Here is a 226,796-nt window from a genome sequence, read left to right on the forward strand (position 1 = left end):
CCCGCGCCCGCCCCCCCCGCCTTTCTTATTAGAGCCGCCCCCGCCGGGGGGGGGGGGGGCCCCCCCCCCCCCCCCCCCCCCCCGGGGGGGGGCGGGGGGCCCCCCCCCCCCCCCCCCCCCCGCGTCCAGCGAGAACCGGTTGGACGCGGCCAGCCCCGCCTTGCGCGGCCGGATCACCTGCACCAGCAGCTGGCCGGAGACGGTGAACGCGACCCCGTAGGCGAGGGTGGCCAGCCAGAAGAGCGCGGCGAGCGGTGTCGTCGGGGCCGGGGCGCCGACGTCCCCGACCCGGGTGGCGATGACGGCGGCGAGCCCGACGTGCACCGTGACCATCGTGCCCGCCTTCGCGTCCGCCTGCTGTGTGACCAGCTGGAAGGAGGTCAGCGCGGCCACCGCCGCGGTCAACTCCTGTGTCGCCCGCTCGTGTTCGGTCGTCATTCAGTGCCCACCGTGGTGGAAGTCCGGCAGCTGGAAGTGGTGGTGACCCGGGTCGTGATGGCCGGGGTCGTGGTGACCGGGATCGTGGTGGCCGGGATCGTGGTGGCCCGGGTTGTGGTGATAGGGGTCCGGGTGGTGCGGATCGGGGTGGCGGGGGTCGGGGTGGTACGGGTCCGGGTGGTGGCCGTCGTCAGGGTCGTCGGCGTCGTAGTGGTCGTAGTCGTAGGGGTCGGCGTGGTGCGGGTCCGCGTGGTGGCCGTCGTGTCCGGCGTCGTGGACCCCGTGGTCGCCGTGGGCTCCGTGGTGCCCCGTCTCCTGGTGCGGCTCGCCGGGGTGTTCCTCGTCCGGGCCGTCGAAGTCGGGGTCGGCGGCGGTCGCCGGGGCCTCGGCGCGGCCGCCCGGCAGGACCCACTCGCTCAGCGTCCTGCTCTGGGAGATCACGGTCGCCGCGAGATGGGCCGCGCCCAGCGCCGGGACCACGAACTCCCGCAGCGCGGCCCGCCCCGGCGAGTGGCCCCAGATCACCTGCTCCGGCCCCAGGTCCCGGGCCGGAGCCGACCTCGGCACGTGCAGCCAGGCACTCGACGCGAAGTCCTTCTCCTGGAGGACCACGTCGATACGGCGGAACTCCTCCGCCGACAGCCCGTGCGCCTGGGGCAGGATCACGTCCCGGTAGATGCCGTCCGACACGGCGAGCGCCAGGTCGCCGGCCGGGTCGGTCTCCAGCGCCTGCCGTACCGGACCGGAGTCGATCAGCCGGTTGACCAGCACCACGCAGTCGCCGAGGTACCCCCGGTCGGCCCGGGAGATCGCCCCCTGGCCGATACCGGCCCGCATCCGCAGCCTGCCGAACAGCCCGGGCGCGCGGTTCGCCTGGTAGAGGCCGTCGCGCAGGCCGAGGACCAGCGCCGGGACCGCGCGCACCACGTCCACCCCCGCCGGGAAGACGACCAGCTGGCCGTCGCCCTGGAGCTGCTGCTGCGCCCGCACCCGCAGCACCCTGGCCCGGCGCAGCGCGTGTTCGACCACCAGCCGGAGCCGGTACTGGGCGTCCTCCTGCTCGGGGTAGGTGTGGCGGCTGTAGTGGCGCAGGTCCACCGCCAGGCACAGCCGCCTGCGGTACCGGGCCATCACATCCTCACCAGGTCGTCGACCACGTCGTCGAGGTCCATGCCGGCCCGCCGCAACTGCTCGTCCAGCTGGCCGAGTTCGGCACGGCGCTGCTCGACCGCTTCCGTGCCCTGCTCCCGGGTCTCCTGGGCCGCCGCCACACTGCGGGTCAGTTCGTCGATCCGGGCGGACAGCCCGCTGTTGACGGCCTCCGCGATCGGCCGCATGGTCGTGTCCACGAACGACTTGGCGGCCGTACGGGCCTGCTTGGGGGCCTCCAGCCGGATCTGGGTGGCCATCTCCCGGCCCACGGCCTCCCGCATCTTGCCCTCCAGACGGCCGCCCGCCATGTTGCTCTGCACGATGCCCTGGACGACCAGACCGGCGATCAGCGTCGGCAGCCCGAACGGGGTGAACAGCCACACCATGGCGATGGCCATGGTCGGCAGCAGCGAGCGCAGTGCCTCCTTGACGCCGAACTGCGCGCCCACCATGCCGCCGGCCACCCCGCCGAGGACGAAGCCGCCCACCCCGGCCAGGAACCGGGTCAGCGGCGGCTCCTGCTGACGCTCACCGGCCGCCGCGGCGCCGGTCACCCCGGTGAGGTCGACCCGCAGCCGGTCCAGGCGCGCCTCGAAGGAGCCCAGTTCGGTGTTCATCCGCTCGGCGAACTTCTCCAGGTCCTGGGCGATCACCGGTTCCAGGGAGCTCGCCACCCACTGGGCCACCTTCTCCTCGATCTGCTTGGCGGTGCCCGCGGCGATCTCCCCGGCGATCTGCTCGACACGCTCCTTGAGCTTGAGCGGGTTCATGCCGAGCTTGGTGGTGAGGGGGACGTCGGCCGCGACCACCGGGGCCTCGTCCGCGACCGCCGCCAGGAAGCCGCCGAGCAGGTTCTCCACCCGTTCCTGGAGCTGCCGGGTCTGGTTGTCGGTCTCCATGGTGATCTGCCGCGCCTGGGCCTGGAGTTCGCGCAGCGGCTGCTGGGCGCTCTCCCAGCGCCGCTCCAGCTCCCCGCTGCGCGAGTCCAGCATCGCCAGCTCGTGCGGGATGTTGCGGTCCAGCTCACGGGCGAGACCGCTGAGTGCGCGGGCCGGGGCGAGGATCTTCACCTTGTGGCGTTCGGTGGCCAGATAGCGTTCCAGCGCCGCCTCCAGCGCGGCCACCCCGGAGCCCTGGAAGCCGGCGGTGTCCTCGGCGATCCGGGCGCGCAGCGCCGTCTTGCCGTCCACGAAGAAGAAGCGGCCCTGGTCGCGTTCCTCGCCGCGCAGCGCGGTGATGCGGTGCCGGGCGGCGGCCATGACCTCCTCGCGCTCGTGGTCGTCGATGGCGTCGAAGTAGGTGAAGACGAAGAACGGGTCGTGGGCGTCCAGATACGTCGTCAGGAACTGGGACTCGTCCATGCTCATCGGGGCGATGGCATGCTGGAGGAAGATCACCGCGTCGGCCTTGCGGAGGTAGCCGAGGGTGATCTCGTCGCGGCTCTCGTGGTCGTTGAGACCGGGCGAGTCGACCAGCACCACGTTGTTGCGGCACAGCTCCAGCGGCCAGATGACCTCGGCCTTCACATAGGGGTTGCGCTGCTCGTGCGCCTTGTTGTTGACGGTGATCAGGTCGACGAGCCGCTCCGGGGAGACGGACTCCGGGGAGACGGAGTCCTCCTTCCACAGCTGCGCCGCCGGGGCCTCGCCGAACCTGACCTCGGTGATGACCGCGGTGGCGGGCACCGCCTTGACCGGCAGCACCTGCGCGCCCAGCAGGGCGTTGACGAAGGTGGACTTGCCGCGCTTGAAGTCGCCGACGACCATCACGTAGAAGGCGTCGGTGTCCATCCGCTCCAGGATGGCGGAGACCATGCTCTCCGCCCCGCTGTCACCTATCTGTTCGGCGATCTTGCCGAGCTGGCGGCAGATGCCGGTCAGCCGCAGTCGCTGGGCCGCCGCCGCGGCGTAGCCGCCTTCTTCCGTGCCCATGGTCCGTTCGTCCTCTCTGACGCTCTGACGCTCTGATCTGTGAATCTCTGGCTCTCTTGGCTCTCTTGGCTCTCTGTGCGGATCCGGCTCCCGGGTCAGGCCCGGAGTCCGGCGCGGATGCGGGCGCCCAGGGTGGCCGCGGACCGGGCCAGGGACTCCCAGTCCCGGTCGCCGCCGGTCCGCGAGTCGGCCACTGTCCGCCAGGCGTCGTGCCAGGCGAGATGCGACTGCCTCAGCTGTTCGAACACGTCCCCGTAGACCTCGGAGACCATCTCGACCGCCCGCCGCTGGAAGGCGGTGGTGGCCTCGTCGACGACCCGGACGAGCAGCGCGTCCACCTCGCTGCGCTGGGTCTCGGTGGCGGCCCGGATGGACGCCTCGGCGAGCAGCCCGCCGAGCAGGCTGAAACCGGCGCCGTAGATCATCGGCAGCGGGGCCGAGCGGGCGGCGGCGAGCAGGTAGCCGACGATGGCCCCGCCCTGGGCGCCGAGCCGGGTGGCCAGCCGGACCCCGGACAGGTTGGAGACGTCACCGGAGATCTCCGGCTCGACCGACAGCCTCAGCCCGCCCGCGCCCGGGATCCAGCTCGGCCGGGCGCCGGGCAGCCGGGCGGCCACCTCCGCGTCCAGCCAGCCGCTGTCGGCGGTGAGGGCCGGCAGCAGGACGGTCCGCTCGGAGTCCTTGGCCAGGACGGACAGTTCGTGGCGCAGCCGGAACGGCAGGTCACGCTCCCACCAGCCGCGCGGGTCCGCGGCCCGGTCCAGCTCCCAGCGCATCCGTTCGATCATGCCGTCGCGCTTGCTCTGGACGTACTCCCGCAGCCGGGTGGTGAGGGTGAGCTGCCGGGCCGTCAGGTCGATGCGCAGCTGCTCCCACTGGCGCTCCTCGGTCTCCCGCGCCGCCTGTGCCTTCTTCGCCGCCTCCTCGGCCTCCTCGGTGGTGAGCCGGTCCGTCACCATCGTCCGGCTCGCGATCGCGGTCATCGCGTCGCAGTGGTCGGCGACCTGGGCGGCGATCCGCCGGTCGCGCCACACGGCACGGCCGTCCCGCCGGGCGAACCCCTCGGTGAGCGCGTGCAGCGCGGCCACCTCGGCCTTGCCGGCGCCGGGCCCCGGGGCGGCCAGTACGGCCAGGCCGGCCAGTCCGGCGAGCCGTCGCCCGAGGTCCTCCAGGGCCTCCGCCCGGTCCTCCGGGTCGAGCAGGTCGAGCATCGTGACGACGACGGCGACGAAGGGGATGTGCCGGCGCAGCACCTCCTCCTCCAGCAGGCCGCGTTCCGTGATGCCCAGCGGGGACAGCGCGGAGACGACGAACAGCACGGCGTCGCATCCGGCGGCGACCTCGCGCACCTGCTCCAGCTGCTGGTCGTTGCCGAAGTTGACCCCGGGCGTGTCCACCAGTTCGGCGTCCAGCCCGGCCAGCCAGTCGTCGGCCACGGTGAGCGTGACGGAGGGCTCCGGGGCTCCCCCCGTGGTCCCGGAGCCCTCCTCGGGGACGGCCCCGGGGACGGCCCCGGTCAGGCCGTCCCACGCGCCGTGGCCGTCGAGCCGGCGCAGCTCGCGCCGGCCGTCCGGCCAGCGGACGGTGAGCGTCTCGTCCTGGGCGGCCCGCACCACCACCGGGACCCGGGTCACCGGCAGCGAGCCGGTCGGCAGCAGGTCCCGGCCGAGCAGCCGGTTGACCAGGGTGGACTTGCCGCGGTTGAACTCGCCCACCACGGCGACCCGGAACAGGCGCCGGCCCCGCCCGTCGGCCAGCGCCCCCAGGTCCGCCGCGATCCCGTCCAGCCCGTACCCGGCCGCCAGCTCCTGCGCCTCCCGCAGCCAGCCGGGCGTCTCCCCACCGACATCGGCGACATGCGAGGGCACGGCCGGCACACCGGATCCGCCGAGGCCGGTGCCGGTGCCGGTGCCCGTGTTCGCGGTGTCGATGTCGGTGTCGGCAGGGCTGGTGTCGGTGTCGCTGCCGGCGGGGCTGGTGTCGGTGTCGGTGCTCCCGTCGGTGCCGGTGCCGCCGGTTGCGATGGCGGCCGGAGCGACGGTGTCGGCGCTGCCACTGCCGTTGCCACTCCCACTTCCGCTGCCGCCGCCGCTGGCGGTGTCGGTGTCGGTGGTGGCCGTGCCCGTCGTGGTGGCCGACGGCGGGGCGGGTGACGGGGGTTGCTGGGGTTCGGCCTGTATGTCCATGGCTTACGCCTCCTTCGGTGCGTGCACGGTGCCTGAGGTGCGCCGGCGCAGGACGGCGACCTGTTCACGCCGCTCGCGGGCGCCGGCCGCGGTCCGTTCGGCGGCGGCGACGGCCGCGGCCAGCGCGGCCCGCTGGCGTTCGTTGGCCAGGGTGAGCCGGGCGATCTCGTCGCTGAACCCGGCCTCGTACTTCTGCCGGAGCGCCGCGACACTGCCCTCCACGGCCTCGGCGATGCGCTGCAGCGAGACCGCGTGCAGGGCGTCGACCTCGGCGTACGCGGTGGCGATGACCGGGCGCGCCTTCTCCAGGAACTGGGCCCGCGCGGTGTCCCGGCCGCGGGTGCCCATCATGGCTCCGAGGGCGCCGCCGATGACCGTGCCGATACCGGGGGCGATGAAGCTCCCGATGACGGCGCCCGCCGCCGCGCCGCCCCCGGTGCGCCAGTTGCCGACGCTGATCAGTTCGGTGCCGACCGCGGTCAGCGCCGCGTCGACCTCGGACAGGTCCGGTTCGGGCAGGTCCAGGTCGGTCACGGGGACCACGGGCGCGGCCGGTGTCTCGCCGGCCAGACCGGCGAGCGCGCCGTACTGCGCCGCGAAGTCCCGGGCGAGTTCGCCGGCTTCTGCGGACAGCAGCTCACCGGCCTGCCGGGCCGCGGCCCTGGCCGTCTTCCTGGCCTCTTTCCTCAGGTGGCGGCCGACGATCCCGGAGACCTCGGAGGCCGCCTCCCGAATGTTGTCGATCTTGTTGTCGGCGACCGCGGCGACCACCTTCTCGTCCAGCCCGGACCGTCCCGAACCGACCGGGGCGCTCGTCGCGGCGACGCGCGTGCCGGTGTTCACCCGGTCGACGACGCGGCGGGTCCAGGTGTCCAGGAAGCCCGGGAAGTCCGGCAGCGACAGGGCGGCCAGCCCGCGCCCCGCGCGGCCGTGCTCGGCGCGCTGGGCGTCGGCGGTCTCCTCGACGGCCGCCAGCAGCTGGGAGAGCAGGGTCAGCACGGTCGCCGCGATGGCGGCCTCCCGCCGTTCCGCGGCCAGTCGTACCAGCCGCTGCTCCACGGCCCGGAACCGGGCCAGATGGCCGGGGTGGTCCACGGCCGCCCCGCTGCCCCGGTCCGGCGCTTCGGCCTCCCGCAGCGCCCTGCCCGGTGCGCAGGGCAGCAGCAGCGGATCGGCGATCCCGATCGACCTGAGCCGGTCCGCGACGAACGCGACGGTCGCGTTCCGTTCGCCCTCGTCGACCAGATCGATCTTGGTGAGCACGAAGACGCACCGGTCGTGGTGGCCGAGCAGCGGCCCGGTCAGGAAGTCCGCCAGGGTCATCGACATGGCCGCGACGGCCGGCACGACCACCACCGCCAGATCGGCCCGGCCCACGGCGGCCTCGGCCATCTCCCGGTGCCCCGGGTCGGTCACGCTGAACCCGGGGGTGTCCAGGACCGCCACCCCGTCGCCCAGCGGCCGGACCGGGGACCGTACCTCCAGATCCCGCACCGCGAGCGCGAGATCCGTGGTGAGCACCCGGGCCAGCGCGGCCTCCAGGGTGTCAGCGGACGGCGTGCCAGTGGACAGCGTGCCCGCGGACGGCGGTTGCCGCCCGTCGGCCCACTGGTCGAAGGCCGCCGACGGCCAGTCCAGTCCGGTGCCGTCGGCCGTTCTCAGCCGCAGGCCCTCGGTGCCCTCGTGATGCCGGAGCACCGTGGTGACAGTGGTCGTCACCCGCGCCGACGACGGCAGCAGCCGGCGCCGCAGAAAGGCGTTGAGCAGGGTGCTCTTGCCGCTCGACGCCTCGCCGAAGACGGCGATGCGCAGTTCGGGGTCGTCGGCACGGGTCTGGACGGTCCGCAGTGCCGACCACAGCTTGTCGCGACGCGCGGCCGGGAGGTCGAGCTCCCCCAGGACGTCGCGGATCCATTTCAGGTGTTCGCCGACGGCGGGTGCCCATGTTCCGGCCGCCCCGTCGAGCACGGTTTTCCTCCCCACGCCGGCAGCGTAGGGAGAGCGGGGGTGGCCGGTTCCCGTCAGACGATGGGATCGCGGCAAGTAGCTCTTTCGGCCGCCCGCACAGGCCGCCGACGGCAACGGCCCCGCCCTCGGGGAGGGTGGGGCCGCCGTGCCGTCCGCTCGGTTCGCGGCCGGTCAGTCCACCTCGGCCACCGCCTGCGCGAACTGTGCCTTGTACAGCCGTGCGTAGGCGCCGTCCGCGGCCAGGAGGTCCGCGTGCGCGCCCTGTTCCACGATCGAGCCGTTCTCCATCACCAGGATGGTGTCGGCGTCGCGGATGGTCGACAGCCGGTGGGCGATGACGAACGAGGTCCGCCCGTGCGCCAGTTTGGCCATCGCCTTCTGGATGAGGACCTCGGTACGGGTGTCGACCGAGGAGGTCGCCTCGTCGAGGACGAGGATCGTCGGGTCGGACAGGAACGCCCGCGCGATGGTGATGAGCTGCTTCTCACCCGCGCTGACGCCCGTGCCCTCGTCGTCGATGACCGTGTCGTAGCCGTCGGGGAGGGTCCGCACGAACCGGTCGGCGTGGGCCGCCCGGGCCGCCTCCTCGATCTCGCCGCGGGTGACCTCGCGGGAGGCGCCGTACGCGATGTTCTCCGCGATGGTGCCGCCGAACAGCCAGGTGTCCTGGAGCACCATGCCGATCCCGGCGCGTAGCTCGTCCCGGGACATCCGGGTGACGTCGACGCCGTCGAGGGTGATCCGGCCGCCGGAGACGTCGTAGAACCTCATCAGCAGGTTCACGAGGGTCGTCTTGCCGGCGCCGGTCGGGCCGACGATCGCGACCGTGTGGCCGGGCTCGACCGTCAGGGAGAGGTCCTCGATGAGCGGCTTCTCCGGGTCGTAGCGGAAGGAGACGTGCTCCAGCGCCACCCGCCCGCGCAGCTCGGCGGGGCGTTCGCCCGGCACCGGGTCGGCCTCCTGCTCCTCCGCGTCGAGGAGTTCGAAGATCCGCTCGGCGGAGGCGACACCGGACTGCACCAGGTTGGCCATGGAGGCGACCTGGGTCAGCGGCATCGAGAACTGCCGGGAGTACTGGATGAAGGCCTGGACGTCACCGATGGAGAGCGCGCCCGACGCGACCCTGAGGCCGCCGACCACGGCCACCAGCACGTAGTTCAGGTTCGACACGAACATCATCAGCGGCTGCATCACACCGCTGTTGAACTGCGCCTTGAACCCGGCCTCGTACAGCGCGTCGTTCTGCTCGGCGAACTGCTTCGCCGACTCCTCCTGGCGGCCGAACACCTTCACCAGGGTGTGCCCGGTGTACATCTCCTCGACGTGGGCGTTCAGCTTGCCCGTCGAGCGCCACTGCTGCACGAAGTGCGGCTGCGAGCGCTTGCCGATGCGGGTCGCGACCACGAAGGACAGCGGCACGGTGACCAGGGCGACCAGGGCGAGGATCCAGGACACCCAGAACATCACCGCGAGCACGCCGATGATGGTGAGCAGCGAGTTGATGAGCTGGCCCATCGACTGCTGCAGGGTCTGGCCGATGTTGTCGATGTCGTTGGTGGCGCGGGAGAGGACCTCGCCGCGCTGCCGCTTGTCGAAGTACGACAGCGGCAGGCGCGACAGCTTCCCCTGGACGTCCTCGCGCATCCGGTACATCGTGCGGTTGACCGCCCGGTTGACCAGGCGCGTCGCCACCGCCATCAGGAGGCCGGCGACGAGGTACGTGCAGAGCGCGAAGAGCAGGACGTTGCCGACCTGGTCGAAGTCGATGCCCTTGCCCGGGGTGAAGTCGGTGGATTTGAGCATGTCGGCGACCGTGTCCTGGCCGCGTTCGTGCATGGACTGCAGGACCTGGTCCTTGGTGGTCCCGGCCGGCATCTGCTTGCCGATGACACCGGCGAACACCAGGTCGGTGGCGCGGCCGAGGATCTTGGGGCCGATCACGTTGAGGGTGACGCTCGCGACCACGCAGAACAGCAGCACGTAGATCGTGAGCTGTTCGGGTTTGAACCGGGCGATCAGTCGTTTGCCCGAGTTCTTGAAGTCCATCGAGCGCTGGTCGGGGCCGCCCCCGGCCATCATGCGTCCCATGGGCCCGGCCATCAGGCGGCCTCCGCTTCCGTCAGCTGGGAGAGCACGATCTCCCGGTAGGTCTCGTTGTCGGCCATGAGGTCGTGGTGCCGGCCGGTGCCGACGACCCGTCCCTCGTCGAGGACGACGATCCGGTCGGCGTCCCTGATGGTCGCCACCCGCTGGGCGACGATGACGACGGTCGCCTCGGCGGTCTCCCGGCCGAGCGCGGCGCGCAGGGCCGCGTCGGTCGCGTAGTCGAGGGCGGAGAAGGAGTCGTCGAAGAGGTAGATCTCCGGGCGCTGCACGAGCGTACGGGCGATGGCGAGGCGCTGGCGCTGGCCGCCCGAGACGTTGGTGCCGCCCTGGGCGATGGGCGCGTTCAGCCCGCCCTCCAGCTTCTCCACGAAGCCCTTGGCCTGCGCCACCTGCAGCGCGTGCCACAGCTCCTCGTCGGTGGCGTCCGGGTTGCCGTAGCGCAGGTTGGTCGCCACGGTCCCCGCGAACAGGTACGGCTTCTGCGGCACCAGGCCCACCGTCCTGGCGAGCAGCTTCGGCTCCAGCCCCGAGACGTCCTCGCCGTCCACGAGGACGGAGCCGTCCGTGGCGTCGAAGAGGCGGGCCACCAGGCCGAGCAGGGTGGACTTGCCGCTGCCGGTGGAACCGATCACGGCGGTCACCTCGCCGGGCCGGGCCACCAAGTCGACGGCCTTGAGCACCGGCTCCTCGGCCCCCGGGTAGCAGAAGCCCGCGCCCCGGATCTCCAGGTGCCCGTGGCGCCGCAGCTCGATCACCGGCGCGCTCGGCGGGACGACGCTGGACTCGGTGTCCAGGACCTCCTCGATGCGCTCGGCGCAGACCTCCGCGCGCGGCACCATCATGAACATGAAGGTGGCCATCATCACGGACATCACGATCTGCATGAGGTAGGCGAGGAACGCGGTCAGATCGCCGATCGCCATCTGGCCGCTGTCGATCCGGTGCGCACCGAACCACACCACCGCGATCGACGACACGTTCACCGTGGTCATGACGATCGGGAACATCAGCGCGAGCATGTTGCCGGTGGCCAGCTGCATCTCGGTGAGATCGCGGTTGGACTTCCCGAACCGCCCCTGCTCGTACTCGTCGCGGACGAACGCGCGGATCACCCGGTTGCCGGTGATCTGCTCGCGCAGCACCCGGTTCACCGTGTCCAGGCGCACCTGCATGGCCCGGAACAGCGGCCGCAGCCGGCGCACGATCAGCGTCACGCTGATCCCCAGCACGGGGACGACGGCGACCAGCACCCCGGACAGCGGAACGTCCAGGCCGAGGGCGAGCACGATGCCGCCGACACACATGATGGGCGCCGACGCCATCAGGGTGAACGCCATCAGGACCAGCATCTGGACCTGCTGTACGTCGTTCGTCGTACGGGTGATGAGCGAGGGCGCCCCGAAGTGACCCACCTCACGCGAGGAGAAGGACTGCACCCGGTCGAAGACGGCGGCCCGCACGTCCCGGCCGAGCGCCGACGCGGTTCTGGCGCCGTAGTAGACGGCACCGACGTTGCACACCACCTGGGCGAGCGAGATGGCGATCATCAGGGCGCCGAAGGACAGGATGTAATCCGTGTCACCCTTCACGACGCCGTTGTCGATGATGTGCGCGTTGAGCGTGGGCAGGTAGAGAGTGGCGCAGGTCTGCAGGAACTGCAGCAGCACCAGGATGGAGATGGGTTTCCTGTAGGGCCTGAGATAGGTCCGCAGAAGTCGTATGAGCACGCTACGTCTCTCGGAGTCGGCGGTGGGGTGGGTTCGCGTGCCCGCCGCGGTGGGCGGGTCGCTTGCCCTAGGCCCCTATCGTCCGACACTCCACCCGCGTTACCTCAACCGATTAACCCGAGAGCGGATGCCTTGCGGCACCGGGGGCGCACGATTACGCCCGAAACGCCCCCGGATGGGTCTGTTCGCGCACCGACACGTACTGCTGCCGAACGGCCTGCCCCACGGCCAGTTCGTCCCCGGGCTCCAGCACCTGGGCCGCCGCCCCCTGCCACACCGGCGGGGTGCGCGGGTCCAGCGTCCCCTGCGAGACCCCGAGCGCCCAGGCCGCCTGCCGGGCCGCCCCGATCGCCGCGTAGTCCGCCGGCTGCGGTACGACGACCTGCGCGCCGAACAGCATCGGCGCCGCCGCCTGCACGGCCGGCAGCTCGGCGGCCCCGCCGAGCAGGAAGACCCGCCGCACCTCCACACCCCGGCCGCGCAGCACGTCGAGCGCGTCGGCGAGCCCGCACAGCATCCCCTCGAAGGAGGCCCGCGCCAGATGCTCCGCCCTCATCGACTCCCGGCGCAGCCCGGCCAGCGTCCCGGCGGTGTGCGGCAGGTTCGGCGTCCGCTCGCCCTCCAGGTACGGCAGCATGACCAGCCCGTGCGAGCCGGGCGTCGACTTCATCGCCAGGTCGGACAGGCTCTCCAGATCGGCCAGGCCCAGCAGCTCCGCGGTCCCGCGCAGGGTCCGTACGGCGTTGAGCGTGGTGACGACCGGCAGATGCATCCCGGTGGCGTCGGCGAGCGAGGTGATCATCCCGGAGGGGTCGGCCAGCGCCTCCGGATGCACGGCCATGACCGACCCCGAGGCGCCCAGCGACACGACGGCGTCCCCGAAGCCGAGCCCCAGCCCGAACGCGGCGGCCATCGTCTCGCCGGTCCCCGCGGAGATCAGCAGCCCCTCCGGGGTCGTACCGGCCGCGTCGGACGGCCCGATCACCTCGGGCAGCATCACCTGGTGCCCCAGCGCGAGTTCGACGAGGTCGGGCCGGTACCCGCCGGTCGCCGCCGACCAGTACCCGGTCCCGGAGGCACCCCCGCGATCGGTGGTCCGCCGCACCGGCCGCCCCAGCAGCTGCCACACCAGCCAGTCGTGCGCCTGCAGCAGTACGGCGGTGCGCCGGGCGTTCTCCGGCTCGGTCTTCGCCAGCCAGCGCAGCTTGGTCACCGGCTGGGCCGCCTGGGGGACGCACCCCACGGCCTGCGCCCAGGCCTCGCGGCCGCCGAGCGCGTCGAGCAGATCGGCCGCCGCCACCTGGGCGCGCTTGTCGCCGCCGACCATCGCCGGGCGGACCGTGTTGCCCTGGGCGTCCAGCGGGACCAGCGCGTTCTGCTGCGCCGACACGCCGATGGCCTGCACGCCCTCGAGGAGACCGCCGCCGGCGGCCTCGCCGAGGGAGAGCAGCCAGGCCTGCGGGTCGACGTCACTGGCGCGCCCCGCGCCCGTGCCCGCGCCCTCCGGCGTGTCGACCGGGTGCGGTGCGTATCCCTGGCGGAGCACCGCACCCGTGTCCGTGTCACAGACCACGATGCGAGTGAAATCCGGTGAGCTGTCCAACCCGGCGACTATCCCCATGACCGAAATTCTGCCGCACGCTCCGCTGTGGTTCGGCCGAGGGCGCCGTTCGGGTGGGGGCCGCGTTTCGGGTGCGGGGGCGTCGGGGCTGGTCGCGCGGTTCCCCGCGCCCCTGGGGGTTGTCGTCGGGCGTTTTGAAAGGCGGACCTACGTGTTGCTGGTGCCCCAGTCGTCCGCTCCGTCGGCCCGGCTGCGCTCGCGCAGGGAGCGGACGCGGGCGGCGACGGAGTCGGGCATGTGGTCGCCGACCTTTGCGCTGACCGAGTGGAAGGCCTTGCCGGCGTAGACGCGGCCCTGCTGGGCGGCGGTCTCGGCGGTGTTGCGGACCGCCGGGTTCTGGGCGACCTGCCGGGCCGACTTCTTCAGCTGCTCGTAGCGCTCGCGTCCGGCCCTGGTACCGAGCACGTAACCGAGAGCGAGCCCGACGACGAACGTGAGCTTGTAGCGCATGGTGACCACCCTTCCCTCGTGGGGGAGTCTCGTGGGGGGAACCGATTGGCGGAGCACCCCCCTGCTTGCGCTAATGTATGTGTCGCAGCGAGCGCCCGCCCCCTGGCGAATACCCAGGTAGGTGCGTTCGATGCGACGAGGCATTCCTCCGTAGCTCAATTGGCAGAGCAGCCGGCTGTTAACCGGCAGGTTACTGGTTCGAGTCCAGTCGGGGGAGCTCGGTCCTCCGTAGCTCAATTGGCAGAGCAGCCGGCTGTTAACCGGCAGGTTACTGGTTCGAGTCCAGTCGGGGGAGCATGCTGAACGAGGACCCCTTGTGGGGTCCTTTTTCATGTCCCGGGGAACCGCCGGGCCTGCACCGATGTCCTGAAGGTCGTGAACGTCGCGCTTCGCCGACCATCCGAAGCAGGAGATCGTATGAGCGGCTATGCTGCGGCAGACGGCGCGCACACATGTACGCGACACGCCGCTATGGGGCGGTAGCTCAGCCGGTTAGAGCAGCGGACTCATAATCCGTCGGCCGTGGGTTCGAGTCCCACCCGCCCCACCATGCAGGTACCTGACCTGCGGAAACGTCTCATCTCGCGTAAGGATTCAGGGCTTTGGGTTGCGGGGCTGAATCCGCTGCTCGTGAGTTCAACTCCGCTGCTGTCGGCTTTAGTTCGGATCGCCCTGACCTGGGAAGATGTCTTGGTTCGGGGTAGGTGCGGGGCTCCGCAGGCGGTGTGTGGGAGGGGTTTGGCCCCCGATTCTGGACGCTGGCTGGACGCGGGGAATCGGAAGGTGCTGTCCGGTGACCTTCGAGTGTGCCGCTTCGGTGGTGCAGGCGGTTGGGATCCGCGCTCACGCGAAGCCTGGTGTCTGTCCGGACGGCCCGTAGTGGAGCAGGGTGAGTCCGGCTTCCTCGGCGGCGGCCGCCACGAGGAGATCGACGGGACCCGCGCTGCGGTGCTCTTCCTTGGCCGTCAGCTGCTCTTGGATGATGCGGGAGCGGCGGTAGACGCCGTCGGGGCACCAGGCGTAGTGGGCGTCGAGGGCCGCCTTTATGCGGGTGCGGTCCGTGGCCGAACGGACCGAGTGCAGGACTTCCAGTTCGGTGAGGTCGCAGATCGCGACGAGGCCGGCGGCGATCCTGTCGTCCCATTCGGTCGTGTTCTGGCGGAGCAGGACGAGGGCGAGGGCGGAGGCGTCGATGAGGTAGTCGGCGACGGTCACTCGTCGGCTCCGGCGCTCGGGACGTCACCCGCACTCGTGGGTCGGTAGCCATCCTTGTCCGGCAACAGGTCCATGTCCAGGGCACTGTCGGCCACCAGGCTGCGGGCTTCTTCAAGTGCGCGCAGACATCGGTAGCGGGCGGTGACTTCCCGTAGGGCGGTGTTGATGGTGTCGCGCTTGGTGGTGGTGCCCAGTTCCTTGGCCGCTTCCTCCAGTGCCTCGTCGTCGAGGTCGATGACCGTGCGACTCATGATGTCCTCAGTCACATTCAGGCTGCGTATATCAAGATACTTGATCCTTTATATACCGGCCGGGCTCCGGGGCGGAGAGACCGCACACGGAAGAAGGCCCTCGCCTTGCGGCGGGGGCCTTCGACCTCCTGCCGAGCCGTGATGAACCGGCAGGGTCGTGGCGGCGGTGCGGGTCAGCGCAGGGCGCTGACCTCGGTTGCCGACAGTGTGCGCGGGTAGACGTGGACGTCGGCGACGGAGCCGGGGAAGGCCAGGTACGGGGTGGTGGCGGAGGCGCTGTTGATGCAGCCGCCGATGGTGAGGGGGAGGGAGGAGTCGTACTGGGGGCTGAGGTTGGTGGCGGTCCCGATCAGGGTGCTGTTCTGGTAGAGGGCCATGTTGCCGGTGGTGGAGCCTCCCGGGACCGGTGCCCGGAAGGTGGCGACCAGGTGGGTCCAGGTGCCGACCGGGCCGGAGTTGTTGTCTCCTTCGGCGGTGGGGAAGTCGGCGTTGTCGTCGTTGGTGGTGGTGGTCTGGAACATCCAGGCGGCGCTGGACTTGTCGTAGGAGAGGTAGAAGGACTGGTGCTGGGTGGTGCCCTGGCAGACGGCGGTGGTGCCGAGGGCAGAGTTGATCTTCACCCAGGCAGAGACGGTGTAGTCGCCGAGTGTGTTGACCGCGCTCTGCTTGCTCTTGAGGAAGCCGGTGCTGCCGTCGAAGGCGACGCTGCCGGACAGCCCGCTCGGCGCGTCGCTGCCGTAGGTGGCGCCGCCGGTGGCGGTGACCGGGTTGAGGGAGGCGGTGTCGGTGCCGTTCGATCCGAGCTTCCACTCGTCCTCGGGCATGCCGTTGTCCCAGCCGGTCGGCACGATCACGCTTGCCGCGTCGGCATCGCCGGCCTCCATCGCGTACGGGTAGACCTGCACGTCCGAGACGGAGCCCGGGAACGCGTTGTACGGCGAGGTCGCTGCGGGGTCGTTGATGCAGCCGCCGACGGTCAGGGGCATCGACGAGTCGTACTGCGGGGTGAGGTTGGTGGCGGTCCCCATCAGGGTGCCGTTCTGGTAGATGGACATCACGCCGCTGTCGGCGTCGCCGTCCACGGGGGCGGTGTAGGTGACCAGGAGGTGGGTCCAGGTGCCCACGGCCCCGGTGTTGGTGTCGCCTTCCGCGGTGGGGAAGTCGGCGTTGTCGTCGTTGGTGGTTGTGGTCTGGAACATCCAGCCCTTGTTGCCCCGGTCGTAGCCGATATAGAACGCCTGGTGCTGGCTGGTTCCCTCACAGATGGCCGTGGCCGGATTATCCGTGGAGTCGAGCTTCACCCAGGCGGAGACGGTGTAGTCGGCGAGGGTGTTGACGGCGGTGTGGTCGCTCTCCAGGAATCCGGTGCTCCCGTCGAAGGAGGTGGCGGTGGCCGGCGCGTTGACCGCGTCTGGTCCGGTCGAGCCGAAGGTCGCCCCGCCGACCGCGGTGAACGGGTCGTCCCCGCGCGCGTCGGTGCCGTCGGCGGCCAGGTCCCACTCGTTGTCGGGGGTGTCGCTGCCGGTGGCCTCCGGGACGATCAGGTTCGGCGCGATGCCGACGACCTGCGTGTTGGTGTCGTTGAGGTAGCGGGCGGCGAGGTCGTCGTAGTACGTGTTCGACGGGTTGCCGCTGGAGAGGTCCGCCGCCTTCACGGTCGGCGAGGTGGCCGTGCCGTCCGTGGAGACCGCTGCGGCACACCCGCACCGCCTACACGGGTGACAGGACCACCGTCATCCCGCCCACCGGGGCGGTCGCCACCACCACGGTGGCCGACGCGCGCGGTCAGAACACCGAGCTCGACCAGTTCACCGTCGCGCCGACCGTGGGCGGCAACGCGACCGACGGCTTCACCGTCACCGGTGGGACGTCCCACGCCACCCGCTACGGGTACGACGCGGCCGGCCTTCAGAACAAGGTGACCGGCCCCGACAACGCGGTGTGGGGCTTCGGCTACGACCTGCTGGGCCGCAAGACCTCGCAGGCGGACCCGGACGCCGGCGCCAGCCACTACGGCTTCGACGACGCCGGGAACCTCGTCTCCACCACCGACTCACGCAACAACGAGCTGGACTTCACCTACGACCTGCTCGGCCGCAAGCTGACCGAGACGGACAAGGCGAAGAACTTCAAGGTCGCCTCGTGGCTGTACGACTCCCTGCGGATCGGCCAGCTGACCTCGTCCACCAGCTATGTGCAGGGCGTGACAGGCGGATACACGGTCGCGACGACCGGCTACACCACCCTGGGCAAGTCGACCGGTACGAAGATCACGCTGCCCACGAGCGAGGCACCGCTGCCGGCCAGCTACCAGACCACCTACACCTACACCCCCAAGACGCAGCTGCTGGCCACGCAGGCCGACCCGCGCACCCAGGGCCTGAACAACGAGACCATCACCTACGGGCACGACGTGCTCGGCAACCCCACCACGACCGCGAGCAGCATCCAGACCTACGTCGGCGGCACCGTATACACCAACTACGGCCAGCCCTCGCAGCTCACGCTGGGAGCGTCCACCAACCCCGCCTGGATCACCTACTCCTACGACGACCAGACCCGCAAGCCCACCGAGCGGCTCATCTCGCGCACGCAGGCCCCGGGGCCGCAGGTGGACGACACCACGTACTCCTACGACGCCGCCGGCAACCCGCTGACCACCGCCGACCAGCAGTCCGAGACCGGCAACACGGTCAAGGACACCCAGTGCTACCAGTACGACGCACTGGCCCGGCTGTCCCAGGCATGGACCGCGAAGACCGCCTGCCCGGCGCAGGGTACCGACCCCACCGCCGCGACCGTCGCCGGCACCGCCGGGTCGTACTGGCAGTCCTACAGCTACAACGCCATCGGTGACCGCACCCAGGTGGTCGACCACTCCACCACCGGCGGGGCGGACGTCACCACCGGCTACGTCGAGGGCTGCACCACCGGCTGCAACGCGACCGGCGCCCAGCCGCACACCCTCACCAAGACCACCGGAGGAAGCAACCCGGCCGACTTCGTCTACGACGCCGCGGGCAACCTGCTCACCCGCACCCCCACCGGCAGCGGCGCGGGCCAGAGCCTGACCTGGGACGACGAAGGCCACCTGGCCCAGGTCGACACCACCGGAAGCAGCGCCGGCACCACGAAGTACGTCTACGACGCCGACGGCAACCAGCTGATCCGCCGCGACCCCGGGAAGACCACGCTGTTCGCGGGCGACACCGAGATCGTCGTCAACACCGGCGTGACCCCGAACGTCCTGCTCGGCGCCGTACGCACCTACGCGCACGGCGGTGCCGGCAGCCCGGTGGCGGTCCGCTCCAGCCTGCCCGGCGGAGGCACCGACTACCTCTTCGACGACCCGCACGGCACCGGCACCATGGCCATGGACACCACCACGCAGAAGGTGTCCCGTCAGCAGTACACGCCGTACGGGCAGCAGCGGGCCAACGCCAACGACACCCCGTGGGCGGACCCTACTCACTCGTTCCTCGGCAAGTCCCAGGAGGCCGCGACCGGTTACACCGACGTCGGTGTCCGCAAGTACGACCCGGCGCTGGGGCGCTTCATCAGCGTCGACCCCAAGTTCGAGGCCACCGACCCGCAGGAGCTCGGCGGCTACGCCTACGCCGGTGACAACCCCGTCACCAACGCCGACCCGAGCGGCCAGATGTACCCGGCGGACATGGGCCCCGGGCCGTCCTACCGTCCGCCGACGGACGCGACGGACTGGCTTTTCCGGGGGACCACGGAGGGGTTCGGCGGATCGGCGAACATCCAGTCCACCGGGTCCACGCCGACCTCTTCGGATCCGGGTGTCTCCACCCACTTCGCCACCCAGGCCGCGAACGACTACCACGGCCAGGGCGTGCTCCACATCCTGAACCGGCAGGACCTCGTCGAACTGGAGATAGTGGACAACTACTACCAGTCGATCCCGCACGAGAGTGAGGTGTGGGTCGAGGGGTCCGCCACCGATCTCGCCAAGCGGGCCAGGGTGACGATCCCGGTCGAGCAGGCCAGGAGCATGCTGTCCAAGATGGGGATCGACGTCGATCCGTCCACCAGGCTCGGCGACCTGGACGACAACCTCATCAAGACCCCCAAGCTGACCCCGGCTCAGATCGAGGACTTCGCCAAGAACGCCGGGGCGACCGGCGGTTCGGGCAGCGGTGCCGCCTCGACCGCGAGCAAGCTGGCGGGCTCGGCGGGTGGCGACGCGGGCTTCATCACGGTGGGCGGCGCGCTCAAGGGCAGCCTCTTCGTCGGTGCGGTGGCCCTCTCCGCGTACGACGTCGCCAAGGCGCCGCCCGCGCAGCGGCTCCACACCGCCACCCGGGACGCCGCGGGCCTCGCGGGCGGTCTGGCGGGCGCCACCTACGGGGCGGAGGTAGGTGCGTCCATCGGCTCGGCCATTCCCGGCGCGGGTACCGTCATCGGCGGTGTCGTCGGAGGCGTCGTCGGAGGCCTCATCGGCAGCGGTGTGGCGTCCGATGTGGCCGACAAGGTAATGAACTGGTTCTGACCTGGATGGAGGCATCCGCAGAGTGAGCGGTACCGAGCCTGTCGGACTGCTGAAGGTCGTGATCGTGTACGAGCGGCCCTCAGCGCACACGGTGGTCTGTCATGCCCGTTGCGTCAGTGTGGGGCGGAGTGTCTTCCCCGGCGACGAGGTGCTCCCGGTGGACAGCCCATCGGGAGAGGGGGGTTCCCCGGCCAGGGTGCTTCGGATACACCGAGAGCCCCTCGGGGAGTTCACCGAACTGACCCCCGGCTGGAGCGCCGTCGTACATCTGGAGGCCCCCGAGGGCACGGACCTGTCCTGGGTGCAGCCCATGGTGGACCTCCGGGTGGTGCCGCCGGCGACCGGCCCGGAGCAGGAACGGGCGGACTGAGTGCCGCGGGTGAGAACGTGACCGGTACCGAGCCTGAGGGGCTGCTGCAGGTGGAGACCGTGTACGAGCGGCCCTCGGCGGACAAGGTGGTCTGCCACGCCCGCTGCATCAGTGTGGGGCGGAGTGTCTTCCCCGGCGATTCGGTGCTTCCGGTGGACAGCCCACCGGATCCCGGGGCACTCTCCCCGGCCCGGGTGGTCCGGATCCACCGGGCGCCGTTCGGAGAGTTCTCCGAACTGTCCCCCGGCTGGCACGCCGTCGTCGATCTCGAGAGCGTCGAGGGCGCGGACCTGTCCTGGGTGCAGCCCGACGCGAACCTGCGAGTCGTCCCGCCGGCGACCGGCACGGAGCAGGGACAGGCGGGCTGAGCACCGCCTTTGGCGACTGTCGGCCGGGATTCCGCGTCGGGCCGCAAGGGACGGGACACGCCGGGCAGCCGCCGCGTAGCACAGGTTGTCACACCCACCACGCCTTCATGACGGCACGGGAGAGGCGGCTCCGCGACAGGCCCCCAAGGGCTGGGCGGAGCCTCTACGCGTTGGAACGTACATCCGTTTCTCGCGGTTTCGGCGCTCGTCGCCGAGCTGGGAGGACCGACCCTGTGGCGGCCTGGCTCGTCCATCCGGGACGCGTTCTGGACGCAGGTTGGACACAAGGATCGGAAAAGACTGACAAGGACCGAGAAGGACCGAGACGCCAAACCTGCTCTGACCTGGGAAAACGACCAGGATGAGCATGGATCGACAAGGGTCGCCAAGATCCTCAAAGGACTCATAATCCGTCGGCCGTGGGCTCGAGTCCCACCCGCCCCACTCGTGCAGGTCTTTGATCTGCGGAAACGTTGTTTTTGTCCTGTCGGATTGTCAACTTCGCCTGAATAGACTGAATCCGCTGCTCGTGAGTTCAGCCTCGTTGCCGGTGTCGGCATTGCGAATGCCCCTGACCTGCGCGGATGTTCCAGTTCGCGGCGGTTGAACTTGCGGTACGTGGCTCCTGCGGCTGGTTGGGCACTGGATTCTGGACGCTGGCTGGGCGCGGGGAAACCGGAGGGGGCGCTCCGGTGCCGAGCCATCCAGTCTGACCAAGGGGTGGCGGGGTCGGTGCGGTGTGGCGGCAACCGGGCTCGTCGGGATCATGTGGCTGTCGTCGAGGCCGGATCGGCACGAAGGAGAAACGGCCCGTACTGAAAACGGCCCAGATCGCACCAAGGAGTCGCCTCCCTGCCTCACGGTTTCGGCGAGGCAGGTAAGTCGACGGTTGCCGACGCGCCCCGTTCAGCTGGTCGGACTACGGACTGCTGTAGCTGACCTGTTCTGACGCCCGTTTGAGGAGGCCTCCGGCATCGTGATCACCACCCATGTAGAGACGCGCACCCCCGACCAGCTGTCCACGACCTCGGCCACTGCTGCGATGCCCGTGCTGTACGTGCCGGACATCCACATCGCCGCGACGGTCTTCTAACGGGAGCTGGTCGGGACGAAGTGGGCGTGCACGGTATTCCTACGAGACCCCGAGGAGGGCCCCATCCGGCTGGAAGCGGGAGAGGAAGTTCCCGAGCGGCTCGTCCCACTCTTCCCGAATCCGGCCGCGTGGTCGGGAGAGGGTCCCTCTCCGGATGAGGCCACTCGAACCCGGTCGGTGCGGAAGAGACACCGACCGTGGCGGATTCTGCCTCGGAGTCGGAGTCGGAGTCGGAGCCCGTCAAGGCTCCAAGGCGACGCACCGCGATGGCAGCCGGTACACATGCGTAGGTAGCGGCACGTCACCAGTGAGGCTCTGCACCGTCACGGTGCCGACCCTCGCCTCGTACGACAGGAGCATCTGATGGACATCGCTGTACACGCCTGGCTGCTGGCTCAGCTCGGCCCCACCACGGACACTGTCAACCTGGACGCACGCTACGCGCGCCTGATCTCAGCTCGCACTGTCGCAAACGAGGTCCCTGGCTGAGCGGCGCGCGAAGCTGCTTGCTGACCCGTTCGGCATGACTGTGGACGGTGTGGTCACCATCGACCAGGGCGACAACCTATCGGGGCTCGAACGCCAGATCACCGCGCTCGTGGATCTAGTCGCGCCGGACGAACTGGCCGACGGAAGACACTGACCTTGTGACCACGTCGCCGCTACGCGCTCGCCGAGGCCGGTAGATGGCATGCCGTACGAGAGGCCACCGCTGGTGTCCGGAGACCCGGACGAGATCGCACGCCGTGTCGCGGCCGTACTTGAAGCTGCTTGACAGCGACTCGCCGCCCACAGCGCGCCGTCCTCGCCCAGCTAGCTGACAACCCGAGGACGCCGCACACCGTGGCGACGCTGGAAGGGTTCAAGCAGCCGATCCGCGCCTTTCGTTAACGCGCCGACGAGGATGCCCGGCAGTTTGTTTAACGGCAGCTGCCTTACCTGTACGCCGCCGACGCTCAATCTGCAGCCGAAGCCCTCGACGTGACCTTCACCTGGATCACCTTCCACCGCGACGCCTTAGAGGCGCTCGAGGCCGACTCCTATGCCGACTTCCTGCGCCGCCCCCAGGAGGCCGAGCGGATGCCGAACCAGTTCTATGGGCGGCGCGAGACGCGGGCCGCCGGGAGGGAGGTTTCGCTGTTTGCAGCGGGCAATATGACGGCGAAGCAGGCTGCGAAGAATCTGGCGGTCAAACTCGCGGCTGGCACAAGCTGACTCACATCGTTCACCGCAACGGTGCTCGCGTCCCGGTTCGTGCCTGGGCTGAGGCCGCTATCCTCGCCAAGTCGGCCGTCGCCTACAACGCCGATACCTTCAACCGGATCCGCCAGGCGGGCGTCGCGGTGGTGGAGGTCTTCGATGGCCTGGATTGCGGCGGGACGACTCATCGAGACACAGATAGGCCAACCACACAGTGCGAATGGTCGAGGATGCCGCGGAATGGCCGATCTCGCGTCCACGCTGTGGGCGGACATTTGGTCCACGGCCGGATCTGACGTTCGCCTGACGTGCCAGGGAGGCACGGCCGCCGGCGTCGGGGGCCGTGGACTAAGCCTCCTTCTGCATACCCCGGGGCTGTATAGGGGTAAACGGGTGAATGACTTCAGCTCACTCCGACACCGCGGTGAGGTCGACGCCGAGTTCCTGAGCGAAAGCCTCAATCTCAGCCAGGGCCAAGCGGAGGTCTCCGGCTACGGATCGGGTCAGTTCGTCGATGGACTTCTGAGGTTCATTGGCCGCCGACGCCTCGGGGCTGAGGCGGGCGATGTCCAGGTTCACTTGCTTCTGGGCCAGGAGCTCTGCGGCCCTGTGGCGCCGGAACCGGTCGGACTGTTTGCGGTGCTTACGGTCCGGGTCGGATGGGTCGAAAGCCTGCCTCTCGAAGTCAGCCAAGTGCTCGGGCTTCAGCGGGTTCTTCTTGAGAGTGAAGCGGCTGCCGGTGCGGAGGTCGTACGTCCATACGTGGGTGGTGTGTGGTGGATCGTCGTCTGTGCGATGTTCGGAGACTGCTTCGAAGAAGAGGACGTGGGCCTTCACGCCGCCGGCGTAGAAGATGTTTTCCGGTAGGCGCAGCATGGTGTGCAGGTTGTAGCCGGTGAGCAGTTCGCGGCGGACCAGATCGCCGACACTGCCGGGGCCGCCCTCGTACAGGACGTTGTCGGGGACGATTACAGCTGCCCTGCCCCTGTCGGTGAGCTGGGTTCCGATGTGCTGAAGGAAGTTCAGCTGCTTGTTGGTCGTGGTCTGTTCGCCCACCCAAAAGTCTGGGCGGTTGTAGGTCACGTTGTCGCGGTCGTCTACCTCGGCGTCCGCTTCCTTGCCGGACATCTTGATACCCGACCTATTACCAAAGGGCGGATTCGCCAGCACCAGGCTGGCAGGCCGCTCGGGGGGCTTGGCCAGGGCGTCGCCGACTTCGATGATCGGCTTCCCAACGGGGTCACCGAGTGAGTGCAAGAGGCAGTTCATAGCGGCGAGGCGCGCGGTCGCAGGCACGATCTCGTGACCCCAGATCGACTCCGTGCGGAGACGGTGGAGTTCGTCGTCCGGGAGGTCGTCACCGCAGTCTCGGATGATGTACTCGTACGCGGCGATCAGAAAGCCGCCGGTGCCGCAAGCCGGATCGGTGATCGTGTCGCGCGGCGTTGGCCGCATGCACCGCACGATGGACTCGATCAGCGCGCGCGGGGTGAAGTACTGGCCCGCACCGGCCTTGGTGTCCGACGCGCTGCGGGCGATCAACGCCTCGTACGCAGCCCCGTTGATGTCGGAACGAGAGTTGCGCCACTTCTCCTTGTCGATGAGGTCGACGATCAGGCGGCGGAGATGGGCCGGGTTCTCGATGTGGTTGCGGGCCCGATTGAAGATCAAGCTGAGGGTGGTGTGGTCGTTCTGTTCACTTCGGTGGCCGAGGTCTGTGAGTAGCTTGCTGTATGCCTCCTCAAGCGGGTCACCCTCGAGGTCGATGAGCTCGGACCAACCGCGGCCCTGCCACTCGGGCGTGGAGGGCAGCATGTACTCGTGATCGGCCGGGTCGGGCCGGTGGGCATTGAGCTGCTCCGTCTCGTCAGCCATCTTCAGGAAGACCAAGAGGCTGAGCTGTTCCAGGTAGCTCGAGGCGGAGACGCCGTCGTCACGCAGGACATTGCAGTATTTCCACAGGCGATCTACGAGCCGGCGGGCTTCCTGATTCACGAGCTGAACTCCAGAGGGAGGGCGGTCTGCTCACCATCGGTGAGGGTCGTGTCGTGTGTGCTTATAGGGGGTGGAGGAGCGGTATCCACCCTCGCCGCCCGTCTAGCGCGAGCTGTCTTCCGTGCGGCTTTTCGATCAGCGTCGGCTGCATCGCGCTCGACATGGATTTGCTTGAGCAGCTCCTCAGCAGGCTCGTCAGCCGGATCCTGCGCAACGAGACGACCGGAGAAGGCTTCGGAAAGAAGGGCTCGGCGCAGAGCGGCGTTGTGCCGGACAGTGCGGTCCAGGCCGAGTTCGATGCGATCGAGGGCTGCGAGGCGCTGCTTGGTCGTGCGGATCAACCGCTGCTGTTCCCCGAGCGGCGGCACCGGGAACTCAACAGCCTTCAGACGGGCCCCGCTGAGGTGTGCGAGGTTCGTGGTGATGCGCACTTCGCGCATGAAACGCCGGGCGTGGAGGTGACGGCGGAACACCAGAAGTGCCCAGCCGGGCAACACGTCGTTGCTGGCACGGAAGCGCAACAGGCTATTGGTGAAAGCGACCCCCTCAGGGATCCCCCGGTACATGGCGGGGCGGCCGACGAGATGAGGGCTTTGGCCCTCGTTCAGCAGGATGTCGCCGGGCTCCAGGCGATACTTATCGAAGACCCCGGAGAAGTCCATGTCCTTGACGTCATTGCTGTCGATGCGGTCTTCGAAGACGTTCGCGACGCGCAAGTATGGACGCACCTTCGGGCCGGTGTGCCAGTCGGGGTGCCGGGCACGACCCAATTCGACGGTTCCGGCCCTGCCGGTCGTCGTGGCCGTCCAGTGAGCAGGCCACTGTTCAGGCTCCGGCACGGCGTCCAGCAGGATGGCCTTGCGAAGGGCGGCGAGGTCGCGGCGGGCGGAGATGACGCTGCGCTCGATGGTGTCGAGCCGGGCCATGCGGATGTTAAGGGCGGCGGCGATGCGGTGCTGCTCGGCGGTGGGCGGGACCGGAAATTCCACGACCTTCAGCCGTGCCGCTGACAGATGCGCGATGTTCGTCGTGATGCGGACCTCGCGCATGAAGCGTCCGGAGTGCAGATGATGGCGGAAGACGAGCAGCGCCCATTCGGGCAAGATCCCGGTGTTGCCCCGGAAGCGAATGAGGCTGTTGGTGTATGCCACGTCTGCGGGCTCGCCTCGGTACATGGCGGGGCGGCCGACGAGATGAGGGCTTTGGCCCTCATTGAGAAGGATGTCGCCGGGCTCCAGGCGGTACTTATCGAAGACCCCGGAGAAATCCATCTCCTTCATACCTGTCGGGTCGATGCGGTCTTCGAAGACGTTGGACACCCGCAGATAGGGTCGCATTTCGGGGCCTTCGTGCCAGTCGGGATGGCGCGATCGGCCCAGTTCGACGTCACCGACATCCGCTACCCACGCCCACGCCCACCCCGCTGGCAGCCCTTTAACACAGCTCCTGCTGCCATCCTCAACCTTGCTCGCGCTCACGCACCCAATTCCCTGTCCAACTCGTCCACCAGCTCACCCGGCTGCCACCGGCTGTCCTTGAAAGCATCTACGAAGTCGCCGTAGCCGCCTGCCGCCGCTCGTCGGCCCTCGTCCAGCGAGGTCACCGTGAGCGTGGCGTTGGCTGCTACAACGTTCACGACCTGCCGTAGCCATGCTTGCTGCCGGTCGTCGAATGCGACGCCTGCCGTCTCCTGGCGGGCGAGCCACGCTTCCAGCCGACGCTCAACCGTACTGCGATATGGCTGGAACTCTTTTCCATCGAGCCCGAGCTCGTACCGCATGACGGATAGGAACTCGACCAGTCCGGCGTTCCGCCTGGCGACGCCCTTGGCGATCTCCAGGTCAACGTATGCCTTCCAGAGCCTGGCCTCGGTCCATTCACGCCGACTTGCCCGGACCTTGTCGATCAGCTCTCGGAGTTCGCGGAGTACCTCGCGGGGTGGCTGCCGTTCTTGGAAGGCAAGCTGCAGCGGCAGCATCTGGTCTGCGTGCTCAGCCATGTACGTCCGCCAGTCGTCGACGACCCTGCGGGCCTCCTCTTCGTCCAGGAGGCCGCGTGCCTCAAGGAGCTGGTCCTCGCTGAGGTGGTCGATCAGCAGCCAGCTGTCTTGGGCGGCTCTGAGAATTGCGGCACGCAGTTCGTCATTCGCGGTCAGCAGGCCCACGGCGTCGGCGATCTCTACGAACCCGTCCAGCTCATCCCTCTCGTCCGGCGCCGGATTCTCCGCGCGTACCACCGTTGGCTGCTCAGTGTCGAGGGCCCGGACCAGGGAGCGGACCAGTCCCTCGTACGTCTGGTCGGCATCCAGATGCTCCTCGATGGCCGCCCGGCCCCGCTCATCCAGGCGGCGTCCGAGACGGCTGAGGCGGCCGGCGAGGGTGGCGATGTCGTCGGGATGGAGATGCTCGCTCTTCTCGCAGGCGCTTAGGAGCCGCACGAGGCTCGGCACGGGGGCGGTGTCGTCTCGTACCAGCGGGCGGGCGTCGGTCTTCGGATGCTCAGTGACCCCCACCGCGTCAACAATTACGAACCTATCCTTATGGACGGCGTCCGCTGTGACCTTGACGAGATCGACGTCCTTGACCGTGCGGGCGCCGCGGCCCTTCATCTGCTCGAAGTATGACCAGGTCTGGATGTCTCGCATGAAGACCAGGCACTCCAGTGCCGGAATGTCCGTGCCGGTGGCGATCATGTCGACGGTCACGGCGATGCGCAGGTCGCGTTTGTTGCGGAAGTCGGACAGCGCTTTGTCGGGACGAGAGGCCTGGCTGGTGATCTTCTTGCAGAAGCCGTCCCCGGCCGCGAACGCATCACGTACGGCCTCTACGATGGCATCGGCGTGCAGGTCGTTTTGGGCGAAGATGAGCGTCTTGGGAACGATTTCCCGGCTCTGGATCTCGCCGGTCTCCTGGTCAACGATCGGCGGGAAGATCTCCGTGAAGAGATTTTCCCGGAAAGTCTTCACAATCAGGCGGAGCTGGTCGCTGGAACGCACCCGATGGTTGACCTCTGTGCGGACGTAGGGATCGTCCTCCTCCATAGTCTGCCACTGCTCGGCGCGAGTCAGCTTGTGGACCTTGGCAATCACCGAGTTGATCTGCTGGACGGTGCCGTCGGGATGGATCTCCGTACTCGACGCGGGGATGGCCGATCCCTGCTGGGTGATCCGTGTGCCGATCTTGTAGATGTCGTAGTCGACGTTGACGTTGTCGGCGACGGCCTGTTCGTACGTGTACTGGCTGACCAGGTTGTTGCCGAAGAAGGCGAAGGTCTGCTGGATTGGCGTCGCGGTCAGACCGACCACATGGGCGTCGAAGTACTCCAGGACAGGGCGCCAGCGCCCGTAGATCGACCGGTGGCACTCGTCGACCACGATCACGTCGAAGTAGTCGGGCGGCAGATCGGGGCAGTAATTCACGGACGCCACGCGCCCGGCAAGCCGGTCGGCCCGCTCGGTCTCGAAACTCTCGTCGTCTTCGGCCGGCATGGGGTTCCCCGAGAGCTTGCACCACAGCCGCTGGATCGTGGAGATGACGATCTTGTCCGAGTCCGCGATCGCGCCCTTGCTGAACAAACGAAGTGGCATCTGCTCGTGCAAGGGCGTCTTGGCTCCGAGCGGTACGAAGTCCCGGTACTCGTTGTACGCCTGTCTACCCAGGTTGTTGCGGTCCACCAGGAATAGCACCCGGCGGGCGCCAGCGTGCCGCAGCAGGCGGTAGCTGCTCTGGACGACGGTGTACGTCTTCCCCGCCCCGGTCGCCATCTGGATGAGGGCCCGCTGTTGGTCGCGGGCGAGGGACTTCTCCAGCGCCTTGATGGACTTGTACTGGGCGGAGCGCAGTCGCTTGTGGTCGAGGCGCACGGCGGGGAGCTTGCGCAGGCGGGCACGGAAGGTAGGAGCAGTCGGCGTTCTCTCGGCTTCCCGCATCCAACGTTCCAGCGTGGCGGGCTGATGCGGGGCGAATACGCGTCGACTGCGCACGCCACCCTGCGGGCTGTCAGGGGCGAGGGTGCCGTCGAGCTCTTCGGCGTCCAGCGTGTTGCGGAACCGCCAGCCGGCACCGTTGGCGGCGTACTGGAAGGGGAGGGGGTGGGCGCCCCGCCAGGCGCGGTCAGTGTGCCGGTCCGCGATCCGGGATGCTTGTTCGGCCGCAGTGTCGAGTAGAACCTGCTCGTCGCTCTGTGCGGGACCGGCGGCGACAATCCCGCAGAGGCGACGCTGCACGTAGAGAGTGAACAGGACCAGGGTGGGAGAGACCGGGGAACGCACAGCCTCGTGAGCAACGCCCAGCTCGCGTTCGCCTGGCCCGTAGACCCGCCAGCCCGAGGTGGCCAGCGCCGTCTCCGTCGTTCTGGCCCACTCCGGTGTGGCACCGCTCATGGTCCCTCCCCAGTACGTCTCTGCCCGGACCGGTTGATTGTCCGTACACCGATTACAGCAGCCGCTGTACGCGGACCGGGAGCGTACGCAAAGATCAAGCCCGGGACTGCCGCTGTCACTGGTGGTCCGTACAGTGGGCGATATCACACACGGTGTGTCGGATGTCATGCCGAGGGAAGGATAGGCCGGTGTACGTGGCGAGGCTCAAGGTTGACGGGGTGCGTGGTTTCCACGGGCCTCGCGCCTGTGACCTCGATTTCACCCGGCCCAGCGGCGGATATGCGGGCTGGACAGTGATGGCTGGGCGAAACGGCTCGGGCAAGACCACGCTGCTGCGTATGCTCGCGCTCACGTTGACCGGGGGACGCCGTGCACACAAGCTAGAGCCGGAGCTCGAAGACTACCTGACTCACGGGGCAACCCGGGGTTCAGTGGTGGCCAAAGTCATTACTGACCGGGCCGCCGATGCGATGGCCCCACGCGGGGGTACGGCGGAAGCACGGCTCGAATGGCGGCCGGAGCAGGATGAGGGAGTTGACGCGGGCGTCTTCGACGGGGTCGTCGAAGACTTCGAGCCGCCTACCGAGGTCGTCTTCTCGGGCCACCGGGGCCTCACCTCCACCATGTGGTCCTCGGCCCCACCGCCTGGCTGGTTCTGTGCCGCCTACGGACCCTTCCGGCGCCTCACCGGTACCGGCCTCTACGAGCGCACTCCGCAGCAGTTCGACCGGACCACCGCGCTCCGCACCCTCTTCGAGGAGCAGTCGGCCCTCACCGAGGCGTTTGACTGGCTCCTCTCCCTCCACCTGCGCTCCCTGGAAAAACGCCCCGGGATTCGCGAGCTCAAGGCCTGGGTTCTGAGGCTGCTCAATGACGGTGACGGCAACGACGCGCTGCTACCGGACAGCTATCGCATCGAAGGCGTCGACTCCGACGGGATGTGGCTGCGGCGGCGTGACGGCTACGACCCCGCGGGCGCCAAAATCGAGCTGCGGCAGATGAGCGACGGGCAACGAACCGTGGTCGCCCTGGTCCTTGACATCGTCCGGCAAATGCACGCGGCGTACGGGACCCTCACCTTCGAGGAACGTGATGGTGGCACGGTCGTACTGCCCCACCCGGGGGTGGTGCTCATCGATGAAGTCGACGCACATCTGCATATGACATGGCAGAAGCGCATCGGGCACTGGCTCACGGCGCACTTCCCGGCGATTCAGTTCATCGTCACCACCCACAGCCCGTACATCTGTCAGGCAGCGGACCCGGGCGGGCTGATCCGGCTGCCGGGGGCGGGAGAGCAGGAGCCACCACACATGGTGGACGGAGATCTGTTCGGGCGGATCGTCTATGGGACGGGGGATGACGCGGCGCTCTCGGACTTGTTCGGCCTTGACTCGCCGTATTCCGACGAGGCGCGTCAACTGCGGGACAGGCTGGCCGAGTTGGAGTACGACGTCCTGCTCGGGCGGGCCGGCGCCGAGCAGACCGACGAGTACTTGCAGCTGCGCGAGCGCCTCTCCAGTTCGCCGGTGGCCCGTGTCGATGAAGTGATGGAGCGTTATCGGCTGTCCCGGGAGCGCGAAGCGTGATCCCGATTCAACGCCTCGAGCTACCCGAGGCTGTTATGGCACGGATGACGGTGCTCACGGGGCGGATCGGGCTCAGGGACGAAGCAAGTGGTGCACGCAAGAAATACGCGGACAACTTGTGGAAGAGTGAGGACGAGGTCAAGCAGGGGCTGCGTGCGGTGCTCCGTGAGATGGCCCCGGGAGTTCTTGGTTGCTGCATGTACTGCGGTGGTTTCGGAGCGACCGACGTCGAACACTTCGAACCACGGGAACACGACGCGCTCAAGACCTTCTTCTGGCCCAACCACCTTCTGGTGTGCGGGCCGTGCAACAGCACATACAAGCGGGACTGGTGGGAGTGTGACGCAGGGACTGGCGAGCCCTTGTTAGTCGATCCAACCAGGGACGACCCGTTCGACCACTTGCTGCTGAATCTCAGGGAAGGCAAGTACCGAGGCGAGACCGACAAGGGGCGGACGACCGTCAACGTGCTCGGCCTCAACCTTCCCGAGCGACGCCTGATAGCCGGCCGGAAATTGGCGCAGCTGAACATCCGGATCGTGCTGAGGGATTGGGGCAGGGCTCGGCAACAGGGCGACGGGAAGGCCGAGCGCGATGCCCTGGACGTACTGAAGGGGCAGCCGTTTGCCGACGTGTGGCAGGCAATGCTGCGCCAAGCCGTGCTCCCGGGAGCAGCCTTGGTTATGAGCGACGAGCCGCCCGAAGTTCTTTCCCTGCTGCGAAACGAAGAACTGCGTGCGGCGACGTTGATTGAATTCCCTATGCAGTCGGTACCGGCGGAGGGCGCCTAACGGCTGCCCCCGGAGATCTGTTCTCACGCGCGCCGTCGTTACTCACGGACAACCACGGCGAGCCCGCCAGGGGCTCGGCGTCATGGGGCTGGAAGTGTGTGTAGACCTGCAGCCAGTCCACGACCGGGCCGGTGGCGTCTCCTGTTACCTGTGGTTCCGGCGGACGGAGCGGACGCCAGCGCCAGCCGCATATCGTTCGCGGCTACTTCGGCGGCCCGCACGTCCTCACCCTGGACGAGAACCTCATGAGTTCCTGATCAGTAACAGCCCTAGTGGGATTTCTCGGAGCCGTCCTGGCTCGCTCCAGCGAGCTTGCCGCCGACGAATACCACGCCCAGCCCGAGGGCTGCTGCACCGGCGGCTGCCACCACCTTCATCCCCGCCCCCAGGAAGTGCTTGCTCTCGCTGTCCTTCTGGTACACCTGCCGCACGTTTTGGTCGAGCCGGTCGTGGAGGGCCTCCCGCTGTGCCCAGCTGAGGTCGTCCCGACCGGGGTCAGCCCGTAGGGCGTCCCGCTGGTCCTGCGAAGCCTGATAGAAGTGGTTCTGACTGTTCTCGTTGGCTGCGAGAGTGGACTTGTGAGCCTCTGCGACCGCATCGATGTCGGTCTTGCCCAGGTCCTTAAAGGCGCGGAACTGCTCAATGAGCTTGAGCCGCACCTCGGTGGCCATCTCGGCATCGCTGCCGCGAACTTGAGCACCTTGTCCTTGGACAGATTCCGCCAGCTCGGGATCCCCAACTTCCGCTTGACAGTTGATTCGTTCACATCGCTCATTCCCTGACTCCGCTCGTCGTCCCGTGAAGCATCCCGGATCGTAGCGGTACCCACCGACAAGCCCCTCCTTCTGGTCCTCGGCCTGCTCGTCATGACTTGTGAGCTGTATTCGGGGCCAGGTACACCCACTGCGCGTCAGCCAACGGCACGACCTGACCAACGATCGCATGGTCGGGACGCCACAACCTGGACACAAAGATCGGAAAGGACTGACAAGGACCGAGAAGGGCCGAGGCACCAAACCGCGTCTGACCTGGGTAAACGGCCAAGATAAGCAATGATCGACAAGGGCCGCCAAGATCCTCAAGGACTCATAATCCGTCGGCCGTGGGTTCGAGTCCCATCCGCCCCACTCGTGCAGGTCTTTGATCTGCGGAAACGTCTCATCGAAGGCGCGGGTTCAGTTCGTTGGGCCAAGGGGCGGAATCCGCTGCTCGTGAGTTCGACTCCGTTGCGGAGCGCACGGAAGAAGGAGGACTCCCGGCCGGTGTGCGGATGTGCGGCTGTGCGGGCTCTGGCTGTGAGCTGCTCCTGGATGACGCGTGAACGGGTGGCGTCCGGCGCCGGTCCGTAGGTGGGGGCGGCGCGAATTTGCCGAGTCGGGGCTGACGGCGGTCGGTTGTGTCCTGGGCCCCTGCCGGAAGGGGGACGGTGCGCCGCACAGCCGCCGCGCCGGGTCACGGGTCGCGCAGGTGGTCCAGTTTCTCGGCGTCGTCGGTTCCGCTGTCGGCCGAGTAGGTGACGATACGGAGGTCGGAGCCGGGGACCATGAGGACGTCGAGGTCGAGGGCGAGGTCGCCGACCAGGGGGTGCTCGATGGTCTTGCGGTCGCCGGTGTGGTGGCCCGCAGTGCCGTTGGACCACAGGCGGGCGAAGCGGGGGCTGGTGTGCAGCAGCCGGTCGACGAGTGCGGTGAGACGGGCGTCGTGGGGGTAGGCCGCTGCCGTGACCCGCAGGTCGGCGGCGAGGGACTCCTCCTCGGCCTCGTCGCCCGCCCAGGAGCGTATGGGCCAGGCGGCGATGGAATCGACCCGGTGACCGCCGCGGGAACGGAACATCCCGGCGACGAGATTGCCCTGGTCCCAGCCGTAGGTACGGGGGTCGCCGACGGTGGCGGTCCACATCCGGTTCCAGCTGACCAGCGTCCAGTCGGCGGCGTAGACCGCGACCGGCGCATCGCTCATCTGCCGCACGAGCCGATGCACTCTTGGCGGCACGTGCAGTGGTACGGCGCCGCCGGCGGGCGGCGCGAGACTGGCGCAGCGGAACAGGTGGTCGCGCTCGGCGGTGTCCAGCCGCAGGGCCCTGGCCAGGGCGGTGACGACCTGGGCGGAGGGATTGCGGGCGCGGCCCTGTTCGAGCCGCACCACGTAGTCGACGGACAGACCGGCCAGCCGGGCCAGTTCCTCGCGGCGCAGACCGGGAATGCGCCGGGCGGCGTCGGGCTCCAGTCCGCTTGCCAGGGGCGAAAGGCGCTCACGCCAGCCTCGCAGGGCGACGCCGAAGTGGTTCGTCGATGCCATGCGATCATCATCGTTCGAATTCCCTGCCCGGGCAGGACCTCCTTTCTCACTTCTGGGTAAAGCCGGGGAGCGGCCCTACCGAGGGCGCGGGCGTTCGTGCAGGTGCAGTGCCGAGGGGTGCGACCGGTCGTGGTGGTAGGTGTCGGTCCCGGCTTTCTGGCCGTAGAAGTGGGTCATGGGGGCGTCGGCGATCAGCGAGTCCTGGTTGGTGATCTCCAGCCGGATGCGGTCGCCCGCGCGGGCGAGGAACGACAGCGGCAGCAGCTCGATGCGGAGTTCGTAGACCTTCCCGGGCTCCACCGGCTCCAGGGCGCCGTGCAGGTGGAACGGGCGCATGTCGCTGGTGAGTTCCGGGTCCTCGGCGCGGTGGGAGGCGCGCAGCCAGCCCTGGCTGACCTTGATCGGGGCCCCGGCTCCGGGGTCGCCGGGTACGAGGGACAGCTTGACGATGACGTCCATGTCGGCCTGGTCCGTGGAGGCGTACAGCGTCAGGGTGGCGTGGCCGGTGAACTCACGGTCCTCGGTCATGGGCGCGGTGGTGAAGGTGTTGACGCGTGCGACGTGGTCGGGGACGCCGTGTTTGTCGAAGACCGTGACGCCGGCCGTCCATTCGGGGTCCGGGTAGGACCAGGAGGTGGACGCCCGGTCCGACGTGGGCCCGGTCTCGGTGAGCGTGCCGTCGTTGAGGGAGCGGACGGCGCCGCTGTGCTCTCCCGCGAGGTGGAAGGTGCTGGTCCGCACGTCCGGGGGCGGCCAGGAGGACGCCGAGCGGTAGGTGTCCTCGCCGTTGACGTAGAAGCGGACGTCGGGCTTGTCCATCACGCCGTTGTCGGCGCCCTTGAGATGGTGGTCGTACCAGGGCAGCAGTTCGGTGCGGTGGAAGTCCTCGTCGAAGTAGTACCGCTGCGCGGCGGCGAAGCTGTCGGGGTGGGCCACCAGCAGCTTCTTGGGACCCCGCACGCGTTCGAAGCCGTAGAAGTTGCCGCGCAGATGCAGCGCGGCCTTGCCCCACACGCCGATGGAGAACACGGGGATCTCGATCTCCGGCAGTTCCCAGAACGGGGAGCGGCGACGCTGCCACTCGTCGTCCAGGGGATGGGAGAGGACGTCGTAGACGAAGTCCTGCTTGTCGCCGACGCCGAAGTCGATGCCGTCGATCTGGTGCTGGACCAGCACCGAGCCGAAGAGCCAGGTGCTCAGGAAGCCCTGGATCGGAATGCCGCCGTGGTACATCCAGTCGCGGTACATGTCGGTGGCGCCGTCGTACGCGACGATCGTCCGCAGGTGCGGCGGGCGGGTGCGGGCGGCGTTCCACTGGCTCCAGCAGTAGTGGGACATGCCGATCATGCCGATCGCGCCGGTGGACCATGCCTGGGCCGCGACGTGCTCGATCATGTCGTGGATCGCGTCGCCCTCACCGCGCGACACCGGGTCCCAGGTGCCCTCGGAGCGACCGGTGCCGGGCACGTCCATGACGACGTAGGCGTAGCCGTGGTCGAGGTAGAGCTGGATGGGGCCGTACTCGATGAACGGGAACACGGGGTGCGGCGGCAGGTGCCGCAGCGCCTTCTGGTACGGGGATGCGCCGAGGACGACCGGGAACGGCCCCTCGCGGTCGGCGGGAAGGTAGACGTCGGCCCGGACGAGATCTCCGGCGCGGGTGCGGACCTCGGTCTCGAAGGGCGCCACGTTCACATCGACCATGACGGTTGCGCTCCAGGCTCTTCCGGAGTGAGGGGGGCGGACGCGATCACGGCTGGAGTACGGCGTCCGGCGCGGCGACCGGCGTGACGTCGGGTGCGCTGCCTTCGGCGGCTTTCGCGGCCCGGGCCCAGTGGGTGCGGGTGAAGGCGGCGGCGGAGTCGAGTGCTTCGTCGGCTTCGTCGAGCAGGGCGGCGAATGCCTGGAAGACGTGGGGGACTTGGGGCCAGACCTGGAGTTGGACGGGGACGTCGTGGTCGGCGGCGCGGGCGGCCAGTCGTAGGGCGTCGTCGAGGAGGATCTCGTGTGAGCCTGCCTGGATGAGCAGTGGGGGCAGGCCGGTGAGGTCGGCGAAGATCGGGCTGGCGAGTGGTTCGGTGGCGGTGGTCGGTCCGAGGTAGTCGTGGGCGCGGGTGTGCAGGGCCTCGGGGGTGAGGGCGGGGTCGAGGTGGGCTTTGCCGGTCGTGCTGGTGCCGGAGACCGTGAGGTCGGCCCAGGGTGAGAAGACCGTGGCCGATGCGGGCTGGGGCAGGCCCGCGTCTCTGGCCGCGACCAGCGTGGCGGTGGTCAGGCCGCCGCCTGCGGACTCGCCGACGAAGGCGATCTGTTCGGCGGGGACGTTCTGGTCGAGCAGTGCGCGGTAGGCGGCCAGCGCGTCGTCGACGGCTGCGGGGAAGGGGTGTTCGGGTGCCAGGCGGTAGTCGACGCAGACGGCGCGGGCACCGCAGCGCCGGGAGACGTCGGCGGCCAGGCCCGCCGCGTCGGCGGCGGAGCCGATGGCGTAGGCGCCGCCGTGGAGGTAGAGCAGCACGCGGGACGGATCGTTGCCGGGGGTGTCGACGGTGACGACGGGGACGCCGCCGAGGTGCCCGGGGGCCGTGGTGACGTCCGTGGGCAGCGGGATCGAGGTCATCATCTCGTGGAAGACGGTGCGTGCTTCGGTGACGTCGCCTCCGACGTCGAGTGGTGCGTGGCGGAGCATTTCGTCGAGGGCGCGGCGTTGTTGCCCGGACATGGTGGTGCCTCTCGTGCAGGGGGGTGGGGGGCCGGGGGGTGGGGGTGTTCAGCGGGGTGGGCCGAGGATGATCTGGCCGTAGAGGTCGGCGGCTTCGGCCATTCGGTCCTTGGAGATCTCGAAGTCTTCGGGCCGGGGGGTGGCCAGGTCGCGTCCGGCGTGCTGGAACATGCCCTCGATGCCGCCGGGGGTGCAGATCATCAGCAGGTCGGCGGTGTCGGAGGTGATCCGGTAGCCGTGGGGGATGTTTCTGGGGAGGTAGACGATGCCGCCTTCGGTCAGTTCCATCTCCTGGTCGTCCGACCACAGCAGGGCGGTGCCCTGGATGAGCATGAAGATCTCGTCCTCGCGGGTGTGCAGGTGGTACGGCGGTGCCTCGCCCCTGGCGACGCTGAAGCGTCCGACGGTCAGCTGTCCCTCGGTGGCGGCGCTGTCCAGGAGGACGGCGAACTGGCCTCCGTCGAGCCATTCGAGCTTCTGCTGCTGATCGGGCTGCGCGAGATAGGCCATGCTCACGACGGTGTCCGTCCTGTGCGGTCGGCGGGCGCTGTGCCCTCGCCGGTGGGAACGAGCGCGACGACGGGGATCACCCGGCGCGTCTTGCGCTGGTAGGCGGCGAAGCCCGGGTAACGGCGGGCCTGCTCCGCGAAGGCGGTGTCGCGTTCGGTGCCACGCAACTCCTGCGCCCGTACGGCGACCTCGTCGTCGCCCACCTCGATCCGGACCTCGGGATGCGCGAGGAGGTTGTGGTACCAGTCCGGATTGCGGTCGGAGCCCGCCTTGGAGGCGAAGACCAGATAACGGCCCTGATCGGCCAGGTACATCATCGGATTCACCCGGGCGGCACCTGAGCGCGCCCCCACGGTGTGCAGCAACAGCACCGGGGCCCCGGCGAACCCTCCGCCCAGCTGCCCGTGGTTCGCGCGGAACTCCTCGATATTGCGTTCGTTGAAACCGGTTGTGTCAGCCATGGTCTCTCCGGCGGGGGAGGGGATGGACGGTCCCCGAGCCGTGCGGCGCGCGGTGTGCCGTGCCCGCGCCCTGCCCACGCCGGGGCTCCGGGCTCGGATCTTCATGGTGCTCTTCGGGAACCCGACGCCACCAGACGCGAGACTGAGACCAGCAGTACCACCTGGCGGTTTCGGAACCTCGGGGCCGACGGTCCGGGTCGCCAAGATTCTCGAAGGGCTCATGATCCGTGGGCCGTGGGTTCGCGTCGGCCTGGAACGGGCGTGCGCGGCCTCGCGCACATGCACGCTGTGCGTGGTCATCGCCCTATGGGAGCTCGCAGCCGCGAAGATGCGATCCGGATCGACCGTCGGCGCGATCGGGTCTCACACCGCCGCGGAGGTGGTCTCGGTCTCGCGTGCGGCCGTGCTTGCCAGCAGGCGCAGGGCCGCCTCGGAAGGTGAGCCGGGTTCGGCTGTGTAGGCGATGAGGCGTTGGCCGGAGGTGCCGGGGAGGAGGAGGTTCTCGAAGCTCAGGTCCATCGTGCCGACCAGCGGGTGGCGCAGCCGCTTCAGTCCGGAGGCGCAGGTGCGCACCGGATGGCGGGCCCAGCGGGAGGCGAAGTCGTCGCACTGGACGGTGAGTCGACCGACCAGTTCGGTCAGCCGGCGGTCGTCGGGGTGCCGGCCGGCGATCAGCCGCAGCGAGGCGACCGCGAGCTGTGCCTCGTCGTCCCAGTCGGTGTAGAGGGCCCGGTAGCGGTCGTCCAGGAACAGCATCCGCGTCACATTGGGCCGGGTGCCCGGAGCTCCGGGGCTGTCCGCGGGCAGATGCGCGGCGAGCAGGGCGTGACCCAGCCGGTTCCAGGCCAGTACGTCGTTGCGGCGGTCCAGGACCAGGGCCGGCACCTCCGACATGGCCGCCAGCAACTGCCGGGCCGAGGCGCCGGCCTGCTCCGCGCGGGGTGTGGTGCGGCGGGCCGCGGTGGCGGTGGGGCGGGCCAGGTCCTTGAGGTGCGCGGTCTCGTCGTCGGTCAGCCGCAGGGTGCGCGCGATCGCGTCCAGCACGGAGTCCGAGGCGCTGAGCGCGCGGCCCTGTTCGAGACGGGTGTAGTGGGTGATGCTGACCCCGGCGAGCATGGCCAGCTCCTCGCGGCGCAGCCCGCTGACCCGGCGGCGGGTCGGATGCGGGGTGATGCCGACGTCCTGCGGACGCAGTGCCGCACGGCGGGACCTGAGGAAGTCGCCCAGTTCGGACGGAGTGTCCATCGCTGCCTCCCGTTCGCTCGCCTCCATGATGCCCACCCGGCGCGCCGGGCGTGAGCCGTGAGGGTGGTCATGTCATGACCACCCTTACGACGGCTGTGCGAGACAGGGTGCTGGCTGGGGTCCCTGGCCGAGACGAGTCTCTTTCCCGGCGGTGCGTACGACAGACGCGCCGCGGAAGCCCGGACCGACTGGGCTGAATCCTGACGAAGGGGACTCGACGTCATGTCCGTCATCGATGCGGAGACGGCCGGTACGGCCGCGGGAACGGCTCCGGCGGTCCTCACCCCGCGCCTGCGGCTGGTGCTGGTGCTGCTGCTCGCGGCCCAGTTCATGCTGGCCGTGGACTTCTCCATCCTGAACGTGGCGCTGCCGGTGATCGGTGAGGGCCTGGGCTTCTCACTGGCCCGTCTGCAGTGGATCGGCACCGCGTTCGCCCTGTGCGCGGCGGGCTTCACCCTGCTGTTCGGCCGGGTCGCGGACCTGTTCGGCCGCCGCCGGCTCTTCCTCGGCGGGCTGGTGGTGCTGGGCGCGGCCTCGCTGGTGGGCGGTCTGGCGCAGAACCCGGAGGTGCTGATCACGGCCCGTGTCCTCCAGGGGCTCGCGACGGCCGCGGTGACCCCGGCCGGCCTCGCGCTCATGACGACCTCGTTCCCGGAGGGCCCGCTGCGGGAGAAGGCCCTCGGCCTCAACGGGGCTCTGATGTCCGCCGGATTCACCACCGGCGCGATCCTCGGCGGCCTGCTGACCGACCTGCTCTCCTGGCGCTGGGCGTTCTTCATCAACGTGCCCGTCGTCGTCGCCGTCCTGGTCGTCGCCCCGACGGTCGTCAAGGAGTCCCGGCCCGACGAGCGCCCGAGGCTGGACGTGCCCGGCGCCGTCAGCGTCACCCTCGGTCTGCTGGCCGTCGTCCTCGGCCTCACCCAGGCCGGCGAGCACGGCTGGGGCTCCGCGAACGCGCTGCTGTCGCTGGCGGCCGGTGTGCTGCTGCTGATCGTGTTCTGGGCCGTCGAGCGCGGGGTGAGCGCCCCGCTGGTGCCGCTCGGGGTGCTCGGCAGGCGTTCGGTGGCCTGGGGCAATGTCGCCGGTCTGATCGCCTTCCTCACCGAGACCTCGCTGGTCTTCCTGCTCACCCTCTACCTCCAGGAGGTGCTCGGCTTCTCCCCGCTGGCCGCCGGTCTGTCCTTCGGCGTGCTGGGCATCGGGACGGTCGTCGGCGGCTCGGTCGCCCCGAGGGTCATCGGGCGGATCGGCAGCAGGCGGACGCTGATCGCCGGCGGCATCCTGCAGACCGTGTTCACGGCCGCGCTGCTCGGCCTCGGCGCCGACCGCTCCTGGATGTGGCTGCTGCTGGTCGCCACCTTCGCCGGTGGCGTGGGCAACATGCTCGTCATCGTCGGATTCATGGTCACCGCCACCTCCGGTCTCGCCGACCACGAACAGGGCCTGGCCACCGGGCTCGCGACCATGACCCAGCAGATCGGCATCACCATGGGCACGCCGGTCATGAGCGCCGTCGCCACCGCCGCGATGACCGGCACCGGAGCCTCGGCCGTCCTCGGCGGACTGCGGACGGCCATCGCGCTCAACGCCGCCCTCGTCCTCCTCGGCACCCTCACCAGCGCCGTGTTCCTGCGCGACGCGCGGCCGGGCGCACGGTGACCCAGCCCCCTCCGAGGAGCTGACGTGCAGGTCATCTGTCGGGGCTGCGACCCCGGCAGCGAGCACCCGCCGGTCGGCCGCAACGCCCCCGACTTCCGCCTCCAGGACGGCACTCGCCTCGCCAAGCTGCTGCCGCATCGAACAGGCCGCCGGTCAGTGGTTCGGTACCCCTGCGAAGCGGGCGTCCGCTTCCCTGGGAGAAGATCGCGTTCGGCTGCGTGAACGATGAGTGTGAAGAGGGATCGAGGAAAGAGCCATGGCGAGAGAGCAGGTCACGGTGTGTCTTCCCCCGTGCGATCCGGGGGACGTCGTCCGGGCCGTCGGCGCGGCGATGGCGCCGTACGACTACAACCGTGACGCCGGGGTCGGTGATCCGGACGCCGAGACCTGGTGGGACTACTGGCAGGTCGACGGCGGGGGCTGCGAGTTCCTGGTCGTCCCGGGGTACGAGGACGACCCGCGCCTCGTCCGGGGTGCCGAGACCTTGTCCGGGCAGCCGCGCAACGTGCCGCCGACGCTGTGCGACGGCGGACCACGTGCGCTGCTGGATCTCGAAACGCCGCGTGCGCGGGCGGCCGCCGAGGCACGCAGGACCTTCGAGGCATGGCAGGAGTTCGCTTCCGCCTACCCGCCCGGCCGTGCTTTCGGTGACTTCCGGGCCCGGCACCTCGCCGACCCCGAGAGCTATTCGCAGGTGCAGGCCGTGGAGGACTACCGCGCGCAGCCGGTCATCGCGGCGTTCCTGGACAACCCCGAACTGGAGGAGGTCGTGGGCGACGACCCGATCGCCCGCCTGAGTGACGACCTCGACGGTTTGGTGCGTCACGCCATGGACGACGTCCTGCCCTCGAACGCCCTGCTGACCCTGGAGGGGCACTGGCTGGACGTCGCGAACGACGCGCGGCGCCGCTACTTCAGCGACTACCTGATCGGGCTTCCGGCCGACGCGTACGCCGTCCGCGTGCTGTACCACGGGTGAGGTCGCGGTCTCACATTCCGGTCATGCTGCCGCCGGTGAGGCCGGGGGCCAGTGCGGGGAGCCAGAAGACGGCGATGGCCAGGGCGAGTGAGGTGAGGCCGACGGCGCGGGCCACGAGGTGGCCGGCCGGGGCCAGCTTCTCCGCGGTGATCACGGCGGTCAGGGCCGCCATGGCCCAGAGGTTCATCGCGCCGAAGGCGGCCAGCAGCACCATCAGGGACCAGCAGCAGCCCAGGCAGAAGGCCCCGTGGTGGACTCCGGCGCGCAGGTCGCGCGAGGGGCGCGGGTAGGAGGCGTAGCGCAGCATCAGGCCGACCGGTGAGCGGCATTTCGCCAGGCAGCGGTCCTTGAGGGGGGTGAGCTGGTAGACGCCGTTGAGGGCGAAGACGGCCGCGGCCACCGCGGTCCCCGCGATGGCGGGGAGGGCCGCCGCCCGGTCCAGGCCGGCCGCCAGGGCGTACGCGGGCAGCCCGGCCGCGGCCCAGACCAGCAGGTAGGCGAGGGTGAAGACGGCCATGCGCGGTGTGCGGTGCGTGGTGATGGTGCGGGCGTACAGCGCGGCGACGGGTGCCGTGGCGGGCAGCATCATGGCGGCCGTCATCAGCGTCCACACGGCCAGGAACGCGGGCAGGGCCAGACCCATGGTGCCCGGCATCGTCTGCGTGCCCCAGCGGGTCACCAGCCAGACCCAGGCGGCGGCCGCCACGACCAGCAGCAGTGCGGCGGGGCTCGCCCCGCGGCGGACGGCGACCGGGCGACCGGTCACGCGGACCACGTGAAGGGCGCCGAGTGGGCGTTGCCGCCGGAGAAGTCCCAGGAGCGGCCGTACACGCCGGCGCCGGTGGCGCGCGTGGAGCGGGCGACGGTCAGTGTGCTGTTCGCCGGGTGGAAGATGCCGGTCAGGCTCATGACCGGGCCGTCCTCGCCGAACTGCGGGGCGACCTGGTCCTCGATCTCGATGTCGATGGCGTCGCCGACCCGGGCGGCGTGACGGCGGCCGTCGTCGTGGTAGTCGATGGGTACCCGCTGCACGCCGAGGACCTCGCCGATCAGCGGGGCGAGCGCCGCCATCGGCCCGCCCGCTCGGCCGGAGAAGACCCGGCCCAGGGCGTCCGCCTGCCCCTCGTCGGCCGCGGCGTCGAGGTACAGCGCCACCTGCCAGCCGCCGTCGGCCATCACCCGGGGCGCGTCGATGAAGACGGCGACGCTGCGGTCGGAGACGTCCACGCCGTCCACGGTGCCGCGGTCCACATGGAACGCGAAGGTCACCTGGCAGCGCTCGTGGTCGGCGGGGGCGGTCAGGCCCGAGGTGGTGCAGGGACAGACCACGTCGCAGTTGCAGCTCTCCAGATACGTGCCGTTCAGACTCCAGGGCATGGCGCTCCGCCTCCCTCTGTCGCGTCCCCCTCGGCCGGGGGAGTGCATCGGGAGGCTCCGTCCGTCCCGGTGCCACTCCTCTCCAGGCTACTGCCGCCGGGCGATCTTGCGGACCCGGATATGTCGCTTATCGTGGCTTTCGTGGCGTTCGAGGAGTCGTCCCCGGAGCCGGGGCGACGGTCCTGGGCACCGCTGCTGGCGGTGTGCGCCGGGTATTTCATGGTGATCCTGGACGTGACGGCCATCAACGTCGCCGTGCCGGTGATCGGCCGGGAGCTGTCGGCCTCGCTCACCGGCATCCAGTGGATCACCGACGGGTACACCCTGGTCTTCGCCGGGTTCCTGCTGACCGGCGGCGCGCTGGGGGACCGGCTGGGCAGCCGCCGGGTGTTCTGCTGGGGTGTGGCGGTGTTCGTGCTGTCCTCGGCCGCGTGCGCGCTCGCGGCGAGCGCCCCGTCGCTGGTGGCGGCGCGGCTGGCGGAGGGGCTCGGCGCGGCGCTGATCGTGCCCGGTTCGCTGGCCCTGCTTCAGCAGGCCTACCCGACCCCGGCCGCCCGCTCGCGGGCCTTCGGGCTGTGGGGGTCGATGGCGGGCATCGCGGCCGCCGCCGGTCCGCTGCTGGGCGGACTGCTCGTCGCCACCCTGGGCTGGCGCTGGGTGTTCTTGATCAACCTCCCCGTCGGAGCGGCCTGCCTGGTGCTGACGCTGCGGCACGTGGCCCGCTCGCCCCGGCACGCCGCCCGGGCCCTGGACTGGCCGGCGCAGTGCGCGGTGCTGGCGGCGGTGGCACTGCTGACCGCGGCGCTCAACGAGGCCGGACGGCGGGGCTGGTCCGATCCGGCCGTGCTCGCCGGGGTGGGCCTGGCCGCGCTGGCCGCCGTGGCGTTCGCGGTGCGCGAGCGGCTGGCCCGCTCTCCCGTCCTCCCGCCGGACCTGCTGCGCTCCCCGGCGATGAGCGGGGGAGCCGCCATCGGCCTGCTGTTCAACTTCGGCTTCTACGGCATGGTGTTCACCGCCAGCCTCGACTTCCAGCACCAGCGCGGCTTCAGCGCCCTCGGCACCGGGCTGGCGCTGTTCCCGGCGGTGGCGATGACCATGTTCGCCTCGGTCCTGTCCGGACGGCTGTCCCGCCGCACCGGCCACCGTCCGCTGGTGGTCTCCGGCATGCTGCTGGCCGCCCTGGGGCTGGCCGGCTGGGCCGCGGCGGGGCCCGACCCCGCCTACCCGCTGCTGGTGGCCCCGATGATGGCCGCGGGGTTCGGCACCTCCTTCGCCCTCACCGGCTCGACCGCCACCGTGATGGGCGCCGCGCCCGCCGCGTACTCGGGCGCCGCCTCCGCCCTCTTCAACACCACCCGCCAGATCGGCAGCGCCGCCGGCGTCGCGCTCGGCGGCAGCCTGCTCGCCACGGCCGCCGACTACGGCACCGGGCTGCGCGTCAGCATGGCCGTCGGCGCGCTCGCCTACCTGGTCGCGGCGGGCCTCGCCCGGCGGTGCGTGCCGGCGGCACCGGGAACGGCCTAGGGCACCGTACGGCCGCCGGCCCGGCGACCGCACCGGCGACAGGCGGTCGCTCTTTGTCAACTCGCGTTGTTAGAAAGGATGTTGACGGTCGTTTTGTGGCAGGGAAAGGACACGCGTGTCGCTTTCTCGCGGTAACTTCTACCCGTCAGTAAGAGGTCCGAGCTACGGGGGACGTGTGGTCGCCTCTCCGCACGGCGAGAAGTTCGCCGCCTGCCTTCGGATGCTGAAGGACCGCAGCGGCCGGGGCTACGACCGGCTCGGCAAGGAGGCGGGCGTCAGCGGGTCCAGCCTGCACCGGTACTGCTCCGGCCTCAGCGTCCCGACGGACTACCGCGTGGTGCACGCCTTCGCCAAGGTGTGCGGCGCCAGCGCCGAGGAGCTCCGCGAGGCGCACCGGCTGTGGGCGCTGGCGGACACCGAACGGGACACACCGGCCACGGCCGCCGAGGAGAGCCCGCAGCCGAAACAGGGGCCGGAGCTGAAGAAGGAACCGGAGCCGGAGCCGGAGGCCGAGCGGGCACCGGAACCGCAACCGAGACCCGAGCGGGAACCGGAACCCGAACCGGAGGACGTCACCCCGGCCGCGGCCGCGGCCGCGGCCAGGATCGGGACCGGGCGGTCGCGGTGGTTCCGGATGCCCGACAAGCTGTCCCCCCGTGCGGCGGTGCTGGCCGCCGTGGTCGCGGTGGTGCTGGTGGCCGGGTTCGTGTGGCTGCCCGGTGACAGCACCGACGGTGACCCGTCGGCGTCCGGCGACAAGGTGCTGGACTCCCCGGCGTGCAGGACCGTGAGCATGGGGCAGCACGACGACTGTGTGCGCGAGGTCCAGACCCTGCTGGCGCGCGCCAAGGGCAAGCTCGCCATCGACGGCGACTTCGGGCCGGAGACCCTGCGCCGGCTGACCGCCTTCCAGGTGCTGGCGGGGCTGCCCGCCACCAGCGTCGCCGACGACGCCACCAAGAAGGCGCTGTACGCGCACCAGGTGAACATGACCACCTGGTCGCCGGCCAGGGTGGCGAAGCGGGTCCGTGAGGTGTTCGCCGAGGACCCCGGCACCGCCGTGGCCGTGGCCCGCTGCGCCTCCTTCCTCGACCCGCTGTACGTGCTGCCCAACACCAACGGCAGCCGCAACTGGGGCGTCTTCCAGATCTCCGACGCCCGGCTGCGGGACCTCGACGGCACCCCGCTCAAGGCGTTCGACCCGGACTGGAACATCAAAGCGGCGCACCGGCTGTGGAGCGTCCGGCACGACTTCCACGACTGGCCCTCCTGCGAGGCGGCGCTGAAGAACACACCGAAGAGCTGATGCCCGGAGCTCCGGGTACCGCCGAGGCGGTACCCGGAGCTCCGATCCCCCGGATGCGACGGCCTCAGATCGTGCCGTCCTCCCACCACCAGTCGCGGCCGAGGTCGGCCCGGCTGTCGACGTGCTGGTGGTCGACCGTGTACGTCTCCAGCCCGGAGAACCCGCAGGTCTCCGCCTTCTGGTAGACGGTCTTGGTGGCAACGCCGGGCACGTCCAGGTCGGCGGCCGTGCCGTACAGGTGCATGCTGTCGCTGGCCCCGCCGATCTCGGCGTTGTGCGCGATGCTGCGGAAGCCGGAGTTGACCGTGATCGGCTTGTCGCCCAGCTTCTTGCGGAGCGCCTCCAGCTTGTACATGCAGCGGCGGACGTTCTCCTTCACCGCCGACGCGCTCAGCTTGCCGCCGTTGAAGGTGCCGTCCGACTGGTTCACGAACTCGCTCCAGTTGAAGTGGAGCGTGGAACCGTCGGACTGCTCCAGCGCGTTGAGCTTCGCCTGGGTGTTGGGTCCGACGCTGGCGTCGGCGGTCAGGCCGTACGCCGTCTGGAACCGGCGTACGGCCGCGGCCGTACCGGAGCCGAAGTCGCCGTCGATGCTCACCCGGCTGTGGCTCGCGCTGTCCGCCGCCCAGCCCGCGATCCGGATCTGCAGCTCGGTCACATCGGCGCCGGTGGCGCCCTGTTCCAGGGTGCGCGACCAGGAGTAGGCCTGCGCGGTGCCGGAGAACAGCAGCTGACCGAAGGCGACACCGGCGCCGGCGGCCAGCGTGCCGCGCAGCATGGTGCGGCGGTCCAGGGGACGGGAGGAGAAGGTCATGGTCGTCCTTTCGAAGAGGCCGGGGAAGGTCAGTAGGCGAGCTGGAACGTCACGTTCTGCGCGTCGATGTCGTAGGCGTGGACGCGCAGGACGAAGTGGGTGCCGTCCTTGACGTCGGTGGCGACGGTTCCCCACTCGGTACCGTGCGTGGTGTACGCGTTGCCGTTGTTGCACAGGGTGGTGTGGTCGACGAACACCACACAAGCGTCCAGGTACACGCCCGGCTCGTCCGTGATGAGCCGCAGGTTGATGTCGTTGCACCGCGAGGACGTGGTGTAGGTGCCGTACTCCTTGGCGGCCGCCTGGTAGTGGTACGTCAGGGTCTTCGCGCCGCCGTAGCAGCTGGTGGCGGCGGCCGAGGACTGTGCCGAGGCGGGCGCGACGCCCACGGCCAGCAGGGCGGCCGTGGTGAACAGGGCCGACGCCAGCGTTCTGTTGCGGATCATGGTGCTCTCCCTGTGGCCGGGGGTCAGAAGGCGATCTGGATGGTGGCGGAACTGCCTTCCAGGTCCACGCCGTTGGGCACGGTGAACCTGGTCCCGTCCAGGACGTCGGTGGCGATGGTCGTCCAGCTCCAGCCGACCTTGGTCCAGCGGTTGCAGACACCGGTCTTCTCGAACTTCACGCAGGCGACGACGTACTCCGCGTCGCCTCCGACGACGCGCATGTTGATGTCGGCGCAACGGCTCGTGGTCCGGTACGGGCCGAAGTCGAGGACCTCCCCGTAGTGCACCGTGACCGCTCCGCCGTAACAGCTCGTGGCGGCGGTGGCGTTGGCGGCGGTGGCGGCGGTGGCCGCCGAGGCGGGCGCCGGGGCGGTGAAGCCCAGGGCGACGAGCAGGGCGACGAGGGACGCGCGGGCGAACCGGGCGGTCATGGTGGTCCTCCTCGGTACGACGGCGGGGGCGGCCGGGATCACCGGTTGGCCAGCCGGTCCAGGTCGGCCTGGGTGCCGTTGAACACGTCACCGGTGGCCGGGGCCTTGATGCCCGGGAAGAGCGCGGCGTCGGTGTACTGCCACATCGTCCAGGTCGTCGAGCCGTTCGGCAGCGGCGGCTGGGTGATCGACTGGCGGTAGTCCGCGAGTTGCATCGGATACCGGGCGAACGCGGTGGTCGAGCCCAGGCAGTCGTCCAGGAAGGACTTCTGGGTGTAGATGACCGGCGTACGGCCGAAGGCCGCCTCCACCTTGTCCAGCCAGGCCTTGGCGTCGGCCACCGTGCCGTAGGTCGGGCAGCGCCCGGTGCCGTCGTCCATGCGTTCCAGGTCGAACACCGGCGGCAGGTCGCCCGCCCGCTGCCCGGTGTAGCCGGTCGCCCGCACCGCGGCGATGAACCGGTCGGCCTGCGCGGCTCCCGTGTCGGCCGCCGAGCCCGTGTAGAAGTGGTACGGCGCGACGGCCAGTCCCGCCGCCCGGGCCGCCGGCAGGTCGGTGGCGAGGTACTCGTCGGTGACGTTCAGGCCGCGGGTGGCCTTGACCGTCGCGAACTCGACACCCGAGGCCTTCACGGCCTTCCAGTCGATCGGCGCGCCGCCCGGGTGCTGGTACTTGGCGGTGTCCAGGCCGTCGATCGGGTAGCCGGCCGGTCGCGGTGGCGTGCAGTACGCGTTACGACTCGACCAGTCCACCAGCTTCGCCCAGGTGTTGGGGCCCACGACCCCGTCGGCGCTGAGCCCGGCGCAGTGCTGGAGCTCGATCACCCGGCCCTCGGTGCCGCCCCCGAAGTCGCCGTCGATGGTCAGCGGCGGGTAGTGGAACGGCTCCATGGCCAGGTTCAGCCGGCACTGCACCTCCTTGACCTCGACGCCGTTCGCGCCCTCGCGCAGCGTCGGGCGGGTGTCCGTGTGGCCGCACACGGTCGCCTGCGCCGTGGCCGACGTGCCCTGGGCCGCGCAGGTGTGCGGCGCGGCGGCCCAGGTGTTCAGGGCCGCCCAGGTCTGCGGTCCGAGCACCCCGTCCACGCTCAGCCCGGCACACGCCTGGAACTCCTTGACGCGTGTCTCCGTCGCCGGCCCGAACGAGCCGTCCGCCGCGATCGGCGTGTACCGGCTCGGCTTCGTCGCCAGGTCCAGTTCGCACTGCGCCTCGACCGTCGGATCCCCCGTCGATCCCCGCTGCAGCGTGGGCTGTTCGCTCGTGTGCCCACAGACCGCGACCGCGGTCGCCGCGGTCGCCGCGGTGGTCACGGACTGGGCCGCCTGTACCGCGGCGGGCCCGCACAGGGGCAGGACCGCTGCCACGGCGAGGGTCAGACCCCGCAGAAGCGTCCTCCGTCCCATCTGGTTTCCCCCTCATGTGAGTTGACCGGGAACTCCCGGCCCGGATCATGCTGACCCGCCCGCCCCCCGCCCCGGGCACACCCGGCCCGGCCGGGGACGCCGGGACAGTCACACGCCGCTGACCTGCGGGGACGCGATGCCGCTGGGACGGAGCTGGGACGCGGGCGGCAGCAGGGGAGGCACGTGCGTGCGAAGAGGGGGTCTCGTACCCGTCGATCGGGGCGGCACCGAGGAGGGCCGGGCGGCCGGTCCGGGAATGCCGGGCGCGCTCTCAGCCCTCCCGGGCCGGCACCCGCAGCGTGGTGCCGTTGCGGGCGTGCCAGGCCGTGTGGTGGGCGTGGGCCGCGGACTCGGCGCGGTGTCGGGCGGCGGCGGGGACCGGCAGGGCGCAGAGGGCGTCCAGGGTGGTGAGCATCTGCCCGGCGAAGCGTTCGCCCAGCCCGGTCAGGCGGTTCGAGGCGAGGACGGTGACGGTCGCCTCGCGGGCGGCGAGGCGCCAGCGGGCGAAGAGGACGTGGGCGGTGGCGCGCAGCGCCGGGTCCGGCTCGGACTCGCGGCGGGCGTTCCAGAACCGGGCCACGCCCAGGTGCGCGTACGCCCCGTGGAAGAGGCCGAGCAGCGGCCGGGGGTCGGGGCGCCAGGGGGCGTAGAACCGCTCGGCGTCGCTGGGTTCCAGGAGGTCGAAGAGGTGCAGCAGGGCCGCCAGTTTGTTGTGCTGCATCTCGTGCACCAGGGTCACCGCGAACGTCGTCCCGGTGGGCGGACGGGACAGCGCCACGCAGCCGAACGCCTCCGCGCTGCTGCCGCTGACCTGCCCGGGGCCGCGGCTCACCAGCGGCACCAGCAGCAGGGGGCCGGCGGCCAGCTCCGCGTATGCCTGGGGGAGGTCCGCGCGCAGCAGTGCGCAGGCCTCCCGGGCCACGGTCTCCCAGTGCCGGGTCTCCCCGGCTCCGAGGTCCGCGGGGTGCGGTGCCGCGTTCGGGAAGTACGGCTGGTCCAGGACGTCCAGCAGCAGCGGCGCGCCCCCGTCCAGGGTGTCCAGCAGCCGGGCCCCCTGCCAGCGGCCCGTGCCGCCGTACCCCCGCGCGGGTACCGGGACCGGTCCGTCGGTGTCGGTCCCGGACGCGTCGGCGAGGGTGACCAGGGACCGGCCGTCCGCGGTGACCCGCAGCCGGGCCCGGTCGCCGGGGCGGGCGCCGGGGAAGCGGGTCCGGCCGAGCGAGGGCAGCGCCACCCGGTCGCCGTCCACCGGCCACTCCACCCGCCCGGGCAGCCCCGCCCGGACCGCCGCGGCGGCGGCGAGCGCGGTGAACCACCGGATCGGCGGCCCGCCGTGCCCGGTTCCCGCCGCCGCCTTCTCCGCCGCCGCCTCCGCCTTCTCCGCCGTCTCCGCCGCCGTCTCCTCCGGCTCTTCCCCGGTCCTTCCGTCCCGTTCGCGCACCAGCCGCGCCAGCAGACCGAACAGCGCGGGGCCCGCCGCCGGATGGGACAGGACGGCCGCGGTGGCCACGGGGTCCGCGCGGGTGGCGGCGTCGAACAGCTCCCAGGCCCGGCCGGCCTCCCCGGCCGACGCGCCGCCCAGCTCCCCGGCGGTGCGCGTCACGGCGTAGGCGCAGGCCAGGCGCCTGCTGTGTTCCGCGCGGGCCAGCAGTTCCAGGGCCGCGGCCCCGCCACCGCCCGCGGCGACCGCGTCGAACATCACGCCCGGCATCCCATGCGGCACCGGCGTCATACCGCCTCCACAGGCCGGGGCCCCGTGCCCCGCAGCCTCTCCGTCTTCTCTCCGGCACGCGCCAGGTCCATGCCCAGCCGGTGCCGTACCCGCCGGATCAGTTCCGCCAGATCGGCGCAGTAGACACTGGGGTTGGCGAAGCCGGTGCCGGGCCGGTAGCGGGTGGCGTAGTGGCCGCCGCCGCACACCCGGTGCAGCGGGCAGGCCAGACAGCTCGCGCACAGCGCGTCGGCGCCCCACTGGCGGGCCGCGACCCCGGGGTGCAGCAGCAGCGTGTCGAAGGAGTGCCGCCACACGTCGAGCCCGGTGGCCGCCGCCCCGTCGTACGCCGTGCGCAGCGCGTCGTCCTGGGTGAGGGCGCCGTCGGTGTCGACCACCGCGTAGCGCACCGGGGACAGGCCCAGTGACTCCGTGCGCGGGGCGGCGCCCAGCAGCAGGGCCAGCAGGTCGTCGAGGAGCCGTATCCCGGTCTCCCGGACCGGTGCGTCGTACCAGCGTTCGAAGACCGCCCACAGCCAGTCCGCGTACGGGGTCAGCCGGCCGCTCGGGTCCAGGCCCGGGGGCGGGGTGTGCCAGGTGCCCAGCGGGAGCAGGAAGTCCAGGGCCGGCGGGCGGTGTTCGAGCAGGTCCTCGTAGGTGCGGACCGGGTCGTTGCGCAGGTCGACCGTGCACAGCAGGGCGCCGAACAGATGGCGGTGGCGCTCGCTCGCCAGCCGCCCGAGGGCCGCGTTCACCCGGGCGTGGCTGCCGCGTCCGTCGGCGCCGCGCCGGTGCCGGTCGTGGGCGGCCCGGCCGCCGTCGGTGCTCACCCCGATGCGCAGGCCCAACGCGTCGCACAGCGCGAGCCGTTCCTCCGTCAGGCGGATGCCGTTGGTCTGCAGCGACAGGCGCAGCCGCACTCCGCCGCCGACCGCCGTGCGCAGCTCCTCGACGGTGCGGGCGAGTGTCTCGTCGTCCAGGAGGAGGGGCTCGCCCCCGTGCAGCACCACGCCGGCCTCGGACACGCCGTGGGCGGCCAGGTGTTCGGCGATCCGCTCGGCGACACGCCGTACGGTCGCCGGTGCCATGGCGCGCGGCAGGCCGCGCCAGCTCTGGTCGTGGGAGCGGTACATGTAGCAGTAGTCGCAGGCCAGGTCGCAGCGGCTGTGCACCTTCAGCACGAAGGAGTGGAACGGTCGCGGGACCCAGCCCGCCGCCCGGCGCTCCGCCACGTCGACGGACCTCGGCCAGGGCGGCTCGGCATGGCGCAGTGGCGGTCGACTCATCCGCTTCCCCCCGACGGCGTACACCGCGGACCTCGGCGGACGCGGTCGGCGGCGCACTCTGTGCCACCAGTATTCGTTCGCCGTGTGTTCAGCGTCAATATCGTTAATGAGCCAACGCAAGCCCTTGCGGGAGCAGTTGACGGTCCGTCGGGCGCGCCGTACGGCTGCCGTCGACGGCCCGGCGGAGCTACGCTGGGACGGCGGACCCGCCCAGGCCCCGAGACCCGTGGAGCGGACACCATGGCAGTGGATGAGGACGCCGTCGGCGAGGAGGCGCGGCTCCGGCGCGCCGGGAGTCCGGTGCCCGATCGCGCCGGGAGTCCGGTGCCCGAAGTCGAGTCGGCGGTCCTCGACCTCTCGGTCCTGTCGCCCGAGGACGTCGCCGCCCTGCCCGACACGGTGCTGGGCGCGACCCTGCGCCGGGTCTACGACAGCTGCGCCGAGGGCGACCCGTTCGTCACCGGACACAAAGAGAGCACCACCTGAGGCATGAGGCGCCTAGGGGGTGCCCGGCGGACCAGGCCGGCGACGCGGGGTGTGGCACGCACTCGCCCAGGGGCGGTGTCGTCACTCGCCGACGCCCCACGTCGACTCCCTCCTCCGCCTCGCGGCCGCACGCACCACACCCCGCTCCGGGTCGGCGTCGGTGCACCGTTGCTGCCCGCCGGCCTGATCCGCCGGGCACCCCCTGGGGCGGCCGGGCCGTCGGTGGTGGCGTTCGGCCTGTACTGTCGGCATCGCGCGCCCGGTTTGCCCGTCTTGGTGGGGGTGTTGGCCGTCCTGTCCGGCCGTCACCTGCCCTGCCGTCTTCCCCTGCCGTCTTCCCCTGTCGTGTCGCGCTGAGCGGAGAGGTCATGCCCGTCGCCAACTCCCCTGACAGCCCCGGTCCGTTCGCTGTCTTCCTCGCGACCTCGGAGAACCTCGGCCTGAGCACCACCCTGCGCAACACCGCGGACGTGCTCGCCGAGGCGGGCCGCAGCGTCCTGCTCGTCGACGGCCGGGCCGGCGACCCCGAGGCCGCCCCGCCCCTGCCGCCGCCGGTCCCCGGCGAGGTGCGCACCGCCGCCGTCGGCGGCACCGCGCTCGGCGCCCTCGGCGACGACCCGGTCGCCCGGTCCTACGACCACGTCCTCGTCGAGGCCCCGGTGCCGGACACGCCCGAGGCGGCGGAACCCGCCGACGCGGCCGCGTTCGCCGACGCGCTCGTCCTCTGCTTCGCGATGACCGCCTGGTCCATCGACGGCGCCGCCGCCCTCGCCGAGGACCTGACCGCCCACCGCACCGGCCGCCCCGTACGGCTGCTCACCCTCGGCCTGAAGAGCGACGTCGGCGTGCACGACCGGCTGCGCGAGGCACGCGAGCGGGCCCGCCGCCGGTTCCGCGGGTTCGCCCGGGCCGTCGGCGAACGGGACACGCCGTTCCTGGAGATCCCGTACAACCCGCTCTACCAGGACAGCCGCAGCCTGGCCGTCGAGGCCGAGGAGGCCGGCACGGTGGCCGGGCTGCGTCCCTACTACGAGCGGCTCGCCGACTGGCTGCGCGCCCACCGCGTCCCGGGCCTCACCCATGTCACCGTCGTGCACTCCGTACGGCACGCCGCCTGGGCCGCCTGGCTCTGCGACCGGCTGGCCGCCAAGGGCGTGCACGGCGAACTGCGCCGCGCCGACACCTACACCGGCGAACGGCCCGAACACGGCGCGGCCCTGCTGTTCCTCGCCCCGGACGACGCCGACGACACACTGCTCGCCCAGATCGGCGCGCTCTCCCACACCGATGTGCGCATCGTCCTGGTCGACGAGTCGTTCCCGCACGCCGACGCCGCCCACCACGAGCGCATCGACCTGCGCGATGCCGACCAGGACGAGGCGCTGCGGCTGCTCTACGCCGGCCTCGGCCTCGGCACCGCCGAAGGCGTCCCCGCCGCGGCCGTCCTCTTCCCGAGACTGCCGGAGGCCACCAACCTGGGCCCGCGCAACCGCGCCTTCACCGACCGCGACGAACTCCTCGCCACCCTCGGCGAGCGGCTGCGCGAGGCCGGCGGCGACGGCGCCTGCCTGGTGCTGCACGCCCCCAGCGGCTGGGGCAAGAGCGAGGCCGCCCTGGAGCTGTGCCACCGTCTCGGCCCCGGGTACGACGTCGTGTGGTGGGTGCGCGCCTGGGAACTCCTGCGGGTCGAACGCGGCCTGGCCCGGCTGGCCGGACGCCTCGGCGCCCGCGAGGACCGGCTCGGCGCCCCGGCCGCCGACACCGTCTCCCGCCTCCTCACCCGCCTCTCGCGCCCCGACGGCGACGTGGGCAGCTGGCTCATCGTCTACGACGGTGCCGTCGACCCCGCCGAACTGCACGGCCTGCTCCCCGTACCGCACCGCGACGGCCACGTCCTGATCACCAGCCGGGTACTGCCGGACCAGGTACCGGACACCGAGGAACGGCCACCGCACCTGACCCCCCTCGCGATGCCCGCGATGACCGCGCAGGAGAGCCGCGCGCTGCTCACCGACCGGGTCCCGGAGATCGGCGCACAGCAGGCCGCCCAGATCGCCGGCGTCGTCGACTCCGTGCCGCACGCCCTGAACCTGGCCGGGCACTGCCTCGCCGAACGCACCGCGCTGCACCGCACCGACGACCACCTCACCCCGGAGGCCGCCGTCCGCGCCGCCGTCGCCGACCTGGTCGCCGAATTCCGCGCCGACAAGACCGAGTTGCTGCGCACCGTCCCCGCCGTCTCCGCCGTCGAGGTGATGGTCCAGGTCGCCCGGCGTTTCGCCCTGACCACCCCGGGCGCCGCCGCCTGGAGCGCCGAGAGCCCCGACCGGGACGCCCTCGGCTGGCTGCTGGACGCCGCCTCCCTGCTCACCGGCCGCGGCATGGGCCTGGAACTGCTGCGCTCCCGGCGCATCCTGTCCGAACTCGGCCGCGACGACGAGGCCGACCCCGGCAACGGCCGGACCCGGACCGTCCCCCGCCACCCCGACGACGTCCAGCTGCCCGACGAGCACATGGTCAGCGTCGCCCTGTGGGCCCTCGGCCAGGTCGGCCTGCTCGACGTCGACTTCGACCGCCGGCAGCAGCCGCTCGCCCAGCACCACGGACTGCGCGACCTGATCCGCGCCCGCATGGACCCCGAGGAGCGCCAGCACATCGAGTCGGTGCTGCGCGGCGTCCTCGCCGAGTACAGCCAGCAGGAGAACCAGGACCTGCCCGCCGACTGGGCCCGCGAGGTGTACTCGCTGCGCATGTGGGAGGACCCCCGGCCCCGGGTGCGCCGCTCGCTGCTCAGACACCTCGGCGCCCTCGGCGGGCGCGCCGAGACCGCCGACCTCGACCGCCTCCTCGACATCGCGGGACGGGCCCGCGAGGAGTGGCGGCGCGACGGCGACGAACAGTCCCCCGAATACCTGCGCCTGCTCAACTTCACCGCCCGCGCGCACCGGCTGCGCGGCGCCTACGAACACTCCCGGGAACTCGCCCAGGAGGCCCTGCGCGGCCACCGCCGGCTGCTCGGCCTCACCCACCCGCGCACCCTGCTCTCCGCCGACTCCTACGCCGCCACCCTGCGCGCCCTCGGCCGGTTCGAGGACGCGCTCCTCGAACTGCGGCCCGCCCTGGACGGGCTGACGCTGCTACTGGGCCCCAAGCACCAGGCCACCATCCAGGTGGAGCACAACCTCGCCCTCACCGAGGCGCTCACCGGACGGGTCGCCCCGGCCCTGGCCCGCGTCCAGAACCGCTTCCGCCACCGCCAGGCCGTCGGCGGCCCCGACGACCCGGTCGCCTGGGGACAGGCCGACCTGCTCGCCTACCTCTACCGCTGCGTCGGACGCGACGGCGAGTCCCGCGACCTGCTGCGCCGGCAGCTGCGCCGGCTCGGCGACGCCTCCGGCATGGTCCGGCTCCGCGCCGAGGTGGGCCTCGCGATCAGCGAACGCCGCTTCGCCGACGGCTTCCCCGCCGTGAAGGACCCCCGCTACGGCCACGAACTCGCCCACGAGCGCGACCAGCAGGCCCTGGGCGTCTACCTCAGCCGGTTCGGCGCCGACCGCTACGACACCCTGCGCTGCCAGTTCAGCTACGCCGCCGACCTGCACGCGCTCGGCAAGGCCGAGGAGGCCGAGCAGCAGGCACGGCAGTGCGCGGAGGCCGTCGCCCGGCTGTTCGGCCTCGGCCACCCGTTCAGCGCGCTGTGCCAGGTACGGCACGGCGTCTACCTGCGGGACTCGGCCGAGGCGGGGCTGCCGGACGCCGAGGCGGGACTGGCCGAGGCCGAGGCGGTCGGACGCAGCGCCGCCGCCCTCCTCGGCCACTCGGTGGGCCGCGGCCACCCCTGGGTCGCGGCGGCCGAGCACTCCCTCGCCGTCACCCTCGCGGCGGCCGGCCGCACCGAGGAGGCCGTCACGTTCGGCCGGTCCGCGCTGGACCGGCTGCGCGACCTGGGGATGGTGGACCGGCCCGACGGGCAACGCGTCAGCGCCCACCTCGACCGGCTCGCCGGCATCGACACCGGCCGCCCCGCACCGGCCTCCGGCTACGACATCGACCTGGAACTGCCCGGCATGTGACCCGCGCGAGGCGGCAGCGCAGCACCCCACGGAAAGGCGACCCCGGTGGCAGCACCCGCGACCCAGCACACGCAGACGCTCAAGGAGTCCCACTGGACCGTCACCGGCCACGGCCGGATCACCGCGATGTGCGAGGAGGCGGTCGCCGCGACGCCCGCCGTGCGGTCGCTCTGCCACTACAGCAACGGCATCCTCGACTTCGCCGTCCTGCGCCTGGACCGGGCCCCGCTCAGCTCCCTGGTCACCGAGGCCGGCGACGAGGCCCGCAACGAGGCCCTGCCCGGCAGCCGGCTGCTGCTGTCCGCGCAGGATCTCGGCGGGGTGCTGCGCCCGCTCGGCACCGGTGAGCTGATGCGTACCGTCGTCGTCAACCAGCGCGGCGGACTGTGGGGCGGCCGCGCCCGGCCCGGCGAGTTCCTGGCGGCCACCGCGGACGGTCCCGACGGCGTGCCGGCGATGGACACCACGATGAACCGCCTGGTGGCCCGGGTCCGCACCGAGGTCCACTCGCTGCCCGACGAACTGCTCGGCGGCGACACCGGGGCCGCGCCCCATCCGGACGGGCCGCGCCCGCAGGCGGTGGCGGACGGCAGCCCCCGCATCGACTTCGGCACGGCCGCCGCCGCGGACACCGCGTACGAGCAGCGGATGCGCGACCTGTGGCGCGAGCACGTGAACACCACCGACCTGCACTACGCCGCCTACTACCAGGACTGGACCCTGGTCTGCGTCGGCGACGTCTTCGAGGCGCACTCCCTCGGCCCGCGCTTCCTCGGCGTCAGCGTGCGCACCCGGCGCACCGCCTACCGCGACCTGTCCCGCAGCCTGCGCGGCCATCTGGTCCGCCTCACCGACGCGCTCGGCCCGGTCGGCCCGCCGGTCGTCGACCGCCCCCCGCTCGACCGGATCGTCCTCGACGTCCAGGAGGGCGCCGTCTACGTGCTGTGGACCTCGCCCCGCTCCTTCATGCTGGGCGTCACCCTCGACCAGCGGCAGGTCGGCCACGCCGACCGGCGCCTGGCGGAACTGGCCCGGGCGGTGCCGGAGGTCATGCCGCAGCCGTCGCGCTGAGCGTCCCCCACACCTCCTCGGCCAGGCCCTCGACGGTACCGGCGGGGGCCGGCGCGTGCGCCTGGTCGGCGTCGCCCAGCAGATGCACCGGCAGCACCTCGACCGCCCGCTCGTACTCCCGGCAGATCCGGCGCAGTTCGACGAGCTGACGCTCGGTCGGCGCGGTGTCCGCGGTGGCCGCCGACCAGATGGCCACGGAGCTGCGGAACTTCTCCGTCAGGGACTGGACGAGGGTGGCGCAGCCGAAGACGCTCAGCTCCGCCGAGGTCGTCGCGGAACGGCGGGCCACGGCCCGGTCGGCCGCCCGCCGGGTGACCCCCTCCAGCATCGCCAGCGCGTCCCGGAACCGCCGCCCCACCGGCCCCGGCAGCTCCTCCCCGGACTCGCCGCCGGCACCCCGGGAGCCGGACGGCAGCACCGTGGCCGTCACCGGCGTACCCGCACGCGGCTCCAGGGCCAGCGCGGCCATCGCCCGGCTCAACTCCTCCAGCTGCGCCGTCTGCTGGTCCAGGTCGCGGCGCAGCTGCTCGCCCAGTTCGACCAGGTCGCCGTCGCGCCGCTCCGTCACCAGCCGCTGCGCCAGCTGCAGCAGCGCCTCGTGCACGCTCTGCGGGAAGCCGGTCTGCCGGTACACCAGCGGCCGGGACCCGATGGACCGCCAGAGCCGGTCCTGCATCGCCTGCGACACCAGTCCGTTGACGACCAGCAGTGCCTCGAACCGTCCCGGACTCACCGCGCTGCGCAGCCCGTGCACCAGGGCGGTGACCCGTTCGGCGTCGTCGGCCAGCAGGAGCGAACGGGCGTAGATCACCGCGAGATACGAGTTCGGGGCGGGCGACAGCCAGTACATGACCTCCTCCCGCTTGTCCGCCGAGCGGGACAGCCGGACCGGCACCGGGTCGCGTGAGGCGATCCGCCACTGGCCCAGGTCCAGCGCGTCGTGGACATCGCTGAGCACCTGCTCGTACGTCACCCGCTCGTGCAGCCGGCGGGCCGCCGTCAGCACCGTCGCCCCGGGCACCGCGCGCACCAGCCCGTCGCCGTCCTCGCTGATCTGCCAGGCCTCCCGGCAGATCCTCAGCACCCGGCGGGGCACCCCCTCGGCCAGCCCGTGCACCAGCCGCAGCCCCTCCTCGTCGAAGGGCCCGGTGGCCGGCCGGGCCGCGTCGGCCGCCGGTTCGCCGGCGGCCAGGTAGCGGGCCACCAGCTGCCGGGTGCGGTCCTCGTCCAGCCCGTTCGCCCACAGTTGCACCATCCGCTCGTGGACGCTGGGGCGCAGCGCGCGCAGCCCGTCCGTCGAGGTGCAGAACACCAGCAGACCGCCGTGGCTGGTGTAGATGTTGACGAGGCGTTCGAAGGCGTCCATGAAGGTGCGCCGGAGCTCCTCCCGCCAGTCCAGCACCTTCTCCAGGGAGTCCAGGAGCAGTACGTACGGCCGGCCGACCCGGCCGTGCAGGAAGCCCTGGACGGCGAGCGCGTCGAAGACCCGGTCGATGCCGGCGACGGTGTCCGCGCGGTCCGCGGCCGGGCCGATGGGCTCGGTGACCCCGCGTTCGCGCAGCGGTTCCGCGGGCTCCCCGCCGCGCAGCCACTGCCAGACCATGGGCTTGAACGGCGGCTCAAGCAGCAGCGCGAGCGCGGTGGCGAACCCGCGGTGCTCGGTGACCTCGCCCAGGGTGCCGCGCAGATCGGCGTGGATCACCTCGGGGTCGTAGCGCAGCGCCGAGACCACCTTGTCCGGGTCGAGGGTGCGGTCGCGCAGACCGGCCGCGATGTCCTGCAGGGCGGTGCGGCGCGGGTCGTCCTCCTGGGCGCCGACCCAGCCGGCCGTCACGTACGCGTAGTAGTCCCGGACCAGTTCCTCGAAGGCCTGGCGGCCCTGCGGCAGGTCGGTGGGGCCGCGCAGCCGGTCCCGGTAGAGCCGCCCCATGTCCTGGGCCGGTTCGTCCACGGTCCACATCGACGCCTCGGGGCGGTCCGCGCGCACCTTCTGGTACGCCCGGCGCAGCGCGTGGCTCTTGCCCAGCCCGAACCCGCCCACCAGGGCGACGGCCAGGCCGCGCCGGCCGCCCGCGGCGGGCGGCGCGAAGTAGTCGTCGACGAGCCCTTCGAGGTCGGCGACGAGCGGGGTGTCGATATGGGCGTTGCCGGAGTCGGCGCCCTGGACCGCCGCGTCCCCCAGATCGGACGACGGCCCCAGGCGTACGACAGGGCTGCGGGGGAACGGGTTCCTGTGCCAGATCTCTCCACTGTCTGGGGCCACGGGGGCACTCCTCGTGTGTCCGGTTCGGGCGTTCCGAGCGGCGGGGCGGGGGCGGGGCGGGTGTCGGACCGGGTCCTTGGGAGCGGTGGCCCGGGCGGGGTCCGGACGGGGTCCGGCGGGGTCCGGACGGGGTCCGGTCAGGCGCCGGGCGGGGGCGCCGGCTGCGGGGGCACCCCGGCCGGGGCGGGTGGCAGGCGGGCCAGGGAGGCCAGATCGGGGGTGGGCGTGGGCAGGTCGGAGGCGGTGACCCGCACCCGGCCGTGTCTTCTGCGCTGTTCCTCGGCGACGCTGAAGCAGATCTTCCGCAGTTCCCGCACGTCCGAGTGGCGCCAGGCCTCCGGATCGCGGGGCGCGTCCGGCGCCGTCGTCGGTAAGGCGTCGGGGTCGGGATGGTCCCCGCGGGCCGCCTGGCTGAACTTCACGGTGTCCTCCGGGCTGAGGCTGCCGAGCGAGAGGTGGGTGAGCGCGGGCTGGCTGCCCAGGACCGCGATCACCTCGTCGTGTGCGGTGCGCGGGTCGTGGTGACCCACCTCGACGAACAGTACGATCCGGCTGCGCGCGTGTCTCAGACAGCTCCTGAGGAACTCGGTGCGCACCGCGCCCATGTCGTCCCGCCAGCCCAGATGCGGCACCAGGGCCAGCAGCATCGCGTCCTGTTCCGCGAGCAGCCGGCTGATCTCCGCGAACGTGTCGAAGACCGCTCCGTCGACCGGTACCCGGCCCTTGACGACGTCGGTGAGCCGGAGTTCGAGCTCGGAGACGATCTTCTTCCGGATGGCGCCGTTGATGCCCTCGGTGGTGGCGAACCGGCCCCGCTCGTCCACGCTCACGGAGTCGGCGTGGTTGCGGTACCCGCCGGTCATCACCACCACCGGACGCGGCGGCCGGATGTCGTCAGGGCCCAGCCGGCTGCGCTCGGCCCGCGCGGCGGCCTCCCGCAGCCGCTCCTGCATCAGATGGACGCACCGGTGGATGAGCGTGGTCTTCCCCATGCCGACCGGCCCGGTCACCACCACCACGTGCCCGCGGTCCACCTGCGGCAGGATCATCTCGGGCAGCCGGGCGAGGCTCGCCTCGAACTTGCGCACCTGCTCCTCGGCGTGGTCCACGTCCACCCACGCCCGGACATGGCTGTCCTCCTCCCAGGCCACCAGCGGATGGTCGTCCAGCGGTTCGGTCTCCCACCACAGCCCGGAACCGTCGCCCGGCACGCGGACGCCGTACGGGTTCGTCCCCACGGACTGGGTCATACGGCCGCCCCCGGCGTCGTGTCCGGAGTCCGCGGTGTGTTCCGTGCGTCCCGTGTGTCCCCTGTGCTCCGCTCCCGTACCGCGCGCAGGGTCCAGTAGCCGGGCGGGCGGTCGAGGTCCGACACGGCGCCCGGCAGGGCGTCCAGCGCCTCGCCGGGCCCGCGGGCCTCGCCGGTACGGGCGTCCGCGCCGAGCACCGTGCCGTTGCGCACGGCGGGCAGCGGCCGGGACAGCGGCAGCCCCTCGGCGAGGCGCCGGGCGGCGCGCCGCCGGACCTCGGGGCCCGGCACCCGCAGCAGCGTGGCCGCCAGCGCCTCGCGTGCCGCACGCACCGCCGGGTGATCGGCGCCCCGGGGATCGCTCTCGTAGCCCGTCAGATAGGTGCGCGCCGTCGACCGGAACGCGGCCTCCTCCGCGACCAACCGCCTGCGCAGCTCCCGCCGTTCGGCGGAGACGCGTTCCGAGGTCTGGCCGAGGAGGGTGAGCAGCGCACCGGCGGCCGACAGCAGCACGCCCTGCCAGAGCGCCGACAGCCAGCCGCCGCCCCCGCCGCCCCCGTCCGTCCCGGCCGCCGTGGCGGGGGAGTCGGACGAGGCGGCCATCAGCGCGGAACAGGCCCGGGCGAAGTCGGTCTCGTGCCGGTCGGCCCACTCCTGCGCGGTCAGCCGCCCGGCGGAGCCGACGGGCCGCACCCCGGCCGGGCCCGTCGTACTGTCCGCGCGCAGCAGCCGCAACCGCACCGCCGCGGCGACCAGACTGTCGAGCCGGGCGGGGTCCAGGCAGTACACGAGCTGCACGTCCCGCTCCTTGGACCCGGCAGAACCGGCCCACGCCGGAGCGGCCGCCGACAGCAACAGCGCGGCCCCACAGGCACACACGGCGGTCAGCGCGACCGCACGGAGCCGCGGCCGACGCCGGAACACGGCGGTCCGCCGGGCGGGCGGGCGCTGCGCGGGTGCGTGGCGTTGCGCGGGCGTGTGGCGCTTGGACGTGTGCCGCGCGGGTGGGTGCTGCTCGGGCGTGTGCAGCGAGGGCCGGGCACCCAGCGGGCGGGCTTCCGGTGCGCGGGCTTCCGCCGCGCGGGCCTCGGGTGCGCGGGCTTCCGCCGCGCGGGCTTCCGGTGCGCGGGCCTCCGGCGCACGGGCCTCCGCCGCACGGGCACCCCGTCTCGATAACCCGTGCCGACCGCGTTCCGTCGTCTGCCTCATGCGTCTCTCCCCGTTCGGCCACCGGCGTCCGGTGGTTGGTACGACTTGCGGATGCCGGCGGCTAGGCGACCGACCGCCGCTCCAGCACGTTCTCGCCCGCGGTCTCTTGGCCGTACCGGGACTGACGCCCGGGCTCGGCGGCGAGTTCCCCGGCGTCCTCCCCGGCACCGCCGCCGCGCGGCCGACGCGGAGCGCGGGAGCGCAGCGCCTGCCCGGCGCCGTAAAGGATGTTGACGGTGATGACGGCGGGACCGACCGTGGCGGCGGTGCCCGGAAAATCACGCTCAAGAGTGAGGGCGATGAGGACGGCCGTGATGCCGTTCTGCTGGCCGAGGCCCAGCTCGATCCGGTCGGTGCGCGCCAGCCCCTTCACGAACAGCGGCATCACGGTGAGCGCCACCACGGCCTGGGCGCCGAACGCCGCCACGCCCAGGACGAGTCCCGGCCACCACGCCACCCCGTGCGCGAGCAGCAGGCCGAGCGCCGAGAACGCGGCCAGGTACGCGCCGCCGACCGCGCGGTCGACCACCTTGCCGAGGACGGTGGAGCGCACCACCAGACCGGCCAGCGCCACCGCGAGCATCAGTTGCTGTGCGGCGGCCAGCACCAGCAGCGCCCCGACCAGCAGCACCGCGGCGCCCCCCACGGTCCGCCGGGCCGACACGGTGTCGGGCGCCTTGGCGGCCAGCAGGCGCCCCGTGAACCACAGCAGCAGCACACCGGCCAGCAGCGCGGCGTTGAGGCCGAGCCCGGCCAGATAGCCGCCGGTGCCGCCGCCGGTGATCCCGGGCGTGCCCGTGCCGCCGGTCAACGGGTGGGCCACGCCCGCCAGGTACAGGGTCAGCAGGACCGTCATCGGGTCGTCGAAGGACGCCCACGCCGTCAGCAGCGACCGCGCCCGTGGCGACATACGGTCGTTCCGGCCGAGGGCGGCCACCGACAGCGGGTCGATCTGGGCCACCGCGACGCCCAGAACCAGCGCTTCCGGCCTGCGGAAGACCAGCAGCATCGTCCCGGTGATCAGCGCGGCCTTCAGCACCACGCCCAGGGTGACGGCCGCCACCACCCCGCGCAGGTCGGCGCGGAGCGCCTTCAGGTCGATGCCGTACGTGCTGCCGTACAGGCCCACGGCGAGCAGCAGCCCGGCGCCGAACACATAGCTGCGGGAGTCCACCAGGGCCGAGGTGTCCGCGACGCCCGTGACCTGCAGGAGCAGCCCGCAGACGGTGCCGGCGGCCAGTGCCCCGGCGCCGGCGAGGACGATCGGGGGAACCGCGCCGAACGGTCGCGGTGAGCGGGCGCCCCGCGCTGTCACCATGGCCTTCTCTCCCCCTCCGTCACGGTCCGCGCGGTGCCCGGCACGGGCGATGCCCGCGCGTACGCGGCGCCGCGCGGCCGCCGCGGGTCAGCACCCATGGGCAGGGTGTGATGGTAGGGGGCACGCATGCCGCGCCGGAAGTCGGACACCGGCCTGCTGAGAGAGTCGACAGGTCCCTCGCGCCCCCCGGCCCACACCGTCGCGCGGGACGGCTCCGCCGCCGTACCGCCTTGTCTTCACGATGCCCGTCCAAGCCCGCTGCCGAACACCGGATGGCGTCAACAGGGCGCATTCCGACCGGCTCTGACCGCCCGCTGCCCGCGAGGGAGAGCACGGCCGGCGCGCGCCGCACGGCATGCGCGGGCGGTGCGGGCTCACTGGCCGAGGGGGTGCGGGCTCCGGCGCCCTCTTGACCGCGCACGGCCGGATCTCCCTCGTCCTGGTCAGCGCGGGCTGGATCCTCGTGACCACGGCCGCCGCGGGAGCGAACCGGGTGCTCCGCCGGTCCTGACCGGAATCCGTGAACGACAGCGGAACTTCAGGGCAACCAGGACCGGCCCCCGTATGTCTAGGTGGCGTCACACATCATCGGGTCGTGCCGCGGGGAGACGGCGCGCCCGCCGATCCCGAAGGGGGCCCTTCATGCGTATCCGCCCGGCCGTAGCCGCCGTGTCCCTCGCCACCGCCCTGTCCGCGTCCGTGGTTCCGGCCGCCACCGCCCACGCGGCGGACCGTGCCGCGTCCGGCCCCACGGTGTTCTCGGACGTCGTCGTCAACGGCGGCAAGGACATCGTGCTCGGCCTCACCACCAAGAAGACCGTCACCCTCACCTGGACGGCGACCGACCCGGACGGCGTGGCCGCCTCCTGGGCCTACCTGTGGCACGGCCCCAACACCGACGACGCCGACGGCATCCTGCCGCACTACCCGCCGGCGGGCACCTGCACCGTCTCCGCCACCGACCCCGCCGTCTCCACCTGCAAGCTGAGCTTCACCGTGGACGCCGCGCGGGACCTCGACCACAACGGCCTCGCCGGCACCTGGAAGGTCCTCGCCGAGGCACAGGACACCACCGACGACTGGACCGACGCCGACGTCGCCGGCACGGCGCGGATCAAGCGGTACGCCAAGGTCACGGTGAACGCCTCGCCCGAGCCGGTGAAGAAGGGCCGGACCGTCACGGTCACCGGGAAGCTGACCCGGGCGGACTGGGCGGGCGGCACCTACAAGGGCTACCAGGGGCAGTCGGTGAAGCTGCAGTTCCGCAAGAAGGGCAGCACCGCCTACACCACCCTGAAGACCGTCACCACCGGCAGCGGCGGCACCCTGAGGACCACCACCAAGGCGAAGGCGGACGGCTACTTCCGCTACGTCTTCACCGGCAGCGCCACCACCGGCCCGGCCACGGCGGCCGGCGACTTCGTCGACGTCAGGTGAGCGCCCGGGCCGTACTCGGCCCACGGTGTGACATAAAGGAACAGGCAATGACTTCTTCCTGAATCCCTCGTTACGGAACGCGGAAGGCTCCTCCGCCCTCCTCCTGTGCGTAGGCAAAGTGCACAGGCAGGGAAGTCAGGGACTGACGACATGGGTTTGACCAGTCGAACGACCGTATACGCGTTGGCGGCGCTCGCCGCCCTGTGCGTGGCGCTGCTGGTCTGGCTCTGGCCGCGCTTCGCCAGGCCGGGACTGTGGTCCGTGCTGGGGCGGCTGGCGGTCATCGGGGTCACGCAGGTGACGATCGTCGCGGCGTTCGCGTGCGCGGTGAACTCGTCGTACCAGTTCTTCGGTTCCTGGGGCGAGCTGTTCGGTCACGTCGACACCGCTCCCGTCGGCGTGACCCAGGCGGCCGGCGGGAACGGCGGCGGCTCGGTGAACGGCATAAGCAGTGTCCGCGGCGCGCTCGTGCAGCCCGCCGGTGACGAACAGCTGAGCCGGGTCGGCGGGCTGCCGGACGGACCCGCCGCGTCCGTCGGGCGGGTGGAGTCGGTCAAGATCATCGGCAGGCGCACCGGCGTGGTCGACCCGGCCTTCGTCTATCTGCCGCCCCAGTACTTCCAGAAGGCGTACCACCGGATGCGCTTCCCGGTGATCGTCGCGCTGAGCGGCTACCCGGGCAGCATCTTCAACCTCGCCGAGCACCTGCGGGTCTCACAGACCGCCGGGGAACTGCAGGGCAAGGGCGAGATGCAGCCGACGATCATGGTGATGATCCGGCCCACCATCGCCCCGCCGCGTGACACCGAGTGCGTGGACGTCCCCGGCGGACCGCAGACCGAGACGTTCCTCGCCAAGGACCTGCCGGAGTCCATCAGGTCCGTCTACCGGGCCGGTCACGACGCCGGTTCCTGGGGCGTCCTGGGGTACTCCTCGGGCGGCAGCTGCGCCCTCCAGCTCACCCTGCGCGACCCCGGCGTCTACACCACCGCCGCCGCGCTCTCCCCCGACTACAAGGTCAAGGACGACCCCACCACCGGCAACCTCTTCGGCGGCGGTCCCGGCCGCCGGGCCCGGGTCGACGGCCACGACCTGATGTGGCGGCTGAAGCACCTGCCCGTCCCGCAGGTCTCGGTCCTCGTCGCCAACAGCAGGCACGGCGAGAAGGGCTACCCCGAGACCGAGGCCTTCATCAAGGCCGTCAAGGCGCCCATGCGGGTCGTCTCCATCCTCCCCGAGAACGGCAGCCACAACTTCCCCACCTGGGTACGGGAGATGCCCGCCGCCCTGAAGTGGATGAACACCCAACTGACCTTCCCCCAGGACGTCGTCCCCCGCCACCACCCGAAGAAGACCCTCACCGAGGCCCGCCCCGCCCCGGCCCCTGCCCGCACCCGGTGAGGCTCAGACCCAGGTGTCCAGCCACATCCTCGACTGCCAGCCGGAGTACGGGATCGTCTGCCCGGTGTAGAGGGGATAGAAGTAGACGAAGTTCCAGATGATGAGCAGGACCAGGGCGCCGGCGGCCACCGCGCCCCGGGTGCGCCGGCGCCGGTCCGCTCCCGGTGGGCCCAGTACGGCGCCCAGCGTCATCGCCACGGCCAGGCACAGGTAGGGCACGAAGACGACGGCGTAGAAGGAGAAGACGGTGCGGTCCTGGTAGAGGAACCAGGGGAGGTAACCGGCGGCCACCGCGCAGAGGATCGCGCCGGCCCGCCAGTCGCGGCGCAGGGCCCAGCGGTAGAGCAGGTAGCCGAGGGCGCCGCACGCCGACCACCACAGCAGCGGGGTGCCCAGGGCGAGGACGGTGCTGGTGCAGGCGGTCGCCGCGCCGCAGCTGCCGGGCGGCGGGGAGTCGTAGGCGAACAGCACGGGGCGGCCCATGACGAGCCAGCTCCAGGGGTTCGACTGGTACTTGTGCGGCGTGTGCAGGCCCACGTTGAACTGGTAGACCAGGTACTCGTAGTGCCAGAAGCTGCGCAGCGGGGCCGGTATCCACGACCAGGTGCCGCCGCGGCCGTCGGCCCAGTGCCGGCCCCAGCCGTCGTCGGACAGGAACCAGCCGGTCCAGGTCACCAGATACGTCAGCAGGGCCGTCGGGACGAGGGCGAGGACCGAGCCGCCCAAGTCCCTGCGCAGCACGGCCCGGTACGGGTGGCGGGCGCCGGCGACCCGGCGGGCGCCGACGTCCCACAGCAGCGTCAGGACGACGAAGAAGACCAGGACGTACAGGCCGTTCCACTTGGTCGAGGCGGCGAGGCCCAGCAGGACCCCGGCCGCCAGCCGCCAGGGCCGCGCTCCCGTCCCGGCGCGGTCACCGGTGTCCGCGTCCGGGCGCACCCGGCCGTCCGCGCCGGTGGGCAGGGCCGCCGCGAGCCGGGCCCGCGCCCGGTCCCGGTCGATCAGCAGACAGCCGAACGCCGCCAGCGCGAAGAACATCACGACGAGGTCCAGCAGCGCGGTGCGGCTCATCACCACATGCAGACCGTCCACCGCCAGCAGCGCGCCCGCCAGACACCCCAGGAACGTCGAACGGAACAGCCGGCGGCCGATCCGGCACAGCATCAGCACCGACAGGGTGCCGAGCAGCGCCGTCATGAAGCGCCAGCCGACGGGGTCGAGCCCGAACAGCCACTCGCCGACCGAGATCACCCACTTGCCGGTCGGCGGGTGCGCGACGAAGGAGCCGGTGTCGGAGAGCGGGATCACCTGCGGGTGCGCCAGGATCTCCGGGTCGGCGACCTTGCGGTCCGGCCAGGTGCCCTCGTAGCCGAGGTGCAGCAGTGCCCAGGCGTCCTTGGCGTAGTACGTCTCGTCGAAGACGATCGCCCGCGGCCGCCCCAGCCGCCAGAAGCGGATGGCGCCGGCCACGGCGGCGACCAGCAGCGGGCCCAGCCACGCCGTCGCCCGTGCGAGGCGGTACGCCCGGTCCGGGCCGACGCCCAGCAACTGCCATACCCGGGTGCCCGGTTCGGGGAAGGGCGGCACCAGGCGCTCCCGGACACCGGCGCCGGCGCCCGGGGTGCGCGGGGGACCGGCGTATCCGAAACGGCGCAGGCGCTCCAGCCGGCCGGGGGGCGCCGGCGCCGGACGTATGCCGTCGAGGTCGTGGGAACGCGTCGCGCTGCTGTTCGTCACCGGACGACCTTAGACCGTCCGCCGACACCGGCCGACCGCCCCTCGGCTCCCGCCGATGAGTGTCGACAGTAGGCCGGTTTCTGATGAGCGATCCTGAGAATCTCGCCCAACTGTCGACAGTTTCCCGGGTGTTGGGGCAGACTGCACCGCGATCCGGAACCGTCCGTAGGCAATCCGTAGGCAAGTCGTGACCGCGGAGGAGTCGTTCATGGCAACAGGCAGCAGTGCGACAGGCAGCAGCGCGTACGAGCCGTCGATGAGGGACCGGGTGCGGGCGCTGGTGGCGCTGTCGACCGTGGGTGCCGGTTCCGCGGCGCTCTCGGGAACCGCCCGCGCGGCGGACGCGTCGGACACGCTCACCGTGGGAGCCGGGGAGACGTACGTGGTCGCCACGACCACCACCCTCAGCTCTCTGACGATCGCCGAGGGCGGCACCCTCGCCGTACCCGACGGATACAGCCTCACCCTGACCGTGGACGGCGTGGAGACCGGCTCCGTGCTGACCGCCACGCTGGCCACGAGCACGACGATCGCACCGGGGTCGTACAGCGGCGACATCGTGCTCACCGTTGCCGAACAGAACCCCGCCACCTTCGCGGGCGTCACCTTCCCGCTGCGTCAGGCCCTCTACGTGGGCGAGGACGGCATCGTCGCCGCCAAGTCCGCCACCCCGGCACTGGTCGGCGGCACGGTGACCGACACGGCGGCGCAGGGGGTGAGCGTCACCTCCACCGGCGAGGCCTTCGACGGCTTCTACGTCGCGGAGGGCGCCGCGTACACGGTCACCGACACCACGATCGGCTTCACCGGCAACGGCCGCTGCGACTTCGTCGGCGACGGCGCAGCCCTCGTCGGCACCGGGTCCGGGACACGACTGGTCCTGGACGGCGTCACCGTCTCCAACAAGGGGGTCGTACGCAGCGGGCTGGTCGCCGAGGACGGCGCCGATGTCGTCGTCAAGAACTCCAGCATCCAGTGCCTCAACGGGACCCTGCCCGCCGACTACGTCTTCGGCGGCGGCGCGAACATGCTCGTCGTGCCCTGGCGGCTCGGCATCTCCGGCAACGTCCGCGCCACCAACCTCATCGGCACCGGCACCCGGGCCACCTACCTCAACTCCACCATCGCCTCGGAGACCTGGGGCGCCTTCTCCACCGACTCCGTCTCGGGCGCCCAGGCCACCGCCGTCAACTGCGCCATCAGCAACCTCGGAGACGAGGGCTACGGCTCCTTCGCCGACGGCGACGTGACGGAACGGATCCTCGGCTGCACCCTCGACACCGGCACCTACGCCACCATCATCGGCGCCTCCAACAGCACGCTGTACTACGGCGACAGCACCCGCGCGGACGTGGCCCAGCTCAACACCGACCTCGAACTGGGCCTGACGGACGACGAGTTGGCCGCCCTGCCCGAGCAGAGCACCACCATCACCTCCCGGCAGTTCGGGGTGATGTGGCACGGGGCGGGCACGCTCCACATCAGCGGCGGGACGCTCCTCACCACCGGCGCGACCACCTTCCTCGACAAGGCGGTCCGGGCCACCATCACCGTGGACGGCTCGCAGGGCGCCGCGCTCACCCCCGGCAACGGCGTCGTCCTCCAGGTGATGGAGACCGACAACCCCGGGTCCAACGCCGGCGTCTACACCGAGCCCACCGACGACCCCGTGAAGGACGGCACCTGGGACGTCTCCACCGCCCACGACACCGACACCACCGCCGCCTTCACCGCCATCGCCCTCACCGGCGACTTCTACAACGCCATGCGCACCGGCCGGAACATGGCACTGACCTTCGACGCGTCGGCCGTCACGGGCGTGCTGTCGGCCTCCGCCTCGCGGCACGCGATCGACACCATCACCTCCGCCGAGTACGCCCAGCTCGGCCATGTCACCAACACCGCGCAGCCGGTCGTCAACAACGGGGTGCTGGTCACGCTCACCGGAGGATCGGAGTGGACGGTCACCGGGACGTCGTACCTCAGCCGGCTGACGCTCTCGGCGGACTCGGCGGTGACCGCGCCCGCCGGGAGCACGGTCTCGATGACGGTCGACGGGGAGCCGACCGCCATCGAGCCGGGCGGGGACTACAGCGGGGCGATCACCCTGACCGTGGCCTGACCCTGGGCCGACTCAGCCGCACGAGCCGGTGAACACGTCCACCGCGTCGTCGCTGCTGCTCGCGACCAGCAGGTCCTGGGTGCCGTCGGACGTGACGTCGGCGGCGGTCGCCTCGTAGGCGCCGTCCGCCGACAGCTCGGTCAGCTCGCTGAGCGAGCCGCCCGAGGTACCCGTGTAGACGCTGACCGAGCTGCCGTTGTTGGACGACACCAGCACGTCCGGGATGTCGTCGCCGTTGATGTCGGCCGAGTTGACGGCGACCGGCAGGGCGGACGTGGTGTAGTCGACGGGGTCCTGGAAGGTGCCGTCGCCGTTCCCGGCGTAGACCTCCAGGGTGTCGGAGCCGTTGCTGATCGTGGCGAGGTCGGTCGTCCCGTCCCCGTCGAAGTCGCCCTGGGTGAGCGAGTAGAGGCGGGCCACGCTGCTGTAGTCGGTGACGTCCCCGAAGGTCCCGTCGCCGTTGCCGAGGGCCACGCTGATCCCGCCGGCGGTGGCGACGCTGGCGGTGGCGACGTCGAGGTTGCCGTCGCCGTCGAAGTCGGTGAGGACGAGGCCGTGCGGCCGGGTCACGGTCACCGTCTGCGAGGAGACGGTGAACGCACCTTCACCGTCGCCCAGCAGCAGGTTGACCCGCCCGGCCGACTCCTCGGCCACCGCGATGTCCAGATCGCCGTCCCCGTCGACGTCCCCGGCGACCAGCGAACGGGCGCCCGAGCCGACCGTGTACTGGGTGGCGGTCCCGAAGGTGCCGTCGCCGTTGCCGAGCAGGACGCTCACCGTGCCGCCGTCGAAGTCGGCGGTGGCGAGGTCCGGGTTGCCGTCGGCGTCGAAGTCGGCGATGACGGTCTGGTACGGCTTGTCGCCCACGGCGTAGTCCGTGGCCGTGCCGAAGGTGCCGTCGCCGTTGCCCAGCAGCACCGAGACGGTGTCGGCGTCGTTGTCCGCGGCGACCACGTCGGCGTTCCCGTCGCCGTCGAGATCGCCGGTCACCACGTGCCGGGGGTTGTCGCCGGTGCTCGCCGAGTCGGCGGACTTGGTGAAGGAGCAGGTGGCCGCCGCCGTCGTGGCCGGCTGGCTGGCCGAGGCGACGGCGGTGACACCTGCCGCGACCGTTAAGGCACCGGCCGTTCCGTAGGCCAGGAGGCGGGGTGCCCGGCGGTTCCTGTGTTTGTTGACTGTCATGGTCACGGGAACCTACGGGCACCTCCTGTGATTCACGTGTTACGCGACCGTGCTTTCCCGGGGTGCCGCTGCGGCAGGGGTACGACGACGGTGGCCGTCCCTCCGTCGTCGTCGCTGACGGTGACCACCGGCCGGTGCCCGCCGGGCCTCCGGTACAGGTGCTCGGCACGGCAGACCGAGCCGCGGACCGTGCCCCGCGTCGGGCGGCTGCCGTCCTTCCAGTCGACGACGCAGGTGTGGGTGTCGGAGGCGCCCGGGTCGGTGAAGCGGACGGCGACGGTGACCCGCCGGTCGCCGTGGCCGTGCGCGTCGGTGATGGCCGGCGGGGCGTTGGCGACGGTCACGGTGGTGGTGTCGGTGCTGCGGCCGCCGGTCAGGGTGAGGGTGTAGGTGCCGTTGTCGGTGCAGGTGACGGTGGTCGTCGCGGACGCCGGGTCGGTGACCGTGCAGGGGGCTTTCGCGGGCAGGGTCCACTTCGCGGTACCGGCGCCGGAGAGGGTGCCGGCGAGCGGGATCGCGTCCCCTTCCGTCCCACCGGCGTCCGGTCCCGCGTGCACGACGGTCACCGGATCGATGCTGGTCAGCGTCGGCACGACCGGCTTGATCAGTCCGTCCGCGTCGAACTCCAGCTTGTCGACGGTGGTTTCGCGATGGGTGCCGTCGCCGCCGGGGATGGCGAAGCGGTGGTAGGCGATGTACCAGTCGTCGGTGTTCGGGACGTGTACGACGCTGTGGTGGCCGGTGCCCTTGATCCCCAGGGAGAGGTCCTTGGACAGGATCACGCCCCGCTTGCTCCAGGGACCGGTGGGGGAGGGCCCGGTGGCGTAGGCGACGCGGTAGTTCTCGTCCCGGGTGTCGTTCTCCGACCACATGAAGTAATAGGTGCCGTTGCGCTTGATGACGAACGAGCCCTCGTTGTAGCCGCTCGGCGTGATGTCCTCGACCTTCGCCGTGTCGATGGACGTCATGTCGGCGTTCAGCGGGACCACATAGGCGTGGCCGTTGCCGAAGTAGAGGTACGACTGCCCGTCGTCGTCCGTGAAGACGGCCGGGTCGATCATCTGGCCGCTGAAGTCACCGGACTTGAGGAGCGGCTTGCCGAGGGCGTCCTTGAACGGCCCGGTCGGCGAGTCGGCCACCGCCACCCCGATGTTCGCGTCGGCGCAGAAGTAGAAGTAGTACTTGCCGTCCTTCTCGGCGATCGTCGGCGCCCAGGCCCTGCTGTCCGCCCAGCTGACGTCCGGACCCAGGTCGAGGATGACGCCGTGGTCCGTCCAGTGGACGAGGTCGGTGGAGGAGTACGCCTTGAACTGCGTCCCGCTCCAGCCGTCGTAGCCGTCGGTGGTCGGGTAGAGGTAGAAGGTGTCGCCGAAGCGGACGATGTTCGGGTCGGCGTTGAGCCCCGGCAGTACCGGGCTCTTCATGACGAGGGCCGAGACCGTCCAGGTGCGCCGCTTGCCGTCGGAGCCCGTCACCTCGTACGTCACCGGCTTGCTGAAGTCGTGCACGCTCCCCGAGGCCGGGCTGATGGCGGCGCCGTGGGCGAGGGTGAACTCCGGTGCCAGGGAGGTGAGATCGGAGCCCTCGGTCATCGGCAGCGTGATCCTGCTGTCCGCGTCGTCGACGATGGCGTCGACCTTCAGCCCGGTCTGGGTCGCCTTGGCGATCCCGGCCGTGTTGCCGCTGAGCTCCATCACCTCGGCGGCCGACAACGCCCGGTCGTAGATGCGGAAGTCGTCGACCTCGCCGCCGAAGTACGGGTCGGCGGAGTACAGGGAGCGGCCGATGTAGCCGGTGTAGTCCTTGCTCGCGTCGTACAGCTCGGACGGCTTGATGGTGGTCGTGGTGCGGGCCGCCTCGACGCCGTCCACGTAGAGGACCATCGTGCCGGTGGTGCCGTCGAGGGTGACGGTGACGTGCTTCCACTGGCCGGGCGTGAGCTGCGAGCCGGCCGTCAGCTTGGACTCCGCCGACCAACTCGCCTTGGTGATGGCCGAGTAGAGACTGGAGCCGCCGTTGGACGGGGTGGCGAAGAGGTACGTGTCGCTGTCCGGGCCCAGCCCGAACAGCCACTGGAAGCTGTCGCCGCCCTGCCACTTGGCGTACGTCGACACGGTCACGCTGCCGGCGTTCTTCAGCACCCCGTTCGGGATCTTCACGTACGGCGAACTCGTCGCGTCCCCCGACATCTTGAAGGAGCCGCCCTCGACCCCGGTGCCGAACGCGGGCGTACGGACATACGTGCCGTGATAGCCGTGCCCGCTGCTGTCCACGGCGATGTTGCCGCCGCTCTCGTCGAAGTCGTAGTGCAGCAGCAGGTCGGCCGGGACGTCGGGACCCTCCTCCGACACCGTGACCTCGGCCTGGACCGGGATCGCGGCGCCGTCCGGGAGGCTGCCGGTGACGGTGAAGGTGCCGGGCTGCGCGTACGCGGACGCCGGGACGTCGTCCCAGCTGACGGCCACGGGCCGGTCGGCACCGTCGGCGTACGTGGCGATGACGGTGGCGGGGAGGACCGGGGCCTGCCCCGTCCGCGTCTTCACCCGCACGCTCTCGACGCTCTCCACCAACTGATCGGGCTGGTAGGCGCGGAGGAGCCGGTCGTACTCGGCCTGGGTGACCGGGAGCACCGTGCCGTGGCGGGGCTTGGCCGGGAGGTCGTAGTCGGCGACCGGGGTCCAGACCCCGGAGTCGAGGTCGTCGGTCTCGAACGGGATGTACCCGCGCCCGCCGAACTCGTCGAGGAACGCGTACCACTTGTCCTCGGTGTTGGACTTGAAGACCAGCGGCCCCTCGGCCGCGCTCATCGCGCCCTTGCCGATGCCCTCCGCGACCGGGGTCCAGTCGGTGCTGCGGATCGAGTCGCTCTTCTCCTCGAAGATGAACTTGCTGTTGGGCGTCGAGGAGGTGTTGTTCCGCTCGTCCTTGGAGAGCCGGTAGTAGGTGCCGTCCTGCTGGATCATCGTGGAGTCGATGACCGACCAGCCGCGGTCGATCCACACCTTGGGCTCGCTGAAGGTGTAGAAGTCCCGGGTGGTGGCGTACATCATGCGGTTGTACGTGTCGCCGGAGTGCGCCTCGTCGCCGTACAGCTTCGACGCCCAGAAGACGACGTACTCGCCGAGCTTCGCGTCGTAGAACGCCTCGGGCGCCCAGGTGTTGCCCGCGCTGTCCGGGGCGACCTTCACCAGCCGCTGGTTCGTCCAGTGGACGAGGTCGGTGGACTCCCAGACCATGACGGACCTGGAGCCGGTGCGCTGGGCGGCGTCCCAGTCGCCGTTGCCGTAGATCCTGAGGTCGGTGGCGATCTGGTAGAACTTGTCGCCCTCGGGGGAGCGGATGATGAACGGGTCGCGCAGGCCCTTCTCGCCGAGCGTGGAGGTCAGGACGGGCTTGCCGTCGTTCAACTCCCGCCAGTTCAGCGGGTCGTCGCCCTTGCTGAGGGCGGCGTAGAGCTGCTCGCCGTCGGCGGTGCCCTCGCCGGTGAAGTAGCTGAACATGTAGCCCTTGAGGGCTGCGGGGGCGGGAAGTTCGGGGACGCGGGCGGTGAAGGTGCGGGTGCTGTGCGCCTCGCCCCTGGTGACCGTGGCGGTCAGGTCGACCGTCGTGGCTCCGGCGCCGTGCGCGGGGCGGTGGACCGTGCCGTCGGCATCGATGACGTCCGGGTCGGCGGAAGACCAGGTGACGGTGGTGCCGTAGGCCCCATCGGCGGGCAGGGTGAGGTTGCCGCGGGCGTCGTCGATGTTGTGGACGGTGAGGGCGTCGGCGGCCTGCTCGGCGGCGGTGGCGTCGTCGAAGTCGGCGAGGACGGTGATGTCGAAGGTCCTGGTGTCGGTGACCGTGCCCTTGGTGAGGGTCGCGGTGAGCGTGGCACGGGCGTCGGGGGAGCCGGCGGCGGGCCGGGTCACCTTGCCGGAGTCCGAGACGACGTCAGGATGGTCGCTGGACCAGCTGATGGCCGAACCGCCCGCCGTGCCGGTCTTCGGCAGGTCCAGGTCGGCGGTCACGCCACCGGTGTCGCCCAGGCTCAGGGCCGCCTTGTCGTCGGCTACCCCCTGCGTGTCGACGGGCAGGGCGAGCTGCTCCACCTCGGCGCCGTCGAGGGCACGGTCGTATACGCGGAAGTCGCGGATGCGGCCCTTGAAGAGCTTGTCGCCCGAGTAGACGGACTTTCCTATGTAGTTGGCGACGGTGCTGCCCGACCCGATGGCGCCGGGGGTGATGGTGACGGAGGTGTTCCGGCCGACCTCGACGCCGTCCTCGTAGAGCACGCCCGTGGTGCCGGTCTGGGTGTAGGCGAGGTGCTTCCACACCGCGCGGGTGAGGTTGTGGGAGTCGGACGGCTTGGTCGTCTGCTCGGTGGACCAGTTGCCGGTCGCGAGGGAGGTGCGGAAGGAGTTGCCCGTGGTGAAGAGGTAGCCGTTGCCGCTGCTGCCGCTGGAGTTGCCGAAGCCGTAGAGGAAGTACGGGGTGGACTGGGCGGAGTCGATCCGCACGTCCAGGGACACCGTGATGGCGTCCATGCCCTTCATGACGTCGTCCGGGACCTTGACGTACGTGTCGGAGCCGTTGAAGCCGAGGCCCTGGCCGGAGGACGACCAGTCGGCGGTGCCGTTGACCGTGCCGTCGCGGCCGTTGCCGGAGGCGTCGGAGGCTCCGTCGGCGGAGTCGAGGGGGTACCAGAGGGCCAGGCCGGTGGTGAGACTGTCGGCGGTGGGGGTTTCGGCCGCCGCGGGGAGCGTCGGTCCGGCGAGGGCGAGGAGCGTCGAGGCGGCGGCCAGGGCGGCGAGGTGACCCGCCCGGCGTCTCGCGCGGCCACGGGGTCGTGCGGTGTGCGGCATGGCGGCTGTCATGGGGGTTCCTGCCAAGTCCCTTGTCGTTAACTGCAGATGACGTCGCGTTGCGAGAGTGTCAAACGATGTATACGGGGTCGTCAAGAGTTTTCGAACAATGTCCGACTGGTCGAACATGCAAGGCGGCCGGACTCCGCGCCCCCGACACCCGCGTCGAAGTGGGCCGTTGCGACGACAACCAAGCCCTGGCCATGGCTTGGCCTACGGCTGCCCGCCCCGGGTCCAATCTTCAACTAAGCAACTCCCGTCCCGGGTAAAGAGGTCTACCCGCATAGAACCCCCGGTGCTGTCATGCCCACGACTGCCCGGCACCGTGCCGGGCGGCACCTCACCGGGAGACCCCCACATGTCCCGAACGCGGCGCCCCCTCGTCACGACCCTCTCCGCTCTCGCCCTCACCGTCGCGGGCCTCACCCTCACCACCGGCACGGCCCACGCCCAGTCCTGCAGCCAGGCCTACCTCCCGCTCCCCGACCCCAGTTGCCAGCCCGGCGACTTCAACCCCGACGTCACCCAGAGCACCATCGACTCCACCATCTGCGTCTCCGGCTGGACCGCGACCGTACGGCCGTCCAGTTCCTACACCACCGCGCTGAAGAAGAAGCAGATCGTCGAGTACGGCTACACCGACACCAGCACCTCCGACTACGAGGAGGACCACTTCGTCCCGCTGGAGCTCGGCGGCGCCCCCAAGAGTGAGCTGAACCTCTGGCCCGAACCGGAGTACGGCACCAAGACCGCCGCCAACAAGGACACCGTCGAGAACAAGCTCAAGAAGGCCGTCTGTGCGGGCACCGTCAGTCTTTCCGACGCCCAGGACGCCATCGTGACCGACTGGACGACGGCCCTGTCCAGCCTCGGCCTGAGCTGACGCCGCCAACATTCCTGCCCCGCACGAGGCTTGGACCTGCCACGTGCGGGGCAGAGCCCTCCTACCGGACAGCAGGTGCGGGCAGTGCTCGGCAAGAGGAGGGCGTCATGGACGGTCGGATCCGCGTACGCGTTGTTCGTCGCCCCGCTCCTCGGGGCCAGGAGATCGACCGCAGGACGCCTTCCGGGCGCATCCTGCCGTACTAGCCGGAGGCCGACGGCCGGAGGCCGGTGGTCGGCGGAGGCACCGGCAGACGGCGGAGGCACCGGGAGGCCTGACCGCCGCCGGACGGCCGGGCCCGGTTCGCCCCGGCGCTCACCTGGCACCCGTGCGCGGTGTCACCGTCCTGACCGGCAAGTCGTCCCGGCCCTCACCCACCCTGCCTCCCACCCCTGCCTTCCCCTTCGCCCCGCCACTTCGCCCGCCCCTTCGGCTGGGGCTCGCCCTGTTTCGCTCCGTCGGCCCGCGCATTCGTTTCGTGTCTCGACGCCATGGGCACATTTCGGGCGATATGGGCCCGGCTGCGGGCGCAGGAGGAGGACGCGGGAGTGCTCGACCTGGTGCGGACCGCGAGCGGGCGGCGGCTGGAGGTGGCCGTCTCGGGGAATCCCGGGGGACGGCCGGTGATTCTCCTGCACGGCACACCCGGCAGCCGGGTGGGCACCTGGCCCATGCTCTGCCACCAGGAAGGTGCCGCGCTCATCAGCTTCGACCGCCCCGGATACGGCGGTTCGGACCGCAGCCCCGGCCGGCGGGTGGTGGACGCCGTCGAGGACGTGGCGGCCGTGGCGGACGCGCTCGGACTGGACCGGTTCGCGGTGGCCGGCCGTTCCGGCGGCGGCCCGCACGCCCTCGCCTGCGCGGCCCTGCTGCCGGGCAGGGTGACCCGGGCGGCCGCTCTGGTGGGGCTCGCACCGCGAGACGCCGAGGGGCTCGACTGGTTCGCCGGGATGACACCGTCCAACGTCGACGAGTTCCGTACGGTATTCACCGACCCGCAGCGGTACGCGGCACGGATCGCCTCCCGCGCGGCCGCGATCCGCAGCAACCCGGAGCGGCTGCTGCAGGAGCTGCGGTCCGGTCTGACCGAGGACGACCGGCGGATCGTCTCCGACGACGGCGTTCGGTCGATGCTGCTGCGGAACTACTACGAGGCGCTGCGCACCTCGCCGTACGGCTGGATCGACGACATGATCGCGCTGACCAGCCCGTGGGGATTCGACCCGGCGCACATCGGGGTGCCGGTGCTGCTGTGGCACGGGGCGAAGGACGTGTTCACGCCCGCTTCCCACTTCTCCTGGCTGGCCGCGCGCATCCCGCGCGCCGAGGCCGTCCTGGCGCCGGACGCCGCGCACTTCGCCGCGCTCCGCGCCCTGCCCGACGTACTGGACTGGCTGCTGACGGGAAAGCGGCAGGACTGACCGACGGCGCCCGGTGCGCCGCACGCGCTCACAGGGTCAAGGGTTCGAGCTGGGCTGATCACGCCGGCCCAGGCCGGCGCGCGGCACGTCGGCGAGTTGGAAGCGCAGACTCAGTTACGCGACCGCGGCACGCACACCCGGCAGGTGGCGAGGTTCTGGCTCAGGTGGTCCATGAGCGCCATGATGTGACTGCACAGGTCGTTGAAGAGGACGCGTACCCGGTGGTCCGGGTCCCCGCTGTCCGGGCCCCACGCTCCGCAGTGCCCACAAGTCCCCCCTGCCCGCCGACGGTTGTTCTACGGCCGAACCAACAATGTGCCCGACAGGCGATATATGGACATATCAATCTTCGTGTGAGCGGCAGCCTCACGCATTGCGCACAACGCGGCCGGCTTTGGCCCCTGCCGGGGCTGCCTGAGGTGGACTGCACAGTGGGAATGCCCTGCGACCCTCTTGTGCGGGGACCCGCTTTCCGTCCTCATTGACATCTCAGGCCGTTTTTTCGGGGGCGCGCGGAAGCCTACGGGGGCGCGCACGGCATTCGGGGGGCGTCATGGGGGCTGCAACCACTCCGGTTCCGAGCACCACACTGGACGATCAGGATCTGCCGCCGCTGTTCCGGTCGAGCGATCAGTGGGCGTTGCGTCATCAGAGCGACTCGTTCCGGGCGGTGCGGACGCATCTGCTCCTGCTGCTGCTGGCCACCACGGCCGCCGTGCTGACCGAACAGGCCTCCGGGCACGTCATGACGGTGCTGGCCGCGGTGCTGTACGGGCTGACGATAGCCCTCGGTCTGAGCACCTCCCGCCGCCGTTCCCGCGCCCACTGGCAGGCGCACCGGGCGGCGGCCGAGCTGACGAAGACACTGGCCTGGCAGTACATGGTGCACGGCGGGGCCTTCCACTCCGATGTCGCCGACCCGGACGCGGTGTTCGCGGAGCGCTTGGAGGACCGCCTGCGCGAGCTGCGCAAGTGCGGCTGGGAGGACTCCCGCGACGGGGTCGGGGAGCGCGGCAAGGGGCAGATCACGCCGCGGATGCGCGCGGAGCGGGCCAAGTCGTACCCGGCGCGCCGGGATCTCTATCTGCGCGACCGGCTCCTGGAGCAGGCGGTCTGGTACAAGAACCGGGCCTCGCGCGCGCACCGCGCCGCCGCCCGCTGGTCGAGCGTCACCGCGGGCCTGACCCTGTTCGCCCTGGCCGCCGCCCTGCTGCGGACCGTCGGCCTGCTCGGCGGCGCGGACCTCGCGGGGCTGCTCAGCGCGGCCGCCGCGGCCGGTGTCGCCTGGCAGGAGGTACGGCGGCACGGCCCGCTGACCCAGGCCCACTCCCTCATCGAACAGGACCTGGAGACCACCCGGATCGCCATGTCCACCACGGTCACGGAGTCGGGCTGGGCCGAGGCGGTGGAGGAGGCCGAACGCCTGATGTCCCCGGCGCACACGGAGTGGCTGGTGCGCTTCGGCAACTGAGGCGCCGTCCGTGGCGCGGTGCCCGGGACCGGCCGGCGTCAGTCCCGCCGTACCCCCGGCTGCCACAGCACCGTCACCGGCACCCCGCGGCGCCGGGCGTAGGCCACCACGTCGCCGGTGCCGCCCGGACCGCGCGCGGGCCGGCCGTCCCAGACGGCGATCAGCTGGTCGGAGTGGTCCACGACCCAGCAGCCCGCCGCGAAGTACGCCTGCTCGTGCGTCGGCTGGCGGGGCAGGTCGACACGGGTCGTGCAGGATCTCAGGATCCTGCGGAACGCCGCCCGCTCCTCCTCGTCGCCCAGATGGGCCTCGTAGTCCATGCCCGGGATCACGGCCGTCACCGGGACGCCGTGCGCCAGGGCGATGTCCGCGAACAGCTGGTCGGCGCCGGCCGCGAGGCAGCTGAGCGCCTCCAGCTCCACGTCCGTACGGCTGAACTGGTGCCGCAGCTCGGAGTGGACGAACGGCAGGAGCGAGGGCGGGATCGAACGGTGCCCGGTCACTCCGACGCGGGTGACGGCGAGGCGGGTGACCGCTGCCGCCCCGGCGAGGTACTCGGTGAGTTCGGCTGTCACGGAACGTCCCCTCCCGTCACCATCGGTGAGTACAGCCTAATCGAGACACGACAAGGTGCGCAGGGGGCGCATCGACTCACATCGCGTACGTCCTACGCTGCCAGCGGATCCAGCACCAGCGGTTCGATCCGGCCCTCCAGCATCGCCCCGATGCCCTGGACGACACACACGTCCGGCCGTTCCGCGATGTGCACCGGCATCCCGGTGGCCTCCCGCAGCAGCTGGTCGAAGCCGGGCAGCAGCGCCGAGCCGCCGACCATCATGATCCCCCGGTCGGCGAGATCGGCGACCAGGTCGGGCGGGCAGTCCCGCAGCACCTTCCCGATCCCGTCGAGCACGGCCGTCAGCGGGGTCTGGATGGCGTCCCGGACGGCCGCGGTGTCCACCTGCACGCTGCGGGCGAGCCCGGTGACCACGTCCCGGCCGTGGATCTCCGTCGACGCCGGCCCCTGCGGGGTGAGCCCGTTGCCGGACAGGGCGAGCTGCAACGGCCGTACCGACTGACTCGGCAGCATCAGCTCGTGCTCGTGCCGCAGATGCTGCACGATCGCGTGGTCCACGGACTCGCCGCCGACCGGCAGCCGCTCGGCGCGCACGATGGACCCGAGGGAGAGCACGGCGACCTGCGTCGCGGCGGCCCCGCACACCAGGATCATGGTCGCCTCGGGCCGTTCCACGGGCATCCCGCACCCCACGGCGGCGGCGATCAGCGTGTCGACCAGCTCCACCCGCCGCGCCCCCAGTCCGACCAGCGTCTCGATGGTCGCCCGCTGGGCCAGCGGATCGGCGTCGTGCGGGGTGCAGGCCGCCGCGCGCAGCCGGGGCTTGCGGCGCAGCATCCGGCGGATCTTGTCGCCGAGCAGGTGCCGCAGCATCCGCTGGGCGATCTCGATGTCGACGATGGTGCCGCCGGAGATGGGGCGTACCACGCGGATGTAGTCGGGCGTGCGGCCCGTCATCTTCTCGGCGAACTCGCCGACGGCGATCAGGGCGCCGGTACGGGTGTTCACGGCGGCGACGGAAGGCTGGTCGACGACCAGGCCCATGCCCTTCACATACACCCGGGTGCGGGCGGCCCCCAGATCGACGGCGAAATGGCAGCGGCGCAACTGCTCCAGACTGACGGTCACGGCAGATCCTCCCGAGTGCGCGGGCCGTGTGGGCTGACACCGCCGGTCGGCGGCCTGCTTCGCATCCTCCGGGCGATCAGCACGGCGCGCCTTCGGAAGGGGGCCGGGCGGGGCGCGGCTGAATGGGGGGTTTCCCGGTCCGAGGGGGGCGCAGGCCGGCCATACCCCGGCGGCCACCCCCACCAGACGCGCCCCCTGTCCGCCGCCCCACCCGACCGCACGCTACGAGGAGGGGAGGGGCGAGGAAGGGAGGGGCGAGGAAGAGGGCGAGGAGGGGAGGGGCCGGGAGGGGAAGCCGACGTTCCTTTGGGCGAGGGGCGACCTCGCTCGCTGCCCACGGGGCACGCGATCGGCCTGGTGCCCTCGTGGGCCATCGGTGGCCCCGGCGCCCTCCGCTGCCTCGACGGCCCTGGCGGCGGTCGGTGCCTTGCCGGCGCCGCCCCGTCACCCAGCACGTGGTCCGGGCGATGGCGGTGGCGGTGGTGGTGTGGTGGGTGTGTCGTCTGGGTGGGGCACGATTCCGCGGATCACGGCCAGCTGCACCAGGTCCTGGGGGCGGATGCGGAGTTGGTCGGCGGTGGGTTCGGCGTTCTCCGGGGGGCGTTTGAGGATTGCTGTGGCCAGTTCGGGGGCGATGACGGAGAAGTAGCTGTCGGGTGTGGCCCAGGTGTTGTGGGGTGCGGCGAGGGCCAGTGCGCCGCCGGAGCCGCCCTCGCCGATGACGAGGGTGGTGATCGGTGTGCGGGCTGCCGCCACCTCGGCGAAGAGTTCGGCGATCGCGGCGCCCGCTCCCTGCCGCTCCGCCTCGGCGTCGTTGGCGGCGCCCGGGGTGTCGACGAGGGTCAGTACGGGGATGCCGAGCCGGTCCGCGAGCCGTATCAGCCGGGCGGCGGTCCGGTACCCGGCCGGCCGGGTCGCCGTGCCGGTCTGCGCGGCGAAGGCCACGCCACGGCCGTCCCGCTCGCCGAACCCGCACAGCATCCCGCCCGGATCCGCGCCGCCGCACCGGTCGCCGGACAGGGCGACCCGGCGGCTGAAGTAGGCGTCCAGGTAGGCCTCGGCGCGCGGGCGGCGAGGTGCGCGGGCCCGCTGGACGGCCTCCCAGCCGGTGGCGGGCAGCCCGCTGCCGCCGAGGGCGGGCGGTGGGTCGGCGGGGGCCGTGGCCGGTGCGGTCAGCAGCCGCAGCCACAGCCCCAGCACCGGCCTCAGCTCCTCGACGGACACCACGGCGTCCGCCGACCCCGCCGCGACCTGGGCCTCCGCCGTGTACGCGGCCGGGTCCGCGTCCGGCGGGCGGACCCGGGAGCCCGCGAAGCCGACCTGTGCGCCGGGCAGGGCCAGGACGACGTCCGCGCCGGCGCCCAGGGTGGCCCAGCCGCCACCGGTCGTCGGATCGCGCAGCACGGCGATCTGCGGCAGCCCCGCCTCCCGGGTGAGCGCCGACTGCCGTGCCACCCGCTGGAGTTGGGTGAGGGCGAGCATGCCCTCCTGCATCCGGCTGCCGCCGGTCGCGACCAGCGGCACCACCGGCAGCCGGTGGGCGCGGGCATGGACGTACGCCGCCTCCAGCCGGTCCCCGGTCCGCTCGCCCAGCGAGCCGCCGAGGAAGCCGAACTCGAAGGCGATCAGGACGGCCGCCGTGCCCTCGACGCGCGCGGTCCCGACGACGACGGACTCCTCCTCGCCGGTGCGCTCGGCGGCGCGGGCGCGCGAGGCGTCGTACCCCTGCCAGCCGAGGGGCCCGTCGGGGCGGGACCGCCTTGTCGGGGAGGGGAGTTCGGTGAAGGTGTCCGGGTCGGTGACGAGGCCGAGGATCCGCCGGGCGGAGAGCCGTCCGGCCGTTCCCTCAGGCACCCAGGGCCCGCTTCATGATCTTCCCCATGTCGTTGCGGGGGAGGGCGTCCAGGTGGTGGACGACGCGGGGCCGCTTGTGCGGGGCCAGCCGGGCGGCCACATGGTCCGCCAACTCCGGCAGGGACGGCGGCGCCTGCGGATCCGCCGGGACGATCCAGGCGACGACCCGCTCGCCCAGGTCCGGGTCCGGTTCCCCGGTGACGGCGGCCTCCCGCACCCCCGGATGCTCCAGGAGCGCGTTCTCGATCTCACCGGCCCCGATCTTGTAACCCCCGCTCTTGATCAGGTCGGTGGCCTTGCGTCCGACGATCCGCACCGAGCCGTCCGGCTCGCGCACGGCCATGTCCCCGGTGCGGAACCAGCCGTCGGGGGTGAACGCGGCGGCGGTGGCGTCCGGCCGGTTGAGGTACTCGGTGAACAGGTTGGGGCCGCGCACCTGGATCTCCCCGACGGTCTCCCCGTCCAGGTCCGTGATCGCCGTGCCGTCCTCTTCCACCAGACGCAGCTCCACACCCGGCAGGGGGACGCCGACCGTTCCGGCCGGTGCCTCCCGGTCCGCGCGCATGCTGGTGTTCATCAGCGTCTCGGTCATCCCGTACCGCTCGATGACCCGCCGTCCGGTCGCGGCCGCGATCCGCTCGTGGTCGTGCAGGGGCAGCGCCGCCGAGCCGGACACCAGCAGCCGGGCCCGGCCGAGCGCCTTGGCCAGTCCGGGGTCGTCGGGCAGGGCCTCGGCGATGCGGTGGTACATGGTCGGGACGCCGAACATCATGGTCCCGCCGTCGTTCAGCTCCCGGGTGACCCCGGCGGTGTCGAACCGCCCGAGGTGCCGCACGGAACCGCCGCGCCGCAGCGGCCCGAGGATCCCCAGCACGAGTCCGTGCACATGGAAGAGCGGAAGGCCGTGGACGAGGGTGTCCTCGCCGGTCCACTGCCAGGCGTCGGCCAGCGCGTCCAGGGTTGCCACCAGCGCGCGGCGCGGGACGACGGCGCCCTTGGGCGGGCCGGTGGTGCCGGAGGTGTACACGACGAGGGCCGGGTCGTCCTCGGCGGTACGGTCCTCCGGCACCGGGCCGGCGGCCCGCACGTCGACGTCGATCCGGGGCAGAGCGGCCACGGCCGGCGGGAGGGCGGCGCCGGGGGCCGCCAGCACCGCGGTGGGCGCGCTGTCGGTGAGGATGTGCGCGAGTTCCTTCTCGCCCGACCTGGGGTTGAGCGGTACGGCCGCCCGGCCGGCGAGCAGCACCCCGACGACGGCGACGGCCGTCTCCAGTTCCGGGGTCGCCCACACGGCGACCCGCTCGGCGTCCCGGACCCGGCCGGCGACGGCGCCCGCCGCGCCGGCGACCTCCCCGTACGTCAACGACCTCGCGCCGAACCGCAGGGCGACGCGCTCGCCCGGACCGTCCACCAACGCCGGAAACAGAAGGGACACGCGACGACTCCTCACATCGGACACAGCGGTCGGAACCTCGACAGCCCCTTCCTACACCAGGTCCCGAGGCCGCGCGGTTCCCGGCGCCTCTTATCCGGCCGGGACGGACGGGCCGGCCGACGCCACCACGTCAGCCCCCACGTCGGCCCCCACGTCGGCCACCACACCGGCCACCACACCGGCCACCACGTCGGCCACCACGCAGCTCACGTTGTCCGCCCCGCCCGCCGCGTTCGCCTCCTCGGCCAGCACCCGCACCGCGTCCCCCGGTTCCGTCCCGCCCGCCAGCAGCTCCCGGATCCGGTCGTCGGGCACCGCCCTGCTCAGCCCGTCCGAGCACAGCAGGTACCGGTCCCCGCGCCGGGCCTCGTGCAGCTTCAGGTCCGGGACCGCCTCCGCGCCGCCCGACAGCGCCTTGGCCAGCAGCATCCGCTGCGGGTGGCTGTCCGCCTCCTCCGGTGCCAGCCGCCCCTCGTCGATCAGCGACTGCACCACGGTGTGGTCGTGCGTGATCCGGAACAGCTCCCCGTCCCGCAGCAGATACGCCCGCGAGTCCCCGATGTGCACGAGGGCCAGCCGGGACCCGGTCCACAGCAGCGCGGTGAGCGTCGTACCGATGTCCGCGCTGCCCCCGGCCACCTCCCGCACGGCCGCACCGGCCGAACGCACCGCGTCCTCCAGGAGGTTCAGCACGCCGCCCGCCGGGAACTCCTCGTCCTCCAGGAACTTCAGCGCCTCCACGGCGGCGGCGCTGGCCCGGTCCCCGGCCGCTCCCGCCCCGTCGGCGACGGCCAGCAGCCGCCGTCCCGCGTAGGCGGTGTCCTGGTTGGCCGGCCGGACGAGCCCCCGGTCCGAGTGGGCCGCATAGCGCAGTTCGAGCATGGTCGTCGTGTCCCTTCTCGTCTCTTCTCCTGACAGGTGGTCGACGAGAAACGCGGCCAGATCCCGCCGTACGACGGTCTCCGCCTCGACCCGCGCCCAGTACGCCCGTATCTCCTGGGCGGCCCGGCCCGCCGGCAGCCCGCACACCTCGCGGATCAGCGCCAACGGCATCCCCAGCCGCCGCAGCCAGGCCACCAGCCGCGCGCGTTCCAGCTGGGCGGCGGCGTAGTACCGGTAGCCGGTGTCCGGGTCGACCCGGGCGGGCCGCAGCAGGTCCAGCTCGTCGTAGAGCCGCAGTGCCTTCGGTGAGAGCCGGCAGGCCTTGGCGAAGGCTCCGATGGTCATCCACTGCATGCGCTGCCTCGCGTTCCTCGACGTCCGCCATCGATGCTGGGGCTTCACCGAAGGTGAAGGTCAACAGGCCAACGGCTAGCCTGCCGGGGAAACGTGACCACCGTCAGTCAAGGGAGCCCCGCCGTGCCCCGGATAGCCCTCGCCACCTACGACCCCGGCACCGAGCCGAGCAAGGACCAGGACCTGCCGGTGCTGCTGCGCGCGCTGGCCGCCGCCGGGGCGGACGCGGTCGCCCACCCGTGGGACGACCCGGAGGCGGAGTGGGGCGGCCACGACCTGGTCGTGGTCCGTTCGACCTGGGACTACAGCTGGCGTGCGGACGAGTTCGTGGCGTGGGTGGAGCGGGTGGGGAAGGCGACGCGGATCCTCAACCCGGCGTCGGTGCTCCGGTGGAACACCGACAAGCGGTACCTCGGCGACCTCGCGGCGGCCGGAGTCCCCGTCGTACCGACCCGCTATCTCGCTCCCGGCGATCCGGCCGGGCTCGCCGACTTCCCCGCCGACCGCGACTTCGTCGTCAAGCCCACCTTCGGCGCCGGCGCCCGGTTCGCCGCCCGCTACACGCCCGCCGATGACGGGACGGCCGTACGGCACCTCGCCCGGATGCACGACGAGGGCCTGACCGCGATGGTGCAGCCGTACGTCTCCGGGATCGACGTCAGCGGGGAACGGGCGCTGCAGTTCTTCGGCGGGCGGCTGCTGCACGCCAGCCGCAAGCGGGCCGTGCTCACCCGGGGCACGGCGTACGACGCGGAGAAGGTCGCCCACCCCGACCTGGAGCCGTGGACCCCGACCCCGGCCGAACTCGCGGTCGCCGACCACGCGTTGGCCGCCGTACCGGAGGCTCCCGAGCTGCTGTACGCGCGGGTGGACCTGGTCGACGGGGAGGACGGGCGGCCCCGGGTGATGGAGCTGGAGCTGATCGAGCCGAACCTGTTCCTGTTCCTGCACCCCGGGTCGGTGGACGCGGTGGTGGCGGCGGTCATCGGCGCGGCGCGTCGTCGATGACGGCGGTGCGCTGCAGCAGCCCCCAGGTGAACTCCGCGACCGCCTGACGTCCGTCGGGGAGGGTGAGGGCCAGGCCCCAGCGGGTGGGGGCGGTGCCCTCCAGGGGGCGGGCGGGGGCGAAGGCGCGGGCGGCCTCGTCGAGGGTGCAGGACCAGGGGGTGAGGTCCTCGAAGGTCTCCAGCCTCGGGGCCGGGGCGCCGGGGGCGCGGACCAGCCACTCGTTCCAGACCGCGCCGCCGGCCCCGGCCAGGACCTCGAAGCGGAGGGTGGGCCACAGGGGGAGCGGCCACTGCCAGACCGCGCACTCCAGGTCGCCGACCGTGCGGGTGGACTCCGTGTCGGGCGGGCCGAGGACCGAGCGGTAGCGGGCCGCCGCCGACCGGGATCTGGGCGAGCGGACCATCGCCTGCCAGCGCTTGTTGGCCTCCCGCATGTCCGCGAGCGAGGCGCCCAGGGCGCGGCGGGCGTCCTCGACCAGGTCCGGGTTGTGGTCGGCCATACGGCGCAGCAGCACCAGCTGGAAGTCCAGTTGCATGGGACCCATGGTGCACTTGCGTGTGTCCGGCTCGTTCCCGGCCATTGCCCGGGGAATCCTCGGTGGTTAGCCTGTGTTCGTCATGCCGATCGCCTGTTGATATCTCGAACGGCTCCGCCGCTCCGACGAGATCTGGCGCTTACCCAAGGGAGGGGGCCGGACGTGGGACGCCTTGTGCCTGCCGTGACCCGGGCTCTCGACATTCTTGAGCTCTTCCTGGACGGGGACGGGACCCTCTCCGCCCCCGACATAGTGCGCAAACTCCAGCTGCCACGGACCACCGTGCACGAGCTGGTGACCACGCTCTCCGCCCGCTCGTACATCGTGCCCGTACCCGGACAGCCCGGACGTTACCGGCTCGGAGTCCGTCCGTACCAGCTCGGCAGCCGGTACGCCGAGCAGCTCGACCTCGCCGCCGAGGGCCAGCAGGTCGCCCGGTCGGTCGCCGAGACCTGCGACGAGACCGTCCATGTGGCGATCCTCGAAGGCACCGACGTCATCTACATCGCCAAGGTCGACTCCACGCACGCCGTGCGCATGGTCTCCGCCGCCGGCCGCCGGCTGCCCGCCCACTGCACCTCGGTCGGCAAGATGCTGCTGGCCTCGCTGCCGGAGCCGGAGCTGTCCGCGCGCATCCCGGACGACGCCGACCTGGTCCGGATGACCCCGAACAGCATCACCGACCCGGACGCGCTGCGCGAGGCCCTCACCGAGATCCGCGCACGCGGCATCGCCGTGGAGAGCCGTGAGTCCAACCCGGACGTCTCCTGTGTCGCCGCGCCGGTCCGGGACCGTACCGGCCAGGTCGTCGCGGCGCTCTCCATCTCCGTCCCGATGATCCGCTGGAGCGACGAGCGCCGGGGCGAGCTGGAGCAGCTCGCCGCCAAGGGCGCCGCCGAACTCTCCGAGCGCCTCGGCCACCGGAGCGTGGGATGACGACGACGGCGTACGAGGTCGCGGTGGCGGCGGAGGCGACCCTCGGCGAGGGCCCGACCTGGGACCCGGCCACCGGCCGCCTCCTCTGGATCGACATACTCGGCTCCCGCGTGCACACCTACGACCCGGCGACCGGCCGCCGGACGATCCGCACCACGGACCAGCACGTCGGCGCGGTCAAGCCGCGCGCCGGCGGCGGTCTGGTCCTCAACCTCCGGGACGGCGTCGCCCTCCTCGACCCCGACGACACCTTCCGCTGGCTCCACCGCGAGCCGGTCCCGGGCCGCCGGGCCAACGACGCGGCGGTCGCCCCCGACGGCTCCCTCTGGGCCGGCACGATGCGCTACGACGAGGCGGCGGGCGGCGGCACCCTGGCGCGGGTGACGGCGGACGGCACGGCGACGACGCTGCTGGCGGACGTCACCGTCAGCAACGGCACGGGCTGGAGCCCGGACGGCCGCCACGTCTACTACATCGACACCCCGACCAACCGGGTGGACGTCTTCGACTACGACGGCGAACTCCCCTCCAACCGCCGCCCGTTGGTGACGATCGAGGAGGGCGCCGGTTACCCCGACGGCCTCACGGTCGACGCCGACGGCTGTGTGTGGGTGGCGCTGTGGGACGGGGGAGCGGTGCGCCGCTACACGCCCACGGGTGAACTGGACCGGGTCATCACGCTGCCCACCCCGCGTACGACGGCCTGCGCGTTCGGCGGCGCCGATCTGACGGACCTCTACGTCACGACGGCCCGGGTCGGCCTGGAGCGGCCGCATCCGACGGCGGGTTCCCTGCTGGTGATTCCGGGGGCCGGGAAGGGTGTCGCCCAACCGGCGTTCGCCGGGTAGCGGTTGCCTGAAGAACCCGGTTCGGCTGCGGGTGGGTGGGGGCTGGTCGCGCCCACGCGGCGGAGCCGCACATGTCAGAGCCCCGCGCCCCTGACGGGGCGCTTTCCGGCTCCGTCACTCGAGCCCGCACCGCCTCGATCTCCTCGGGGCGGCGCAGTACCCGGGACACCGCTCCGATCTCCTGGAGGAGGCGGGCGGTGTCCGGGGCGTCGGTGGCCGGGCCCGCCGTACGGCCTTCGCTGTCGACGGCGTCCAGGATGCTCACCGCCGACGCCAGTGCGCGGGCGCGGTCGGGCGGGTGGCCGAGGTGGAGCGCCGCGTCGTAGGAGCGGCGGTCGAGGTCGGTGTCGATGCGGCGGGTGAGGGGGAGCAGGACGTCACGGATGAACGTCTCGCGGCGGGTGAGGCGCAGTTCGGGGGTGGCGCGCAGGACGAAGGGGACACCGTCGCCGTGCACGGTCCGGGTCAGCCGGTACAGCGGCCGCAGTTCGCGGTGGGCGAGCCGGATCCGCCAGCGGTCGTGCAGGTACTGGCCGGCGTGGGGGAGGATGAAGCCGACGGCGATGAGGATGGCGGCGAGGGCGGCGACCGGCGGGGCCAGGTCGGTGCTGAGCCAGTCCAGGTTCGCGCCGGACCAGCGGGCGCCGACCGCGACCAGCTTGGCCGCGTCGAAGATCAGGTTGAGCAGGTAGCCGACGCCGAGCAGCTTCAGCCCCCAGCGCAGCCAGGCGTCGAGGCCCTCGGTGCGCACCCAGTTCCAGATCAGCCGTGAGGTGATGACGCAGGCCAGGCAGTGGGCGAGGAGGTAGAGCAGGATCTCCTCGCCCATGAACGGGGTGGTGGCGTAGTAGGTGTCGAGGTCCCGGGGCCGTTCCACCGGCACGTCGGCGAGCGCGAACAGCAGCCACAGCGCGGCGATCACCCCGGTGTAGCCGGCGACCACCCAGCGGATCGCGCGCCGGGTGGGCGCCGAGCGGTCGGAGAGGCCGTTGCGCCAGGCGATGATCAGCAGCAGGCAGGAGGCGCCGAGCGCGGTGAGCAGCGAATAGCACCAGGGCGCCGAGATGTTGGGCACGCCGGCCCACCGGTTCACGGCGGTGATCGTCGAGGGGCTGCAGAACACGAACACCGCGCAGCCGAGCAGCAGCAGTCCGCCGACCGCGCGCAGCAGCGGATCACGCCACAGCCGGACGATGCTGGGCAGCTTGATCACCAGGGCGGTGGTCAGCACCGCGGTCGGGATCCAGAAGGAGATGTAGAACTCGCTGAGGAACCGCGAGGGGTTCAGCGCCGGCGAGGCGGTCGTCACCGTGCCGCCCCACCGCGCCCGCGATAGCCGAGGGTCCGCTGGACGGGGTCGGGCGGGGTGCGGTGCGGGTTCTCGACGTACGGCCGGAAGGCGGTCGCCAGCCGGTACCCGAAGTCGTCGGCCTCGGCCTCGTCGCTCTCCCGGGAGCCGTTGCGCGCGGCCACCGTCAGCGCCCGCTCCCGCCAGCCCGGCTGGTCCGCCAGCGCCCGCGCCGCCGCCGGGCCGACCCCGTGCTGGTGCCGGTGCCCGGCGTGCAGATGCCACAGCTCATGGCCGAGGATGACCAGTTGCTGCACCGCCTCGGCCCGCTCCTCGACGATGACCAGGTCGAAGTCCTGGAACTCCACCCACAGCCCGGTGACCTCGATCTCGTCCGGGAACCGCTCGAACCGCAGCTCCACCGGCCGCCCGGCGCGCCGCGCGGCCATCTCCTCGCACAGCGCCCGGCACAGCTCGCCCACCCCGGCGGGCGGGCGCGGCCGGGCACGGACGGCGGCGGCGAGGTCGGCGGCGAGGACGCGCATCCCCGCGTTCGTCCGGGAGCGCCAGGGGCACAGCCTCGCGGCGATCCGGGCCCACCGGTGCCGCGCGCCGGCCAAGTCCATCGCTCCCCCTTCGCACCGCCCCACGGCGGTCGCCGCGCTGCGTCGGCCGGTCCGAGATTACGCGTCCCGAAGTGTCCGCGTCATGGGTTCCGACGCCGGTGGTTCACATGAGAACGACTGCCCGATACAGGAAAGTCACGCCGGACCCATTGACGCGCAAGCGCTTCGATTTTACGGTCCCGTTCGAAGTTACGAGCGTAATCCGAAATGTCGAACGAGTGTAAGGGCAGGCAATGGGACGACCTGGCCTCAGTCGCAGGCACCTACTGGGCACGGCGGGAGGGCTGGCGGTGGCAGGAAGCTTCGGCTTCGCGGCCCTCGGCACCGGCGCCGACGCGCTCGCCTCCACCGCGCGCACCCGGGTGCGCTACTGGAACCTCTTCAGCGGCGGCGACGGCTCCAACATGATCGCGATGCTGGACGCCTTCCGTAAGGCGCACCCGGACATCGCGGTGAAGGACTCCACCCTCCAGTGGGGCAACCCCTTCTACACCAAGCTCGCCATGGCCGCCGCCGGCAACCGCGCCCCGGACCTCGGCGTCATGCACATCGGCCGGGTCGACGGCTTCGCGCCGGGCCGCCTCCTGGACGCCTGGGACGTCGACCTGCTCGCCAAGTACGGCCTGCGCGAACAGGACTACAACCCCGGGCTGTGGCAGCGCGGCGTCATCGACGGCAGGCTCTACGCCCTCCCGCTCGACATCCACGTCCAGCTCTGCTTCTACCGCAAGGACGTGCTGAAGAAGGCCGGACTGCTCGGCGCCGACGACCGGATCGTGCCCGTCACCTCGGTCGACGACTGGTTCGGCGTCCTCAAGGAGGCCAAGAAGGCCACCAAGAAGGGCCTGCAGACCATCGGCCTGTGGATCAACGACCAGAACTTCCAGTGGTGGTTCTTCGTCGCCTTCTACACCCAGCTCGGCGGCACCTGGTTCAACGACGAGCGCACCGAGGTCACCTTCGACACCGACAAGGCCACCCAGGTCCTGGAGTTCCTGCGCCGGCACGTCGGCGAAGGCTACGCCGACCCCGCCATGGGCTCCGTCAACGCCGAACAGTTCATCAACGGCGCCCCGTTCGCCTGGGAGGGCAACTGGTCGGTGCCGGTCTACTCCGGCGCCGAGCTGGACTACGGCGCCATCCCGCTCCCGCCCGTCTTCGGCACCCGGGCCACCCACGCCGAGTCGCACTCCTTCGTACTGCCCCACCAGTCCGACCGCGGCGGCGCCACCGACGAGGCCGCCCACCAGCTCGCCGCCTACGTCGTCACCCACGCCCAGCAGTGGGCGGCCGGCGGCCACATCCCCGCCTACAAGCCGACCCTGTCCACCCCCGCGTACCAGAAGCTCTACCCGCAGAACGAGTACGTGTCGGCGATGGACCACCAGGCCAACGAGCCCAAGGTCTGGTTCGCGGGCTCCACCGGCATCCTCGCCCAGCGCGTCGGCCCGATCGTCGTCTCCTCGACCGTGGGCTCGGCCAAGCCCGACGCCGCGGCCGGGCGGATGAAGAAGGAACTCGCCACGCTGCTCGCGATGAAGAACCCCATGGACGGCAAGACCGCCGCGCAGGGAGGTACGGCCGCATGACGACCGCCGAGACCGTTTTCGCACCGGCCCGCACCAGAGCCGCCGCCGTCAGCGCCACCCTCCGCCGCAAGCAGGGCTTCCAGCACGGCGGCTGGTTCGTGGCGCCCTTCCTCCTCCTCTTCACGCTCTTCGTGATCTGGCCGCTGCTGCGCGGTGTCTACCTCAGCCTCACCGACGCCAACATCACCGGCGCCGACGCCAACTTCGTCGGCCTCGACAACTACCGCGAGGCCCTCAAGGACCCGCTGATGTGGGACGCGCTGGGCCACAGCGCGTACTTCACCCTCCTGGTGGTCCCCTGCATCACGGTCCTCGCCTTCCTCCTCGCGATGCTCGCCCACCACATCGAGCGCGGGAAGTGGCTCTGGCGCCTCTGCTTCTTCGCCCCCTTCCTGCTCCCCTCCACCGTCGCCGGCAACCTCTGGCAGTGGCTGTTCAACCCCGGCACCGGCATGATCAACCACGTCTTCGGCGCCAACACCCCCTGGCTCACCGACAAGTCGTACGCGATGCTCGCCATCGTCATCGAGACCCTGTGGTGGACCGTCGGCTTCAGCTTCCTGCTCTACCTGGCCGCCCTCCAGTCCATCCCCGCCCACCTCTACGAGGCCGCGAAACTGGACGGCGCGAACGCCTGGCACCGCGCCGTCCACATCACGCTCCCCATGCTCCGCAACATCACGGGCCTGGTGATCGCGCTCCAGATCCTCGCGTCCCTGCAGGTCTTCGACCAGGCCGTGGTGATGATGGACTTCGGCCCCGGCCCCGAGAGCTCCACCCGCACCTTCGTCCAGTACACCCTCGAAGAGGGCTTCACCAGCTACCGCGTGGGCTACGCCTCCGCGATCTCCGTCATCTTCTTCGTGATCATCGCCGCCGTGGCCCTCGCGCGCATGTGGCTGCTGCGCAACCGCACCGAGGAGGCCACCCGATGACCACCGCCGTACCCGTGAAGCCCCGCAGGACCTGGACCCCCAGCCAGATCGTCCTCACCCTCCTCGGCACGGCCGTCTCCGCGGTCTTCCTCGCCCCTCTCCTCTGGGGCCTGTTCACCTCCCTCAAGTCGGAGACCGAGGCCGTCGAGGTACCGCCGCACTGGCTCCCGAAGCACTGGACCGGCCAGGCCTGGAAGGCGCTCTTCGACACCGGCAACATCACCGACTGGTTCGTGAACTCCCTGGTCGTCTCCGTCTGCGTGACGTCCGTCGTCGTCCTGGTCAGCGCCCTCGCCGGATACGGCTTCGCCCGCACCGAGTTCCGCGGCAAGGGCGCCCTGATGGGCCTGGTCATGTCCGGCCTGATGGTCTCCCCGGCGGTCCTCGGCGTCCCGCTCTTCACCACGGTCCAGCAGATGGGCATGGTCGACACCTACTGGGGCATGATCCTTCCCCAGTGCGCCCCCGCCGCCATGGTCTACATCCTCTACAAGTTCTTCCAGGGCATCCCGCGCGAACTCGAAGAGGCCGCCTTCATCGACGGCGCGGGCCGCTGGCGGGTCTTCTTCACCATCGTCCTCCCGCTCTCCCGCCCCTCCCTCGCGGCGGTCGGCATCTTCACCTTCATCGCCTCCTGGAACAACTTCCTCTGGCCCTACATGGTGACCAACAACCCCGACCTGATGACCATGCCGAACGGCATCGCGACCGTCATGAACTCCTACGGCATCCAGTGGGCCCAGCTCATGGCCGGCGGCCTCATGGCGGGCCTCCCGCTGATCATCGTGTTCGTCTTCTTCCAGCGCCAGATCGTGGCGGGCGTCGCCCACACGGGCCTGGCCGGCCAGTAGGGAGCCGAGAGTGTTGAAGCGCTTCCCCAGACTCGCCGCCCTCCTCACGGCCGCGACCATCGCCCTCCTCCCCACCACCGCGACCGCCGACCCCACCTACCCCGACCCCCTCCCCCTCACCGGCCAGCAGATCATCCACGACCCCACCGTCCACCGGCTCGCGTCCGGCCAGTACGTCGCCTACTCCACCGGCGGCATCATCGGCGCCCGCCTCTCCACGGACCTCCACGACTGGACCGACGCGGGCAACGCCTTCACCACACCCCCGGCCTGGTGGTACGACTACAACTCCACCGCCGACCCCTGGGCCCCCGACCTCTCCTACCGCGACGGCCGCTACTGGCTCTACTACGCGGTCTCCTCCTGGGGCACCAACCACTCCGCGATCGGCGTGGCCACGTCCCGGTCGGGTCTCCCCGGCACGTGGCAGGACCAGGGCAAGGCCTTCTCCTCCGAGACGTCCGACTCCTGGAACGCCATCGACCCGGCGATCGTCCGCGCCGACGGCAGGCTCTGGATGGCCTTCGGCTCCTACTGGACCGGCATCCGCATGGTCGAGCTGAACCCGAGAACGGGCAAGGCCCTCCCGGGCGCCCCCGTCGCCCACCTGGCCACCCGCCCCGACGCCCCCTACGCCGTCGAAGGCGCCTCGATCCTCCACCACGGCCGCTACTACTACCTCTTCGCGTCGTACGACGCCTGTTGCGCCGGCGTGAACTCCACCTACAAGATCAGGGTGGGCCGCTCGACAAAGGTGACGGGCCCGTACACCGACAGCACGGGAACGCCGATGCTGAACGGCGGCGGAGACCTGCTCCTGGCAGGCCACGGCCGCTACATCGGCACGGGCGGAGAGTCCACCTTCCGCACCCACGGCAAGACCTGGCTGGCCTACCACTACTACGACGCCGACGACAACGGCACCCCAAAGCTGGGGCTCAACCCCTTGGGCTGGACAAAGAACGGCTGGCCCAAGGTCTTTTAGGGGCGCGGGGAACTGCGCGACCAGCCACAACGCACCCGCACCCGCCCACGAAACACAAGTACTCCCCCCGAAAGGCGAAAATGCGCACCGCCCGCTTCACCCTCGACCCCGCCTTCACCATCGGCGAAGTCAACCCCCGCCTCTTCGGCTCCTTCGTCGAGCACTTGGGCCGCTGTGTCTACACCGGCATCTTCGAACCCACCCACCCCTCGGCGGACGCCGAAGGCCTCCGCCAGGACGTCCTCGACCTCGTCCGCGAACTCGGCGTCACCACCCTCCGCTACCCCGGCGGCAACTTCGTCTCCGGCTACCGCTGGGAAGACTCCGTCGGACCCGCCGAGGACCGCCCCCGCCGCCTCGACCTCGCCTGGCGGTCGACGGAGACCAACCGCTTCGGCCTCTCCGAGTACATCGCCTTCCTGAAGAAGGTCGGCCCGCAGGCCGAGCCCATGATGGCCATCAACCTCGGCACGCGGGGCGTCGCGGAGGCCCTGGAACTCCAGGAGTACGCCAACCACCCCTCCGGCACCGCCCTCTCCGACCTCCGCGCCGCCCACGGCGACAAGGACCCCTTCGGCATCAAGGTCTGGTGCCTGGGCAACGAGATGGACGGCCCCTGGCAGACCGGCCACAAGACGGCCGAGGAGTACGGCCGTATCGCCGCCGAGACCGCCCGCGCCATGCGCCAGCTGGACCCGACCGTGGAACTGGTCGCCTGCGGTTCCTCCAGCCAGTCCATGCCGACCTTCGCCGAGTGGGAGGCGACGGTCCTCGCGGAGACGTACGACCTGGTCGACTACATCTCCCTGCACGCCTACTACGAGCCCCAGGACGGCGATCTCGACTCCTTCCTGGCCTCCGCCGTCGACATGGAGTCCTTCATCGAGAACGTGGTCGCCACCTGCGACCACGTGGGCGCCAGGCTGAAGTCCCAGAAGAAGATCAACCTCTCCTTCGACGAGTGGAACGTCTGGTACACCTCGAAGTGGCACGAGATCGAGAACTCCGACACGCGGGACTGGCCCGAGGCCCCCCGCCTGCTGGAGGACAACTACAGCGTCCTGGACGCGGTGGTCTTCGGCTCCCTCCTCATCGCCCTGCTCCGCCACGCGGACCGCGTCACGGTCGCCTGCCTGGCCCAGCTGGTCAACGTCATCGCCCCGATCCTGACCGAGCCCGGCGGCCCGGCCTGGCGCCAGACGACGTTCTTCCCCTTCGCCCAGGCCTCCCGGTACGGCAGGGGCCAGGTCCTGGACGTCCGCGTGGACTCACCGACCCACGAGACGAAGAAGTACGGCGAGACGGCCCTGCTGCACGCCACGGCGGTCAGGGCCGAGGACGGCACGGTCACCGTCTTCGCCGTGAACCGCAGCCAGTCGGAGGCCCTGCCGCTGGAAGTGGCCCTGGGCGGACTCGGTCTGACGTCCGTGGCGGAGCACAGCGTGCTGGCGGACGAGGACCCGAACGCCCGCAACACCTTGGAGGAGCCGGAGCGGGTAACCCCTCATCCGGCCGAGGGCACATCGCTGAACGACGGCACTCTGAGCGCCGTCCTTGAACCCCTTTCCTGGAATGCGATTCGACTGACCTAGGGGTCAACGCGCCCCGTCAGGGGCGCGGGGAACTGCGCGATCAGCCCCCCACAACCCGCACCTAACGGCCGGGGGAGTCCACCCCCACCACCGGCACTCCTCCGGCCGCACTCCCCAGCAACTCCAGCCGCACACGCCCCGGCCCGATCTCCGTCGTCCCGTCCCCGAGTACAGCCAGCGCCAAGGTATTGGCTCCCCGAGTCCGCAGAATCCCGTTCGGCAGCACGAACGTGTGCTGCGGCCCCACGTCATTGATGTACTGCCCGAGATTCCACCCGTTCAGGAAGATCTGCACCCGGTACGCCCGCCCAGGGTCGTCCTCCAGGACCAGCCCCACCGACGCGTCGACCCCGTCCGGTACGGCCAGCCGGAAGCCGGTCCGGTACCAGGTGACCCCCATCCCCTTGTCCGCGCGCGGAAGTTCGACGGCCTCCCAGGCACCGTCCGCGAACCCGGGCAGATGCCAGCCCTCCCGTTCGCCGTACAGCCCGCCGTTGTTCTGCGGCCCGCGCACGGGATCCGGGGCGAGAGGCCCCTGGATCCGCCAACTCACCTTGGGAGAGGCCCCCTTGAAGGTCGCGGCGGTCAACCCGCGTGCCGCCTTCTGGGTGTCCACGGACTTGCCGTCCATGTCGTGCTGCATCCGCCGCACCAGCACGGACAGCACATGCGACCGCTGCTCCTTCTCCCGCTCTTTCTCCTTCTCCCGCTCCTTCTTCGACTTCGGCCCGGCGACGGGGAACGCGGCCGTGGCCGTCCAGCTCCCCTGCCGGACCGTCTTCGTGTCCGGCACCGGCATCCGGTGCGACCCCAGCGGCTTGCCGTCCAGCCAGGCCAGCAGCATGCCCTGGGTGCCGGTGCTGTAGGCGAGGGAGACCGACTCCAGGTCGGACAGGTCGCCGTCCACCTGCCCCCGGTACCAGACGTCTCCGTAGTGGAAGCCGTAGTCGTCGGCGAACAGCACCGGCTGCCCGTCCGGCACGGGCGTCGTACTGAACGACGTCTTGTGGTCCGCGACCGTCCACGTGGAGTCGTCGAAGGCCACCGCCGACTCGGGGTTCTCGGCGCTCCGGCGCCAGCCGCCCAGCACCGGCAGCGCCGGCTTCGGCGCCCCCGCCATGTCCGACAGGGCGACCAGGCTCCCGGAGACGCTCACCCGCGTCCGTACCGGCTGCCCGTTCCAGGTGACCGAGGTGATCCCGCGCGGCCCCCAGACCTCCAGGCCGGTCGGGGCGACCGTGTCCCCGGTGAGCCGGACCGTCGACCCGTCGAGCTTCGCGTGGCGCAGCAGCGCCGGGCCGTAGACGAGGAGCGTGCCGGACGGGGTGTCGTACGGGAACAGCCGCAGGGACGTCGCGTCGTCGGCGAAGAGCAGCAGCAGCGGGGTGTCGGACTCGCCGCGCTCGACGAGGACCCGGGTGAGTCCGCCCTGCCCGAGCGGAGCGGTCACGTGCAGGACGCCCTGGTCGTAGACCCAGGCCGCCTCGGCGTCCAGGCGGGTGACGTACGGCTCGGCCGGGCACTCCAGCACGAGGTGGGCCATCTCGCCGTACCGGCCGGTGAACAGGGCGACGTCCTGGCGGCCGGCGGTGAGGACGAACATCGGCTGGGCGGTGGCGTACCGCAGCTTCCGCTTGCCGAGGGAGAGCCCGGTGGTGATCAGCCGGGCGTCGTGCGCCGGGACGGTGACCTCGATGTCGTCGTGTCCGTCGGCGACCACCGCCCGCACGGCGGAGGTCACCTCGCTCGCGCCGTCGTTGCGCAGCACGTAGACGTGCGCCTGGGTGTCGGGGTTGGTGAGGTGGTACGCCTTGAGCCCGTCGACGTGGACGTCCGCCGCGCGGTCCAGTTTCGCGAAGTCCGGGACGCGCTGGAGGAGGTGGCCGAGCTGGTGCATCGGCGCCATCTTCGGGGTGACGTTGCGGGCCTCGTCGATGGCCGCGCCGTAGTCGTACGACGTGTAGACGACCGGTGCCGGGAGCCAGCCCCAGGTGGTGCCGCCGTACGTCATGTAGACGTTGTGGAGGGTGAGGCCGTTGGCGAGGTTGGTGAGGTAGAAGCGGCGTTCGTAGGCCGCGTCGCGGGTGCGCCGGGACTCGGCGTACCCCTTGCCGCCGAACTCGACCCCGCCCCAGGGGTCGAACCAGCCGCCCCCGAACTCGGGCACGAACCCGGGCGTGCGGGGGCTGGCGGTGGCGCCGCCCTTGAGGCCGCCGATCCCGAAGCCGCCCCAGTCCGGCGGGGTCTGGGTGGGCGAGGGGTAGCCGTCGAAGCCGTACAGCCACTTCCCGGACTCGCCGCCGGTGTCGAAGGAGCCGGGGATCCAGTAGCCGTTGCGGCCCTTGTCGTTGTGGAAGAGGGGGACGTCGATGCCGTCGGCCCGCACCTTCTTGTACAGGTGGGACATGTAGGCGGGGCCGCTCGGGTCGGCGACGTGGCCGTCGTACTCGTTCTCGATCTGGTAGAGCAGGACGGAGCCGCCGCCGTCGGTGAGCTGGTGGCGGCGGACGATGCGGTTGACGGCCGTCAGCCACTGGTCGACGTGGCCGAGGTAGGTCGGGTCGGTGGTGCGGGCGGTGCCCTCGGTGGCGGTGAGCCAGCCGGGGAAGCCGCCGGCGTCGACCTCGGCGTTGATGTACGGACCGGGACGCAGGATGACGTACAGCCCGGTCTCGGCGGCCGTACGGAGGAACAGGTCGAGGTCGCGGACGCCGGTGAAGTCGTAGCGGCCGGGCGCGGGGGAGTGGTAGTTCCACGCCACGTAGATGCTGACCGTGTTGTAGCCGTGCGCCCGCATCTTCTCCAGGACGTCCCGCCACAGGGACGGGCTCGGGAGCCGGAAGGGGTGCAGCTCGCCGGACCAGACGACCAGCCGCCTGCCGTCGACGACGAGGGAGTAGTGGTCGTAGCCGATGGTGTGCCGCTCGCCGTCCGCGCCCGGCGGGGCGGGGGCCGGGCCGGTGGGCACACTGCGCGCGGCGTACGCCGAGGGCGCCCCGGGGCCGCCGCTGCCGCCCAGGGCGAAACCGAGCGCGGCCGAGCCGGCGAGGGCACTGAAGGTACGTCTGCTGAGCGCCAAGGGATCCTCCCGGGCGATCTTACGGGGCGCGGGTCCGGTCATTCTGCACGGGCGGACGCCCCACAATGGACCCATGAGGATCTCGGCACGGGCGGATTACGCGGTACGGGCGGTACTGGAGCTCGCCGTACGGCAGGACGGCGGCCCGGTGAAGGCGGAGGAGATCGCCGCCACCCAGGACATCCCGCACAAGTTCCTGGAGGGCATTCTGGGTGACCTCCGGCGCGCCGGGATCGTCGACAGCCGGCGTGGCGGGGGCGGCGGCTACCGGCTGGCCCGGGAGGCGTCCGCGATCACCGTGGCCGACCTGATCCGCGCGGTGGACGGCCCGATCGTCTCCGTACGCGGCGAACGCCCGACGGGCCTGGCCTACACCGGCACCGCCCAGCCCCTGCTGCCCCTGTGGATCGCCCTGCGCGCCAACGTCCGCAAGATCCTCGAAGGCGTCACGGTGGCGGACATCGCGGCGGACGCGCTCCCGGAGCCGGTCCGCGCGCTGGCGGCGGAACCGGCGGCCTGGGAGAACCCGTAGCGGCAGCGGGGCTGTGAAATCCGGTGGTGTGAATGGCCGGAGTTCGCCCTGACCGGTGCGCGTGGGGGTTCCTACGATTCGAGCGCCCCGGCCTTCACAGAAAACTCACAGGTTCTTCAAAGATGAACCAGATGAACCGTGTGGGTCGTGCGTGACGGCCGTGGGTGTCACCCCCCACTCGATCACCGAACTGGAGAAACCAATGAGACGTGGACTCCTGCTCGGCGGGGCGCTCACCGCGCTGCTCGCCGCCGGGCTGCCCGCTCAGGCCCGTGCCTCCTCGTCGCCCGTGTTCGACGACCCGCCGCCGGACAAGATCGTGATCAACATAGCCACGGTCAACGGCTCCGGGTGCCCGGCGGGCACCACCGCCGTCGCCGTCTCCGAGGACAACACCGCCTTCACCGTCACCTACAGCGCCTACCTCGCGCAGGCCGGCGGCAACTCCGACCCCACCGCCTTCCGGCGCAACTGCCAGCTCAACCTGGTCGTGCATGTGCCGCAGGGCTTCACGTACGCCATCGCCAGCGCCGACTACCGCGGCTTCGCGTCCCTGCAGTCCGGCGCCACCGGCACCCAGCGTGCCTCGTACTACTTCCAGGGTTCGTCCAACACGGCCGCCGCCAGCCACCCCTTCAGCGGCCCCTACGACGACAACTGGCAGGCCACCGACACCACCGACTGGGCCCAGCTGGTCTGGGCGCCCTGCGGGGTCCAGCGCAACTTCAACATCAACACCGAGCTGCGCGTGAACGCCGGGAGCGCCAACCCCGGCAAGGTCAGCTTCATGACCATGGACTCCACCGACGGTGACATCAGCACCGTCTACCACATGGCCTGGAAGGAGTGCCCGGCCAAGTAAGTAGCCGGCGGCCGCGGGGTGCTCTCCGCGGGTCCGCCCGGTGTGGTCCTCCCCGCGTCCGTCAGCGCCCGCCGGCCGGTGCCATCGGCCGGCGCGGCGCGTCCGGGTCGGACGGCGACGCGGGGAGGGCCGCACCTCCCCGCGGCCTGGCGGGACCGCTCACCCCTTTCCGGCCGTCGTGGTCCGGAAGGTGTTCCGGTAGGCCTGCGGGGAGACGCCGATCGTCGCGTGCAGGTGCTGGCGCAGGGAGGTGCCGGTGGCGAAGCCGACCTCGGTGGCGATGCGGTCGACGGGCAGGTCGCTGGTCTCCAGGAGATGGCGGGCCCGGTGCACCCGCTGCTGGATCAGCCAGCGGCCCGGGCTGACGCCGGTCTCCTCCTGGAAGCGGCGCGCGAAGGTGCGCCGGCTCATCCGGGCGTGCTCGGCCAGCTCCTGCAGCGCGAGCGGCCGTTCGAGGTTCTCCAGGGCCCAGGCCCGGGTGGCCGCCGTGCCGGTGGCGCCCTCGTCCGGCACCGGCTGCTCGATGTACTGGGCCTGTCCGCCGTCCCGCCACGGCGGTACGACGCACTGCCGGGCCACGCTGTTGGCGACCGCGCTGCCGTGGTCGGCGCGCACGACGTGCAGGCACACGTCGACCCCGGACGCCGCCCCCGCCGAGGTCAGCACATCGCCGTCGTCGATGAACAGCACGTCGGGGTCGAGGGCGACCTGCGGGAACATCCGCCGGAACCGGGGCGCCAGCGCCCAGTGCGTCGTCGCGGGCCGCCCGTCCAGCAGCCCGGCCGCCGCCAGCGCGAACGCCCCCGTGCAGATGGAGACGATGCGGGTCCCGGGCCGGATCCGCGCCAGCGCGGCGGCGACGGGCTCGGGCAGTTCCTGTGCGATCCGCGCCATGTCGTACGGCGGCACGACCACCGTGTCCGCGCTCTCCAGCGCCTCCGGCCCGTGCCCGACCGTGATCGTGAAGTCGGCGCTGGTCGCCACCGTACGGTCCTCGGCCGCCGCGCACGTCACGACGTCGTAGGCGCCGGGCACGCAGGGGAAGACCCGGTTCGGGATGCCCAGTTCGAAGGGGTAGACCCCGTCGAGGGCGAGGACGACGACCCGGTGGGGGCGGGTGGGCAGGAAGTCGATGTCGGCGGACATGGCACGATTCTATCGCTTGCCGCATATCCTGCCATCGAACGGCGACCCTACCCAGCGGGGACTCGATGAAGCTGCTCCTCACCGACTCCGGTGTCACGAACGAAAGCATTCTGGCGGCACTGGTCGATCTCCTCGGCAAACCGATCGCCGAGGCCGACGCCCTCTGCATCCCGACCGCCGGGTACGGCGGCCCGTACGGGGATCCGGGCGGGCCCTGGCGTTTCATCAGCGGCCGGTCCCCCAGCCCCATGACCGGGCTGGGGTGGCGGTCGGTGGGCGTGCTGGAGCTCACCGCGCTGCCCGGCATCGACAGGGAGCGCTGGGTCTCCTGGGTCCGGGCGGCGGACGCCCTGCTGGTGAACGGCGGCGACGCGCTGTACCTGTGCCACTGGATGCGGGAGTCCGGACTCGCCGACCTCTTCCCCTCGCTGCGCGACACGGTCTACGTGGGGCTCAGCGCCGGGAGCATGGCGCTGACGCCCCGCGTGGGGGAGTTCTTCGTCGGCTGGGAGCCCCCCACCGGCGACGACAGCGCGCTGGGAGTCGTCGACTTCTCCCTCTTCCCGCACCTGGACAGTCCGGACTGCCCGGAGAACACCCTGGCCGAGGCGGAACGGTGGGCCGCCGGGATGGCCGGTCCGGCCTACGCCATCGACGCCCGGACGGCCCTCAAGGTGACCGACGACGGCGGCGTCGAGGTCGTCTCCGAGGGGAACTGGAAGCTGTTCGAGCCGGGCGCGTGAACGCGGGCCCGGTCAGCGGCCGGGCCGGGGCACGAGGTCCACGATCGCCAGGACCCCCTCCACGCGGAAGCTGTCACCGTCCCCTTCCGGGAGCAGGACCGCGTCGAGGCGGCCGAGGCGGACCGAGGACCGCTGGAGTTCGGCCGACCCGTCCAGGACGATCGCCAGAACACGGGTCCCGGCAGCGGCCCGTACGGAGGTGTCGGAGCGCACCACGCGGACCCGCGCTGTCATCCCGGCACGCCGCACCATCACGTTGAAGTCGACGATCGGCCCGTCGAGCAGCCGGCACTCGGTGACCGCGTCACCGGCGAAGGCGAACGGCTCGTACGGCGCGTCGATCACGTGCGGGACCTCGTCGACGGTGAGGGCCATGCCCGGTCCGCCGACGACGGTGATGATCCTGTCGACTCCGGGAAACGCGGAGAACGGTCCGCTGGACGCCACGTCGGCCAGGCTGACCCGCCAGACGAAATCGTCCGTCCCCGCGCCCGGCGGATCAGCCGCGACCTGCGATGTCACGCCTCCGCCGTTCTTCCAGGGTGCGGGCGTCCTGTCCTTGGCACGCAGGATCTGCGGTGTCACGTGGTGTCCTTCCGGTTCGCACTGTCAACAGCCGTTTCGTATGCGGGACGACCGCCTCAGAGGGGCTTGTCCAGGCGGATCCGGGTGTCGCAGCCGAGGTCCTGTTGGTGTGTGGTGGAGCCCTGCCGGTAGGTGAAGCGGCAGTCGGTCAGGTCCCCGTGCACGGCTCCGGTCACCTTGACCCGGGCCTCGTAGTACTGGTCCGACTGGTCGTGCGCCGCGACCCGGACCGGACCGGTCCTGACGTCGTCCGTGGCAGCGACGGGTGACGTCCCGATGAGGTAACCGCCGGCGGTGATGTCCACCCGATACCCCGTGATGCGCAGCCCGGCCGGCACATGGACGATCTTCGCGTCGATGACGGTGAGCGGTTTCCCCGTCCTGTTCGACAACGGCGGCATCGCCACCCAGTACTCGTCGCCGACCTGGGCGTGGTCGTTCTCGGCGATCCCGGCCGCTTGCGAGCTGCCGTCCAGAGCCGTGCCCCCGCCGGAGCACGACGTGAGGAGGGCGGTCGTGAGGAGAGCGAGCAACGCCCGTCTTCGATGTCTCATGCGGCGATCATCGCACCGCCGATGTGGGTGATGATGGGCAGGTGGCAAGGGGGGACACAGTGGTGAATACGGTCCGGTACGCGCGGGTGGTCGGCGGTGCCGTCGCGTTCTTCGTCGGCCTGTCCGGGTGCGCGGGGAACGCGGAACCCTGCGGCGGTGTCGGTGTGGTGGCCCAGGTCGGCGTGTTCTTCGCGCAGGACGGCTACGACGGTCTCGCCGGCGCCTCCGTCCGGCTCTGCGCGCACGGCAGGTGCGTCGAGGACCGGATACCGGCCGAGGACGTCACGAGCGTCCGTCTGCCGCTGCCGGACGACATCGGCCCCGACCTCGGCACGGTCCGCTTCCGGGTCACCCGCAAGGGCAGCACGAAGCCCTTCATCGACGCGTCCACCGACAAGAGGCTCAGCCACCAGTCCGACGGCTGTGGCGGCGGCGCCTACAGCGGGGCGCTCGCCTTCACCAAGGAGGGCGGCCTGACCGCCACGGTTCCCAAGAGCGTGTCGGATGCCTGGATCAAACAGGTCAGGGCAGGCGCTTCCCGGCGTGCGTGAGGAAGTTGGCCCACGTGGCGGGGGAGAGGGCCAGCTGGGGGCCCTGGGGGTTCTTCGAGTCGCGGACGTGGACGGTGGCGGGGCAGGCGGCGACCTCGACGCAGTCGCCCTCGCTGCCGCTGCTGTAGCTGCTCTTGAACCAGGTCAGTTCGGACGTGCTCATAGCGCTCCTCGCATCTGCTCCAACAGGGCCCTGGAGTCCCGGAGGTTGAGGGCCTGCGCGCGCAGTTTTCCATATCGCTGGTGGAGGACGCTGATCTCCTTCGGATCGGCGATGAGGCGGCCGTTCTTCTGCCCTTCCGAATAAGCGAACCACTGATTCTCGGGAGTCTCAAGCAGCTGCAACGGGCCGTCCAGGCCTGCGTGTGTTGGCTGCCGCAGCGGCATGACCTGGATCTCCACGTTCCGATGCTGGTCGATCACCTCCAGCAGGTGGTCGAGCAGCTCTCGTGTCACTTCGTCGCCGCCCGTTCGTCGCTCCAGCAGGGCCTGCTCGACGATGAAACTGAATGCGCACGGCCGCTCCCGCCGGGTGGACAGCAGATCCTGTCGGGCCGCGCGTGCGGCCACCCGATCGTCCAGTTTCTGATCGTTGGGGATCGGCGGAACGCTCAGGAAGACCGCCCGCGTGTAGGCCTCCGTTTGCAACAGGCCCGGCACGACCCGGCATTCGTAGGTGTAGAGGCTGATCGCCGTCGCCTCCATCCGCGCCCACCGCCGAAACCAAGCCGCCAACCCCGGTTGCCGCGCCACATACCCCGCCGCCCGCCGTAAGGCCCCCGTGTTGCCGAGGGCCTGCTCGGCCGCCTCCACGAAGGACTCGTCCGGCATGCGGCGGCCCAGCTCCACCGATGCCACCGTGTGTTTGGAGAACCGCACCCGCTCCCCGAACTCCTCGCGGCTCAGCCCCGCATGCTCCCGCAGTGCCTGGACCACCGCCCCGAAAGTCCGCAGACTGTCCGACGACTCCGGCTCGACTCCATCGCCCACGTAGGCCACCTCCCGCCCCTCATGGTGACGGCCCGTGAGCAGTACGGTCCAGTCGGTGACCGTGTACGCGCCGTCGGCGTACGCGGCGATGACCTGGAGAAGTGCCCGTTCAGGGGGCCAGATTGGGGGCATGGACGCTCCCCCCACCGCGGTCACCGTCAGTCGAACACTGGCCCAGCGGCTCAGTGCCACCCCGCGGGGTGCCCGGCTCGCCCGGCATCTCGCCGTCGCCCAACTGCACGCGTGGGGAGGGGTGTTCGCGGCGCCTGATGTCATCGACAAGGTGTCCGTGATCGTCGCGGAGCTGGCCGCGAACGCGGTGACGCACGGGCGGGTGCCGGGGCGGGACTTCGAGTTGCGGGTGTCGGTGGTGACGGGGAGCGTGCGGGTGGAGGTCACCGACACCCGGGCGGAACGGCGGCCGCCCGCACCCGGCGTCGTAGCACCGCAGGGGGTGCTGGACGACGGCGGGCGCGGGCTGGTGCTGGTGGACGCGCTGGCCGACCGCTGGGAGGTGGTGGAGCGGGACTGCTGTGGCGCACCGGGCAAGACCGTACGGGCCGAGGTGGACCTGCCCCTCCGTCGCAGACCCTGAGCCGGGCCCCGGGGGACGCACCTTCCCCGGGGCCCGCGGTGTCAGCTGGAGACGCCGAGGGTGAGCGTGCCGGTGTAGCCGGCGGAGGTGGAGCCGGTGACGGTCATGAGACCCGAGGAGGCGCCTCCGTCGTCGTAGATCCCGTCCTGGGCGAGCGTGGTGCGGGTGACCGTGTTGGTCGAGTAGGGCGAGACCGCCGCGACCGCGGTCGTGATGGTCTCGTTGATGAAGAGCTGGCCGGTGTGCAGGGTCGACCCGCCGGTGAAGGAGCCGTCGGAGGTCAGGGTGACGCCGGTGTGGACCTTCACGTGGATGTGGACGCAGCGGCCCCGGTACCAGCCCGGGTAGATCGTGGTGATGTTGGCGACGCCGCTGGAGTTGGTGAGCACGCCACCGCGCAGGAAGGTGCCGTCGTCGGCCTCGTTGTGGCCGTTGTTGCCGACGTACCCGGAATACTCGCCGAGGGCGTCGCAGTGCCAGATCTCCACCAGCGCGTTGGGGATCACCGTGCAGGCGGAGTTGACGACGGTGAGGGCGAGCTTGAGGGCGATGCCCGCCTTCCCCTCGGTGACGTCGGCGCGGACCAGTGCGCCGTCGAGGTAGTAGGGGCCTTCGGTCATCTCCTCCGTGAGCGTGCAGACCGCCGCGGCGGCGGCCGGCTGGAGGTCGGGGGCGGCGGCTGCCGCGGGGGCCTCGGTCGAGACCGCTGCGCCTACGGCCAGGGCAGCGGCGGTCGTCCCGGTGGCGACGAGTACGGTACGGCGTCCGACGGAGCGGGCGCCCTCTGAGGTGTCTGTCATGGACACGGCACCGTAGGAACGGTTGCTGTTCGCAAGCTGTCAGTTGGGCAAAGTGAGCGTCAGTCAAGTCTTCTGTTGAGACAGGTGAGTTGACACGTGACCCCCGTGAGAACCGTTGACGGCAAAACGATTCGATTCTACGGTCCGTCCGAATTGGCGATCGCTGTTCGACACCTCGGACAATTCATGAAGGAGGCTTCGCGTGAGCCGCACCCGCACCGCACTCCTCGCCCTCCCCGCCGCGATCCTGCTCGCCCTGGTCCCGACGAGCGCGTCGGCGTACCCCAACCCGGGCACGGTCACCGGTGACGTCGTCGTCCACGACCCGACGATGATCCGTACCTCCGCCGGCCGCTACCTGCTGTATTCCACCGGCGGCGGCCTCGCGTACAAGACGTCCACGAACCGCGTGGCCTTCACGGCGGGCTCCGACGCGTTCACCACGAAGCCGAGCTGGTGGTCGACGTACGCGACGGAGGCGTGGGCGCCGGACATCTCGTACCACGGCGGCAAGTACCTGATGTACTACGCCGTCTCCACCTTCGGCTCCAACACCTCGGCCATCGGATTGGCCGGTTCCGCAACGGGCCTGCCGGGCTCCTGGTCGGACTACGGCATCGTCTACACCTCGACGTCCGCCAGCGACTACAACGCCATCGACCCCAACCTGTTCGTGGACGGCGACGGCAAGTGGTGGCTGTCGTTCGGCAGTTGGTGGACCGGCATCAAGATGATCCGTATCGACCCGTCGACCGGGAAGCAGTACTCCGGCGACACCACCCGCTACTCCCTCGCCGCCCGCCCCACGGGCAGCAAGGCGGTCGAGGCGCCGTACGTCGTCGAACGCAACGGCTACTACTACCTCTTCGCCTCCTACGACCTGTGCTGCCAGGGCACCAGCAGCACCTACAAGGTCAAGGTGGGGCGCGCGACCTCGGTCACCGGCCCGTACTACGACAAGAGCGGCGTCGCGATGACGAACAACGGCGGCACGGCCGTCCTGGAGTCGCACGGCGCGGTCATCGGCCCCGGCGGTCAGTCGATCATGAACGACACGGACGGCGACCTGATCGTCTACCACTACTACGACGGGAACGACAGCGGCACACCCAAGCTCGGCATCAACCTGCTGGACTGGAGCACCGGCTGGCCGGTGGCCTACTGAGCGCACCGGGCGAAGCCGGGACGTCGTTCCGGCTTCGCCCGGAAAACGGCCTGGTGACAGCTTCCGTACGGCTTCCGTTTCCCGACCGGCACAGGGCCCGTTGGTAGCGTCGGCGGACACCGTGCCGTCCGACCGAGAGAGACCTGATGTCGCCGACGATCCGCAGGGCCGTGATCCCCGCCGCCGGACTGGGCTCCCGCCTGCTGCCGCTGACCAAGGCCACGCCGAAGGAGATGCTCCCGGTCGGCGACAAACCGGTGATCGAGCACACCGTGCGCGAGCTGGTGGACTCCGGGATCACCGACATCACCATCGTCGTCTCGGGCGGCAAGAGCCTGATCCAGGACCACTTCCGGCCCAACCCCGGGCTCGTGGACCAGCTGCGCGCCGACGGCAAGACCGCCTACGCGGACGCCGTCGAGGAGGTCGCCGAGCTGGCCCGCAAGGGCCACATCACCTACCTCGACCAGTACGGCCCATACGGCAACGGCACCCCCGTGCTGAACGCCGCCCGCTCCTTCGGCGACGAGCCGGTCCTGGTGCTCTGGCCGGACGACGTGTTCGTCGCCGAGGTCCCGCGCGCCCAGCAGCTGATCCGCGCCTACGAGCAGACCGGCTGCCCGGTCCTGGCCCTGCTGCCGATGGACCCCGCCGACTCCCAGCGCTACGGCGTGCCCATCGTCAAGGAGGACCTCGGCGACGGCCAGCTGCGCATCACCGGCCTGGTCGAGAAGCCCGCCCCGGCCGACGCGCCCTCCCCGTACGCGGCCATCGGCGGCTATGTCGTCACCCCCGGCATCATCGACGAACTGCGCGAACAGACCCGCCGCTGGTACGAGCACCGCACCGGCGAGGTGTACCTGACCGACGCCATCAACGCCTACGCCACCAGCCGGGCCGTGTACGGGCAGGTCATCCAGGGCCGCTGGTACGACACCGGCAACCCGGCCGACTACCTCGTCGCCCAGATGGCCTTCGCCCTCGCCCACCCCGAGTACGGGCCCGTGCTGCGCGGCCTGGTGCGCCGGCTCGACGGGGAGCCGGAGGGCACGCCGGATACGGTATGATCGTTTCAGAGCTGGTCGCCTTAACTTCCGGTGGCTGGTGCTGCGTTGGTGGTCCAAGGAAAGACGCCCCGCTTCCTGCGGGGAAATGCAGGTGCAAGGCCTGCCCGGCGCTCGATCCGGTGCCCGTCCGCGTTCTCAGCGGACGGGCACCGTGCTGTTTGGCCCGAGCCCGCGCCCGCGTTATCGATCTTCGCCTCGAACAGAAACCCTTTAGGGGTAATTGATCCATTTCGGCCGCTTATATCCGAGATGTGCCTGATAGGAAACCTCCTGGTTGGAAGGCGACTCCCAGGGGCGGGCATGGCAACAGCACAGGTCGGTGTAGTGATTCTCGGCGCCGGCCCCGCGGGGCTCGTCCTCGGGAACCTCCTGCTGGAGCGCGGCATCGACTGCGTGATCCTGGAGCGGCGGAGCCGCGCGGCGGTGGAGGGCCGGGCCCGGGCCGGGTTCCTCGCGGCCCACTCGGTGCGCGTGCTCACCGAGCACGGCCTGGCGGCCGGCCTGCTCGCCCGGGGAAAGACCCACACCACCTGCCTGTTCCGCAGCGACCGGGGCGAGTTCACCCTGGACTACGGCAAGCTGGGCCAGGGCGAGGCGCACACCGTCTACCCCCAGCAGGAGCTGGTGCGGGACCTGGTCGCCGAGTACCTGCGGCGCGGCGGCGAGATCCGGTTCGGCGCCGAGGCCGCGGGGGTCACCGGGGGCACGGTGCGGGTGCGCGGGGGCGCGGACGTCACCGGGCGGTACGTCGCCGGATGCGACGGACACCGGGGGAGCGGCCGAGCCGCGCTGACGGCCCGCGGCGTCCGCACCGCCCGCCGGGACAACGGCGTCTCCTGGCTGGCCGTGCTGGTCGCGGCCCCGCCCAGCCTGGAGGCCGTCGGATACGCCCTGCACGAGCGCGGGTTCGCCGGCCACATGGCCAGGACCGCCACCGTCACCCGGTACTACCTCCAGTGCCCGCGCGGCACCGACCCCGCCGACTGGAGCGAGGACCGGATCTGGGACGAGCTGGTGACGCGGATGCGGACCGCCGAGTTCGGGCCGCTGCGCGAGGGCACCGTCCTGGAGAAGGCGGTCGTCGACCTGCGCTCCGACGTGCTGGCGGTGCCGGGCGTCGGGCGGCTCTGGCTGGCCGGCGACGCCGCCGGGCTCATCAGCCCGTCCGCCGCCAAGGGCGCCAACCTCGCCGTCCTCCAGGCCGAGTCGCTCGCCCGCGCCCTCGAAACGGCCCTGGCCCAGAACGACCGGATCGGCCTCGCCCGCTACGCCGCCGACTGCCTGCCCCGCGTCTGGCGGGCCCACGAGTTCTCCCACTGGATGAGCGGCCTGCTGCACGGCCCCGCCGGTCCGGACGACGACGAGGCCCGCTACGCACGGCAGTTGCAGTACGCCCGCCTGGAGAGCCTGCGCACCTCCCGCGCCCACCAGGACTTCTTCGCCGAGAACTACACCGGCATCTGACCCCCGGGGACCGAGCTCCCCGGTTCTCCCTTCCCCACGATCATCAGGAACCCTTCATGAACCTCTCCGTCGTACAGCCATGTCTGACGGAAGCCGACCTGGAACGGATCGGGCACGCGGCCGACCACGTCCGCGCCCACGACACCGACCGGGTCCTCACCGACCTGCTGCCCGCGCTGACGTCCGACGAACGGGCCGACGTCTCGCGCCATCTCGTCTACGACCACACGGCCGTCCTCGTCTTCCCCGCCACCCTCGACGGACTCTGCGACGAACTGCGGCGCGCCGGGATGGAACCGGGGGCCGTCAGGGCGAGCGTGATCGTCCGCGACCGGGTACGGCGGCGCTACGGCGCGGTCCTCGGCGACAGCCCCGTCGGGATCGTCCATGTGCCCGTCGGCGGGCGGACCGTGGAGATCTTCGCGCTGCCGGTACCGCCCGGCTCCCCGCTGGAGGCGGTCGCCGCCGACGAACGGGCCGCCGGCCACGAGTCCCACCACGCCTTCGCGGTGACCGCGCCGGGCCCGGTGATCCCGGCCGGACTGCGCACCCTGCTGACGGAACGCGGTGGAGCGGTCCCGGACGGCGGCGGCCACAACAGCCACGAGAACGTCACCGTCCTCTACTTCCGCGCCCCCGACCACCGCCGCTTCGAACTCCGCCTCCCCGGCCGCCACGATCCCGTCCCCGACCCCACCCTCGCCCTCCTCGGGGTCATGACCGGCGCCTGGGCCACCCAGGCCGTCCGCACCATGGCCGAACTGGGCCTCGCCGACCACCTGGCCGACCACCCCGACCTCGCCACCCTGGCGCGGCGCACCGGCACCGACCCCGACGCCCTGCACCGCCTGCTCTGCTACCTCACCGCACTCGGCCTGCTGACCTCGTCCGACGGCACCTACCGCCTCACCGCCCTCGGCGAACCCCTCCGCACCGGCACCGAGTTCTCCCTGCACCCGCTCGCGCTGCTCTACGGCGGCCTGTTCTACGACTCCTTCGCCGGCCTGCCGTACGCCGTACGCAGTGGGCAGGAAGCTTTCGCCCACCGCTACGGACAGCACCACTTCCCCTACTTCGCCGCCCACCCCGAACTCGGAGACCTCTTCCACCGGGCGATGGCCGCGAGCGCCGAGATGTTCCTCCCGGTCCCCGACCTCTTCGACTTCTCCGCCGCACGCCGCGTCATCGACATCGGCGGCGGCAACGGCGCCCTCCTCGGCCGGGTGCTGCGCGCCCACCCCCACCTGGAGGGCGTCCTCCTCGAACGCCCGGAAGCCCTGGAGGCGGCCCGGCCGGCCCTGGCCGACCTGACCGGCCGCGTCACCTTCCTCGCCGGCGACTTCACGGAGGGCGTCCCGCCCGACGGCGACGTCTACTTCCTCTCCCGCGTCCTGCACGACTGGGACGACGACCGCTGCCGCACCATCCTCCACCGCTGCGCCGACGCCATGCGCCCGGGCGCCCACCTCCTCGTCGTGGAACGCCTGCTGCCCAGCACCACCGCAGCGGCCTGGGACATCCACATGCTCTGCAACGTGGGCGGCCGTGAACGAGAAGAGGCCCACTACGGACGCCTGCTGGAGGAGTCAGGCTTCAAACAGGCAGCCTGCCACCCGCTTCCCTTGGGAGCCTCACTGCTCCACGCCGTGCGGGTGTAGGGCCCCGTCAGGGGCGCGGGGCCGCATCGAATGTGCGGCTACCGCCGCGCGGGCGCGACCGGCGACGACGCCCTTCCACGCCGTCCGGCAGAAGCGCCCCGTCAGGGGCGCGGGGAACTGCGCGACCAGCCACAGACAGCCCGCACCCGGCCGCGCACGGAACCCCTACGGCGCTCGGCGTCAGCCGACCTGACCCATCCCCGCCGCATTCGGCCAGCTCTGGGCGTTGGGCCACCCGGTGGCCGCCGCAGGCGACAACCCGGGCGCCTGGGCGGGGGCGGGAGCCGTGGCCCCCCGCACCTGCGCCGCGGTCAGCCCGCCCCGCGCCGGTACCCCGGGCGGGGTCGGTCCGGGCTGCGGCGCCATCGGCATCTGCATGGGCGGCGCCGGCGCCTGCTGCATCATCGGCTGCGGCACCTGCTGCATCATCGGCGCGGCCGCCGGCATCGGCATCCCGACCGGCTGACCGCCGACGGGGAGCGGCATGCCGACACCGGCGGCCGGAGCCGCGGCGAGCCCCGGCCCCATGGCGGGGGCCATGGCCGGTGCCATGGCGGGAGCCGCGGCCAGACCCGGGCCGGGCATCGCGCCCACGGCCTGCGCGAGCTGCATCCCGGCCCCGTTGGTCTCGCTGACCAGCCGGTCCACCGCCGCCGTACCCGAGCTGTAGCTGGTCCCATTGCCCAGCTCGGGCACGGCGGCTCCCCTCCTGGTCCCGTAGAGCACCTGTTCCATGGCGGACACCAGGCGACGTACGTCCACTTCGGGGCGCACCACGAGACGCAGGAAGCGGCTGGACGAACCGATCTTGTTGCCGCACTCGCGGACCAGGATCCGGTGCTCGGTGAGCATCCGGTCCCGGACCACGGTGCCCTCGGCGCCGACGGGAAGGCGCACGAAGAGGAAGTTGCCCTGCGAGGGGTAGACGGTCAGACCGGGCAGCGTGGCGAGCTGGCTGGCCATCTCCAGGCGGTCCTTGCGGACCTGCAGCAGGCTCTGCGCGTACTCGGCGCCGTGCTCCTTGAGCATGAAGACGACGTACTCGGCGAAGGCGTTGAGGTTCCACTTCGGCAGCATCGAGCGGACCTTGCCGGCCAGCGAGGGGTTGGCGACCATGTAGCCGAAGCGGATGCCGTGCAGGCCGAAGTTCTTGCCGAGGCTGCGCAGCACGATGACGTTCGGCCGGATCATCGCCTCCTGGACGACGCTCGGCTCCTGCTCGGCGTCGGCGAACTCCAGGAACGACTCGTCGATGACGATCAGGTCCAGGTCGGCCATGGCGTCCATGAACTGCACCAGGGCCTGCTTGTGGATGAAGCCGCCGTCGGGGTTGTTGGGATTGCAGATGACGGCGACCTTGGTGCCCCGCTTGCGGATGAACTCGGCGTACTGCGCGAGGTCCAGGACGAAACCGTTGGACTCCTGGAGCGGGAACATGTCGACCCGCTTGCCGGTCTCCATCGGCTGGTCGGTCCAGCGGCCGAACGTGGGGACGGGGATGGCGAGGGACTCGCGGACCAGCAGGTGGTCGATCCAGGTGATCAGCTCGGTCGACCCGTTGCCCATGGCCACGGCCTGCGGCGGGAGCTGGAGGAGGTTGCACAGCTCGGCGGTGATGGTGTCGGCGCTGCTCGGGTAGAAGGTGATGATGTCCTTCAGCCGGGCGGACATCGTTTCCATCATGGCCGGAGTGGGGAAGTAGGGGTTGCAGGGGATGCAGAAGTCAACCGGCCCGGTCCCGTCGCCTCCTTCGCGCGCCAGCGCCGCCATCGACGGGCTGTGAGCACCGCTGCGGAACAACGAGGTGACGTTGCCGGCCATTGAACCTCCGTATGAGGCGGGCCCGTTGGGGACGTCCGGGCCCGTCGTCCAGGGTGGCCCGCGCGGGGGAGCACGGGCCGCCCTTCAATACGGAGACAGCTGATCCTCTGTTCAACGGGTGTGAAAAAAGTGTGAGTTTACGTTTCTTCTTGTTATCCGGCTGTGCAACGCCCCTGAAAGGCGAGCGGGGAACTGCGCGACAGGCCCCTTACCGGCCGCACAGTCCCCCACAACCTCAGGCGTCGAACGAATGAACCGTCCGAGTCCTGTAGACCTGCCCCGGCCGCAGCACCGTCGACGGGAAGTTCGCGTGGTTCGGCGAGTCCGGGAAGTGCTGCGTCTCCAGGCAGAGCGCGTCACCCTGGCGGTAGGTCTTCCCACCTGTGCCGGTCAGCGTCCCGTCGAGGAAGTTGCCGGAGTAGAACTGCAGCCCCGGCTGGTCGGTCGCTATCTTCAGCGTGCGGCCGGAGCGCGGCTCGCGCAGCGTCGCCACGTGCTCGGGCTTGGCCGTGATCCCCTTGTCGAGGGCCCAGTTGTGGTCGTAGCCCTTGGCCTGCACCTGCTGGACGTGCGCGGCGCGGATGTCCCGGCCGATCGTCTTCGTCTCGCGGAAGTCGAACGGCGTGCCGTGGACGGTGGCCAGCTCACCGGTGGGGATCAGCCCGGAGTCCGTCGGCGTGTACTTGCCGGCCGCGATCGTCAGCTCGTGGTTCTCGATCGTGCCGCTGCCCTCGCCGCCCAGGTTCCAGTAGACGTGGCTGGTGAGGTTGACGACCGTGGCCTTGTCGGTGGTGGCCTCGTAGTCGATGATCCACTCGCCGTGCCTGGTGAGGGTGTACGTCACCTTCGCCTTGAGCGTGCCCGGGTAGCCCATCTCGCCGTCGACGCTGGTGTAGTGCAGGTGCAGGCCGACGTCCGAGCCCTTGGTGAACGGCTCGACGTCCCAGACGTGCTTGTCGAAGCCCTGGGTGCCGCCGTGCAGGCTGTTCACGCCGTCGTTGACGGACAGCTGGTAGGACTTGCCGTCCAGGGTGAACTGGCCCTTGGCGATGCGGTTGCCGTAGCGGCCGATGAGGGCGCCGAAGTACGGGGTCTTCGCGACGTAGTCGTCGATGTTGTCGAAGCCCAGCGAGACGTTGGCGTAGCGGCCGCGCCGGTCCGGGATCTCCAGGCTCTGGACGACACCGCCCCAGTTGAGGACCTTCAGCCGGGTGCCGCCGTTCTCCAGCGACCAGCGGTAGATCTTCGTGCCGTCGGCGAGCTTCCCGAAGGACTCCTTCACCGGCTTCCTGCCTCCCGAGGCGGCCTCGGCGCCCGCCGCGGCAGCGGCTGATGTCGCTGTCGTGCCGAGGGTGGTGGCGGCGATGCCCGCCGCCGCGGCTCCTGCGATGACCGTGCGTCTGTTCAGTTCCATGTGCGGCTCCTGCAAATAGGAGGGGCCCCGCCTTTCGGCGGGGCCCGCGCTGACTACGAACCGGACTTGCGCTTGTTCCACACGTCGAAGCCGACCGCCGCGAGCAGGGCGAGGCCCTTGATGACCTGTTGCCAGTCGGTGCCGACGCTGAGGAGGTTCATGCCGTTGTTCAGCACGCCGAGGACGAGACCGCCGATGATGGCGCCGAGGATGGTGCCGACACCGCCGCTCATGGAGGCGCCGCCGATGAACGAGGAGGCGATCGCCTCCAGTTCGAAGCCGTCGCCCGCCTTCGGCGAGGCCGCGTTCAGCCGGGCCGCTACCACCAGGCCGGCCAGGGCCGCGAGCACGCCCATGTTCAGGAAGACGTAGAAGGTGACCTTCTTGTCCTTGACGCCGGACAGCTTGGCCGCCGGCAGGTTGCCGCCGATCGCGTAGATGTGCCGGCCGAAGACCGCGTTGCGCATCACGTAGCCGTAGCCGACGACCAGCGCGCCCAGCACGATCAGGACGATCGGGGCGCCCTTGTAGCTGGCGAGCAGCATGGTGAGGACGAGGATCGCGGCGACCAGCGCGGTCAGCTTCAGCAGGAACAGCCGGGTGGGCGGCACGTCGAGGGCGAACTCCTGCTGGCGGCGCCGGTCGCGGAACTCCTGCCAGACCACGGCGGCGATCAGCACGATGCCCAGGAGCAGCGTGATGTTGTGGTAGTTGGTGTGCGGGCCCACCTCGGGGAGGAAGCCGTTGCCCAGGTTCTGCAGGCCGTTCGGGAACGGGCCGATGGTCTGGCCCTGGAGCAGGATCTCGGTGAGACCGCGGAAGAGCAGCATCCCGGCGAGGGTGACGATGAACGACGGTATGCCGAAGTAGGCGATCAACACACCCTGGGCGGCGCCCGCGAGGGCACCCATCACCAGGCACATGACCAGCGCGATCGGCCAGGCTATGCCGTGATTGACCGTCAGCACGGCCGCGAAGGCGCCCACGAACGCCGTCAGCGAGCCGACCGACAGGTCGATGTGCCCGGCGATGATCACCATCATCATGCCGATGGCGAGGATCAGGATGTAGCTGTTCTGCAGCACCAGGTTGGAGACGTTGCGCGGCAGCAGCAGGTCGCCGTCGGTCCACACGGCGAACAGGGCGACGATCAGACCGAGCGCGATCAGCATGCCGTACTGGCGCATGTTGCGGCGCAGCCCGTCGAGGACCAGCTGGAGCAGGTTCCCGTCGGCGGCCGATCCGCTCTTGCCCGGCGGCGCGGGCGCCGGGCTCTTGGCGGTGACATCCGTGCTCATCGCGTTACCTCTTTGTCCTTCGTCATATGGCGCATCAGCACTTCCTGCGTGGCCTCGGCCCTGGGCACCTCACCGGTCAGGCGGCCCGCGGCCATGGTGTAGATGCGGTCGCACATGCCGAGCAGTTCGGGCAGCTCGGAGGAGATGAAGACGACCGCCTTGCCCTGGGCGGCGAGCTGGTCGATGACCGTGTAGATCTCGTACTTGGCGCCCACGTCGATGCCGCGGGTCGGCTCGTCCAGGATCAGCACGTCAGGACCCGCGAAGATCCACTTGCTGAGGACGACCTTCTGCTGGTTGCCGCCCGACAGCTTGCCGACCGGCTCGAAGACCGTCGGCGCCTTGATGTTCATGGACTTGCGGTAGCCCTCGGAGACCTGCCGCTCCTCGTGCTCGTCCACGATCCCGCGCCTCGCGACCTTCTTCAGCGCGGTCAGCGAGATGTTCCGGTTGATGGTGTCGATGAGGTTGAGGCCGTAGTGCTTGCGGTCCTCGGTGACGTACGCGATGCCGTGCCCGACCGCCTCGGCGACCGACTTGGTACGGATCTCCGTGCCGTCCTTGAGGACCGTGCCGCCGTCGTAGCGGCCGTAGGTCCGGCCGAACACGTTCATGGCGAGTTCGGTGCGGCCGGCGCCCATCAGGCCCGCGATGCCGACGATCTCACCGCGCCGGACATGGATCGACACGTCGTCGACGACCTTGCGCTCGTGGTCGATCGGGTGCCGCACGGTCCAGTCGCGGATCTCCAGGGCCGGCGCCGCGTCCTCCTCGCCCTCGTACGCGGTGCGTTCGGGGAAGCGGTGGTCCAGGTCGCGGCCCACCATGCCCGAGATGATCCGCTCCTCGGTCGTCTCCTCCGACTTCACGTCGAGGGTCTCGATGGAGTGGCCGTCGCGGATGATCGTCACCGAGTCGGCGACCCGGCGGATCTCGTTGAGCTTGTGGGAGATGATGATCGAGGTGATGCCCTGGTTCTTCAACTCCAGGATCAGATCCAGGAGTTTGCCGCTGTCCTCGTCGTTCAGAGCCGCGGTCGGCTCGTCGAGGATGAGCAGCTTCACCTTCTTCGACAGCGCCTTCGCGATCTCCACCAGCTGCTGCTTGCCCACGCCGATGTCGGTGACGCGGGTCTCCGGGTGGTCGTCCAGACCCACCCGGCGCAGCAGCTCGGTGGCGTGCCGCAGGGTCTCCCGCCAGTCGATGAACCCGCCCTTGGCGTGCTCGTTGCCGAGGAAGATGTTCTCCGCCAGCGAGAGGTACGGCGACAGCGCCAGCTCCTGGTGGATGATCACGATGCCGCGCTGCTCGCTCGCCCGGATGTCACCGAACTTGCAGAGCTCGCCCTCGAAGAGGATGTCCCCCTCGTAGGTGCCGTGCGGGTGGACGCCGGAGAGGACCTTCATCAGGGTCGACTTGCCGGCGCCGTTCTCCCCGCAGATGGCGTGGACCTCGCCCTGGCGGACGGTCAGCGTGACGTCCGACAGCGCCTTGACGCCGGGAAAGGTCTTGACGATCGAGCGCATTTCCAGGACGGGTCCCGCCATGGTCTGCCTTCCAATCAGTGCTTGTCGATCAGGGGTCGGCGGATTACTTGAGCTCGGCGTCCGTGTAGTAGCCGCCCTTGACCAGGACGTCCTCGTAGTTGGTCTTGTCGACGCTCACCGGCTGCAGCAGGTAGGCGGGGACGACCTTGGACCCGTTGTCGTACGTCTTGGTGTCGTTGACCTCGGGGGTCTTCTTGTTCAGGACGTCGTCGACCATGGTCGCGGCGACCTTGGCGAGCTGGCGGGTGTCCTTGTAGACGGTCTGCGTCTGCTCACCGGCGATGATCGACTTCACCGAGGCCAGCTCGGCGTCCTGACCGGTGATGACCGGCAGCGCCTGGCTGCCGGAGCCGTAGCCGTCCGACTTCAGCGCGGCGATGATGCCGATCGAGATGCCGTCGTAGGGCGAGAGCACCGCGTCGACCTTGGCGGACTTGTAGGAGGAGGTGAGGATGTCCTCCATGCGCGACTGCGCGGTCGCGCCGTCCCAGCGCAGCGTGGTGACCTTGTTCAGCGCGGTCTGGCCCGACTTGACCACCAGCTGCTTCTTGTCGATGTACGGCTGGAGCACGCTCATCGCGCCGTTGAAGAAGTACTTGGTGTTGTTGTCGTCGTTCGAGCCGGCGAACAGCTCGATGTTGAACGGGCCCTTCTTGCCGCTGTCCAGACCCAGCTTGTGCACGATGTACGTGCCCTGCTCGACGCCGACCTTCTCGTTGTCGAAGGACGCGTAGTAGTCGACGTTCTTGGTGCCGAGGATCAGCCGGTCGTAGGCGATGACCGGGATGTTGGCGTCCGCGGCCTCCTGGAGCACGTTGTTCAGGGACTTGTTGTCGATGGCCGCGATGATCAGGCCCTTGACGCCCTGCGTGATCAGGTTCTCGATCTGGGAGACCTGGGTGTCCGGGTCGTCCTCGCCGTAGACCAGCTTGGTCTTGTAGCCCTTGGACTCCAGGTTCTTGACGACGTTCTTGCCGTCGGCGATCCAGCGCTCGGACGACTTCGTCGGCATCGCGATGCCGATCGTGCCGCCCTTGGCGCTGCCGCTGTCCTCCTTGCTGCCGCCCTCGCTGCTCTGGCCGCAGGCGGACAGGGTCAGTGCGAGGGAGGCGGCCCCGGCTATGGCGGTCAGTGCAGCTCTGCGGTTGCGCATGTGATCAGTCCTGTTCGTCTCGTCGTTGAGAGGGGCTGTGCTGGGTCTGGTCCGTCGGCGGTTCAGGCGTCGGCGGGGAAGCGGTTGAGCGGGCCGGGCAGCCGGGAACCGAGCGGCGCCATGTCGCCGTCCGCGCCGTGCCGGGCGAGCAGGTCCAGGGCGAGGCGGCCGCGCCGCACCCGCTCCCGGGCGGTGTCCAGGGTCACGTCCCGCAGATGGGTGCCCCACGGGTAGATGCCGGGAGCCTTGGACAGACCGAACTTCAGGTAGAGCGGTGCGCCGCGCCGGATCAGCTCGGCGACCTCGTACATCCGGATGTAGCCGCCGAGGTCGTCGGGGGCCTCGATGTACATGTCCATGGGGGCGCCGGAGACCCGGCGGATCTCGGTGAGGTGATCGAGCGTCAGATCGCTGGGCACGTTGAGCGAGTCGGCGCCGAGACGCTCGTACACCGCGTAGGACGCCGGGTTGACCGGGCCGATCAGCGCAGACACCTTCAGCGTGGTGTCCGCCGGGATGATCCCGGTCTCGCGCGCCCGGTGCAGCGTCCACAGCACGCCCTCGTCGGCGACCAGCAGGCACTTGACGCCCAGCTCGGTGGCGCGGACGGCGTCCTCGACACAGCCGGCGACGGCGTCGTGGCCGCGGGCGCGCAGTCCGGCCCCCCGCGAGTCGGAGCGCACCGAGCCGCCGATGTCCCAGGTGCCGCGCGGGCCGGTGAACAGGCAGAGCTCGATGTCCCGTTCGCCGGTGGCCTCGACCATCTCGGTGATCTCGGCGTCGGTGAGCATCCACACGCCGCTGCCCTGGCTGATCCGGTGGATCGGCACGTCCAGGCGGGAGGACTCCTTGAGGACGACGGCCAGCGCCTCGGGACCCTCGCAGGAGGGGATCTCGGTGCGCCACTTGCCGCCGCCCGGGAAGCTGTGGGCGGAGGCGTCGGCGGGGTCGAGGGCGGGCGCACCCAGACCGAGGGCGGTGAGCGCCTGCTCACCGGGTCGGCGGGCCGCCGTAACGGAAGCGTCGGTCGTCACAAGCTGTCCTTCGTGTTCGGTATTTCGGACAAGGTTCGCGGCTCGGGGTAGCGAAAAGACTTGGTGGTACGCCGGCCACGGCGAGGTCAGGTCACGCCGCGGCCGGCGTACGACTAGGGGCGGAGCAGCACCTTGCCCACCTTCGGATCACCGGCCCCCACCAGCTCGATGGCGTGCGGGAACTCGGTCAGCGGCAGCTCGTGCGTGACCAGCGGCAACGGGTCGAGGAGACCGGCCCCGAAGACCCGTACCGTGTGCGACCAGGCGTCCGGCGGCGCACCGAAGACGGTGTGCACCTCCAGCTGCCGTACGACGAGGTCGGTCGGGTCCAGGCCGTCGGCGCCCGCGGCCGGGATACCGGTCAGGACCAGGCGTCCGCCGCGCCTGAGCAGGGAGGCGGCGGTGCGCGCGGCGGACGCGGACCCGGCGGTCTCGATCACGACGTCGAAGTCGTCGGGCAGTTCCTGGTCCTTCGTACGGAAGTCGGTCGCCCCGAACTGCCGGGAGAGCGCCTCCCGGTCGTTCCGGGTACCGACGACGAGCAGTTCGCCCGGCGAGACCGCCCGCAGGAACTGCACGGCGAACATGCCCAGCGTTCCCGTGCCGACCACCGCGACCCGCTCGCCCGGCTGCGCGTTGCCCTTGAGCGCGGCCGCCGCGATACAGGCGGCGGGCTCAAGCAGCGCGGCCGCCGTGAGGTCCGCGTCGTCCGGAAGGACGTGCAGCAGCCGGGCCGGCAGGGTCAGCGTGGCGGCCATGGCACCCGGCTGGGTGAACCCGGTCTCCTCGTACCCGTCCGTGCACAGGGTCGTCTCGCCGGCATGGCACCGGTCGCACACCTGGCAGTTCCGGAAGCCCTCGCCGACGACCTTGCGGCCGACCAGGCCACCGGGCACCCCGGCGCCCACCGCCCGTACCGTCCCCGACCACTCGTGGCCCGGGGTCAGCGGGTAGCGCACATAGCCCTCGGGCCGGTTCCCCTGGAACACCTCGCGGTCGCTTCCGCAAATCCCGACCGCGTGCACGGCGACCAGCGCCTCGCCCGGACCGGGCTCGCGGGGCGTGTGCTCCTCGACCCGCTGGACGCCCGGCGCCTCGACGACGACCTGGGAGGCGGGGGAGGCGCTCACTTCGACGTCCCCTTGGGCTTGCGCTGCTCCCAGCCGTCCGCCCAGAGGTCGAAACGGGCCTGCTGCTGCGGGAACTCCGCCGCCGCGTCGGCGTCGAACTCGACCCCGAGACCGGGCTCCTCGGACAGGTGGAAGTACCCGTCCACGACCTCCGGCGCGCCCTTGACGACCTTCTTGATCTCGGCGTCCGCGAAGTCGTTGAAGTGCTCCAGGATCTTGAAGTTCGGGGAGGTGAACCCGACCTGGAGGGAGGCGGCGGTCAGTACGGACCCGCCGACGTTGTGCGGGGCGACCAGCACGTAGTGCGTCTCGGCGGTGGCGGCCAGCTTCCTGGTCTCCCAGATACCACCGATATGGCCGACGTCCGGCTGGATGATGTCCACGGCCTGGCTCTCGAAGAGCTCGCGGAACTCGATGCGGTCGTGGATGCGCTCACCGGTGGCGACCGGGATGTCCACCTTGGCGGCGACCTTCTCCAGCGCCTTCAGGTTCTCCGGCGGGCAGGGCTCCTCCAGCCAGGCCGGCTTGAAGGGGGCCAGCTCCCTGGCCAGCCGCACGGCGGTGGCGGGGGAGAAGCGGCCGTGCATCTCCAGCATCAGCTCGGCGTCGGGCCCGATGGCGTCCCGCACGGCCTCGATCAGCGACACCGAGTACAGCGTCTGCTCGTGGTCCAGCTCGAAGTGCCCGGTGCCGAAGGGGTCGATCTTCAGCGCCTTGTACCCGCGCTCGATCACTCCTTGGGCTGCCTTGTGGTACGCCTCGGGCGTTCGCTCGGTCGTGTACCACCCGTTGGCGTACGCCTTGACCTTGTCGGTCACCTTCCCGCCGAGCAGCTGCCACACCGGCACGCCCAGCGCCTTGCCCTTGATGTCCCAGCAGGCCATCTCGATGACGGCGATGCCGGACATGACGATCTCGCCCGCCCGGCCGTAGTCGCCGTACTTCATCCGGCGCACCAGGTCTTCCACGGCGAACGGGTCGGAGCCCAGAATGTGATTGGCCTCGGCCTCCCGCAGGTAGCCGATCAGCGCGTCGGTGTGACCGAGCATCCGGGTCTCGCCGACTCCCGTGATGCCTTCGTCGGTGTGCACCTGGACGTAGGTCAGGTTGCGCCACGGCGTCCCGACCACGTGTGTGCTGATTCCGGTGATGCGCACGGCAGTTGCCCCTCAGCTGTTCGAGATTTCGTCACACGTTCGAAATGCTGGCGTGACAGTAAGGACGGGGCGGTCTAGGTGTCAATGGGTCGAACAGGTAACGGTTTCGACAAGGCTTTCGATAATTTTTTCGGTCCCGCACAGAACCTTCACAGGCCCGGCTAGTGAAGTGACCCGTGGGGAACTTAGTCTTCCCGCGTCATGGACTACTGCCTCCCGTGCCGACGGCACCTCAACGGCGCCCTCGCCTGCCCGGGGTGCGGCACCCCCATCGAAACGCTACGCGCGTCCGCGCGGGAAGCGACCGCACCGAACCCGCACACGGCCGGTGAAGCGCAGCACGCGGAGCCGGAGTTCGCATCGGACGGGTACGACACCGACGGCCATGGCGGCCACGACGGTCACGGGGCCGAGGGGTACGAGGCCGAGGCCGACGAACCGCCCGCGGGCGGCCGGGCGGAACGGCGCCGGGCGGCCCGTGGACGCGGCGGCCGCGGCCGTCCCGCCGACGACCCCGCCGACGACCCCGAGGAGCCCGTCACGGCCGACGGCAGCCGTCGCGACCGCAAGGCGGCGGCCCATCGCCGGCGGCGCCGCAGGATCCTGTTGGTCAGCGCGGCCTGCGTCCTGGCGGCCGGCGGTCTGAGCCTCGCCGAACTCGGCACGGACGCCATACCGTTCACGACCCCCGGCCCGGCCTCGGCGGGCGGCGACACCACCGACGGCGGCACCTCCACCTCGTCCCCCGACACCACCGCCGAGCCCCTCGGCGACACCTCCGGCGCCACCGGCCCGGCAAGCTCCGCCTCCGCCGACCCCTCCGCCTCCCCGTCCCCCTCCTCGTCGAAGGACAAGGCCTCGGACTCCCCGTCGGCCACTCCCAAGGACACCTCGGCCCAGTCGGCGACGACCGACCCGGTCACCGGGCAGCCGACGGCGACCGCGACGAGCACGGCAGGCTCGACCCCGACCTCCGACCCCACCACCTCGGACCCGTCCCCGAGCCCGTCCCCGAGCGACACGTGCACGCGGTTCCTCTGGTGGTGCTCGTGAGCTGAAGCGCCCCGACAGGGGCGCGGGGCTGTATCGATTTGCGGCTCCGCCGCGTGGGCGCGCTCAACCCCCACCGGCGCGCACCCAAATCTCTGCCGAAGCAAATCCAGCAAACATGTCACATACGGCCGACGCCCCCCGTCATAGGTGTGCAACCCACTGAGCAACCCCACAGGGAGCACACCATGGAAGCCCGTCTCAACCTCTTCGCCAGCCCCGTCGCCAACAAGCTGATCAAGGCCTTCAACGGCGCGGGCAAGGCCGCCGAGGGCACCACGATCCCCGCCGCCACCCTGGAACTCGTCAAGATCCGCGCCAGCCAGATCAACGGCTGCGGCTTCTGCCTCGACATGCACACCAAGGACGCGGCCGAGGCCGGCGAGACCCAGCAGCGCCTCCACATGGTCGGTGCCTGGCGCGAGGCCACGGTGTTCACGGACGCCGAACGCGCCGCCCTGGAACTCGCCGAGCAGGGCACGCGGATCGCCGACGCGGCGGGCGGGGTCCCCGACGCGGTGTGGGAGAACGCGGCCAAGCACTACACCGAGGAGGAACTCGTCGCGCTGGTGGCGACGATCGCCCTGATCAACGCCTACAACCGGCTGAACGTCATCTTCCAGCAGCCGGCGGGCGACTACCGCCCGGGCCAGTTCGCGTAACCTCCGGCGTTCACGCCTCCAGCATGCGGTGGAGCAGGTCCCGCAGGGACAGCCGCTCCTCCTCCGACAGCCCCGCCAGCGGCTCGCGCGCAAACCGCAGCTCGTCTCGCAGGTCGCGGGCGACCCGACGGCCCTCGTCGGTCGCCGCGGCCAGCTTCACCCGGCGGTCGGCGGGATCGGGCCGCCGCTCCACGAGCCCGCGCGCCTCCAGCCGGTCCACGATCCCCGTCACGTTGGACGGCTCGCACTTCAGCTTCAGCGCCAGCTTCCGCATCGGCAGCGGCTCCAGCGACAGCAGGCTGAGCAGCCGCGCCTGCGCCCCGGTGAGCGTGTGCTCGCCCGCCGCCTCCTCGTAGTCCGCGTAGAAACGGGCCACGACGTCCCCGATGAGTTCGACGACCTCCAGGGTCAGGGCGTCGGGGCGGCGGGTCTTCGCTGGGCTGGACTGTGGGGTGGACATGCGCTCCAGGGTACCCCGTTACTTGACATCCTGAAATATTCAGGAGCATGGTTGTTTCAGGTACTGAAGTATTCCGGAAAGGCGCACGTCATGATCAACCGCGAGTGGCACCTGCTCAGCCGTCCCGTCGGCTGGCCGAAGCCCGAGGACTTCGCCCTGGTGGAGGCGGAGGTCCCTACGCCGGGTGAGGGACAGGTGCTGGTACGGAACAAGTACCTCTCCGTCGACCCGTACATGCGCGGCCGGATGAGTGCCGCCAAGTCGTACGTCGCCCCCTTCGAGCTGGGCAAGGTCATGCAGGGCGGAGCGGTCGGCGAGGTCGTCGAGTCGAACGCCGAGGGCATCGCGGCCGGCGACCACGTCCTGCACTTCCTCGGCTGGCGCGAGTACGCCGTCGTGGACGCGAAGAGCGCGGTCAAGGTCGACGCCGGTGCCGCGCCGCTGTCGACGTACCTCGGTGTCCTCGGCATGACCGGCCTCACCGCCTACGCGGGTCTGCTGCGCACCGCCTCCTTCAAGGAGGGCGACTCCGTCTTCGTCTCCGGCGCGGCCGGCGCGGTCGGCAGCCAGGTCGGCCAGATCGCCAAGCTCAAGGGCGCCTCCCGGGTGATCGGCTCGGCCGGCTCCGACGAGAAGGTCAAGCTGCTGGTCGAGGAGTACGGCTTCGACGCGGCCTTCAACTACAAGAACGGCCCGGTCAACGAGCAGCTGCGGGCCGCCGCGCCCGACGGGGTCGACGTCTACTTCGACAACGTCGGCGGCGACCACCTGGAGGCGGCCATCGGCCAGCTGAACCGGGACGGCCGGATCGCGGTCTGCGGCATGATCTCCGTCTACAACAGCACCGAGCCCGTCCCCGGCCCGAAGAACCTCGCGCGTCTCATCCAGACCCGCGGCCGGATCGAGGGCTTCCTGGTCGGCGACCACTACGACCTGCAGCCGCAGTTCGTCTCCGAGGTCGGCCCGTGGGTGGCCGCCGGGCAGCTCAAGTACCGCGAGACGGTCGTCGAGGGCATCGAGAACAACGTGGAGGCGTTCCTCGGGGTCCTGCGCGGCGACAACACCGGCAAGATGATCGTCAAGCTGTAGGGCCGTCCGGTCTGTCTATGGTTTCCGGTATGCGGTAACTTCTTTCCGAAACCGTCGTCGATCGTGGGCGCGAGTCGCGGCGGACCGAGGAGAGAAGAAACCGCATGCCCATTCAGCAGTCCGACGTCCTGTACACCGCCGTCGCCACCGCCGAGAACGGCCGTGACGGCCGGGTCGCCACCGACGACGGCCGGCTCGACGTCGTCGTCAACCCGCCGAAGGAGATGGGCGGCAGCGGGGCCGGGACCAACCCGGAGCAGCTGTTCGCCGCGGGGTACAGCGCGTGCTTCCAGGGGGCGCTCGGGGTCGTCGCCCGGCAGGCCGGGGTGGACGTCTCCGGCTCGACCGTCACCGCGCGGGTCGGGCTCGGGAGGAACGACGACGGGTTCGGCCTCATCGTGGAGATCTCGGCGGCGATTCCGGGCGTCGAGGAGGGGGTCGCCCGTGAGCTGGTCGAGAAGGCGCACGGGGTGTGCCCGTACTCGAAGGCGACGCGCGGGAACATCGGCGTGACGCTGGTCTGACGGTTGTCGTTGATGTTGTTGCGGAGGCCGCACCCTTGGACGTGGGGTGCGGTCTCTCGTCTGCGGGGTGCGGGTGCGTTGTGGCTGGTCGCGCCCACGCGGCGGTAGCCGCATATCGGATACGGCCCCGCGCCCCCAGGTGGGTTGCGCTCAGCGTGTTTCAAGTGCTGCTTTGTGCACGGCCTCTGCCAGCCGGTCGTTCTCCGGGGCCGCGCCGCCCGGGAACGCGAAGCGGCGGCGGGTGTAGCCGTAGGCGATGCCGCTTCGCGGATCCGCGAAGGCCTGGGAGCCGGCGGCGCCGCTGTGGCCGATGGTGCCGGCGCCCAGGAAGGGGTGCCAGGTGTCGGCGGTGGCCTGGAAGCCGAGGCCGTAGGACTTGTGGGTGCGGGCCACCAGGTCGTAGCCGACCGAGTGGATCTGGCCGAACTCGGCCACCGTGTCCTCCTTCAGCAGCGGGGCCTTGCCGTCGACCTCGCTGAGCAGGGCCGCGTACATCCCGGCCAGGCCGCGCGCCGAGGCCACCCCGCCGAAGGACGCCGGGCCCTTGGCGCGCACCAGGCGGTCGTTGGGCAGGGACGCCAGGTCCGTGGGCTCGGCCGTGTGCTCGTTGAAGGCGATCCCGGCGAGGGTCCGCGGACCGGACGGAACGGAGTCCAGCAGCGCCTGCTGCTCGGATGTCGGGAGCAGCGGCAGGGTGGTGCGGAAGCGCGGCTCGTGCGCGGCCGGCAGGCCCAGGAAGAGGTCCAGGCCGTACGGCGCCCGCACCCGCTCCTCGTACACGTCCTGGAGCGTACGGCCCGTCGCGCGCCGTACCACCTCGCCGGTGAGCGCCCCGATGACGAGCGCGTGGTAGCCGAAGGCGGTGCCCGGGCGCCAGAACGGCCGCTGGTCGGCGAGGCGTTCGGCCATCGCCCGGTCGTCGGTCAGCTCCTGCGGGCTGAACCCGCTGTCGGTGCCGATCAGGCCCGCCCGGTGCGCGATCAGGTCCCGCAGGGTCAGCGCGCCCTTGCCCTCGGCGGCGAACTCCGGCCAGTAGTAGGTGACTTTACGGTCCAGCTCCAGTGTGCCGTCCTGCACCAGCATCGCCACGACGAGATGGGCCGCGCCCTTGGTGGACGAGAACACGCCGTACAGGGAGTTCCCGTCGGCCCCCTCGCCGGCCCACAGGTCGACGACCCGCCGGCCGTGCACGTACGCGCACAACTGCCCCTCGTAGTCGGCCGGTTCGCCGGCGACGAAGGCGGCGAACTCCTCGCGCACCACTTCGAAGCCCTCCGCGACCGTGCCCTGGACGGTGATCTCCTGCGTCATCCGCTCTCCTCAACCGAGCCGCCGCAAGCAGCTCCCACTGTGAACAACGCCCTACCCTGAGATCGGTACGTCGACATGTACCCGTTCGACTCAACAGGGACGAGCAGGTCTTCGCGCCGGCGTCCCCCCACTGTGCCCCGGCGGGGCCCCGGTAAAGTTTTCGCCATGCGTGATCTCGGTGTCGGTTTCGGATATCTCCTCAAGGGCCAGCGCTGGGTCGGCCGGCACGGCAGGCAGTTCGGCTTCGGGCTGCTGCCCGGTCTGATCACCCTCGTCCTGTACGCGGCGGCCCTGGTCTCCCTGGCGATATGGGGAGCGGACTTCGTCGCCTGGGCCACCCCGTTCGCCGACGACTGGTCCAGCCCCTGGCTCGGCCTCTTCCGCGGCTTCCTCACCGCCGTGCTCTTCGCCCTCGGCCTGCTCGGGGCCGTCCTGACCTTCACCGCCGTGACGCTGCTGGTCGGCCAGCCGTTCTACGAGAACCTCTCCGAAAAGGTCGACGAGGACGTCTCGCCCGACGGCACCGCGCCCGAGTCCGGGCTGCCGTTCTGGCGTGAGCTGTGGATCTCGGCCCGCGACAGCCTGCGCGTCCTGGTCCGCGCCGCGCTCTGGGGCCTGCTGCTCTTCGCCCTCGGCTTCCTCCCCTTCGTCGGGCAGACCGCCGTACCGGTCCTCGGCTTCTTCGTGACCGGGTTCTTCCTCACCGAGGAACTCGCCGCCGTCGCCCTCCAGCGCCGGGGGATCGACCTGCGCACCCGGCTCGCCCTGCTGCGTTCCCGCAAGACCCTGGTGTGGGGCTTCGGCACACCCCTCGGCCTGGCCTTCCTGGTGCCGTTCGTCGCGGTGTTCCTGATGCCGGGCGCGGTCGCGGGCGCCACCCTCCTCGCCCGCGACCTGCTGGGCGAGGAGACGGCGGAGGAGGACGCGGAGACCGGCGAACCGGTCAGTTCCTGAAGCTCGCGTCGGCCGCCACGGTCACGATGGCCCGCACCTGGTCGATGATGTCCACCCGGTTCCGCACGAAGTCCGGGTCGGTCACCTCGGTGGTGTTGCCGGCGCCGAACTCCAGCACCGGTGTGTGCACATGGCCGCCCGGCAGGGTGTCGTGCAGGCCGAGCCGGTCCCGCAGCAGGGTGGCGCGGTAGGCGATCTCGTTGGAGAGGTAGTTCCCGCCGCCCCCGGCCCGCGCTGTCGATCCGTCGGTCGGCCCGTCCGCCCGCACGACGGGATCGGTCCCGCCCGCCGGGATCTCCGTCACCTCGGTGTGGTCGTACACCGGGAACCGTCCCGTGTCGGCCGCCGTGATCGCGGCGTACGGCAGGGTCGTGGTCGTCCACTGCGGCTGCGAGGCCGGGTCGGCGACCGGGACGGTCTCGGTCCGGCTCAGGTTCTCGTTGTCCGGATAGCCGCCCCGCCAGGCCCCGTTGGTCCGCTCCACGTCGAACCGCCCGATGCGCCCCTGGCTGACGGTCGTGAACAGGTCCACCTTCGGCAGGTACGGCCGCAGGGTCCGCTCCACGGTGCCCTGCGCGAAGTCGTCCCAGCGCACCGGGAAGACGGCCGTCTCGACCCGGGCCGGTCCCTCGTCGGTCTGCAGGACCGTCCCGTCGAGGGCCAGGGCGCTCGCCCCGGAGGGATTGGAGATCCGGATGTCGCGGTCGAGCGTGAACGGGTCGAACCCGGTGACGAGGATGCGCTTCATGTGCCCGCTCATGTGCCCGCCGGGATAGCGGAGGTCCGTCTGCCCGCGCGAGGTCCGCTCCAACACGTCCAGCAGCGCGCCGCGTTGGGTGTCGCTCACCCCGAACCCCGGCTCCCAGGTCCGCACTTCCCGGGTCATCCCGAGCCGCGCCCAGTACAGCGGCCGGTCGTCGTCCCGGCTCAGATCACCCCCGGCCGGCCCCCGCCCCTGCGCCCGGTCCACGGCCCGCCGCCACAGCGCCGACCCCTCGCGTACGACGATCCGCCGGGCCTGCGCGTAGGAGTGCGCGCCGCCCAGCGCCCGGGTGAACTCCGGTGCCACGGCGTCGAACCCGGACCGCCGGAGTATCTCCTGCGGCACCGCCTTGTCGAGCCGTTGCTCCTCGACGGTGGGGGCGGGGGCGGCGGCCGTGGCATGGGCGGACGTCGGGGCGAGTGCCCCGGCGAACAGGGCGATTCCGAGAAAACCGATCCGAACGCGCAGCGATGTCACGGGAGTTGGCCTTCCGTCGCAGTGGGGTGCGTGGTGCCGGACGGCCGCAGTATCGCCCGTGGGAACTGGTCTACGCCATGGTGCCCCCGGGTGTGCCGTGCGGGACGCGGGCGGCCGCCTCCCGCAGCGCCCCGAGGAAGGACTCGGCGGCCGGGGCCAGGGAGCGGCCCCGGGCGGTCGCCGCGTACACCGCACGGGCCGGGGCGCCCTCGTCGAGCACCGGCAGCAGGGCGATGTCCGGGCGCACCGAATCGGCGGCGAGCGCCGGGACCAGGGTCACGCCGAGGCCCGCGGCGACATAACCCTGCTTCGCGGTCCACTCGCCGACCACATGGGCCACCCGCGGGCGGAACCCCTGGCGCAGGGCCGCCTCCAGAAGGGTGCCCTCGACACCGGAGCTGCCGGAGATCCAGTCGGCGTCGGCGAGCAGGCCGAGCCGGACCGGGCCCGCGGCGCCCGCCAGCGGGTGGCCGGCCGGGACGGCGACGTACAGCGACTCGTCGAGGAGGTGGTGGAGTTCGTACGGCTCCAGCGGGGCGCGGCCCGTCGTCGAGACCACCGCGAGGTCCAGATGGCCGGCGGTCAGGCGGTCCAGGAGCCGGGGGGTGAGCCCCTCCTCGCGGGACAGCCGCACCCCCGGGTGCCGGGCCCGGAACGCGGCCAGGGCGTGCGGCACCAGGGCCGCGTCGGCGCTGGCGAACGCCCCGAACCGCAGCCGTCCGCCCGCCACCTCGCGCAGCGCGGTCAGCTCCCGCGCGGCGCCGTGCAGGGCCTCGGCGACGGTTTCGGCGTACGGGACGAGCGCCCGGCCGGCCTCCGTGAGCCGTACCCCGCGCGGCAGCCGGTCGAAGAGCGGACCGCCGCCCAGCGCCGCCTCCAGCGAGGAGATCTGCCGGGACACCGCCGACTGCGTCCAGCCGAGCGACCGCGCGGCCACCGTGAACGAACCGTGCCGCGCGACGTCCAGGAACACCCGCAGCCAGACGCTGGAGACGTCGGGCAGGGGCGGGTGCGGGAGGCGCGGGAGGTGCGGAAGCTGCGGGGGCCGTGAGGGGTGCGGATTCGGCATGGCAGCCATGCTAGACATTCGCTTGTCGCATCACTCGGGCCCGCCTAGCGTCGACCGCACGGACACGGAAGGAGCCCCGTGAAGGTCACCCTGGACAACCCGGCCGACGCCCCGCGGCCCGCCAGCCCCTACTACTCCCAGGTCGCCCGGGTCGAACACGCCGACGGCAGCGCCCTGTTGTTCGTCTCCGGCCAGATCGCCGAGGGCGCGACCCTCGCGGAGCAGAGCCGGGGCGTCTTCGAGGGCCTCGGCGCGCTGCTGCGCGCGCACGGGGCGACCCTGGCGGACGTCATCAACATCCGCACGTATCTGACCGACATCTCCCGGCTCGCCGAATACGGCGCCGTACGCCGCGAGTTCCTCACCGGCACCCCGCCGACCAGCATGACCTTCGAGGTGCCCCGGCTGTTCCGGCCCGAGGCCCTCGTCGAGATCGAGGTGGTGGCGGCGGTGGCCGGCTGAGGCGGTGGCCGGCCGCGCGCCGGGTCGCACGCCGGGTCGCGGGTGGTTGTGAAGGGTTCGTACGAGTTCGCGGCGGGGCGCCCGATCACCGGCCGCCGGCTCACAGCCACGGCTAAGGTCGGGAGCGGGCCACGCCCCCCTTGAGCAGCCCCGGTCCGGGACCTGACCCCTGGACCGGGGCTTGCGGCTGTCAGCGCACCCCGAAGGCGTACACCGTCTCCGAGCGGTACACCGCGCCCGGGTCGAGGCGGGTGCTCGGGAACTCCGGCCGGTTGGGGGAGTCCGGGAAGTGCTGGGTCTCCAGGGCGACACCGTCGCCGGGGGCGAAGGGGCCGGTCAGGTGCTCGGCCGTGTAGAGCTGGACGCCCGGTTCGGTGGTGGACACCGTGAGGGTGCGCCCGGACGCCGGATCGTGCAGTTCGGCGATCTCCTGCGCGGCGGCCGTGACGCCCTTGTCGAGGACCAGGTTGTGGTCGTAGCCGGAACCGACCTTGCGGGCCGTACGGAAGTCGAAACGGGAGCCGGAGACGTCCTCCAGGACCCCGGTCGGGATCAGGTCGCCGTCGACGGGCGTGTAGCGGGAGGCGGCGATCCGCAGCTCGTGACCGCCCGCGTTCCCGGAGCCCGCCAGGTTGAAGTAGCTGTGGTTGGTGAGGTTCACGACGGTCGGCGTGTCGGTGACCGCCTCGTAGGAGACGCGCAGCGCCCCGGAGGGGTCCAGCGTGTAGGTCGCCGTGACCTCCAGCCGCCCCGGGAAGCCCTCCTCGCCGTGCGGGCTGACGCGCGTGAGCCGTACCCCGTGCTCGACGCCCGCCACCTCCCACACCCGCTTGTCGAAGCCGTGGGCGCCGCCGTGCAGGGAGTTGGGGGCGTTGTTGGGCTCCAGGGCGTAGGTCACGCCGTCCAGCGGGAAGCGGGCGTGCGCGATCCGGTTGGCGTACCGGCCGACCAGGGCGCCGAAGTACGGGCCCGGGTGCTCCAGATAGCCGTCCAGACCGGCGAACCCCAGCACCACGTCCGTCGTCCGCCCGTCCCGGTCCGGGACCTCGACCGACTGCACGATCCCGCCGTACGACAGGATCCGCACCCGGGTCCCCGCGCGCTCCAGCGTCCAGCGATGGACCTCGGTGCCGTCGGAAAGTGTGCCGAAAAGTTCGCTCATGTGGAAACCCTAAGCCAAGGGTCTAGTCCACCGGGTCCTTGGCGGTGACCGCCCGGTAGGCGATCGCGGCGAGCCTGGACTGGCCGTCGGTGCTCGGATGGAACCAGTCCCAGTGGCTGAGCTGATCGGTCCCGAACCGGTACGCGTACACCGCCCCGCCGTCGAACCGGCACCGCCGGTCCTTGGCGCAGACCTCCTGCAGCACCTTGTTGTAGTCCTCGACCCGCCGCTGGACCTTGTCCCGGCGCAGGGTCGCCCCGCTGGTCAGGTCGTCCGCGTCGGAGAGCATGGACGGGCAGATGCCCAGCTTCCACACCTGCTTGCCCAGCGGGTTCGTCCGCCCCTCGGACCACAGCCGCTTCAGGTTCGGCACGCTCGCCACGTACACCTGGGTCCTCGGCAGCGACTTGCGCAGGGTGCCCAGCGCCTCCTCGAACTGGGTGCGGAAGGCGGCCACCGAGGTCATCGCCCGTACCGAGGTACGGCACGCGTCGTTCGCCCCCACCATCACCGTCACCAACTGGGGCCTGCGCACCGCCGCGTCGGCCAGCTGCCCGGACAGGTCGGCCATCCGGGCGCCGGTCTCCGCGTAGTTCCAGCTGTGGTCGGCCGCCTTCGCCCGCCCCAGCAGCCGTACCGCCAGACTGTCCACCTGCTCGCTGGTGCCGGTCGCCCAGGACACCTCCGGGCAGTCCGAGAGCACCGTGCACGCGTCGAACCCCCGCGTGATGGAGTCGCCGACGGCCGCGATCGAGGCCGGGCTGCGGTCCCACACCTGCACGGTCCGGGCGGCCCGGGTCCGGCCGCCGTCCGGCGCGGCCGACGAACCGCCGAACACACCGCACCCGGCCACCCCCAGCGCGGCGGTGGCGGCGACGGCTCCCACCAGGGCACGCGAACGCCGGCGTCGCTGCTTGCGCATTCCCCGGTGGTCCTCTCGGTCGGCCTGTTCGTCCCCCGTAATGACAACGCACGGGAGTTCCCGCGCCGCGCCCTGCAACGGTCCACCCCTGTACAAGCGTCCCCCTGGGTGAATGGCAGGGGTTTCCTGGCTGTGGGACCGACGGTACGTCACACTCCTTGCGCCACCGCACGGTAGCCTCGCCATCAACGCGGCCGTCGTGCCACAGCCGCCAGCCAGCCAGCAAGATGTCCCGCTCTGCCCGGAGGTCCCGGTGACGACACGTGGAGTTCTGTACGTGCACTCCGCGCCGCGCGCGCTGTGCCCGCACGTCGAGTGGGCCGTCGCCGGGGTGCTCGGCACGCGCGTCAACCTCGACTGGATCCGGCAGCCGGCGGCACCCGGCACCTGGCGCTCCGAGTTCTCCTGGCAGGGCGAGGTCGGCACGGCCTCCAAACTGGCGTCCGCCCTGCGCGGCTGGCACCTGCTCCGCTTCGAGGTGACCGCCGAACCCTGCGCGAAGGCCGAGGGCGAGCGCTACAGCTGCACCCCCGAACTCGGCATCTTCCACGCCGTCACCGGGATCCACGGCGACATCCTCATCCCCGAGGACCGTCTGAGGGCCGCCATGACCCGCTCACAGCGCGGCGAGACCGACCTCGAGGCCGAGATCGCCAAACTCCTCGGCAAGCCCTGGGACGACGAACTGGAGCCCTTCCGCTACGCGGGCGAGGGCGCCCCGGTCCGCTGGCTCCACCAGGTGGTCTGAAGGGGCACGCTCACCGCAACGCCCTGCTTTTAGGGGCGCGGGGAACTGCGCGAGAAGTCCCCACCGGCGGTCGGCCGACAACGAAACGCACCGTGGCCCGAACTCCATCCAACGGAGTCCGGGCCACAGGCGTTGAGTCGGCGTTTCTCAGATCGTCCGGAACGCCAGGACCACGTTGTGGCCCCCGAAGCCGAACGAGTCGTTCAGTACGGCGATCCGGCCCTCGGGCAGCTGCCGGGCCTCGCCGCGGACCACGTCCGCGTTGACCTCGGGATCGAGCTCCGCGAGGTTGATGGTCGGCGGAGCCGTCCGGTTCACCAGCGCCAGGATCGACGCGACGGTCTCGATACCACCGGCACCGCCCAGCAGATGACCGGTCATCGACTTGGTCGCCGAGATGGCCATGTGGTCGACGTCGTCGCCGAACACCTTCCGCAGCGCCTTGATCTCGGCCACATCACCCTGCGGCGTCGACGTCGCGTGCGCGTTGACGTGCACGATCTCCGCCGGCTTCAGGTCCGAGCTGTCCAGCAGGTTCTGCAGCGCGTGCGCGATGCCGTTGCCCGAGGGCTCCGGCTGCGTGATGTGGTGCGCGTCGGCCGAGATGCCCTGGCCGACCGCCTCGACGTAGATCCGGGCCCCGCGCGCCTTCGCGTGCTCCTCGGACTCCAGGACGATCACGCCCGCGCCCTCACCGAGCACGAAGCCGTCACGGCCGGAGTCGTAGGGACGCGACGCGCCCTCGGGGTCGTCGTTGTTCTTGGACATCGCCATCATGTTGCCGAACGCGGCGATCGGCAGCGGGTGGATCGCCGCCTCCGTACCGCCGGCCACGACGACGTCCGCACGGCCGGTGCGGATCATCTCGATGGCGTACCCGATGGCCTCGGCGCCGGAGGCGCAGGCCGACACGGGGGTGTGCACACCGGCCCGCGCACCCAGCTCGATACCGACGTTGGCGGCCGGCGAGTTGGGCATCAGCATCGGCACGGTGTGCGGGGAGACACGGCGTACGCCCTTCTCCTTGAGCACGTCGTACTGGTCCAGCAGGGTCGTCACACCGCCGATGCCGGAGGCGATGACGGCGCCGACCCGGTCGGGGTTGGCGGAGACGTCCTCACCGGCCTTCGCGGTGAAGCCGGCGTCCTTCCAGGCCTCCTGGGCGGCGATCAGCGCGAACTGCGCGGACCGGTCCAGCTTGCGGGCCTGCGGGCGCGGGATGATCTCGCTCGGTTCGACGGCGATCTGCGCCGCGATCCGGACGGGCAGCTCGGCCGCCCAGTCCTGCTCAAGGAGGCGGACGCCGGACTTGCCGGCGACCAGGGCCTCCCAGAACGAAGCTGCGTCGCCACCCAGCGGTGTGGTTGCGCCGATACCGGTGACGACCACGGTGCGATTGGTCGGGCTCATCGGGAATTCTTTCTCCAACGGATACGGGATTCGACGGCGCCACCGCCGGGTGGCGGGGCATTGCAGCCGGAGACCGGCCAAGGGCCTCAGGCCTGGTGCGTGAGGATGTAGTTGGTCGCGTCGCCGACGGTCTTGAGGTTCTTGACGTCCTCGTCCGGGATCTTGACGTCGAAGCGCTCTTCGGCGGCGACGACGACCTCGACCATGGACAGCGAGTCGACGTCCAGGTCGTCGGTGAAGGACTTGTCCAGCTGGACGTCCTCAACCGGGATGCCGGCGATCTCGTTCACGATCTCGGCGAGACCTTCGACGATCTCTTCCTGAGTGGCGGCCATGTCAGGCGCTCCTTCTTAGATGTTCCAGACGGTTGCTGCGGTGGTGCTGACGGCGTTCCCGCACCGGATGCATGATCCGGCACGGAGTGCCTAGGGGAGGGTAACGACAGTGGCGGCGTAGACGAGACCCGCCCCGAACCCGATGACGAGCGCGGTGTCGCCGCTCTTCGCCTCGCCGGTCGCCAGGAGCCGCTCCATCGCGAGCGGGATCGAGGCGGCCGACGTGTTGCCGGTGGTGCGGATGTCACGGGCGACCGTGACGTGCTCCGGCAGTTTGAGAGTCTTCACCATCGAGTCGATGATGCGCACATTGGCCTGGTGCGGGATGAAGACGTCCAGGTCGTCCGCGCTGATCCCGGCCGCGTCCAGCGCCTGCTGAGCGACCTTCGCCATCTCGAACACGGCCCAGCGGAACACCGCCTGGCCCTCCTGCGTGATCGCCGGGAACTTGATGTTCCCCTCGCTGTCCAGGGGCAGGTTCGTGACGTCGCCGACGTGGAACCTGTCCCAGGGCACGGTCTGCTTGATGGTCTCGGACTTGTCGCCCTCCGACCCCCACACCGTCGGGCCGATCGCCGGCTCCTGCGAGGGGCCGACCACGACCGCGCCCGCGCCGTCGCCGAACAGGAAGGCGGTGGCCCGGTCCTCCAGGTCGGTGAGGTCGCTGAGCCGCTCCACGCCGATCACGAGCACGTGTTCGGCGGAGCCTTCCACGATCATGCCCTTGGCGAGCGTGAGGCCGTAGCCGAAGCCCGCGCAGCCGGCCGAGATGTCGAAGGCGGCGGCCTTGTCGGTGCCGAGCTTGTCGGCGATCTCGGTGGCGACGGCCGGGGTCTGGCTGAAGTGCGAGACGGTCGAGACGACCACGGCGCCGATCTGCTCGGCGGAGATGCCCGCGTCCGCGATCGCCTTGCCGGCGGCCTCGATCGACATCGCGGCGACCGTCTCCTCGGGGCCCGCCCAGTGCCGGGTCTCGATGCCGGAGCGCGACCGGATCCACTCGTCGGACGAGTCGATCTTCTCGAGGATCACCTCGTTGGGCACCACACGGGTCGGGCGGTAGCCGCCGACACCGAGGATGCGCGCGTACGGGGCACCCTTGCTGGGCTTGATCTTCGACATCGCAGTGCGCTCCTAATTCAGCTGTGCTCGGCGATGAGCTCGCGGGCCGCGTCGAGGTCGTCGGGGGTCTTCAGGGCGAGCGTCCTGACGCCGGGCAGGGCACGCTTGGCCAGGCCGGTCAGGGTGCCACCGGGGCACAGCTCCAGGAGGGCGGTGACGCCCAGCTCCTGGAAGGTCTCCATGCACAGGTCCCAGCGGACCGGGTTGGCGACCTGGCCGACCAGCCGGTCCACGACCTCGCCGCCGGAGGCGACGGTCCGCCCGTCCTTGTTGGAGACGTAGGTCAGCTTCGGGTCGGCGGGCGAGAGTTCCTTGGCGGCCTCGGCCAGTGCGTCGACCGCGGGGCCCATGTGGTGCGTGTGGAAGGCGCCGGCGACCTTGAGGGCGATGACCTTGCGGACACCCTCGGGCTTGTCCTCGGCGAGCGCCGCGAGCTGCTCCAGGGTGCCGGCCGCGACGATCTGCCCCGCGCCGTTGATGTTCGCCGGGGTCAGGCCCAGCTTCTCCAGGTGCTTGACCGAGACGTCCGGGTCGCCGCCGAGCAGCGCCGACATACCGGTCGCGGTGATCGCGGCGGCCTCGGCCATCGCCAGCCCGCGCTTGCGTACGAGGGTCAGCGCCTCGTCCTCGCTCAGCACACCGGCGACGGCGGCGGCGGTGATCTCCCCGACGCTGTGCCCGGCGACCGCGCCCGGCGCGCCCGCCGCGTCAGCGGCTGATGCATAGGCACCGAGTGCCACGGCGGACACCAGTCCGGCGGCGACGAGCAGCGGCTGGGCCACCGCGGTGTCCCGGATCTCGTCCGCGTCGGCGTCCGTGCCGTAGTGCACCAGATCGAGGCCGATCACCTCGGACCAGGCACGCAGACGGGCCTCCACACCGGGGAGGTCGAGCCAGGGGGTCAGGAAGCCGGGCGTCTGGGCGCCCTGGCCGGGAGCGACGAGTACGAGCACTCTCACACTCTCTCTTGTCGGCGGCCACGGCCGCCCGTGGGGACAGGGACGAAGAACACGAAGGGGTTTTGTGGGGCCCCGACAAAAACCTATGGTTGGGGATCTCCATCGACCAGACGCCCCAGGATCAGCGCGATCCGCAGTGTGAAGGCGGATCGTACATCGGATGGCGACCATCCGGTGACGTCAGTCACACGTCGGAGCCGGTAGCGCACGGTGTTCGGGTGGACGAAGAGCATCCGGGCCGCGCCCTCCAGGCTGCTCGCCTGTTCCAGATAGACGCTCAGTGTTTCCAGCAGCGCCGAACCGGCTTCTTCCAGCGGTCTGTAGATCTCCTCCACCAACTGCTCACGCGCGCTCGGATCGCCCGCGATGGCGCGCTCCGGGAGCAGATCGTCCGCCAGCACGGGCCGCGGCGCGTCCTGCCAGGCGGAGCAGGCCTTCAGTCCGGCGGCGGCGGCCTGTGCGGACCGGGTGGCCGCCAGCAGGTCCGGCACCACGGGCCCCGCGACGACCGGCCCGGCGGCATAAGGGCCGATCAGCGACTTGGCGACGGCCAGCGGGTTGTCGTTGCCGCCCGCGATGACGACCAGCCGGTCGCCGAGCACACCCGTCAGCACCTGCAGCTTGGCGTGCCGGGCGGCCCGCCGGATGGCCTCGACGGTCAGCTCGCTGTCCCCGTCGGGCGCGGTGCCGAGCACGACGCACACGTTGTCCGGAGAGTTCCACCCGAGCGCCGCGGCCCTGCTCACCGCGCCCTCGTCGGCCTCGCCGCTGAGCACCGCGTTCACCACCAGCGACTCCAGCCGCGCGTCCCAGGCACCCCGTGCCTCGGCGGCCTGGGCGTACACCTGGGCGGTGGCGAAGGCGATCTCCCGGGCGTAGACGAGCAGCGCCTCGCGCAGCACGCTCTCGTCGCCCGGGGCCGCCACCTCGTCGATGGCGGACTCCATGACCTCGATGGTGGTCCGCACCATCTCCACGGTCTGCCGCAGCGTGATCGCCCGGGTCAGCTCGCGCGGCGCGGTCCCGAACACGTCCGTCGAGATCGCCTGCGGGGCGTCGGGATGCCGGAACCACTCGGTGAAGGCCGCGATGCCCGCCTGGGCGACGAGCCCGATCCAGGAGCGGTTCTCCGGGGGCATGGCCCGGTACCACGACAGGCTCTCGTCCATGCGTGCGATGGCCTGGGCGGCGAGGCTGCCGGACGACTTCTCCAGCCGCTTCAGGGTCGCGGAGTGCGGGTGGACCGGATGAGCCAGGGGATCGGACTTGCGCGTTACGGGTTCGGGCACGTGGACAAGACTGCCTTATCCGGACGGGAGCATGCGCCGCCGGGTGCCGACTGCGGTCTACGGTGGTGCCGTGATGGACGTCAGGCGCGCGGCGCAGCGCTACCCGGGAGGCGACCCGGCGACCGGGATCGAGTCGTCGCACGCCTTCTCCTTCGGCCCGCACTACGACCCGGACAACCTCCGCTTCGGCGCGGTCATCGCCTGCAACGAGGAGCGGCTGGCGCCGGGCGCGGGCTTCGACGAGCATCCGCACAGCCACACCGAGATCGTGACGTGGGTGGTCGAGGGCGAGCTGACCCACCGCGACTCCGAGGGCCACGAGACGGTGGTCCGGCACGGCGACGTCCAGCGGCTCAGCTCGGCGGGGGGCGTCCGCCACGTCGAGCGCAACGACGGCGCGCAGCCGCTGACCTTCGTCCAGATGTGGCTGGCCCCGGTACGCCCCGGCGGCGAGCCGTCGTACGAGATCGTCCGCGGCATCGCCGACTCGACCCCGTACGCCGTCCCGGAGGCCGGCGCGATGCTCCACGTCCGCAGGCTGGTTGCGGGGGAGCGGACGGCGGTGCCGGACGGGGCGTATGTGTATGTGCACGTGGTGCGGGGGGAAGTGCGGTTGGGCGGGGAGGAGTTGGCGCCCGGGGATTCGGTGCGGGTGGTGCGGGCGAAGGACTTGGCGGCGGAGGGGCTGACGCCGGCTGAACTGCTGATGTGGGAGATGGCGGGGTAGCCGCGGCCGTGGTTCGGCTGCGGGTGCGTGGGGGCTGGTCGCGCGGTTCCCCGCGCCCCTTGGGTTTCTCAGCCGCGGGCGGGCGTGCCGCGCAGCTCCGTCAGCACCGCGTCCGTGAACAGCGGCCAGGCCTGGACCGCCCAGGGGCCGAAGGCACGGTCCGTGAGGGCGACGCACGCCGCCTTCGCGTCCGGGTCGACCCACAGGAACGTGCCCGACTGTCCGAAGTGGCCGAAGGTCCGCGGGGAGGAGGAACTCCCCGTCCAGTGCGGTGTCTTGCCGTCGCGGATCTCGAAGCCCAGCCCCCAGTCGTTGGGGTTCTGATGGCCGTAGCCCGGCAACACGCCCTTCGTGCCGGGGTAGTGGACGGTCAGCGTCGCCTCCGCCACCGTCCGCGGGTCCAGCAGCCGCGGTGCCTGGAGTTCCGCCGCGAAGCGCAGCAGGTCGGACACGGAGGAGACGCCGTCCTTGGCCGGCGAGCCCTCCAGCGAGGTCGACGTCATGCCCAGGGGCTCCAGCACCGCCTGCCGCAGATACTCCGCGAACGGGATCTCCGTGGCCTTGGCCACATGGTCGCCGAGCACCTCGAACCCGGCGTTGGAGTACAGCCGCCGCTCCCCGGGCGGCGCCGTCACCCGGTGTTCGTCGAAGGCCAGCCCCGAGGTGTGCGCGAGCAGATGCCGTACCGTCGCCCCGGACGGCCCCGCCGGCTCGTCGAGGTCGAGCGCCCCCTCCTCGTACGCGACGAGCACCGCGTACGCCGCGAGCGGCTTGGTGACGGAGGCCAGCGGGAAGCGGTGCCCGGCCGGCCCATGGGTGCCCAGGACCGTCCCGTCGGCCCGTACCGCGCCCGCCGCCGCGGTCGGCACGGGCCAGTTCTCGATGGACGCGAGGCTGTTCAAGGACGACATGGCCCCGAGCCTAAGCGGCTCAGAGCGTCAGCCGCATCGAGGGGTCCGGCTTGCGGACGAAGCCCAGCGAGGCGTACAGCGGCTCCGCCTGGGAGGACGCGTTCAGGTCGACCTGGGCGGCGCCCCGCTCCCGGAACCACTCCAGCAGCTCCGCCATGCACGCCCGGGCATACCCCCGGCGCCGGGCGTCCGGGTCGGTCGCCACGCTGAAGACCTGGCCGACCCGCCCGTGCGGATTGCCGGCCCGGCCGATCCGGTACTCCAGTGTCCCCACGACCAGTGCGGCCAGCGCCCCCGGCCGCTCCGGATGATCGACGACGAACGCGGCGAAGTCCCCGTCGGCCGCGCCGAGCCGGGCCCGGAGCGTGGGCAGCGACTCGGCGTGCCACTCCGTGGGGCCGTCCGGCTCGACCATGGAGTCGATCATGACCTGGCGCAGGCGCAGCACTTCCGGCGCGTCCTCGGGCCCTGCACGGCGTACGAGACTCATGCCGGGCACGCTAGCCACCACCCGTCCCGCGCGTCGTGCGTATTTCTTACCGAATCCACTTGCTTCGAGCCCACTCGAAGGCCATAGCGTGGGCGTATGACGGTGCTGCAGACCACGACCGAGGCCCCCGCCGACCAGGGATCCGGCACTCTCGCCGACAGCTGTACGTCCGCCCCCGTGCGGCACCCGCGCCCCGAGGGCCAGGACCGCTACACGATCAGCGAGGTCGTCGCCGTCACCGGCCTGACCGCCCACACCCTGCGGTGGTACGAGCGCATCGGCCTCATGTCCCACATCGACCGCTCCCACACCGGCCAGCGCCGCTACACCAACCGCGACCTCGACTGGCTGGACTTCGTGACCAAGCTCCGCCTCACCGGCATGCCGGTCGCCGACATGGTCCGCTACGCGGAGCTGGTACGGGAAGGCGAGACGACCTACCCCGAGCGCCGCGAACTCCTGGAACAGACCCGCAGAGACGTCCTGTCGAGAATCGCAGAGCTGCACGACACCCTGTCGGTACTGGACCGCAAGATCAGCTTCTATGAAAAAGGCGGCGAGTAACCCGCCGAACCACTGCCGATCACAGCTCCGCCAACAACTCCGCCTTCTTCACAGCGAACTCCTCGTCGGTCACCAGCCCCGCCCGATGCAGCTCCCCCAGATGGCGAATCCGCTCGGCGATGTCGGCGGGGTCCCGCCGCCCCGCCTGTACCGGCAACGCCGACGCCCCCTTCGCCCGCACCGCCTCCAGCACCGCCGCCGCGAACGGCAGTGACTCGTGCACGGGCCCGTACCCCAGCCCGAACACCACGGTCGCGGGATCCTGGTCCGCCGGTACCGCCGCCCCCGCGTGGTCGCGGCGCAGCAGCCGCAGATGCCCTTCGAAGACCTCGGGCGACCGCCACTCCACACCCACCAGGTCGGTCACCGCGAAGCTCTGGTCGCCGGCCTTCCACTTCGCCGTGGACGCGCCCGTCCAGGACCACCGGAACTGCACGGCTCTGCCGTCGAAGCCGGCCTTCCCGTCGTACGCCTTGAACTGCCGGGGCGCCTCGGGCGCGGGCACCAGAAACCTTTCGGCCGGTCCGGACCCGGTGAGCAGCGGCCGCAGTTCGTCGGCGTAGTACTCCGCGAGGGTCTCCCGCTCGGCGGGGAGCACCAGCCGGTACGGGTCGCTGCCGTCCTTCAGCTGTCCGGCCGCCGCCTCGATCAGCGGATCCGCACCGGCGCGCGGCTCGGCCCTCAGGACGACCGTGCCCCGTTTGCCCGGCGACACCGTCACCCGTTCCAGCGCGGCCAGCGGCACCCGGCGTTCGCCCAGGGCCTGGAACAGCTTGGGTGTTCGAATCCCCCGTTCGTAGCGGATGAGCACGGAGTCGGACTCGAACTCCCAGGCGGCATGAAATCCGGCCAGTACGTCACCCATGCGGCTCATCGTATGCGGCACGTGCTTCCCAGTCCCATCCCCGCGCATACCGCACTTCCTGCTGTCTCTACGCGCGTCCGGCCGTCGAGGTGCCGGACAAACCCGCCCGGCACCCGTCATCGTCATGGGCACAGGTGACCGCACCGTACGCGCCAACCCCGATGTCGGCGAGGTTGCGCAGGCTGTCGGTGCCCGGTTCGAAGTAGCCGGCGTGGCCCTGTGCGTCGTGTGCCGACAGCACCCGCGCCCCGAAGGAGGAGGAGACGGGGTCGGCGCCGTGGCCGAGTCCGCCGAACTCCAGGTAGGGGACGTCCTGGATCCAGTCGGTGGCGTCCCGCATCGCCCATACCCGGGCCGAGGTGTCCAGGTGCGAGGCCTTCTCGACCCGCATCCCGGGGCTCGCGGCCACCGCTATGTCGGCCACCCGGTCCGGCATGGCGTGCGCGGCGACCCCGCAGACCACCGAGCCGTAGCTGTGGCAGAACATCGACACCGGCGCCCTGCCGGGCAGGGCCCGCAGCAGTGCGTTGAGGCGTACGGCGCCCTGCTCGGCGGCCATCCCGGTCGCCGCGTCCACCCCGAGCCCGTCGGGCGCGGTGTAGTCGGCCCAGGCGATCACCGCGGTGCGGGTCGTGGGACGCGCGGTGTGCTCCGCCGTGTAGAGCGCCTTGGCCATGCCGACCGGCGCGGTGTACTGGCGGTTCGTCTTCTGGAAGGTGAGCAGGTCGGTGTCGACGCCGGGGACGACGACGGAGATCCGCTCGGCCCTGGCGAGGTCGCCGAACACCTCGGCGACCCGGCCGCTGCCGTCCGGGTCGAAGGCGAGGATCTGCCGGCCGTTCGCCAGCAGCGCCTCGTAGCGGTGCATACGACGGCCCGCGTCCTGTTGCCCGGCCGCGGTGAGCCGGGGGTCGTGCATGCGTTTCTTCTCGACGGCGCGCTGCTGGCCGAGGGCGATGTGGTTGGCGCGGTAACGCAGTCCGACCGGGGCGCCGTTCATGTTGCCGACCGCCAGCGGGTAGCGGTGGACGAGCCGGTCGCGCTCCTGTGCGGTGAGCGAGGCGAAGAAACGGGTGAGCCGCGCGGGCGACGCCTCCGGGTCCGGCAGGTGGAGACCATGGACGCTGCCGTGCTCCCACTTGTCGAGGGAGGTCTGCAGGGCGGTGGTCTCGCGGTGGGCGCGCAGGGCCGTCCAGCCGGTGGTCGCGAGCATCACGAACACCACGGCCAGGGCGAGGAGCGCGCGCCAGACGTTGAGTGGCGGGGAGGTGTCGAAGGAAGTCACTGGGAGGACACACTAGGAGAACGAGAGGGTCTCGCGGTAACCGAGTGACAGTTATCACGTTTCGGCAAACGTGAGCCCCATCTCAGGCCCGTGTGGCGGGACTCAGCCCGTCCGCCAGTTCCCGGTGAGCGCCGGTCCCACCTGATCGAGGTAGGACGCGGTGAGTTCGCGGATCGCCGTCGCGCTGAAGTCGTCGCCGACCGACCACTCCCGCTCGGTCACCCGGATGACCGCGCCGAAGAGCGCCACCAGCAGCCGGGGCCTGGGGTCGGTGGCGAAGTCGACGCCCTCCCGTTCGGCGATGATCCGCGCGAGCTCCTCCTCCGTCTCCGACTGGCGCCGCAGATGGGCGGCGAACAGGGGCGGGGTCGCCTCGATCATCTTGTAGGTGCGCATCAGCAGTTCGACCGGGACGTACCGCTCGACGGCCTCCTCGATGGTCTCCCAGCTGTCCATGACCGACCGGCGCAGCGCCTCCAGCGGGGTCTCCTCGGCCGGGCGGCCGCGCACCGCCTCGACGTAGTGCGCCTCGGTGATCCGCGGCACGAAGAAGGCCACCTCCTCCTTGCTCGCGAAGTAGCGGAAGAAGGTGCGCTGCGAGACGTCGACGGACTCGGCGATCTCGTCGACGGTGGTGCGTTCGTACCCCTGGGTCACGAACAGTTCGAGGGCGGACCGCAGCAGCGTGTCCCGGGTGCGCTGTTTCTTGCGTTCGCGCAGCGTTTCCATGCCTGACAGTTACTGACTAGTGAATTTGTTTGTCAACTGTCAGTGGCTGTCATTAGCCTCGCAGGCATGACTAGTCAGACCACGATCGACGCGGCGGGACCGGGGGACGCGACACCCGCCGCCCCCGCGGACCGTCCGCCGGCCTCCGGCCTGCGCGGCCACCCCTGGTTCACCCTGATAACCGTGGCCGTCGGGGTCATGATGGTGGCCCTCGACGGCACCATCGTGGCCATCGCCAACCCGGCGATCCAGAAGGACCTCGGCGCCACCTTCGCCCAGGTGCAGTGGATCACCAACGGCTACTTCCTCGCCCTCGCGGTCTCCCTGATCACCGCGGGCAAGCTCGGCGACCGCTTCGGCCACCGGCAGACCTTCCTCGTCGGCGTGGTCGGCTTCGCCGCCGCGTCCGGGGCCATCGGTCTCTCCAGCAGCATCGGCGCGGTCGTCACCTTCCGGGTCTTCCAGGGCCTGTTCGGCGCGCTGCTGATGCCGGCCGCGCTCGGCCTGCTGCGGGCCACCTTCCCGGCCGAGAAGCTCAACATGGCGATCGGCATCTGGGGCATGGTCATCGGCGCCTCCACCGCGGGCGGCCCGATCCTCGGCGGTGTGCTGGTGCAGCACGTCAGCTGGCAGTCGGTGTTCTTCATCAACGTGCCGGTCGGCGCGATCGCCCTGGGCCTCGGCATCGTGATGCTGCTCGACCACCGCGCGGAGAACGCCCCGCGCTCCTTCGACCTGCCCGGCATCGCGCTGCTCTCCGGCGCGATGTTCTGCCTGGTGTGGGCGCTCATCAAGGCGCCGGCCTGGGGCTGGGGCGACGGCAGGACGTGGGCCTTCCTCGCCGCGTCCGTTCTCGGCTTCGCCCTCTTCTCCTTCTGGGAGACGAAGGTCAAGGAGCCGCTGATCCCGCTCGGCCTGTTCCGCTCGGTCCCGCTCTCCGCGGGCGTGGTGCTGATGGTCCTCATGGCCATCGCCTTCATGGGCGGCCTGTTCTTCGTGACGTTCTACCTCCAGAACGTGCACGGCATGGACCCGGTCGACGCCGGCCTCCACCTGCTCCCGCTCACCGGCATGATGATCGTCGGCTCTCCGCTGGCCGGCGCCGCGATCACCAAGCTCGGCCCGCGCATCCCGCTGGCCGGTGGCATGGCGGCCACCGCGATCGCCATGTACGGCATGTCCACGCTCAAAGCGGACACCGGCAGCGGGATCATGGCCGTCTGGTTCGCCCTGCTGGGCCTCGGCCTCGCGCCCGTCATGGTCGGCGCCACCGAGGTCATCGTCGGCAACGCGCCCATGGAGCTCTCCGGGGTGGCCGGCGGTCTCCAGCAGGCCGCGATGCAGATCGGCGGCAGCCTCGGTACGGCCGTGCTCGGTGCCGTGATGGCCTCCAAGGTCGACGGCGACCTGGCGGGCAACTGGGCCGACGCGGGGCTGCCGAAGCTGACCCCGGCGCAGCTGGCCCAGGCTTCCGAGGCGGTCCAGGTCGGGGTCGCGCCGGTCGCCAAGGGCACGCCCGAGGCGATCGCCGCGAAGATCACCGACGTCGCCCACGACACGTTCATCTCCGGCATGAGCCTCGCCTCGCTGGTCGCGGCGGGCGTGGCGGCGGTCGCGATCCTGGTCGCCCTGCTCACCAAGCGCGGCGAGAACGCGGGCGCCGACGCGGGTGTCGGCCACATCTGACGCTTCTCCGGGCGGAGTTCACCTATCAGGGTGACGCCGCTAAAGATTCCTCGCGCTCGGCAGGCGCCGCAGGTCACAGTGGGTCACGTCTTCCGCAGGGCATGGAGGACTTGATCCGAGCTGCGGCGCGCTGCCGGAGGGGGGCAGCGGGCCGTGTTCGGCGTCAGCCACTCAGCTGCGGGCATGCGTGCCGCTAGGGGCGGCACGGGTGGGCGCAGCGGCACCCGGCCAGCGCCGGTGAGCGCAGTGCCGTGACCTCGGTACCCACCCCCTCGCGCAGGGCGGCGACCTCCGCCCGCAGTGCCCGTACCTCCTCGGTCAGCCCCTCGATCGCCTCCGTCTGCCGCCGTTCCTCCACGTCGTCCTTCTCGAAGCGCGCGATGAACCACGTGGCGATGTTCGCCGTCACCACACCCAGCAGCGCGATCCCCGAGAGCATCAGGCCGACCGCGATCATCCGGCCCAGCCCGGTCGTCGGCGCGTGGTCCCCGTACCCCACCGTCGTCATCGTCGTGAACGACCACCACAACGCGTCACCCAGCGTGCGGATGTTCCCGTTCGGCGAGTCGCGTTCCACCGAGAGCACGGCCAGCGAGCCGAACATCAGCAGGCCGACGACCGCGCCCACCACGTACGTCGTCAGCCGGATCTGCGAGGCCATCCGGGCCCGCCGCCCCACCAGCGTCAGCGTCGCGACGAGCCGCAGCAGCCGCAGCGGCTGGAGCAGCGGCAGCACCACCGCGCACAGGTCTATCCAGTGCGTCCGCACGAACTCCTTGCGGCGGGGCGACAGGCCCAGCCGGACCAGGTAGTCCAGGGCGAAGGAGCCCCACACCACCCACTCGGCCATCGTGCACACGGCGGTGAGGACATGCCCTGCGGAACTGTCCACGATCGGCAGCGCGTAGGCGATGGCGAAGACCACCGCGAGTGCCAGCAACGGCCGTTGGGTGATCTGCTCCCAACGTGCCTGCGCGGACTGTTCCTTCATGTGCGCATCGTAAAGAAAGAGCAAGGGCGGCGGGGACCATGGCCCCGCCGCCCTCGAACGCTCCGCCGGCCGGACGCTACGCGTCGCCGCCCGCCGCGCCCGGGTCCGCCGCCGTGACGTCCAGCAGCTGGTAGCGGTCGATGGCCTGCTTGAGGACCGAGCGGTCGAGCCTGCCCTCGCGGGCCAGCTCGGTCAGCACCGCGACCACGATCGACTGCGCGTCGATGTGGAAGAAGCGGCGCGCCGCGCCCCGCGTGTCGGCGAAGCCGAAGCCGTCGGCGCCCAGCGACTGGTACGTGCCCGGCACCCAGCGCGCGATCTGGTCCGGAACCGATCGCATCCAGTCGGACACGGCCACGAACGGACCCTCGGCGCCGCTCAGCTTCTGCGTCACCCACGGCACCCGCTGCTCCTCCTCCGGGTGCAGCAGGTTGTGCTGCTCACAGGCCACGGCCTCGCGCCGCAGCTCGTTCCAGGAGGTGGCGGACCAGACGTCGGCCTTGACGTTCCAGTCCGTGGCGAGGATCTTCTGGGCCTCGATCGCCCAGGGGACCGCCACGCCGGACGCCATGATCTGCGCCGGGACCGTGCCCGCCGTGCCCGCGCTGATCCGGTGGACGCCCTTGAGGATGCCCTCGACGTCCACGTCGGCCGGCTCGGCCGGGTGCTGGATCGGCTCGTTGTAGACGGTCAGGTAGTAGAAGACGTCCTCGCCGTGCGGGTGCTCGGCGTCGCCGCCGTACATGCGGCGCAGGCCGTCCTGGACGATGTGCGCGATCTCGTACGAGTACGCCGGGTCGTAGGCCACGCAGCCCGGGTTCGTCGAGGCGAGCAGCTGGGAGTGGCCGTCCGCGTGCTGGAGGCCCTCACCGGTCAGGGTCGTACGGCCGGCGGTCGCGCCCAGGACGAAACCGCGCGCCAGTTGGTCGGCCATCTGCCAGAACTGGTCGCCGGTGCGCTGGAAACCGAACATCGAGTAGAAGACGTAGACCGGGATGAGCGGCTCGCCGTGCGTGGCGTAGGCCGAGCCGGCCGCGATCAGGGAGGCCGTGCAGCCGGCCTCCGAGATGCCGTCGTGCAGCATCTGGCCGGTCGGCGACTCCTTGTAGGCGAGCAGCAGGTCGCGGTCGACCGCCTCGTACTGCTGGCCGAGCGGGTTGTAGATCTTCGCGCTCGGGAAGAAGGAGTCCATACCGAAGGTGCGGTACTCGTCCGGCGCGATCAGTACGAAGCGGCGGCCGATCTCCTTGTCCCGCATGAGGTCCTTGAGCAGTCGTACGAACGCCATCGTCGTGGCGATCGACTGCTGGCCGGTGCCCTTCTTCACGGTCGCGTACGTCTTGTCGTCCGGCAGCGCGAGCGGCTCGGAGCGTACGACGCGGGTCGGGACGTAGCCGCCCAGGCCCTTGCGCCGGTCGTGCATGTACTGGATCTCCTCCGAGTTCCGGCCCGGGTGGTAGTACGGCGGCAGGCCGGACTCCAGCTCCTTGTCGGAGATCGGCAGGTGCAGGCGGTCGCGGAAGCCCTTGAGGTCGGCGACCGTCAGCTTCTTCATCTGGTGCGTGGCGTTGCGGCCCTCGAAGTTCGGGCCCAGCGTCCAGCCCTTGATCGTCTTGGCCAGGATGACCGTCGGCTGGCCCCGGTGCTCGGTGGCCGCCTTGAACGCCGCGTAGATCTTGCGGTGGTCGTGGCCGCCGCGGCCCAGGTGCAGGATCTGGTCGTCGGTCATGTGCTGGACCATCGCGCGCAGCCGCTGGTCGTCACCGAAGAAGTGGTCGCGGATGTACGCGCCGGACTCGGTGGCGTAGGTCTGGAACTGGCCGTCGGGGGTCGTGTTCATCTTGTTGACGAGCACGCCGTCGCGGTCCTGGGCGAGCAGCGGGTCCCAGGTGCGGTCCCAGACCAGCTTGATCACGTTCCAGCCGGCGCCCCGGAAGACCGACTCCAGCTCCTGAATGATCTTGCCGTTGCCGCGCACCGGGCCGTCCAGCCGCTGCAGGTTGCAGTTGACGACGAAGGTGAGGTTGTCCAGGCCCTCGCGGGCGGCGATGGACAGCTGGCCGAGCGACTCCGGCTCGTCCATCTCGCCGTCGCCGAGGAACGCCCAGACGTGCGACTTCGAGGTGTCGGCGATCCCGCGCGCCTGCATGTAGCGGTTCATCCGCGCCTGGTAGATCGCGCCGATCGGGCCGAGGCCCATCGAGACGGTCGGGAACTCCCAGAAGTCCGGCATGGAGCGCGGGTGCGGGTAGCTGGAGAGGCCGTTCGGGTACTTCGACTTCTCCTGGCGGAAGCCGTCCAGCTGGGTCTCGCTGAGCCGGTCGAGCAGGAACGCGCGGGCGTAGATGCCGGGGGAGGCGTGGCCCTGGAAGAAGACCTGGTCGCCGCCGAGGCCGTCGTCCTTGCCCCGGAAGAAGTGGTTGAAGCCGACGTCGTAGAGGGAGGCCGAGGAGGCGAAGGTGGCGATGTGGCCGCCGACGCCGATGCCCGGGCGCTGCGCGCGGGAGACCATCACCGCGGCGTTCCAGCGGGTGGCGTTGAGGACCTTGCGCTCGATCTCCTCGTTGCCCGGGAAGAAGGGCTCCGCGCGGGTGGCGATCGTGTTGACGTAGTCCGTGCTGCGCATCTCGGGCACGGCCACCCGCCGCTCGCGCGCCCGCTCGATCAGGCGGAGCATCAGGTAGCGGGCCCGCTCCCGGCCGCGCTCGTCCACGGCGGCGTCGAGCGAGTCGAGCCACTCCTGGGTTTCCTCGGGATCGAAGTCAGGAACCTGACTCGGAAGGCCGCCAATGATGATCGGGTTGCGATCGGATCCGGAAGCCACGCTGTTCCTTACCTGTCAGAGGGGCACTGATTCCCTGATTTTTTGCTGTTTTCCCTGCGTTCTGCCTGCACCGCTGTCCATCGTCCACCTCGGGGCAGCGCACGTCATCTCTACCGCGAGGTAACTCGGGCCCGGCCAAAACGCAACGATACGCCCGGGGTGTGACGCGCTTGGCAAACTCGTTCGACCACCGCATGTGAGGATGATTCCGAAAGGTGCATAGCGGGCAAAAGGGAGTGGTGTGAGCCACAGCCGTCCGCGATACGGTGCCGGGAGTTGCGGCGACACGGCCGGGATCGTCACCGTTTCGGCGGTCTGAACGGCCGGGTACTTGCGCGATCGGTCCCGCCCGTGTGGACTACGGCCAATGCTTCGCGCACGCGCGTGGCTGAGTTAATCACCAAGACATGATCAGGAGGCAACCCGTGAGCGCGACCGCGGACCACGCGGAGGAGCGGACCACCCCTGCCGTCAGGCTGGGGTTCCAGCCAGACCAGGTGGTCCAGGAGATCGGCTTCGACGACGACGTCGACCAGGAGCTCCGCGAGTCCATCGAAGAGACCATCGGCAGCGAGCTGATGGACGAGGACTACGACGACGTGGCAGACGCCGTGGTGCTCTGGTTCCGTGAGGATGACGGCGACCTGACGGACGCGCTGGTCGACGCCCTCGGCTACCTCGAAGAGGGTGGCTCGATCCTGCTGCTGACGCCGAAGACCGGCCGCGACGGCTACGTCGAGCCGAGCGACATCGGCGAGGCGGTCACGACCGCCGGCCTCTCGCAGACCAAGAGCGTCAGCGTGGGCAAGGACTGGAACGGCAGCCGGCTGAACACGCCGAAGGGTGCCGCCAAGAAGCGCTGAACTCCGCCGGTGGACGGACCGGTCGCCGGTCCGTCCACCGGCCTGCCGTGATCGCCGCGCGAAGGTCGCCGCATAGGGTGTCCTCACCCCAACAGCCCCTTACGAAGGGATGCAGCGATGGCGATCCAGGTCGGCGACAAGGCGCCCGACTTCGAGCTCAAGGACAACCACGGCCGGGCCGTGAAGCTGTCCGACTTCCGCGGCGAGAAGAACGTGGTCCTGCTGTTCTACCCGTTCGCCTTCACCGGTGTGTGCACCGGTGAGCTGTGCGAGCTGCGCGACAACCTGCCGAGGTTCGAGGACCGCGACACCCAGCTGCTCGCCGTCTCCAACGACTCCATCCACACCCTGCGCGTCTTCGCCGAGCAGGAGGGCCTGGAGTACCCGCTGCTCAGCGACTTCTGGCCGCACGGCGAGACCTCGCGCGCCTACGGCGTCTTCGACGAGGGCAAGGGCTGCGCCGTCCGCGGCACCTTCGTCATCGACAAGGAGGGTGTCGTGCGCTGGACCGTGGTCAACGGTCTGCCGGACGCCCGCGACCTCGACGAGTACGTGACGGCGCTGGACGCGCTCTGAACCGCCCGGCCCGTGCGGCCCCGGGCGAACCCCTAGGGGTCGGGACGGCCGACACCCGGTAATTCTTCGGGGTCCAGGGCCTGCGAGGCGCGGGAACCCGTCACTAGGATCGAGACGTTGATCCGGTATCCGACGCACGACGGGGGCTCCCCGCCCCTGACACGACATGGGAGGACTCGTGGGAGTCAGCCTCAGCAAGGGCGGCAACGTATCGCTGACGAAGGAGGCCCCCGGCCTGACCGCGGTCCTCGTCGGTCTCGGGTGGGACGTCCGGACCACCACCGGCACCGACTTCGACCTGGACGCCAGCGCGCTGCTGCTGGACACGGCGGGCAAGGTCGCCAGCGACCAGAACTTCGTCTTCTTCAACAACCTCAAGAGCCCCGACGGCTCGGTCGAGCACACCGGCGACAACCTCACCGGTGAGGGCGAGGGCGACGACGAGGTGATCAAGGTCAACCTGGCCGGTGTCCCGGCCGAGGTCGACAAGATCGTGTTCCCGGTGTCGATCTACGACGCCGACAACCGCCAGCAGTCCTTCGGCCAGGTCCGCAACGCGTTCATCCGCGTCGTCAACCAGGCCGGCGGCGCCGAGATCGCCCGTTACGACCTGTCCGAGGACGCCTCGACCGAGACCGCGATGGTCTTCGGCGAGCTGTACCGCAACGGCGCCGAGTGGAAGTTCCGCGCCATCGGCCAGGGCTACGCCTCGGGCCTGCGCGGCATCGCCCAGGACTTCGGCGTCAACGTCTGAGCCAGGCGAACGCCCGTGGGCGTTCGAAAGTCCGCTCTGTCCGGCGCCGCACCGTTTACGGTCGGCGCCGGACGCGCAGGACAACCGGAGAAACACCGCTAGGGGAGGACCATCACCATGGGCGTCACGCTCGCCAAGGGAGGCAATGTCTCCCTCTCCAAGGCCGCACCGAACCTCACCAACGTCATGATCGGACTCGGCTGGGACGCCCGCTCCACCACCGGCGCCCCCTTCGACCTGGACGCCAGCGCGCTGCTGTGCGACGCCGGGAACCGGGTCCTCGGCGACGAGTGGTTCGTCTTCTACAACCAGCTCAAGAGCCCCGACGGCTCGGTCGAGCACACCGGCGACAACCTCACCGGTGAGGGCGAGGGCGACGACGAATCGATTCTGGTCGACCTGCCGAAGGTGCCGGCCAACGTCGAGAAGATCATCTTCCCGGTCTCGATCCACATGGCCGACGAGCGCGGCCAGACCTTCGGCCAGGTCTCCAACGCGTTCATCCGCGTGGTCAACCAGGCCGACAACCAGGAGCTCGCCCGCTACGACCTCAGCGAGGACGCCTCCACCGAGACCGCCATGATCTTCGGCGAGCTCTACCGCTACCAGGGCGAGTGGAAGTTCCGGGCCGTCGGCCAGGGCTACGCCTCCGGCCTGCGCGGCATCGCCCTCGACTTCGGCGTGAACGTCTCCTAGCACCTTCATAGTCCGGATGTGGGGCCCGACACCCCCGCAGGACACCGGTGGCCTCTAGACTGCGTGGTCAACAGTAGGTAAAGCCGAGTACGGCGCGAGCGAGACCCGTACACACAAGATTGGGTAGCCAGTGCTTCTGAAAACCTTCGGCTGGTCGTTCGCGATCACCGCGCTCGGCCTGGTCGCCGCGGTCTTCTACGGGGGGTGGGAGGCCTTCGGCATCGTCGCGATCCTCGCCGTCCTGGAAATCTCCCTGTCGTTCGACAACGCGGTCGTCAACGCCGGAATCCTGAAGAAGATGAACGCCTTCTGGCAGAAGATCTTCCTCACCATCGGCGTGCTCATCGCGGTCTTCGGCATGCGGCTGGTCTTCCCCGTCGTGATCGTCGCGGTCACCGCCAAGATGGGCCCCATCGAGGCCGTCGACCTCGCGCTCAACAACAAGGACCGCTACCAGGAACTGGTCACCGACGCCCACCCGGCGATCGCCGCCTTCGGTGGCATGTTCCTGCTGATGATCTTCCTCGACTTCATCTTCGAGGACCGCGACATCCAGTGGCTGCGCTGGATCGAGCGCCCGCTGGCGAAGCTCGGCAAGGTCGACATGCTGGCGGTCTGCATCGCCCTGATCGTCCTGCTCATCACCGCCTTCACCTTCGCCACCCACGCCCACCAGCACGGCGGCGGCCACACCGACAAGGCGCAGACGGTCCTGATCGCCGGTATCGCCGGCCTGATCACCTACATGATCGTCGGCGGTCTCTCCGGGTTCTTCGAGGACCGACTGGAGGCCGAGGAGGAACGCGAGCACGAGGAAGAGGAGGAGGCCGAACGCACCGGGAAGAAGAAGTCGCCGGTGGTGCTGGCCGGCCAGGCCGCGTTCTTCATGTTCCTCTACCTCGAGGTCCTGGACGCGTCCTTCTCCTTCGACGGCGTCATCGGCGCGTTCGCCATCACCAACGACATCGTCCTGATGGCCCTCGGCCTGGGCATCGGCGCCATGTACGTCCGCTCGCTCACCGTCTACCTGGTCCGCCAGGGCACCCTGGACGACTACGTCTACCTGGAGCACGGCGCCCACTACGCGATCGGCGCGCTGGCCGTCATCCTGATGGTCACCATCCAGTACCAGATCAACGAGGTCATCACCGGTCTCGTCGGCGTCGTCCTGATCGGCTGGTCCTTCTGGTCCTCCGTCCGCCGCAACCAGCGACTGGCGGCCGCCGAGGGAAAAGCGGGAGCGGACGAGAAGGCTGAGGTCTCGTCCGGCGTCTGACAGGCCGAAAAGGAGGGTGTGACACCCTTCTGGACGAGGAACGCTCTGATGGGGGCGGCCGACCGGGTCGGCCGCCCCCGGGCGTCGGCGGGAGTCTCTGGGGGCGGGAATGGGTTTCTTCGACGGGCTGCTGGGCGGCAGGGCGGCCGAGTTCGACTCGGGCAGCGCCGCGTCCAACTCCATCGAGCTCACCAAACGGCATCAGCAGGTGTCCCTCACGAAGCAGGGCGCCGCCACCGGCAACCTGCGGGTCAACCTGAGCTGGCGGATGCGGACGTCCGACTTCGACAGCGAACAGAAGACGAGTCTGTTCCGGCACCCCTTCAAGGCGCTCAGGCCGCCGGAGGTGATCGGGCACGGGCAGAGCATGGTCAACGTCGACCTCGACCTCGGGGCGCTGTACGAGCTGGCCGACGGGTCCAAGGGGGTCGTGCAGCCGCTCGGCGGCCTGCTCGGGGACGTGAACGCGCCGCCGTACGTCAAGCTCAGCGGCGACGACCGGTTCGGGTCCGCGTCCGGCGAGACGATGTACATCAACCTTGATCACCGGGACGACATCAAGCGGCTGCTGGTGTTCGTGTACATCTACGACCAGACGCCGGCGTTCGACCGCACCCACGCGATCGTCACGCTGTACCCGAGCAACGGGCCGCGGATCGAGATAGGCCTCGACGAGCGGCATCCGCAGGCTCGGTCGTGTGCGGTGGTGATGATCGAGAACGTGAAGGGGGAGCTGGTCGTCCGGCGCGAGGTGAAGTTCGTGTACGGGTTCCAGGGGGAGCTGGACCGGCTGTACGGGTGGGGGTTGCAGTGGGGGCGGGGGTACAAGGCGAAGGCGGAGCGTTAGATCGCCGTGGTCGCGCCCACGCGGCGGAGCCGCATATTGATACAGCTCCGCGCCCCTACCTAGGGAAAGTCACCGGCCGATGAATTGTGGGCCTTGGGGCGGCAGGCGGAAGTCCGTGTTGGGGACCGTTGCCGCCGGGATGGGGGCCGGTGGGGGGTAGCCGTAGCCCGACTGGGGTTGTTGCTGGGTGTAGGCGGGCTGGGGGTAGCCGTAGGCCGGGGGCTGGGCCGGTGAGGTGGGCTGGGGGTAGCCGTAGGCGGGCTGGGCCGGGACCGTGGTCGGCTGCTCGGGGGGCAGCGGCATGGAGGCCGACGGCTCCTCCATCGCCTCCGACTCGTCCACGGAGATGCCGAAGTCCGTGGCCAGGCCCTTGAGGCCGTTGCTGTAGCCCTCGCCCAGCGCGCGGAACTTCCAGCCCTCGCCCCTGCGGTACAGCTCGCCGCAGATCAGGGCCGTCTCGGCGCCGGTCTCCGGCTTGATGTCGAAATGGGCCAGCGGTTCGGCGTCCGGGGTGGTGGCGTCGTACAGCAGGATGCGCAGGGCGGGTACGTGTTCGAACGGGATGCCGTCCGCCGATGCGACCAGGAGGATTCGGCCGACCGTGGGCTCGACACCGGGCAGATCTGTCTGGATCGTGTCGGTGAGGCCCTCGGCCACCCGCTTCTTGCCGAGCCGCCAGACCTTCCCGGAGGGGTGCCGGGGCTGGTTGTAGAAGACGAAGTCCTCGTCGGAGCGCACACGACCGTCGGGGCCGAGGAGCAGCGCCGAGGCGTCGACGTCCGGAACTCCCTGCCCGGGTGTCCAGCGCAGCACGGCCCGGACCGTGCCCGCTTCCACCGGGACGTTCGAGCCCTTCAACATCGCGTGCGTCATGCGGTCATCCTGCCCTCTCGGTCCTGGTCACGACAACGCGGGGGGCCTCGCGACCGACACAGGCGGGTTACCTGAAATTCATGCCCTGCGGGAACCTCCGACATGGCTTTGTACGTACTATTACCGGCCACCCTTTACCCATTTCACAGGCAAGGCCCACGCCACGGGGGAGTTCTATGCGTCATTTCGGGCACATCGCACCAGAGGTGCGACAGCGCCTCTTCCACCAGGAGCCGTGCGGGTTCACCGCCGACTCCCCGGCCCGGCTGCTCTCCGCGGCCCTGGGCGCCACCCTGTACAGCCCGGCCACCCGGCCGCGGCTCGCCGACGACATCGTCAAACAGGCGGGGATCGGCGTGGTCTCGATGGTGCTGTGCCTGGAGGACTCCATCGGTGACGAGGACGTGCCGGCGGGCGAGGAGAACCTGGTCCGGCAGTTCGCCGACCTGGCCGAGCGCGAGCGCGCGGGCGTGGAGCTGCCGCTGCTCTTCATCCGGGTGCGCGAGCCCGAGCAGATCCCCGATCTCGTACGACGGCTCGGCGGGAGCGTGTCGCTGCTGTCCGGATTCGTGTTCCCGAAGTTCACCGAGGAACGCGGCATCCCCTTCCTGCAGGCCCTGGACGGCGCCTCCACGCGCAGCGGGCGCCGGCTCTTCGGGATGCCCGTCCTGGAGACGCCCGAGCTGATGTACCGGGAGACGCGGGTGGACGCCCTGGAGGGCATCGCCCGTGCCGTCGACAAGTACCGCGACAAGGTGCTCGCGCTGCGGCTCGGCGTCACCGACTTCTGCTCCTCCTACGGGCTGCGGCGGGCGCCCGACATGACCGCCTACGACGTCCAGATCATCGCCTCCGTCATCGCCGACGTGGTGAACATGCTGGGGCGGGCCGACGGCACCGGGTTCACGGTGACCGGGCCGGTCTGGGAGTACTTCCGGGTCCCCGAGCGCATGTTCAAGCCGATGCTGCGGCAGAGCCCCTTCCTGGCGGAGCAGGCCGTGGAACTGCGCGAGCGGCTCATCGAGCACGCCATGGACGGCCTGCTGAGAGAGATCTCCCTCGACCAGGCCAACGGCCTGCTCGGCAAGACCTGTATCCACCCGTCCCATGTCATCCCCGTGCACGCGCTGTCCGTGGTCAGTCACGAGGAGTTCTCCGACGCCCAGGACATCCTGCGGCCGGAACGGGGCGGCGGGGGTGTACTTCGCTCGGCGTACACGAACAAGATGAACGAGGTGAAGCCGCACCGCGCCTGGGCCGAGCGGACCATGCTCCGTGCCGAGGTGTTCGGCGTCGCCAACGAGGACGTCGGCTTCGTGGAGCTGCTCGCCGCCGGAATACCCGGGTGACGGGTTCTAGGGGACGACACAAGGAACGCATGAACATCGCAGCGAACAACGGGGACTGGTCCGGCAGCTGGGTCGCCGAACGGCTCGGCGTCGAACTCGTGGGCGACGACGGCCTGACGGCCCTCCTCGGCCTCGCCCTGCGCCGCAACCCGAAGCGGGCCCACCTGCTGGTCTCCAACGTCCTCGGCAAGCACGTCCCGCAGTCGCCGTCGGTGGTGTACGGGCATGGCTTCGCCCTCGGCCGCCGGGTGCGGGACCTGCTCGGTGAGGGGGAGGCGGCGCGGGCGGTGGTCGTCGGTTACGCCGAGACGGCGACCGGCCTCGGCCACTCCGTCGCCGACGGCATCGGCCTCGCCCCCTACCTCCACTCCACGCGCCGCCCGGTGCCGGGGGTGACCCCGGCGGGCGGCTTCGAGGAGTCCCACTCCCACGCCACCTCGCACCTGCTCCTGCCGGAGGACCCCGCCCTGCTGTCCGGTGAGGGCCCGCTGGTCCTGGTCGACGACGAGTTCTCGACGGGCAACACGGTCCTGAACACGATCAGGGACCTCCATGCCCGTTACCCGCGGAAACGTTACGTCGTGGTGGCTCTGGTCGATATGCGCTCGCCTGCCGACGCGGGGCGCCTGACGGCGTTCGCCGAGGAGATCAACGCGCGGGTGGACCTGGTGGCGGCGGCCTCGGGGACCGTGAAGCTGCCCGAGGGCGTCCTGGAAAAGGGCCAGGAACTGGTGGCGCGGTACGAAGAGAGTGCCGCGACAGGCGGTCGTTCGGGTGCGGCGCCGTCGGGGCCGGTCGCGCAGTTCCCCGCGCCCCTTGAGGGCGTTGCGCCCAACCCCCCCGGGGCGCGGGGAACTGCGCGCCCAACCCCCACCCACCCGCAGGCACCCGACAACCGCACCACCCCCCACCTCACCCGCGTCGACCTGCACTGGCCCCCCGGCCTCCCCGACGGCGGACGGCACGGCTTCACCCCCGCCCACCGCGCACGCCTGGAGTCGGCCCTCCCCCTGATGGCGGCCCGGGTCGCCGAAGCGCTTCCCCCCGACGCCCGCCGCGTGCTCACGCTCGGCTTCGAGGAGCTGATGTACGCCCCCCTCAGGATCGCCCGTGAGCTGGAGGCGCTGGTGCCCGCCGAGGTGCGGTACTCCACCACCACCCGCTCACCCGTGCTGGCCGTCGACGACCCCGGCTACGCCATCCGCAGCCGCCTGGTCTTCCCGGCCCACGACAACCCCGCCGACGGCCCCGGCGACCGCTACGCGTACAACGTGGCGGGCGCCGGCTTCGACGCCGTCGTCCTGTTCGTCGACTCGGCCGGCGACACCCCCGAACTGCGCGCGCCCGACGGCCTGCCGGCCCGGCTCGGCGCGCATGCCCCGCACGTCCTGCTCGCGGTTGTACCGTCGTACGCCCCCGCGCTGACCGAAGAGAGCCCCGCCATGCTGCCCGAGCCCCTTCGCGGCCCCGCCTTCTCCTCGTACCCGGCGGAGGACGTCGGCTGGCTGCTCCAGGACCTCTCGGACGTGACGCTGGAGGCGCCGACCGAGGAGCGCGAGGAGGCGATCCAGAGCGGCGGCGCGCACTACGCGGAGTCGCTGCCGGTGGAGTACCAGCCGAGCGAGCGGTACCAGGCGCTCTTCCACGCCGCCCTGGAGACCTCGGCCGCCCGGATCGCGCGGGCCGTCGGCGTCGTCACCGAGACCGTGCTGGCCGAACGGTCGCCGCGGCCGGTGCTGGTGTCGCTGGCCCGCGCCGGGACCCCGGTGGGCGTGCTGATGCGCCGCTGGGCGCAGTTCCGGTACGGCCTCGACCTGCCGCACTACGCGGTGTCGATCGTGCGCGGCCGGGGCATCGACGCCAACGCGCTGCGCTGGCTGGCCGCGCACCACGACCCCCGGGACGTGGTCTTCGTGGACGGCTGGACCGGCAAGGGCGCCATCACCCGGGAACTCGCCGACGCGATCGAGGAGTTCGAGGAGCGGGAGGGGGTGAGCGGCTTCGATCCGGAGATCGCGGTGCTCGCCGACCCGGGGTCCTGCGTGCGGACGTACGGCACCCGGGAGGACTTCCTGATCCCCTCCGCCTGCCTCAACTCGACCGTCTCCGGCCTGATCTCGCGGACCGTGCTGCGGGCCGACCTGGTGGGGCCGAACGACTTCCACGGCGCGAAGTTCTACCGCGAGCTGGCCGGCGCCGATGTGTCGGTGGCCTTCCTGGACGCGGTCGTGGCGCGGTTCGGCGAGGTCGTGGAGGCGGTGGACGGCGCCGTGAAGGAGCTGGCCGTGGCCGACCGCACGCCGAGCTGGGAGGGCTGGGCGGCCGTCGAGCGGATCAGCGAGGAGTACGGCATCCACGACGTGAACCTCGTGAAGCCGGGCGTGGGGGAGACCACCCGGGTGCTGCTGCGCCGGGTGCCCTGGAAGATCCTCGCGCGGGCCGGGGCGGGTGCCGACCTCGACCATGTGCGGCTGCTGGCGGAGCAGAGAGGGGTACCGGTGGAGGAGGTCGGCGAGCTGCCGTACACCTGTGTCGGGCTGATCCACCCGAAGTACACGCGCGGGGCGACCGGCGCCGACGGCAAGGCGGTGAACCTCTGATGGCGGTGCTCGTCGCGAGCGACCTGGACCGTACTCTCATCTACTCGGCGGGCGCGCTGGCGCTGACCATGCCGGACGCGCGGGCGCCCCGGCTGCTCTGCGTGGAGGTGCACGAGGCCAGGCCGCTGTCGTACCTGACGGAGACGGCCGCGCAGCTGCTGACCGAGCTGGGGGACGCGGCGGTCTTCGTGCCGACCACCACGCGGACCCGCAAGCAGTACCAGCGGATCAATCTGCCGGGGCCCGCCCCGAAGTACGCCATCTGCGCCAACGGCGGGCATCTGCTGGTGGACGGGGTGTCCGACCCGGACTGGCACGGGCAGGTGCTGGCGCGGCTCGCCGACGAGTGCGCGCCGCTGGACGAGGTGCGGGCGTATCTGACGGAGCACGCCGACCCGGTGTGGCTGCGCAAGCACCGGGTCGCCGAGGATCTCTTCGCCTACCTGGTCGTGGAGCGGGAGCTGCTGCCCGAGGAGTGGGTGAAGAGCCTCGCGGTGTGGGCCGAGAACCGTGGCTGGACGGTGTCGCTCCAGGGCCGGAAGATCTACGCCGTACCGAAGCCGCTGACCAAGAGCGCGGCGATGCGGGAGCTGGCGCGCAGGACCGGGGCCGGGCTGACGCTGGCCGCGGGGGACTCCCTGCTGGACGCGGACCTGCTGCTGGCCGCGGACCGCGGATGGCGGCCGGGGCACGGGGAGTTGGCCGACGCCGGGTGGGCCGGGCCGGCCATTACCGCGCTGCCGGAGCGGGGAGTCCTTGCCGGAGAGCGAATCCTGCGGGAATTCCTGAAGGCGGTCCGTACGGCGGGCTAGCCGCAGCAACCGCCGCCGCAGCAGCCCCCGCCGGAGCCGGCGGGGGCCGCCGACGCGGTCCCTCCGACGGCCACCGCCGACAAGAGCTTTACGGTGTCCTCATGCCCGTCAGGGCATGCTGCGGGGGCCGACGACTCGGCCATCGGGCGGGAGAGTTCGAAGGTGTCGCCGCAGGTGCGGCAGCGGTACTCGTAGCGGGGCATGGGAACAGGCTAACGCCGGTGATGCGGGAGTGACGGGCATCACTTCACCTCAGAATTTCATGAGTGTTCCTTTCTGTCCGATACTTGTGCGGAGATTTTGAAAAGATCGCTGATAATTTGAGCTGGCCGCGAGGAGCCAAAAGACCGGGGGAAGAGGGGGCTCATAGCGCCGCGCCTGTCGCGGCCCTGTCCACCCGACCTGTCTAACCGCGCGCGCAAGACCGAGTGCGAGGGGAGACGCAGTCGTGACGGACGCAACGGAGCGGACGGGCGACCCGGAGGACGGCCATGACCAGGCCGGCTCCAGGAAGAAGAAGCCGTTCGAGCCGGACGCGACGCTGCACCTGAAGGTCGACGGCCTGCGCGCGGAGCATGCTCTGTGGCAGAAGGGCGACGACGCTCAGCGTGCGCAGGAGGTCGCACGGCAGAAGGCGGAGGCTCTGTGGAACGAGCTGCACGCCCAGCGGGCCGAGAAGGCCGACGCCGTGAAGGCCGATGCCGTGAAGGCGGGTACGAGCAAGGGCGCGCCGCGCGGGAAGTCGGATCCGCCGACCCATGACGAGACCCTGCACCTGAACGTGGCCGCCCTGCGGGCGGACGTCACGATGCAGATCAGGGTGCCCGAACAGCGGCAGCCGGAGGAGGAGTCGGCGGCCTCCGGCGGTCGTGCCGAGCGGCGCCGCAGCGCCCGCCTCTCGCCCCGGGAACGGGTGCTGGCGGCGGGGGCGGGGATCCGGGCTCTCGTGGGGCCCCGACTCGCGCCCCTGGCGCCGTACGCGCGCAAGCTGCGCCCGCTCTACCCGCGGCCCGGCCGGGCCGGCTGGCGGCGCTGGGTGCCGTCCTGGCGGCAGTGGCTGGGAGGCTTCCTCGGGAGCATCGGCCTGACCGGGCTGTTCCTCGTCGTCGCCTACGCGACCACGGACATACCGTCCAACCTCAACACGTACGCCACCCAGCAGGACAACGTCTACTTCTGGTCCGACGGGACGCCGATGGCCCGGACCGGCTGGGTGCAGCGGCAGGACATGCCGCTCAAGGACATACCCGTGGACGTGCGCTGGGCGGTGCTCGCGGCCGAGAACGAGAGCTTCTACTCCGACCCCGGCATCTCGGTCAAAGGCATAGCCCGGGCCTTGTACCGCACGGTCGGCCAGGGGGACACCGAGGGCGGTTCCACCATTACCCAGCAATACGTGAAGAACGTATATCTCACACAGAACCAGACCGTAAGCCGTAAATTCACCGAAGCGATGATCTCCCTCAAGCTCGACAACAAGATGAGCAAGGACCAGATCCTGGAGGGGTATCTCAACACCAGCTGGTTCGGCCGGGGGACGTACGGCATCCAGCGCGCCGCCCAGGCCTACTACGGCAAGGACGTCGGCCAGCTGAACGCCAGCGAGGCCGCCATGCTCGCCTCGCTGCTCAAGGGGGCCGGGCTCTACGACCCGACGCTCAGCAAGGCCAACCACCAGCGGGCGGTGGAACGCTGGTCCTGGATCCTGGACCGGATGGTCAAGATCGGCAAACTGTCGGCGACCGAGCGGGCCAAGTACAAGAAGTTCCCCGAGCCGATCGAGACCAACAAGGTCTACGACACCGGAAGCCAGAGCGACTACCTGGTCGAACTCGCCCAGCAGTACGCCAAGAAGTCCGCCCACATCTCGGACAAACAGTTCGACCTCGGCGGCTACCAGATCTACACGACCTTCGACCGCAAGAAGGAGGACACGCTCACCAAGGCCGTCACCAAGGCGCGCAAGGCGGCCAAGGAGAGCGACTCCAAACTGGCCGAGGCCGCCCACTACGGCGCCGCCTCGGTCTCGGACGACGGACGGATCGTCGCCGTGTACGGCGGACCCGACCACCGTAAACAGGGCTACAACGAGTCCAACTCCACCACCGTCCCGGCCGGCACCTCCTTCCTGCCCTTCGTCTACGCCGCCGGCCTCCAGAACGGCGTCCACAAGCAACGCGGCGGATCCGCCACCGAGGTCACCCCCGAGACGCTCTACGACGGCGACGACAAGGTCCCCGTCACCACCCCGGACGGGCCGTACTGGGACCGCAGCGGCAAGAAGGTCTTCGCGAACAACGACAACGGCACGTCCTACGGGCAGATCAGCCTGGGCAAGGCCCTCGCCCAGTCCGTGAACACCCCCTTCATGCAGCTCGGCATGGACACCGGGCTCGACAAGGTGCGCTCCACCGCGGTCGCCTCCGGGCTGCTCTCCGACAGCATCGGAGCCCAGGTGCCCGCCCTCTCCATGGGCAGCTCCACGCCCAGCGCGATCCGTATGGCGGGCGGCTACGCCACGTTCGCGGCCGGCGGCACCCACACCGAGCCGTACTCCGTCTCCAAGATCACCCGCAATGGCCACCGGGTCGCCCTGGACACCCCGCAGCCGACCCGCGCGGTCCGCGACGACGTGGCCGAGGACGTCGAGCAGGCCCTCACCGAATCGTTCCGCCTGGCCCATCCGACCACCGCGCTCACCAGCACGGCGGCCGGAAAGGCGGGTGACACCCTTGCCACCAGTGACAAGGACACCGCCTCCTGGTACACCGGCACGGTCTCGAAGGTGACGACGTCGGTCGTCGTCTACCGCATCGACCTGAACAAGTCCCTGGAGCCGCTCCCGCTCAAGGGACTGGCCGGAACCGGCACCGACAACGTCCCGTACACGGTCTGGGCACAGGCCATGGGCCTTGACTGACCACCAAGGCCCCGACGCTCCCCACGCCACCCACCCGCAGAATGAGCCGCGCATGAAGCCCCGCACGAAGTCGACAACCGGCGGCCGACGCCGCAAGGCGCCCGCCCGCGACCGCCGTCCAGCCCGCCCGGAGTTCCTGACCCTGGCCGCCTTCCTGGTCGTCGCCTCCCTCGTCGCGGGCTACCTGGTGCTGACCAAGCAGGACGACACCGCCCCCACCGCCTCCGGCACCAAGAAGGCCAGCCCCTCGGCGTCGGCCTCGCCCAAGTGGGACGGCAAGACCAAGATCCTCGGCGACGGCTCCACCTCCTACACCGGACCGCAGAAGGACCAGCTGAAGCCCGAGAAGCTCAAGCCGGGGGAGAAGCCGCCCCAGTTCGTCGTCTTCTCCTGGGACGGCGCGCTCCAGGGCGACGACGAACTCTTCTCGCACTACCGGGAGATGGCCAAGGAGTACAACGCCCACATGACCTTCTTCCTCACCGGCATCTACCTGCTGCCCAAGAGCAAGAAGACCCTCTACACCGGCCCCATGCACCAGCCCGGCGACGCCGCCATCGACTACGCCACCGACGCGCACATACGCACCACCCTGGAGCAGCTCCGCGAGGCGTACAACCAGGGCAACGAGATCGGCACCCACTTCAACGGCCACTTCTGCGAGGCCAAGGGCGGCGGCGAATGGAGCGTCGCCCAGTGGAAGAGCGAGATCGACCAGTTCTTCGAGTTCACCGAGAACTGGAAGACCAACACCGGCTTCAAGGACATACCCGCCCTGCCCTTCGACTTCAAGCAGGAGGTCGTCGGCGGCCGCGCCCCCTGCCTGGAGGGCCAGCCCAACCTGCTCAAGGCCCTCCAGAAGTACGGCTACAACTGGAAGTACGACGCCAGCTCCCCCGGCGACCTCCAGATATGGCCCTCCAAGAAGGACGGCCTCTGGAACTTCCCGCTGCAGATGGTGCCGTACGGCGACAAGATCCAGTCACTCTCGATGGACTTCAACTTCCTCTACAACCAGTCCAACGGCGAGACCGACGGCGACCCCTCCCAGTACGCCACCTGGGAACAGCAGACCGTCGACGCCTACATGAACGGCTTCAACCGCGTCTACTACGGCAGCCGCGCCCCGCTGTTCATCGGCAACCACTTCGAGAACTGGAACGGCGGCATCTACATGAAGGCCATCGACCAGGTCGTCCCGAAGATATGCACCAAGAAGGGCGTCAAGTGCGTGTCCTTCAAGGAGCTCTCCGACTGGCTCGACGCCCAGGACCCGGAGACCCTGGCCCGGCTGCGCTCCCTGGACCCGGCACAGGCCCCGGCGGACTGGTCCTCGATCGTCAAGTGAGGCGCGCGGAGGGCTGATTCCAGTTCTGCAACCCCCTTCACAGGAGTCACACACGTCGTGCGAAGATGCCGTCGCCCGGTAGGTGTACCGGCGTAGAGGGGAACACCATTGAAATCCAGAAAACTGAGCCGTAAGCGGAGCCGTACGGCCATAGTCACGGCGGCGGCTGCCTCGGTCGTCGCCGGCGTCGCCCTCGTGCCCAACTGGAGTGCGGGAGCGGCCGTCGTCGACGACCCGACCGTGGACGCCGCGACCAAGGCGACCTTCCAGAAGCTGGCCGACGCGGTCTTCACCGACCGCACCCAGGCTCTGGTCCAGGGGGCTTCGAAGAAGCAGCAGACGTCCCGCTTCTCCGGCGACGTCCGGCTCTCCAGCACGCAGTCGCGCGACGAGGACTCCGCGCTGACCCAGCTGCGCGGCCGCCAGAGCCGCATCGCCAAGGCCGGCGAGACGTACAGCACCGCCAGCACCAAGGTCACGCTCGACGCGACCCGGGTCACCGGCCGCACCGCCAAGGCCGACGTCACCGAGACCACGACGCTGACCTACGCGAAGGCCACCGGCAGCGAGCCGAAGACCACCGGCTTCCAGGCCCACCACGAGCTGACCTTCAAGGCCGACCAGCGGGGCACCTGGCAGCTGACCACCATCAAGGACACGGACGACGGCGGCCTCGCCGTCAACACCCTGTCCAAGCCCGCGGTCAAGGCGCCCGCCACCGGCGACGACGGCAACACCACGCCGGACGCCCCGCGCGCCGCCACCACCCGCAACCCGGTGGCCGTACCGAAGACGCTGACCGGCGGCACGTACGACTACAAGGCGATGGCCACCTACGCCGAGAAGTACTGGAACAACTACAACACGGACTACCCGGACTTCAACGGCCACGGAGCGGGCGGCGACTGCACCAACTTCGTCAGCCAGTCCCTGAAGGCCGGCGGCTGGAAGCACGTCCCGGGCTACGTCTACGACTACACCAAGTGGTTCGGCAACGCCGACATCCAGTCGGACTCGTTCGTCGGCGTCAACGAGTGGTCCTGGTTCGCCCAGAACTCCAAGCGGACCACCCCGCTCGCCAACGTCTACCAGGCCGAGGTCGGCGACGTCATCCAGGTCGACTTCGACCGGGACGGCTCGAAGGACCACACGATGATCGTGACGTACAAGAGCAACGGCGTCCCGTACGTCACGTACCACTCCAACAACACCTACCGCAGGTCGCTGGCGAGCCTCATCGCGTCGTACCCGAACGCGTACTACTACGCCTACCGCACCTGATCACCGGTGATCTCGGCCCGCTGCTCCGCCTCGGGGTGGCGGGCCCGCCAGTACGGGTTGTCGTGCGGCAGGTTCGTACTGACCCTGCCGTACATCCCGAACACCATCAGCACCAGCCCCACCACAAAACTGAACAGCACGTTCTGGATCCTGAACGCCAGGAAGTTCGAGTCCGTGCCGAGCAGGCCCAGGAACAGGAAGCCGTTCAGGATGAACAGCACCCCCAGGACCATGTTCAGCGTCGACGCGAAGTTCCCGCCGATCACCATCCCGACGAACAGCAGCAGCCCGACACAGATCGACAGCACGCTCAGCGAACCGTTGGTGTTCAGGCCGATCGCGGTGTTCCCGCCCGTGTCGAAGAAACCGATGTTGTCGGTGAGCCCGAGGATCCCGAAGGCCAGCAGGAACAGGCCCATCAGGCCCGCCCCGATCCGGTAGACCCGGTTCAGACGGTGATCGACGGGCAACGCCTCGTCAAAATCGATCTTCCGCCGCCGCGTCCCCGGGTGCGTCACGTGTGAGGCCATGTCCGCCTCCTGCTGTCGAGTGCGGGTCGCCTACCCAATATCCGCCCGCGCCGACCGCTCGGCAACGGCTCACGGATGCCCGGTGCCCCGGTCCTCCCGGATCTGCCCGACCACCCGCGCCACGCCCTGCCGCACCGCTTCCGTCTCCGTCAGGAAATGCCAGTAGTCGGGGTGGCGCCCCTCCAGCGTCCCGACCGCCCGGTCCAGCCGCGCCACCGCGTCGTCCAGCGGCCGCGCGTGCCGCGGATCGGGACTGGTCCGCCCGGCCATCGCCAGCCGCTGCGCGTCCCGGATCGCGAACCTGGTGCGATCGATCTCCGCCTGCGGATCCTTCTGTACGGCGTTCAGCCGCCCCAGCCGGTCACCGGCCGCGGACACCGCCTCGTCCGTACTGTTGAGCAGCGCCCGCACGGTGGACAGCAGCGACGTGGCGTCCGCCCACTTCTGCGCGTCCCGCGCGGCCTGCGCCTCCGTCAGCTTCAGCTCGGCCTGCCGGACGTTCTCCACGGCCTGCCGGGGCACCTGCTGCAGATCCTGCCAGCAGGCCGCCGAGAACCGCCGCCGCAGCTCGCTCAGCACCGGATCGACCTGCCCGGCCCGGGTCGTCAACGCCTGCGCCCGGGTCCGCAGACTCACCAGCCGGTGATCGATCTCGGCGGCCCGCTCCGGCAGCCGCTCCGCCTCGACCCGGATCGCCTCGGCCTCCCGCTGCACCCGCCCGGCCCGCTCCAGCGTCGCCTGCACACCGTGTTGTCCGGCCCCCTGGTTCAGCTTCGTCAGCTCCGGTGACAGCGCCGCCAGCCGGGCCGCCAGGTCATCGGCCCGGAGCCGGGTCTCCCGCACGGCGTCCAGCGCGTTGCTCGCCGCCAGCAGCGCCTGCCGGGCCCGCTCCACGGCCGGCGCCAGCCGCGCCAGCTGCGTCTCGGCCTTGCCGAGCAGCGGCCCCAGCGACTCCCCGAACCGGTCCAGCTCCCGCTTGACCCCGACCAGCTCGTCCTTGGCCCGGTTCAGCTCCCCGCGCGCCCGGGACGCCGTCGACGCCTCCAGGTCGTCCCGGTCCAGGTCATAGGCGTCGATCGCCTGGATGTACCGATTGCTGACCTCGTCGATCCGCTGCCCCAGCGCCCCGAAGTCGGCCACGGCCCGACGGGCCGCCGGCGAGTCGTCGACCGCGGAGATGGTCTCTATGGAGATCCGCAGATCCCGCTGGGCGCTGTCCAGCTCGTAGAACGCGGCCGCCGCCGCGTCCTTCGCCGCCTGCGCCTCCACCCGCTGCCCCTCGGCCCGCCCCCCGAACCACCGCCGCGTCCCCCCACCCGCGAACGCACCGGGGACCACGAGGACGGCCAGCAGCGGCAGGGCGACCAGGGTGAGGGAGTCCCGGAGCAGCCTGGAGCGTGGGGGAGGTGAATACGACTGCCCGGGTGTCGCCGATGTCGCCGTCACTTCCCTCTCCCGTGCCGCGGTGCGCCCAGTGTTCTGGCGGTGATGACATTGTCCCACCCGGGGAAGACGAACACACGGGCCGGTCAGTTCGCGGTTTGTGAGAACAGAACAGCCCGGATACGTGTTTGCGGGGCAGTGCCTCGGGCAATGTAGGCTGTCGACTCGTCCCGGGTGCGTAGCTCAGGGGTAGAGCGGCTGCCTTACAAGCAGCATGTCGGCGGTTCGAAACCGTCCGCGCCCACGTCAGGAAGACGACAAGAAGACCCCGGCTGTTGCGGCCGGGGTCTTCTCGTGTTGTCAGTCCTCCTTGTGCGCGTGCTTGAGGCGGCTTCGGGCGTCCATGCGGTCCGGTGCCGTGACGTCCGCCCAGAAGCGGTGGCCGCTGACGAACACGGCGAGTTCGTGCTCGCGGCGGCGCAGCTTCTCCACCTCCGCCTGTTGGTCGTCGGTCCAGCCCGGGGAGGCGGGGCGCTCCACCTTGCGCCAGCCGCCCTTGTCGCTGAATCCGTCCAGCGGCTCGACCGACCAGGGGAGCCGCTTCAGCAGGGCCGACAACTCGGCCCGGACCTGATGCAGCTCCTCCTGACCGGCGAGGAGGTCACTCGGAAAGTCATAGGTCGCAGCCACGCGGCAATGGTACGCCTGTTCGAATTTGGGTGGCGAGCTTGTTCGTGGGGTTCATGTGTTCGAGGCTCGGGGGCGCCGGTCGTCGGGGGTCTCCATCTGTGGGTGGAGGGTTCTCCATCGACCCGTGGGTGCTGGTGACCGGTTGGGTGGTCGGGGGAGCCTTGGGGCATGGGTTCACTTCACTCGGCGCTGGTCGCTGTCGCCTATGTCTGCGTGCTGGTCTTCGTCGTGGCCTGGATCGCGGGGGCCGTCTACTTCGGTGTGAAGAGCCGGGCCGGTGTGCGCGGCTGGGTGCGGGGGCTGCGTCGCACGCTGCCGCGGCGGGTGCTGCTGGTGGCGGGTGCGTGGGTGTTCTCGTGGGCGGTCGGGCGTTCCGGGGGGTTCTGGCGGCAGCTGCGGTACTGGCAGCCGGAGCTGGCGCTGCTGGGGGCGTTGATCGCCGTCGCCTCCACCGGGCTGCTGCTGTGGGCCCGGTGGGTGCTGGGCACGATGTGGGCGAGTGTTCCGACGGTCCAGGAGCACCACGAGCTGCGCACGGACGGGCCGTACCGGCTGGTCCGTCACCCCATCTACACCGGGCTGCTCGGGCTGGTCGTCGGCGCCATGCTGGCCTGCGGCTTCGGTGTCTGGACGGCCGTCCTGGCGGTCGCCGTGCCGTGGCTGCTGCGCCGGGTCCGGATCGAGGACGGGCTGATGGCCGGGCTGTTCGGGGCCTCGTACGACGCCTACCGCGCCCGTGTCCCGGCGCTGATCCCCCGAATACGCCCCGTCGCCGGGGTGGCGCGGCGGTCGTGACGCCGGTGGTGGCGGTGGGGGGTCAGGCGTGGGGGCTGGGTGTGCGGAGTCGTTCGGGGAAGGGTGTGCCGGTCAGTTCCTCGGAGACCGTCCAGAGGCGGCGGGCGGTGTCGGGGTCGCCCGCCGCCGCGGAGCGGCCGACGAGGGTGGGGGCGCCGCGCTGTTCGCCGAGGCCGTCGGGGCCGACGTAGGAGCCGCCGGGGAGGTCCCGGGTCGCGGCGTACAGGGTCTTGGCGGCGCCCGCCGTGCCGTCCTGGCCGACGAGGCGGTTCATCGCCCGCATGAGGACGCGGCGGCCGGGGCTGCGGTCGTGGCGCTGGAGGCCGGTGGTGGCGTGGCCGGGATGTGCGGCCAGGGCGCGGACGGGGGAGCCGGCGGCGGTGAGGCGGCGCTGCAGCTCCAGGGTGAAGAGGAGGTTGGCCAGCTTGGACTGGGCGTAGGCGCGGACCGGGGTGTACTCGCCGGCCAGGTCCAGGTTGTCGAAGCGGATCCGGGTGCCGGGGACCTTGTGGCCGTTGGAGGCGACGGTCACCACGCGGTCGGTGAGGTACGGCAGCAGCAGGTTCGTCAGGGCGAAGTGGCCCAGGTGGTTGGTGCCGAACTGGGTCTCGAAGCCGTCCTTGGTGCGGGACTCGGGGACGTTCATGATGCCCGCGTTGTTGATGAGCAGGTCCAGGTCCCCGTGCCAGTCCTCGGCGAACCGGCGGACGGAGGCGAGGTCGGCCAGGTCCAGCCGGCGCACCTCCAGGGTGCCGCGGGCGTCCGTGACGGTGCGGGCGGCGTCCTCGCCGCGGTCGGTGTCCCGTACGGCGAGGACGACATGGGCGCCGGCGCGGGCCAGGCCGTCGACGGTGGCGAGGCCGAGGCCGCTGTTGGCGCCGGTGACCACGGCGGTGCGGCCGGTCAGGTCGGGGAGGTCGAGGAGGGCGGGGAGGGCGGTGGTGTGTGAAGGCTTGGTCATGGCGTCAATGTATTCAGTGAATACAATGTAGTCAATGATTACAATGTAGGTATCGATCACATAGAGGTAGGGTGATCCGCATGAAGACCCGCCCCTACCACCACGGAGACCTCCGTGCCGCGCTGCTGAGCCATGCCGAGCAGGGGCTGCGCGAGAAGGGGCCGGGGGCGCTGTCGCTGCGGGAGCTGGCCCGTGAGGCCGGGGTCAGCCCGGGGGCGCCGAGCCGGCACTTCCGGAACAAGCAGGCGCTGCTGGACGCGCTGGCGCTGGAGGGGTTCGACCGGCTCACGGCCGTGCTGACGGGGGCGGTGGAGCGGGCCGGCGAGGCGTTCGCGGACCGGCTCGCCGCGCTCGCCCGCGGCTACCTCGCCTTCACCGCCGGCAACGCGGCCCTGCTGGACCTGATGTACACGACGAAGTACGACGCCGACGCCTCCGGCGAACTGACCGCGGCCACCCGGCGGTTGTCCGCCGTGGCCTCGGGGCTGATCGAGCACGGGCAGCGCCGGGGCGAGGTCCGCGAGGGGCCCGTGGAGCGCGTCGCCCTGCCGCTGATGGCCGCGTTGCAGGGCCTCGGCACCCTCGCCACCACCGGCGCGCTGCCCCCGGAGCGGATCGAACAGAGCCTGGACGACACGGTCGCGTTCCTGCTGCGTGGGTACGCGCCCTGAGCCCGCGACGCGGGAGAACGGAAGAAGGAGAAGGATGAGCGGGCAGCAGCCGACGTTCGTGAAGGTGTGCGGGCTCACCCAGGAGCAGCAGATCGACTGGGCGGTGGAGTTGGGGTACGACGCGATCGGGATCGTCGTGACCCCGAAGAGCAAGCGGTACTGCCCGCCCGAGCGCGCCGTGCAGCTCGCCGGGTACGCCCGGGGGCGGATCCCGGTCTTCGCCGTGGCCCTGACCCACGCCGAGACGGCCGGGGTCGCCGAGCACGTCGACACCGTCCAGATCTACGAGACGGCCGACATCCCGAACCTCGCCCTCGCCTCCGGCAGCCCGCCCGAGAAGCCGGAGGCCCTGCAGTACTTCTTCTACGACGCCAGCGCGGGCAGCGGTGTGTTCGCGGACATCCCCGACTGGGTCCGGGAGCTGCCCGGGCGGGTGGTGATCGCCGGCGGCCTCGACGAGCACAACGTGGCTTCGGTGATCGAGGAGTTCGGCCCCTACGGCGTGGACGTCTCCAGCAGCGTCGAGACCGCGCCGGGGGTCAAGAGCCGCGAGAAGATGGCCGCCTTCCTCGCCGCGGCCCGGACCCCCGGGCGGCACACCGCCTAACGGGCGGCCGCGCGCAACTCCCGTACGATCCGGGCCGTCACCGGCACGGGGACGCCGTGCCGGTCCGCCGCGCGCAGCAGGGCGCTGCCGATCGCGTCGAGTTCGAGCGGGCGGCCGGCCTCGGCGTCGCGCTGCATCGAGGACTTCATGGCGGGCGGGAAGGCGTCGTAGCGGGCCAGGGCCTGGGCCGGGTCGACGGGGGCGCCGCAGGCGCGGCTGACCGCGGCGGTCTCGGCGAGGAGCGAGGCCAGTTCCTCGCGGTGCCGGGTGCGGGCCTCGCCGAGGGGGAGGGCGTAGCGGGTGGTGAGGAGGGCGAGGGGGGCGAGGAAGGACATCTTCGCCCAGAGGGCCGTGGTCTCGTCCTCCAGGACACGGGTGGCGGGGCCGGCGGCGGTGAGGGCCTCGGCGAGGGAGTCCAGACGGGGGCGGGGGACCTTGGCGCCGGTCAGGTCGATCTCCGCGAAGGGGCTGGTGTGTTCGACCAGACCCGGGGCCACCCGGGTCGACTCGACGCGGATCACGGACGGCGCCACCCGGTCCTCGGCGTAGCGGGCGCGCAGCAGCGCGGGGTGTTCGACGCCGTTCAGGAACGGCACCAGCAGGGCGCCGCCGAGGGCCGCGGGCGGGATCCGGGTGAGCGCCGCGTCCAGGGCGGTGGCCTTGACGGTGATCAGGCAGGCGTCGACCGGTTCCCGGAGGGTCGTGCCGGCCTCGACGGGGGCCGTGAAGTCGCCGTACGCGGTGCTGCGGACCTGGATTCCGCCGGTGCGCAGGGTGTGCGCCGTCTCCTCGCCGGACAGGCACAGGACGCGGTGGCCGGCGCGGGAGAGCAGGGCGGCGAGCAGGCCGCCGACGCCGCCGGGGCCCAGGACGGCGACGGTGAGCCGGGGGCCCGGTGTGCGCGGGGTCCGCGGCGGGTGCGGTGAGTTCGACTCGTGCGTCATGGAGTTGTCCTCTCGTCGGTCGGCCCCGGGAGCGGTGGCCGCCTCGGGAAGATCCTCGCAGGAGGCAGGGGGGCTGCGGGAGACTGGGGACATGTGCCGGAGTATCAAGACCCTGCGTCCGCCCCAGCTGCCCGAGGAGGCCACGGAGGAGGAGATCCGTGCCGCCGCGTTGCAGTACGTACGGAAGGTGTCCGGGTTCCGGGCGCCGGCCGCGCACAACCGGGAGGTGTTCGAGCGGGCGGTGGCGGCGGTCGCCGAGGCCACCGCCGAGCTGCTGGACGGGCTGGAGGTGCGGGGACAGGCGGTGCGGGGCGCCGCGGGCGAGGGCGCGGCCTAGGCCGGACGGCGTCTTCGCATCAGGTAGCCCGCGCCGGCGCCCGCCGCGAACAGCGCGGCGACCGACACCGCGGTCGCCACCCAGGTCGCGCCCAGCCACTGCGCGCCCAGGTAGCCGAGGGCGACGCTGTAGACCGCCCAGGTCAGGCCCGCCAGGGCGGACCAGGGGAGGAAGTCGCGGACGCTGCGGTGGGTGGCGCCGGCGCCGAGGGAGACGAGCGAGCGGCCGGCCGGGGCGAAGCGGGCCAGCACGACCAGGGCGCCACCGCCCCGGGCCAGGGCGTCGCCGAGACGTTCCTGCGCCTTGCTCAGCCGCCGGGAACGGGCGATCGCGCGGTCCAGGCGGGCCCCGCCGCGCCGGGCCAGCCGGTAGGCGACCAGGTCGCCGAGGACCGACGCGGTGGCCGCGCAGAAGGTCAGCGCCAGGATGTCGGGTACGACGTGCGGGACCTTCCCGGCCGAGGCGCCGGTGCCCGCCGCCGCTGCCGTCGCCGCGGTGATGACCAGGACCCCGCTGGGCAGGACCGGCAGGAACACATCAAGCAGCACGGAGAGCGCCACCATGGCGTAGATCCAGGGCCCGGCCTCCAGCGACCCCATACTTTCCCACACGACGGTTCCCCCGTGATTGTCCTGTTGCGCCCCCCGACGACAGCCATACAGCGTACGCCGGGGGTGTGACAGGAGTGTCACGGGGGGCACTTGAGTTCGGCAAAGGGTTATACGGACACCGGCGTGTCACGGCCGCCCCTGCCCGTCGGCGTCCCCGCCTCCGCCGCGGCCGTACGCAGCACCGCCCGGGCGATCGCGTCGGCGTCCGACAGCGTCACCGAGTCCACGCCCGGACGGGCCCCGGCCGCGGTCACCCAGTGCACCCCCTCGGTGGGGACGCCGAAGGCCAGCCGCCGGGGGTGCGGCAGGCCCTGGCGGTCGACCAGGTGGTAGGGGCGTGCCGTCACGTCCAGGCCGCCGGTCTCGTGGCCGTCGACCGTGTGCGGGCGGCAGGCGCCCTCGCGCACCAGCGCGGCCAGCAGTTCGTCCGCCGTGCGGCGCAGGTCGGGCTCCGGGAGGCGGGCCTCGATGAGCGTGGTCACCCGGACCGCCGAGCCGGGCACCTCGGCCGAGCGCGCGACCCAGGCGCCGTCCTCCCGGCCGACCTCCAGGCCCGGGCCCAGCACCTCCACCACGCCCGCCTCCAGCAGCGCGGTCAGTTCCTCGATACGGCGGCGGGGCGGGCCGATGGACAGGAACGCGTTGAGCGGGGTGTACCAGCCGTCCAGGTGGGTGCGGCGGGAGGGGCCGGTCAGGCCGCCGTGGTCGACGACCAGCCGTATCTCGTTGCGCAGGTCCCGCAGCACGTCCAGGGCGGCCTTCAGCGGGCCGCGCACATTGCCGAGGGCGGCCTGCGCCGCGTCCTCGCGCAGATGGCCGAGGAGCCAGCCGCGCCACTGCGCGGGATCCGTGAACCCCCGCTCCCCGTAAGGGCGCTGGAGGCGCTCCCAGGACCAGCGGACGGCCTCCGGGACGCCGGCCGCGTCGAGTACGGCCGCCTCCGCGCCCCGGCCGTCGGCGGCGAGGAAGCGCTCGGGGAACTCCGGGTCGCCGGTCAGGGCGGTGTAGTACACCGTCTCCACCTCCTTCGCGACCAGCGGCCAGACCTCCGCGAGGAAGTCGGGCGCCTCGCCGGAGTCCGCGCGTTTGCGGAAGCCCGCGATCGCCTCGGGGGTGAGCAGGAGCGGGGTGTGACGGCCGTACGGGCCCTTGGCGTTGTCGCCGCGCGCCTGGTACGGGACGCCCCGCCGGGAGCCCGCGTACAGCCGGGGCTCGCGGCCGGAGGGGGTGTAGCGCAGGCCGCCGCCGGGGGTGCGGGCGAAACGGCCGCCCCGGCCGGTGGTCAGCAGGGCCAGGTGGTCGAAGAAGTTGAGGCCGAGGCCGCGCAGCAGCACCGGTTCGCCGGGCGCGATCGGGGTGAGGTCTACGTCGGCCGGGTTGGCGGGCGGGAGGTGACGCAGGCCGTGCCGGGCGGCGTGGGCGGACAGGAGGCGTTCCTCGGGGGACGCGGTCGCCGGGAGGTGGCCCTGGGCAAGGACCACCGCCGCCAGGCCGGGCAGGGTGCGGCCGTCGTCGAGGGTGAGCGTCTGGCGGCCGTCGGGGTCGTCGCCGAGGTGTACGGCCAGGCCGCGATGGGTCCGTATCCGGACCGTCCGCGGTGCCCGGGCCGCCGTGCTCGTGAACACCCACTCCAGGTAGCGGCCGTAGTGGGCGCGGGTCGGGTAGTCGTCGGGGCCCAGCTCGCCGGCCGCCCACGCGTGCAGGCTGGGGCCGGGCCGGATCGGGCCCGAGCAGTCCACGCTGTCGTCGGTGAACAGGGTGACCTGGCTCGCCACGGTGTTCATCAGCAGCTCCGCCGACTGCGCCGTCCGCCAGACCCGGCCCGGGCCGGGCGGCGCGGGGTCGATCACATGGACCGTGAGGTGCCGCCCCGGGGGCAGCAGCTCGGGGGCGGAGGCGCAGAGGCGTTCCAGGACGCTGGTGCCGCGCGGGCCGGCGCCGACCAGGGCGACGGAGACCGGCACGGATTCCTGGGGCGAGGAGGACAAGGACGTGACTCCCGGGCTGTGGGTGCGCAGGGCAGGAAGACCGTCCCCGCACCGATGACCGCGGGACATCCGCGAACATCGGAAGCGGACGGTCCGCCTCATCATGCCGTTGCGGTTAACAGAAGCCAACGCGCGCCCCACACGCCGCAGTTGTCCCTCATGAGGTGGTGAGGGCGGACTCCTCCACGGTCTCCAGGCCGCCGTCGCGACGGGCCCGCTCCAGCCGCAGCCGGGCCGAACGGCCGTGCAGCGTCAGCGTCATGAGCTGGTTGCCGAACCACGGCCCGCCCCTCTTCCGCCATGTCACCGGCGGTCGCGCACAGCCCCCGTGCCGGGCGAACCGGCGCCCGAGGAACCGGGCCAGGGCGCTCCAGCCGAACCGGAAACCGGCCCGTATCGTCGCCGGCACGGAGTTGTGCACGGGGGAGCACGTGAGTTGCAGCACACGGGAGTCGAGCGGGGCCCCGGCGGGCCACGAGGGTTCGGCGATGTACGCGTGGTGGACGTCCCCGGAGAGCACGCAGATGGTCGCGGGCGCCTCCGGGCCGGAACCGGTGCGGGCGAACAGGTCGGCCAGTTCCGCGAAGGACGCCGGGAAGGCCGCCCAGTGCTCCAGGTCCGCCGCCCGGCGCAGCCGCTCCCCGAACTCCGCCCAGCGGGCGCCCCGTTCACCCCGGCACAGCGCCGCGTCCCAGGTCTCGACGTCGTGGATGAGGTGCGGCAGCAGCCAGGGCAAGGAGGTGCCGACCAGGAGATGGTCGTACGACTCCCGGTCGGCCAGCGCCTGTTCGCGCAGCCACTCGGCCTCGCCGGGGTCGAGCATGGAACGGTTCCGCTCGTCCAGCACCCGGGCCGCCCGGGTGTCCACCATCAGCAGCCGCACCCGCCCGAAGTCCCGCCGGTAGCTCCAGCGCACCGAGGCGGGGTCGGCGTCCGCCTTGGCGGCGAAGGCGCGCAACGCGTCGGTGCCGTCGGGGGAGTCGAGCACGGCGGCGTACAGCGGGTCGGCGGCCAGCTCGGCCGGGGAGAGGTTGCCGAGGTGCTGGTGCACCCAGTACGACATCAGCCCGCTCAGCAGCCGCTCCTGCCACCACGGGGTGGTCCGCATGTCGGCGAGCCAGGCGGCGGAGGTGTTCCAGTCGTCGATCACGTCGTGGTCGTCGAAGATCATGCAGCTGGGCACCGTGGAGAGCAGCCAGCGCACCTCGGGGTCGAGCCAGGACTCGTAGTAGAGGCGGGTGTACTCCTCGTAGTCCGCGACCTCGGCGCCGGGCGGGTCCGCGAGGCCGCGGCGGGCGGCCAGCCAGCGGCGGGTCGCCTCCGAGGTCTCGTCGGCGTACACCTGGTCGCCCAACAGCAGCAGCACGTCGGGCCGTTCACCGCCGGCGGCGAGGCGCGCGGCGAGGCTGTCGAGGGCGTCGGGGCCGACCGGGTCGTGGCCGTCGGCCGGGGGCGCGGCCCAGCGGCAGGAGCCGAAGACCACGTCGAGGCGGTCGCCCTCCGCCGGGACGCGGATCACCGAGGGCGGGAACCGGGAGTCGGGCAGCGGCCACACCCGGGTGCCGTCCAGGATCACCTCGTACGGCGGTGAGGTGCCCGGGGTCAGTCCGGTGACCGGGACGAGGGCGTAGTGGTGGCCCGCCACCTGGAAGGTGCGCGCGGTGCCGCCGGCACCGTCCGGGCAGCGCACCTCGGCGGTGCACGGACGGCTCGCCTCGACCCAGACGGTCGCCGACGAGCCGTCGGTGTACCTCAGCAGCGGCCCCAGGCGCAGTTCGGCCACGATCCCCTCCTCCGTCGCCCCGTACGGTACGGAACGACGGAGGACCGTGGGGAGGTTCCGGCTCTCAGCAGCTGGCGAGGTAGCTGGTGAGCGCGCTCTTCTCGGCGGAGTCCACGGAGAGGTCGTAGTAGTACTTCACCTGGACCCAGGCGCGGACGTAGGTGCAGCGGTAGGACGTGAGCGAGGGCATCCACTCGGCCGGGTCCTGGTCGCTCTTGGACTGGTTCACGTTGTCCGTGACGGCGAGGAGCTGCGGGCGGGTGATGTCGTTGGCGAACGCCTGGCGCTGGGCGGTGGTCCAGTTGCGGGCGCCGGAGTCCCAGGCCTCGGCGAGCGGGACCAGGTGGTCGATGTCGAGGTCCGAGGCGGCGGTCCAGGTGGCGCCGTCGTAGGGGGAGTACCAGCTGCCGCTGGTGGCGGTGCAGGCGGAGTTGGTGACGACGTTCGTACCGTCCCGCTTGAGGATGTACTCACGGGTGTTGCAGGTGCCGCTGATGGTGATCCAGGTCGGGAACAGGTCCCGGTCGTAGCCCGTGCGGACCTCGGTCGCCACGGTGAGCGAGGCGAGGTAGGTGCGGGCGGTGGAGGCGCTGACCGGCGTGGGGAGGGCGGCGGAGGCGCTCGGGGAGTTGAAGAGTGCGGCAGAGGCTATGAGTCCGGTAAGGGCGGCGAGTATGCTGACTCGTCGACGCGCGTAGAACTTCGGCATGCGAACTCCCTGGTGGGGGTGGGGTGTTGGAGCGCGAGCGAGGGAATGCTCGCGCCGCCGTGTTGCCGATGGGTGAGCGTTCGGTAAGAAACTAATGACGTGTTCATGACACGACAAGGTGTGCGACGTGACTCACAGGTGGGAGCCTCGGCCTTGGGGTCGATGGCCGGGTCACGTATCGTGGTCGGCGTTGAAGGGGAGTAGCTCTTCGCCGGACCGTCGACATACTGCTCAGCCCGTCTGAGCCGGCGCCCGGAGGCGGACCTCGATCAGGGGGCCGCCAGCGAGACCTTCGGCAAGCAGTGCACGCCTGTGCCGTACGCGGCGCGGGTTGTCCGTGTGTGCTGCCGTGCCGAGGTGTCGTGTGTCACATGCGAAGTGCAGCACTCTCGGTGGGGCGGCCCCTACCGATTGAGGACCCTTGATCAGCATCACCGTGACGGCGCTCGTCTTCGGCGTCATCTTCCTCGCCGAACTCCCCGACAAGACCGCCCTCGCCGGCCTCGTCCTGGGTACGCGCTACCGGGCGTCGTACGTCTTCGCCGGTGTCGCCGCGGCCTTCCTCCTGCATGTCGTGCTCGCCGTCGCCGCGGGCAGCGTGCTGACCCTGCTCCCGCAGCAGATCGTGCACGCGCTCACCGGCGTGCTCTTCCTCGGCGGCGCGGCCGTGCTGCTGCTGAAGAAGGGCGAGGAGGACGAGGAGATCCGCAAGCCGGCCGACCAGTCCTTCTGGAAGGTCGCCGGTACCGGGTTCATGCTCATCCTGGTCGCCGAGTTCGGTGACCTCACGCAGATCATGACGGCCAACCTCGCGGCCCGCTACGACGACCCGATCTCCGTGGGCCTGGGCGCCGTGCTGGGCCTGTGGGCGGTGGCCGGTCTCGGTATCGTCGGCGGCAAGGCGCTGATGAAGAAGGTGCCGCTGCGGCTGATCACGCAGATCGCCGCCGTGCTGATGCTGGCGCTGGGCGTGTGGAGCCTGTGGGAGGCGATCGCGGGCTGAGCTGTCGCGGGCTGAGCTGAAGAGTGGGTGAACGGTCGGCGAAGGCGCTGGCGGGATCGCCCCCTGTTTTGTACCGTAGAGAAACAAAGTGGCTCCCGCCCGTTTTCCCTGACCGGCGGGCGGGGCCGCCTTGTTCTCCGCCCGGCCCGTTTAGGAGCTGCCGATGCCGGCCACCGTCGTTCTCACCGCCCGCGCCCTCCTGCTCGACATGGACGGCACCCTCGTCAACTCCGACGCCGTCGTCGAACGCATCTGGCGGCGCTGGTCCGAGCGGCACGGGCTGGACGGCGACGAGGTCATGAAGGTCGTCCACGGACGCCAGGGGCACGCCTCGATGGCCGTACTGCTGCCGGACCGGCCGGTGAAGCAGAACCTCGCGGACAACGCGCGCATGCTGGCCGAGGAGACCGCCGACATGGACGGCGTGGTGGAGGTGCCGGGCGCGGCGGCCTTCCTCGCCTCGCTGAGCGGCCTCCCGCACGCGCTGGTCACCTCGGCGGACGTGCCCCTGTCCACGGCCCGGATGGCCGCGGCCGGCCTCCCGCTGCCCACCGTACGCATCACGGCGGAGTCGGTCGGCGCGAGCAAGCCGGACCCCGAGGGCTTCCTGAAGGGCGCCGCCGAGCTGGGCGTCGCCCCTGCCGACTGCGTGGTCTTCGAGGACTCCGGCGCGGGCATCGCGGCGGGGCGGGCGGCCGGGATGCGCGTGGTGGGAGTCGGGGCCCGCGCCGCCGTGCACGGGCCGGACGTGGTGGTGCGGGACCTGACGGGGGTGCGGGTGGAGAGCGTGGGCGCCGGGCTGATCCAGCTGCACGTCGGCTGAGCCTGAGGCCGGGGTGCCGGGGTTTCGCTCACCGGCGCTGGCCGGGTGCCGCTGCGCCCGCCCGTGCCGCCCCTGGCGGCACGCATGCCCGCAGCTATGTGAGACACGGCTGGACAGCGCCCCTTCAGGGGCGCGGGGAACTGCGCGACCAGCCCCCACCCACCCGCACCCGACCACGCACCGAACCGCCCCCTGTCGGCCCGCCCCCTACGGCTCCGTCGTCTCCGACTCCAGCGACGCCCGCGTGGCCGTCCCGTACACCCCCGACTCGTCGGTCAGGATCCCCCGCGCCAGTTGGTACGTGCGCACCGCGTCCTCGGTCTTCTGGTCGTAGTGGCCGGTGGCCTTCCCCGAGTAGAGGTTCAGCTGGGCCAGCCGGAGCTGCAGCTCGGTGACCTCCGCGCCGGAGTCGCCGGGGCGCAGGACCCCGCCCGAGGTGGGCTGCGCTGACTCGCCCGTGCCCATCGCCGACGCCGAGGCGGACGGGGTCGCCGAGCGGGACGCCGTCCGGGAGGGCGCCGCGCTCGACGGCGAGGGGGACGTGCTCGGCGACGCGCTCGGGCTGGTGGAGGGGGACGGCGAGGACGAGGGCGAGGACGAGGTGCTCGGCGTCGCGGCCGAGGGGGACGCCGTGCTCGGGGTCACGTCCGGGATGCTCTGCCGTACGTCCTCGGGGCCCGCCGTGTCCCGCGTCGGCGTCGCGTGCGAGAAGGCACCGCTCACGACGCCCGCCACCGCCACCACGCCCACCACCGCCGCGACCGCCGCCGCCAGGAGCAGGGCCCGCCGGGACCGGCTCCGCGGCTCCTCGGCCGGGGCTGGGGAATCGCCGGGGGCGTCCGTCGCCGGACCCGGACCCGGCGTCGGACCCGGCGTCGGCTCCGGCACCGCCCGCAACGGCACCGTCGGCTGCGCCACCACCGGCAGCGGCTCGGTCTCCCCGCCGTCGGCGCCGACGCCCGCTCCCGCGCCGGACTCGATGTCGATGTACGGCCGTATCCGCAGCGGATCGAAGTCCTCCGCGGCGGCCTGCTCGGCCGTGCGCGCGTCGCGCAGCGCGTCGGACGTCCGCTGGTTGCAGTCGCAGGAGGGCGAGCCGTCCGGTTCCTTCGGCGCCCCGCACTCCGGGCACTGATGGCCCCCGGTCGTATCCGTCACGGTGTTCGTCCCACCCCTGTCACGCATCTCACGAACTCCACAGACTATGCGGAGCACCCACACGTACGTTCGCAGGAACCCCATGTTTCAGGGGCCCCGAAGGGGACTCGACGGGCCATAACGGGTGACACCGTCCACGATGGAAGGTGGTCGGCCGTAGTACCCCCGGGAGGTCTCCATGGCCCTGGACACGACGCACCCGACGGCGAAGGACGCGGAGCGCGTCCCCGGCAACGTGCTCGTCCCGATCGGCGCGCTGCTGCTCGGCCTGCTGCTGGCCGCGCTCGACCAGACGATCGTGGCGACGGCGCTGCCGACGATCGTCAGCGACCTGGGCGGTCTTGAGCATCTGTCGTGGGTGGTCACCGCCTATCTGCTGGCCTCCACCGCCGCCACCCCGCTGTGGGGCAAGCTCGGCGACCAGTACGGACGCAAGCGGCTCTTCCAGATCGCGATCGTGATCTTTCTCATCGGGTCCGCGCTCTGCGGGACGGCCCAGGACATGGGCCAGCTGATCGCCTTCCGCGCGGTGCAGGGGCTGGGCGGCGGCGGACTGATCGTGCTGTCGATGGCGATCGTCGGCGACCTCGTGCCACCCCGCGAACGAGGCCGCTACCAGGGGCTGTTCGGTGCCGTGTTCGGCGCGACCAGTGTGCTCGGACCGCTGCTCGGCGGGGTCGTCACCGAGCAGCTGAGCTGGCGCTGGGTGTTCTACGTCAACCTGCCCGTGGGCGTCGTCGCGCTCGCCGTGATCGCCGCCGCGCTGCACATTCCGCGCCGCCGGGCCCACCACGTCATCGACTACCTCGGCACCTTCCTGATCGCCGCCGTCGCCACCTGCCTGGTGCTGGTGGCCTCGCTGGGCGGCACGACCTGGCGCTGGGGCTCGCCGCAGATCATCGGGCTCGCGGTGCTCGGGGTACTGCTCGCCGTCGCCTTCGTGGCCGTCGAGCGCCGGGCCGCCGAACCGGTCCTGCCGCTGAAGCTCTTCGGCATCCGCACCTTCACCCTCGCCGCCGTGATCAGCTTCATCGTCGGCTTCGCGATGTTCGGCGCGATGACCTACCTGCCGACCTTCCTCCAGGTCGTGCACGGCATCTCGCCGACCCTGTCGGGCGTGCACATGCTGCCGATGGTGATCGGCCTGCTGCTGTCCTCCACCCTCTCCGGCCAGGTCGTCAGCCGCACCGGCCGCTGGAAGGTGTTCCCCGTCACCGGCACCGCCGTGACCGCCCTCGGCCTGCTGCTCCTGCACCGGCTCGACGAACACAGCTCCACCGCCGAGATGAGCGCCTACTTCTTCGTCTTCGGGCTCGGACTCGGCCTGGTCATGCAGGTGCTGGTGCTGATCGTGCAGAACTCCGTCTCGTACGAGGACCTCGGCGTCGCCACCTCCGGCGCGACCTTCTTCCGCTCCATCGGGGCCTCCTTCGGCGTGGCCGTCTTCGGTTCCGTCTTCGCGAGCCGGCTCGCCGACAAGCTGGCCGACGCCTTCCGGGGCGTCCGCCTCCCGCCCGGCGCCACCCCGGGCGCCCTCCAGGCCGACCCGCGCGGCATCGCCGCCCTGCCGCCCGCGCTGCGCCCGGCGGCCCTGCACGCGTACGCGTCCTCGATCACCGACGTCTTCCTGTACGCCGCCCCGGTCGCCCTCCTCGGCTTCGTCCTCGCCTGGTTCCTCAAGGAGGACCGGCTGCGCGGGTCGGTCACCGCGCCGGACGCCTCGGAGACCATCCCGCCCAATCCGGTCCAGCGGTCCTCCTACGACGAGTGCTGCCGGGCGCTGTCCTTGCTCGGCACCCGCGAGGGGCGCCGGGAGGTCTACCGGAAGATCAACGAGCGGGCCGGGGTGGACCTGCTGCCCGCCGCCGGCTGGCTGCTGCTGCGGATCCGCAAGTACGGCTCGGTGGAGCCGGGGCAGCTCGCCGAGCGCGGGCCGGTCCCGATGACCGTCGTCCTGGAGGGCGCCCGCCAGCTGGAGGAGCGGCACCTCGCCGAACGCCTGGGCCTGGACCTGACGTTGACCGAACAGGGCCGCGGGGTCGCCGAACGGCTCGCGAAGGCCCGCGAGGAGTCCCTGGCCGACCTGCTGGGCGACTGGTGGAGCCCGGACCGCCCCACCGACCTGGACCGCCTGGTACGGGAGTTGACCGACGAGCTGTGCGGCACCGAACGCGAGCAGCCGCAGCACCCGTCGGCGGGCACGGTCAGGTGAGTGCCAGCTCCTTGCGGAACCAGTGCTCGGCGTAGACGTCGTCGTTGTGCGGGCCGGTCTCCGTGTAGCCGAGCCGCGCGTACAGGGCGCGGGCCTCCACCAGGTCGGAGCGGGTGTCCAGGACGATCCGCCGGGCGCCCAGCGCACGCGCCGCCTCCTCCGCCGCCGCGACCAGCAGCGGGGCACCGCCCCTGCCGCGCAGCTCCTCGCGCACGAAGACACGGGTGAGTTCGGCGGTGGCCGGGTCCAGGAGCCGTACGCCCGCGCTGCCGGCCGGCTCGCCGTCGTACCGCCCGATCAGCAACCGCCCGGTGGGCGGGGCGAGTTCGGGACCGGTCCGGGCGGCGACCTCGCGGTCCAGCTCGGCCGGGTCGGTGCGGCGGCCCTCGTGGAGCAGGTACCAGCGGTCGCTGACCTCGGTGTAGTACGCCCGCCACAGGGCGAGCGCGACGGGCGAGTCGGGGTGTTCGGGGGTGACGGTCCAGGAGGTCATGGGTCCTGATTCCAGGCCGGTCCGGGGTGCCCGCGCAACCGGATATGCGGGCGGGGGACACCTGTTGGCGGTGGCCGGGAACGCCCGTCGGCGGTTTGCGGGCCGCCGCCCGGGTCACCCGTAGGGCGAGCCGGCCCGTCGGGCCGAGACACCGGAGGGCACCCATGTCCCCAGGTTTGATCATCGCGATCGTGGCCGCCGTGGCCGTCGTCGCGGCCGCACCGGCCCCGCGCGCCAGGGGCCGCGGCCCGGAGCGGACGGCTCCGGCGCGGCGGCCGACACCGAACGGCTCCGGCCGGCCCTGCGCGGCTACCGCGAACTGGCGGACCGGCTGCTAGGCCTGTGACTCCGGGTCCGCCGCGCCCGCCGCCGTCCGGCGCTCCCGCCACTCCCGTACGACCTCCTCGACGTCGTACGGCTTCTTGCCCAGCGGGGGGCCGGGCGGCGGCTTGAACATCATGTCTCGGATCTTGACGTTGACCTCGGTGATGATCTTGCGGACGATCCGCTCTGAGGGCGCCGCGTAGGCGGCCGCCAGAGCGTCCTCGGCCTCCTTGCGCAGCGCGAGCGTCGGCGGCAGGAACGCGAGGCCCTCGCGGGCCAGCTTCCGCTTGACCCACCACATCTCGTCGTACGGCGTGTCCAGGACGGCCGGCAACGGCTCGCCGGCGCCCGGCAGTTGATCGAACTCACCGTGCCGCTGCGCGTCGTGGATCTGCTTGTCGACCCAGGACTCGAACGGCACCCCGGGTGGCTTTCGCTCGGTCATGACTCCATTGTGCCGGACGTGATCCCGCCGGGCGTTTTATCATGCGGCCGAGATCCAGGACGGATCTCAGGAAAGACCCAGGAACCGCGCAGGGGGAACGCACGTGCTCGAACTCACCATGGCCTCCGTATCCGGGGCGACGGGCGAGACGGCCGGAATGCTCATGGCCGACGCGCCCAGCGACCCGGGCGCCGTGCTGCGGGTGGGCCGCGACGCCTCCGTCTGCCGGCTCACCACGCCGGACGACTGGCTGTTCGTCTCCCGGGTGCACCTGGAGTTCCTGTGCGGGCCCGAGGGCGGCTGGCAGGTCACCTGGCTGCGCGGCTCCCAGGCCGAACCCTCCTCCGAGGTGCTGCTGAAGGTCGGCGAGTACGCCCAGGCCCTCACCTACGGCGGCACGGTGGCGCTGCCCCGGGGCGGCTCCGGCGAGATCGTCGTCCGGGACCGCACCGCCCCGCGCAGCGTCAACGTGGGCTTCTACCACGAGGGTTGAGCCGCACCCCGCGGGCGTCCCGCGGGCGCCCCGCGGGACGCCGCTCAGTCGAGCACCCGGGCCAGCGCGAAGCCGTCGTAGCCCTTGCTGCCGACCGTCTGGATCGCCGTGCCGGTCAGCCTCGGGTGGGCGGCGATCAGCTCGATCGCGGCGCGGGTGCCGACCACGTCCGGTTCGGCGCTCTCGGCGTCGACGACCCGGCCGCCGCGCACCACGTTGTCGACGACGATCAGGCTGCCGGTGCGGGTGAGCCGCAGCGCCCACTCCACGTAGTGCGGGTTGTTGGCCTTGTCGGCGTCGATGAAGACCAGGTCGAAGGGGGCCGGGTTCTCGTCGGCGAGCTTGGGCAGCGACTCCAGGGCGGGCCCGACCCGCACCTCGACGACCCGCTCCAGGCCCGCGCGGGCGAGGTTGCGGACCGCGACCTCGGCGTGCCGGGCGCTGTACTCCAGCGAGATCAGCCTGCCGTCGGCGGGCAGGGCGCGGGCCAGCCAGATGGTGCTGTAGCCGCCCAGCGTGCCGATCTCCAGGATGTTCCGCGCGTCCTGGATCTGCGCGAGGAGCTGGAGCAGCTTGCCCTGGTTGGCGGTGACGTTGGCGTGCGGGAGTTCGTTGGCCTCGCTCTCGCGCAGGGCTGCCTGGAGCGCCTCGTCGTCCGGTGAGAGGTGGCTGGTGAAGTAGAAGTCGACGTCGTCCCAGAGCTGAGAGCCGCTCATGCGTCCGCTGCCTTTCGCCTGTCCGGGTAGCTGTCCGGTCAACAGCTACCTGGATAGCACTACTGAGGCGGCGGACGCACCGGTGATCCACCGCCCCGGTGCCGGACGGAACTCAGCCGATCGGCGCAGGCGGCTCGGGCGGCGGGGGTGGTGTGGGTGGTGCGGGTGGCATGGGCGGCTGTGCAGGGGGCGGGGGCGGCGGTCCGGACGGGCGGCGGGAGCGGTGCACGGCGGCCAGCGAGACGGCCGTGCCGACGAGCAGCAGCGCGCCGCCGACCGTCAGCAGCCAGGCCGGGATCCCGGCGACCTCGCGCAGCCGGTCCGTGTAGACGACCTGCCGGAAGGGGGTGTCCGAGGAGGCCCGCCGCAGCACGTGGTCGGCGGAGATCCGGGACGGCTGCGGGAACTCCTGGCCGATCGCCGTCAGGTACGGGGTGCCGGCGGCGAGTTCGCGCAGGCTGCCGGAGGGGTTGCTGAGGCGGCCGGCGAAGACGACCCTCGGACGCTCGCCGCCGATCGCCGAGCTCGGCTCCATGCGGTGGGCGGCGAGGACGTACAGGCCGAGCGACTGCGGGGTGGTCGCGAGCCGGGACAGCCGCATCGGGTAGACCGGCCGGTCGCTGGCGAAGGCGAGGTGGAGCGGGTCGAGGGCGCCGTTCAGCGCGGTGTCCGCGGTCTCAGGGGCGAGCTTGACCGCCACGTACTCCCAGCGGTTCTGGACGTACGGCTTCAGGGCGGTGCTGAGGCGGGGCGGGAAGGGGAAGCCGTTGCTGCGCAGCCAGCCGTCAAGGGCGGCGGAGTCGGTGGCGGTCAGCTGGGCCACGTCGAACGGGCCGAGCCGCTGGCGGCCGACCACGCCGACGCCGGGGGGCTGGGCGGTGCGCGGCGGGCCGGGGGGCGTGCCGCTGCCGGTGGTCAGGGGCCAGTCGCCGTCCTGGGGCCAGAAGTGGTAGCGGGTGCGGTGGGCCGGGGCGGTGAGGGTGTGCAGCTGGTCGAAGAGGGCGGGGTCGGCGAGGGCGACGGTGGCGCGGTGCGGGACGGGCATGATCCAGGCGGCGCGGTCGGCGTCGCCGGACACGGTCAGCCGCATCACGATCTGTTCGCGGGTGCCGTCCCAGCGCAGGAGCGACTCCTCGCGGGAGACGGCGATCTGCCGGCCGGCGTCGGGCACGAGGGCGCCGCAGGCGCAGGCGTACGCCGGGGCGGCGAGGCTGCCGAGCTGGAGGGCGGCGAGGATGAGGAGGACCGCGAGCAAGTGTCTGCGTTGACGCTGGCCGCTCATGAACCGATGCCCTCCGCCCTACCGTCGATCAGGACTTCAGACGGTATAGCGGAGGGCGTGGTACCAGGAGCCGTTCCGGACAGCCACCGTCTGTCTACCGACGGTACGGACGAGGCGGTCGGTTGGTTCGAAGGCGCAGGTGGGAAAGTGCCGGGGGCTTGTGGTTGTCGGTCGGCCGCGGGTCGGCGGCGGCTGGTCGCGCCCGCGCGGCGGAGCCGCATGTTGATAAAGCCCCGCGCCCCTGGCGGGGCTGGGGTGTGTGGCTGGTCGCGCCCGCGCGGCGGAGCCGCAAGTTGATACAGCCCCGCGCCCCTGGCGGGGCGCTGTCCTCAGGTCGCTTCCACCGCGGGCGCCGAGCCCGGAAGGGGCCTGCCCGCTGTCTCTGTCATGCGCCAGGCGGCGAAGCCGCCGATGACTGCGGCGGCCATCATGTAGTAGGCGGGCATCATCATGTTTCCGGTTGCTCCGATGAGGGCGGTGACGACGAGGGGGGTCGTGCCGCCGAAGAGGGAGACGGAGATGTTGAAGCCGATGGAGAGGGAGCCGTAGCGGACGCGGGTGGGGAAGAGGGCGGGGAGGGCGGCGGGCATGGCCGCGGTGAAGCAGACCAGGAGGAGGCCGAGGGCGCCCATGCCGAGGGCGACCGCGAGGAGGCTGCCGTCGCGGATGAGCAGGAGCGCGGGGACGGAGAGGAAGAGGAAGCCCGCGCAGCCCGCGGCGATCACCGGGCGGCGGCCGACGCGGTCGGTGAGGGCGCCCGCGAACGGCTGGACGACCATCATCAGCGCCATCACGCCGAGGACGACGAGGAGGCCGTGCGTCTCGTCGTACTTCAGCTCGCTCGTCAGGTAGCTGGGCATGTACGACAGCAGCATGTAGTCCGTGACGTTGAAGACCAGGACCAGGGCCATGCACAGGAGCAGGGCCCGCCACTGACCGGTGATCATCTCGCGCAGCGGGACCTTGGGACGGGACCGCTCGGACTTCGCCACCTCCGCGGCGAACGCCGGGGTCTCCTCCAGGCGCATCCGCAGGTAGAGGCCGATGACGCCCATCGGGCCCGCGATCAGGAACGGGATCCGCCAGCCCCAGGCGGTCAGGTCGTCGGAGGAGAGCAGGGCCGTCATCAGGGTCACCAGGCCCGCGCCGCCGATGTAGCCGGCCAGCGTGCCGAACTCCAGCCAGCTGCCGAAGAAGCCGCGCTTCTTGTCCGGGGCGTACTCGGCGATGAACGTGGACGCGCCCGCGTACTCGCCGCCGGTGGAGAAGCCCTGCACCAGGCGGGCGGCGAGGAGCAGGATCGGGGCGCCGACGCCGATCGTCGCGTAGGAGGGGATCAGGCCGATCGCGAAGGTGCCCGCCGCCATCATGATCATGGTCACGGCGAGGACCTTCTGGCGGCCCACCCGGTCGCCGAGCGGGCCGAAGACCAGGCCGCCGAGCGGGCGGACCAGGAAGGCCGCGGCGAACGCGCCGAACGTGGACAGCAGCTGGGCGGTCGGGTTGCCGGACGGGAAGAAGACCTTGCCCAGCGTCACGGCGATGTAGCTGTAGACGCCGAAGTCGAACCACTCCATGGCGTTGCCGAGCGCGGCCGCCTTCACGGCGCGCTTCACCAGCGCGGGGTCGGTGACCGTGGGCGCGGGGGCGGCGGCGCGGGGGCCGGGGACCTGGACGGACGGGGTGACAGCTGTGGCGGTCGCCAAAACGGGGCTCGCCTGCCTTTCGTGGGGGACAAGGGGCGCGGCCCGTGCGGCGGCGGACGGGTCGAAAAGTGACCATAGGGGGACTTGGTGTCGTTACGGCCCGTACGTGCTTCGGTGCACGGTGCAGCTAAATGCGGTGTACGCAGGGACGTCTGCCCGCTCCCGAGGGCGTACGCGGGGCGCGCACTGTGATCCTTGTCGCGCTCCGTGGAGGCAACCGCACCCCCCGCCCACTATCGTCTTCCGGACCAAACGCGGGCGGACGTCAGGTGAAGAGGGGGTTGCCTGCGTCTCTGTCCAGAGGTGGTGGGAGCCTCATAGGGTTCTCAGAGCGAACGAGCGGTGTGCGGGACGGGGCGGGAGGCCGACGGGGCGTGGCGGACGTGGAGCACAGAGGGCGGGCGGGGGACGCCTTCGGCGGGGCGGTGGCCGGTGCGCGGTTCAGGATGGTCCGGCTCGGCCTGTGGGCGGTGGCCGCGGTCCTCGTCGTACGGCAGCTGGCCGTCGTGCTGCGCACGCCGAGCGGGGAACGGCTGACGGACCTGGAGACCTGGGTCGGACCCGAGGGCGTGCTGCACGTCAACGGGTCGCTGTACGACTCGACGCGGTTCACCGGCACCCCCTTCGGCGGGCTGGTGCTCAAGCCGCTCACCCGGGCCGCCGAGCAGGCCCTCGGCTGGGGCTGGACCTTCGGCACCCTGCTGCTGGTGGTCGCCCTCGGCCTGGTCGCCGCCCGGGCGCTGCCCCAGCCGGTGAGCCGCCGTACCGCACTGCTGGCCGCCCCGGTCGCGATCAGCCTGCTGATGCTCTCGCTGCCGGTCCGCAACACCCTCTGGCTCGGCCAGACCAGCATCATCCCGGTGCTTCTCGTGCTGCTGGGCTGCTTCACCGTGCGCGGGGAGCGGAGCAGCGGGCTGTGCATCGGCCTGGCCGCCGCGCTCCAGCCGGCCGTGCTGCTGTTCGCGCCGCTGCTGTGGTTCACCGGCCGCCGCCGGGCCGCCCTCACCACCGGCGCGACCTTTGCCGCGGGTACGGCGCTGGCCTGGGCGGCGATGCCGCACGACTCGTACACCTACTGGATCCACCACATCGCCGGCACCGGCCTCGGCGGCCAGGCGGACGCGCTCGCCAACCAGTCGCTGCACGGCGCGCTGCTGCGGTTCGGGCTGAGCGGGCCGCTGGAGATCGTCCTGTTCCTGGCGCTCGCCTCGGCCGTGGCCGTCCTCGCGCTGCGCCGCGCGGTGCGCTACGCCCGGGACGGGCAGCTGCTGCTCGCGGTGGCGATCACCGGCTGCGCGGTGGTGGCGGTGTCGCCGGCCGCCTGGCAGCACCAGCTGCTGTGGGTGCTGCTCGCGGTGGTCGGCCGGGCCGGGCGGCGGGCCGCCGACCGCCCGGTGTGGCCGGTCGTGGTCGTCCTGGTGATGACCCTGCCCGCCAAGGCGCTGCTGCCGAACCAGGCGCTGTTCGTGCCCGTCCGCGACAACGCCGTGCTGCTCGCGGCGCTGGCCGCGGCCACGCTCGTCCCCTTCGTGTCCCGGACCGCCCCGGAGTTCGCCCGTCCGGTCCCCACGGACTACGCGGAGCCGGTCCCGTCCCGCTTCCGCCGGATACCGCTGACGTCCTCGCTGCGCCGGGTCCTGACCCGGCCCAACCTGGTCCTCGAACTGCTCGCGATACGGCTCGTCTACTTCGCCTACCAGCAGATCCGGCTCGCCGCCGCCGGGGGAGGGGACGGCACCGGCGGGCGGCTGCGGGCCGAGCGCCACGGGCACCAGATCCACGACATCGAGCGGTTCCTGCACCTCGACATCGAGCACTGGGCCAACCACGCCGTGTTCGGCGTCGGCTGGCTGCGGAGCTTCTTCGACTTCTACTACGAGTCCTTCCACTTCGTGGTGCCGCTGAGCGTGCTCGCGGTCCTGTGCGTCCGCCGGCCGGTCGACTACCGCTGGGCCCGTACCGCCCTCGGCTTCGCCACCGGCTTCGCCCTGATCGGCTTCTGGCTCTACCCGCTGGCCCCGCCCCGGCTGATGCCGGGCCTCGGCATCATCGACACGGTCCACGGCCCGCAGAACTTCGCCAAGCCGGACTACGGCACGCTCACCCAGCTGACCAACCAGTACGCGGCGATGCCCTCGCTGCACTTCGGCTGGTCGCTGTGGTGCGGGATCGTGATCGCCGTGGTCGCGCCGAAGTGGTGGATGAAGGCCCTCGGCCTGCTCCACCCGCTCTTCACGGTGTCGGCGATCATCGCCACCGGCAACCACTGGGTGCTGGACGCGGTGGGGGGCGCGGTGGTCGTCGGCGCGGGCTTCGGCGTCGGCTATCTGCTGCAGGGGCCGCGAGCCCGCCTGGTGAAGGCGGCGGCGGTCACCGAGGAGGGCCGGGAGCCGGTGCCGGCACCGAGCTGACGCCGGCCCCGCCTCCCGGCCGTGGGAGGCGGGGCCGGCGCCGCTCACCCGGCCGTCACAGCCGCCGCATGGCCTCCCGGCCGGTGACGGCGAGGACGTACCCCGCCCCGGCGAGCGCGGCGCATTCGGCGATCAGGTACAGCGGCAGACCGCCGGCCGCGTCCCGCACCAGGCTCATCACCGCATAGAGCGCCGCGGCCGCCTGGAGCAGTGCCGCGGCGGCCAGGCCGGCCGCGACGAGCCGGCCCGGGAACCGCCCGGCCACGCGGTCGAAGGCGAGCACGGCGGAGTTCCAGACCAGCACGAGCAGCGACGCCAGCACCACGCCGTAGAACAGCATGCCGGGCCCCGCGGATCCGCAGTCCTGGTCGAGGTTGCGGCCGTCCGCCTGGTCGAAGTCGCAGACAGCGGTGGCGAATCCGCTGATGAACCAGGTGACCGCGCCCAGCACCAGGCACTCCAACAGGGCCACCGCGGCCGCGAAGCGGCGGTGTACGAGGCTCATCCGCTGGTCCCCTGCACGAGCGAACCGTTCTTGATGACCCAGAGGGCGCCGCCCGTCGCCTTGTTGCGGCACTTCAGGCGGACCTTGGTGTAGGGCTTGTCGGCGCCCTTGTAGGACCGGCCGACGATCCGGCCGATCTTGTTGTTGCGCAAGTCCATCTCCTTGTCGTTCCCCTTGGACGTCGCCTCGTGGTTGGTGGCGATCGCGTAGGCGTAGTCGCTGCCCACCGCGTTGCTGAGGACCATGCGGGCGTTCCAGTAGCAGTGCCGGAAGGCGTCACCCGTTCCGAGGTAGACGGAACTCTCCTTCCAGTAACCGTCCTTGGCGTACTCCCTGGTCTTGTTGAGGGCATGCTGGCCGTGGTAGCCGTACGCCGCGATGCACGCCGACTTGTGGCCGCTGTCCTTCGTGCACCACTTGTACTCGGTGTTGTTGAGGTCCGCCCCGTAGAAGTCGGGGTCGAGGAGCACCGGATAGGTCACGTCGGTACCGGCCTGCGGCGCGAGGGCCACGGTCACGACGTTGCCGTCCGCCGTGAGGGTCACGGGGATCTCGTCACCGTCGGCGTCCCGGGCGGCCGGGGCGTCGATCATGACGGCGACGTCGGAGTCCGCGCTCTGGACGACGAGGCTGCCGCCGTCGGTCCCGGAGATGGTCTGCCCGGTGGCGAGCGCCACGGTGTAGCTGTACGACGCCGGGGCCGCCGCGGAGCGCAGCAGGTGGAAGGTCTCCACGCTGTTCTCGTCGGTGCGTACGGCGAGCGTGTCCGAGTCGGTCTGGGTGTTCGGGTAGACGACGAGGCTGGTGCCGTACAGGGAGGCCGCCGAGCCCGCGGCGTCCGGCAGGGCGATCGAGGCGGCGGCGGTGCCGGTCGCGTCCGTCGCGGTCACCGATCCGGTGGCGTCGTCGGGCAGCGCCAGGGTGGGGCTCGCGGCGGCCGAGTCCTCGTCCTCGGTCACCTCGGCGAGTTCCTCCTCGGTGAAGTCGGCGGGCGCCGTGTCCTCGTCGACCTCGGTGACGTCGTCGAGGGTGACGTCCTCGTCGGCCTCCTCGGCCTCGGCGACGGCCGCCGCGTGGAGCACGTCCGAGAAGTGCGTCTCGGCGACCTCGGCGGCGAAGTCCGCGGTTGCCGTGCCGCTCAACTGCCCGACGTAGAAGGTGTACTCGGCGGTCTCCGACCAGGTGCCGGCCGCGTTCTGGACCCGGGCCGTCAGCGTGTGCACCCCTCGGTCCGAGGGCGTCAGCGAGACCGTCTTCCGGCCGGAGGAGAGGGCGGCGGTGACGGCGGTGCCGCCGTCGAGGGCGTACTCCACCGTCGGCGCGGTGGTGGCCGTCGTGGTGAAGGTGAAGTCGCCGGACGTGCCCGCGTCACCGTGCCAGCCGCCGTCGCCCGGATAGGCGGTGGAGGAGACGGTGGGTGCGGCCGGTGTGCTGGTGTCCACGGTGAGGGTGCGCCAGCCGCTGACGGCGGAGGAGTCGCTGCCGTCGTAGGAGAGGGCCCGCCACTTGTAGGTGCCCGCCGCGAGTGCGGCCGGGGACCAGGTGAAGGTGGAGCCGGACGCCTTGTAGGCCGTGGTGCCGGAGGTGACCTGGGTGGTGCCGGCCGCGTCGTACACCTGGAAGGTGACCCGTACGGACTGGCTGTCGCCGTCCGTCGCCCTGGCGCTCAGTTCGGGTGTGGTGTCCGCGGTGTAGGAGCCCGTGGCCGGTGCGACGAGGGTCGGGGTGGCCGGGACCGTGTTGTAGGTGACGGACAGCTTGGGTGCCTTGCTGGTGTCCGAGTAGTTCGCGGAGCGGTAGCGGCGCCAGGTCGTGGAGTCGGTCTCGCTCTTGCCGCGCACCTCCACGCCGTAGTTGGGCTCGCCGTCCTCGACCCAGGCCTGCACGATGCCGCCGATCTGCCAGGTCTGCCGGGCGGCCGGGCAGTCACTGGAGTAGCCGAACGCCTCGGTGCTGGTCTTGGCGCCGGTCGCGGTCGACGCCGGCTTGGTGTCCCAGGTCACCGTGGAGGAGTCCCAGGAGCCGGTGATCCGCCGGACCTGCACCCCGGCCCCGCTCGTCGAGCAGGTGGACGAGTAGTAGCTGTGCATCGACAGGTACGCCGTCTTGATCTCCTTGCCGGCGAACTGCGAGACGTCGAACTTGAGATACGACCGGGCCACCGTGCTGCCGCTGTTGTACGTGCCCGCTTTGAGCTCCGTGGAAGAGCGCTGGGAGTCCGTGTAGTTGGTGGCGAGCCAGGTGTCGGTGGTCACCGCCAGCGAGGCGATGGGGTCCAGGGTGACCGGGTAGGTCAGCTCGGGGTCGGACAGGAACTCCTGGTCCGGGGTGAGGACGAGGACGGTGCCGCCGTCCGCCTCCGTCTCCACGGAGGTGGTGATCTCCTCCTGGTGCGCGGACTCCCCGGATGCCGGGTCGGTGGAGGAGTCCCACATGTGCGGCGCGGAGGCCTCGGCGACCACGGTGCCGCCGGTGTCGTGCAGCAACAGGTGCCCCGAACCCGCGTCCTGAGTGAGCGTCAGGCCCTTGAGGTCCAGCGGGATGCGGTACGACGTCACCGCGTCGGGCGCCTTGTCCAGCAGGATCGACTGCTCGAACCCCTGGGCGAGCGCCTGGACGGTGAGCGTGACGCCGTGGCCCAGGTCGTAGGCGGCCGTGTCACCGTCGACGTCCGGCGCGGGCAGGGTGCTCTGCCAGTCCATGCCGAACGAGGTTCCGGCGCCGTCGCCCACCGAGACGAGGTCCTTGTCGCCGCCGTCGGAGACCTCGACCTCGGCCGGTGCGGTCTCCGGCTCCAGCGTGGTCCCGGTGTCCACCAGGTCGGTGTCGATGCCCTTCCAGGACCCGTCGTCCTGGCGGACCCGGATCGGCCCGGCGTAGGACTCCGTAGTCAGGGTGCCGTCGGGGTTGGCGTAGGTCGAGGTGTCCTCGGTGCGGTCGGCCAGCACCTGGATCCGCCGGCCCTGGAGGACCGCCTGCAGCCGTGCCGCGGCCTCGGTCGCGGCGGTCGCCGGCCGTGCTGCCACTGCCTCCGTGTCCTGGGGCTCCGTGTCCTGGGGCGAGGCCGAGACGGTCGCGCCCGCGCTCAGGAGCGAGGTGGCGACGAGTGTCATCGCCACGGTCCCGACTCCCGCGCGCAGCGCCGACGGTCTCGGTACGCGTCTCTGTCCCGTCTTTCCTGTCTTTCCCGTCTGTCTCATGTCCGCCCTCGGTCGCATGGATATATCTATGAGCGCGACAGAGAATCCGGCGATCATGAACATTGGGTGACGGTGAACGGGACTCGCCGGCGACTCGAATCCCAGGTCCGTACCGGGTTGTCGTACAGATTGGGCAAAATCGCTTGCCGTCGACCGCAGCCTGTGAGGGGACCATGGGCTTCCGGTCCGCGAGGCGGGCATACCGCTCAAGTGGAGCGCCGGTCACCGATATGGAATCGTGACCGGCGCAACTCGCCTACAGCCGCTGGATGATCGTGCCGGTCGCCAGGCCGCCGCCCGCGCACATGGTGACCAGGGCGAACTCCTTGTCCGTGCGCTCCAGTTCGTGGAGGGCGGTGGTGATGAGGCGGGCGCCGGTGGAGCCGACGGGGTGGCCGAGGGCGATGGCGCCGCCGTTGACGTTGACCTTGTCGAGGTTCTGCTCGAAGACCTGGGCCCAGCTCAGGACCACGGACGCGAAGGCCTCGTTGATCTCGACCAGGTCGATGTCCTTGAGGGACATGCCGGCCTTGCCGAGCACCGCGCGGGTCGCGTCGATCGGGCCGTCGAGGTGGAAGTGCGGGTCGGCGCCGACCAGGGCCTGGGCGACGATCCGGGCCCGGGGGCGGAGTTTCAGGGCACGGGCCATCCGCTTCGACGCCCACATGATCGCGGCGGCGCCGTCGGAGATCTGGGAGGAGTTGCCGGCCGTGTGGACGGCGGTGGGCATGACCGGCTTGAGGCCCGCCAGCGCCTCGGCCGACGTGTCCCGCAGCCCCTCGTCCCGGTCGACCAGGCGCCACATGCCCTGCCCCGCGTGCTGCTCCTCCTCCGTCGTCGGCACCTGGACGGCGAAGGTCTCCCGCTTGAAGCGTTCCTCGGCCCAGGCGTGCGCCGCCCGTTCCTGCGAGAGCAGCCCGAGCGCGTCGACGTCCGCGCGGGTCAGGCCCCGGTTGCGGGCGATGCGCTCGGCGGCCTCGAACTGGTTGGGCAGGTCGACGTTCCACTCGTCGGGGAAGGGCTTGCCCGGCCCGTGCTTGGAGCCGGAGCCCAGCGGTACGCGGGACATCGCCTCGACCCCGCAGCTGATCCCGACGTCGATGACCCCGGCGGCGATCATGTTGGCGGTCATGTGCGAGGCCTGCTGGGAGGAGCCGCACTGGCAGTCGACGGTCGTCGCCGCCGTCTCGTACGGCAGCCCCATGGCCAGCCAGGCCGTGCGCGCGGGGTTCATGGACTGCTCGCCGGCGTGGGTCACCGTGCCGCCGACGATCTGCTCGACGCAGTCGGCGGGGATGCCGGTGCGGCCGAGGAGTTCTCGGTAGGTCTCGCCCAGGAGATAGGCGGGATGGAGGTTGGCGAGCGCGCCACCGCGCTTGCCGATGGGGGTGCGTACGGCTTCGACGATCACGGGTTCCGCGGCCATGGGGGCTCGGTCCTCTCCTCGGTCACCCGCGCGGCGCAGGGGCGTCCCGGCCCGGCCCGCCACGCAGAACTAGAACGCGTACTAGTTCTGTGTGCAGTCTGCTGACAGCCTGTCCACAACCGCAAGGGGGTTGCATGCAATTGGAGCGCCCGTGCCCCTTGCGACTTGTAGAACCCGTTATTACCTTCGCGGCAGCCGACCTTTCTGATGGGTCGTCAGAACCGAAGTCCAGAACGCATGCCCAGGCCCGTACACGGTGGGAGTGAGTCGCCAATGCCCTGTCCCGCGCTGCCCGACGGGTTCGACCTCACCGACCCCGATCTGCTCCACCACCGGGTGCCGCTCCCGGAGTTCGCCGAACTGCGCCAGGCGGAACCGGTCCGCTGGATCGAACAGCCGCACGGCCTCGCCGGGTTCGCGGACGACGGCTACTGGGCCGTCACCCGGCACGCGGACGTCAAGTACGTCTCCACGCACCCCGAGATCTTCTCGTCCTGGCTCAACACGGCGATCATCCGCTTCGGCGAGCACATGCAGCGGGACGCGATCGACGCCCAGCGGCTGATCCTGCTCAACATGGACCCGCCCGAGCACACCCGGGTCCGCCAGATCATCCAGCGCGGCTTCACCCCGCGCTCCATCCGCGCCCTGGAGGAACGGCTGCGCAGCAGGGCCGGGGCGATCGTCGAGGCGGCCCGCGCCCACTCCGGACCCTTCGACTTCGTCACCGAGGTCGCCTGCGAGCTCCCCCTCCAGGCGATCGCCGAGCTGATCGGCATCCCGCAGGACGACCGGGCCAAGATCTTCGAGTGGTCCAACAAGATGATCTCGTACGACGACCCGGAGTACGCGATCACCGAGGAGGTGGGCGCCGAGTCCGCCACCGAACTGATCGCGTACGCGATGAACATGGCCGCCGACCGCAAGCAGTGCCCGGCCAAGGACATCGTCTCCACGCTGGTGGCGGCCGAGGACGAGGGCAACCTGAACTCCGACGAGTTCGGCTTCTTCGTGCTGATGCTCGCGGTGGCCGGCAACGAGACCACCCGCAACGCCATCACCCACGGCATGCACGCGTTCCTGACCCACCCGGATGCCTGGGACCTCTACAAGCGCGAGCGCCCGGCGACCGCCGCCGAGGAGATCGTCCGCTGGGCCACCCCGGTCAACTCGTTCCAGCGCACCGCCACCCAGGACACCGAACTGGGCGGCAAGCTGATCCGCAAGGGCGACCGGGTCGGCGTCTTCTACGCCTCCGCCAACCACGACCCCGAGGTCTTCACCGACCCCGACACCTTCGACATCACCCGCGACCCCAACCCCCACCTCGGCTTCGGCGGCGGCGGCCCGCACTACTGCCTCGGCAAGTCCCTGGCCGTCCTGGAGATCGACCTGATCTTCAACGCCATCGCCGACGCGATGCCGGACCTGCGGCTGGTCAGCGACCCGGACCGGCTCCGCTCGGCGTGGATCAACGGGGTGAAGCACCTCCAGGTCACCACGGAACGGCCGTAGTCCCCTCCGAACCCGGGCCGACGGCTCCCGGCGCCGCCGGCCCGTCCGGGCATACGTCGGCACCCTCGCCCAGAGGAAACGGGCGAGGGTGCCGGAAGCGCAGGGGGGCTGGTCGGGCGGCTCAGTACCAGCCGTTGGCCTGCCAGAAGCTCCAGGCGGCCGTGGGGCTGCCGTAGCGGGAGTTCATGTAGTCCAGACCCCACTTGATCTGGGTGGCCGGGTTGGTCTTCCAGTCGGAGCCGGCGGACGCCATCTTCGAGCCGGGCAGGGCCTGGACCAGGCCGTAGGCGCCGGAGGACGAGTTGGTCGCGGAGGGGTTCCAGCCGCTCTCGTGCGAGACGATCTTGCTGAACGCGTTGAACTGCGCGGCGTCCGGAATCATCTTGTGCGCGATCGCCTGGGCGGAGGAGGCCGAGGTGGTGGCGGCCTGGGCGGGCGCCGCACTCAGTGCCATACCGGCGGTGGCGGCGGCCACGGCGGCGGCGGTGAGGACCTTCTTCGGGGAGGCGATGCGGCGGATGATGGACACGGACACGGAGAACCTCGTTCGTCGGGGACAGGAAGTCGCCGTGCTCCGGAATCCCGTGGGACGGGTGTCCGTATGCGTCGGCGCCGCGGCCCGCTGTGGGCTCGTGGCGCCTGGCGACGTCATCCAGACAAGCAGGCCGGAACCCTGCCCGCAATCACCCCTTTTACTAGTTGTGGTCGTATAGGCGCCGATGGTCCGTTGTGTGGCGTGGCTCTCAATGTGCAGGTCAGGAGGCCTGGCGAATCGGACATATGGGAAAAGTCTGACCACTACTCCGGATCGTAGGTGACCTGCGTCATGTGGGGTGCTTCACCGGTCGCGTCACCGCGCGCGTACGACGCCTCACGCCCCGGGGCCGTCGAATGTGACCGCGGTCTCGAAAGCGGCCCTGCGGGTCGCCCGCCGCAGCGCCCGCAGCAGCGCCGGACCGAGCACCAGGGTGAGGACGACCGTGCACAGGGCCCGGCCCAGGTTCCAGCCCATGGCGGTGGCCAGGCTGTAGGCGAGGAACCGGGCCAGGTTGGCGGCGGGCCCGGCGTCCGGGTCGAAGGCGATGTTCGAGGCGGTACCGCTCAGCAGCGGCCAGCCCGCCAGGTCCACGGTCATGCCGTACGCGAAGGCGGCCACGAAGCCGTAGACCGCCAGCAGCGCCAGCTCCGCCCGTCCGCGCAGCCGTCCGGCGCCCGGCAGCAGCCCGGCCCCCATCGTGAACCAGCCCATCGCCAGCATCTGGAACGGCAGCCAGGGCCCCACCCCGCCCGTGAGCAGCGCGGACGCGAACATCGTGAGCGAGCCGAGGGTGAACCCGAAGCCCGGCCCGAGCACCCGCCCGCTCAGCACCATCAGGAAGAACATCGGCTCGATCCCGGCGGTGCCCGCGCCGATCGGCCGCAGCGCCGCCCCGGTCGCGGCCAGCACGCCGAGCATGGCCACCGCCTTCGGGCCGAGCCCCGACTCGGAGATCGTCGCCCCGAGCACGGCGACCAGCAGCACCAGCAGACCCGCGAAGAGCCACGGCGCGTCCTGGGCGTGCGAGGCGATCCGGGAGGAGGGCGGGGCGAGGAAGGGCCAGCCGATCGCGACCACACCGACCGCGCTGACCAGGAGCAGCGCCGCGAGCGAGCGGGGACCGAGCCGCACCGCGTCCGTCATGCCAGCGCCTCCCTCACCTGGGCCGCCGTGAGCCACCGCTGCGGCGCCAGGATCTTCGTCACCTGCGGGGCGAAGGACGGCGAGGAGACGACGATCTCGTCCGTCGGCCCGTCCGCGATCACCTCCCCGTCCGCGAGCAGCACCACCCGGTGCGCGAGCTCGGCGGCCAGCTCCACGTCGTGCGTGGCCAGCACGATGGCGTGCCCGTCCGCCGCGAGCCCGCGCACCACGTCCACCAGCCGGGCCTTCGCCGCGTAGTCCAGGCCCCGGGTCGGCTCGTCGAGCAGGAGCAGCGGCGGCCGGGCGGTCAGGACGACGGCCAGCGCGAGCGCCAGCCGCTGCCCCTCGGACAGGTCACGGGGGTGGGTGCCGTCCGCGACCCCGGGAAGCAGGCCGGACACCAGGCCCCGGCAGGTCCCGGGCGCCGCCCCCGCGTCCCGGTCGGCGGCCGCGCACTCGGCGCCCACCGTGTCGGCGTACAGCAGGTCCCGGGGCTCCTGCGGGACCAGCCCGACCAGGCGTACGAGGTCGCGCGGGCGTGTGCGATGCGGCACCGCGCCACCCACCCGGACCGTGCCGGAGCCCGGTGCGACAAGGCCGACCAGGGCGTTCAGAAGGGTCGACTTCCCGGCGCCGTTGCGGCCCATGAGGGCCACGGTCTCGCCGGGGGCGACCGAGAGATCGACGTGCCGCAGAGCATCCACCCGGTCCCGGCGGACGGCGAGCGAGCGGACCTCGGCGAGGGCGTCGGCGCGGGACGCCCGGGGCTGCGGCGCCGATGTCGCTGCCGATACCGATACCGATACCGATACCGATACCGACACCGAAGCCGCTGCCCGTGTCGGTGTGCGCCCGGCGAGGCGCTCGCGCAGCCCGCCCGCCTGCCGCCGGGCGTCCCGCACGGTCATCGGCAGCGGCGACCACCCCGCCAGCCGCCCCAGCTCCACCACCGGTGGGCATACCGGCGAGACGGCCATCACCTCGGCGGGCGTCCCGCACACCGGCGCCGCCCCGGGCTCCGGGAGCAGCACGATCCGGTCGGCGTACTGCACCACCCGCTCCAGCCGGTGCTCGGCCATGAAGACCGTGGTCCCCAGGTCGTGCACCAGCCGCTGGAGGACGGCCAGCACCTCCTCGGCGGCGGCCGGGTCGAGCGCGGAGGTCGGTTCGTCGAGGACCAGGACCCGGGGGTGCGGGGTGAGCACCGAACCGATCGCGACCCGCTGCCGCTGCCCGCCCGAGAGCGTGGCGATCGACCGGCCCCGCAGCTCGGCCAGCCCGAGCAGATCGAGGGTCTCCTCCACCCGCCGCCGCATCACGGCCGGGGCGATCCCCAACGACTCCATCCCGTAGGCGAGTTCCTCCTCCACCGTGTCGGTCACGAAGTGCGCGAGCGGATCCTGCCCCACCGTGCCGACCACATCGGCGAGTTCGCGCGGCTTGTGGGTACGGGTGTCGCGCCCCGCGACCGTCACCCGGCCGCGCAGGGTGCCCCCGGTGAAGTGCGGCACCAGCCCGCTCACGGCGCCCAGCACCGTCGACTTCCCGGTGCCCGACGGCCCCACCAGCAGCACGAGTTCGCCTTCCGGAACGTCGAGGTCGACGCCCCGGACGGCCGGCCCGGCCGCGCCCTCGTACGTCACCGAGACATCCTCGAAACGGATCACGACGGCTCCTTCGGCACGACGAACGCGGGCAGCAGACCCAGCAGCACGGCGGCCGCCGGCCACAGCGGAAGCGTGGGGGCGACCAGCGGTACGACCCCGGGACGCAGCGCGTCCGGATCGCGTACGGCGGCCACGGCGATCAGCGCGGCGACGGCCGCCCCCGCCCCCGACACCAGCCAGGCCCGCGCGTCCCACGGATCCGGCCGGTACCGCGTCCGCAGCGAACGCCGGCCGCCGAGCCGCAGCCCCGCCAGCGCGGCGACCACCCCGGCGAGCAGCACGGGCACCCCGTAGCCGCCGCCGTCGGCCGCCAGCAGCCCGTACGTCCCCGCGCAGACGCCCAGCAGACCCCCGAGAGTGAGCGCGGCCGTCGTACGCCGCACCCCGGCGGGGACGTCCGCGCTCCTGCCGTAACCCCGCGCGTCCATCGCGGCGGCGAGGGCGACCGACCGCTCCAACGCGCCCTCCAGCACCGGGAGTCCGACCTGCAGCAGCCCGCGGACCCCGGAGTCGGGACGGCCCCGCAGCCTGCGCGCCGCCCGCAACCGCCGGCCGTCGGCGATCAGGTTCGGCGCGAACGTCAGCGCGACGACCACCGCCACCCCCAGCTCGTACAGGGCCCCCGGCAGCGACTTCAGCAGCCGCGCCGGACTCGCGAGCGCGTTCGCCGCCCCGACGCAGATCAGCAGTGTGGCGATCCGCAGCCCGTCGTACAGCGAGAAGACCACCCCCTCGGCGGTGACCCGCCCGCCGAGCCGGATGCCCTGCGCCCAGTGCGGGAGCGGGACTTCGGGAAGGGTGACGAGGGTGTGCGAACCGGGGATCGGCGAGCCGAGGACGACGGTGAACGCGAGGCGCACGAGAAGGACGGCGAGGGCCAGCTTGGCGAAACCCGCGTAGGAGCCGGCCCACGGCGCGGACCGGCTCCGGCAGACGGCCACGACGTAACCGGTCACGCTGATGAGAAGGGCGAGCAGGAGGGGGTTGGCGGTACGGGACGCGGCGACCCCGAGCGAGAGCGACCAGAGCCACCAGGCGCCGGGGTGGAGGGTGTGGGTTCGTCGGTCCGGGCGCAGGGGTTGGGCCGCTCGCCCGCGCTTGCGGGGTGCCGCCTGCGCCCACCCGTGCCGCCCCAGCGGCACGACTGCCCGCAGGCTGAGTGGGTGACTCTGCGGCGAGCGGCGCGGATTCCTACCCAGGGGCGCGGGGAACTGCGGGACCAGCCCCCACCCGCCCGCAGCCGAGCGACTGCCTCGCTCACGCATTCTTCCGCCGCCGCGCCTGCCAGAACGCCCCCACGGCAAGGACCGCGACAACTCCCGCACCGGCCAGCAGCCCCACCGACGGCCCGCCGCCCGACGTACCACTCGCCGCCGCCTTCTCCCCGCACCCCTTCTCGGGATACCCGGCGATCGCACACAACAACGCGTTCGCGTCGTACCGCAACGGCTTCGCCACCGCCGCCAGCGCCTCCGCCGTCGTCGCGTCCGTGGCCACCACCGCGCACGCGGTCCGGCGCGCGGGCGGGCGCTCCCCGGACGGCGCGTCGGCCGTCGTACCGAAGTCGACGACCAGCCCCACCCGCTTCTTCCCCGCGACGGCGTCCGTGCCGCCGCAGATGCTTCCGAAGTCCGCCGTCCCGCGCGGCTGCGACGCGTCCGCGGAGTCCTCGCTCACCGCGAACCGGAAACCCTCGACGGAGCCGTCGGCGGGCCGCGCGGTGGAGGGCCCCTGCGTGGCGTACGTCCAGCGCGAGCCGTCCCGCTCCCAGAAGGACCAGTAGCGGTACCCGACGGCCTGCGCCGGAACGGCGACCGCGCACAGCGCCACCACGGCCACGAGCAGCAGCACCGCACGGCGGACGGCGGTCACAGCTGCTGCTTCCGGCGGCCGCTGAGCAGGAAGCCGATGCCGATCCCGGCGACGAGACCCGTGCCGACGATCCACCAGACATTGGTGCCCGACGACTTCTTCGCGTCGTTCTTCTCCTCGGCGTGCCCGGTGGCGGCCGTCCGGGGGGCGGGCCCGGTCGCGTTGAGGGCCGTCACCAGGTCCGTGCCGCCGAAGTCCCGCGGGTCCTTGCCCATCGCGTGGGCGGCGAAGACCAGTTCGGCGTAGGCCGCGGGCCCGCTCTGCCGCGCCCACCGCACGGAGTTCGCCTCCAGCCAGGCGTACGGCTTCTTCGCGGTCCGCGTCCCGCCCTGCGCGGCCAGGGCGACGACCGCGTCGGCGGTGTTGCCGTAGTCCGGCTGGGGCTTGGCACCGGCGAGCGCGGAGACCAGGTAGCCCTTCCCGGCCACGGCGTCCGAGAGGTACGCGGCGCCGTTGCGGGCGACCTCCTGCCGGGTGAGGGCCTTGCCGGAGTCGGCGCAGGCGTGGCCCTCCGCCGGGGCCTTCGCGGCCGTCGGCGCGAACCCCTTGCCGAGGGCGCCGAGCACCCCGGCGGCCGTCGCGTCCGCGTTGGCGGTCGGCTTGCCGTCCTTGCCCGGCTGGTAGGCGAGACCGCCGCCACCGTCCTGGCCGCACGGGACGGACCACGTGGCGAGGAGGCCGTACGGCGACTTGTCCGCGCTCGCCCCGGCCGCCGCGAGCGCGCCGACGACCACGCCGGTGGAGTTGGTGTCGCTGGGCGAGCCAGGGGCGTAGCCCCAGCCGCCGTCCTTGTTCTGCTGCGACTTCAGCCAGGTCACGGCCTTGCCGGCGGCGGCGTCGTGCCCGCCGACGGCCTTCAGCGCCTGTACCGCGGCGGCCGTGCTGTTGGTGTCGACGGTCACCTTGGCGTCGCAGGCCGCCGTCGGCTCGGCGCGGAACGCGGCGAATGCGCCGCTCGCGCACTGCTGCCCGGTCAGCCAGTCCACCGCCTTCGCGGCCGGGGTCACCCCGACCGTGCGCTGCGCGAGCAGGGCGAGCGACTGGCGCCAGACGCCGTCGAACGTGGGGTCCGCGCTGCCGTACAGGCCCGACGGGAGGACCGTGGAGGCGGACGGGGACGGGGTGTCGGCGGCCAGTGCGGCCGTGGCGGGCGTGGCGGCACCGATGACGGCGGTGGCGGCCAGCACCGCGGCGCTGCGGTGGAGGACGTTCATGGTCGGCGGGTGCCTCTTCCTGCGGGGGAGCCGGGCGGCACGGGACACCCCGGCGGCTCGGCTCCGTGAACCTCGACGGTGCCGTGCGCCGGCGGACACCGGCGCACCTGAGCCGATCAACGTCCCGGGCGGGGCAGTCCGGCTCACCGCCGACGGCGGTTCACGGTTGCGGGTCAGCGCCGGAATTGCACCGGCTTCCCCCCGTACGGGTGATGACGACCCGGCTACTTTACCGGCCGTCTACAAGAAGCTGAGAGGGGGCTGTGCGCGGGACCGGTTCGTTATGGTCATGCCATGACGGGGAGACTGCTCGGCTCGGGCCGCTCGGCCGACGTGTACGAGATCGACGAGGCGTGGGTGCTGCGCCGGGACCGCGAGGGCTGGGGGGACGCGGCGGCCGAGGGCGCGGTGATGACGTACGTACGGGAGCACGGGTACCCGGCGCCCCGGGTGCGGCCCTCCGGGTCCCGGACCGAGCTGGTCATGGAGCGGCTGGCGGGGCCGACCATGCTGGCGGTGCTGCTGTCGGGGGAGATGGGCCCCGAGGAGGGTGGCGCGCTGCTCGCCTCGCTGCTGCGGCGGCTGCACGCCGTGCCCGGGCGGGACCCGGCCGACCCCGGCGCCCGCGTGCTCCACCTCGACCTGCATCCGGACAACGTGATGCTTGCCCCCGACGGTCCCCGGGTCATCGACTGGACCAACGCGGAGGACGGCCCGCCCGGCCTCGACTGGGCCATGTCCGCGGTGATCCTCGCCCAGGTCGCCGTCGGCGAGATGCCGGACGTCCACCCCCTCCTCGCGGCCCTCCTCGCCGACCCGTCCGAACTCACCGAGGACGGACTGGCGGAGGCGCTCCGACGCCGCGCGCTCAACCCGACGATGAGCCGCCGGGAGGTCGAACTCCTCGGTGAGGCGGAGAAGTTGATCCGGCGACTGACCGGGCTGTAGAGCGAGGGGCGGAGCCAGAAGCAGAACCGGGGCCGTCCGCCGTGCGCTAGGCCGCCGTGGCGAACGGGGCGATGCGGGCGGTGAGGTGGCGGGCCATGCGGCGGAGGGCGTCCTCGCAGGCGGAGGGGGTCTCGGCGGTCGCGACCCAGAGGGCCAGCCGGTCGGCGGCGGTGGCGTGCGGGCCCTCGGTGACGTGGTTGCCGGTGTCCTGGGTGAGGATCATGCGGTCGGCGCCGGGTTCCTGGGCCGCGTCGGGGGAGAGGTCCAGGTGGTCGAGGCGGCCGGTGGCGGCCGGGTAGGCGAACTGGATCGCGGCCGCCCGCTGCCGGGTGGGCGTGGTGTCCGGGACCTCGCCGGTGGCCAGCGCCGCGGCGGCCTGGGCGAGGTCGACACCGGTGGCCCGCCGGACGAGGAGCGGGATCAGGTCGCCCGGGAGGTGCGGGGTGACGCCGGTGACCCGGGGGCCGCGGTCGGTGAGGGTCAGCCCGATGTGCAGGACACCCCGGGTGAGACCGAGGGCGTGCACGGTGCGGTCGACGGCCAGCCGCAGGAAACGGTTGTGCAGCAGGCCGTCGTGGGCGTGCACGAGATGCCGCAGGGGCTGCCGGGCGGGGGCCGGGCCCAGGGTCGTACGGGTGATGGCGGCGATGCGGATCTCGCCGTCCAGGACGACCGTCTCGGCCGAGACCCGGGGCGCGCCCGGACCGGCGGCGGGATCGTCGACCGGGACCGTGCGGTCGGCCAGCAGCGCGCGCAGCGCGGCCGGGTCGGCGCAGGCGGCGGCCGTGGCGGGGGAGAGGCCGGGCAGCCCCAACTGCCCGGCGATCCTGGCGGCGGCGACCGTGTACTCGCCCGAGTGGGTCAGCACACCGCGGACCCGGTGCCGGGCCGCGAACCGCACCACCGCCGATGCCGTCGCCCCGTCCTTGCCGGGGTCCGCCGCGAGATGACCGGCCAGGCACGGACGTGCCCAGTCGGGCGGCGCGGGGTCCACCAGCACCACCGGGCGGGCCGCGGCGACGCGCGTCAGGACGAACTCGTCGTACGCACGCCGGCGACCGGCCCCGAGGAGCAGGACAGGCTGCGACATCGGTTCGCCTCACCTTCTGGGGAGGAGGCGGGGCGGCTGGTCGCCCCGGGTGCCGCTCCCCCATCGGCGGCACCCGGGGCGGGTCGGTTCGACCGTGGCCTGGTGGTGTGATCCTTTCCTGTCGGACCGTCATATGTCAACGATTGCTGCCCTGTTCCGCAGTGGTCCTTGTCATGTCTGGTGGCCGGGACCGAGGATTCGATAGCCTCGCGTCTGCCCGGCCGGGCAACCCGCCGACGCCGAACGGTCGTTGACATGTGTGCAGGGGGACCTTGGTGAGTGACGCCCATGCCCCGCTGACCGGCGTTCTGGAGCGGCTCGGGGAGCTGACCGGACGGCCCGGGCGGCTGTCCGAGGTACTGGACGTCGCCGAACTGTCGTATCGCACCGGGATCCCCGTCGGAGCCGTCGCCGAACTGCTCGCCGGCCGGGCCGCGCCCGAGGCGGGGCTCGCCGAACGGGTGCGGCAGCGGCTGGACTTCATCCGGGAGAACCGGCGCCGGCCCGACGGCAAGCGGTACTCGCTGGGGGAGCTGGCGGCGATCGCCGGCACCAGCAGGCAGTGGCTGAGCGAATGGCGCAAGAGCGGCCTGCCGAGCCTCGAACACACCGACCGGCTACGGCGGTTCTTCGGCCTGCCGCCCGGCTTCTTCACCGCCGACGAACCCGAGGCGCTCCACGAGGCGCTCCAGCCGGTGCTCCAGTGGTACGAGGCGCAGGCCGACCCGCTGTCCCGGCTGCGCGAGAGCGGACTGGGCCGGCTGGCCGCCCGCGCCCCGCAGATGAACGCCCGGCAGCTCGCCACCCTCGCCGACCTGGCCGAGATGATCATCACCTCCGAGGGCGCCGCCAACTGAGCCCGGAGCAGGCCGACTCACGACTTCGAGGACACCCCATGCCCTTAGGAATGCCCTTAGGAACGACGCCGACCGCCCGCGAGGACGACGACGCATGAGCCCGAGACGATCGCCCAAGCGGTTCCTCGACCGGCTCGTCCGGGACACCGCCCGCACGCTGGAACCGCCGACCGGACCCGAGGCGTTCCTGCACGCGCTGTGCGCCACCCTCGGCCCGGCACTGGACCGCCCGGTCCGGCTCAGGTTCGTCGCCTTCCCGCCGGGACTCGACGTCTCCGGGATCACCCTCGCCACGGATGACGAGTACATCGTCGTCGTCGAGGAACGGGCCGCCGACGCCCACAAGTTCGTGATCGCCGGGCACGAGATCGGCCACATCCACTACGGCACGCTGGACGTCCACTACCCGGACGGCACGCCCGCCGCCGCCCGCCGGCTGCTCGCCCGGTCGGACGAGGACGTCCCCTGGGACCGGGTCGTCGCGCTGGCCACCCGCTCGCCCGCCGCCCCCGCCGCGCGGGCCGAGTGGGAGGCCGAGGAGTGCGGGCTGCGGCTGGCCGCCAAGTTCCGCAAGGTGGTCGGGCCGTACGCGGCGACCGGCCGCACCACCCAGGACACCCTGACCGACCGGCTGTCGTCCTCGCTGGGCAACATCGGCGGTCCGTGATGGGCGGTGGCCGGCACTGGGACATGGCGGGCTCCTTCGCCGCCTACGCGATCCCGGCCGTACTGATGGCCGTGGCCTTCGTGATCAAACTGCCGCTGCTCAGACGCGCCTGGCAGGACCCGATCCTGCGGGCCACCGCCCTGCTGCTCGGCATCGGCGCGATCGTCTTCGCCTCGCTCCCGCCGGGCAACCTGCACCGCATCAACGAGCTCACCGGCGTGCCCAACTTCGCGGGTGTCTGGGTCTATTCGCTGCTGACCGCCTACTCCGGCGCCTGCCTCTGGCTGATCATCACCTGGCGCGAACCGCCGTCCGCCGCCCGGCGCCGCAGGACCCGCCTGGTGTGGGCCGCGTACGCCGTGATCATCGTCGGCCTCTGGCTGACCTTCGCCCTCGGCGACCACCACGTGGAACGGCTCCGCGACCTCGACACGTATTACGCCAACACCCCCTGGATGCGCGAGCACACGATGCTCTACCTCCTCGCGCACATGGTGTCGGCCGTGGTCGCCGCGAGCATCCTGTGGGCCTGGTTCCAGGAGATCGCCGACACCTGGCTGCGCCGGGCCGTGGTCTGCCTCCAGGTCGCCTACGCGCTCGGGTTCGTCTTCGACGTCGCCAAGACGGCCGCCGTCGCCGCCCGTTGGACGGGCCACGACTGGGACTACCTCTCCACGTACGTCGCCCCGCCGTTCGCCATCGCCGAGGCGTTCCTGGTCTCGGTCGGCTTCCTCGTCGGCCAGGTCGGCCCGCTCTGCGAGGAACACCGGCGGCTGCGCCGCGCCCACCGGCGACTGGAGCCGCTGTGGCGGGCGATGCTGACCGTCGGCGCGGCCCCCGCCCCGGCCACCGGCCGGGTCTCGGGCGCCGAACTCCGGCTGGAACTGCGCCGGGCGGCCATCAACGACGGCCTGCTCAGGCTCGCCCCCCGGCTCAGCGGGGAGCGGCGCGAGCGGATCCGACGCCGGGCGGTCGCCGAGGGGTACGACGGGTCCGCCGCGCGCGGGATCGCGGCGGCGGTCGACATCCTGGTGGCGGTGGACGCCTCCCGGGCCGTGGCCGACGGCCCGACCGCGGCCCACCCCGCCCACGGCCACCCCGCCGACGCCGACGCCGCCCCCACCGATGTCCCCGACAGCGAACTGGAGTCCGTGGCGCACGCGCTGCGGGTCCACGCACCGGTCATAGAAACGTTCCGCCGGCAGGCGGCCGCCACAGAAGGTCTCAGCACCCATGCCTGACATGCCCGACCGAGCCACCGCAGCGGACCGTCGCACCGCGATCGTCATCGGCGGCAGCACCGCCGGACTGCTCACCGCCTCGGTCCTCGCCACCCGCTTCGACGAGGTCACGGTCGTCGAGGCCGACCGGCTGCCCGAGGGCCCCGAGCGCCGCAAGGGCCTGCCGCAGGCCCGGCACGCGCACCTCCTGTGGTCCGGCGGCGTGGCCGCCCTGGAGGACCTGCTCCCGGGCGTCACCGAGAAGTTGGTCGGCCGGGGCGCCGGTCTCGTCGACGTGATGAAGGACCTGGTCAGCAAGGCGCCGACGGGGCAGTGGTTCCGGCGGTTCACCGACTCGCGGCACAGCATGATCGTGTGCAGCCGGGACCTGCTGGACGCGGTGGTCCGGGCGGAGGTGCTGGCCAGGCCGGGGGTGACGCTGCGGGACGGCACCCGGGTGGCGGGGCTGGTGGGCGACCGGGACCGGGTGTCCGGCATACGTGTCTCCGGCACCGGCACCGACTCGGACGGCGGCGGTGACGGCGTCCTGCTCGCCGATCTCGTGATCGACGCGAGCGGTCGCGGCTCCCGGACCCCCGAGTGGCTGACGGAACTGGGCCTGCCGCCGGTCACGGAGCGCGTCGTGGACGCCGGGGTGGCCTACGCCAGCCGCGTCTACGAGGCCCCGCCCGCCACCGCCGCCCTGCCCCGCTACCCCGTCGTCAACGTCCAGGCCGACCCGCGCAACGCCCCCGGCCGCGGCGGGGTCCTCCTCCCCATCGAGGGCGGCCGCTGGCTGGTCACCGTCTGCGGCACCCGCGGCGGCCAGCCGACCGCCGAACCCGCCGGGTTCGAGCACTTCGCGCTCACCGGCCTCAAGGACCCGATCATCGGCCGGCTGATCGCGAACGCCCGGCCGCTGACCGACCCGGTGACCACCCACAGCACGGCCAACCGCCGCCGCTACTACGAGAACGTCCCCGTCTGGCCGGAGGGGTTCGCGGTGGTCGGTGACGCGGTCGCCGGCTACAACCCGGTCTACGGCCACGGCCTCTCGGTCGCGGCGCAGAGCGCGATCGCGGTCCGCGAGGTGCTCGGCCGGCATGACGCGGGTGCGCTGGGCACCGCCCGCCGCATCCAGCGCGCGGTGGCCCGGCCGGTGGGCAACGCGTGGAATCTGGCGGTGGGGCAGGACGCGTACTACCCGGGGGCGGCACCGGAGCCGCCGACGGCGGTGGAACGCCTGCTCACGGCGTACGTCGACAAGGCGGTGGCGGCTGGCTCGGGCAACCCGCGCGCGCTGCACGGGCTGCTCGACGTGATGAGCCTGACGACCCCGCCGACGCGCCTGTTCGCGCCCGACATGCTGTGGAACGTCTTCTTCGCCGGACGCAAGGGACCGTTGGGCGAGGTGCCGCTGTCGGTCGCGGAGCGCGAGGCGGCGGGGCTGGAACGGTAAGGGGGGCCAGCCGCTCCAAAGGGTCCATGAGGGGCGTTTCTACACCGCCACGTACGTGATCGGGTCGGTCCCCGCCACCGGTTCCGCCTGCCCCAGCTTCACCAGGCGGCGCAGATGCGCCTCCGCCTCCGAGACGGCGATGTTCCGCGAGCCGTAGGGGATCCGGTCCCAGGGCCGGTTCCACTCCATTCGCACCGCCAACTGCCAGGGCGTGAGCGGCTGTCGGAGCAGGGACAGCAGGTCGGCGAGGCGTTCCTCGTGGTGGGAGAGGAGTTCGCGGACCCGGCCCGGCGCGTCGGCGAAGGTGTGCTGGTGGGCCGGGAGGACCTCGGCGGGGGCGAGGCGGCCGATGCGTTCCAGGGAGTCGAGGTAGTCGCCGAGGGGGTCGGTGACGGTCGCGTCGTCGGGGTCCTCGTAGAGGCCGATGTGCGGGGTGATCTCGGGGAGGAGATGGTCACCGGAGAACAGGCGTCCATGACCGGGGAGTTGAGCCGGGTGGGCCTCCTCCAGGTGCAGGCAGACATGGCCGGGCGTGTGCCCGGGCGTCCAGATCGCGCGCAGCCGGCGGCCGGGGAGGCCGAGCAGCTCGCCGGGGACGATCTCGCGGTCGGGCAGGGCGGGCGCCAGCCCCGCCGGAGTGCTCCGGCGACGCGGTCCGCCCCGCAGCGGTGCCACGTGCTCCTCGGGCGCCCCGGCGGCCGTCAGCTTCGCCGCCATGTACGTGAACCAGCGTTCGGGCCGGGTCTCCCGGGCCCGCCGTACGATCGCCGCGTCGGCCGCGTGCATCGCGATCCAGGCCCCGGAGGCCTCCCGCACCCGCCCCGACAGCCCGTGGTGGTCGGGGTGGTGGTGGGTGATGACGACACCGTGCACCTCACCGGCCCCGACCCCGCACGCGTCCAGCCCCGCCGCCAGCACGTCCCAGGACCCGGGGTCGTCCCACCCGGTGTCGACCAGCACGGGTCCGCGGTCGGTGTCGACGACGTACACGAGGGTGTGGCCGAGGGGGTTGTCCGGGATGGGCACCTCGACGGAGCGCACACCTCCGCCGTGGTCGTGGACGGTCACCTCCGGCGCCACCGCGGCCGTCCCGTCCTCCCGGTCCTGTCCGTCCCGCTCGTTCCGCTTGTCCCGCTCGCCCTGCCTGTCCTGACTGTTCGCCATTCCGCCGCCCTCCGCCCCCGCGCCGTCCCACGGCCTTCGCTCACTATAACCAGACCTGATTGCACGTCAGATACAGAGAGGCGAAGGTCACTTGGGAACGGCGCGGGGCGCGGTCAGGAGCAGAGGTTGACGTGCCGGACGGCCAGGACGTGCCCCGCCGCGTCGATGAGGCGGCTGCGGGCGAGGTGTTTGCCGGTCACCGCGTTGGTGATCGCCGTGGCGATGGCGGTGGTCTGGGCGCCGACGTTGCCGCCCAGGTCGAACAGGACCATGTCGGCACCGGAGCGCAGGGCCTGCACCGCGGCGGCGGGCACGCTGAACCCGGCCGCCGAGATCGCCTTGGCGCTGAGCGAGTCGGTAACCACCAGCCCCTTGAAGCCCAGCTTGCCGCGCAGTTCGGAGCTGATGGCGGTGGGCGACAGGCTCGCCGGGTTGGTGCCCAGGCCCGGCACGACGTTGTTGGCGATCATGATGGCCGGGGCGCCGGCCTTGATGGCCGCGGTGAACGGCGGGATCGCCACCTTCTGCAGGGTGGACCAGGGCAGGGTGCGGGCCGGGCCGAAGTCGGAGTTGTAGGTGGAGCCGCCGATGCCCGGGAAGTGCTTGACGACGGGTATCACGCCCCCGTCGCGCATCCCGTTCATGTACGCGACACCGGCCTTGGAGACCACCGCGGTGTCACCGCTGAAGGACCGCCATCCGTCGGGGTTGGTCTTGCTCGGGGCCTCGTTGCGGCCGTCGACGTCGACCACCGGCGCGAGGTTCATGTTGACCTGGTTGGCCGCCATCCTGGTGGCGACCTTGGCGACGTTCTGCTGGATCTGCGCCGGGGTCCAGTGCGCGCCCATGTAGGCGGCCCAGGGCAGGTCCCCGACCAGGTTCGCCATCCGCTGGATGCCGCCGCCCTCCTCGTCGGTCATCACCAGCAGGCCCAGATGGCCCGGCACGTGGGACTTCAGGGTGGTCAGCCGGGAGCCGAGGTCGGCCGGGGCCTTGCTGCCGAACAGCACCACCCCGCCCGCACCGGCACTCACCTCGCTGGTGGCGTCGGCCACCGAGGTCTCCGACACCGGGACGGAGATGGTCAGCATGGCCAGCCGGCGGTTCGACCACCCGGCCAGCTTGGTGCTGTTGGTGCACGCGGCGGGGGTCGCGCTGGTGGCCGTGGCGGACGTGGTGGCGGGGGTGGCCGGGGTGGCGGCGGCCGTCGCGGCGGGATCCGCCCTGAGGGACGACGGCACGGCGGACGAGGGCGCCGGGGACAGACCGGGGTCGCTGGAGTGCGGGGCGGCTGCCCCGGGGGCGCCCGTGCCGCAGCCCGCCAGGAGCATGGCCGCCATGACGGCGGCGGTGCTGACTCTGTGTGCGGTCGCGGCCCGGCGGGGGACTCGCGGAGCTGCGGTCGCGCTGCTGCGGTCACGGTACGACGGGACGATCATCGCCCGGCCTCCTTCCGGAAGGCGCGACGGTACCCGTCGCGCCGAGGGCCGTATGAGCATGGGATGGGCCTTACGAAGCGTGTGATGCGCTCCGGGCCGAAATTGTTCGAAGGTCCACGGTCGGCATGTCACCAGGATCGCGCGTCCCGGAGCCGACGGGAAACCAGACCGCCGCCGCCCTGACCGGCCCGCCCTTGGCCCCCCTCCCGAAACCGCTGGTCAGAGCCGTTTGCCCGCTACCGGCAGAGCGCCCGCGGGACGGTGCCGCAGGGCCCGCCGCCAGGGTCCCGCCGCCGTGGCCCCGCCGACGCTCCAGGACGCCGTCCGCTGCTGCCCTGAGGTCCTCTCCCGGGCCGTGGTCCCGGCGACCGGCACCGCCTGCACTCGCCCTGCACTCACCCTGAACGAGGACGAACGGCTCCCGGAGTCGGTCCGAGGCATCCCTCACCGGCACTGAAACCGCAGGTCAAGGCCTATTCGGCCGCACCCCTGGCTTCCTTGAACTAGAACTGGTATCAGTTCTGAGACATCGTCAGGAAGGGTGGCGGGGCGCCATGACCGAGTTCCTGGAGTACGGGCAGCTGTTCATCGGCGGGGAGTTGACCGACCCCCTGGGCGAGGACGTCATCGAGGTGATCTCGCCGCATACCGAGGAGGTCTTCGGGCGGGTGCCGCACGCCTCCCGGGAGGACGTGGACCGGGCGGTGGCCGTGGCGCGCCGGGCCTTCGACGAGGGGCCCTGGCCGCGGATGACGCTCGACGAGCGGATCGAGGTCGTCACCCGGATCAAGGACGCGATCGCCGTGCGGCACGAGGAGATCGCCCGGGTGATCTCCTCGGAGAACGGCTCCCCGTACTCCTGGAGCGTCCTCGCCCAGGCGCTCGGCGCGATGATGGTGTGGGACGCGGCGATCAGGGTGGCGCGGGACTTCACCTACGAGGAGACGCGCGACGGGGTGCTCGGCAGGATCCTGGTGCGGCGGGAGCCGGTCGGGGTCGTGGCGGCCGTGGTGCCCTGGAACGTGCCCCAGTTCGTGGCCGCCGCCAAGCTCGCCCCGGCCCTGCTCACCGGCTGCACGGTGGTGCTGAAGCCGTCGCCGGAGTCACCGCTGGACGCGTACATCCTCGGCGAGATCACGAAGGAGGCCGGGCTGCCCGACGGGGTGCTGTCCATCCTTCCGGCGGACCGCGAGGTGAGCGAGTACCTGGTCGCCCACCCCGGTGTCGACAAGATCTCCTTCACCGGGTCCGTCGCGGCCGGCAAGCGCGTGATGGAGGTCGCCTCGAAGAACCTCACCCGGGTGACCCTGGAACTCGGCGGCAAGTCGGCGGCCGTGGTGCTGCCGGACGCCGACGTGGCCACCGCGGTCGCCGGGATCGTGCCGGCGGCCTGGATGAACAACGGCCAGGCGTGCGTGGCGCAGACCCGGATCCTGCTCCCGCGCTCCCGCTACGACGAGTTCGCCGACGCCTTCGCCGCCGCGGCGGGCGCCCTCAAGGTCGGCGACCCGCTCGACCCGGCGACCCAGGTGGGCCCGCTCGTCGCCCGCCGCCAGCAGCAGCGGAACCTGGACTACATCCGGATCGGGCAGGAGGAGGGCGCGAAGATCCTCACCGGCGGCGGCCGTCCCGCCGGTCTGGACCAGGGCTGGTACGTCGAGCCCACCCTCTTCGGCGGCGTCGACAACTCCATGCGGATCGCCCGGGAGGAGATCTTCGGCCCGGTGATCTGCCTCCTCCCCTACGGCGACGAGTCCGAGGCCCTGAAGATCGCGAACGACTCGGACTACGGGCTGAGCGGCAGCGTCTGGACGGCGGACGTGGCGCACGGCATCGAGGTCGCCCGGCAGGTCCGCACGGGCACGTACTCCGTGAACACCTTCAGCCTCGACATGCTCGGCCCGTTCGGCGGTTACAAGAACTCCGGTCTGGGACGCGAGTTCGGGCCGGAGGGGTACGGCGAGTTCCTCGAACACAAGATGATCCACCTGCCCGCCGGCTGGGAGGGGTGAGGCGCCGCCATGGGTGACCGCTGGCACGTCGAGGTCGACCGGTCGATCTGCATCGGCTCGGCCCAGTGCGTCCACCGCGCCACCGGCTCCTTCCGCCTCGACTCCGCCATGCAGTCGCACCCCGTGGACCCGGAGACGGACGCCAACGGGAAGGTCCTCGACGCGGCCGAGAACTGCCCGGTGGAGGCGATCACGATCACCCTGCTGGGCAGCGGGGAGCCGGTGTTCCCGCCGGAGGACTAGGCGGCCCAGGAGGGCTCAGGAGGGCTAAGGGGTCTGCAAGGTCGCGAACAGGGCGTGGGCGCGGCTGCCGTCCGGCTGCTCCCACGCCCCGCCGACCTGCCCGACCGCGCTCTCGGGCGGGGTCGACCCGGGGGTCAGCACCCGCCGCAGCCGCAGCACCAGGCCGGTGTCCGGCACGGCGAACTCGGTGCTCCGGTCGGTGTCGACGGGGGCGCCGAGACCGGCGACGGGGCCCTGACCGGCGTAGGAGCGGACGACCTCGCGGTCGGGGGTGTCGCTGACGCTCTGCGCCTGCGCCTGGACGCGCCCCTCGATCAGCGCGAGCAGCCCGGCGGTCAGCACCGGGTCGTGGCAGCCGTCGTAGACCCAGCGGCCGCCGAGCACACCGTGCTCCATGGTGCCGACGAGCGCGTGCTCGGCGCCGGCGAGCGGGGCGCCGCGGTAGGTGAGCGGGACGAGATACGCCCCCGAGTCCTCGGTGACCACCATGAACTCGATCCCGACCTCACCCTCCGGGTCGTCGAGCCGGAAGCCGCCGGCCTTCGTCAACTCCGGTGCGGCGGAGCCGCGGTACCAGGGGCGGGTGGGCAGCCAGCCGGCGAGGAGTTCGACCTTGGTGGGCTTGAGGGTGGTGCGGTGGATGAGTGCCATGGGGGAGATTCTGCGGTCCTGCGGGTCCGCCCCGCCAGGTACTTTCCCGCGGGCGGCGGGTCCGCGCGGCCTGAGGTACGCTCCTGCGGTTCCGACGGGCCGAACAGGGTGGGAAACGTGCGCAAGTCCGAGGCCGAGGCGCTGATCAGGGCGGCCTACGAGGCCTGGGACGCCGAGGAGTGGCCGACCGCCGCCGGGCTCTTCGAGCGGGTCCTCGCCCACTTCCCGGACGAGGAGCGCAGCGCGGTGTGGTGGTACGACGCCGCGCTCGCCCACAAGTTCCTGCGCGACTGGGCCAAGGCCTGCGCCCTGGGCCGGGAGGCCGCCGCCAGGGCACCGCGCGGGGAGGGCGATCCGGCGTTCTGGAACCTCGGTATCGCGGCCACCGTCCAGGGGGACTGGGCGACGGCCCGGGACGCCTGGAGCGGCTTCGGCATCCAACTCCCGCCGGGGGAGGGTGAGATCGACGGGCGGTTCGGGCAGGCCTGTGTCCGGCTGGACACCGCCGGCGAGCGCGAGGTCGTGTGGATCGACCGGCTGTGCCCGACGCGCGGGCGGGTGCGGAACGTGCCGGTCTCGGCCGGGCGGCGGTTCGGCGAGATCGTCGTGCACGACGGCGAGCCCAAGGGGCACCGGGTGGTCGACGGCCGTGAGTTCCCCGCCTTCGACGAACTGCTGCTCCTGCGCCCCTCCGAGCTGCCGACGCTGGAGGTGACGGTCGGCGCCGGCGAGGTCGCCGACCTGGAGGCGCTGATCGAGCTGTTCGTCGAGAACGACTTCGGCGCCGAGCCCGCGAGCGGCCTGCAGCTGCTCTGCGCCTGCTGCAGCGAGGGCACCCACGAACAGCTGCGCAAGGCCCACGCCGGCGCTCAGCGGGTGTCCCTGGCGGCCCCGGAGGCGGTGGGGTAACTTTTGGCGTTTGTCAGAAAAAGTCCAGAAAATCCCCCATTGGGGTGTTGTCATACCCCCTGCGCGTTCTATCCTGAAAGCAGCCTACGAGGCGAGTGAGGGAGTCCGAGCGGAGTAGCCGACTCTGGCGTGACGCAGATGCAGAAGCATCCGCCGGTGCCGACGTCGACGGTCGGGCTGAGAGGCCGGAAGGCAGCGGTAAGGCCGGACGGCGACCCCCATCACCTGATCCGGACCATGCCGGCGAAGGGAACCCGTCTCGTAGGTCTTTCCGTGCCCGGTGCGCCTACGGCCGTTCGCCCGGCTCCGTCAGGTCGATCAGCCGGCAGACCGTCTCGATGTCTATCTTCACCTGGGCGATCGAGGCGCGGCCCGAGAGCCAGGTGATCAGCGCCGAGTGCCAGGTGTGCTCGATGACGCGGACGGCGGAGAGCTGGGCCGGGGTGGGGTCGGTGCGGCCCATCGCGTCCAGGATGATCACCGTCGTCTGCCGGGAGACCTGGTCCACCTCGGGGGAGACGCTGCGGTCGGCGAAGGTGAGCGCCCGGACCATCGCGTCGGCCAGGTGCGGCTCCCGCTGCAGGGCGCGGAAGGCCCGCATCAGGGTCTCGGCGACCCGCTCGGAGGCCGTGTCGCCCGCCGGGGGCTTCTTGCGCAGGGTGCCGTGCATGTGCTCCAGCTGGTCCTGCATGGTCGCGACCAGCAGGTGCACCTTGGAGGGGAAGTAGCGGTAGAGCGTGCCCAGGGCCACCTGGGAGGACTCGGCCACCTCGCGCATCTGCACCGCGTCGAAACCGCCCCGGCTGGCCAGCTGGGCGCTCGCGTGCAGGATCCGGCGGCGCCGGGCCTCCTGCCGCTCGGTGAGCGGCGGGGTGGCCGATCTGGCGCCGATGTCCACCTTGGCTTCCGCAGGCATGGGTCCCGTCCGTGACAGTCGGTGAGGGCAGCGTTGGGGCGAGTGATCAGACAGCATGGCAGGGGTTCGCGCCGTGGCGCGAATCACCTGATCCACTGCTCACTCCGCCCCTACCTGCCGGTAGATTCAGAGCTTCTTGAACGATCAAGTCTGAAACTTGTTCTAGATTAGCGTCCCGGCGTAATCTCGCGGGAAAGAGCAGGGAGAAGGGGGCCCGGAGTGACCGCTGAGGCCAGGCGGGCGGGTACCAAGGAAGAACCCGCCGCCGACGGCGAGCGACCGCTCGACATCGCGCTCCTCACCTATAAAGGGAACCCGTTCTGCGGCGGCCAGGGCGTCTACGTACGGCACCTGTCACGCGAGCTGGCCCGCCTCGGCCACCGGGTCGAGGTCATCGGCTCCCAGCCGTACCCGGTCCTCGACGAGGGGTACCCCGCGCTCACCCTCACCGAGCTGCCCAGCCTCGACCTGTACCGCTCCCCGGACCCCTTCCGGACCCCGAAGCGCGACGAGTACCGGGACTGGATCGACGCCCTCGAAGTGGCGACCATGTGGACCGGCGGCTTCCCCGAACCGCTGACCTTCTCCCTGCGTGCCCGCCGCCATCTGCGCGCCCGCGCCGGGGAGTTCGACGTCGTCCACGACAACCAGACGCTCGGGTACGGCCTGTTGGGCGACGTCGGCGCACCCCTCGTCACCACCATCCACCACCCCATCACCGTCGACCGGCGGTTGGAGCTGGACGCGGCCGAGGGCCGGCGGCGGCGGTACTCCGTACGGCGCTGGTACGCCTTCACCCGGATGCAGAAGCGGGTCGCCCGCCGGCTGCCCTCCGTGCTCACCGTCTCCGGCACCTCCCGCCAGGAGATCGTCGACCACCTCGGCGTCCGCGAGGACCGTGTCCACGTCGTCCACATCGGCGCCGACACCGATCTCTTCGCGCCGAATCCCGCCGTGCCCCAGGTGCCCGGCCGGATCGTCACCACCTCCAGCGCGGACGTGCCTCTGAAGGGGCTGGTCTTCCTCGTCGAGGCGCTCGCCAAGGTACGGACCGAGCACCCCGCCGCCCACCTCGTCGTCGTCGGCAAGCGGCCCACCGAGGGACCCGTCGCCCAGGCCATGGAGCGCTACGGCCTGGCCGGCGCCGTCGAGTTCGTGAAGGGCATCTCGGACGCCGAACTCGTCGACCTGGTCCGGTCGGCCGAGGTCGCCTGCGTGCCGTCGCTCTACGAGGGCTTCTCGCTGCCCGCCGCCGAGGCCATGGCGACCGGCACCCCGCTGCTCGCCACGACCGGCGGCGCGATCCCCGAGGTGGCCGGCCGGGACGGGGAGACCTGCCTGGCCGTACCGCCGGGCGACGCGGGCGCGCTGGCCGCCGGGCTCGGCCGGCTGCTGGGCGACCCCGAGCTGCGGGCCCGGCTCGGCCGTGCGGGCCGTGAGCGGGTGCTGCGGCACTTCACCTGGGCCCGCGCCGCCGAGGGCACGGTGGCCCGCTACCGCGAGGCGATCGCCGGCCGTACCGGGGAGCGGTCCGCGCCCACGACTCCGGGCCGCCCCGCGGCCACCCCCCTCGCAGACGTCGCTTCCACTCCCGAAAGCAGGGCCACGTGCTGACCGTCGACTTCTCCCGGTTCCCGCTCGCCCCGGGCGACCGAGTCCTGGACCTCGGCTGCGGAGCCGGCCGCCACGCCTTCGAGTGTTACCGGCGCGGCGCCCAGGTCGTGGCCCTCGACCAGAACGCCGAGGAGATCCGCGAGGTCGCCAAGTGGTTCGCGGCGATGAAAGAGGCCGGCGAGGCCCCGGCGGGCGCCACCGCCACGGCCATGGAGGGCGACGCCCTCGCCCTGCCGTTCCCCGACGAGTCCTTCGACGTCGTCATCATCTCCGAGGTGATGGAGCACATCCCCGACGACAAGGGCGTGCTCGCCGAGATGGTGCGGGTGCTCAGGCCCGGCGGGCGGATAGCGGTCACCGTGCCGCGCTACGGCCCCGAGAAGGTCTGCTGGGCGCTCTCCGACGCCTACCACGAGGTCGAGGGCGGCCACATCCGCATCTACAAGGCCGACGAACTGGTCGGGAAGATCAAGGAAGCCGGTCTGCGGCCGTACGGCTCCCACCACGCGCACGCGCTGCACTCGCCGTACTGGTGGCTGAAGTGCGCGTTCGGCGTCGACAACGACAAGGCGCTGCCGGTCCGCGCGTACCACAAGCTGCTGGTCTGGGACATCATGAAGAAGCCGCTGGCCACGCGGGTCGCCGAGCAGGCGCTGAACCCGGTGATGGGCAAGAGCTTCGTCGTCTACGCGACCAAGCCGCACCTGCCCGCGGTGCCGGAGAAGGCCGAGAACGCCGGGAACGCCGAGGTGGCCGCCAAGTGACCACCCCCCGGACAGAACACCTCGTCCTGCCCGGGGTCCTCACCGCCGAGCAGGCCGCCGCGACCGTCCGCGGCATCCTCGCCGTGCAGCGGGAGGACGGCGCGATCCCGTGGTTCCGGGGGCACCACCTGGACCCCTGGGACCACACCGAGGCCGCGATGGCCCTTGACGCGGCAGGGGAGCACGAGGCCGCCGAGCGGGCGTACAGCTGGCTGGCCCGGCACCAGAACGAGGACGGCTCCTGGTACGCGGCCTACGCCGACGGCGCCCACGACGACGTCACCGACCGGGCCCGCGAGTCCAACTTCGTCGCCTACATAGCCGTCGGCGTCTGGCACCACTACCTCTCCACCGGCGACGACACCTTCCTCGACCGGATGTGGCCCGCCGTCTACGCGGCCGTCGAGTGGGTGCTGCGGCTGCAGCAGCCGGGCGGCGAGATCGGCTGGCGCCGCGACGACGACGGCACGCCCGCCGACGACGCGCTGCTGACCGGGAGTTCGTCGGTCCACCACGCGTTGCGCTGTGCGCTCGCCATCGCCGAGCAGCGCGAAGAGGCGCAGCCGGACTGGGAGTTGGCGGTGGGCGCGCTGCGGCACGCGATCCGGCTCCACCCGGAGCGGTTCCTGGACAAGGACCGGTACTCGATGGACTGGTACTACCCGGTGCTGGGCGGGGCGTTGACCGGTGCGGAGGCCAAGTCCCGTATCGAGAAGGACTGGGAGCGGTTCGTCGTGCCCGGGTTCGGGGTGCGGTGTGTCGTACCCAATCCGTGGGTGACGGGCGGGGAGTCGGCGGAGCTGGCGCTGGCGCTGTGGGCGGTCGGGGAGTCCGACCGGGCGCTGGAGATCCTTCAGTCGATCCAGCATCTGCGGGACGCGGAGTCGGGGCTGTACTGGACGGGGTACGTGTTCGAGGACGACGCGGTGTGGCCGCGGGAGCTGACCACGTGGACGGCGGGTTCGCTGTTGCTGGCGGTCGCGGCGCTGGGCGGGCATGACGCGACGTGTGCGGTGTTCGGGGGCGAGGAGCTGCCTTCCGGGCTTGAGGTGGATTGCTGCGCCTAGCGGGGTGGGGGGTTCTGTGGTAGGGCGGGTGCGGCGTCGTCGTGGCTGGTCGCGCAGTTCCCCGCGCCCCTGACGGGGCGCTTTTCCCGCCCGGCGTTCATCAGTGGCGGTGCATGCGGTTGGCTATGGCGTGGCCGATGAAGAGGTAGACCACTGCCGCGAGGCCGTAGCCGGCCACCACGCGGGCCCAGGCCTTGTGGAAGGTGAAGAGGTCGTGCGACCAGCCGGCGAGCCAGTCGGCCGCGTTGTGGACGAACTGGACCAGGCTGTTCGCCCGGTTCGCGTCCAGCAGGTACATCAGGATCCAGAGGCCCAGGATGAGGGCCATGACGTCGGCGACGACCGCGACGACCCTACCGGCCTGATTGGCACCGCGTTCAGAGGACATACCCTGCGGCTTGCCGCTGAACGGTCCTTGAAACCTTGACGGTGTTCCCCCGAGTGGCGCGCTGCCGCCATCTGGGTGAGGCTGCCGGAGGAAGTACCCGCTCGGGGAGGACACCGAGACACACGGGAGGACCCCGTGCCCGTACCGATACGGCGCCTCGTCGTCGCACTGACCCTCTGCTGTGCCCTGGTCGCCGGCGTCACCGCCTGCGCCGGCAGCACCCGGAGCAAGTCCATCGACAACGCCGCGGTGGCGGCCGCCGTGGCCGACACGCCCAGTCCGAGTACGTCCGCGGAGAAACAGAAGTTCGCCAAGACGCGGTTCGTCGCCAACGCGTCCCTCGCGGCCGGCGCGACCTACCAGTGGATCGTGAAGCCCTGGAAGGCCGGCAAGTTCAAGAAGGGCGCCCACGGCCGCACCTTCGCGCTGATCAAGGCCGGTGCCGCGGGCGCCTTCGCCTACAACCGGCTCAAGGCGGCCAAGAAGAACGCCCAGGGCGATCCGCTGCTGGCCAAGGCGATCGCACCGCTGTCCGCGGGCATCGACGCCCTGAAGGACCTGCCGTCCAAGCTCCGCAAGGGCGACGGGGACGCGGCGAGCTCCTTCAACGACATCATCAACCAGGTCAAGGAGGCCGGGCAGAGCGCCGGCGCCACGGTCACCAACCAGGTGCCCAAGGCGTCCCAACTCACCCACTGACAAAGGCGGTTCGGCGCCGGTGTGTCGTTCGCCCCGTGTTCGGCCGGAGTTGACGCTTCCGGCGGTGTGTGTTCGAGACGGTCCCCGATGATCCTGCCCCCGGAGAGGCAGGAGTGCAGGTGTCCGACTCCAGACCCGTCACCGCCGGCGAGCCCCGGCTCGGCATCGGCCGAAGACCCCGGCGCCGCTTCCCCCGCCGCGTGCTGCTCGCGCTCCCGCTGGCCCTCGCGGGCCCGTTCTCGCTGCTGCTGCCGGTGGACGCGCCCCGGCCGTACCGGCAGGTCGTCACCATCGAGGCCAAGATGGCCTCCAAGTCGGACTTCTTCAAGGACGCCGAGGTCCGGCGGCTGCTGCTCCGGCACGGCATCCGGGTGGACATCCACCGCCTCGGCTCCCGGGGCATCGCCACCCAGTCCCTCAAGGGCATGGACGTCGTCTTCCCGTCCGGCCAGCCCGCCGCGAAGATGATCCTCGACCGGCAGCACGGGATGAGCGCGAAGTCCGCGCGCCCCTTCGTCACCCCGCTGGTCCTCGCGACCTTCCGGGACTACGCCGAGACCCTGGTGCGGGCGGGCGTCGCACGCCCCCAGCCCGGCTCGGACCCGGCCCACACCCTCTACTACGACCTCGACATGCGCCGCTTCATGGGCCTGCTCGACGGCCGGGACGACCGGAAGAACCCCGGGGACGGCACCGGCCGCACCGCCGACACCTGGAACGGCATCGGCTTCGGCGAGATCAGCGGCCGCAGCAACAGCGGCCGGGTCCTGGTCCGCACCTCCAGCGTCTGCGAGTCCAACTCCGCCGGCACCTATCTGGGCATCCTGGCCTTCGTCGCCAACGGGAACACCACCCCCGGCACCGAGGACTCCAACGACCCGCGGCAGGCCTCCGACGCGGTGCGCCGGCTCGCCGAGAAGATCAAGCCCCTGATCGACCTCCAGGGCATGTGGGCCGACGAACAGGCCGACAGCTACTTCTCCGACCTCGGCGAGAGCATCGCCCCCGTCTCGGTCATCTACGAGCACCAGTACCTGGCCCACCAGATCGAGTACCACGACAAGCACCACCGCGAGGACACCGGCCGCGTCCTGCTCTACCCCACCCCCTACGCCCTCACCGAACCCCAGCTGATCTCCCTGAGCCCTCAGGGCGACAAGCTCATCGACCTGATGCAGAACGACCCCGAACTGCGCGACCGCGCCGTCGAACTCGGCTTCCGGGTGCGGTTCAGCGGCGAGGACGGCACCAGCGAGCGGCTCAACGCGTACCTGCGCGACCACGGCATCCAGGTGCCCCGGCAGAACACCGACGAGACCAAGGTCTACGAGCCCGCCCTGGACGTCCTGGAGGACCTCATCACCTACGTGGGCGACTGCCCGCCGCCGGTCACCCAGGACGACCGGTGAACCGGTCCGTGCGGGCGGCCGTCACCGCCTGCCTGGCCCTGCTCCTGCTCGCCGCCCTCACCACCGCGTGCGGCGGAGGCGGCGGCGACCGGGTCACCCTGCGCGTCCTCGCCGGCCCCGAACTCGCCGACGTGGCACCGCTGCTGGACGACCTGGCCGCCGACACCGGGGTCCGCCTGGAGATGACGTACGAGGCCACCGCCGACCTCGCCGGAGTGGAGACGGCCGCCGGGAAACCGTCGTACGACCTGGCCTGGCCGGTCTCGGACCGCTCGTTCCTGCTGCGGCTGCGGGCGGCCGGGAAGAGCGCGGTCCGGCCCGAGTCGACGCCGATCATGCGCTCGCCGGTCGTGGTCGGCCTCACCCCCTCGGTCGCCCGCAAACTCCGCAAGGGCGTCCCCGGCGGCCGGCTGACCTGGGCGGACATCGCGGACGCGGCCGCCCGGGGCACCGTGCGGTTCGGGATGGCCGACCCGCGGCGCAGCGACACCGGGCGGGCCGCCCTGGTCGGCGTGGCCACGGCGGCGGCCGGCACCGGCAGCGCGCTGCGCGCGGCGGACGTCTCCTGCGACCGGCTGCGCGGCTTCCGCTCCGGCCAGACCCTCACCGCCGCCAGCTCCCGCGACCTGCTCGCCGGCTACCCGGCCCACCAGGACCGGGCCGACGCCCTCATCGCCCACGAGTCCGAACTGCTCTCCCTCAACGCCGGCGGGAAGCTCCGCGCACCCCTGGAGATCGTCCACCCCGACGACGGCATGGTGCTCTCCGACTTCCCGCTGCTGCTCCTCGACCCGGCGCGGCGGACGGCGTACCGCAAGGTCGTCGACTGGCTGCTCGGCGCCGACGCGCAGCGCAGGCTGATGGAGACGACGCACCGCCGCCCGGTCAACCAGGACGTCACCCCCGCCCCCGCCCTGCGCACCTCCGTCGGCAACGCGCTCTCCTTCCCCGACCGTCTCTCCGTCGTCCGGCAACTCGTCGACGACTACGGCGATCCCGCCGACCGCACCGCCGACCAGGTGGTGTTCGTGCTGGACTTCTCCACCTCGATGCGCGGCGAGCGGATCGCCGCCCTGCGCGCCGCCTTCGCCGGGCTCAGCGGCGCCGACCCGTCCGCCGGGGGCAAGTTCACCCGCTTCTACCGGGGGGAACGCCTCACCGTCGTCCGCTTCGGCGGGCATGTCCTGCAGGAACGCACGGTGACCGTGCACGGCGACGCCGATCTGCGCGCCCTGGACCGGGTGGTCGCCGACGGCGGCTTCGACGGCGCCACCGCCGTCTGGTCGGCGCTCGACCGCGGCTACCGGATCGCCGCCGACGCCGTGCGCGCCACGCCCCGACGGCCGGTGGCGATCGTCCTGATGACCGACGGCGAGAGCAACTCCGGCCTGTCCTACAAGGAGTTCCTGCGCCGGTACGAGGCGCTCGGCAGCGCGGCGAAGGCGGTGCCGACGTTCGCCGTCCCGTTCGGCGAGGCCGACACCGGCGCCCTGGCACGGGCCGCCGAGGCCACCGGGGGCCGCGTGGTCGACGCCCGGCTCTCCTCCCTCTCCGACGCGTTCAAGGAGATCCGTGGGTGCCATTGACAGCGAGTGGTGGGGCGCGTGGGGGTGGCCGTGGGCCCTCCTGTGGGCGCTGACGGCACTG

At 71.4% G+C, this 226,796-nt stretch carries 195 protein-coding genes, 4 tRNA genes and 1 riboswitch (1 of these 200 running past the window's edge); of the genes, 90 read left to right on the forward strand and 109 right to left on the reverse strand.

Features of this window, described 5'->3' with window-relative positions:
* Window positions 1-226 precede the first annotated feature (226 nt).
* Window positions 227-484, forward strand: a complete 258-nt coding sequence (locus ACGFZS_RS01570; RefSeq protein ID WP_393793426.1) for a hypothetical protein — start codon at window positions 227-229, stop codon at window positions 482-484.
* Here the strand turns inward: ACGFZS_RS01570 and ACGFZS_RS01575 are convergent.
* From ACGFZS_RS01575 to ACGFZS_RS01610, 8 genes are all read right to left on the reverse strand, one after another.
* On the reverse strand, window positions 439-1,569 hold the full coding sequence (locus ACGFZS_RS01575) for a hypothetical protein (protein ID WP_393793427.1): 1,131 nt from the start codon (window positions 1,567-1,569) through the stop codon (window positions 439-441). The genes ACGFZS_RS01570 and ACGFZS_RS01575 overlap by 46 nt on opposite strands.
* Window positions 1,569-3,521 (reverse strand): dynamin family protein, encoded by a 1,953-nt coding sequence (locus ACGFZS_RS01580; protein ID WP_393793428.1) that lies wholly within the window; start codon window positions 3,519-3,521, stop codon window positions 1,569-1,571. The genes ACGFZS_RS01575 and ACGFZS_RS01580 overlap by 1 nt, the downstream gene beginning before the upstream one ends.
* 95 nt (window positions 3,522-3,616) lie before the next feature.
* On the reverse strand, window positions 3,617-5,707 hold the full coding sequence (locus ACGFZS_RS01585) for a dynamin family protein (RefSeq protein ID WP_393793429.1): 2,091 nt from the start codon (window positions 5,705-5,707) through the stop codon (window positions 3,617-3,619).
* A 3-nt stretch (window positions 5,708-5,710) separates the two neighbouring features.
* Entirely contained in the window at window positions 5,711-7,690 is a 1,980-nt protein-coding gene (locus ACGFZS_RS01590) for a dynamin family protein (protein WP_393793430.1), read from the reverse strand.
* Window positions 7,691-7,846: 156 nt separating this feature from the next.
* On the reverse strand, window positions 7,847-9,775 hold the full coding sequence (locus ACGFZS_RS01595; RefSeq protein ID WP_393656479.1) for an ABC transporter ATP-binding protein: 1,929 nt from the start codon (window positions 9,773-9,775) through the stop codon (window positions 7,847-7,849).
* Entirely contained in the window at window positions 9,775-11,508 is a 1,734-nt protein-coding gene (locus tag ACGFZS_RS01600) for an ABC transporter ATP-binding protein (RefSeq protein WP_393793431.1), read from the reverse strand. The genes ACGFZS_RS01595 and ACGFZS_RS01600 overlap by 1 nt, the downstream gene beginning before the upstream one ends.
* A gap of 154 nt (window positions 11,509-11,662) precedes the next feature.
* Window positions 11,663-13,129 (reverse strand): FGGY-family carbohydrate kinase, encoded by a 1,467-nt coding sequence (locus ACGFZS_RS01605; RefSeq protein ID WP_393793432.1) that lies wholly within the window; start codon window positions 13,127-13,129, stop codon window positions 11,663-11,665.
* 147 nt (window positions 13,130-13,276) lie between these two features.
* The gene (locus ACGFZS_RS01610) at window positions 13,277-13,579 is read right to left on the reverse strand and encodes a YtxH domain-containing protein (RefSeq protein WP_393793433.1); all 303 of its coding nucleotides are present in this window, start codon (window positions 13,577-13,579) and stop codon (window positions 13,277-13,279) included.
* A gap of 144 nt (window positions 13,580-13,723) precedes the next feature.
* Here ACGFZS_RS01610 and ACGFZS_RS01615 point away from each other — a divergent pair.
* From ACGFZS_RS01615 to ACGFZS_RS01625, 3 genes are all read left to right on the forward strand, one after another.
* A tRNA-Asn gene (locus ACGFZS_RS01615) sits at window positions 13,724-13,796 on the forward strand.
* A gap of 5 nt (window positions 13,797-13,801) precedes the next feature.
* Window positions 13,802-13,874 (forward strand) — tRNA-Asn (locus ACGFZS_RS01620).
* Window positions 13,875-14,052: 178 nt separating this feature from the next.
* Window positions 14,053-14,129 (forward strand) — tRNA-Ile (locus ACGFZS_RS01625).
* 293 nt (window positions 14,130-14,422) lie between these two features.
* Here ACGFZS_RS01625 and ACGFZS_RS01630 read toward each other — a convergent pair.
* The 3 genes from ACGFZS_RS01630 to ACGFZS_RS01640 all read right to left on the reverse strand — a co-directional run bounded on the left by ACGFZS_RS01630 (window position 14,423) and on the right by ACGFZS_RS01640 (window position 16,700).
* Complete coding sequence (locus ACGFZS_RS01630) at window positions 14,423-14,794, reverse strand: PIN domain-containing protein (RefSeq protein WP_393793434.1); 372 nt, start codon at window positions 14,792-14,794, stop codon at window positions 14,423-14,425.
* Entirely contained in the window at window positions 14,791-15,045 is a 255-nt protein-coding gene (locus ACGFZS_RS01635; RefSeq protein ID WP_393793435.1) for a type II toxin-antitoxin system VapB family antitoxin, read from the reverse strand. Before ACGFZS_RS01635 ends, ACGFZS_RS01630 begins: the two co-directional genes overlap by 4 nt.
* Window positions 15,046-15,218: 173 nt before the next feature.
* Window positions 15,219-16,700, reverse strand: a complete 1,482-nt coding sequence (locus tag ACGFZS_RS01640; protein ID WP_393793436.1) for a LamG domain-containing protein — start codon at window positions 16,698-16,700, stop codon at window positions 15,219-15,221.
* Window positions 16,701-16,813: 113 nt separating this feature from the next.
* On the opposite strand from ACGFZS_RS01640, the gene ACGFZS_RS01645 reads away from it, so the two are divergent.
* From ACGFZS_RS01645 to ACGFZS_RS01660, 4 genes are all read left to right on the forward strand, one after another.
* The gene (locus tag ACGFZS_RS01645; RefSeq protein ID WP_393793437.1) at window positions 16,814-19,558 is read left to right on the forward strand and encodes an RHS repeat-associated core domain-containing protein; all 2,745 of its coding nucleotides are present in this window, start codon (window positions 16,814-16,816) and stop codon (window positions 19,556-19,558) included.
* 196 nt (window positions 19,559-19,754) lie between these two features.
* The gene (locus tag ACGFZS_RS01650; RefSeq protein WP_393793438.1) at window positions 19,755-19,928 is read left to right on the forward strand and encodes a hypothetical protein; all 174 of its coding nucleotides are present in this window, start codon (window positions 19,755-19,757) and stop codon (window positions 19,926-19,928) included.
* A gap of 17 nt (window positions 19,929-19,945) precedes the next feature.
* Window positions 19,946-20,296, forward strand: coding sequence for a hypothetical protein (locus tag ACGFZS_RS01655; protein ID WP_393793439.1), 351 nt, complete (start codon window positions 19,946-19,948; stop codon window positions 20,294-20,296).
* Between the two features lie 2,074 nt (window positions 20,297-22,370).
* Window positions 22,371-22,604 (forward strand): hypothetical protein, encoded by a 234-nt coding sequence (locus tag ACGFZS_RS01660; protein ID WP_393793440.1) that lies wholly within the window; start codon window positions 22,371-22,373, stop codon window positions 22,602-22,604.
* 393 nt (window positions 22,605-22,997) lie between these two features.
* Here ACGFZS_RS01660 and ACGFZS_RS01665 read toward each other — a convergent pair whose 3' ends face one another.
* From ACGFZS_RS01665 to ACGFZS_RS01675, 3 genes are read right to left on the reverse strand one after another with little or no spacing between them, the layout of a single operon-like run.
* A complete protein-coding gene (locus tag ACGFZS_RS01665) occupies window positions 22,998-24,584 on the reverse strand; it encodes an N-6 DNA methylase (RefSeq protein ID WP_393793441.1) in 1,587 nt (528 codons plus the stop codon).
* Window positions 24,581-26,062, reverse strand: coding sequence for a restriction endonuclease subunit S (locus tag ACGFZS_RS01670; protein ID WP_393793442.1), 1,482 nt, complete (start codon window positions 26,060-26,062; stop codon window positions 24,581-24,583). The genes ACGFZS_RS01665 and ACGFZS_RS01670 overlap by 4 nt, the downstream gene beginning before the upstream one ends.
* Window positions 26,059-28,965 (reverse strand): DEAD/DEAH box helicase family protein, encoded by a 2,907-nt coding sequence (locus tag ACGFZS_RS01675; protein ID WP_393793443.1) that lies wholly within the window; start codon window positions 28,963-28,965, stop codon window positions 26,059-26,061. Before ACGFZS_RS01675 ends, ACGFZS_RS01670 begins: the two co-directional genes overlap by 4 nt.
* 194 nt (window positions 28,966-29,159) lie before the next feature.
* On the opposite strand from ACGFZS_RS01675, the gene ACGFZS_RS01680 reads away from it, so the two are divergent.
* The gene (locus ACGFZS_RS01680; RefSeq protein ID WP_393793444.1) at window positions 29,160-30,554 is read left to right on the forward strand and encodes an AAA family ATPase; all 1,395 of its coding nucleotides are present in this window, start codon (window positions 29,160-29,162) and stop codon (window positions 30,552-30,554) included.
* A gap of 44 nt (window positions 30,555-30,598) precedes the next feature.
* Window positions 30,599-31,345, forward strand: coding sequence for a hypothetical protein (locus tag ACGFZS_RS01685; RefSeq protein WP_393793445.1), 747 nt, complete (start codon window positions 30,599-30,601; stop codon window positions 31,343-31,345).
* Window positions 31,346-31,614: 269 nt separating this feature from the next.
* Here the strand turns inward: ACGFZS_RS01685 and ACGFZS_RS01690 are convergent, their stop codons facing one another.
* The 7 genes from ACGFZS_RS01690 to ACGFZS_RS01720 all read right to left on the reverse strand — a co-directional run bounded on the left by ACGFZS_RS01690 (window position 31,615) and on the right by ACGFZS_RS01720 (window position 38,575).
* Window positions 31,615-32,016 carry a hypothetical protein gene (locus tag ACGFZS_RS01690; protein WP_393793446.1) on the reverse strand — a complete coding sequence of 134 codons (402 nt, stop codon included), beginning with the start codon at window positions 32,014-32,016 and terminating at the stop codon, window positions 31,615-31,617.
* 781 nt (window positions 32,017-32,797) lie between these two features.
* Complete coding sequence (locus ACGFZS_RS01695) at window positions 32,798-33,643, reverse strand: helix-turn-helix domain-containing protein (RefSeq protein ID WP_393793447.1); 846 nt, start codon at window positions 33,641-33,643, stop codon at window positions 32,798-32,800.
* A gap of 75 nt (window positions 33,644-33,718) precedes the next feature.
* Window positions 33,719-35,347 carry a CocE/NonD family hydrolase gene (locus tag ACGFZS_RS01700; protein ID WP_393793448.1) on the reverse strand — a complete coding sequence of 543 codons (1,629 nt, stop codon included), beginning with the start codon at window positions 35,345-35,347 and terminating at the stop codon, window positions 33,719-33,721.
* A gap of 46 nt (window positions 35,348-35,393) precedes the next feature.
* Window positions 35,394-36,359: an alpha/beta hydrolase gene (locus ACGFZS_RS01705; protein ID WP_393793449.1), complete on the reverse strand. Its 966-nt coding sequence runs from the start codon at window positions 36,357-36,359 to the stop codon at window positions 35,394-35,396.
* A gap of 48 nt (window positions 36,360-36,407) precedes the next feature.
* Window positions 36,408-36,869 (reverse strand): cupin domain-containing protein, encoded by a 462-nt coding sequence (locus ACGFZS_RS01710; RefSeq protein ID WP_393793450.1) that lies wholly within the window; start codon window positions 36,867-36,869, stop codon window positions 36,408-36,410.
* 2 nt (window positions 36,870-36,871) lie between these two features.
* Window positions 36,872-37,330, reverse strand: a complete 459-nt coding sequence (locus ACGFZS_RS01715; RefSeq protein WP_393793451.1) for a nitroreductase family deazaflavin-dependent oxidoreductase — start codon at window positions 37,328-37,330, stop codon at window positions 36,872-36,874.
* Window positions 37,331-37,693: 363 nt separating this feature from the next.
* Window positions 37,694-38,575 (reverse strand): helix-turn-helix transcriptional regulator, encoded by an 882-nt coding sequence (locus tag ACGFZS_RS01720; protein ID WP_393793452.1) that lies wholly within the window; start codon window positions 38,573-38,575, stop codon window positions 37,694-37,696.
* Window positions 38,576-38,797: 222 nt separating this feature from the next.
* Between ACGFZS_RS01720 and ACGFZS_RS01725 the strand changes: the two genes are divergently transcribed.
* Window positions 38,798-40,234 carry an MFS transporter gene (locus ACGFZS_RS01725; RefSeq protein WP_393793453.1) on the forward strand — a complete coding sequence of 479 codons (1,437 nt, stop codon included), beginning with the start codon at window positions 38,798-38,800 and terminating at the stop codon, window positions 40,232-40,234.
* A 256-nt stretch (window positions 40,235-40,490) separates the two neighbouring features.
* On the forward strand, window positions 40,491-41,213 hold the full coding sequence (locus tag ACGFZS_RS01730; RefSeq protein ID WP_393793454.1) for a hypothetical protein: 723 nt from the start codon (window positions 40,491-40,493) through the stop codon (window positions 41,211-41,213).
* Window positions 41,214-41,223: 10 nt separating this feature from the next.
* Here ACGFZS_RS01730 and ACGFZS_RS01735 read toward each other — a convergent pair whose 3' ends face one another.
* Window positions 41,224-41,979 (reverse strand): DUF2182 domain-containing protein, encoded by a 756-nt coding sequence (locus tag ACGFZS_RS01735; protein ID WP_393793455.1) that lies wholly within the window; start codon window positions 41,977-41,979, stop codon window positions 41,224-41,226.
* A complete protein-coding gene (locus tag ACGFZS_RS01740) occupies window positions 41,976-42,590 on the reverse strand; it encodes a DUF1326 domain-containing protein (RefSeq protein WP_393793456.1) in 615 nt (204 codons plus the stop codon). Before ACGFZS_RS01740 ends, ACGFZS_RS01735 begins: the two co-directional genes overlap by 4 nt.
* Before the next feature lie 141 nt (window positions 42,591-42,731).
* On the opposite strand from ACGFZS_RS01740, the gene ACGFZS_RS01745 reads away from it, so the two are divergent.
* Both ACGFZS_RS01745 and ACGFZS_RS01750 read left to right on the forward strand, forming a co-directional pair.
* A complete protein-coding gene (locus ACGFZS_RS01745) occupies window positions 42,732-44,114 on the forward strand; it encodes an MFS transporter (RefSeq protein WP_393793457.1) in 1,383 nt (460 codons plus the stop codon).
* 175 nt (window positions 44,115-44,289) lie between these two features.
* Window positions 44,290-45,420, forward strand: coding sequence for a helix-turn-helix domain-containing protein (locus ACGFZS_RS01750; RefSeq protein WP_393793458.1), 1,131 nt, complete (start codon window positions 44,290-44,292; stop codon window positions 45,418-45,420).
* A gap of 64 nt (window positions 45,421-45,484) precedes the next feature.
* On the opposite strand, the gene ACGFZS_RS01755 is transcribed toward ACGFZS_RS01750, so the two are convergent.
* From ACGFZS_RS01755 to ACGFZS_RS01780, 6 genes are all read right to left on the reverse strand, one after another.
* The gene (locus ACGFZS_RS01755) at window positions 45,485-46,234 is read right to left on the reverse strand and encodes a D-Ala-D-Ala carboxypeptidase family metallohydrolase (protein WP_390970157.1); all 750 of its coding nucleotides are present in this window, start codon (window positions 46,232-46,234) and stop codon (window positions 45,485-45,487) included.
* 29 nt (window positions 46,235-46,263) lie between these two features.
* Entirely contained in the window at window positions 46,264-46,680 is a 417-nt protein-coding gene (locus ACGFZS_RS01760) for a hypothetical protein (protein WP_393793459.1), read from the reverse strand.
* A 23-nt stretch (window positions 46,681-46,703) separates the two neighbouring features.
* Complete coding sequence (locus ACGFZS_RS01765; RefSeq protein WP_393793460.1) at window positions 46,704-47,111, reverse strand: hypothetical protein; 408 nt, start codon at window positions 47,109-47,111, stop codon at window positions 46,704-46,706.
* Window positions 47,112-47,149: 38 nt separating this feature from the next.
* Complete coding sequence (locus ACGFZS_RS01770) at window positions 47,150-48,514, reverse strand: GH25 family lysozyme (protein WP_393793461.1); 1,365 nt, start codon at window positions 48,512-48,514, stop codon at window positions 47,150-47,152.
* A gap of 271 nt (window positions 48,515-48,785) precedes the next feature.
* Window positions 48,786-50,246 carry an aKG-HExxH-type peptide beta-hydroxylase gene (locus tag ACGFZS_RS01775; RefSeq protein ID WP_393793462.1) on the reverse strand — a complete coding sequence of 487 codons (1,461 nt, stop codon included), beginning with the start codon at window positions 50,244-50,246 and terminating at the stop codon, window positions 48,786-48,788.
* Window positions 50,243-51,511, reverse strand: a complete 1,269-nt coding sequence (locus tag ACGFZS_RS01780; protein ID WP_393793463.1) for an FxsB family cyclophane-forming radical SAM/SPASM peptide maturase — start codon at window positions 51,509-51,511, stop codon at window positions 50,243-50,245. The genes ACGFZS_RS01775 and ACGFZS_RS01780 overlap by 4 nt, the downstream gene beginning before the upstream one ends.
* Before the next feature lie 240 nt (window positions 51,512-51,751).
* Between ACGFZS_RS01780 and fxsA the strand changes: the two genes are divergently transcribed.
* From fxsA to ACGFZS_RS01795, 3 genes are all read left to right on the forward strand, one after another.
* A complete protein-coding gene (fxsA, locus tag ACGFZS_RS01785; RefSeq protein ID WP_393793464.1) occupies window positions 51,752-51,997 on the forward strand; it encodes an FxSxx-COOH cyclophane-containing RiPP peptide in 246 nt (81 codons plus the stop codon).
* 368 nt (window positions 51,998-52,365) lie between these two features.
* Complete coding sequence (gene fxsT, locus ACGFZS_RS01790; RefSeq protein WP_393793465.1) at window positions 52,366-56,070, forward strand: FxSxx-COOH system tetratricopeptide repeat protein; 3,705 nt, start codon at window positions 52,366-52,368, stop codon at window positions 56,068-56,070.
* A 45-nt stretch (window positions 56,071-56,115) separates the two neighbouring features.
* The gene (locus tag ACGFZS_RS01795; RefSeq protein ID WP_393793466.1) at window positions 56,116-57,141 is read left to right on the forward strand and encodes a hypothetical protein; all 1,026 of its coding nucleotides are present in this window, start codon (window positions 56,116-56,118) and stop codon (window positions 57,139-57,141) included.
* Here the strand turns inward: ACGFZS_RS01795 and ACGFZS_RS01800 are convergent.
* The 4 genes from ACGFZS_RS01800 to ACGFZS_RS01815 all read right to left on the reverse strand — a co-directional run bounded on the left by ACGFZS_RS01800 (window position 57,119) and on the right by ACGFZS_RS01815 (window position 63,180).
* On the reverse strand, window positions 57,119-59,404 hold the full coding sequence (locus ACGFZS_RS01800; protein WP_393793467.1) for a hypothetical protein: 2,286 nt from the start codon (window positions 59,402-59,404) through the stop codon (window positions 57,119-57,121). The two genes, ACGFZS_RS01795 and ACGFZS_RS01800, sit on opposite strands and share 23 nt — an antisense overlap.
* A gap of 137 nt (window positions 59,405-59,541) precedes the next feature.
* A complete protein-coding gene (locus ACGFZS_RS01805) occupies window positions 59,542-60,654 on the reverse strand; it encodes a hypothetical protein (RefSeq protein WP_393793468.1) in 1,113 nt (370 codons plus the stop codon).
* A complete protein-coding gene (locus ACGFZS_RS01810; RefSeq protein ID WP_393793469.1) occupies window positions 60,651-61,451 on the reverse strand; it encodes a hypothetical protein in 801 nt (266 codons plus the stop codon). Before ACGFZS_RS01810 ends, ACGFZS_RS01805 begins: the two co-directional genes overlap by 4 nt.
* 472 nt (window positions 61,452-61,923) lie before the next feature.
* Complete coding sequence (locus tag ACGFZS_RS01815) at window positions 61,924-63,180, reverse strand: hypothetical protein (RefSeq protein ID WP_393793470.1); 1,257 nt, start codon at window positions 63,178-63,180, stop codon at window positions 61,924-61,926.
* A 642-nt stretch (window positions 63,181-63,822) separates the two neighbouring features.
* Here ACGFZS_RS01815 and ACGFZS_RS01820 point away from each other — a divergent pair.
* Both ACGFZS_RS01820 and ACGFZS_RS01825 read left to right on the forward strand, forming a co-directional pair.
* On the forward strand, window positions 63,823-64,617 hold the full coding sequence (locus tag ACGFZS_RS01820) for a hypothetical protein (protein WP_393793471.1): 795 nt from the start codon (window positions 63,823-63,825) through the stop codon (window positions 64,615-64,617).
* Between the two features lie 150 nt (window positions 64,618-64,767).
* Window positions 64,768-66,018 carry an alpha/beta hydrolase gene (locus ACGFZS_RS01825; protein ID WP_393793472.1) on the forward strand — a complete coding sequence of 417 codons (1,251 nt, stop codon included), beginning with the start codon at window positions 64,768-64,770 and terminating at the stop codon, window positions 66,016-66,018.
* A gap of 3 nt (window positions 66,019-66,021) precedes the next feature.
* On the opposite strand, the gene ACGFZS_RS01830 is transcribed toward ACGFZS_RS01825, so the two are convergent.
* Window positions 66,022-67,713, reverse strand: a complete 1,692-nt coding sequence (locus ACGFZS_RS01830) for a dolichyl-phosphate-mannose--protein mannosyltransferase (protein ID WP_393794099.1) — start codon at window positions 67,711-67,713, stop codon at window positions 66,022-66,024.
* A 250-nt stretch (window positions 67,714-67,963) separates the two neighbouring features.
* On the opposite strand from ACGFZS_RS01830, the gene ACGFZS_RS01835 reads away from it, so the two are divergent.
* A complete protein-coding gene (locus ACGFZS_RS01835; RefSeq protein WP_393793473.1) occupies window positions 67,964-69,877 on the forward strand; it encodes a hypothetical protein in 1,914 nt (637 codons plus the stop codon).
* A 12-nt stretch (window positions 69,878-69,889) separates the two neighbouring features.
* Here ACGFZS_RS01835 and ACGFZS_RS01840 read toward each other — a convergent pair whose 3' ends face one another.
* Window positions 69,890-71,059 (reverse strand): FG-GAP repeat domain-containing protein, encoded by a 1,170-nt coding sequence (locus ACGFZS_RS01840; protein ID WP_393793474.1) that lies wholly within the window; start codon window positions 71,057-71,059, stop codon window positions 69,890-69,892.
* Window positions 71,060-71,091: 32 nt separating this feature from the next.
* A complete protein-coding gene (locus tag ACGFZS_RS01845; RefSeq protein ID WP_393794100.1) occupies window positions 71,092-75,900 on the reverse strand; it encodes a family 43 glycosylhydrolase in 4,809 nt (1,602 codons plus the stop codon).
* A gap of 358 nt (window positions 75,901-76,258) precedes the next feature.
* Between ACGFZS_RS01845 and ACGFZS_RS01850 the strand changes: the two genes are divergently transcribed.
* From ACGFZS_RS01850 to ACGFZS_RS01860, 3 genes are all read left to right on the forward strand, one after another.
* Window positions 76,259-76,783 carry a hypothetical protein gene (locus tag ACGFZS_RS01850; RefSeq protein WP_393793475.1) on the forward strand — a complete coding sequence of 175 codons (525 nt, stop codon included), beginning with the start codon at window positions 76,259-76,261 and terminating at the stop codon, window positions 76,781-76,783.
* A gap of 548 nt (window positions 76,784-77,331) precedes the next feature.
* Complete coding sequence (locus tag ACGFZS_RS01855) at window positions 77,332-78,204, forward strand: alpha/beta fold hydrolase (RefSeq protein ID WP_393794101.1); 873 nt, start codon at window positions 77,332-77,334, stop codon at window positions 78,202-78,204.
* Window positions 78,205-78,757: 553 nt separating this feature from the next.
* A complete protein-coding gene (locus ACGFZS_RS01860) occupies window positions 78,758-79,675 on the forward strand; it encodes a DUF4231 domain-containing protein (RefSeq protein WP_393656312.1) in 918 nt (305 codons plus the stop codon).
* Window positions 79,676-79,713: 38 nt separating this feature from the next.
* On the opposite strand, the gene ACGFZS_RS01865 is transcribed toward ACGFZS_RS01860, so the two are convergent.
* From ACGFZS_RS01865 to ACGFZS_RS01885, 5 genes are all read right to left on the reverse strand, one after another.
* The gene (locus tag ACGFZS_RS01865) at window positions 79,714-80,250 is read right to left on the reverse strand and encodes a hypothetical protein (protein ID WP_393793476.1); all 537 of its coding nucleotides are present in this window, start codon (window positions 80,248-80,250) and stop codon (window positions 79,714-79,716) included.
* Window positions 80,251-80,342: 92 nt separating this feature from the next.
* A complete protein-coding gene (locus ACGFZS_RS01870) occupies window positions 80,343-81,380 on the reverse strand; it encodes a rod shape-determining protein (protein ID WP_393793477.1) in 1,038 nt (345 codons plus the stop codon).
* A 444-nt stretch (window positions 81,381-81,824) separates the two neighbouring features.
* Window positions 81,825-83,234, reverse strand: a complete 1,410-nt coding sequence (locus ACGFZS_RS01875) for a carboxyl transferase domain-containing protein (RefSeq protein ID WP_393793478.1) — start codon at window positions 83,232-83,234, stop codon at window positions 81,825-81,827.
* Window positions 83,227-84,669, reverse strand: a complete 1,443-nt coding sequence (locus ACGFZS_RS01880) for an acyl-CoA synthetase (RefSeq protein WP_393793479.1) — start codon at window positions 84,667-84,669, stop codon at window positions 83,227-83,229. Before ACGFZS_RS01880 ends, ACGFZS_RS01875 begins: the two co-directional genes overlap by 8 nt.
* 90 nt (window positions 84,670-84,759) lie before the next feature.
* Window positions 84,760-85,905, reverse strand: coding sequence for a MerR family transcriptional regulator (locus ACGFZS_RS01885; protein WP_393793480.1), 1,146 nt, complete (start codon window positions 85,903-85,905; stop codon window positions 84,760-84,762).
* A 123-nt stretch (window positions 85,906-86,028) separates the two neighbouring features.
* Here ACGFZS_RS01885 and ACGFZS_RS01890 point away from each other — a divergent pair, with 123 nt between their 5' ends.
* Window positions 86,029-86,913, forward strand: a complete 885-nt coding sequence (locus ACGFZS_RS01890) for a RimK family alpha-L-glutamate ligase (protein WP_393793481.1) — start codon at window positions 86,029-86,031, stop codon at window positions 86,911-86,913.
* Here the strand turns inward: ACGFZS_RS01890 and ACGFZS_RS01895 are convergent.
* Window positions 86,888-87,493, reverse strand: coding sequence for a hypothetical protein (locus ACGFZS_RS01895; protein ID WP_393793482.1), 606 nt, complete (start codon window positions 87,491-87,493; stop codon window positions 86,888-86,890). The genes ACGFZS_RS01890 and ACGFZS_RS01895 overlap by 26 nt on opposite strands.
* Window positions 87,494-87,610: 117 nt before the next feature.
* Here ACGFZS_RS01895 and ACGFZS_RS01900 point away from each other — a divergent pair, with 117 nt between their 5' ends.
* Both ACGFZS_RS01900 and ACGFZS_RS01905 read left to right on the forward strand, forming a co-directional pair.
* Complete coding sequence (locus ACGFZS_RS01900) at window positions 87,611-88,384, forward strand: IclR family transcriptional regulator (RefSeq protein ID WP_365690182.1); 774 nt, start codon at window positions 87,611-87,613, stop codon at window positions 88,382-88,384.
* Window positions 88,381-89,232, forward strand: coding sequence for an SMP-30/gluconolactonase/LRE family protein (locus ACGFZS_RS01905; RefSeq protein WP_393793483.1), 852 nt, complete (start codon window positions 88,381-88,383; stop codon window positions 89,230-89,232). The genes ACGFZS_RS01900 and ACGFZS_RS01905 overlap by 4 nt, the downstream gene beginning before the upstream one ends.
* Here the strand turns inward: ACGFZS_RS01905 and ACGFZS_RS01910 are convergent.
* Together ACGFZS_RS01910 and ACGFZS_RS01915 are read right to left on the reverse strand one after the other, a co-directional pair.
* Entirely contained in the window at window positions 89,126-90,541 is a 1,416-nt protein-coding gene (locus tag ACGFZS_RS01910) for an MAB_1171c family putative transporter (RefSeq protein WP_393793484.1), read from the reverse strand. The two genes, ACGFZS_RS01905 and ACGFZS_RS01910, sit on opposite strands and share 107 nt — an antisense overlap.
* Window positions 90,538-91,146: a toxin-antitoxin system, toxin component family protein gene (locus tag ACGFZS_RS01915; RefSeq protein ID WP_393656292.1), complete on the reverse strand. Its 609-nt coding sequence runs from the start codon at window positions 91,144-91,146 to the stop codon at window positions 90,538-90,540. The genes ACGFZS_RS01910 and ACGFZS_RS01915 overlap by 4 nt, the downstream gene beginning before the upstream one ends.
* Window positions 91,147-91,379: 233 nt before the next feature.
* On the opposite strand from ACGFZS_RS01915, the gene ACGFZS_RS01920 reads away from it, so the two are divergent.
* From ACGFZS_RS01920 to ACGFZS_RS01940, 5 genes are all read left to right on the forward strand, one after another.
* Window positions 91,380-92,735 carry an extracellular solute-binding protein gene (locus tag ACGFZS_RS01920; RefSeq protein ID WP_393793485.1) on the forward strand — a complete coding sequence of 452 codons (1,356 nt, stop codon included), beginning with the start codon at window positions 91,380-91,382 and terminating at the stop codon, window positions 92,733-92,735.
* The gene (locus ACGFZS_RS01925; protein ID WP_393793486.1) at window positions 92,732-93,670 is read left to right on the forward strand and encodes a carbohydrate ABC transporter permease; all 939 of its coding nucleotides are present in this window, start codon (window positions 92,732-92,734) and stop codon (window positions 93,668-93,670) included. Before ACGFZS_RS01920 ends, ACGFZS_RS01925 begins: the two co-directional genes overlap by 4 nt.
* Window positions 93,667-94,521, forward strand: coding sequence for a carbohydrate ABC transporter permease (locus ACGFZS_RS01930; RefSeq protein ID WP_393793487.1), 855 nt, complete (start codon window positions 93,667-93,669; stop codon window positions 94,519-94,521). Before ACGFZS_RS01925 ends, ACGFZS_RS01930 begins: the two co-directional genes overlap by 4 nt.
* A 13-nt stretch (window positions 94,522-94,534) precedes the next feature.
* Window positions 94,535-95,506, forward strand: coding sequence for an arabinan endo-1,5-alpha-L-arabinosidase (locus tag ACGFZS_RS01935; protein ID WP_393794102.1), 972 nt, complete (start codon window positions 94,535-94,537; stop codon window positions 95,504-95,506).
* Between the two features lie 80 nt (window positions 95,507-95,586).
* Window positions 95,587-97,098, forward strand: coding sequence for an alpha-N-arabinofuranosidase (locus ACGFZS_RS01940; RefSeq protein ID WP_393793488.1), 1,512 nt, complete (start codon window positions 95,587-95,589; stop codon window positions 97,096-97,098).
* Window positions 97,099-97,159: 61 nt separating this feature from the next.
* Here ACGFZS_RS01940 and ACGFZS_RS01945 read toward each other — a convergent pair whose 3' ends face one another.
* Window positions 97,160-100,177: a beta-galactosidase gene (locus tag ACGFZS_RS01945; protein ID WP_393793489.1), complete on the reverse strand. Its 3,018-nt coding sequence runs from the start codon at window positions 100,175-100,177 to the stop codon at window positions 97,160-97,162.
* Window positions 100,178-100,250: 73 nt separating this feature from the next.
* Here ACGFZS_RS01945 and ACGFZS_RS01950 point away from each other — a divergent pair, with 73 nt between their 5' ends.
* Both ACGFZS_RS01950 and ACGFZS_RS01955 read left to right on the forward strand, forming a co-directional pair.
* Window positions 100,251-100,709 carry an Rrf2 family transcriptional regulator gene (locus ACGFZS_RS01950; protein WP_355710832.1) on the forward strand — a complete coding sequence of 153 codons (459 nt, stop codon included), beginning with the start codon at window positions 100,251-100,253 and terminating at the stop codon, window positions 100,707-100,709.
* Between the two features lie 202 nt (window positions 100,710-100,911).
* On the forward strand, window positions 100,912-101,571 hold the full coding sequence (locus ACGFZS_RS01955) for a DUF4360 domain-containing protein (RefSeq protein ID WP_393793490.1): 660 nt from the start codon (window positions 100,912-100,914) through the stop codon (window positions 101,569-101,571).
* A gap of 159 nt (window positions 101,572-101,730) precedes the next feature.
* Here ACGFZS_RS01955 and ACGFZS_RS01960 read toward each other — a convergent pair whose 3' ends face one another.
* Window positions 101,731-102,717, reverse strand: a complete 987-nt coding sequence (locus ACGFZS_RS01960) for a GlxA family transcriptional regulator (protein ID WP_393793491.1) — start codon at window positions 102,715-102,717, stop codon at window positions 101,731-101,733.
* Between the two features lie 65 nt (window positions 102,718-102,782).
* On the opposite strand from ACGFZS_RS01960, the gene ACGFZS_RS01965 reads away from it, so the two are divergent.
* The gene (locus tag ACGFZS_RS01965; protein WP_393793492.1) at window positions 102,783-103,460 is read left to right on the forward strand and encodes a Type 1 glutamine amidotransferase-like domain-containing protein; all 678 of its coding nucleotides are present in this window, start codon (window positions 102,783-102,785) and stop codon (window positions 103,458-103,460) included.
* Between the two features lie 12 nt (window positions 103,461-103,472).
* Here ACGFZS_RS01965 and ACGFZS_RS01970 read toward each other — a convergent pair whose 3' ends face one another.
* Together ACGFZS_RS01970 and ACGFZS_RS01975 are read right to left on the reverse strand one after the other, a co-directional pair.
* Window positions 103,473-104,045, reverse strand: coding sequence for a HutD family protein (locus tag ACGFZS_RS01970; protein WP_393793493.1), 573 nt, complete (start codon window positions 104,043-104,045; stop codon window positions 103,473-103,475).
* Window positions 104,046-104,101: 56 nt separating this feature from the next.
* Entirely contained in the window at window positions 104,102-104,599 is a 498-nt protein-coding gene (locus tag ACGFZS_RS01975; RefSeq protein WP_393793494.1) for a hypothetical protein, read from the reverse strand.
* 59 nt (window positions 104,600-104,658) lie between these two features.
* Between ACGFZS_RS01975 and ACGFZS_RS01980 the strand changes: the two genes are divergently transcribed.
* Entirely contained in the window at window positions 104,659-105,150 is a 492-nt protein-coding gene (locus tag ACGFZS_RS01980) for a hypothetical protein (protein ID WP_393656269.1), read from the forward strand.
* On the opposite strand, the gene ACGFZS_RS01985 is transcribed toward ACGFZS_RS01980, so the two are convergent.
* Window positions 105,122-105,313, reverse strand: a complete 192-nt coding sequence (locus tag ACGFZS_RS01985) for a DUF397 domain-containing protein (RefSeq protein WP_393793495.1) — start codon at window positions 105,311-105,313, stop codon at window positions 105,122-105,124. The two genes, ACGFZS_RS01980 and ACGFZS_RS01985, sit on opposite strands and share 29 nt — an antisense overlap.
* Window positions 105,310-106,272, reverse strand: a complete 963-nt coding sequence (locus ACGFZS_RS01990; RefSeq protein ID WP_393793496.1) for a Scr1 family TA system antitoxin-like transcriptional regulator — start codon at window positions 106,270-106,272, stop codon at window positions 105,310-105,312. The genes ACGFZS_RS01985 and ACGFZS_RS01990 overlap by 4 nt, the downstream gene beginning before the upstream one ends.
* Between ACGFZS_RS01990 and ACGFZS_RS01995 the strand changes: the two genes are divergently transcribed.
* On the forward strand, window positions 106,271-106,735 hold the full coding sequence (locus ACGFZS_RS01995) for an ATP-binding protein (protein WP_393656263.1): 465 nt from the start codon (window positions 106,271-106,273) through the stop codon (window positions 106,733-106,735). The two genes, ACGFZS_RS01990 and ACGFZS_RS01995, sit on opposite strands and share 2 nt — an antisense overlap.
* Window positions 106,736-106,776: 41 nt before the next feature.
* Here the strand turns inward: ACGFZS_RS01995 and ACGFZS_RS02000 are convergent, their stop codons facing one another.
* Complete coding sequence (locus tag ACGFZS_RS02000) at window positions 106,777-107,535, reverse strand: intradiol ring-cleavage dioxygenase (protein WP_393793497.1); 759 nt, start codon at window positions 107,533-107,535, stop codon at window positions 106,777-106,779.
* A gap of 202 nt (window positions 107,536-107,737) precedes the next feature.
* On the opposite strand from ACGFZS_RS02000, the gene ACGFZS_RS02005 reads away from it, so the two are divergent.
* The 4 genes from ACGFZS_RS02005 (at window position 107,738) to ACGFZS_RS02020 (ending at window position 112,889) form a co-directional block, all read left to right on the forward strand.
* Window positions 107,738-108,700: an arabinan endo-1,5-alpha-L-arabinosidase gene (locus ACGFZS_RS02005; protein ID WP_393793498.1), complete on the forward strand. Its 963-nt coding sequence runs from the start codon at window positions 107,738-107,740 to the stop codon at window positions 108,698-108,700.
* Window positions 108,701-108,846: 146 nt separating this feature from the next.
* Window positions 108,847-109,767, forward strand: a complete 921-nt coding sequence (locus ACGFZS_RS02010) for a UTP--glucose-1-phosphate uridylyltransferase (RefSeq protein ID WP_393656257.1) — start codon at window positions 108,847-108,849, stop codon at window positions 109,765-109,767.
* A 300-nt stretch (window positions 109,768-110,067) separates the two neighbouring features.
* The gene (locus ACGFZS_RS02015; protein ID WP_393793499.1) at window positions 110,068-111,231 is read left to right on the forward strand and encodes a 4-hydroxybenzoate 3-monooxygenase; all 1,164 of its coding nucleotides are present in this window, start codon (window positions 110,068-110,070) and stop codon (window positions 111,229-111,231) included.
* 56 nt (window positions 111,232-111,287) lie between these two features.
* On the forward strand, window positions 111,288-112,889 hold the full coding sequence (locus ACGFZS_RS02020) for a methyltransferase (RefSeq protein WP_393793500.1): 1,602 nt from the start codon (window positions 111,288-111,290) through the stop codon (window positions 112,887-112,889).
* Window positions 112,890-113,069: 180 nt separating this feature from the next.
* On the opposite strand, the gene ACGFZS_RS02025 is transcribed toward ACGFZS_RS02020, so the two are convergent.
* The 8 genes from ACGFZS_RS02025 to ACGFZS_RS02060 all read right to left on the reverse strand — a co-directional run bounded on the left by ACGFZS_RS02025 (window position 113,070) and on the right by ACGFZS_RS02060 (window position 123,443).
* Window positions 113,070-114,710: a pyridoxal phosphate-dependent aminotransferase gene (locus ACGFZS_RS02025; protein ID WP_393793501.1), complete on the reverse strand. Its 1,641-nt coding sequence runs from the start codon at window positions 114,708-114,710 to the stop codon at window positions 113,070-113,072.
* Between the two features lie 235 nt (window positions 114,711-114,945).
* Window positions 114,946-116,124 carry an aldose epimerase family protein gene (locus ACGFZS_RS02030; protein WP_393656249.1) on the reverse strand — a complete coding sequence of 393 codons (1,179 nt, stop codon included), beginning with the start codon at window positions 116,122-116,124 and terminating at the stop codon, window positions 114,946-114,948.
* A 53-nt stretch (window positions 116,125-116,177) separates the two neighbouring features.
* A complete protein-coding gene (mmsB, locus tag ACGFZS_RS02035) occupies window positions 116,178-117,422 on the reverse strand; it encodes a multiple monosaccharide ABC transporter permease (RefSeq protein WP_393540775.1) in 1,245 nt (414 codons plus the stop codon).
* Complete coding sequence (gene mmsA / locus ACGFZS_RS02040; protein ID WP_393793502.1) at window positions 117,419-118,969, reverse strand: multiple monosaccharide ABC transporter ATP-binding protein; 1,551 nt, start codon at window positions 118,967-118,969, stop codon at window positions 117,419-117,421. The genes mmsB and mmsA overlap by 4 nt, the downstream gene beginning before the upstream one ends.
* A 43-nt stretch (window positions 118,970-119,012) precedes the next feature.
* Window positions 119,013-120,122, reverse strand: coding sequence for a multiple monosaccharide ABC transporter substrate-binding protein (gene chvE, locus ACGFZS_RS02045; protein ID WP_393793503.1), 1,110 nt, complete (start codon window positions 120,120-120,122; stop codon window positions 119,013-119,015).
* A 62-nt stretch (window positions 120,123-120,184) separates the two neighbouring features.
* Window positions 120,185-121,156 carry a hypothetical protein gene (locus ACGFZS_RS02050; RefSeq protein WP_390970275.1) on the reverse strand — a complete coding sequence of 324 codons (972 nt, stop codon included), beginning with the start codon at window positions 121,154-121,156 and terminating at the stop codon, window positions 120,185-120,187.
* Window positions 121,157-121,269: 113 nt separating this feature from the next.
* Complete coding sequence (locus ACGFZS_RS02055; protein WP_365690239.1) at window positions 121,270-122,286, reverse strand: alcohol dehydrogenase catalytic domain-containing protein; 1,017 nt, start codon at window positions 122,284-122,286, stop codon at window positions 121,270-121,272.
* Entirely contained in the window at window positions 122,283-123,443 is a 1,161-nt protein-coding gene (locus ACGFZS_RS02060) for a mandelate racemase/muconate lactonizing enzyme family protein (RefSeq protein ID WP_359208399.1), read from the reverse strand. Before ACGFZS_RS02060 ends, ACGFZS_RS02055 begins: the two co-directional genes overlap by 4 nt.
* Window positions 123,444-123,644: 201 nt before the next feature.
* Here ACGFZS_RS02060 and ACGFZS_RS02065 point away from each other — a divergent pair, with 201 nt between their 5' ends.
* Together ACGFZS_RS02065 and ACGFZS_RS02070 are read left to right on the forward strand one after the other, a co-directional pair.
* Window positions 123,645-124,496: a hypothetical protein gene (locus ACGFZS_RS02065; protein WP_393793504.1), complete on the forward strand. Its 852-nt coding sequence runs from the start codon at window positions 123,645-123,647 to the stop codon at window positions 124,494-124,496.
* A 185-nt stretch (window positions 124,497-124,681) separates the two neighbouring features.
* A complete protein-coding gene (locus ACGFZS_RS02070; RefSeq protein WP_393656241.1) occupies window positions 124,682-125,155 on the forward strand; it encodes a carboxymuconolactone decarboxylase family protein in 474 nt (157 codons plus the stop codon).
* Between the two features lie 10 nt (window positions 125,156-125,165).
* On the opposite strand, the gene ACGFZS_RS02075 is transcribed toward ACGFZS_RS02070, so the two are convergent.
* A complete protein-coding gene (locus ACGFZS_RS02075) occupies window positions 125,166-125,615 on the reverse strand; it encodes a MarR family transcriptional regulator (protein WP_365690243.1) in 450 nt (149 codons plus the stop codon).
* Window positions 125,616-125,705: 90 nt separating this feature from the next.
* Between ACGFZS_RS02075 and ACGFZS_RS02080 the strand changes: the two genes are divergently transcribed.
* Together ACGFZS_RS02080 and ACGFZS_RS02085 are read left to right on the forward strand one after the other, a co-directional pair.
* The gene (locus tag ACGFZS_RS02080; protein ID WP_393793505.1) at window positions 125,706-126,704 is read left to right on the forward strand and encodes an NADP-dependent oxidoreductase; all 999 of its coding nucleotides are present in this window, start codon (window positions 125,706-125,708) and stop codon (window positions 126,702-126,704) included.
* 104 nt (window positions 126,705-126,808) lie between these two features.
* Window positions 126,809-127,228 (forward strand): organic hydroperoxide resistance protein, encoded by a 420-nt coding sequence (locus ACGFZS_RS02085; protein ID WP_393793506.1) that lies wholly within the window; start codon window positions 126,809-126,811, stop codon window positions 127,226-127,228.
* A 150-nt stretch (window positions 127,229-127,378) separates the two neighbouring features.
* Here the strand turns inward: ACGFZS_RS02085 and ACGFZS_RS02090 are convergent, their stop codons facing one another.
* Window positions 127,379-128,539: a serine hydrolase domain-containing protein gene (locus tag ACGFZS_RS02090; RefSeq protein ID WP_393793507.1), complete on the reverse strand. Its 1,161-nt coding sequence runs from the start codon at window positions 128,537-128,539 to the stop codon at window positions 127,379-127,381.
* A 165-nt stretch (window positions 128,540-128,704) separates the two neighbouring features.
* Here ACGFZS_RS02090 and ACGFZS_RS02095 point away from each other — a divergent pair, with 165 nt between their 5' ends.
* Window positions 128,705-129,493, forward strand: a complete 789-nt coding sequence (locus ACGFZS_RS02095; protein WP_393793508.1) for an EI24 domain-containing protein — start codon at window positions 128,705-128,707, stop codon at window positions 129,491-129,493.
* Here ACGFZS_RS02095 and ACGFZS_RS02100 read toward each other — a convergent pair.
* Window positions 129,483-130,733, reverse strand: coding sequence for a pyroglutamyl peptidase (locus ACGFZS_RS02100; RefSeq protein WP_393793509.1), 1,251 nt, complete (start codon window positions 130,731-130,733; stop codon window positions 129,483-129,485). The genes ACGFZS_RS02095 and ACGFZS_RS02100 overlap by 11 nt on opposite strands.
* Before the next feature lie 70 nt (window positions 130,734-130,803).
* Complete coding sequence (locus ACGFZS_RS02105) at window positions 130,804-131,811, reverse strand: LysR family transcriptional regulator (protein ID WP_393793510.1); 1,008 nt, start codon at window positions 131,809-131,811, stop codon at window positions 130,804-130,806.
* Window positions 131,812-131,880: 69 nt separating this feature from the next.
* Between ACGFZS_RS02105 and ACGFZS_RS02110 the strand changes: the two genes are divergently transcribed.
* A complete protein-coding gene (locus ACGFZS_RS02110; RefSeq protein ID WP_390970295.1) occupies window positions 131,881-132,264 on the forward strand; it encodes a Rid family hydrolase in 384 nt (127 codons plus the stop codon).
* Window positions 132,265-132,454: 190 nt separating this feature from the next.
* Here ACGFZS_RS02110 and ACGFZS_RS02115 read toward each other — a convergent pair whose 3' ends face one another.
* Entirely contained in the window at window positions 132,455-133,426 is a 972-nt protein-coding gene (locus tag ACGFZS_RS02115; RefSeq protein ID WP_393793511.1) for an aldose epimerase family protein, read from the reverse strand.
* A gap of 22 nt (window positions 133,427-133,448) precedes the next feature.
* Window positions 133,449-134,348, reverse strand: coding sequence for an SGNH/GDSL hydrolase family protein (locus tag ACGFZS_RS02120; RefSeq protein ID WP_393793512.1), 900 nt, complete (start codon window positions 134,346-134,348; stop codon window positions 133,449-133,451).
* Window positions 134,349-134,601: 253 nt separating this feature from the next.
* Between ACGFZS_RS02120 and ACGFZS_RS02125 the strand changes: the two genes are divergently transcribed.
* Window positions 134,602-135,096 (forward strand): DUF3145 domain-containing protein, encoded by a 495-nt coding sequence (locus tag ACGFZS_RS02125; protein WP_355710873.1) that lies wholly within the window; start codon window positions 134,602-134,604, stop codon window positions 135,094-135,096.
* A gap of 147 nt (window positions 135,097-135,243) precedes the next feature.
* Here ACGFZS_RS02125 and fabF read toward each other — a convergent pair whose 3' ends face one another.
* The 5 genes from fabF to fasR form a co-directional block, all read right to left on the reverse strand.
* A complete protein-coding gene (gene fabF / locus ACGFZS_RS02130; protein WP_359208360.1) occupies window positions 135,244-136,506 on the reverse strand; it encodes a beta-ketoacyl-ACP synthase II in 1,263 nt (420 codons plus the stop codon).
* An 86-nt stretch (window positions 136,507-136,592) separates the two neighbouring features.
* On the reverse strand, window positions 136,593-136,841 hold the full coding sequence (locus ACGFZS_RS02135) for an acyl carrier protein (RefSeq protein ID WP_355710875.1): 249 nt from the start codon (window positions 136,839-136,841) through the stop codon (window positions 136,593-136,595).
* A 90-nt stretch (window positions 136,842-136,931) separates the two neighbouring features.
* Window positions 136,932-137,963 (reverse strand): ketoacyl-ACP synthase III, encoded by a 1,032-nt coding sequence (locus tag ACGFZS_RS02140; RefSeq protein ID WP_393540813.1) that lies wholly within the window; start codon window positions 137,961-137,963, stop codon window positions 136,932-136,934.
* 17 nt (window positions 137,964-137,980) lie between these two features.
* Window positions 137,981-138,916 carry an ACP S-malonyltransferase gene (locus tag ACGFZS_RS02145; RefSeq protein WP_393793513.1) on the reverse strand — a complete coding sequence of 312 codons (936 nt, stop codon included), beginning with the start codon at window positions 138,914-138,916 and terminating at the stop codon, window positions 137,981-137,983.
* Window positions 138,917-139,005: 89 nt separating this feature from the next.
* Window positions 139,006-140,211 carry a fatty acid biosynthesis transcriptional regulator FasR gene (fasR, locus tag ACGFZS_RS02150; RefSeq protein WP_365690267.1) on the reverse strand — a complete coding sequence of 402 codons (1,206 nt, stop codon included), beginning with the start codon at window positions 140,209-140,211 and terminating at the stop codon, window positions 139,006-139,008.
* 73 nt (window positions 140,212-140,284) lie between these two features.
* Between fasR and ACGFZS_RS02155 the strand changes: the two genes are divergently transcribed.
* Window positions 140,285-140,938 carry a pirin family protein gene (locus ACGFZS_RS02155; protein ID WP_393794103.1) on the forward strand — a complete coding sequence of 218 codons (654 nt, stop codon included), beginning with the start codon at window positions 140,285-140,287 and terminating at the stop codon, window positions 140,936-140,938.
* Window positions 140,939-141,006: 68 nt separating this feature from the next.
* Here ACGFZS_RS02155 and ACGFZS_RS02160 read toward each other — a convergent pair whose 3' ends face one another.
* Both ACGFZS_RS02160 and ACGFZS_RS02165 read right to left on the reverse strand, forming a co-directional pair.
* The gene (locus tag ACGFZS_RS02160) at window positions 141,007-141,849 is read right to left on the reverse strand and encodes a serine hydrolase domain-containing protein (protein ID WP_393793514.1); all 843 of its coding nucleotides are present in this window, start codon (window positions 141,847-141,849) and stop codon (window positions 141,007-141,009) included.
* 19 nt (window positions 141,850-141,868) lie between these two features.
* Window positions 141,869-142,339 carry a GNAT family N-acetyltransferase gene (locus ACGFZS_RS02165; RefSeq protein WP_393793515.1) on the reverse strand — a complete coding sequence of 157 codons (471 nt, stop codon included), beginning with the start codon at window positions 142,337-142,339 and terminating at the stop codon, window positions 141,869-141,871.
* Window positions 142,340-142,435: 96 nt separating this feature from the next.
* Here ACGFZS_RS02165 and ACGFZS_RS02170 point away from each other — a divergent pair, with 96 nt between their 5' ends.
* Window positions 142,436-142,903 (forward strand): MerR family transcriptional regulator, encoded by a 468-nt coding sequence (locus ACGFZS_RS02170; RefSeq protein WP_393656212.1) that lies wholly within the window; start codon window positions 142,436-142,438, stop codon window positions 142,901-142,903.
* A gap of 19 nt (window positions 142,904-142,922) precedes the next feature.
* Here ACGFZS_RS02170 and ACGFZS_RS02175 read toward each other — a convergent pair whose 3' ends face one another.
* From ACGFZS_RS02175 to ACGFZS_RS02185, 3 genes are all read right to left on the reverse strand, one after another.
* Complete coding sequence (locus ACGFZS_RS02175; RefSeq protein ID WP_393793516.1) at window positions 142,923-143,768, reverse strand: DUF4429 domain-containing protein; 846 nt, start codon at window positions 143,766-143,768, stop codon at window positions 142,923-142,925.
* 67 nt (window positions 143,769-143,835) lie between these two features.
* Window positions 143,836-145,053, reverse strand: a complete 1,218-nt coding sequence (locus tag ACGFZS_RS02180) for an alpha/beta hydrolase (RefSeq protein ID WP_393793517.1) — start codon at window positions 145,051-145,053, stop codon at window positions 143,836-143,838.
* A 102-nt stretch (window positions 145,054-145,155) separates the two neighbouring features.
* Window positions 145,156-145,782 (reverse strand): TetR/AcrR family transcriptional regulator, encoded by a 627-nt coding sequence (locus ACGFZS_RS02185; protein WP_393793518.1) that lies wholly within the window; start codon window positions 145,780-145,782, stop codon window positions 145,156-145,158.
* Between the two features lie 66 nt (window positions 145,783-145,848).
* Here ACGFZS_RS02185 and ACGFZS_RS02190 point away from each other — a divergent pair, with 66 nt between their 5' ends.
* Window positions 145,849-147,468, forward strand: coding sequence for an MFS transporter (locus ACGFZS_RS02190; RefSeq protein ID WP_393793519.1), 1,620 nt, complete (start codon window positions 145,849-145,851; stop codon window positions 147,466-147,468).
* Window positions 147,469-147,661: 193 nt separating this feature from the next.
* Here the strand turns inward: ACGFZS_RS02190 and ACGFZS_RS02195 are convergent, their stop codons facing one another.
* Both ACGFZS_RS02195 and aceE read right to left on the reverse strand, forming a co-directional pair.
* Window positions 147,662-148,459 (reverse strand): potassium channel family protein, encoded by a 798-nt coding sequence (locus ACGFZS_RS02195; RefSeq protein WP_393793520.1) that lies wholly within the window; start codon window positions 148,457-148,459, stop codon window positions 147,662-147,664.
* 76 nt (window positions 148,460-148,535) lie between these two features.
* Window positions 148,536-151,283, reverse strand: coding sequence for a pyruvate dehydrogenase (acetyl-transferring), homodimeric type (aceE, locus tag ACGFZS_RS02200; RefSeq protein ID WP_393793521.1), 2,748 nt, complete (start codon window positions 151,281-151,283; stop codon window positions 148,536-148,538).
* 425 nt (window positions 151,284-151,708) lie between these two features.
* On the opposite strand from aceE, the gene ACGFZS_RS02205 reads away from it, so the two are divergent.
* The 6 genes from ACGFZS_RS02205 (at window position 151,709) to ACGFZS_RS02230 (ending at window position 156,295) form a co-directional block, all read left to right on the forward strand.
* Window positions 151,709-152,146, forward strand: coding sequence for a DUF3052 domain-containing protein (locus tag ACGFZS_RS02205; protein ID WP_355710888.1), 438 nt, complete (start codon window positions 151,709-151,711; stop codon window positions 152,144-152,146).
* A 117-nt stretch (window positions 152,147-152,263) separates the two neighbouring features.
* Window positions 152,264-152,722 (forward strand): peroxiredoxin, encoded by a 459-nt coding sequence (locus ACGFZS_RS02210; RefSeq protein WP_359208319.1) that lies wholly within the window; start codon window positions 152,264-152,266, stop codon window positions 152,720-152,722.
* Between the two features lie 178 nt (window positions 152,723-152,900).
* Window positions 152,901-153,476 carry a TerD family protein gene (locus ACGFZS_RS02215; protein WP_355710890.1) on the forward strand — a complete coding sequence of 192 codons (576 nt, stop codon included), beginning with the start codon at window positions 152,901-152,903 and terminating at the stop codon, window positions 153,474-153,476.
* Between the two features lie 117 nt (window positions 153,477-153,593).
* Entirely contained in the window at window positions 153,594-154,172 is a 579-nt protein-coding gene (locus ACGFZS_RS02220; protein WP_355710891.1) for a TerD family protein, read from the forward strand.
* A 130-nt stretch (window positions 154,173-154,302) separates the two neighbouring features.
* On the forward strand, window positions 154,303-155,448 hold the full coding sequence (locus tag ACGFZS_RS02225; protein ID WP_359208314.1) for a DUF475 domain-containing protein: 1,146 nt from the start codon (window positions 154,303-154,305) through the stop codon (window positions 155,446-155,448).
* A gap of 109 nt (window positions 155,449-155,557) precedes the next feature.
* Window positions 155,558-156,295: a Tellurium resistance gene (locus ACGFZS_RS02230; protein WP_393793522.1), complete on the forward strand. Its 738-nt coding sequence runs from the start codon at window positions 155,558-155,560 to the stop codon at window positions 156,293-156,295.
* Between the two features lie 69 nt (window positions 156,296-156,364).
* Here ACGFZS_RS02230 and ACGFZS_RS02235 read toward each other — a convergent pair whose 3' ends face one another.
* Window positions 156,365-157,168 (reverse strand): TerD family protein, encoded by an 804-nt coding sequence (locus ACGFZS_RS02235; RefSeq protein WP_393793523.1) that lies wholly within the window; start codon window positions 157,166-157,168, stop codon window positions 156,365-156,367.
* A 176-nt stretch (window positions 157,169-157,344) separates the two neighbouring features.
* Between ACGFZS_RS02235 and ACGFZS_RS02240 the strand changes: the two genes are divergently transcribed.
* From ACGFZS_RS02240 to ACGFZS_RS02250, 3 genes are read left to right on the forward strand one after another with little or no spacing between them, the layout of a single operon-like run.
* Window positions 157,345-158,517 carry an HpcH/HpaI aldolase/citrate lyase family protein gene (locus ACGFZS_RS02240; RefSeq protein ID WP_393793524.1) on the forward strand — a complete coding sequence of 391 codons (1,173 nt, stop codon included), beginning with the start codon at window positions 157,345-157,347 and terminating at the stop codon, window positions 158,515-158,517.
* Window positions 158,518-158,546: 29 nt separating this feature from the next.
* Window positions 158,547-161,117 carry a phosphoribosyltransferase gene (locus tag ACGFZS_RS02245; RefSeq protein WP_393793525.1) on the forward strand — a complete coding sequence of 857 codons (2,571 nt, stop codon included), beginning with the start codon at window positions 158,547-158,549 and terminating at the stop codon, window positions 161,115-161,117.
* Window positions 161,117-161,929, forward strand: a complete 813-nt coding sequence (locus ACGFZS_RS02250) for an HAD family hydrolase (protein WP_359208299.1) — start codon at window positions 161,117-161,119, stop codon at window positions 161,927-161,929. The genes ACGFZS_RS02245 and ACGFZS_RS02250 overlap by 1 nt, the downstream gene beginning before the upstream one ends.
* Here ACGFZS_RS02250 and ACGFZS_RS02255 read toward each other — a convergent pair.
* Window positions 161,926-162,132 carry a zinc ribbon domain-containing protein gene (locus ACGFZS_RS02255; RefSeq protein ID WP_365690302.1) on the reverse strand — a complete coding sequence of 69 codons (207 nt, stop codon included), beginning with the start codon at window positions 162,130-162,132 and terminating at the stop codon, window positions 161,926-161,928. The two genes, ACGFZS_RS02250 and ACGFZS_RS02255, sit on opposite strands and share 4 nt — an antisense overlap.
* A 605-nt stretch (window positions 162,133-162,737) precedes the next feature.
* On the opposite strand from ACGFZS_RS02255, the gene ACGFZS_RS02260 reads away from it, so the two are divergent.
* From ACGFZS_RS02260 to ACGFZS_RS02270, 3 genes are all read left to right on the forward strand, one after another.
* The gene (locus ACGFZS_RS02260) at window positions 162,738-164,849 is read left to right on the forward strand and encodes a transglycosylase domain-containing protein (RefSeq protein WP_393794104.1); all 2,112 of its coding nucleotides are present in this window, start codon (window positions 162,738-162,740) and stop codon (window positions 164,847-164,849) included.
* Window positions 164,850-164,901: 52 nt separating this feature from the next.
* Window positions 164,902-166,197, forward strand: a complete 1,296-nt coding sequence (locus ACGFZS_RS02265) for a hypothetical protein (protein ID WP_393793526.1) — start codon at window positions 164,902-164,904, stop codon at window positions 166,195-166,197.
* A gap of 108 nt (window positions 166,198-166,305) precedes the next feature.
* Window positions 166,306-167,478: an amidase domain-containing protein gene (locus ACGFZS_RS02270; RefSeq protein WP_359208290.1), complete on the forward strand. Its 1,173-nt coding sequence runs from the start codon at window positions 166,306-166,308 to the stop codon at window positions 167,476-167,478.
* Here the strand turns inward: ACGFZS_RS02270 and ACGFZS_RS02275 are convergent.
* Together ACGFZS_RS02275 and ACGFZS_RS02280 are read right to left on the reverse strand one after the other, a co-directional pair.
* The gene (locus tag ACGFZS_RS02275) at window positions 167,466-168,008 is read right to left on the reverse strand and encodes a DUF4383 domain-containing protein (protein WP_365690305.1); all 543 of its coding nucleotides are present in this window, start codon (window positions 168,006-168,008) and stop codon (window positions 167,466-167,468) included. The genes ACGFZS_RS02270 and ACGFZS_RS02275 overlap by 13 nt on opposite strands.
* A 69-nt stretch (window positions 168,009-168,077) precedes the next feature.
* Window positions 168,078-169,454, reverse strand: a complete 1,377-nt coding sequence (locus ACGFZS_RS02280) for a hypothetical protein (RefSeq protein WP_393793527.1) — start codon at window positions 169,452-169,454, stop codon at window positions 168,078-168,080.
* 169 nt (window positions 169,455-169,623) lie between these two features.
* Here ACGFZS_RS02280 and ACGFZS_RS02285 point away from each other — a divergent pair.
* Window positions 169,624-169,695 (forward strand) — tRNA-Val (locus ACGFZS_RS02285).
* Window positions 169,696-169,751: 56 nt separating this feature from the next.
* Here ACGFZS_RS02285 and ACGFZS_RS02290 read toward each other — a convergent pair.
* Window positions 169,752-170,081, reverse strand: a complete 330-nt coding sequence (locus tag ACGFZS_RS02290; RefSeq protein WP_355710903.1) for a hypothetical protein — start codon at window positions 170,079-170,081, stop codon at window positions 169,752-169,754.
* Window positions 170,082-170,249: 168 nt separating this feature from the next.
* Between ACGFZS_RS02290 and ACGFZS_RS02295 the strand changes: the two genes are divergently transcribed.
* Window positions 170,250-170,876, forward strand: a complete 627-nt coding sequence (locus tag ACGFZS_RS02295; RefSeq protein ID WP_393793528.1) for a methyltransferase family protein — start codon at window positions 170,250-170,252, stop codon at window positions 170,874-170,876.
* A gap of 22 nt (window positions 170,877-170,898) precedes the next feature.
* Here ACGFZS_RS02295 and ACGFZS_RS02300 read toward each other — a convergent pair whose 3' ends face one another.
* Entirely contained in the window at window positions 170,899-171,837 is a 939-nt protein-coding gene (locus ACGFZS_RS02300; RefSeq protein ID WP_393793529.1) for an oxidoreductase, read from the reverse strand.
* 80 nt (window positions 171,838-171,917) lie between these two features.
* Between ACGFZS_RS02300 and ACGFZS_RS02305 the strand changes: the two genes are divergently transcribed.
* Window positions 171,918-172,508 carry a TetR/AcrR family transcriptional regulator gene (locus ACGFZS_RS02305; RefSeq protein ID WP_393793530.1) on the forward strand — a complete coding sequence of 197 codons (591 nt, stop codon included), beginning with the start codon at window positions 171,918-171,920 and terminating at the stop codon, window positions 172,506-172,508.
* A gap of 34 nt (window positions 172,509-172,542) precedes the next feature.
* Entirely contained in the window at window positions 172,543-173,115 is a 573-nt protein-coding gene (locus ACGFZS_RS02310) for a hypothetical protein (RefSeq protein ID WP_393793531.1), read from the forward strand.
* Here ACGFZS_RS02310 and ACGFZS_RS02315 read toward each other — a convergent pair.
* Window positions 173,112-174,059, reverse strand: a complete 948-nt coding sequence (locus ACGFZS_RS02315; protein WP_393793532.1) for a ketopantoate reductase family protein — start codon at window positions 174,057-174,059, stop codon at window positions 173,112-173,114. The two genes, ACGFZS_RS02310 and ACGFZS_RS02315, sit on opposite strands and share 4 nt — an antisense overlap.
* A gap of 91 nt (window positions 174,060-174,150) precedes the next feature.
* Between ACGFZS_RS02315 and ACGFZS_RS02320 the strand changes: the two genes are divergently transcribed.
* Complete coding sequence (locus ACGFZS_RS02320; RefSeq protein ID WP_393793533.1) at window positions 174,151-174,396, forward strand: DUF2277 domain-containing protein; 246 nt, start codon at window positions 174,151-174,153, stop codon at window positions 174,394-174,396.
* Here the strand turns inward: ACGFZS_RS02320 and ACGFZS_RS02325 are convergent.
* The 4 genes from ACGFZS_RS02325 to ACGFZS_RS02340 form a co-directional block, all read right to left on the reverse strand.
* A complete protein-coding gene (locus ACGFZS_RS02325; protein ID WP_393794105.1) occupies window positions 174,393-174,995 on the reverse strand; it encodes a DedA family protein in 603 nt (200 codons plus the stop codon). The two genes, ACGFZS_RS02320 and ACGFZS_RS02325, sit on opposite strands and share 4 nt — an antisense overlap.
* A gap of 119 nt (window positions 174,996-175,114) precedes the next feature.
* A complete protein-coding gene (locus tag ACGFZS_RS02330) occupies window positions 175,115-176,995 on the reverse strand; it encodes an FAD/NAD(P)-binding protein (protein ID WP_393793534.1) in 1,881 nt (626 codons plus the stop codon).
* Window positions 176,996-177,152: 157 nt separating this feature from the next.
* On the reverse strand, window positions 177,153-178,778 hold the full coding sequence (locus ACGFZS_RS02335) for an alkaline phosphatase D family protein (RefSeq protein ID WP_393793535.1): 1,626 nt from the start codon (window positions 178,776-178,778) through the stop codon (window positions 177,153-177,155).
* Between the two features lie 64 nt (window positions 178,779-178,842).
* Entirely contained in the window at window positions 178,843-179,487 is a 645-nt protein-coding gene (locus tag ACGFZS_RS02340) for an HNH endonuclease family protein (RefSeq protein WP_365690324.1), read from the reverse strand.
* A gap of 421 nt (window positions 179,488-179,908) precedes the next feature.
* Between ACGFZS_RS02340 and ACGFZS_RS02345 the strand changes: the two genes are divergently transcribed.
* Together ACGFZS_RS02345 and ACGFZS_RS02350 are read left to right on the forward strand one after the other, a co-directional pair.
* Window positions 179,909-180,490 (forward strand): TMEM165/GDT1 family protein, encoded by a 582-nt coding sequence (locus ACGFZS_RS02345; RefSeq protein WP_365690327.1) that lies wholly within the window; start codon window positions 179,909-179,911, stop codon window positions 180,488-180,490.
* 163 nt (window positions 180,491-180,653) lie between these two features.
* Window positions 180,654-181,313, forward strand: coding sequence for an HAD-IA family hydrolase (locus ACGFZS_RS02350; RefSeq protein ID WP_393793536.1), 660 nt, complete (start codon window positions 180,654-180,656; stop codon window positions 181,311-181,313).
* A gap of 207 nt (window positions 181,314-181,520) precedes the next feature.
* Here ACGFZS_RS02350 and ACGFZS_RS02355 read toward each other — a convergent pair whose 3' ends face one another.
* Window positions 181,521-181,778, reverse strand: a complete 258-nt coding sequence (locus tag ACGFZS_RS02355; RefSeq protein ID WP_365690331.1) for a peptidoglycan-binding domain-containing protein — start codon at window positions 181,776-181,778, stop codon at window positions 181,521-181,523.
* Here ACGFZS_RS02355 and ACGFZS_RS02360 point away from each other — a divergent pair.
* A complete protein-coding gene (locus tag ACGFZS_RS02360) occupies window positions 181,771-182,448 on the forward strand; it encodes a hypothetical protein (protein ID WP_393793537.1) in 678 nt (225 codons plus the stop codon). The genes ACGFZS_RS02355 and ACGFZS_RS02360 overlap by 8 nt on opposite strands.
* A 201-nt stretch (window positions 182,449-182,649) precedes the next feature.
* A complete protein-coding gene (locus ACGFZS_RS02365; protein ID WP_393793538.1) occupies window positions 182,650-184,683 on the forward strand; it encodes a DHA2 family efflux MFS transporter permease subunit in 2,034 nt (677 codons plus the stop codon).
* On the opposite strand, the gene ACGFZS_RS02370 is transcribed toward ACGFZS_RS02365, so the two are convergent.
* Entirely contained in the window at window positions 184,676-185,176 is a 501-nt protein-coding gene (locus tag ACGFZS_RS02370; protein WP_393793539.1) for a GNAT family N-acetyltransferase, read from the reverse strand. The genes ACGFZS_RS02365 and ACGFZS_RS02370 overlap by 8 nt on opposite strands.
* A 164-nt stretch (window positions 185,177-185,340) precedes the next feature.
* Between ACGFZS_RS02370 and ACGFZS_RS02375 the strand changes: the two genes are divergently transcribed.
* Complete coding sequence (locus tag ACGFZS_RS02375; RefSeq protein WP_393793540.1) at window positions 185,341-185,514, forward strand: hypothetical protein; 174 nt, start codon at window positions 185,341-185,343, stop codon at window positions 185,512-185,514.
* On the opposite strand, the gene ACGFZS_RS02380 is transcribed toward ACGFZS_RS02375, so the two are convergent.
* On the reverse strand, window positions 185,511-185,945 hold the full coding sequence (locus ACGFZS_RS02380) for a DUF1992 domain-containing protein (RefSeq protein WP_393793541.1): 435 nt from the start codon (window positions 185,943-185,945) through the stop codon (window positions 185,511-185,513). The genes ACGFZS_RS02375 and ACGFZS_RS02380 overlap by 4 nt on opposite strands.
* Window positions 185,946-186,048: 103 nt before the next feature.
* Here ACGFZS_RS02380 and ACGFZS_RS02385 point away from each other — a divergent pair, with 103 nt between their 5' ends.
* Window positions 186,049-186,438, forward strand: a complete 390-nt coding sequence (locus tag ACGFZS_RS02385) for a hypothetical protein (protein ID WP_359208230.1) — start codon at window positions 186,049-186,051, stop codon at window positions 186,436-186,438.
* A 44-nt stretch (window positions 186,439-186,482) separates the two neighbouring features.
* Here ACGFZS_RS02385 and ACGFZS_RS02390 read toward each other — a convergent pair whose 3' ends face one another.
* The 3 genes from ACGFZS_RS02390 to proP all read right to left on the reverse strand — a co-directional run bounded on the left by ACGFZS_RS02390 (window position 186,483) and on the right by proP (window position 190,142).
* Window positions 186,483-187,154 (reverse strand): class I SAM-dependent methyltransferase, encoded by a 672-nt coding sequence (locus tag ACGFZS_RS02390; protein WP_390970382.1) that lies wholly within the window; start codon window positions 187,152-187,154, stop codon window positions 186,483-186,485.
* 112 nt (window positions 187,155-187,266) lie between these two features.
* Entirely contained in the window at window positions 187,267-188,436 is a 1,170-nt protein-coding gene (locus ACGFZS_RS02395; protein WP_393793542.1) for a DUF2330 domain-containing protein, read from the reverse strand.
* 329 nt (window positions 188,437-188,765) lie between these two features.
* Window positions 188,766-190,142: a glycine betaine/L-proline transporter ProP gene (gene proP, locus ACGFZS_RS02400; protein WP_393793543.1), complete on the reverse strand. Its 1,377-nt coding sequence runs from the start codon at window positions 190,140-190,142 to the stop codon at window positions 188,766-188,768.
* A 374-nt stretch (window positions 190,143-190,516) separates the two neighbouring features.
* Here proP and ACGFZS_RS02405 point away from each other — a divergent pair, with 374 nt between their 5' ends.
* The gene (locus ACGFZS_RS02405) at window positions 190,517-192,553 is read left to right on the forward strand and encodes a bifunctional glycosyltransferase 87/phosphatase PAP2 family protein (RefSeq protein ID WP_393793544.1); all 2,037 of its coding nucleotides are present in this window, start codon (window positions 190,517-190,519) and stop codon (window positions 192,551-192,553) included.
* Between the two features lie 55 nt (window positions 192,554-192,608).
* On the opposite strand, the gene ACGFZS_RS02410 is transcribed toward ACGFZS_RS02405, so the two are convergent.
* The 3 genes from ACGFZS_RS02410 to ACGFZS_RS02420 all read right to left on the reverse strand — a co-directional run bounded on the left by ACGFZS_RS02410 (window position 192,609) and on the right by ACGFZS_RS02420 (window position 197,684).
* Entirely contained in the window at window positions 192,609-193,058 is a 450-nt protein-coding gene (locus tag ACGFZS_RS02410) for a hypothetical protein (protein ID WP_393793545.1), read from the reverse strand.
* Complete coding sequence (locus tag ACGFZS_RS02415; RefSeq protein ID WP_393794106.1) at window positions 193,055-196,171, reverse strand: DNRLRE domain-containing protein; 3,117 nt, start codon at window positions 196,169-196,171, stop codon at window positions 193,055-193,057. The genes ACGFZS_RS02410 and ACGFZS_RS02415 overlap by 4 nt, the downstream gene beginning before the upstream one ends.
* Window positions 196,172-196,514: 343 nt before the next feature.
* Entirely contained in the window at window positions 196,515-197,684 is a 1,170-nt protein-coding gene (locus ACGFZS_RS02420; RefSeq protein ID WP_393793546.1) for a steroid 3-ketoacyl-CoA thiolase, read from the reverse strand.
* Window positions 197,685-197,957: 273 nt separating this feature from the next.
* On the opposite strand from ACGFZS_RS02420, the gene ACGFZS_RS02425 reads away from it, so the two are divergent.
* A complete protein-coding gene (locus ACGFZS_RS02425; protein ID WP_365690350.1) occupies window positions 197,958-199,199 on the forward strand; it encodes a cytochrome P450 in 1,242 nt (413 codons plus the stop codon).
* A 121-nt stretch (window positions 199,200-199,320) separates the two neighbouring features.
* Here ACGFZS_RS02425 and ACGFZS_RS02430 read toward each other — a convergent pair whose 3' ends face one another.
* The 6 genes from ACGFZS_RS02430 to ACGFZS_RS02455 all read right to left on the reverse strand — a co-directional run bounded on the left by ACGFZS_RS02430 (window position 199,321) and on the right by ACGFZS_RS02455 (window position 205,633).
* The gene (locus ACGFZS_RS02430) at window positions 199,321-199,734 is read right to left on the reverse strand and encodes a transglycosylase SLT domain-containing protein (protein WP_355712995.1); all 414 of its coding nucleotides are present in this window, start codon (window positions 199,732-199,734) and stop codon (window positions 199,321-199,323) included.
* 336 nt (window positions 199,735-200,070) lie between these two features.
* Window positions 200,071-200,880 (reverse strand): ECF transporter S component, encoded by an 810-nt coding sequence (locus tag ACGFZS_RS02435; RefSeq protein ID WP_393793547.1) that lies wholly within the window; start codon window positions 200,878-200,880, stop codon window positions 200,071-200,073.
* The gene (locus tag ACGFZS_RS02440) at window positions 200,877-202,547 is read right to left on the reverse strand and encodes an ABC transporter ATP-binding protein (RefSeq protein ID WP_393793548.1); all 1,671 of its coding nucleotides are present in this window, start codon (window positions 202,545-202,547) and stop codon (window positions 200,877-200,879) included. Before ACGFZS_RS02440 ends, ACGFZS_RS02435 begins: the two co-directional genes overlap by 4 nt.
* The gene (locus ACGFZS_RS02445) at window positions 202,544-203,689 is read right to left on the reverse strand and encodes a CbiQ family ECF transporter T component (RefSeq protein ID WP_393793549.1); all 1,146 of its coding nucleotides are present in this window, start codon (window positions 203,687-203,689) and stop codon (window positions 202,544-202,546) included. The genes ACGFZS_RS02440 and ACGFZS_RS02445 overlap by 4 nt, the downstream gene beginning before the upstream one ends.
* Window positions 203,690-203,804: 115 nt before the next feature.
* Complete coding sequence (locus ACGFZS_RS02450; RefSeq protein ID WP_393793550.1) at window positions 203,805-204,419, reverse strand: SCO2322 family protein; 615 nt, start codon at window positions 204,417-204,419, stop codon at window positions 203,805-203,807.
* Window positions 204,416-205,633 carry a prenyltransferase/squalene oxidase repeat-containing protein gene (locus tag ACGFZS_RS02455; RefSeq protein ID WP_393793551.1) on the reverse strand — a complete coding sequence of 406 codons (1,218 nt, stop codon included), beginning with the start codon at window positions 205,631-205,633 and terminating at the stop codon, window positions 204,416-204,418. The genes ACGFZS_RS02450 and ACGFZS_RS02455 overlap by 4 nt, the downstream gene beginning before the upstream one ends.
* A 109-nt stretch (window positions 205,634-205,742) precedes the next feature.
* Window positions 205,743-205,872: riboswitch (cobalamin riboswitch) on the reverse strand.
* 55 nt (window positions 205,873-205,927) lie between these two features.
* Here ACGFZS_RS02455 and ACGFZS_RS02460 point away from each other — a divergent pair.
* Window positions 205,928-206,581 carry a phosphotransferase family protein gene (locus tag ACGFZS_RS02460; RefSeq protein WP_393793552.1) on the forward strand — a complete coding sequence of 218 codons (654 nt, stop codon included), beginning with the start codon at window positions 205,928-205,930 and terminating at the stop codon, window positions 206,579-206,581.
* A gap of 46 nt (window positions 206,582-206,627) precedes the next feature.
* On the opposite strand, the gene ACGFZS_RS02465 is transcribed toward ACGFZS_RS02460, so the two are convergent.
* Window positions 206,628-207,671: a hypothetical protein gene (locus tag ACGFZS_RS02465; protein WP_393793553.1), complete on the reverse strand. Its 1,044-nt coding sequence runs from the start codon at window positions 207,669-207,671 to the stop codon at window positions 206,628-206,630.
* 275 nt (window positions 207,672-207,946) lie between these two features.
* On the opposite strand from ACGFZS_RS02465, the gene ACGFZS_RS02470 reads away from it, so the two are divergent.
* The 4 genes from ACGFZS_RS02470 to ACGFZS_RS02485 all read left to right on the forward strand — a co-directional run bounded on the left by ACGFZS_RS02470 (window position 207,947) and on the right by ACGFZS_RS02485 (window position 211,874).
* Window positions 207,947-208,528 (forward strand): XRE family transcriptional regulator, encoded by a 582-nt coding sequence (locus ACGFZS_RS02470; protein WP_355712973.1) that lies wholly within the window; start codon window positions 207,947-207,949, stop codon window positions 208,526-208,528.
* Window positions 208,529-208,622: 94 nt separating this feature from the next.
* Window positions 208,623-209,195, forward strand: coding sequence for a hypothetical protein (locus ACGFZS_RS02475; protein WP_393793554.1), 573 nt, complete (start codon window positions 208,623-208,625; stop codon window positions 209,193-209,195).
* A gap of 23 nt (window positions 209,196-209,218) precedes the next feature.
* Complete coding sequence (locus ACGFZS_RS02480) at window positions 209,219-210,436, forward strand: MAB_1171c family putative transporter (protein WP_393793555.1); 1,218 nt, start codon at window positions 209,219-209,221, stop codon at window positions 210,434-210,436.
* Entirely contained in the window at window positions 210,429-211,874 is a 1,446-nt protein-coding gene (locus ACGFZS_RS02485; RefSeq protein WP_393793556.1) for an FAD-dependent oxidoreductase, read from the forward strand. The genes ACGFZS_RS02480 and ACGFZS_RS02485 overlap by 8 nt, the downstream gene beginning before the upstream one ends.
* A 39-nt stretch (window positions 211,875-211,913) precedes the next feature.
* On the opposite strand, the gene ACGFZS_RS02490 is transcribed toward ACGFZS_RS02485, so the two are convergent.
* Window positions 211,914-213,038, reverse strand: a complete 1,125-nt coding sequence (locus ACGFZS_RS02490) for an MBL fold metallo-hydrolase (protein ID WP_393793557.1) — start codon at window positions 213,036-213,038, stop codon at window positions 211,914-211,916.
* 113 nt (window positions 213,039-213,151) lie between these two features.
* Window positions 213,152-214,477, reverse strand: a complete 1,326-nt coding sequence (locus ACGFZS_RS02495) for a glycoside hydrolase family 3 N-terminal domain-containing protein (protein WP_393793558.1) — start codon at window positions 214,475-214,477, stop codon at window positions 213,152-213,154.
* A gap of 554 nt (window positions 214,478-215,031) precedes the next feature.
* Between ACGFZS_RS02495 and ACGFZS_RS02500 the strand changes: the two genes are divergently transcribed.
* Complete coding sequence (locus ACGFZS_RS02500; RefSeq protein WP_393793559.1) at window positions 215,032-216,489, forward strand: aldehyde dehydrogenase; 1,458 nt, start codon at window positions 215,032-215,034, stop codon at window positions 216,487-216,489.
* 9 nt (window positions 216,490-216,498) lie between these two features.
* Window positions 216,499-216,732 carry a ferredoxin gene (locus ACGFZS_RS02505; RefSeq protein WP_089101390.1) on the forward strand — a complete coding sequence of 78 codons (234 nt, stop codon included), beginning with the start codon at window positions 216,499-216,501 and terminating at the stop codon, window positions 216,730-216,732.
* Window positions 216,733-216,756: 24 nt separating this feature from the next.
* Here ACGFZS_RS02505 and ACGFZS_RS02510 read toward each other — a convergent pair whose 3' ends face one another.
* On the reverse strand, window positions 216,757-217,383 hold the full coding sequence (locus ACGFZS_RS02510; RefSeq protein WP_393793560.1) for a 1,4-alpha-glucan branching protein: 627 nt from the start codon (window positions 217,381-217,383) through the stop codon (window positions 216,757-216,759).
* Window positions 217,384-217,500: 117 nt separating this feature from the next.
* Here ACGFZS_RS02510 and ACGFZS_RS02515 point away from each other — a divergent pair, with 117 nt between their 5' ends.
* Window positions 217,501-218,292, forward strand: a complete 792-nt coding sequence (locus ACGFZS_RS02515; RefSeq protein WP_393793561.1) for a tetratricopeptide repeat protein — start codon at window positions 217,501-217,503, stop codon at window positions 218,290-218,292.
* A 286-nt stretch (window positions 218,293-218,578) separates the two neighbouring features.
* Here the strand turns inward: ACGFZS_RS02515 and ACGFZS_RS02520 are convergent, their stop codons facing one another.
* Window positions 218,579-219,208: a TetR family transcriptional regulator gene (locus tag ACGFZS_RS02520; RefSeq protein WP_393793562.1), complete on the reverse strand. Its 630-nt coding sequence runs from the start codon at window positions 219,206-219,208 to the stop codon at window positions 218,579-218,581.
* Between the two features lie 219 nt (window positions 219,209-219,427).
* On the opposite strand from ACGFZS_RS02520, the gene ACGFZS_RS02525 reads away from it, so the two are divergent.
* From ACGFZS_RS02525 to ACGFZS_RS02535, 3 genes are read left to right on the forward strand one after another with little or no spacing between them, the layout of a single operon-like run.
* The gene (locus ACGFZS_RS02525) at window positions 219,428-220,822 is read left to right on the forward strand and encodes a glycosyltransferase family 4 protein (RefSeq protein WP_393793563.1); all 1,395 of its coding nucleotides are present in this window, start codon (window positions 219,428-219,430) and stop codon (window positions 220,820-220,822) included.
* Window positions 220,816-221,586: a class I SAM-dependent methyltransferase gene (locus ACGFZS_RS02530; protein WP_393793564.1), complete on the forward strand. Its 771-nt coding sequence runs from the start codon at window positions 220,816-220,818 to the stop codon at window positions 221,584-221,586. Before ACGFZS_RS02525 ends, ACGFZS_RS02530 begins: the two co-directional genes overlap by 7 nt.
* Entirely contained in the window at window positions 221,583-222,653 is a 1,071-nt protein-coding gene (locus ACGFZS_RS02535) for a prenyltransferase (protein ID WP_393793565.1), read from the forward strand. The genes ACGFZS_RS02530 and ACGFZS_RS02535 overlap by 4 nt, the downstream gene beginning before the upstream one ends.
* 100 nt (window positions 222,654-222,753) lie before the next feature.
* On the opposite strand, the gene ACGFZS_RS02540 is transcribed toward ACGFZS_RS02535, so the two are convergent.
* Complete coding sequence (locus ACGFZS_RS02540) at window positions 222,754-223,041, reverse strand: hypothetical protein (protein WP_359208148.1); 288 nt, start codon at window positions 223,039-223,041, stop codon at window positions 222,754-222,756.
* 135 nt (window positions 223,042-223,176) lie between these two features.
* Here ACGFZS_RS02540 and ACGFZS_RS02545 point away from each other — a divergent pair, with 135 nt between their 5' ends.
* The 4 genes from ACGFZS_RS02545 to ACGFZS_RS02560 all read left to right on the forward strand — a co-directional run.
* Window positions 223,177-223,740, forward strand: coding sequence for a hypothetical protein (locus ACGFZS_RS02545; protein WP_393793566.1), 564 nt, complete (start codon window positions 223,177-223,179; stop codon window positions 223,738-223,740).
* 119 nt (window positions 223,741-223,859) lie between these two features.
* Complete coding sequence (locus ACGFZS_RS02550; protein ID WP_393793567.1) at window positions 223,860-225,149, forward strand: hypothetical protein; 1,290 nt, start codon at window positions 223,860-223,862, stop codon at window positions 225,147-225,149.
* Complete coding sequence (locus ACGFZS_RS02555; protein ID WP_393793568.1) at window positions 225,146-226,735, forward strand: substrate-binding domain-containing protein; 1,590 nt, start codon at window positions 225,146-225,148, stop codon at window positions 226,733-226,735. Before ACGFZS_RS02550 ends, ACGFZS_RS02555 begins: the two co-directional genes overlap by 4 nt.
* Window positions 226,722-226,796: the 5' portion of a hypothetical protein gene (locus ACGFZS_RS02560; RefSeq protein ID WP_393793569.1), read on the forward strand. Its footprint extends 705 nt past the window's final position; the window shows 75 of its 780 coding nt (coding positions 1-75); its start codon is at window positions 226,722-226,724; its stop codon lies beyond the right edge, outside the window. The genes ACGFZS_RS02555 and ACGFZS_RS02560 overlap by 14 nt, the downstream gene beginning before the upstream one ends.

The sequence above is a fragment of the Streptomyces sp. NPDC048288 genome (assembly GCF_043201555.1).
Classification (GTDB): Bacteria; Actinomycetota; Actinomycetes; order Streptomycetales; family Streptomycetaceae; genus Streptomyces.

Excerpts from the sequence above, each read along its gene's own strand:
- ACGFZS_RS01575 (WP_393793427.1), bottom strand. The coding sequence starts at position 1,569 with ATGGCCCGGTACCGCAGGCGGCTGTGCCTGGCGGTGGACCTGCGCCAC.
- ACGFZS_RS01580 (WP_393793428.1), bottom strand. The coding sequence starts at position 3,521 with ATGGGCACGGAAGAAGGCGGCTACGCCGCGGCGGCGGCCCAGCGACTG.
- ACGFZS_RS01585 (WP_393793429.1), bottom strand. The coding sequence starts at position 5,707 with ATGGACATACAGGCCGAACCCCAGCAACCCCCGTCACCCGCCCCGCCG.
- ACGFZS_RS01595 (WP_393656479.1), bottom strand. The coding sequence starts at position 9,775 with ATGGCCGGGCCCATGGGACGCATGATGGCCGGGGGCGGCCCCGACCAG.
- ACGFZS_RS01605 (WP_393793432.1), bottom strand. The coding sequence starts at position 13,129 with ATGGGGATAGTCGCCGGGTTGGACAGCTCACCGGATTTCACTCGCATC.
- ACGFZS_RS01610 (WP_393793433.1), bottom strand. The coding sequence starts at position 13,579 with ATGCGCTACAAGCTCACGTTCGTCGTCGGGCTCGCTCTCGGTTACGTG.
- ACGFZS_RS01635 (WP_393793435.1), bottom strand. The coding sequence starts at position 15,045 with ATGAGTCGCACGGTCATCGACCTCGACGACGAGGCACTGGAGGAAGCG.
- ACGFZS_RS01675 (WP_393793443.1), bottom strand. The coding sequence starts at position 28,965 with ATGAGCGGTGCCACACCGGAGTGGGCCAGAACGACGGAGACGGCGCTG.
- ACGFZS_RS01685 (WP_393793445.1), top strand. The coding sequence starts at position 30,599 with ATGACGGTGCTCACGGGGCGGATCGGGCTCAGGGACGAAGCAAGTGGT.
- ACGFZS_RS01690 (WP_393793446.1), bottom strand. The coding sequence starts at position 32,016 with ATGGCCACCGAGGTGCGGCTCAAGCTCATTGAGCAGTTCCGCGCCTTT.
- ACGFZS_RS01695 (WP_393793447.1), bottom strand. The coding sequence starts at position 33,643 with ATGGCATCGACGAACCACTTCGGCGTCGCCCTGCGAGGCTGGCGTGAG.
- ACGFZS_RS01700 (WP_393793448.1), bottom strand. The coding sequence starts at position 35,347 with ATGGTCGATGTGAACGTGGCGCCCTTCGAGACCGAGGTCCGCACCCGC.
- ACGFZS_RS01705 (WP_393793449.1), bottom strand. The coding sequence starts at position 36,359 with ATGTCCGGGCAACAACGCCGCGCCCTCGACGAAATGCTCCGCCACGCA.
- ACGFZS_RS01710 (WP_393793450.1), bottom strand. The coding sequence starts at position 36,869 with ATGGCCTATCTCGCGCAGCCCGATCAGCAGCAGAAGCTCGAATGGCTC.
- ACGFZS_RS01715 (WP_393793451.1), bottom strand. The coding sequence starts at position 37,330 with ATGGCTGACACAACCGGTTTCAACGAACGCAATATCGAGGAGTTCCGC.
- ACGFZS_RS01720 (WP_393793452.1), bottom strand. The coding sequence starts at position 38,575 with ATGGACACTCCGTCCGAACTGGGCGACTTCCTCAGGTCCCGCCGTGCG.
- ACGFZS_RS01725 (WP_393793453.1), top strand. The coding sequence starts at position 38,798 with ATGTCCGTCATCGATGCGGAGACGGCCGGTACGGCCGCGGGAACGGCT.
- ACGFZS_RS01730 (WP_393793454.1), top strand. The coding sequence starts at position 40,491 with ATGGCGAGAGAGCAGGTCACGGTGTGTCTTCCCCCGTGCGATCCGGGG.
- ACGFZS_RS01740 (WP_393793456.1), bottom strand. The coding sequence starts at position 42,590 with ATGCCCTGGAGTCTGAACGGCACGTATCTGGAGAGCTGCAACTGCGAC.
- ACGFZS_RS01755 (WP_390970157.1), bottom strand. The coding sequence starts at position 46,234 with ATGACCTTCTCCTCCCGTCCCCTGGACCGCCGCACCATGCTGCGCGGC.
- ACGFZS_RS01760 (WP_393793459.1), bottom strand. The coding sequence starts at position 46,680 with ATGATCCGCAACAGAACGCTGGCGTCGGCCCTGTTCACCACGGCCGCC.
- ACGFZS_RS01765 (WP_393793460.1), bottom strand. The coding sequence starts at position 47,111 with ATGACCGCCCGGTTCGCCCGCGCGTCCCTCGTCGCCCTGCTCGTCGCC.
- ACGFZS_RS01770 (WP_393793461.1), bottom strand. The coding sequence starts at position 48,514 with ATGGGACGGAGGACGCTTCTGCGGGGTCTGACCCTCGCCGTGGCAGCG.
- ACGFZS_RS01775 (WP_393793462.1), bottom strand. The coding sequence starts at position 50,246 with ATGACGCCGGTGCCGCATGGGATGCCGGGCGTGATGTTCGACGCGGTC.
- ACGFZS_RS01780 (WP_393793463.1), bottom strand. The coding sequence starts at position 51,511 with ATGAGTCGACCGCCACTGCGCCATGCCGAGCCGCCCTGGCCGAGGTCC.
- fxsA (WP_393793464.1), top strand. The coding sequence starts at position 51,752 with ATGGCAGTGGATGAGGACGCCGTCGGCGAGGAGGCGCGGCTCCGGCGC.
- fxsT (WP_393793465.1), top strand. The coding sequence starts at position 52,366 with ATGCCCGTCGCCAACTCCCCTGACAGCCCCGGTCCGTTCGCTGTCTTC.
- ACGFZS_RS01805 (WP_393793468.1), bottom strand. The coding sequence starts at position 60,654 with ATGACCCAGTCCGTGGGGACGAACCCGTACGGCGTCCGCGTGCCGGGC.
- ACGFZS_RS01815 (WP_393793470.1), bottom strand. The coding sequence starts at position 63,180 with ATGGTGACAGCGCGGGGCGCCCGCTCACCGCGACCGTTCGGCGCGGTT.
- ACGFZS_RS01820 (WP_393793471.1), top strand. The coding sequence starts at position 63,823 with ATGCGTATCCGCCCGGCCGTAGCCGCCGTGTCCCTCGCCACCGCCCTG.
- ACGFZS_RS01825 (WP_393793472.1), top strand. The coding sequence starts at position 64,768 with ATGGGTTTGACCAGTCGAACGACCGTATACGCGTTGGCGGCGCTCGCC.
- ACGFZS_RS01835 (WP_393793473.1), top strand. The coding sequence starts at position 67,964 with ATGGCAACAGGCAGCAGTGCGACAGGCAGCAGCGCGTACGAGCCGTCG.
- ACGFZS_RS01840 (WP_393793474.1), bottom strand. The coding sequence starts at position 71,059 with ATGACAGTCAACAAACACAGGAACCGCCGGGCACCCCGCCTCCTGGCC.
- ACGFZS_RS01845 (WP_393794100.1), bottom strand. The coding sequence starts at position 75,900 with ATGCCGCACACCGCACGACCCCGTGGCCGCGCGAGACGCCGGGCGGGT.
- ACGFZS_RS01850 (WP_393793475.1), top strand. The coding sequence starts at position 76,259 with ATGTCCCGAACGCGGCGCCCCCTCGTCACGACCCTCTCCGCTCTCGCC.
- ACGFZS_RS01860 (WP_393656312.1), top strand. The coding sequence starts at position 78,758 with ATGGGGGCTGCAACCACTCCGGTTCCGAGCACCACACTGGACGATCAG.
- ACGFZS_RS01885 (WP_393793480.1), bottom strand. The coding sequence starts at position 85,905 with ATGCAGTGGATGACCATCGGAGCCTTCGCCAAGGCCTGCCGGCTCTCA.
- ACGFZS_RS01895 (WP_393793482.1), bottom strand. The coding sequence starts at position 87,493 with ATGGCCGGGAACGAGCCGGACACACGCAAGTGCACCATGGGTCCCATG.
- ACGFZS_RS01905 (WP_393793483.1), top strand. The coding sequence starts at position 88,381 with ATGACGACGACGGCGTACGAGGTCGCGGTGGCGGCGGAGGCGACCCTC.
- ACGFZS_RS01915 (WP_393656292.1), bottom strand. The coding sequence starts at position 91,146 with ATGGACTTGGCCGGCGCGCGGCACCGGTGGGCCCGGATCGCCGCGAGG.
- ACGFZS_RS01920 (WP_393793485.1), top strand. The coding sequence starts at position 91,380 with ATGGGACGACCTGGCCTCAGTCGCAGGCACCTACTGGGCACGGCGGGA.
- ACGFZS_RS01925 (WP_393793486.1), top strand. The coding sequence starts at position 92,732 with ATGACGACCGCCGAGACCGTTTTCGCACCGGCCCGCACCAGAGCCGCC.
- ACGFZS_RS01930 (WP_393793487.1), top strand. The coding sequence starts at position 93,667 with ATGACCACCGCCGTACCCGTGAAGCCCCGCAGGACCTGGACCCCCAGC.
- ACGFZS_RS01940 (WP_393793488.1), top strand. The coding sequence starts at position 95,587 with ATGCGCACCGCCCGCTTCACCCTCGACCCCGCCTTCACCATCGGCGAA.
- ACGFZS_RS01950 (WP_355710832.1), top strand. The coding sequence starts at position 100,251 with ATGAGGATCTCGGCACGGGCGGATTACGCGGTACGGGCGGTACTGGAG.
- ACGFZS_RS01955 (WP_393793490.1), top strand. The coding sequence starts at position 100,912 with ATGAGACGTGGACTCCTGCTCGGCGGGGCGCTCACCGCGCTGCTCGCC.
- ACGFZS_RS01960 (WP_393793491.1), bottom strand. The coding sequence starts at position 102,717 with ATGTCCGCCGACATCGACTTCCTGCCCACCCGCCCCCACCGGGTCGTC.
- ACGFZS_RS01965 (WP_393793492.1), top strand. The coding sequence starts at position 102,783 with ATGAAGCTGCTCCTCACCGACTCCGGTGTCACGAACGAAAGCATTCTG.
- ACGFZS_RS01975 (WP_393793494.1), bottom strand. The coding sequence starts at position 104,599 with ATGAGACATCGAAGACGGGCGTTGCTCGCTCTCCTCACGACCGCCCTC.
- ACGFZS_RS01985 (WP_393793495.1), bottom strand. The coding sequence starts at position 105,313 with ATGAGCACGTCCGAACTGACCTGGTTCAAGAGCAGCTACAGCAGCGGC.
- ACGFZS_RS01995 (WP_393656263.1), top strand. The coding sequence starts at position 106,271 with ATGGACGCTCCCCCCACCGCGGTCACCGTCAGTCGAACACTGGCCCAG.
- ACGFZS_RS01990 (WP_393793496.1), bottom strand. The coding sequence starts at position 106,272 with ATGCCCCCAATCTGGCCCCCTGAACGGGCACTTCTCCAGGTCATCGCC.
- ACGFZS_RS02000 (WP_393793497.1), bottom strand. The coding sequence starts at position 107,535 with ATGACAGACACCTCAGAGGGCGCCCGCTCCGTCGGACGCCGTACCGTA.
- ACGFZS_RS02010 (WP_393656257.1), top strand. The coding sequence starts at position 108,847 with ATGTCGCCGACGATCCGCAGGGCCGTGATCCCCGCCGCCGGACTGGGC.
- ACGFZS_RS02015 (WP_393793499.1), top strand. The coding sequence starts at position 110,068 with ATGGCAACAGCACAGGTCGGTGTAGTGATTCTCGGCGCCGGCCCCGCG.
- ACGFZS_RS02020 (WP_393793500.1), top strand. The coding sequence starts at position 111,288 with ATGAACCTCTCCGTCGTACAGCCATGTCTGACGGAAGCCGACCTGGAA.
- ACGFZS_RS02025 (WP_393793501.1), bottom strand. The coding sequence starts at position 114,710 with ATGGCCGGCAACGTCACCTCGTTGTTCCGCAGCGGTGCTCACAGCCCG.
- ACGFZS_RS02030 (WP_393656249.1), bottom strand. The coding sequence starts at position 116,124 with ATGGAACTGAACAGACGCACGGTCATCGCAGGAGCCGCGGCGGCGGGC.
- mmsB (WP_393540775.1), bottom strand. The coding sequence starts at position 117,422 with ATGAGCACGGATGTCACCGCCAAGAGCCCGGCGCCCGCGCCGCCGGGC.
- mmsA (WP_393793502.1), bottom strand. The coding sequence starts at position 118,969 with ATGGCGGGACCCGTCCTGGAAATGCGCTCGATCGTCAAGACCTTTCCC.
- chvE (WP_393793503.1), bottom strand. The coding sequence starts at position 120,122 with ATGCGCAACCGCAGAGCTGCACTGACCGCCATAGCCGGGGCCGCCTCC.
- ACGFZS_RS02065 (WP_393793504.1), top strand. The coding sequence starts at position 123,645 with ATGGACTACTGCCTCCCGTGCCGACGGCACCTCAACGGCGCCCTCGCC.
- ACGFZS_RS02070 (WP_393656241.1), top strand. The coding sequence starts at position 124,682 with ATGGAAGCCCGTCTCAACCTCTTCGCCAGCCCCGTCGCCAACAAGCTG.
- ACGFZS_RS02075 (WP_365690243.1), bottom strand. The coding sequence starts at position 125,615 with ATGTCCACCCCACAGTCCAGCCCAGCGAAGACCCGCCGCCCCGACGCC.
- ACGFZS_RS02080 (WP_393793505.1), top strand. The coding sequence starts at position 125,706 with ATGATCAACCGCGAGTGGCACCTGCTCAGCCGTCCCGTCGGCTGGCCG.
- ACGFZS_RS02085 (WP_393793506.1), top strand. The coding sequence starts at position 126,809 with ATGCCCATTCAGCAGTCCGACGTCCTGTACACCGCCGTCGCCACCGCC.
- ACGFZS_RS02090 (WP_393793507.1), bottom strand. The coding sequence starts at position 128,539 with ATGACGCAGGAGATCACCGTCCAGGGCACGGTCGCGGAGGGCTTCGAA.
- ACGFZS_RS02095 (WP_393793508.1), top strand. The coding sequence starts at position 128,705 with ATGCGTGATCTCGGTGTCGGTTTCGGATATCTCCTCAAGGGCCAGCGC.
- ACGFZS_RS02105 (WP_393793510.1), bottom strand. The coding sequence starts at position 131,811 with ATGGCTGCCATGCCGAATCCGCACCCCTCACGGCCCCCGCAGCTTCCG.
- ACGFZS_RS02115 (WP_393793511.1), bottom strand. The coding sequence starts at position 133,426 with ATGAGCGAACTTTTCGGCACACTTTCCGACGGCACCGAGGTCCATCGC.
- ACGFZS_RS02120 (WP_393793512.1), bottom strand. The coding sequence starts at position 134,348 with ATGCGCAAGCAGCGACGCCGGCGTTCGCGTGCCCTGGTGGGAGCCGTC.
- fabF (WP_359208360.1), bottom strand. The coding sequence starts at position 136,506 with ATGAGCCCGACCAATCGCACCGTGGTCGTCACCGGTATCGGCGCAACC.
- ACGFZS_RS02135 (WP_355710875.1), bottom strand. The coding sequence starts at position 136,841 with ATGGCCGCCACTCAGGAAGAGATCGTCGAAGGTCTCGCCGAGATCGTG.
- ACGFZS_RS02140 (WP_393540813.1), bottom strand. The coding sequence starts at position 137,963 with ATGTCGAAGATCAAGCCCAGCAAGGGTGCCCCGTACGCGCGCATCCTC.
- ACGFZS_RS02155 (WP_393794103.1), top strand. The coding sequence starts at position 140,285 with ATGGACGTCAGGCGCGCGGCGCAGCGCTACCCGGGAGGCGACCCGGCG.
- ACGFZS_RS02160 (WP_393793514.1), bottom strand. The coding sequence starts at position 141,849 with ATGTCGTCCTTGAACAGCCTCGCGTCCATCGAGAACTGGCCCGTGCCG.
- ACGFZS_RS02165 (WP_393793515.1), bottom strand. The coding sequence starts at position 142,339 with ATGAGTCTCGTACGCCGTGCAGGGCCCGAGGACGCGCCGGAAGTGCTG.
- ACGFZS_RS02170 (WP_393656212.1), top strand. The coding sequence starts at position 142,436 with ATGACGGTGCTGCAGACCACGACCGAGGCCCCCGCCGACCAGGGATCC.
- ACGFZS_RS02175 (WP_393793516.1), bottom strand. The coding sequence starts at position 143,768 with ATGGGTGACGTACTGGCCGGATTTCATGCCGCCTGGGAGTTCGAGTCC.
- ACGFZS_RS02185 (WP_393793518.1), bottom strand. The coding sequence starts at position 145,782 with ATGGAAACGCTGCGCGAACGCAAGAAACAGCGCACCCGGGACACGCTG.
- ACGFZS_RS02190 (WP_393793519.1), top strand. The coding sequence starts at position 145,849 with ATGACTAGTCAGACCACGATCGACGCGGCGGGACCGGGGGACGCGACA.
- ACGFZS_RS02195 (WP_393793520.1), bottom strand. The coding sequence starts at position 148,459 with ATGAAGGAACAGTCCGCGCAGGCACGTTGGGAGCAGATCACCCAACGG.
- ACGFZS_RS02210 (WP_359208319.1), top strand. The coding sequence starts at position 152,264 with ATGGCGATCCAGGTCGGCGACAAGGCGCCCGACTTCGAGCTCAAGGAC.
- ACGFZS_RS02220 (WP_355710891.1), top strand. The coding sequence starts at position 153,594 with ATGGGCGTCACGCTCGCCAAGGGAGGCAATGTCTCCCTCTCCAAGGCC.
- ACGFZS_RS02230 (WP_393793522.1), top strand. The coding sequence starts at position 155,558 with ATGGGTTTCTTCGACGGGCTGCTGGGCGGCAGGGCGGCCGAGTTCGAC.
- ACGFZS_RS02235 (WP_393793523.1), bottom strand. The coding sequence starts at position 157,168 with ATGACGCACGCGATGTTGAAGGGCTCGAACGTCCCGGTGGAAGCGGGC.
- ACGFZS_RS02240 (WP_393793524.1), top strand. The coding sequence starts at position 157,345 with ATGCGTCATTTCGGGCACATCGCACCAGAGGTGCGACAGCGCCTCTTC.
- ACGFZS_RS02245 (WP_393793525.1), top strand. The coding sequence starts at position 158,547 with ATGAACATCGCAGCGAACAACGGGGACTGGTCCGGCAGCTGGGTCGCC.
- ACGFZS_RS02250 (WP_359208299.1), top strand. The coding sequence starts at position 161,117 with ATGGCGGTGCTCGTCGCGAGCGACCTGGACCGTACTCTCATCTACTCG.
- ACGFZS_RS02255 (WP_365690302.1), bottom strand. The coding sequence starts at position 162,132 with ATGCCCCGCTACGAGTACCGCTGCCGCACCTGCGGCGACACCTTCGAA.
- ACGFZS_RS02260 (WP_393794104.1), top strand. The coding sequence starts at position 162,738 with ATGCAGATCAGGGTGCCCGAACAGCGGCAGCCGGAGGAGGAGTCGGCG.
- ACGFZS_RS02265 (WP_393793526.1), top strand. The coding sequence starts at position 164,902 with ATGAAGCCCCGCACGAAGTCGACAACCGGCGGCCGACGCCGCAAGGCG.
- ACGFZS_RS02275 (WP_365690305.1), bottom strand. The coding sequence starts at position 168,008 with ATGGCCTCACACGTGACGCACCCGGGGACGCGGCGGCGGAAGATCGAT.
- ACGFZS_RS02295 (WP_393793528.1), top strand. The coding sequence starts at position 170,250 with ATGGGTTCACTTCACTCGGCGCTGGTCGCTGTCGCCTATGTCTGCGTG.
- ACGFZS_RS02300 (WP_393793529.1), bottom strand. The coding sequence starts at position 171,837 with ATGACCAAGCCTTCACACACCACCGCCCTCCCCGCCCTCCTCGACCTC.
- ACGFZS_RS02305 (WP_393793530.1), top strand. The coding sequence starts at position 171,918 with ATGAAGACCCGCCCCTACCACCACGGAGACCTCCGTGCCGCGCTGCTG.
- ACGFZS_RS02310 (WP_393793531.1), top strand. The coding sequence starts at position 172,543 with ATGAGCGGGCAGCAGCCGACGTTCGTGAAGGTGTGCGGGCTCACCCAG.
- ACGFZS_RS02315 (WP_393793532.1), bottom strand. The coding sequence starts at position 174,059 with ATGACGCACGAGTCGAACTCACCGCACCCGCCGCGGACCCCGCGCACA.
- ACGFZS_RS02320 (WP_393793533.1), top strand. The coding sequence starts at position 174,151 with ATGTGCCGGAGTATCAAGACCCTGCGTCCGCCCCAGCTGCCCGAGGAG.
- ACGFZS_RS02325 (WP_393794105.1), bottom strand. The coding sequence starts at position 174,995 with ATGGGGTCGCTGGAGGCCGGGCCCTGGATCTACGCCATGGTGGCGCTC.
- ACGFZS_RS02340 (WP_365690324.1), bottom strand. The coding sequence starts at position 179,487 with ATGCCGAAGTTCTACGCGCGTCGACGAGTCAGCATACTCGCCGCCCTT.
- ACGFZS_RS02350 (WP_393793536.1), top strand. The coding sequence starts at position 180,654 with ATGCCGGCCACCGTCGTTCTCACCGCCCGCGCCCTCCTGCTCGACATG.
- ACGFZS_RS02355 (WP_365690331.1), bottom strand. The coding sequence starts at position 181,778 with ATGGGCACGGGCGAGTCAGCGCAGCCCACCTCGGGCGGGGTCCTGCGC.
- ACGFZS_RS02365 (WP_393793538.1), top strand. The coding sequence starts at position 182,650 with ATGGCCCTGGACACGACGCACCCGACGGCGAAGGACGCGGAGCGCGTC.
- ACGFZS_RS02370 (WP_393793539.1), bottom strand. The coding sequence starts at position 185,176 with ATGACCTCCTGGACCGTCACCCCCGAACACCCCGACTCGCCCGTCGCG.
- ACGFZS_RS02375 (WP_393793540.1), top strand. The coding sequence starts at position 185,341 with ATGTCCCCAGGTTTGATCATCGCGATCGTGGCCGCCGTGGCCGTCGTC.
- ACGFZS_RS02380 (WP_393793541.1), bottom strand. The coding sequence starts at position 185,945 with ATGACCGAGCGAAAGCCACCCGGGGTGCCGTTCGAGTCCTGGGTCGAC.
- ACGFZS_RS02390 (WP_390970382.1), bottom strand. The coding sequence starts at position 187,154 with ATGAGCGGCTCTCAGCTCTGGGACGACGTCGACTTCTACTTCACCAGC.
- ACGFZS_RS02395 (WP_393793542.1), bottom strand. The coding sequence starts at position 188,436 with ATGAGCGGCCAGCGTCAACGCAGACACTTGCTCGCGGTCCTCCTCATC.
- ACGFZS_RS02410 (WP_393793545.1), bottom strand. The coding sequence starts at position 193,058 with ATGAGCCTCGTACACCGCCGCTTCGCGGCCGCGGTGGCCCTGTTGGAG.
- ACGFZS_RS02415 (WP_393794106.1), bottom strand. The coding sequence starts at position 196,171 with ATGACACTCGTCGCCACCTCGCTCCTGAGCGCGGGCGCGACCGTCTCG.
- ACGFZS_RS02420 (WP_393793546.1), bottom strand. The coding sequence starts at position 197,684 with ATGGCCGCGGAACCCGTGATCGTCGAAGCCGTACGCACCCCCATCGGC.
- ACGFZS_RS02425 (WP_365690350.1), top strand. The coding sequence starts at position 197,958 with ATGCCCTGTCCCGCGCTGCCCGACGGGTTCGACCTCACCGACCCCGAT.
- ACGFZS_RS02435 (WP_393793547.1), bottom strand. The coding sequence starts at position 200,880 with ATGACGGACGCGGTGCGGCTCGGTCCCCGCTCGCTCGCGGCGCTGCTC.
- ACGFZS_RS02455 (WP_393793551.1), bottom strand. The coding sequence starts at position 205,633 with ATGAACGTCCTCCACCGCAGCGCCGCGGTGCTGGCCGCCACCGCCGTC.
- ACGFZS_RS02460 (WP_393793552.1), top strand. The coding sequence starts at position 205,928 with ATGACGGGGAGACTGCTCGGCTCGGGCCGCTCGGCCGACGTGTACGAG.
- ACGFZS_RS02465 (WP_393793553.1), bottom strand. The coding sequence starts at position 207,671 with ATGTCGCAGCCTGTCCTGCTCCTCGGGGCCGGTCGCCGGCGTGCGTAC.
- ACGFZS_RS02475 (WP_393793554.1), top strand. The coding sequence starts at position 208,623 with ATGAGCCCGAGACGATCGCCCAAGCGGTTCCTCGACCGGCTCGTCCGG.
- ACGFZS_RS02480 (WP_393793555.1), top strand. The coding sequence starts at position 209,219 with ATGGCGGGCTCCTTCGCCGCCTACGCGATCCCGGCCGTACTGATGGCC.
- ACGFZS_RS02485 (WP_393793556.1), top strand. The coding sequence starts at position 210,429 with ATGCCTGACATGCCCGACCGAGCCACCGCAGCGGACCGTCGCACCGCG.
- ACGFZS_RS02490 (WP_393793557.1), bottom strand. The coding sequence starts at position 213,038 with ATGGCGAACAGTCAGGACAGGCAGGGCGAGCGGGACAAGCGGAACGAG.
- ACGFZS_RS02495 (WP_393793558.1), bottom strand. The coding sequence starts at position 214,477 with ATGATCGTCCCGTCGTACCGTGACCGCAGCAGCGCGACCGCAGCTCCG.
- ACGFZS_RS02500 (WP_393793559.1), top strand. The coding sequence starts at position 215,032 with ATGACCGAGTTCCTGGAGTACGGGCAGCTGTTCATCGGCGGGGAGTTG.
- ACGFZS_RS02505 (WP_089101390.1), top strand. The coding sequence starts at position 216,499 with ATGGGTGACCGCTGGCACGTCGAGGTCGACCGGTCGATCTGCATCGGC.
- ACGFZS_RS02510 (WP_393793560.1), bottom strand. The coding sequence starts at position 217,383 with ATGGCACTCATCCACCGCACCACCCTCAAGCCCACCAAGGTCGAACTC.
- ACGFZS_RS02520 (WP_393793562.1), bottom strand. The coding sequence starts at position 219,208 with ATGCCTGCGGAAGCCAAGGTGGACATCGGCGCCAGATCGGCCACCCCG.
- ACGFZS_RS02540 (WP_359208148.1), bottom strand. The coding sequence starts at position 223,041 with ATGTCCTCTGAACGCGGTGCCAATCAGGCCGGTAGGGTCGTCGCGGTC.